Origin of the sequence: Bradyrhizobium sp. LB11.1, from assembly GCF_040549385.1 — a bacterium.
GTDB lineage: Bacteria > Pseudomonadota > Alphaproteobacteria > Rhizobiales > Xanthobacteraceae > Bradyrhizobium.
Genome location: NZ_JBEPTH010000006.1, coordinates 226,230 through 452,261, shown reverse-complemented (window position 1 = coordinate 452,261; position 226,032 = coordinate 226,230). Strand labels below are relative to the sequence as shown.

The window sequence follows — 226,032 nt, the reverse complement described above, 5'->3', positions numbered from 1 at the left end:
GTTACCAGCACGATGTCGCAGGCATCCCAGCCAAGCGCCTCCATCTCGGCGCGACTCATCGGGAGGAACGGCGCCGGCTTGCGCGGGCGCGCCTGGGCCATCAGGGGCTTTTCGGCGGTGATGATTTGGGTGTCCATGGGGTCAAGGGATATGACTCCGGGCCCAGGAATACAACCGACGGACGCGTGAAAGATCAAGATTCCGTGGCCGGCAATTCAGGCCGGAGGGCGCGTTGCTTCATGGGCAAGGGAACATCTGAAGGCGGTTACGAAGCGGCCGCCGCCACAGCACGATTTGCTGCAGGCCGGCCCAGCGCGTGGTCACGCGCCGGAACCTTCCACCGCCGCGAACATTCTGATGAAGGGCATGCAGCGGGCCCGGCCTGTGCGCGATCGTGTGCACGAACTGGATTGCCTCGATAGTCGCCTCGGGCGATGGGGGAGCTGTGAATACAGTCATAGAGAATTTGCTGTTGCGGAAGCAGAAGCTTGTGGAACAGCTCGAGAAGGCGGCGTCGGTCGAGGACCGCGACAAAATCGAGCACCAGCTCGAACAGATCAACACCGCGCTGGATTTTCTGGACAGGCCGGGGTCGAAGGACGGGCGGTAGAACCGCTCAGTCCACCTTCAGCGCCTCTACCTTCAAGGCTTTGGCGTAGACCATGCCCGAATTGGTGATGTGGGTGGTCATCAGCGCATCGAAGGAGGCGTGCGCGCCGCGTGCGAACAAATCGAGCAGCTTGCGATGTTCATCGAATGACGAGCGGGTGCGCACGTCGATCGGCGAGGTCAGGTTGGTCCGCAGCGCGGCGACGCGGCCGGAGACGAGCTGATAGGATTCAGCGAGGTAGCGATTGCCGCAATGCGCGAACAGGCCCTCGTGAAAGGCGGCGTCGGCGCGGCCATATGCGATGTTGTCTTTTGCCGTGACGGCCGGCTCCATCGCCGCGATCGCCTCGCTCATGGTCGCGATTGCGCCGTCGCGGTCATGGCGGAAGGCGAACTCCGCGGCCTTGGGCTCGAGCGCGATGCGGAAGGCGCAGAGCGCGTTGATGTCCTCGGCGCTCGGCGTGAATACGAAACTGCCGACCTGCGGCCGGATCACCACGAGCCCCTGCGCCTGCAATTGGCCCATCGCCTCGCGCACCGGCGTGCGGCTGACGCCGAAGGAATTCGCCACCATCTCTTCGGAGATCGCGGCGCCAAGCGCGAACTCGCCGTCGATGATCGCCTGCCGCAGCCGCAGCATCACCCGCTGCGACAGCGATCTCGGCGTATCGAGTTTCAGCGAGCGCATGGATGCTCTCAGATCACCTTGCCGGGATTGAGCAGATGCTCCGGATCGAGCGCGGCCTTCAAGGTCCGCATCAAGGCGATCTCCGCCTCGCTGCGGGCGTGTCCAAGCCACTTTTTCTTCAGTGTGCCGATGCCGTGCTCGGCGGAAACGCTGCCGCCCATGTCGCGCACGAGACCATAGACGATCGCGTCCATCTCTTCCTTTGGCTGCTGTTCGACGGGAAGGCCTGTGACCCAGGAGACGAGGTGCAGATTGCCGTCGCCGATATGGCCGTAATAGACGCTCTCGCAGCCCTTGATGCCATCAGCGAGCGCGGCCTTGCAGCGCGTCGCGAACCCGTCCATCCGCGCCACCGCAAGCCCGATGTCGTAGGAGATGTGCGGACCCAGCACCTGGCCGAACTCGGCGCAGATGTCGCGCACGCGCCAGAACGCTTGCGTCTGCGCCAGCGATTGCGCCACGGCGGCATCCGCGAGCAGCCCCCGCTCCATCAACTCTTCGAGCCAGGCCTGAAAGCGCGGCGAATCGACGCTCTCGTCGGTGCCCTGCGCCTCGACCAGCACATAGAGACCCTGGCCGGCGGCGACCGGCGGCTTGACGCCGGCGCGCGTCGTGATCACGTCCCAATAGTCCGGCCACATCACCTCGAACGCCGACAGCAGCGGACCGAGCCCGCTGCGCGCCGCATCGAGCAGCGCGATCACCGCGGCATAATCCTTCAATGCGCACAGCGCAGCCATGGTCGAGCGCGGTTTCGGAAACAGCCGCAGCACCACGCGGGTGATGATGCCGAGCGTGCCTTCGGAGCCGATAAAGAGATGCTTCAGGTCATAGCCGGCATTGTTCTTCATCAGCTTGTTGAGGCTGGTGATGATGGTGCCGTCGGGCAGCACCACTTCGAGGCCGAGCACCAACTCGCGCGTCATGCCGTAGCGGATCACGCGGTTGCCGCCGGCATTGGTCGAAAGATTGCCGCCGACCGCGCAAGAGCCGCGCGAGCCGAGATCGAGCGGAAAGAAAAAGCCGGCCTCATCCGCGGCTTTCTGAATGGTCTCGAGCGGCGTGCCGGCTTTCACCGTCATCGTCATCGAGGCGCGATCGATCTCCTCGATGCCGGTCATGCGTTCCAGCGAGATCGCGACCCAGCCCGGTTCGGGCGCGGCGCCGCGGCACAGTCCGGTCAATCCGCCCTGTGGCACGAACGGCAGGCGCGCCTGCCGGCAAGTGAGAACCGCATCGGCAACACCCTGCGCGTCGAGCGGGCGGATCACCGCGAGCGGCGTTTGCGGCAGGCTCGCGCTCCAGTCGTTGCAATTACGCGCGGGAACGTCGCCACCGGTCAGCACGGCGGCCGCGCCGAGCTTGTCGCGGAGTGCGCCAAGCAACTGGTCGGGACGCCCAATGGGGGTCACCATGTTCATGCGAGACCTCCTGTAGATTCGGTTGCGCCGTAACGGCGGAAAGGATTTGCGTCCGCCTTGTATGTAAGGTACAAGATAAAAAGTAAAGTAAAAACGAGGCTCGGTAGGCCCCTTGCGCTCATTGGAGATCAGGGCTGATCCGGGAGCCGCAACGATGGGTGATGCTATGACGGAAGCGATTCGCGGGTTCTGGGTGGCGTCGGCGACGCCGCTGGCGACGGACGGCAGCGTTGACTCCGCCAAGCTTGCCGCTCACGCCAAGCAGTTGTTCGGCAAGGGGGTCGACGGCGTCGTGCTGTTCGGCACGACCGGCGAAGGCACTTCGTTCAATGTCAGCGAACGCATCGCGACCATCGAAGCCGTGCTCAAGGCGGGTGTGCCAGCGGCGCGCATCGGCATTGGCGGCGGCTTTCCCGCCACCAGTGACGGCATTGCGCTGACGCGCGCTGTTCTCGGCCTTGGCCTGCGCCACGTGCTGTATCTGCCACCATATTTCGATCGCAGCGTCACGCCTGAAGGCATCGAGGATGCCTTCGCCGCGATCATCGACGGTGTCGCCGACGATCGTCTGCGCGCCTACCTCTATCACATCCCGCAGGTCTCCGGCGTTGCGATCCCGACGACGGCCGCGGCGAACCTGCGCAGGCGTTACGGCAAGGTTGTCGCGGGTCTGAAAGACTCGAGCGGCGACTTCAAGCAGTTCCAGGCATTCCGTGCCGCTGCCCCTGAACTGGCCATCACCGTCGGCAACGAAACCGACATTGCGCGTGCGATCGCCCGCGGCGGCGCCGGCACCATCTGCGGCATGGCCAACATCGCGCCCGAACTTGTCAAGGCGATGATCGACGGCAAGGATGTCGAAGCGCGCATGCAGGCGGCGGTCGACATCGTGGTGAAGTCGCCATCCTTCCTGACGACGCTGAAGGCTATTCTCGCCGCGCAGACTGGTGACGCCGGGTGGTTGCGCGTGCGGCCGCCGCTGCGTGCGCTGTCTGACGGCGCCGCGCTCAAGGCGAAGCTGGACGAACTGACCAGCCCCGCCATCGCATAAGAGCGCGTTTTAGTCGCGGCAATCGTCCGCGGTGCGCGTTGACATGGCGCGGGCCGCGACGAGCGCGGCCGCAAAGCCTGCCGCCGCGCCCACGCCGAGTGCCCAGCGCGGACCCAGATTGTCTGCGACCCATCCGACGATGGGTGCGCCGATCGGCGTGCCGCCAAGCGCGACGCCGAGGCGCAACGCCATCACACGTCCTCTCATTCGCGGTTCGGTGGAGAGCTGCATCATGGCGTTCGAGGTGTTGGTGACCGTCAGGGCGGCGACGCCGATCAGGACAAGGCTGCCTGCGAACAGCCAGTAGCTGGGGGCCAGCGCGGCCAGCGTGCATCCCACCCCGAAAGCCGCGGCCCCCAGCAACAGCGAGACGAACCGCGGCTGGGCACGCCCTGCGGCCAATAGCGCACCCGAGATCGTGCCGACTGCCATCGTCGACGACAGCAGGCCAAAGCCGCGCGCGTCGGTATGGAAGACGCTGACCGCCATGGTCGAGATGAAGATCGGAAAATTGAGTCCAAACGTGCCGATCAGGAACAGCATGATCATGATCGCCCTGAGATCGCTGCGTGACCACACGTAGCGAAAGCCCTCCGTCATGCCGCCCTTGGTCCGGTGCGCCCGTGCGTTGGGACGAAGCTCCGAGGTGCGCAGCAAGGCGAGCGATCCGAGCACCGCCATGAAGGACGTAGCGTTGAGCAGGAAGGCCCATCCGGTGCCGATCGAGGCGATGACGATCCCTGCGACCGCGGGCCCGATCATCCGTGCGGCGTTGAAGGACGTCGAGTTCAGCGCGATCGCATTGGAGAGCTCGCCGTCGCCGACGAGCTCGGCCACGAATGTCTGGCGTACCGGGGCGTCGAAAGCCGCGGCGCAGCCGAACAGGAAGGCGAACACGTAGACGTGCCAGAGCTGCACCAGGCCGGTGACCGTGAGAAGGCCAAGGACCAGCGCCAGCAAGCCCATCGTCGCCTGGGTTGCGACCAGCAGCCGTCGCTGGTTGAAATGGTCGGCCGCATAGCCCGTCCACGGCATCAGCAGGAGCTGCGGTCCGAACTGCAGCGCCATCACGACGCCGACGGCCGACGCATTGTGCCGTGTGAGCTCGGTGAGAACGAGCCAGTCCTGTGCGGCGCGCTGCATCCATGTGCCCGTGTTGGACACCAGCGCGCCCGCAGCCCAGATGCGGTAATTGTAGTTCCGCAGTGAGCGAAACGTGCCCGCGCCCGGCACGCTCACGACCCCGTTGGCGTGTTGCCGCCGTGGAACTGGCCGAACTGCCGCGCGCAAAACAGGCTGAGCGCGAGGGCGCCGAACCCAAGCGCGGCGACATCGCCCTTATCCAGCAGTGAAAACTCTCCGACACGACAGACGAGGAGATATACGACGACGAGGTTGAAGAAGCCCCAGAGCACGTTGACCGTTGACGAGGACAGCCCTTCTCCCGGCGGTTTTGCGAAAGGCGTCTGGAACGGTTCGCCGCGCAGGCCGCTGACGAGATGCGGAATGGTGTTCGCCAGACACGCGCCCCCGAAGAAATAGGAAACGAGATGAAGCCAGTTCATGCCTGCATGCCCCCTGTTGCCAGTAGATCGATGATCGCCTGCGTCGAGCCGCTCTCGCCGAGCCGCGGAAAGACGTTTGCGATGCAGTAGTCGTGCGCCTCCAGGTGCGGATCGGTCATAGCGTCGGTGGCGAGGGTGACATTGAAGCCCGCCTCGTAAGCCTGCCGCGCGGTGGACTCGACGCCGCTGCCGGTGGCGACGCCGGCAATGACGACCTGCGTGACGCCGCGCCGCCGCAACTGGCTATCGAGATCGGTGCTGGCAAATGCGCCCCATGTCCGCTTGGTCACGGCGATATCATCGGGCCGTCGATCGAGCTCGGGAATGAGATCGGTCCATCCGTCGGGGAATGGGTGCCCAGGGCGCGGCCGCTCGGTACGGCCCGGCGCTCCGCCGGCGACATTGACCAGCACGACCGGCAGACGATGTTGCCGAAACGCGGCAGCCAGCGTGCTGGCGCGCGCTACGACGTCTCCGATGGAATGGACGGAAGCGAGATCAACGATACCGCGTTGCAGGTCGACGACAATGAGGGCGGTGATCGGGTCGAGCATTGTGAGAGCCATGATCGTGTCCTTTCGGCCGCCGCGTGTTCCGCGTGCGGTCGCGGCGGGGCCGCTTCAATCGTCGACAAGGCGCTTGAGCAGGGCGACTGCGGCGGCCAGTTCGTCCTGTTCTCGCGGTGAAAGCCGTGCCGAAATCGTGCGCGAGAGCCAATCCTGCCGAGCGGCGCGACCGGCCCGGATCCAGTCGCGGCAAGCCTTGGTCAGCGATAGGATGGTTTGGCGGCCGTCCTCCGGGTCGGAGGCGCCACTGATCAGGTCTGCGGCCAGAAGAGCGGCGACCGCGGTGCTCATCGATTGCGGGCGCATCTTTTCCGATCGCGCGAGGCTCGACACCGTGGCGGGGCCATCTTTTTCCAGGCGAAGCAGAATGGACACCTGAGACGGCGTCAAATCCTCCGGACCTGTCTGTTCGCGCAGCCGGCGCTTCAGCTTTCCGACCAGCGAACGAAGGTCTTCTGCAAGCGCGCCTGCGCGCGCGGACGGGCGTTGGTCCGACGAATTGATCATGGCGGAGTGAATTGCATATATGAAGGTAGACTGTAAAGATCTTCTGTTCAGTTAATCTGAACAAAAAGACGTGAGCCGGCGACGCCGACCTGCGGCGGGGAGCTCGCGCGATCGTTCCAGCTCTTAGAACAATTCAACACTAGAGCGATTCAAGCGGCGGCCATGTTCTCTTTAATCGGTGCGGCTGATAGATGCGCCAACTTCAATGCAATGACTTGGAAGTGAATCGAAAGTGCGTGCTCCTGTGGATGGCCCTCGCGTCAGTGGTCATCGAAATCGCGTCGGCAAGAGCCGCGCTAGCCTTCTCATCGGAGCGGCCGTGCTGCTCGCCGAATATCCGTTCGACGCCGTGCGGGCGCAAACGGCGCTGCCGCCGGTGAATGTGGATGCGCCGACGCAGCGGCCGAATTCGGCACGCGCTTCGGGAGCATCGGAAAGGCGAACGCAGGCTGTTCCGCGTCAGCGCAATCGAACTGCCACCGCGCCCGCCACACCGACGTTGTCGGAGCGCGCCGCCACTGAAGCGGCCGCGCAACAAGCGGCAAAGCTCGGCTATCGCGCGATGCCGAACTCCACCACGTTGCGTAGCGGCGCCTCGCCGCTCAATACGTCGCAGGCCGTCAACGTCGTTCCCGAGCAGGTATTGAAAGATCAGCTCCCCCGCAATATCGACGATGCGCTCATCAACGTCTCCGGCGTTACTCAGACCAACACGCTCGCGGGCAGCCAGGACGCGGTGATCCGCCGCGGCTTTGGCGACAACCGCGACGGTTCGATCATGCGCAACGGCATGCCGCTGGTGCAGGGCCGCAGCTTCAATTCCGCGGTCGAGAGCGTCGAGGTGCTGAAGGGGCCGGCTTCGCTGCTCTACGGCATCATGGATCCCGGCGGCATCGTCAACACCATCAGCAAGCGGCCCGAGCTCTATCAACACGGTTCGGTCACGCTGCTTGGCTCCGCATTCAGCGCCTCGAAGACCGGCGCCGACGGTCTGCTCGACGTCACCGGTCCGATCGGCGACCAGGGGCTGGCCTATCGCTTCGTCGGCTACGGCGTCAGCGAAGACTACTGGCGCAATTTCGGCCGCCATCGCGAAATGCTGGTTGCGCCGTCACTGGCCTGGTACGGTCAGGACACCACGATCCAACTGAACTACGAACATCGTGAGTTCATCTATCCGTTCGATCGCGGCACGGCGTTCAACTCGGTGACCAAGGCGCCGCTGGCGGTCCCTACCACGCGCCGGCTCGACGAGCCCTTCAACAACACATGGGGGACGTCCGACCTAATGCAAGCCTCGGTCGAGCACCGTTTCAATCAGGATTGGAAACTCTACGCCGGTTACAGCTACAACACCGAAACCTTCAGCGCCAACCAGCTCCGTATCTCCACCCTCAACTTCACGACCGGCGTCGAGACGCGCAGCAATGACGGCACTCGGGGCTCGCTCAGCAACGTCAGCTACGGAACGTCCTACGTCTCGGGCGGCTTCTGGCTCGGGAACATGCGCAACGACGTGGTGTTCGGCGGCGACGGCCAGTATCGCACCATCTACCGCGACAATCTGATCCGGCAGGCGACGCCGGCCATCAACGTATACAGTCCGGTGTATGGGCTGATCGGACCGGGTATGACAGTGTCGAACTCCGACAGTGCCCAAACCGACAAGCTCGGCCAGTGGTCGATGTTCGTCCAGGACACGCTGCATTTGACCGAGCGGTTAGCGCTGGTCGGCGGCGTGCGTTACATGGACTACGATCAGATGGCCGGCCGCGGAAAGCCGTTCGTCACCAATACCAACGTGTCACAAGACAAGGTGCTCCCGCTCGGCGGCGTCATCTTCAAGCTGACCGACGAGATATCGCTCTATGGGAGTTACACCCAGTCGCTGAAGCCGAACTCGACCATCGCACCGATCGGCATCATGGTCGGCTCAAACGTTGCGCCCGAAGAAGGCGTGTCGTACGAGACCGGTGTGAAATTCGATTTGAGCAAGCGCATCTCCGGTACGCTGGCGCTCTACGATCTCGACAAGAAGAACGTGCAGACGACGCAGACGAACAGTGCGGGAATCGTGGAGATTCACACTGTCGGCCGTGCCCACTCGCGGGGCGTCGAACTGGACGTCACCGGCAGGCTTACCGATAGCTGGGCCTTGATCGGTAGCTATGGCTATACCGACGCGCGAGTGACGGCGTCCGAGGATCTGACGTTGCTCGGCAGGAAGCTGCAAAACGTCGCCTTGAACACGGCCTCGCTCTATCTGGTCTACGACTTCGGCACGGCATTGCCGGGCCAGCTCCGCCTCGGCGGCGGTGCGCGCTATGTCGGCGATCGTCCCGGCGATTCGACGAATAGTTTCCTCCTGCCGTCCTATGTCGTCGCCGATATTTTCGCGACATATGAGACGAAGTACCAGAGCACGCCAGTGATCTATCAGTTCAACGTCAAGAACCTGTTCGACACTGTCTACTATCCTTCCGCCGTCAACAATCTGAACGTCGCGATCGGTGATGCGCGCCGCGTCTCACTATCGGCAACGGTGAAGTTTTAGCGATGGGGATGCGGCGCAAAGCCATCGCGATCGTGTTCGCGTTGGCGTCTGCTTGCCTTTCCACCACAGGTGCGAGTTGGTCCGAGGAGATCACGCTGTATTCGACCAGGGAGGCTGCCCTGGTTGCGCCTGTTGTCGCGGCCTTCACGGAAGCGAGCGGCACGGAGGTGAACATCGTCTTCGTCGAGGACAGTCTCGTCAAGCGCCTGGCGTCGGAAGGCGAAGCATCGCCCGCCGACGTCTTGCTGACGATCGGGCTGGACAAGACCACCCAGCTTGCTACTGGCGGCCGGACACAGGCTATCACGTCGCCACGTCTCGAACAGGCCGTTCCGGCCAATCTTCGCGATGGCAGTTCGCAGTGGATCGCGCTTGCCATCCGCCCGCGCGTGGTCATGTCTCGCAAATACAGTGTGATCACGGCGATCGACTATGAAGACCTCGCGGGGTCGCAATGGCGCGGAAAGCTCTGCATGCGTTCGCTGCTGCATCAGAACAATGTCGCGCTTGTCGCCGCCTATCTTGCTCATCATGGCGAAGCGGAGACCGAGGCCTGGCTCGCTGGTCTGAAGGCCAATCTTGCCCACAAGCCTGATGGCAAGGACAATGATGTGATCCGCGAGGTCGCGCAAGGGACGTGCGAGATCGGTATCGGCAACACCGTGGCGTTGGCGCAATTGCGCGACGGACGGGAAGGGGCCGATTGGCGCGCCTGGTCGACGGCGGTCAAGGCAGTTCCGACCACCTTCAAGGGCGGCGGCACGCATGTGAACCTCACCGCTGCGGCGATCGCGAAACACGCGCCGCACATCGCCGGCGCGCAAAAATTCCTGGAGTTCCTGGTCACGCCGGCGGCGCAACGAATTTTTGCGGCCGCCGAGCTCGAATATCCCGTGCTGGCCTCGGCAGAGCGCGCGCCGATCGTTGCCAAAATGGGCTCGTTCACCGCCGATGCGCTGCCGATCGACGAGATCGGTCGGACCCAGCGAGCCGCCATCGCGCTCATCAGGAAGGCGGGCTTCGATGAGTAGGCTCGGGCACACAATCAAGGCGGCGCTGCTCCAGGTCCATTCCATTGCCGGCCTCGTGATCGCGCTGCTGTTGTCCCTGATCGCGCTGACCGGCGTGATCATGAGCTTTGAGGACGAGATCGTCGACCATCTGAATGCCGGCATCATGCAGGTCGCGCCACAGATGACGCCGGCGCTGCTGCCGGATGAGCTGGTGGCGCGGCTGAAGGCGGTGCCGGATGCCGGCAAGGTTGCGGCCATCATGCTGTCGAGCGATCCGTCGGCGGCGGTGCATGTCCGCTTCGCACGCGACGAGCAGGGCGCACGGCCGTCCTCGCTCTATGTCGATCCCTATGATGGCCACGTGCTTGGTGTCCCGCGCGGCGAGGAGTTCTTCGCAACAGTGCGCAGGCTGCATCGCTGGCTGCTCATTCCCGGCGATGCCAAGGGCTGGGGGCGCCAGATTACGGGCTTCGCCGCACTGGGTCTGATCGTGATGCTGATCTCGGGTCTCGTGCTGCGCTGGCCGCGCCGGGCAAGCAGTGTGAAGGTGTGGCTGAAGCCGAATCTCGGGCTCAGTGGCCGCGGCCTGTATCGCTCGCTGCACGCCATCATCGGCACCTGGGTGCTGCCGGTCTATCTCGTTATGACCTTGACCGGGCTCTGGTACTCGTTCGACTGGTACAAGGGCGGTGTGGCATGGCTGCTGTCGCGTCCGCAGGTGGCGGCGGCGAAGATGCAATCGAAGCAACCGCGTCCAGCCGGACGCGCCGAACCGGCTCAGCCGGTCGGATTCGATCGCGCATGGTCGACCCTCCAGCATGAGGAGAGCGGCGGTTTCGCCAGGGCGCAGCTGACCCTCCCGGCTGGGCCAGGCACGGTGATGCGAATCCGGTCGTGGCCAAAGGACTCCACGCTCGAGTCCATGCGCGACGAATTTCGCGTCGATGCGGTCTCCGGCCAGGTGATCTCCGCGGAGCGTTATGCCGACAAGACGCTGGGTGATAAGGCCATCGCGGGCGTGCTCGACATCCATCGCGGCGCGGTGATGGGCTGGCCGGGCAAGCTTGCGTTCATGATCGCCGCGGCGCTGATGCCGTTGTTCGCGATCACTGGCGTGCTCTTGTACCTGTCGCGCCGCAAGCTGCACCGTCCGGCGCAGCAGCCGCTCGGGCGGCTGGTTCCGGGCGAGTGAGCTGTAGCGCGAAAGGCTAGCCAAGCCCGTCGCGATCGTTCAAAAGCCCTTGGCCTGTTCTCGCTCAAGGTTCGCCCCATGAAGCTTTCGACCGTCACACCCGCCGATATCCGCCGCGCGCTGCTGCTCCGCGAGGAGATCGCGCTGCTCGATCTCAGGCACGAGGCTGCGTTCGCCACAGGCCACCCGCTGTTCGCGGCCAACATGGCCGTCGATCGGATCGCGATCGAGGCCGCGGTGAGGCTGCCGCGCAAGGATGTTCCGGTCGTGCTCTTCGATGACGGCGAGGGGCTGGTTGCGACAGGCGCCGAACGCCTTGCGGCGCTCGGCTACACCGATGTTCGCGCACTCGATGGTGGGCTGAAGGCGTGGCGCGCGGCGGGCTATGAGGTGTTCGAAGACGTCAATTCCTACTCCAAAGCGTTTGGCGAACTGGTTGAGGCGCGTCGTCACACGCCGTCGTTCAGCGCCGACGAAGTGGCTAAACTGATCGCAGACAAGGCTAACATCGCCATTCTCGACGTCCGCCGCTTCGACGAATATGTGACCATGAATATTCCAGGCTCGGTCAGCGTGCCAGGCGCCGAGCTGGTGCTGCGTGCCGGACAGGCCGCGCCCGATCCCGACACGACCATCATCGTCAATTGCGCGGGCCGCACCCGCTCGATCATCGGCACTCAATCGCTGATCAACGCCGGCGTACCCAACAAGGTGCGGGCGCTGCGCAACGGCACGATCGGCTGGACGCTGGCGCGGCACACGCTCGCTCATGGGGCTGCCCGGCGAGGCGCAATCGGGTCGTTCGAGGGCGGCCCGGCCAATGCCCGCGACGTCGCCTATCGCGCCGGCGCCCGCCATATCGGCGCGAACGAGATATCGACGCTGGACGCTGAGACCGATCGCACGCTCTATCGCTTCGACGTGCGCGACGCCGAGGAATATGCGGCCGGTCATCTCCCGGGCTTCCGCCACTATCCGGGCGGTCAACTGGTGCAGGAGACCGACATGGCAGCACCGGTACGCGGCGCGCGCATTCTCCTGACCGACGACAAGGGCGTGCGGGCCGACATGACGGCGTCCTGGCTCGCGCAGATGGGCTGGGAGGTCTATGTGCTCGAAGGCGGCTATGCCGGCCCGCTCGAGGTCGGCCCGCCGCTGGTCTTGCCGAAGCCCGATCCGGCGCATCGCTATCGTCGCCCCTATGAGGGAACCGACACCGCAGAGCGCGCGATGCAGGCCTATCTCGACTGGGAATACGGCCTCGTCGACCAGCTCCGCCGCGACGGCACGCACGGGTTCTACGTGATCTGAGTGCGGTCGCGTCGTTCCACCGGAGTTGTACGGGGCGGCCGCGCCAGCCCTTGCCACGCCGCGCGAATGATGGTCGATTTTAACCCGAATCAGTTTTGCGTTCTGCCCAGACATCCCGGCTCCCCGGGATCCCGCCGCGACGGACGCAAATGGCTCACGACGCCGATACGATCGAACGACCAGCCTCGACGCAGCGCGACGTGGCCGACGCCGCATTCCTCCGCAACCTACCGGCGCCGGAACCGTCGATGGGCTCTGCCGCCTACGTCGCTCAGCGCGAGCGCGCATTGGCCTTCGATCCGCGCCGGCGCGCCAATTACGAAAATTATCTGCGCGCGCGGACCGATCGCAAAATCGTCGACTATCTGCCGATCAAGCTCGACATCGAGAATGTCAGCCGCTGCAATTTCCGCTGCACGATGTGCCAGGTCAGCGACTGGCACAAAGGCCAGCGCGCCGGCGACATGCCGCTCGAGAGCTTCAAGGCGCTGCTCGACCAGCAATACGGCCTGATCGAGATCAAGCTCCAGGGCATGGGCGAGCCGCTAATGCAGGGCGACGCCTATCTCGCCATGCTGCGCCATGCGCGCGAGCGCGAGATCTGGGTGCGTACCACCACCAATGCCTCGCTGCTGCATCTGCGCGAGAACTATCGCCGGCTGATCGACGCCGATCCGAATGAGGTTCAGATTTCGATCGATGGTGCCGACGAAGCGACGTTCGAGAGCATCCGCCGCGGCTCAGTGTTTTCACGCGTCATCGCTAATTGCAAGCTGATCAACGCCTATTCTCGCGAGATCGGTGTCGACCGCACCAAGATGTGGGTGGTGGTGCAGCAGTCCAATCGGCATCAGCTGCCGGCCTTCGTCGAGCTCGCGGCCGAGGCGGGCTTCACCAGCCTGGCTTTCTCGCTCGATCTCACCAATTGGGGCCAGGATAAATGGGGAGAGGCGCTGCGCGACATCGTCGCGGAGAACGCCTTCACCGAGGAGCTCTGCGACCGGCTGATGGCACGCGGCCGAGAGCTCGGCGTACGCGTGGCGTTCTGGAACGTCACCGACAAATATAGCTGGCGCAAGACCGACAAGCTCTGCCCGTGGCCGTTCGAACGGCTCTACGTGTCCTCCGACATGCGTGTCGTTCCCTGCTGTACCATTGCCAATCCTGAGGTGGTCGATCTCGGCAATGCCGAGGATTTGGTCGCGATCTGGCATGGCGAGGCCTACGAGACGTTTCGCAGGGATCACCGCGAGGGCCGTATCCCCGAAGTCTGCAAGGGCTGCTATCGCGAGAACGATCGCGCCTAGCCGCCGCCGATCTCGCGGCCGTAGCGATCGATCAGCGCACCGATCTCCGTTGGCTGGTAGCCGTAGCGCGCGATCGCGTGCGCGATCGAGAGCGTGAACGACGTGTTGGTCGGAGCGGTTTCCTCGATTTTGGCCGGCACCTCCAGCGCCCGCGCAAGGCGTTCGATGGTCTCGCGCACCGTCAGCGATCCCGCGGCACCGAGCACCGCGGCGTCGAAGCCGCCCCAGGCTTCGCGCGCCAGCACCGTGAGTACCAGCGCGGCGATATCGTCGATATGGGCCGCGTTGTTGAAGGGGCGGTCGAGATGGAAGGCGCGGATTGGCTCGCCGGCGCACAGCTGCGACGCCACGCTTGCAAGCCAATGCCGATGCGCGCCCGGGCCGACGATGCCGGGCAGGCGTAGCGCCAGCGAGGAAAGGTTGCCGGCAAGCTCGTCGAGCCGCTGCTCGACGATGAGTTTCGTTGCGCCATAAGCGTCGGGATCGCGCACCGACGTGGCCTCGTCGACGACGTCCTGCTCGATCCGGCCGTAGTAAGAGAGCGACGAGAAGAAGATGAAGCGGCTGGCACCCCAGCGCCGGGCCGCTTCGATCAACGCAAAACTTGCATCGATATTGTCGTGAACCAGCGCCGCAACATCGACTCCCCGGCCCGGCGATGTCGCGGCGGTGTGCGCGATGGCGTCGAACGGGCCGGAGAGCTTTCCCGCGTCGGTCAGGTCTGTCCGGATCAGCTCAAGCCGAACGACGTCGCGCAAGCCCGCAAGAAAATCCGTCTCTCGGCGATAGGTCCCGACGACATCGTGGCCGCCGTTTGCGAGCCGGCGCGCCACCGTGCTGCCCGAGAAGCCGGAGACGCCGGTCACGAGCACGCGCATCGTCCGCCCTCAACCGATCATGGCCAGGATCCGTTCGGGCGACAGGCCGTGCGCCGCGAGCAGATCGTTGGTCGAGCCGTAATTGTGGATGAACGCGTCCTGCAGCGTGAAGGTATCGAGCCGGCAGGTGGCGCGGACGTCCCACGCGATCTGCTTCACCTGCGAGGCGAGCCCGCCCTGCGGCGCATGCTCCTCGATCACCACGACGTGGCGGTGCTGCTGCAGGGCGGCAGTGATGCCGTCGCGGTCGAGCGGTTTTAGCGTGTGCGCCGAGACCAGCGAGACCGAACGTTCCTCGGCCGCAAGCTTCTCGGCGATCTCAGCCGCCATCGCCGTGATCACGCCGTAGGTGAGGATGCAGATATCGCTGCCCCGTCGTAGGTAGCGCAATTTGCCAAACTGCCAGGGCTCGGCCTGCGCCGTCAGCACGGGCTCGCCGGCCTTGCCGATGCGCAAGTAGACTGGTCCGGTCTTCTGCCGCGCGCACCAGCGGGTGGCCTCGATGCATTCGAGGGGATCGCAGGGCGCCAGCACCTGCATGTTGGGCAGTGCGGAGGCAATCGCGATGTCCTCCTGGGTATGGTGCGTGCCGCCCAATGTCGAATAGATCACGCCCGCGCCCATGCCGACCACGGTGACGGGAAGATTCTGGTAGCAGAGATCGTCGCGGATCATCTCGAACGGACGATAGAGGCTGAAGGTTGCGATCGTGTAGGCGAAGGGCTGGCAGCCCTTCAGGGCGAGGCCTGCAGCGATGCCGATCATGCTTTGCTCGGCGACGCCGACATTGATGAAGCGTTCGGGGTATTCGCTGGAGAATTTTGCCATGCTGCCGGCCGGCGAAATGTCGGCGACGACGATATAGACGTCCGGGTTGGCGGTCGCCTCCGCGTACAGCGTCTCGGAAAATGTATTTCTCACGCTTGTGTCTCCAACTCGCGAAGCGCCTGAGCATACTCGTCCTTGTTCGGCGAGCGGTAGTGCCAGATCGGGGCGTTCTCCATGTAGCTGACGCCCTTGCCCTTGGTGGTGCGCGCCACCACCATCAGCGGCCGGTCGCCTCTGCGCGTCGACACCGCGCGATAAATCGATGCGGGATCGTGACCGTCGATCTCAGTGGTCTCCCAGCCGAACGCCTCGAACTTCGCACCCAATGGATAAAGCGAGGGATGAGTCTCGGAGGTGCGCCCGAGGCTCTGAAAGTCGTTGTTGTCGATGAAGGCGACGATGTTGGTCAGCTTCAGCGAGGATGCCATCAACACGGCCTCCCAGGTCGATCCCTCCTGGGTCTCGCCGTCGCTCAGCACGGTATAGATCATCCCGTCGCGGCGCTTGCCGCGCTCGGCGAGCGCCATCCCTACCACCATCGACAGGCCATGGCCGAGCGAGCCGGTCGAGGCCTCGATGCCGGGGTTGCCGTAATCCGGATGCACTCCGAGGCGGCCGTGGGGCGTGCAATAGGCGTCGAGGTCGGCCCGCGTCAGCACGCCGAGCTCCTCCAGCACGACATACTGGATCATGCAGCCGTGGCCCTTCGACATCAGGAAGGTGTCAGGCGAGGACAGGCCGGGCTGGTGCATCAGCTCATTGTAGATGCCATCGACGATCTCGGTGCAGGAGAAGGCGCCGCCGATGTGCAGGGCCGAGACTCGCTGTGAGATGTCGAGGATGCGCCGGCGGTAGCGCTGGCAGCGCGTCCGCGCCGCCTTTGCATCGAAGCTGGCTTGCGTCATGAAAGCGTCCTCGTCCTACTCGATGATCGTCCAGAAATAATCGCCGGTATAGCCGGCTTCGTTAAACAGCGCGATCCAACCCTGGGGATAGTCGTGGAAGCGGGCGGTCAACACCCATTCCTCGAAAACCGCCTTCTGCTCCGGCGTGCGATAGGAATCGACCTGCACGAAGGCCCGTCCACCCGACACGCGCTGGATTTCCTTCAGTGCCTGGAGACAGCCGGCGCGGTCGAGATTGTGAATGGTGTTGAGCGAGATCGCGCACCTGAAGCTGTTGTCCGGGAACGGCAGCTCCAGCGCGTTGCCGAGGTGCAGGCGGCCGGTCGTCTCCACCTCGCAATGCATCAGCGCGTAGCGGGAAATGTCGAGGCCGAACGCTTCGAGCTCGGGGCAGGCGATCATGAAGTCCTTGACCAGAAAACCCTTGGCGCAGCCGACATCGAGCACGCGGTCGCCGGGTTTGAGGGAGAAGTGCGTGATGAAATCCTGCGCCACAGGCACCCAGCGTCCGTCGTAGCGATAGCCGCCATAGCCATATTCGCGCGGGCCGTCGAAATAGGTCTCGCCATATTCGCGGGAGATACGGATGTGCTCCTCGGTCTTGGCGGTGGCGCGCGCCGAGAGATTGCGCTTGCCGCGCGGCAGCTTGGTGAGGAGGTTCACTTCGGCCATAGGCATCATCCAGTGTGTGTCGTGGCGCTCGCGCCGAGCGTGCGATAATCGAGCCCGGCTGCGTGTGCGGCGGCGGCATCGAGCACGCGGTAGGGATCGAGAACCAGCCGCCCGCGCATGATGCGCGCAAGGTCTGCGGGCGCGAGTTCGCGGAACTCCGGCCAGGGCGTCATGATGGCGAGCGCATCGACATCGCGCGCTGCGTCGAGCGCGTTCGATGCGGCTGTCAGGTTCGGATGCGACCCAGCGGAGGACGGCACAGCCGGATCGAACGCACGCACCGGCCATGCCGCGAGCTGCGCGATCAGTGCCAGCGCCGCCGAATTCTTCACCGAATGCGTGTTTTCCTTGTAGGCGAGGCCAAGCACACCGATCCGGGCCTGCGGCGTCATCGCCAGCAACGCCTTGTGCAGTTCGCGCCGCGCCCAATCCTTGCGATGAGCGCTGTTGGCGACGATGGCGCGGATCATGCGGTCATCGGTGCCGTGTTGCTCCGAGAGCCGCATCACGGTGGCGAGATCACGCTCGATATTGCCACCAGCGAGCCCAAGCCCCGGCGCGAGATAGGCATACGGCCCGATGCGCGCGTCGAGCTTCAACGCGGGCGCGATCTCAGACCAGTCAGCGCCGACGCGCTCGCAAAGTTCTGCGAGTGTGTTGGCCGTGGTAACGGACGCTGCCAGCGCGCAGTTGATGGAGATCTTTGCAAGCTCGGCGCTCTCCAGCCGCATCGGCAGCAATGGGCAGCCGAAGGCTTCGAGAAACCTCTGCCAGGCGGCCGGCAATGCTGCGTTCGGATCGAGGCAGCCGAGGATGAAACGCTCAGGTCTCGTCGCGCGTTCGACCGCGCGGCCGAACACCAGCGTTTCAACCTGGTAGACGATAGTGCGGCCATGATGCTGCCGTGCCCGGGTAAATCCCGGCGGCACCTGGCTGAGGATGACGATAACGGCATCGTCGCCTGTGTTGGCGAGCACGAAATCGAGCAGGGCATCGATGCCGCTGAGGTCGCTGACGCCGGTGCCGTCGGTCGGCACGTCGGGCGCGACATAGACGAGGTCGCGGTCGCGTAGCGCCGCAGCGTCCGCAGAGAAATCGATGCGTCCGCGATGCGCGCGCAGGAGGTCGTCGAGCCCGGGCTCGCGCACCGGCAGATCGCCCGCCGCGATGCGGCTGGTCAAAGACGCATCGGTATCGAAGCCGAGCGTGGCAAAACCCTGGGCCGCCGCGGCGATCGCCGAGCAGAGGCCGAGATGGGTCATACCGGCATAGGCGATACGGGGTTGGGTCATGCGCCGCGCCCCGCCTGCGATTCGTGGCCGAGCCGCGTCAGCGTACGATGCAGCCAGATGTCATTGGAAAGGTCAGTCTCAGCGCATCCGCAGAGCTGCCTGAAGTGGGCGTATTCGAGTGCCCAGGTCGGGTCATCCTGCACCAGGATCTCGCTGACCTCCGGCGGACGGCCGCTCGGCAGCACGCGGGTGCGGTGGATGAAGCTGCTCGGGCCCCATTTGCACAGCGATTCGATATGTGCGGAGCCGTGCTCGGCGAAGACGTCGCAGGTGAAATGGTTGCGCCAGGACAATAGCGTCATCTCGAGCTCGATCTGCGGGCGGCCTTCCGCGGCGATCACGACATGATCCGGCGCGCGATTCTCGAACCGCTCCGCCGACACGATGCGGAAGTTGTCGGCGACGTCGCCGAACCAGAAGCGGACGGTGTCAAGCAGATGCGAGCCGAGATCGCCGAGCACGCCATCGCCGGTGTCACGCCAGGCGGAGTTGCGCACCAGCCGCGCGGTGCCGTTGCCGTAGAAAATGCGGCAGCGATAGACGGAGCCGAGTTGCCCCGATTGCAGTAGGTCACGCATCCGCACGAAATGCGGCTCGAAGCGGTGATTGTAGGCCGTGACGCATAGCGCGGAGGTCCGGCGGGCAAGCGCTTCCAGCGTGCGAAGATCATTCTCGCCGTCCGCAAACAATGGCTTTTCCACCAGCACGTGCTTGCCACGTTCGAGCAGGTAGCGCAGCAATTCGATCTTTGGGGCGTCCGGCGTGCAGACGATCGCTGCATCGAAGCGGTCGACAGGAACATCTTCAAGCCGTCGCCAGTTGGCCTCCGGTGCGACGGGATCGACGATCCCGACCGCGTCTTCGCCTGCGACCCTGAAGCGCTTGTGGCCCTGAATTCCGTACCCGACGACGATGACTTTCATCGGGGCCTCAGCGGTACTGTGCCTGTCGCTCAAGACGGTCGATCTTGTCGAGGATGTCGTTCGGCTCGGTTGGGACATTGCCCTGATGTTCGCACGCTGCCGCGGCAGAGAGCGAGCCGAGGACAGCGGCCATGACGGCGTTGTTGGTGAGAAACATCGCCGGCGCGGCATAGGCGAGCAGCGCGTCGCCGGAGCCGACGGCATCGACGACGTTGTCGGCAAAGCTGTCGACGGCGAAGAAGGAGCGGACGTCCTCGTCGCTCTTCGGCTCGCCGCGAAACGCCATCAGGCCGCGTGGTCCGAGCTTGAGCAGCAGCGTCTTGCAGTGGGCCTGGCGGTATAGCTCGGTGCCGAGCGGGCGCACCACCGAGTCCTGATCACCAAGCGCGAACCGCGCCTCGCGCTCGTTCGGCGTGATCAGATCGAATCCCTGGAATTCGAGGATGTTGCCCCAGCGGCTGGCGACCTGTGAATCGGCGACCCGGAATGCGGTCTTCGGGATCGCCTTGACCAGATGCGGAATGGTCTCGCGGTTGAAGATGCCGTGGCGGAAATCCGTGAACACGACGATGTCGGCCTCCACCGACGCGATGCGATCGACCAGCGTGCGGAGGATGCGCTCGGGGATCGGCCGGTTGTCGACGCGGTCGACCTTGAGCAGATGGTGGCCCGCGGCGACGATGACGTCCTTGTTGGTCGTCGGCCGGTTTGGATCGACGATTGCGTGGAAATCGATGTTAGTAGCGCCAAGGTCCTGCTTGACGAACTCCGCGGTCGCGTCGTCGCCGAGCACGGTGGAGAAGGTTACTTTTGTGCCGGCACTGGCGAGATGCTTTGCGACGATGCCGGCGCCGCCGACGAAATCCTGCTTCTCCTCGAAGCGCACGCTCATGGTCGGCGTCTTGGTACCGCCGCCGATCACCGCGCAACGCGTATAGGTGTCGACGATGGTGTCGCCGATCACATGGACGCGCAGATCGTGAAATCGGTCGAGCACGCCACGCAGGCTGTCGAAATCGAGATGCTCTGCGTAGAGCAGCGTCAAAAGCTTTTCAGTCGCAATCGAAGGCGGCGACGTCTCGATGATATGCGAGGACGAGAACACGATATCGCCGGGCGTGAAGATCAGCTCGCCGCCATAAGCTTCGACCGTTTCCTTCTCCTCGGCCGTGCGCGGATGCAGCCCGGCTGCCGTGTATTCGTAACCCTTGGCGAAAATGTCGGGCTCGATCAGGCGGATGTTGTCGATCGGCGTCGGCTTCGGGTCGATCATCACGTAATCGACGGCCTCGAGCGCGGCGAGGTTGAAGGCGCGGAGCTCCTGCGGCACGAAGGGCCGGAAATTCGCTTTCAGGATATGCGCGTCCGCCGTGAGGCTCGCGATCAGGATGTCGCCCTTGCTCTTGGCGTAGAGCAGGTGGCGGACATGGCCGGGGTGCACGACGTCGAACGTGCCGTGGCACATGATGACCTTGAGCGCGCGCGGACGGCGGCCGATCAGCGCGGCGATCTCGGCCGCGCTCTTCAGCTTGTGGCTCACCATCCGATGCGTCGCATCGTCCATCATGCCGGCGCTCCCTTGGTCGCCAGAGCGTTGAACCACGCCGACGTCGCCGCAGCAATGGAGTCCGGGTTCCAGAGCGGCGCGTCGCGCCAATAATCAATCTCCGCCAGGATGCGGCGGACGCCTTCCTCGAAACTCACCTTCGGTTCGAAGCCGAGCTCGCGGCGGATCTTTGCGATGTCGGCGAAGGTGCAGTCCGGCTCGCCCGGCCGCTTCGGGATGTGGATCACGGGGCCGCCGAGCAGGGCCACCAAATGGTTGACCGATTGCGGATTGCCGGCGCCGAGGTTCCAGATATTGCCGGTCAGCTCTGTCTCGCCAGCCCGCAAAAAGGCGTCCGCGACGTCGCTGGCATAGACGAAGTCGCGCGTCTGGGTGCCGTCACCGACAACCGTGAAGGGCTTGCCGGCGAGCTTCTGCCGCAGGAAAACGCCGAACACCGCGCCATAGGCGCCCGAGGTGCGCGAGCGCGTGCCAAAGGCATTGAAGATGCGGATGACGTTGACCGGAAGCTTGTACACGGCGTGCCAGTGCAGCACCGCCTGCTCGCCCTGGTATTTGCTCAGCGCGTACGGATATTGCGGCGAGATCGAGTGGTCCTCGCGGGTCGGCGTCGCGGCCAGTCCATAGCAGGAGGACGATGCCGCATAGACGAGCTTCTGCACATTGGCCTGTCGGGCGCATTCCAGCACCTGCGCCGTGCCCTGAACATTCACCGACATGTAGTCGAGCGGGGATTCGATCGATGGTACGATGTCGCCAATGCCGGCAAAGTGGAACACGCGGGTGGCGTCGCGGAAAAGTGCGCCGCCCGGCTGCACATCGCGAATGTCGCCGCGGTCGAAGACGAGATCGGGATTATTGGCATGCGCGGCGAGGTTGGCCTCACGGCCGCCGACCAGATTATCGATGACACGCACCCGGTAGCCTCGCGCCAGCAGCAGCTCGACCATGTGGCTGCCGATGAAGCCGGCGCCACCTGTCACCAGTGCGGTGGGATGCGCACTCATCTGGCCCCGAGCTTCTTCATGGTGCGGACGTTGTAATACCAGTCGTCGTCAAAGCTGTTCGGTAGCAGATGGTTGACGAAGGCGCGGGTGAGGTCGCGCATGGCGTCCTCGATCGTTCGCGCCGGCGCGTAGCCGAGCACGCGGCGGATCTTGTCGGAATTGACGTGGTAGGAGCGATTGTCGTCCGACGGCGTGGTGACGATGCCGATCGCGCGGCGGCCGTTGGCCTCGACCACGGATTTCACCATGGTGGCGAGGTCGGCGATCGAATGGTTCTCGAAGCCGATATTGAAGGTCTCGCCGTGGATCTTGTCGTGCGGCGCGGTCAGCATCAGCCGGTAGGCGTCGACCATGTCCTCGATATGGAGGTTGGGCCGCATCTGCTTGCCGCCGAACACGGTGATGACACTCTTGTTCACGGCGTGGTTGGTAAGGATGTTGACGGAAAGGTCCAGCCGCGTGCGCGGGCTGTAGCCGCAGACCGTAGCGGGCCGCATCGTCACGCAGGTGAAGTCGTCCGCCTTGTGCTTCCACAGCAGCGGCTCGCACATGCCCTTGAACTTATTGTAAAGCGTCAGCGGCACCAGCGGATGCTCTTCGGTCACGTTGGGCGCGTCGCTGACACCGTAGACCGAGCTTGTCGAGCAATAGACGAAGCGCTTCACGCCGGCCTTGCGCGCCGCGATCACCATCGGCTCGAAGCAGTCGTAGTTGATGGTCTTGGAGAGATTCTCGTCGAGCTCGAAGCTCGCATCGTTGGAGATGCAGGCGAGATGCAGCACCGCATCCTGGCCGTGGAGATACGTGGCAAGCTTCGCCGTGTCGCGGATGTCGCCTTTTACGACGCGCAGGTTCGGATGGTTCGGCAGCCTGCAACCGAAGAACAGCAGATCGTAGACGGTGACATTGTAGCCGTCGGCGAGCAGGCGGGGGACCAGGACATGACCGACATAACCGGCGCCGCCGGTGACGAGAACGTTCTTGAGCATTGCAAACCGGTGTTGTTAACGATCGATACGGCCGACCACGAGTTTCCGGGCCGGCTTGCGCGGTGACAGCTCGTAGCCAGCCGCAAGTGCGTCATTGCGGAACATGGCGACCGTCTCGCGCGAGTAGACGTCGAGGTCCTTGCCGACCAGGTCGAATTTCTTCAGCAGGTCGGCGGAGAGCGTGATGATGTGGCAGCCGATGGCGTCGGCCTGGAACAGATTGAGCAGCTCGCGCGGGCTGGCCCAGAGCAGTTGCGCGGCCGGGCGATCCGACAGGATATCGAGGGCCTCTGACATCATCGCGACGGGATCGCGCCCGGTGTCGGCGATGCGCCCGGCGAACACCGAGACGATGGCCGGCGTATCGGCGTCGAGCACGTCACGGACGCGTTCCACCTGGCTCAGCGTAAGAATGGCAGTGACGTTGACCTTTACGCCCTCGCGCGCCAGCTCCGCGATGGCGGGGCCGCAGAACTCACCACGGGTGGTCGTCACCGGGAGCTTTACATAAACATTCTGCCCCCACGAGGCGATCTCGCGGGCTTCATGGATGATCGTGGCGAGGTCGTCGCCCAGCACCTCGAAGCAGATCGGCCGGTCGCGCACCATGCTCAGCGCCGCGCAGCCGAACTCGCGGTAGTCGCCGACACCTGCCGCGCGCATCAGCGACGGGTTGGTGGTGAAGCCCTTGATCCGCGGATCGAGCGACGTGCGCTGGATCGTTGCGAGATCCGCGCCGTCACCGAAAATCTTGATACTGAGCGCGTCGATGCTCGGTGCGTTCATGTTGCGTAAGCCCCTTCAGCTCGTTGCCCGCCGGATCGCCCCAAGCATCCGGCCTGCCAGGTCAAACTCATCTACTCTTGTGCTGGACGGGTTCCGCCCAGCGCAAACAAGACGACTCACGCACGACGCAAAAATACTCTTCCCGGAGTCCGCAAGCCAGCGCTTCACCATTTGGTGGCGCTGCGCTGCAACTTCGGATGCGAGACCAGGCAATGCCAGACCACGGCCTGGAACGCTTCGGCATGCGGCGTGACACGCAGCGCTGCTGCAGTGGGAATGACGACGACGACGTCGCCGGCCTGTTTCGCATAGCCGCCATCGCGTCCGACGATACCGAGCACGCGCGCGTCTTTCGCTTTCGCTTCCTGCACCGCCGCGACGATATTGGGGCTGACATTGCGTTCGAGATTGCCGCCACCGACCGAGAGAACGAGAATGGCATCGCGCGGTCCGATGCGGCTGACCCTCAGCCATTCCACGAATACGCTCGGCCAGCCCTCGTCATTGGTGCGGGCGGAGAGCTCCGAGACGTTGTCGGTCGGCGCGTAGGCCTCGATGCCGCAGAGCTTGCGGAAGTCGTTGACGGCGTGGCTCGCGTTTGCCGCACTGCCGCCGACACCGAGGATGAAGAGCCGGCCGCCGCGCTCGCGCAAGGCCACGAGCTCGTCGCAGAGCGCTTCGATCTCGCCCGCCGGCAAGGCCTGTGCGATCTCGCAGACCTCCCGCAAATATTGGGCGGCGTGTTCCACCTTCGCAACCGGCCTCGTTTGTGTCTCGTCGAGCCCGGTGTTCGGGCCAGCCGGCGAATCATCGCTGACCTGATTATCCCGCCGCGAATCCCGAGGCACAGCCGCAACCTGCGCCACCGTAGTCTTACGTGTGTCCGCGCATTGCTGACCCATGTTCGTGTTCTGAGTCGATTCGGGGTCGCCGACGATAGGCCGGGGCCAGTTATCAACAGGTCCTGCGCCGAAACGCCTCCCGCCCGGCGCTAATCGGCTGCCGCGAACGGCAGCTGGCCTTGATCGGCGGCTCGCTTAAGCTATCACGCGCTGATTCCATCTCCGCGCGCCGGATGCCTTGCGCGGGGTGGGCCACGAAATACCTCCAGCCGGTGAGGCGCCATGAGCAGCGATCGTGCCGACGACGTTCCCGCAGATCCCGCGACCGGGATAAGGCCGATCGCCCGCGAGCCCTGGGTCGAGATCGCCGATGGTGCCGCGCTTGCGAACTGGTCGGCGGAAGACGAGATCCGCTATAATCAGCAGAACCGGCAGAGCGAGAAGCTGAAGTTCTTCCGCCATGTCTTCGATTTCCTGAAGGAGAACGAGATCGCCGGCGACTATCACGAATTTGGCTGTCACCGCGCGCGCACCTTCCGCATGGCGCTGACGGAGGCGCGGCGCAAGAACCTCGGCGACATGGCATTCTGGGCGTTCGACAGCTTTGCCGGCCTGCCAGCGCCCGAAACCGAGACCAGCGTCGGCAAATGGACGCAAGGCGCGCTCGCGACCTCGGAGCAGGAGTTTTTGCGGCTGATCGGCGAGCACGGCATCTACACCTCGCAGGTGCGTACGGTGAAGGGCCTCTATGGGGATTCGCTCACGCCCGCGCTGAAGCAGCAATTCACAGAGAGCGGCCGCAGAATCGCGCTCGCGAACATCGACTGCGATCTCTATGAGTCCGCCATTCCTGTGTTCGATTTCATCGAGCCGCTGCTTCAGGCCGGGTCGGTGCTCTATATCGACGATCTCTTCGTCGGCAACCGCGGCAATCCCGGCCGCGGTCTGGCGCGGGCCTTTGTCGAATACCGTCAGCGCTCACGCTGGCGCTTCGTACGCCATCTCGACATCGGCTGGTGGGGGCGGTCCTACATCGTCTCTGAGACCGAGACGGATCTGATCTGAGGCGCTCTACGGATCGAACAGGCTTGCGATGAGGCAAGGTGCGTCCGGGCCTGGTGCGCGCAGCGTATAGACGCGCCCGCGGAATCCCGTCGCTGTGATTTTGCGCGCGATCTCGGCATCGTGCAGATAGGCCGCGATGACGATCGCCGCCGAGCCGGCGAGGCGTTCGCCGCGCGGCGGCTCGATCGCGATCTCGCCCGCGGGGCCGTAGACACAGCGTCCCGCATAGGAGGCGGTGTCGTCGAACATTGCGGCGAAAGGCGTGCTCTCCGGGGTGAGGCCGAGCAGTGCCTGCGCATAGGCGTTGGCGCCGTAAAGTGCGATCGGACCGTCGATTGCGGCGAGGCGTTGCGCCGCCCGCGATCGCCGTTCGGCCAACGCCGCGGCAAATTCCGGGGGTGAGATATCGGACGACGCGCGGGCTTCGCGCGCCTGTGGCTCGGCGGCGCGCAACAGGAAGCCCATGTCGTGCCCCTGCTTCATGTCGAAGACCTCCGCGACCGCAAAGCCGGCGCGGGCGAGCAGTATCTCCATCTCGGCGCGGCGATAGTAGTGCACGTGCGGATAGTGGAAATCGACGATCGAATGGCGACGCAGGATGTCGTCGGCGCTCGGCAGCTCGAGATAGGCGATGCCGTCGTCGGCAAGGCTCGCGCGAAGCGCAGCCAGGAACGGCGCGGGTTCGGGCACATGCTCGATGACCTGGCGGCACACCACCGCGTCGAAGCGGCGACCAGCCAGCGCCGGGACCGGGAACATCGCGCGGTGCAGCGTTACGCCGGTGCCGGCGAAGCGCTCGGGCTGAAGCGCGCGGCTGGGTTCGACGAGATCGACGCGCGCCGACCGGCTGGCCAGCGCCAGCGACAGCGCCCCGCCACCCCCGCCGACTTCGAGCACGGCGGGCTCTTGCTTCAACTGCCGCATGATGAGCGCCGCGGTCTCGTCCACGGCTGCAATCATGCCCGGGCTCACGGGCTCGTTAGTCAGGACCAGCGCGCCATAGAGCTCATCGGCCGCGTCAGTGTCGAAGGCACGGTTGGAGAGATGTCCGCAATTGCGGCAGGCGGCGATGTCGAGTTGACCGAAGCCGCTCGCGATATCCGCCATGCCGGTCGGACGCACGGCGTGCATCGGCGTGCGCGCCACCGACCATATCGTCTCCGCATCGCCCGATCCGCAGACGACGCAGCAATGCGGCGTGGCGGGCTCGGTCATCTAGCGCCATGCCTCGATCGGCACCGGATGATCGCGGCCGCCTTCGGCGATCTGACGCGCCATCACCATCGCCTGCTCGAGGCAGTCGTCGATGTCGAGGCCGTAGCGATAGCTGCCGGCGCGGCCGATCGAATAGACGTGGTCGGGCATCAGCGCGTAATATTTGCGCGCGAGCTCCTGCTCGGACTTGAACGGCAGCGGATAGTGCTTGCCGTTGTGCGAGGGGATTTCCATGCCAACGAGGCTCGTCGGCGATTTGTGGTGGGTGAACTTCTTGTACTCGACCAGCCGCGTGAACGCCTCGTCATTGGCGTAATAAAGGAAGTAGACGTGCTCCGGAAAGGCGTGTTCGGTCGGCAGCACGATCTTGTGGAAGTCGCGGCCGATGAAGGCGAGCTCGCCATGGCAGCGACCGAACGGCTCGTCCGGCGAGATGGTCGAGATGATGACGTCGTATGTGTGCTTCTCGCCGCCGAACCAGACCGCACGCGCCGGCAAATCGTAACGCTCGATGCGGGTCGACAGCAGCACGCGCGCGCCCTCGGTGGCCACATCGAAATAGCGGTTGTAGCCGTCCTCCGCGTGCGGATAGGCCGACCATGCCGTGTCCCACGCGGCGCGCGAGCCGCTCTTGATGGTGACGCCCTTCGGCGACCAGTTGAAGGTGTCGATGCGCTTGTTGTCTTCGACCAGCCACATCTTCTTGTTGTACTTGTCGATCAGCTTGTCATAGAGCGTCTGGCCGACCGAGCCGACCCAGTATTCCTCGAGGTTTTTCGCCTCTGCGACGCCGCGTGACGACTGACGTTCAGCCGCGATCTTGTCGCGGTCGGGCATCTGCGCGATGTCGTCCTCGTGGATCGGATAATTGTAAAAGGCGTTGTCGGGCTCGACATAGGTAATGAACTGGTGGTCGGCACAGGAGCGCAACGGAACGATCGCGTCCATGTAATCGTATACGGCGCGGTTCTGGGTCAGGAAGTGGCGCGGGCCGAAAGTGTAGGGATGGCCGCCATACCAGAAGGTGCGCACCCCGGCGCCGAGGAACGGTGCGGCCTCCACGATCGTGACGTCCCATCCGCCCAGCTTCATGAGCTGATGCGTCGCCGCGCAGCCGGCGATGCCGCCGCCGATCACCAGAGCTGTCTTCATCCGTCCGGTCCAGTTCCCACGCGAATCGAGATCATGCCGGTATCGGCGAACGGCCGGACCGCGTCAATCGGGCTGGGCGGCTCGTCCGCGTTTCGCCGGATGGGCCAAACAGAACAAGACCGCCTCGCCAACGTCGGCAAACAGCCGGTCGGGCGCAGGCGGCGCGCGATCCGGATAACGCTCGACATCGCGGCAGGCGAAGCCGGTCCGCACGCCATAGCTCGTCAGTCCCATCGCGCGCCCGGCGCCGATATCGCGCAGGCTGTCGCCGATCAGCGCGGAGCGGCCGACATCGATACCGAAATCAGCAATCGCCCGGCGAAACAGCAATGTTCCAGGCTTGCGGCATTCGCAGGCGATTTGGAAGTCCGGCGTGCCGCCCGGTGTTCCCCGCTCCGGATGATGCGGGCAGAAATAGATGGCATCGACGATGCCGCCATCCTCGGCCAGCATCGCGCGAAGCCGGGCGAAAATCGTCTCCAGGCCGGCGAGGGTGACAAAGCCCTTTGCCACCTGGGCGCGATTGGTGACTATGATTGCGAGGTAACCAGCCTGCCGCGCCGCCCGCACGGCCGCGCCGGCGCCCGGGATCAGCCGGATGTCATCCGGCCCCAGCACGCCATGGCCGCCGGGCTCCTCATTCAGCACGCCGTCACAGTCGAAGAAGATGGCTGGGTGCATGGCGCGGATGTTCCGGTCGGTTCGGTATGCTTGTAGTGTGCCGCCCGGATGGGGTGAAGCGAAATCCGGGTTTCAGCCTATTGTGCTGTGCGTTGTCCGCGGTCTATGTGCTCAGGTAAAGCCGCCATTCATGGAGACACTATGCCAGCCCCAGGCCAAAGCCCTGAGCGGAGCGCGAAGGCGCTACTGCTCGAAGGCGTCAACGACAGTGCTGTCGACATCTTCAAAAGCGCGGGCTTCACCAATGTCGAGCGCCTGACCAAGGCACTGGATGGCGAGGCGCTGCGCCAGGCGCTCAAGGGCGTGTCGCTGCTCGGCATCCGCTCGCGCACCCAGATCACCGACGAGGTGCTGGAAGCTGCCGACGGGCTGCTCGCGGTCGGCTGCTTCAGCGTCGGCACCAACCAGGTCGATCTGCTGGCAGCGCGCAAGCGCGGCATACCCGTGTTCAACGCGCCGTTCTCCAACACCCGCAGCGTTGCCGAACTCGTGATCGGCGAGATCGTGATGCTGCTGCGGCAGATTTTCCCCCGCTCGGTCTCGGCTCATGACGGCGGGTGGAACAAGTCGGCGACCGGCAGCCGCGAGGTGCGCGGCCGTACGCTCGGCATCATCGGTTACGGCAATATCGGTTCGCAGCTCTCGACGCTGGCCGAAGCCATGGGCATGCGGGTGATCTATTACGACCGCACCGACAAGCTCCGCCATGGTAACACCGAGCCGGTCGAGAAGCTGGATGAGTTGCTGGCGCAGAGCGACATCGTCAGCCTTCACGTGCCGGAGACACCGGAGACCGCCGGCATGATCGGCGAGAGGGAGCTGCGGGCGATGAAGCCGGGCTCGTTCCTGATCAACAACAGCCGCGGCACGGTGGTCGATCTCGACGCGCTCGCAGGCGCGCTGCGCGACGGTCACATCGCTGGTGCTGCGATCGACGTGTTTCCGGTCGAGCCCTCCTCGAACTCGGAACGCTTCAAAAGCCCCGTGCAGGGCCTCGGCAACGTCATCCTCACGCCGCATGTCGGCGGCTCGACCGAAGAGGCGCAGGAGCGGATCGGCGGCGAGGTGGCGCGCAAGCTGGTCGACTATTTCATCACGGGATCGACCATGGGCGCGGTGAATTTCCCGGAGGTGCAGCTGCATTTGCGTCCCTCCGGCGTGCGCTTCAGCCACGTCCATCGCAACGTGCCGGGCATGCTGCGCCGGCTGAACGAGGTCTTCCTCCAGCGCGACATCAACATCGCCGCGCAATATCTGGAGACGGCAGGCGACCTCGGTTACGTCGTGCTCGATGCCGATCTCGGCGGCCATGATTCAGGCGCGCTGCTGGCGCAGATTCGCGCGCTCGAAGGTACGATCGGGGCGCGGCTGGTGTTCGAGCACTAGGCCGCCGTCACGTTACGGTTGCATACTGCTGCCAAGACTCTCTAAACTGTCGTCATCTCGGCGTGCGACAAATTGCGTCGAATTTGAGCTTCAGTCGCGTGAGGGCCGCCATGGAACGGGACGCCGTACTGATTGACCTCGCGCTTCAAGGCGGCGGTTCGCACGGCGCCTTCACGTGGGGCGTGCTTGACCGCCTCCTCGAGGAGAAGTGGCTGACCATTGCCGCGATCTCAGGAACGTCCGCAGGTGCGATGAACGCGGCCGTGCTGGCGGATGGATGGGCCGCCGGCGGCGCCGAAGGTGCGCGAGGCGCGCTCGAACAATACTGGCGACGCGTTTCGAAGGCCGCGGCCTTTAGCCCGCTGCAGCGCTCGCCGCTTGATCGCCTGATGGGGCGCTGGACCCTCGACACGTCGCCCGCCTACATCCTGACAGATCTGATGTCGCGCGTGCTCTCGCCTTACGATCTCAATCCGACCGGCTACAATCCGCTGAGCAAGGTTCTGGCCGAGAGCATCGATTTCGAACGGCTCGCGCGGTCGCCGATCAAGCTGTTCATCACCGCGACGCGGGTGCGGACCGGCCGGGGGCGCATCTTCCGCAACGCGGAGATCACGGCCGACGTGCTGCTGGCATCGGCCTGCCTGCCGACGATGTTCCGTGCGGTCGAGATCGACGGCGAGGCCTATTGGGACGGCGGCTTCGCGGGTAATCCCACGATCACGCCGCTCATCCGCGAAAGCGACGCGCACGACACCATCCTGGTGCAGATCAATCCGACTGAAACGCTCGAACAACCGCGAACGGCCGCTGAGATCCTCAATCGGCTCAACGAGATCTCCTTCAATTCGCCGCTGATGAAGGAGTTGCGCATGATCGCGCTGCTGCGTCAGGCCGCCGATCCCGGCAGCGGCGAGGGTGCGCGCTGGGCGAAGATGCGGACGCACCGGGTCAAGAGCGACATGCTGGCGAAGTTCGGCGCCTCATCCAAGCTCAACGCCGAATGGGAGTTCGTCTCGATGCTGCGCGCTGAAGGACGCCAGGCGGCTGCGACGTTCCTCGACGAGCACGGCGCGGACATCGGCCGGCAATCGACGGCCGATCTCGATGTTCTCCTGGCGGAGTGCTGAGGCATGGGGCTTCTCGGCCTCTTCGTCGGGCTCGGCTTGCTCGTCCTGTTCGCCTTTCGCGGCTGGAGCGTGCTGCTGCTTGCGCCGCTCGCCGCGCTCGTTGCTGCGCTGTTCGGCGGCGAGCCGCTGCTGGCGAATCTGACTCAGGTTTTCATGGTGAATGCCGCGGGATTTCTGGCGCAGTTCTTCCTGATCTTCCTGCTCGGCGCCGTCTTCGGCAAACTGATGGACGATAGCGGCGCGGTCACGTCGGTTGCCGGTTTCATGGCGAAACGTCTCGGCGAGCGGCGCGTGATCCTGGCCGTGGTGCTGGCGGGGGCGCTGGTTACCTATGGCGGCGTCAGCCTGTTCGTCGCGTTCTTCGTTATCGTGCCGATGGCCCGCTCGCTGTTTCGTGCCGCCGCAATTCCGCGCCGGTTGATTCCGGCAACGATCGTGCTGGGCACGTCGACCTTCACCATGTCGGCCCTGCCGGGCACGCCCTCGATCCAGAATGCGATCCCGATGCCGTTCTTCGGTACGACGCCGTTTGCTGCACCTGGCCTCGGCATCATTGCTTCCCTCATCATGCTCGGCACGGGATTGTGGTGGCTGCATCGCGCCGAGGCCAAGGCCCGGCGCGCCGGCGAGGGTTATGGTGATGACGTCGAGGATGCAACTGAGCGCGCTGCGTCCGACGAACTCGTGCGCGAACGCGCGACGACGGCACGCGAGTTCGATCCGGCGGAGTTGAAGCACGGCCGTCGCAGCAGCGTGCCCTCGCCGGTCGTGAGCGCCATCTTGCCGCTGGTCGTCGTTGTCGTCGTCAATCTCGCGATGTCGCTCGTCGTGTTGCCGCGCCTCGACGTCTCCTATCTCGCTGAACAGCGCTTTGGCGGTACGTCGCTTGCCGCGGTTGCGGGCGTGTGGTCGGTCGCGGTCGCCCTGACCGCTGCCATCGTCACGACCATCGTGCTGAACTGGTCGCGCCTGCCGGCGTTGCGCCAAACCATGGATGCCGGCGCCAATGCGTCGGTGCTGCCTGCATTCAGTGTCGCGAGCCTGGTCGGATTTGGCGCGGTCGTCGCCGCGCTCCCGGCGTTTGCGTTGGTGCGTGAGTGGGTGCTCGCGATCGAAGGCGGCCCGCTGGTCTCGCTCGCGGTCGCGACCAACATCCTCGCGGCGCTGACCGGCTCGGCATCGGGCGGCCTGACGATCGCGCTCGATGCGCTCGGCCAAACTTATGTCGAGCTCGCCGCGCGCACCGGCGTCGATCTTGCGTTGATGCATCGCGTCGCGGTGATTGGCTCGGGAACGCTGGACATTCTGCCGCACAACGGTGCGGTGGTCAGCCTGCTCGCGATCTGCGGCCTGAGCCATCGCGACAGCTATCTGGACATCGTGATGGTTGGCATCGTGACGTCGCTACTGGCGCTGGTGGCGGTCATCGCCTTGGGCAGCGCGGTTGGGTCATTCTGAGCTGAAGCGATTGACGCAAGGACCAAGGTTGCATTGAATGCAGCCGACTGTCGGATTGAACCAGAGCAAAACGCCGGGTGGAAACGATGACGCGAACGAGGGCAAAGCTGTGCGCATGGCTGGTGGGGACGGCGGCTGCGCTGGGCGCGACCGGCGCGTCCGCCGCGACGCTGGCCGAGGATGCGGATACCGTCTGCAAAGGGCTCGTCGGCGACCCCGATGCCGTCAAGATCGACGCCGCGACGTTGCAGACAGGGTCTCAGCTCGCCGTCGCCGAGCGCGGGCCGACGCCGTCGGGGCGCATTACGCCGGCCAATCCCGGCTTCTGCAAGGTGCTCGGCCATATCGAGCCCGTTGATCCCAAGGCGCCACCGGTCAAGTTCCAGGTCAATCTTCCCATCGAATGGAACGGGCGTTCGGTGCAATATGGCGGCGGTGGCTTCAACGGCGTGCTGATTACCGGCCTCGGTTTGCCGCCGGCCTATCCCTTCGACAAGCCATCGCCGCTCGCGCGCGGCTTCGTCACCTACGGCACCGATTCCGGTCATGAGTCCAAGCCGGGCGAGCCGCCGCAGCTGTTCGCGCTCAACGACGAAGCGTTCGAGAATTTTGCCCACCGCGCCTACAAGAAGGTGCGCGACGCCGCGGTCGTGCTGATGCAGCGCGCCTACGGCAAGAAGCCGGACAAGATGTACTTCATGGGTTCGTCCGAAGGCGGCCGCGAAGCCCTGACCATGGCGCAGCGCTATCCCGACGATTTCGACGGGATCTTTGCGCGTGTGCCCGTCATCAACTGGGTCGGCTTGCAGCATGCGGGCACCCGCTCCGGTCTCGTCACCATGGGCGAGGGCTGGATCAATCCGGCGCAGGTCAAGCTCGTGGGCGATGCGGTGCGAGCGGCCTGCGACAAGGCGGACGGATCCGACGACGCGCTGGTCCAGGACCCCGTCGCTTGCAAGGCGGCGTTCAAGGTCGAGACATTGCGTTGCGCCGACGGCAAGAGCGGCGATCATTGCCTCACCGACGCCCAGATCAAGGCCGTCGATACGCTGCATGCCACCTACAAATTCCCGTTCACGCTCGCCAACGGTCTCGACGACTATCCAGGCTGGGGCGTGTCGGGTGAGGACACGCCGGCGATCGGTCCGACCGGCGGCTGGATGGCGTGGTGGCTCGGCACCGCGCCGCCGGCGCAGCCGCCCGCGCCCAACAACGGCATTGCCTGGATCTACGGCGCCGGCGGCATCCAATATGTGTTCGCGCGCGATCCCAAGCTCGACGTCACCACCTACAAGGTCGAGGACCATAAGGCGCGGCTGCTCGAGGTCTCGAGCCTGATGGATTCGACCGATCCCGACCTCAGCCGCTTCCGCGCCCGCGGCGGCCGGCTGATCATGCTGGAGCACATGGCGGACTATGCGCAGAGCCCCTATGCCGGCGTCCGCTATTTCGAGAGTGTCGAGCGCAAGCTCGGCAAGACCGAGACCGCCGAGTTCGCGCGGCTCTACACCGCGCCAGGTGTCGATCATGTCGGCTCCGGCGCGCCCGCCAATGTCGACATGCTGAGCGCGCTGGTCGACTGGGTCGAGAAAGGCACGGCGCCCGGTGACCTCGAAGTCACCGAGCAGAAGGTCGAGGCGCCTGCATTCGCGACGCTCCGCGCGATGCCGCTGTGCCGCTGGCCGGGCTGGCCGCACTACAAGTCCGGCCCTGCGACGGACGCGGCGAGCTTCAGCTGCGCGCCGTAGGGGCAGTGCGAACAGAGCGCTATGGCGGTGGATTTACCCCGCCGCCATCGCTTGTGCGCCGCCAAGCAATTGCGCATTGAGCCGGCCGCCGGAGAACAGCATGTCGTCGAGCGCCTCGTCGATATCGGCTGAGACGACGGAGTTGCCGCCATCGCGCGCGATGCTCGCCTGCGCCAGCCGTCGCATCAACTCCTTGATGAAGGCGCAACTCGTGCCCTCGCTGCGTCGGGCGGCCTCGGTAATGACCGCCTCGTCGAGCGGCAGTCCCTTGCCGTAGAGCCGGACCAGCTTGCCGCGGCCGGTTTCGTCGGGGAGCGGCACTTCGATCGCCTGATCGATGCGGCCCGGGCGACCTGCAAGGGCGCCTTCGAGGTCCTCCGGCCGGTTGGTGGTCAGGACAAACAGGATGTCGGCATCTTCCTTCAGCCCGTCCATCTCGTTGAGCAGCTTGTTCAGCATGGATTCCTCGCACGGTCCCATGTCATCGCGGTCGCGGGCGATCAGGTCGACGTCCTCGATCACAACCATCGACGGCTGCAGCAGCCGTGCCAGGCTCATATAGGCGCCGAGCAGGCCGATTTGCTCGGCCGTGATAATCAGCGTCGTATGTTCAGGTAGATGCGTCGCGAGATAGCGGATCGTGTGGGTCTTGCCGGTGCCTGGCGGGCCATACAGGAGGATGCCCTTGCGGGTTGACTGCCCAAGCCGGCGCAATTGATCGCGGGTGCCAACGAAAGTCAGCACATTGCGATCGAGCAGCCGCAGGGTCTGCTCAGGCAGGATCACCTCGTTGCGTGCGACCTGAGGCAATCGGTGCACGGTGATGCCCCGCGAGCGCCCGCGATAATCGGAGTCGGCATCGAGCGACAGGATCTTGCTGCGATAGGTCCGTGCGGCCTGGACGGCCTCTTCCAACTCGCTGAAGCATTGCTGGACCAGGGCTGCACCAGCTGTGCCCGCAGGCACCAGGATCTCGATCCGAATTCCCGGCTCGCGACTGTATTCGCGGTGGGCGGAGAGCAAAACCGCATAGTGGAGACCATCCTGCTCACACAGCCAAAGTCCGTTATCCAGACACTTCGCCGGGCTCCTCTCGCCGACGTCGACGTCAGAGTATTGCAGAGGAGCAATCGCGACCGCATAGCGGCCGCTCTTGAGGAGCCGCGAAATCGAAAGCGTCTCGTAGCGCTGCTCCTCGTTCAGCCCGAATAGCCGGATGGCCTTGCCAAAGAGCCGGTCGACCGCCGCCTGGACATCGACCCGCATATGTCCGGGAAACTGGCGGATCGTGGTCACGAGCTTGCTGCGCGGGACGCCGGTAAAATGCCAGTCCAGCACGTCGCAGGCGTGCTCGAACTCCTTGTCCGGCTCTCTCGGCGTGCTCATGGTGTCTGCCGCACGAATGCAGTCGCTGCACAGCCAGACGGTACGGCTGCCGATGCGAACATCCGTCTGTCCTTTCGGCTTGCCGCAGAGCTCGCATGGCGTCTTGATCTCTTCGATCGTGATCTTCAGGGGACGCTGGGCGAGCCAGACATATTGTTTGGCCGACTTGAACAGCGCCTCCGCAACCGACTGCGGGTAGGGACCGCAGGCGACTTTGTCCTCGCGCTCGATCTGCGTCATCAGCGCGGCGGCTTCGCGCTCCGTCTTGCCGAAGACCTGGCGAAGCATTCCGATGACGAACTCGTCGGGCGTGTCGTCGTCATTGTAAATCACGAGCTGAGCCGGCTCACGCTCACCGCGCGCGTCATTCGTCATGAAATGAACTCCGCTACAACCAGAACTAGAATGGAACAAATAAGGAACACAAAAGAGGGCGGCCGTCAAGTGTGACGGCCGCGGGCAATTTCGAGCCTCGTTTTCGAAGCTGTTAATGCGCGCCGCTGCCGCCGGCCGCCTTCACTCGTCGCGTCAGCAGCACCGCGATTGCGGCGACCACCAGCACCACGCCGATCACGGCAAACGCGTCTGAATAGCCCATCACCAGAGCCTGGCGCTTCACTGTCTTGCCGAGCGCGATGATGGCCTGCTCCCGCGCGGCGTTGAGGTCGGGCACGCCGTGGGCCATGAAGTAATCCGTCATCTGCGCGATGCGGCTGCGGACCTCCTCGCGGCCGAGCGTGACCGACTGGCCGATGATGTTGGAGTGGAACTGCTCGCGCTTGGTGATGATGGTGGCAAGCGTCGCCGTGCCGATCGCGCCGCCGAGGTTGCGGAACATGTTGCTGATGCCGGAGGCCGCAGCCGCGTCCTGCGGCGCGATGCCGCCCGTCAGCACCGAGGTCAGCGGCGTCAGCACCATGGCCTGTCCAACCGCGCGCACGATGTTCGGTATCCAGAACTGGTCGCCGGCGTAATCCGGTGACATGCCCGTGTTCATGAAGCAGCTATAGGCAAAGATCAGAAGCCCGGTGATCGCGATGTAGCGCGTGTCGAAACGCTGCATCAGCTTCGGGATCAGCGGGATCAGCACGAGCTGCGGCAGCCCGGTCCAGGCCAGCACATTGCCGATCTGCTCGGCATTGTAGCCCTGCGCCTGGCCGAGATAGGCGGGCAGGATGTAGACCGAGCCGAACAGCGCGAAGCCGACCATGGTCATCGCGACGGTGCCGAAGCCGAAATTGCGCTGCATCAGCAGGCGCAGCCGGATCAGCGGCTTCTCGATGTTGAGCTCGATCGTGACGAACAGTGTGAGGCTGACAGCCGCGATGATCGCGAGCTTGACGATGAAGGGCGAGGAGAACCAGTCGTCCTTGTTGCCCTCCTCAAGCACGGCCTGCAGCGCCGACAGCCCGATCGCCATGGTGACGATGCCTGCCCAGTCGCCCTCTTTCAGGAGGCCGAGCTGCATCTTCTGCTTCTCCAGCGTGAGATAGAGCGCAGCCACCATCACGGCGGTCGGGATCACGTTGACGAAGAAGATGGTGCGCCAGCCATAATTCTCGGTGAGATAACCGCCGATGGTCGGACCGATTGCCGGGGCAAACGTGACGGAGAGTGCGAAGATCGCGAGACCGACCGGCTGTTGCGGTTTCGGCAGCTTGGTCAGCACCAGCGTGAACGCCATCGGGATCAGCACCCCACCGGCAAAGCCCTGCAGGCCGCGCATCGCGATCATCGACGGCAGATCGTGGGTGAAGGCACAGGCGACCGAGAACGCCGCGAACAGCGCCGCACTTGCCATCATGTAGCGTCGGAACGAGAACACGCGGCTCAAATAATCGGTTAGCGGAATCACGATGATCTCGCCGATCAGGTACGACGTCGAGATCCAGGAGCCGTTGTCGGCGCCGGTGCCGATGCCGCCCTCGATATTGGCCAGCGAGGCATTGGTGATCTGGATGTTCAGGATCGCCATGAACGAACCGATCATGGCGGCGAGCACGGCGATCCAGACCGCGGCACTCGCGCGGTTCGGATCGACGGCGACGTTGTTAGACGTCGCGGCCGATGTTGCTGATGTCGAAAGTGAGAGGCTGTTTGACATGGCACGACCCTCCGGAAACGAGCTTGGCCTTTGCTGCGGTCTTGGGCGTGTCGGCCGCATTCGCGGTCGGCGCGGTCGAACGGGTTGCGATCGTCGGGATCACGGACATGCCGGGCCGCAGGGTGATCGCAGGCACTCCCTCGGCATCCAGCGCGATCTTGACGGGGATGCGCTGCACCACTTTGGTGAAATTGCCGGTGGCGTTGTCGGGCGGCAGCAGCGCGAATTCCTGGCCGCTGGCCGGCGCGATGGAATCGACGTGACCGTGCACGACCTGACCGGGGAACGTGTCGACCTCGATCTCGACCTGCTGCCCGGCGTGGACGTGGGTGAGCTGGGTCTCCTTGAAGTTGGCGACGACATAGGCGCCCTCGGCCGGTACGATCGCCATCAACTGCGTGCCGGCCTGCACGAACTGACCGACGCGCAAGGAGCGATTGCCGACGACGCCGTCGATCGGAGCGACGATCGTGGTGTAGCCGAGATTGAGTTCGGCCTGGCGCTGCAGGGCGGCTGCGCGCGCGGCGGCGGCCTTGGCTTGCAGGATCTCCGCCTTCAGAAGCTCGACCTGCTTGAGGGCTGAGGCGAGGTTGGCGGTGTCGCGCTGGATCGCGGCGTCGGCACCGGCGTTGCGCGACTGCGCCTGCTGCGCGTTCTGCACGCTGCCATAGCCCGTCGCGGCGAGATCCGTGTAACGCTTGTTCTCCTGCTGCGCGAAGGTCTTTGCAGCAGTGTCGACGTCGATGGTCGCCTTGGCTGCGGCGATCACCGCATCCTGGACGTCGAGCTGCGCTTCCTTGCTCGTCACCGTCGCGTTCGCGGCCAACACATCGGCCTTGGCCTGATCGAGCGCGACCTTGAAGTCGCGATCGTCGATCCGTGCCAGCACCTGCCCCGTCTTCACATGCTCGTTATCGGCGACCAGGACCCCGTTGAGATAGCCGCTGACCTTGGGCGCGATGGTGGTGTTGTCCGCCTTCACATAGGCGTCATCGGTGGAGACCAGGTATTGGCCGACGGTCCAGTAATCGTAGCCGTACCAGCTTGCGCCGGCGAGGGCGAGGACCGCTGCCCCCATGAGCAACAGTTTACGAACGTTCAGCTTTTTTCGGGCAGCGTCGGTCGGCTTGCCCGGAAGGACGCCCTCCAGCGCGGAAGCCGGAAGGGCGGTTTGGGCAACAGCAGATGGGGTGGTGTGGACGGTCATGGCCGGCTCCCCTGAATTAGGAAACTTGATAATTTCCAAAATGAGACTAGCTTCGGAATTGTCAATGGAATGACAGGCATCATTTAAAGACATGGCTCAGACAAAATCGGAAAGCGCAAAATCCTCGGAGGAATGCCGTCCGCGCGGAAGGCCGCCGGTGCGCAGCGATGAGGAGACGACGCGAATCGTCCTCGAGGCGGCGCGGCACACGTTCGCGGTCGAAGGCTATGCCGCGACCAGCACCGAAGAGCTGGCGCGTCGCTCCGGCATCTCGACCAAGACGCTCTATCGTCTGTTTCCGGGCAAAGCTGCGCTGTTCGAAGCGATGTGCGCGGACAGGCTCGAGCGGCTGCTCTCCGCCGTCGATCTCCACGCCAGCGATGGCGTCGATATCGAAACCGGCCTGCGCGCCGCGCTGATGGCCTGCGCCGATCTCGCGCTCGACCCGGAGGTCGTGGCGTTGCAGCGCATGGTGCTGCAGCAATCCGCCACATTTCCCGAACTCGCTGCAAATTTCTACACGAACGGTATTGCCCGCACCGCCAAGGCACTTGCCGGCTGGCTGCGCCTTCAGGTCAAGCGCAAGCGCATCGTCATCGGCGATGTCGAGGAAGTCGCCGGCATGCTGATCGGGATGGTCGCTTCCGCCCCGCAGCGCGCCGCGATCTATGGCGGCATGCCGCTGCCGTCACACAGGCAGATTGAACGTCGCGTGCAGACCTGCGCGGCGCTGTTCCTCGACGGCTGCCGCGCCAAATCGCCCTGATGGCTCCCCTTTGACAATCCAATCCGCGGCGATTATATATTTCGCATGCGAAATAAAGCGGCCGCTGCGAGGCATCACCGGCTGATCTACCTCCTGAGCGTCGCGCAACGGCGCTTGCAGCGGTGGATGGCTGCGCAGCCCGAGAGCGAAGTGACGCCGGCGCAGGCCGGGCTGTTGTTCATCCTCGGCAAGCAGGACGGCGTCCTGATGGGCGAGGCGGGCGCGTCGCTCGATCTGGGGCCGGCCGGCATTTCCGGTCTGGTCGATCGCAGTGCTGCGGCGACGCTGGTCGAGCGGCGGGCTGACCGCGAGGATGGACGCGCCTGGCGCGTGTGGCTGACGCCGAAAGGCCGCACCGTGCTGGCAAAGGCGAAGACCGATGCGGCCGCGGTCAATGCGGCGCTGACGGAAGGATTCACCGCAGCGGAGATCGACGTCGTCGCACGCTGGCTGACGAGCATTCAGGACAAGTTTCCAAGAGACTTCACAAGAGACCCAGACGAATAAGAGGAGAGATCCATGACCGAGCATGTGCGAGTTGAGAACAACAACGGAATTCTCACAATCACGCTGGCGCGACCCGACAAGAAGAACGCCCTGACGGACGCGATGTACGGCAAGCTCGCTGACACGATTGAGTCCGCCGAGTTCGACTTGTCCACCCGCGTGCTGTTGATTCGCGGCGAGGGCGACATGTTCACCGCTGGCAATGATGTCGGCGAGTTTGCGGCAGTGACGAGCGGCAAGTCCGAAGGCAGCCGCAATGTCGGCCGTTTCATCCAGTCGCTGGCCCGTTGCACCCGTCCGTTGGTCGCAGCGGTGCAGGGCCGCGCCGTCGGCGTCGGCACCACGATGCTGCTACATTGTGATCTCGTCGTGCTGGCCGACAACACTCAATTGTCGACGCCTTTCGTCAGACTTGCGCTGGTGCCGGAGGCCGCTTCGAGCCTGCTGATGCCGGCGCGCATCGGTTATGCCCGCGCCTATGAGATGTTTGCGCTCGGCGAGACCGTGCCGGCCAAAGCCGCGCTGGAATGGGGTCTAGCCAACCGCGTGGTGCCGCTCGACAAGCTCGACACCGAGGCGCTTGCGCTCGCTCAGCGTCTTGCCCGGCAGCCGGCCGGCGCGCTCACCGCGACCAAGAAGTTGATGCGCAACGGCGAGGCGCTGGTGGCGCAGATGCTGGCGGAGGGCGAGCAGTTCGCCCAGCGCCTGCGCACGGCTGAGGCGCGCGAGGCGTTTACCGCCTTTGCCGAGCGGCGTCCGCCGGATTTCACGAAGGTTTCGTGACGTCCGGAGCCGTCCAAAGGTTTGGCAAAAGGGGACCTTCCGGCCTCATTTGATTAAAACCTTAACGGAACATTGGCATGTCGCGCTGCAAGTTGGCCTCTCTTGGAAGAGTAGGCCCCTGACCCCATGTCAATGTTTAAGAAATCGGTAAGTTCGCTTCTCCTGGTATTGATGGCCTTGCTGGCGGCCGGCGCGCTCGCCAGCACGGCGATCCAGATGGTCGGGGCCTTCGGTCGCTACAGCGACAGTCTCGAGACCGCGCGGCTTGCCACCGCCGACAAGGCGATCTTCCACGGCGTGCTGTCCTTGCGCAACAATCGCGGCGATGCTCAGAGCGCGATCCTCGGCGATGATGATCCGCGCGCAAAACTCGCCGAGGCCGAGAAGGCGGAGCAGGGCGGCTATGACGGCATCGGTGCTGCGCTTGCCACTGTCGATTTCGCTCGCCGCGACGAGCTCGCAAGCACACTGAAGCAGCGCTGGGGCGAGGCCGCACCGCAATTCCAGCTGTTCTACGACGAAGCCAAGCGTCCGCGCGCGGAGCGCAAGATCGAGCGGACCAGCTCCTGGTACGATGCCGTCACCAAGGTCATCGACACTGCGAACCTCGCCTCCACTGCGGTGTCGAACCGCGCCTGGATGAATGACCCCTTCATCGCCCGCATGATTCAGGTCCGCCGCTTCGCCTGGCAGGTGCGCGACCGTTACGGGATCCATTGCTCGATGCTGCGCTCGAACGTCAATAGCAGCAAGCCGCTCGACGAGACCCAGAAGCGGTCGGTGGCCCAGTGGGACGGCATCATCGCCTCCGGCTGGTCCGGCATGGCCGAGTTGCTGGCCGCGCCGGATGTGACGGCAGATCTGGTGATCGCGGCCAAGGAGGCGCGCGCCAAGACCGACGGCGTCCTCAAGCAGATCGGTGATCTCACCAAGAATTTTGACGGCAGCGGCAAGCCTGCGATGCCGGCAGCGGAATGGAACACGCTCTGCCAGTCGCCGTTCCCGCTCATTGTCGGTGTCGCGGCCAAGGCGCTGGATCAGTCGATCGCGCGGGCGGAGACGGTGCAGGCGAAGGCGCTGACCAACCTCGTGATCCAGTCGCTCGCGTTCCTGATCGCGCTCGCCGTGACCCTCGCCGGCGTCTACGTGGTGCGCAATCGCCTCATGCGCCCGGTGCGCGCGATTCTCGACGCCATCGCCCGGATCAGCGCCCGCGATTACGCCACGCAAGTCCCGCAATCCCGCTATCCCGACGAGTTCGGCACGATGGCCGCCGCGCTCGAAAGCCTGCGCGAGAGCGCGGCCACCGCTGAACGTCTCGGCCAGGAACGCCAATCGGAGCAAGCGCTGCAGCTCGCCCGTTCCGGTACCGTGGATGACGCCTGCCGCAGTTTCGACGACACCGTGCAGGCGGTGATCCACAGCGTCGCCGCGTCGGCCAAGGAACTCGATGCCACCGCGACCGATGTGCGCACGCTGGTCTCGGAATCGAGCAGCCAGACGGCAGCTGTTTCCTCCGCCGCCGAGCAGGCCACCAATAATCTCGAAAGCATTGCGGCTGCAACCGAGGAGCTGTCGGCCTCCGTCGGCGAAATCTCCGCGCAGGTGCAGTCCAGCGCACGCGATGCGCGCGAAGCGGTGTCGCAGGTGGCGCAGACCAATGCCACCGTCGAGATCCTTGACCAGACCGCGGGCCGCATCAGCGAAGTCGTGAAGATGATCCACGCCATCGCCGGCCAGACCAATCTGCTCGCGCTCAACGCGACCATCGAGGCGGCGCGCGCCGGCGAAGCCGGCCGTGGCTTTGCGGTCGTTGCCGGCGAGGTCAAGAGCCTCGCGGCGCAGACCGCGACCGCGACCGAAGAAATCTCCCGCCAGGTCGAGGAGATTCAGGGCGCGACCGGGCAGGCGGTCGCCGCGATCCGCTCGATCGGCGGCGCCATCAGCGGCATCGACGAGAAGATGACCGCGATCGCCGCTGCCGTCGAACAGCAGCGGGCCGCCACCACCGAGATCTCGCGCAACTTCCAGCATGCCGCCCAGGGCACCCGCGAGGTCACCGACACCATCGGCAGCGTCGCCAAGCTCAACCAGGAAACTGGCAATGCCGGCATGGTGCTGACCGGCTCCGTGCAGAAGATGTCGGCCGACGCCGACCGCCTCCGCGTCGCGGTCGAGGGCTTCCTTGGCGCGGTGAAGACCGCTTAGGCCTTCATTCCCTGTTCCAACGGCGCGCGGGAAACGGCATTGCAGCCGGTCCGCTCGCCGAGTACATCTGTTGCGCCGCGCGAGCGCGGCGACAGACGAGAATCTTGGGGATGGAGAGTTCGATGCCGGTCACACCACAAAACAAGGCCCAGCGCCCCTATCGCGGCGTGTTCCCGGTTGCGCCCACCATCTTCGACGAGCGCGGCGAGCTCGACCTGGACGGCCAGCGCCGCTGCATCGATTTCATGATCGACGCCGGCTCGCACGGCATCTGCATTCTCGCCAATTTTTCCGAGCAGTTCGTGCTGACCGATGCCGAGCGCGAGACCGTGATGCATGCCGTGCTGGAGCAGGTCGCCGGCCGCGTGCCCGTGATCGTCACCACCACCCATTTCAGCTCGGCGGTGTGCGCGGCGCGCAGCCAGCAGGCCGAGGCCGCCGGTGCCGCCATGGTGATGGTGATGCCGCCCTATCACGGCGCGACCTTTCGCGTCCCGGAGAAAGGCGTCGTCGAGTTCTTCAAGGTGCTTTCGGGAGCGATCAGCATCCCGATCATGATCCAGGATGCGCCGGTCGCGGGCACGCCGTTGTCCGTCGAGCTGCTGGCACGGCTGGCGCGCGACTTCGGCAACATCCGCTATTTCAAGATCGAGGTCGCAGGCGCGGCGTCAAAGCTCCGTAACCTGATCGAAGCGGGCGGCAACGATATCGAGGGTCCCTGGGACGGCGAGGAGGCGATCACGCTGCTCGCCGATCTCGATGCGGGCGCGACCGGCGCGATGACCGGCGGCGGCTATCCCGACGGCATTCGCCAGATCATCGATCCCTATTTCGCGGGCGATCGGGAGAAGGCGAAGGCCGCCTATGAGCGCTGGCTGCCGCTGATCAACTACGAGAACCGCCAATGCGGCCTGATCGCTTGCAAGGCAATGATGCAGGCCGGCGGCGTGATCAAGTCGGACATGGTCCGCCATCCGCTGCAGCCGCTGCACCCGGCGACACGCGCGGGGCTGCTGGAATTGGCGAAGGAGCGTGACGCGCTGGCGCTGCGGTGGGGGAAGTAGAGTCGCACACTCCGCAATCGTAGGGTGGGCAAAGCGTAGCGTGCCCACAACCTGTTGCTGTCACGAAGAGTGGTGGGCACGGCGCTTCGCGCCTTTGCCCACCCTACGAGGTCCGCGCCAGCTTCCACTCACCGATGATGCGAAATCCTGCCTTGGCATCGTCCTGCCGAAACAGCGCGATCCGATCGATCGCCAGCGTATCCAGCTTCAGCGTCGCAAACCGCCCCCGCAGCATCTCCAGAATCGGCCCGCGGCGCTCCGCATCGAGCCGCCCCGTCAGCGTCATGTGGAAGCGGAATTCTTCCATCACGTAAGGATAGCCCCAGCGGTCGAGATACTCGCGCTGCCGCCCGCTGAGCCTTTCCGGCTTGCGCCGCGCGCGATCTTCCGCCGTCAGGGCCGGGCGAAATGAATCGAAATCGCGGACGCAGTCCGCCGCCAGCTGCTGGAGCGCGTCGACAGGCTCAGCCGGAATGATTGCGATGAAGCCGCTGATGGCATCGACCACCGGCTGGATCACCGGCATCGGCCGCGCCTTCTCTGCGAATGTCGCGCAGGCGGCCTCGAGCTCGGCCTCGGTCCTGCCCGATACCAGCGCCATCGGCGCCTTTAGTGTGCCGTGAAAGCCGTATTTGCGGGGATCGGCGGTGATGTCGCGCCAGTCGGGCGCGACATGCAGGGCCTCCTGCGGAAACGAAATCTCGTCGCCCGTGTAGGCATCATAGCCGAGCAGCTCAGCGCCGAAGCGGGACAGCGCATTGTCGGCGCCGGCGGCAAAATAGATCGCGTAGCGGGGAGAATCTGTCATTGCCGGAGCATAACCAATTTATGCCGCGACGACAGTCTCGCGCGGCGTCGCCGCAGCGCTGAGCAGCCGCGTCGCATCGGTGAGATGCACGAGCTTTCCGGCGGCAATCACCGCAACCAGCCGCGGCCGTTCGGGCGCGCTGTCGTCGACCAGCAGGATGTCGGCGCGACGGCCTGCGGCGAGCGTGCCGCGATCGATCAGGCCTGTGGCCTGCGCCGGTGCCAACGAGATCAGCTTCCAGGCCTCCGTCAGCGGCAGCACGCCGTCCGCGGCAAGCCGGAACGCGGCGAGCAGTGGCGCCGGATAATAATAATCCGACGCCAGCACCGAGCAGAGTCCCTTGGCGATCATGTCGGACGCCTTGGTCCAGCCGGTATGGCTGCCACCGCGCAGGACGTTCGGCGCGCCGTAGACGATGGCGTCGCCAGCAGAAGCGGCTTCGCGCGCGGTCTCCTCGTTGATCGGAAATTCGGCGAGAGTCACGCCCATAGCACGAAAGCCTTGTCGCATCGCCGGCGTCGCATCGTCATGTGAGAGCATCCGCACGCCGGCGGCGCGAGAAGCAGCCGCGAGCCGGCCGATCGATGCCGGAACATCGGCGGCACGCGATACGATGTGAGCGACGAGGCTGTCGAAATCGTCGCTCGATAGCCCTGTGCGCTCCACCATGCGGTTGCGCTTGCGTGGCTTGGCCATGTCGCCGATGGTGCCGTCCATGTGGTCGTTGAAAGCGAACAGGTCGACGCGGCCTTCGGCGAGCCACTGGCCGATCTCGTCCTCGGCATCGAGATTGTAGGTCTCGTGCCGCAGGTGAAAGCGGGTGTCGGCGGCGAAGTGCGGACGCTGCCGCTCGATCGCCTCGAGCAGACACCTTGCATTGTCGCCGCTGCGCAGGCCCGGCTCCCACGACCAGGTCGTGGCGTGGAACACCGTGGTGATGCCGTTGCTGATGACCTGGCGGTCGGTGTCGGCAAGCGCGACGTCGATCGGGAAATCGACGCCGGCGCGCGGCATCATCTGCCGCTCGAAGGCATCGCCATGAAGGTCGACGATCCCGGGCAGCACCAGCAGGTTGCGCGCATCGATCGCCAGCCGGGCTCGGCCGCGAGACGCGTCGACCTGCGTAATGTCAGTTCCGGAAACCGCGAGTGAAGTTTCGGCGAACTCGGAGTCGATCAGGGTCCGACCACCTTCAAGGAAAATGTCTGTCACGCGACCGCGCTTCGTTTGCTGGCAGAGCAATGTGCCCCTGCTTCATATGCCGTCAGGAAATCTTCAATTGCGAGCTTGCGGAAATCGGGCAGCGCCGCACGCAATTTGTCGTGATCCCAGTCCCACCATGCCAGCTTTGCAAGCCGTCCGGCAACCTCTTCCGAGAACCGGCGCCGCACGATGCGCGCGGGATTGCCGGCGACGATGGTGTAGGCCGGCACGTCCTTGGTGACGATGGCGCCGGCCGCGATCACCGCACCGGTGCCGATGTTGCGGCCCGGCAGCACGACCGCGCCATGGCCGATCCAGACGTCATGGCCGATATGAACGTGATGCTGGCGTCGCCAGTCGAAGAATTCAGTGTCGTCACTTTCGCCCGGAAAATAGGCGCTGGAGCGATAGGTGAAGTGCGCCTGCGTCGCGCGGTGCATCGGATGATTGCCGGGATTGATGCGCGTCATCGCCGCGATCGAGCAGAATTTTCCGATGGTGGTGTAGGTGATCTGCGCGTCGTTGACGACGTAGGAGTAATCGCCCATCGCCACCTCGTGCAGGATCGTGCGCGCGCCGACTTCGGTGTAGGCGCCAAGCCGGGTCTCGTGCAGCTTCGCAGATGCATCGATGGTCGGTTGGACCGAAAGCAGCTTGGCCATGTTGCATCCGAAAGCTTGAGGGCAGGCGCTCGTCTTCGAGCGGCTTGATGACAATGTCACGACGACGCGATGACAGTGGACGATGTGTGTAGGATCGCCGCACCGCGATGGCCGTGTCACACAAGTGTCAAGCGTCGGCGATAGCGATGGGCTCCAGCTACTCTGGAGCCCTGCATGCTGGTGGTTGAAGGTCTGACGTGCCGCTTCGGCGCAAAAGCCGCGGTGGACGACGCCTCGTTTCAAATCTCCCCCGGCGGCTTCGTCGGTGTGATCGGGCGTTCCGGCGCCGGTAAATCGACGCTGTTGCGGACCCTCAATCGTCTGGTGACGCCGACGCAGGGCCGTATCCTGTTCGACGGCCTCGACGTCACCGCGCTGCGCGGCAAGCAGCTGCGGCAGTGGCGGGCGCGATCGGCGATGATCTTTCAGCAGTTCAACCTGGTCGGCCGGCTCGACGTGCTGACCAACGTGCTGATGGGACGTTTGGCCACGATGCCGGCCTGGCGCTCGCTGTCGCAGACCTGGCCCGAGCAGGACAAGGCGCTGGCGATGTCGGCGCTCGAACAGTTCGATATCGCCTCGCTCGCCGCCCAGCGTGCCGACCAGCTCTCCGGGGGGCAGCAGCAGCGCGTCGCGATCGCGCGGGCGCTGGTGCAGCAGCCCGACATCATCCTCGCCGACGAGCCAATCGCCTCGCTCGACCCGCGCAACACCAAGATCGTGATGGATGCGCTTCTGCGTATCAACAAGCACTTCGGCATCACCGTGCTCTGCAATCTGCATTCGCTCGATCTGGCGCGCAGCTATTGCGACCGCCTGATCGGCATGGCGGCGGGCCGGGTGGTGTTCGACGGCGCGCCGTCCGAGCTGACCGACCTTGTCGCGCGTGAGCTCTACGATCTTGAGGCTGCCGACGTCATGGGCGGCACACCTGTCCCGGCGCCCGAGGGCGTCCCGGCACTCGGAACGGCGGCAGCCGCCGCTTGAGGAGCGCCGCAGCCGTCATTGCCAGTTTTTTGCGTCAACCGAACCCAACCGATGAAGAGGTCATCATGATTACTCGCAGACTCATTCTGGCCGGCGCCGCCGCGCTGACCTTTGCCGGATCCGCTTCCGCCGAAGACTGGAAAGCGAAATATCCGGAGATCACCTTCGCCGTGATCCCGGCCGAGAACGGCTCGGGCGTCACCGAGCGCTATGGTCCCTTCGTCGATTATCTGTCGAAGGAGCTTGGCGTGAAGGTTACGCTGCGCGTCGCCAACGACTACGCTGCCGTCATCGAAGGCCAGCGCGCCGGCAACATCCAGATCGGCTATTACGGCCCGGCCTCGTTCGCCCGCGCGCGTCTCACCGGCGTGAAGACGGATGCCTTCGTCATCGACGTCAATTCCGACGGATCGAAGGGTTACTACTCGGTGTTCTACGTGCTGGCGAAGTCGCCGTACCAGAAAGTCGAGGAGCTCAAGGGCAAGAATCTCGGCCTGGTTGATCCGAACTCGACCTCGGGCAACAACATGCCCCGCTTCAAGCTGAACGCGATGGGCATCGATCCCGACGCCTACTTCTCCAAGGTGATCTTCACCGGTAGCCACGAGAATGCAGTGCTGGCGCTGGCCCAGGGCACCGTCGACGTCGCCGCCAACTGGTGGAACGCCGCCGACGATTCCAACCTGACCCGCATGCTCAACAAGGGCATGGTGAAGTCGGCCGACGGCACCGTGTTGAAGAAGGAAGACTTCCGCATCATCGTGAAGTCCGACCTCATCATCAACTCGCCCTACGCCTATCTCAGCGATCTGCCCGACGATATGAAGGCCGCCATCAAGAAGGCCTTCCTCGACGCGGCGCAGAAGGATCCCGAGGCGTTCAAGAAGCTCTCCGACGGCAAGAACAAGCCCTGGGAGCCGATCTCCAACGACGATTACAACAAGACCATCGAGCTGATTAAGTTCGTCGACAATCTGCGTAAGAAGGCGTCCTGAGCTCGTCGGGACGACGCTACTCGAGCCGGGTCGGCGGACCCGGCTCTTTTTCTTGATGGATCCGTGCCTTCGATGACGATTGCGGTTTCGATCCTACCCGAGCAGCAGCTCGCCGTCCTCAACGCTGCCTATCGCAAGGCAGTTGCGCGCAAGCGCTTGCGCCTGCTGGCAGGCCTCGCCGTGTTCGTCGCCGCGCTGATCGTGGCATCGATCGGCGCCGAGGTGAATTTGCGCACCTTCTTCGCCTATTTCGGCAACTTCGTCAGCTATTTCGACCGCATCCTCACCCTCGACAGCGGTCAGCGGGTCTGGGCCAATTTTGGCGAGTGGTTCTGGGGCTGGCACAAATGGCTGAAGCTGCTCGGAGAGACGCTGCTGATCAGCTATGTCGGCACGCTGGCCGGCGCTGTCCTGGCTTTCCTGCTGAATTTCTTCGCGGCTGAAAACACCTCGCCCGGACCATGGCTTCGCTTCGTGGTGCGGCGCCTGCTCGAATTTGCGCGCACGGTGCCGGGCATCGTTTTCGCGCTGATCTTCGTGATCGCCTTCGGCCTCGGGCCGATGGCGGGCGTGCTCGCGATCGCGATCCACTCCACGGGCGCGCTCGGCAAATTGTTCTCGGAAATCGTCGAGAATGCCGACATGAAGCCGGTCGAGGGCATCCGCTCGACCGGTGCGAGCTGGATTTCCTGCATGCGCTTTGCGATCCTGCCGCAGGTCTCGGCCGGCTACGCCAGCTACGCGCTTCTCCGCTTCGAGATCAACGTCCGCGAGGCGTCGGTCATGGGCTTCGTCGGCGCTGGCGGCATCGGGCAGGAGCTGATCGTCGCGATCCGCAAATTCTACTACTCCGACGTCAGCGCGATCCTCGTGACCATCATCGTCACGGTTTTCCTGATCGACATCACGACCGGCTGGGTGCGTGGCCGCTTGTTCGGCAGGGAGGCGCGGACGTGAGCAAGCTCCCGGAGATGAATGCCGCGGAGCTCCGCGCGCGCTACCCAGATGTCTTTAGCCGCCCGGCGTCGTTGCGCCTCGCAACGCCCGTGATGCTCGTCGTCGCGTTCGCGATCTTCGTGTTCGGCCTGGTCGATCTCGATTTCTCGCCGTCGCGTTTCATCTCGGGGCTGAGCCAGCTCGGCTGGATCAGCATGATGATGATCCCGCCCGATCCCGGCTCGTCGCTGCCGCTCTATCTGAAGGCGATGGGAGAGACCCTGTCGATCGCGCTGCTCGGCACCACGCTGGCCGCAGTGCTGGCGCTGCCGGTCAGCCTGTTCGCGGCGCGCAATGTGGTGCCGTCGATCTTCCTGCGCTTTCCGGTGCGGCGATTCCTCGATTCGATTCGCGGCGTCGACACGCTGATCTGGGCGCTGGTGTGGATCAACGTCGTCGGGCTCGGCCCGTTCGCCGGCGTGCTCGCGATCGCGGTGTCGGATTTCGGCGCGTTCGGCAAACTGTTCTCGGAGGCGATCGAAGGGGCCGATCAGAAGCAAGTCGAGGGCATCCGTGCCTCCGGTGGCAGCGCGCTGCACGAGATTCGCTTCGGCCTGATGCCGCAGGTGCTGCCTGTCATCGCCGGACAGGTGCTCTATTTCATCGAATCCAACACGCGCTCGGCCACCATCATCGGGATCGTCGGTGCCGGCGGCATCGGCCTCCAGCTCGCCGAGCAGATCCGCGTGTTGGAATGGCAGAAGGTGTCGTTCCTGATTCTGATGATCCTGGTCGCGGTCGCCGCGATCGATTTCATCTCCGGCAAGCTGCGGTTTGCGATTATTGGGCGAAGGGCTGTCGCCTGATCACAGCTGCCGTAGGGTGGGCAAAGCGCAAGCGTGCCCACCATTCCTCTCGAATCTTGGAAGTATCGTGGGCACGGCGCAAGAGCGCCTTTGCCCACCCTACGAGACCGTTGTCGTGGAGCGAGCGAGCGCCCCTAAGGCTCGACTAAAAACTCCACCCGCTCTGCCGCAAAGCGCGAGTGCTTCGTCACCAGCGGCTTGCCCTCGAGATCGAGGTCGGTGGCATCGACCACCAGGATCGGCCGGCCCAGCGGGAGATCAAGCCGCGCAGCGTCGGTCGCATCGACGATGCCGGCGGTGATCCGGGTGGCGCCGCGGCGGTAATCGCGGATTCCGTAATGCTCGAGCATCTTCGTCATCGAGCGCGTCGCGGCAAACACGGTGCCGGCACTCGGAAACAGTTCCGCCGACAGCCAGGTCGTGGAGACGCAGATCGGCGTGCGGTCGGCGAGGCGAATGGCCTCGATCCGGACCAGCGGTGCGCCGGACTTCAATCCCAGTTCCCGCGCGAGCTCGCGGGTCGCGATGTCTTCCGATGCCTCGATCAGCTGGCCCCGCGGTTCGCGACCACCGGCGCCGACGATCTCGGAGAAGCGCGTGCGCGAGCGCAAGGGATAGGCGAGTTTCTGCGCCTCGACATAGGTTCCGCTGCCGCGTTCGGCGCGGACGATGCCGCGCTCGGCAAGCGCCGCGAGCGCGCGCCGCACGGTGTGGCGATTGACGCGATAAGTCTCGGCGATCTCCATCTCGCCCGGCAGCTTGTCGCCTGCGGCAAAACGGCCGTCGGCGATGCCGCGCTCGATGCCGTCGGCAACGAGTCGCCACAGCGCGACGCCAGAGGAGGCGGTGTCCTGCATGCTCATGTCGGCGGCCAGCCTAGCCCAGAAATCACAGCTTTGTCACGAAACAGTCATGGCGCTTCCGTATCAAGTTGTCTAGTATAATAGACAACTTGGAATCGACAAGTTCTGCAGAAAAGATCGGTGGATTCGGTGACCCAGCACAACACCCAGCAAGCCCAGCGCCAGGCCGCCATGGCCGTGCTGGCGCACGCGGAGGCGGGCGAGATCGCCGCTCGCCTCCGCACGATCCACCTGCCCGGGCATCAGGATTTGCGGGAGCCCGAGAACGGTCTGGTGATGTTGCGCGGCCGGGTCGGCGGCGACGGCGCGCCGTTTAATCTCGGCGAGGCGACGGTGTCGCGCGCGGCCGTTCGGCTTGCGAGCGGCGAGCTCGGCTTCGGTTACACGCTCGGGCGCGATGGCGAGAAGGCGCGGCTGATCGCGCTGTGCGACGCCCTGGTGCAATCGCGTGATTTCGGCTCAGTCGTCGAGCGCGACGTTATCGCGCCGTTGCGCGAGCAGCTTATGGTCAGGCGCAAGCAGGCGGCGGAAGAGACCGCGGCGACGAAGGTTGATTTCTACACCATGGTGCGCGGTGAGGGGTGAGGCGATGACCACGATTGCGGAACTGCCGCCGGGTTTCGTCGACAAGGTGTTGTCGGCGCAATCGACCTTTCGCTCGGTGATGGACGCGATGGCGCGGCCGGGTTCGGTCCAGCGCATCGTGCCGATGGCTGGGACGCCTGCCACGATGATGCGCGGCACCGCCGCGATCGCGCTGACGCTGTTCGACCACGACACGCCACTCTGGCTCGATGCGCGGATGTCGGAGAATGCCGACGTTTTGAAGTGGCTCAAGTTTTACACCGGCGCGCCGGTGGTGCAGGATTCCTCGATCGCGGCCTTTGCGCTGATCAATGACGGCGGTGCGCTGCCCTCGCTCGAGCGTTTCGCGCTCGGCACCAACGAATATCCGGATCGCTCGACCACGGTGATCGTTCAGGTCGACAACCTGGATTCGGGACGCGGCTTCGAGCTGCGCGGCCCCGGCATCGACGATGTCGCAATGCTGCAGGCGTCGATCAAGCCCTTCGATCTGTTCGAGCGCCTGCGATTCAACGAGACGCTGTTTCCGCGTGGCATCGACGTGGTTCTGGTCGCCGATGACGCCGTGGTTGCGATCCCCCGCACCACGCGAATCGTGAGCAAGGAAAGCTAGAAGCATGTATGTCGCAGTCAAAGGCGGCGAACGCGCCATCGAGAACGCTCATCGCCTGCTCGCCAATGCGCGGCGCGGCGACCAAGGCGTTGCGGAAGTCTCCCTCGACCAGATCTCGGAGCAACTTGGGCTCGCTGTCGACCGCGTCATGAGCGAGGGCTCACTTTATGATCGCGAGCTCGCAGCGCTCGCGATCAAGCAGGCGCGCGGCGACCTGATCGAGGCGATCTTCCTGGTCCGCGCGTTCCGCGCCACTTTGCCGCGCTTCGGCGCCAGCGAGCCGGTCGATACCGGCGCGATGCGGGTGCAACGGCGGGTGTCCTCGACTTTCAAGGACATTCCCGGCGGCCAGATCCTCGGGCCGACCTTCGACTACACCCATCGCCTGCTGGACCCCTCGCTCGCCGAGGGGTTTGTGCCGGAAGCGCCGGCTGTGGCCGAAGCTTCGACGGCGCCGACGCCGCGCGTGACCGACATTCTCGGTCGCGATGGGTTGATCGAGACTTCGCCACAGGCCGAAGACGGCGCCAGCGTCGGCGATCTCACCCGCGAGCCGCTGAACTTCCCGGCGGACCGCGATCTGCGCCTGCAAAATCTCGCACGCGGCGACGAAGGCTTTCTGCTGGCGATGGGCTATTCCACCCAGCGCGGCTACGGCCGCAACCATCCCTTCGCCGGCGAGATACGCTTCGGCGAGGTCGAGGTCGAATTCGCAGCCGAAGACGTTGGCTTTGCCGTGCCACTCGGTTCGATCGAGCTCACCGAGTGTCAGATGGTCAACCAGTTCAAGGGCTCAGCGACGGAAGCGCCGTGCTTCACCCGGGGTTATGGGCTTGCCTTCGGCCAGAGCGAGCGCAAGACCATGTCGATGGCGCTGGTCGATCGGGCGCTGCGTGCTCGCGAGCTCGGTGAAGAGGTCGGAGCCCCGGCGCAAGATGAAGAATTCATAATGTCGCATTCGGACAACGTCCAGGCAACCGGCTTCGTCGAGCACCTCAAGCTGCCGCACTATGTCGACTTCCAGTCCGAGCTCGGCCTGCTGCGCAAGCTGCGCAAGGAGTTCGCCGAAGCGTCTACTGAAGCCAACGCGCCCGATGCCATGAAGGAGGCCGCGGAATGAACGCGCCCGCCTACAACTTCGCCTATCTCGACGAGCAGACCAAGCGGATGATCCGCCGCGCGATCCTGAAGGCGATCGCGATCCCCGGCTACCAGGTGCCGTTCGCCAGCCGCGAAATGCCGATGCCCTATGGCTGGGGCACCGGCGGCGTGCAGGTGACCGCTGCGATCCTGGGACCGCAGGACGTGCTGAAGGTGATCGACCAAGGCTCTGACGACACCACCAACGCGATTTCGATCCGCAAATTCTTCGCCAAGACCGCCGGCGTCGCCACGACGACCTCGACGGACGATGCGACCGTGATCCAGACGCGCCATCGCATTCCCGAGACGGCCCTGCACGCGAACCAGGTTCTGGTCTATCAGGTGCCGATCCCGGAGCCGCTGCGCTTTCTCGAGCCCCGCGAGACCGAGACGCGGCGCATGCATGCGCTCGCCGAATACGGCCTGATGCATGTGAAGCTGTATGAGGACATCGCCCGCTTCGGCCATATCGCGACCGCCTACGCCTATCCGGTCAAGGTGAACGCGCGCTACGTGATGGATCCGTCGCCGACGCCGAAATTCGACAATCCCAAGATGGACAATTGCCCGGCGTTGCAATTGTTCGGCGCCGGCCGCGAAAAGCGCATCTATGCGATCCCGCCTTATACTCAGGTGGTGTCGCTGGATTTCGAGGATCACCCGTTCGAGCCCTATCGCTTCAACGCGCCTTGCGCGCTGTGCGCCGCGGAGAACTCCTACCTCGATGAGATCGTGACCGACGACAAGGGCAGCCGCATGTTCGTCTGCTCGGACACAGACTATTGCGAGCGCCGCCAGGCCGCCGGCCATCACGGCAACCTCAGTGCTGCGCCGTACAAGGACAAGGCGCAAGGAGAAGTAAAAGGGGAAGCAAATGGCTGAGCGAGTTCTGCTCGAAACCGATCAGCCGCTGCTGGTTGCTGATACCCTCAGCAAATCCTACGGCCGCATCGCCGCCTGCCGCGACGTGTCGTTCTCGCTCTATTCCGGCGAAGTGCTGGCGATCGTCGGCGAATCCGGCTCGGGCAAGTCGACGCTGCTGCAGCTGCTGTCGGGCCAGCTCGCGGCGAACGGCGGGCAGGTGTCCTACCGTATGCGCGACGGCGTCACCCGCGATCTCGCCGCGCTCGGCGAGGCCGAGCGGCGGCTGCTGTTCCGTACTGATTGGGGTTTTGTACACCAGGATCCGGCGCAGGGTCTGCGCATGGGGGTCTCGGCCGGCGCCAATGTCGGCGAGCGGCTGATGGCCGTGGGCTGGAACCACTATGGCCGCATTCGCGAGTCCGCCTCCGACTGGCTTACGCGCGTCGAGATCGACGTCGCGCGCATCGACGATGCGCCGCGCACCTATTCGGGTGGCATGCGCCAGCGCCTCCAGATCGCGCGCAACCTCGTCACGGGGCCGCGGCTGGTGTTCATGGACGAGCCGACCGGCGGCCTTGATGTTTCAGTCCAGGCCCGCCTGCTCGATCTCCTGCGCAATCTCGTCGCCGAACTGCAACTCGCCGTCGTCATCGTCACCCACGATCTCGCGGTCGCGCGCCTGTTGTCGCATCGGGTGATGGTGATGAAGGGCGGCCGTGTCATCGAGACCGGTCTCACCGACCAGGTGCTCGACGATCCGCGCGAGCCCTACACCCAACTCCTCGTCTCCTCGATTCTGCCGGCATAAGCTTTTCAACATGAGCACTCCAATGACCGCCATGATCGACATCGCCGACGCCAACAAGACCTTCACGATGCACCTGCAAGGCGGCATCGAATTGCCTGTGGTGCGCGGCGTGACCTTCCACGTCGATCCCGGCGAGTGCGTCGTGCTGTCCGGCCCGTCCGGTGCCGGCAAATCCTCGATCCTGAAGATGATCTTCGGCAATTACCGCTGCGATTCCGGCCGGATCGGCATCCGCCATCGCGGCGAGGTGATCGACCTCGCCACCGCCGAGCCGCGGCAGGTCCTCAACGTCCGCCGCGCCACCATCGGCTATGTCAGCCAGTTCCTGCGGGCGGTGCCGCGGGTCACCACCATCGACGTCGTCGCCGAGCCTCTGATCGTCAACGGCATGACCCGTGCGGATGCGCAGGCGCGCGCCGGCGCGCTCTTGCATCGTCTCAACATCCCCGAGCGGCTCTGGCAGCTTCCGCCCGCGACCTTCTCCGGCGGCGAGCAGCAGCGCGTCAACATCGCGCGCGGCTTTATCCCGGATCTGCCGATCCTGCTGCTGGACGAGCCGACCGCATCGCTCGATGCCGCCAACCGCGCCGTCGTGGTGGCGCTGGTCGCCGAAAAGAAGCGCCAGGGCGTCGCCATGGTCGCGATTGTCCATGACGACGAAATCCGCCATCTGATCGCCGACCGCATCGTCGACGTTACCAGCTTTGCCGCCGCGGCCTGAAGGAAGAGGGACATGAACGCCAAGCCGAAGGACATCGTGATCGCCAACGCCAGGATCGTGCTGGCGGACCGGGTGATCGAGCAGGGCTGGCTCGCTGTCGCGGACGGGCGCATTGCCGAGATCGGCGAGGGCAAGGCGCCCGCGGGCGCGGAGGATGCCGGCGGCGATCTGATCATGCCGGGCCTGATCGAGCTCCACACCGATCATCTCGAAGCCCATTACGTGCCGCGTCCAAAAGTGTTCTGGAATCCGGTCGCCGCCGTCATCTCCTATGACGGTCAGCTTGCGACCTCGGGCATCACCACGGTGTTCGATTCGCTGCGTGTCTGGCGCGAGGACGGGGCCGAGGAGGTCGATGGCCGCGCCGGCGTGCTTGCCGCCGCGATCACGACCGCGCGAGATGGCAACCTGCTGCGCGCTGACCACTTCCTGCACCTGCGCTGCGAAATCCCGATGCCAAGCGTGGTTGAGGAAGCCAAGGAGTTGATCGACCGCCCCGACGTGCGGCTGATGTCGCTGATGGATCACACCCCCGGCCAGCGCCAGTTCCGTGACGAGGTCAAGCTGCGCGACTACTATCGCGGTAAGGGTGGTGGCAAGACTGACGCTGAGCTCGACGAGCTGTTCGCAAAACGCTTCGAGTATCAGAAGGCCTATGCCGCAAGCAACATGCGCCAGATCGTGACGCTGGCGCATCAGTACAGGATTCCGCTGGCAAGCCATGACGACACCACCGAGGAGAACGTCGCGGATGCCGTGCGTGACGGCGTCGCAGTGGCGGAATTCCCGACCACGTTGGAGGCCGCGCGCGGCTTGCATCAGGCCGGCATCGACATCCTGATGGGCGCGCCCAACGTCGTGCGCGGCGGCTCGCATTCCGGCAACATCGCCGCGGTCGATCTTGCCCGTGAAGGCCTGCTCGACATCCTGTCGTCGGACTACATCCCCTCCAGCCTGCTGATGGGCGCCCTGCAACTGCCCGAGCATGCGCCGTCGATCAGTCTGCCGGCGGCCGTTCGCACCGTGACCAAGGCGCCGGCCGATGCGGTCGGCCTCACCGACCGCGGCGAGGTCGCGATCGGCAAACGCGCCGATCTGATCCGCGTGCACGTTGCCGGCAGCGTTCCCGTGGTCCGCAGCGTCTGGCGCGAGGGGGACCGCGTCGCATGAGCGAGACCGTCACGACGGCCACGGCGCAGGCGGGCGCGATTGGACCGGGGCGACTGGTGCTCGTGGTCGGCCCGAGCGGCGCCGGCAAGGACACGCTGCTGCGGCTGGCGCAGGCGGCCTGTGTCGACGATCACGACATCGTCTTCCCACGCCGCGTCGTGACGCGCGCGTCATCTGTCGACGAGGACAATATTGCGGTGAGCCCCGACGAATTCGCCCGCGCGCGCGATCACGGCGATTTCGCCGTGCATTGGGACGCGCATGGCCATTCCTACGCGCTGCCGCTCGAGATCAACGACGACATCCGCGCCGGACGCGCTGTCGTCGCCAACGTCTCGCGCACGGTCATCGCCGCGCTGCGCCAGGCCTATGCCAATGTCGTCGTGGTCGCGATCACGGCGCCTCCGGATGTGCTGGCGCAGCGGCTTGCCGCGCGGGCGCGGCACAGCGATGGCAATCTCGCCAACCGCCTTGCGCGCAGCGTCGACGACATTTCGGCACATGCCGACGTCACCATCCTCAATGCGGGTAGCGCGGAGTATCACAGCCGCCACCTCTTGCGCGTGATCAGGAATGAATGCTGGCACGAGTAAAGCGTTTTCGAGCGAAGTGGATTCCGGTTCGCGTCAAGAAAATGCGTCAGAACAAGAATCTCGCCGGCAAAACAAGGAGACTGGAATGTCGGTGATCGAGACGGTCGAACAGCTGGAAGCCATCTACGGCGCCACCAATGACGCCTCGACCGTGAAAGTCGCCGACCACGTCACTCCGCTCTATCGAATCTTCATCGAGAAGGCGCCGTTCGCGGCGCTCGCCACGATCGGGCCCGAGGGCATCGACTGCTCGCCGCGCGGCGATCTCCCGGGTTTCGTTCGAATCCATGACTCGAACACGTTGATGCTGCCCGATCGCCGCGGCAACAACCGGGTCGATTCCCTGCGCAACATCGTGCGTGACCCGAGGGTGTCGCTGATGTTCCTGATCCCCGGCTGGGGCAATGCGGTCCGTGCCAACGGCCGCGCGCATCTCTCGGTCGATCCGGAACTGCTGGCCTCGTTCAAGGTCGAGGGCAAGGCGCCGCGCAGCGTCATGGTGATGAACGTGGAAGAAATCTACTTCCAGTGCGCCCGCGCCATCGTCCGCTCCGACCTCTGGAATCCCGACAAGCGCATCGATCCCAAGACGCTGCCGACGCCCGGCCAGATCCTCGCCGAGATGAGCGAGAACAAGGTCGGCGGCGCGGAGTATGATCGCATCTGGCCGGAGCGCGCTGCGGCGACGATGTGGTGAGCCCCACACTCTCGTCTCCTTCGCCCCGCAAGCGGGGCGAAGTGAAGAGGGAGCCCACCCCGCATATGACCGCAGCCGAGCATCTGCGGTCGCGCGAGATGAATCTGCCTGTCAGTGCTTGCAGCGGGAGAAGGGCGCGAGCGCGCGGCCTTCAAATATGGACAGCCATTTCATTGACCGAACGCGCCAATCGCTCGATATTCAAAGCATCGAAACTGCTCATCGAGCTTGATGCCGCGATATGAGACCCGATCACCAGCGCAATCATAACGACATGCATGCGTGCATGACGCGGCGCTGTTTCTCGGTGGCTACCGGCGCCTGTTGTTGTTGCTGACCACCTGGCAACATTCCACACCCGAAAATCTCAAGACAGGAACGCCGAGACTTCGGCGAGCGAGCAGTCATGTCCCAATCGCAGTCGACCGCCTACATCATCGAAATCCACGATCGTGCCGCCGGCATCATCACAAGAGACGAGCGCGGCTTCCGCTTCTTCTCTTCCGAGCGCCTGTTCGACAGTCTCGAAGGCCGTCAGTTCCGCTCGGCGCGCGAGGCCGAGCGGGCCGCCCGCGCCGTGTTCTCCGACGGAGCCGCCGCGCGAATTCTTCATTCTTCGCCAACTGAACCTGCACTCAAAAGGACCGCAACATGATTGCACGACGACAACTTCTGACTGCAACGCTGCTCCTGGCAGCCGCCTTGGCCACACCCGCGCACGCCGAGGACAAGCCGACGGAGATCCGCATCGGCACGCAGAAGGGTGGCTTCTTCCCAGCCGTGCGCCAGCGTCAGACGCTCGAAAACGCCTTCAGGCCGCTTGGCATAGAGATCAAATGGATCGACTTCCAGTTTGGTCCACCGCTACTCGAGGCCATCAACGTCGGCAGCGTCGATTTCGGCTTCGTCGGCGACACTCCGCCGATCTTCGCCCAGGCCGGCGGCGCCAAGATCCGCTATGTCGCGGCGGTGAAGTCGGAAGGTGACAATCAGGCGATTATTGTGCCGAAGGATTCGCCGATCAAGACGCTGGCTGACCTCAAAGGCAAGCGCGTCGCCTTCGGCAAGGGGTCTAGCGCGCACAATCTGCTGGTCGCGGCACTCGAAAAGGCCGGCCTGTCCTGGTCCGACATCACGTCGGCGCCGCTCGCGCCGGCCGACGCGACAGCCGCCTTCGTGAAGGGCTCGGTCGACGCCTGGTCGATCTGGGATCCTTATCTCGCGCTCGCCGAGCTGAAGGAGAACGCGCGCGTTCTCGTCTTCGACAAGGACGTGCACAAGCCGAACGCCTTCTACATCGCCAATACGGATTTCGTCGAAAGATATCCGTCGCTGGTCGCCAAGCTGAACACGACCTTCTCGTCCGAAGGCGTGTGGGCCGAGGCGCATCACGAGGAGGTCGCAAAGGCGCAGTCAGAGGCAACCGGCGTCGACATTGAAGCCGTCCGCCGTTTCGTCAACCGCTCCACTTATAGCGTGGTGCCGCTGGACGCCGAGGTGATCAAGAGCCAGCAGGCGGTGGCCGACCGCTTTGCAAAGCTCGGCCTGATCCCGAAGCCGGTCAACGTGTCCGACATCGTCTGGAAGTGGACGCCGGGCTCCTGAGGCGGTTCAGCCCCTCAGTGCTGCCAGCAATTCATCCGGGCGCTCGGCCATGATCATGTGGCCCGCGCCTGGCACCACCATGGTCTTTGCGTGCGGGATTGCGGCGGCGAGCGCCTTGCCGGCTTTCACCGGTGTCATCATGTCCCGCTCGCCGAGGATGAAGCTCGCAGGCACCTTTACGCTCGCGGCGGCGGTCAGCGCATTCGCGTAGGCGTTGCAGGCCGACAAATCCTTGAACAGCACGCCGGGCTCGCAATGCTTCAACACCGCCTGCGCGCCGCCATGCATCCACAGGCCCGGCGCGAGGCTGCCGCCGAGCTCGGCCGTGAAGCCGAGCCCCCAGATCGAGACCATATCGTTGGCGTCCTGCTCGTTGGCTTCGGCGGCCTTCAGCAGATCGGGGCCGACCGTCATCTTCGCGGCGGTGCCGATCAGGCTCAGTGCGGAAACCTTGCCGGGGTGACGCGCTGCCGTCTCCAGCGAGATCAGCGATCCCATGGAATGGCCGATCAGGTGCGCCTTGGAGCCACCTGCTGCATCGATGAGCGCCGCCGTCCAGTCGGCCATCTCGGCGATGCTTGTGAGTGACGGTCCGACCGAGCGGCCGTGGCCGGGCATATCAGGCGCCAGCACACCAAAGCCGTGATGGGCGAACCAGCGCGTGTGCAGCGCCCAGGTTGAATGGTCGAAGCCGGCGCCGTGGATGAAGACGACTGTGGGCAGCGCCTTGTCGAATTCGCGGCCGCCGGTTGCGACAAACACCTCGGCGCCGTTGACGAAAAGCTTCATCGTGTCAAACCTTCTGCGAGATGCGCAGCGCCTGCGCGAGATCGTCGATGATGTCGCTGGCGGTCTCGATGCCGACCGATAGCCGCACCAGCTCTTCGCCGATGCCGGCAGCCTTGAGTTGCTCGGCATCCATCTGCTGGTGCGTGGTCGAGGCGGGATGGATCACCAGCGTCTTGGCGTCGCCGACATTGGCGAGATGGCTGATCATGCGCAGGGACTCGATGAACTTGCGCCCCGCAGGCCGACCTCCTTTGATGCCGAAAGAGACGATCGAGCCCGCGCCGCGCGGCAGGAGTTGCTTTGCAAGCTGGTAGTCCGTGTGGTCTTCAAGCGAGGGATGCAGCACCCAGTCCACCGCCTTGTTGGCCTTGAGCGCTTCCAGCACGAGATGGGTGTTTTGAATGTGGCGGTCCATGCGCACGCCGAGCGTCTCCACGCCCTGGAGAAGCTGGAACGCGTTGGTCGGCGATAGGCAGGCGCCAAAATCGCGCAGGCCTTCGGTGCGCGCGCGCATGATGAAGGCCGCCGTGCCGAACTGCTCGTCGAAGACGATGCCGTGATAGCCGCCATAAGGTTCGGTCAGCACGCCGAATTTGCCGGAACCCCGCCAGTCGAAGCGGCCGCCGTCGACGAGGGCGCCGCCGATCGCGATGCCGTGGCCGCCGATCCATTTGGTCGCCGAATGCATGACGATGTCGGCACCGAGCTCGATCGGCCGGCTGAGATAGGGCGTCGCAAAAGTGTTGTCGATCAGCAGCGGAATTTCTGCGTCGTGCGCGATTCCCGCGACCTTCGGGATATCGAGCACCTCCAGCCCGGGATTGCCGATGGTTTCGCCGATCACCAGTTTCGTGTTCGGCCTGATCGCTTTCCGGAATGCATCATGATCGCGCGGCTTCACGAACGTCGTGGTGATGCCGAAGCGCGGTAGCGTGTGCGCCAGCAAATTGATGGTGCCGCCATAGAGCGAGCTCGACGCCACGATGTGGTCGCCGGCATTCAAAAGCGTGGCGATGGCGAGATGCAGCGCAGCCATGCCGCTCGCCGTGCAGATCGCGCCGACGCCGCCTTCGAGCGCTGCAAGCCGCTCTTCCAGCACGCCGGTGGTCGGATTGGAGATTCGCGTATAGATGTGGCCGGCGCGCTCCAGGTTGAACAGCGCGGCAGCGTGGTCGGAATCCTGGAACACGTAGGACGTCGTCTGGTAGATCGGCACCGCGCGGGCGCCGGTTGCGGGATCTGGATGCTGGCCCGCATGCAGGCTCAGGGTCTCGAAGGCAGGCGGTTTTGGCGCGGGCATGCGTGGCCTCTTTGGTCGGTCGGCGGAGGCCGCCCTTGTGCCACAAAAACGCACGCCACGTCAGCCCATTGACAGCGCCGAGCGACCTCACGCAGCGACACACATTCCCTATGTGAGCAATCCAGGATCGTGCCGCGGATGCATTTCTGGAATGCTTCGCTGCGCTCGCAATGACGGAGCGCGGCCACATTAATCTTTCGGTAACACCCGAGACGATCCGTGGCGCGTTCGTGGCGTAACTGGGTTTTTAACGAATTGCCTCTAGTTTGCGCATTCCCACCTCGTGATGGCCGGCTGCCTGATTCGATTGGCGCTGTGCCCAGCAACATCGAAGAGGCAGAATGCCGGCTCTCAAGAATCTGTTTTCGCTGCGCTCGATCGGCGCCAAGCTCGCCCTCATGACGGTGGTCGGTGCGATCTGCATGGCGCTGGTCGCCTCCACGATCCTGTGGCTCGCGCGCAATCAGCTCGTCACCGAGCGGGTCGAGAAAGCGCATGCCGCCGTCGACATCGTCTGGAACCTGGCAGATGGCTATTACAAGGCCTACAAGGCCGGCCAGATGACCGAGGAGGAGGCCAAAAAGCGCTTCCTCGAAGCCAATAATTACGTCTGGTACGAAGACCACAGCAACTACGCCTATATCTACGACTACGAAACAGGCCTGTGCGTCTCCAATCCCGGCATTCCGCAATTCGTCGGTAAGGACATGCGTCCGAACAAGGACGCCGACGGCAATTTCTTTGCCGTCACCCTGATGGGCATCGCCAAGAAGGGCCAGGGCACGCTGCGTTATTCGTTCCGCCGCAGCGGCTCGGATCCGACCCCGCTCGCGAAGATCGCCTTCACCCGCGGTTTCGCACCGTGGAATCTGATGATCGGCTCGGCCGAATATATGTCGGAAGTCGACAATTCCTTCTGGTCGATGGCGCAGACGGCCTCGATGGTCATCGCCGTGCTGATGCTGATCTCGATCATGATCGCCTGGGCGGTCGGCCGCAGCGTGGTCAAGCCGCTGACGGGCCTGAAGGAGCGCATGGCCTCGCTCAGCCAGGGCCAGCTCGATGCGCCGGTCGCCTATGCCGATCGTCATGACGAGATCGGTGAGATGGCGCGCACCGTGCAAGTGTTCCGGGACGCCATGTTAGAGACCAACCGCCTGCGCGAGGAGCAGTCCGTCACCGAGCAGCGCCAGGGCGAGGCGCGCAAGCTCGACATGAATCGGCTGGCCGATCAGTTCGAGCGCGAGGTCGGCGAGATCATCGAGCTGGTGTCGGTTGCCGCGGACCAGCTCGAGACGTCGTCGACGACGCTGTCCAAGACCGCCGACACCGTCACGCAGGTCTCGAACCGCGCCTCCACGGCGTCGGGCGAAGCATCGGCGAATGTGCATTCGGTGGCCGCCGCGAGCGAGGAGCTTGCGTCTTCCATCGGCGAAATCTCTCGCCAGGTCGAGACCTCGGCCAGGATCGCGGGCGAGGCCGTCAGCCAGGCGCAGAAGACCGACAGCCGTATCAGCGAGCTGTCGCAGGCCGCTGGCCGGATCGGCGATGTCGTCGACCTCATCCAGACCATCGCCGGCCAGACCAATCTGCTGGCGCTGAACGCGACCATCGAGGCCGCGCGTGCCGGCGAAGCCGGTCGTGGCTTTGCCGTGGTGGCGTCCGAGGTGAAGTCGCTGGCCGAGCAGACAGCCAAAGCAACGGACGAGATCAGCCAGCAGATCTCCGACATCCAGTCGGCGACGCGGGATTCGGTCGCGGCGATCAAGGAGATCGGGGCGACGATCGGAAAGATATCGGAGATCTCGGCCGCAATCACGACCTCGGTCGAGCAGCAGGGCACCGCCACGCAGGAGATTTCCCGCAATGTGCAGCGCGCTGCCGAAGGCACCTCGCAGGTCGGGACCAGCATCGCCGACGTCCAGCGCGGCGCATCAGAGACCGGCAGCGCCTCCGCGCAGGTGCAGTCGGCCGCGCAATCGCTCGCCACTGAAAGCACCCGGTTGAAGCGCGGCGTCGCCAGCTTCATGAACTCGATCAGGGCGGCGTAAGCGCCGTTTCCTTGCGGCCATCCTTCGAGACGCCCGCCACTGGCGGGCTCCTCAGGATGAGGTGTCTCGTGTTGCTGTTAGACCCTCATGGTGAGGAGCCCGCTGGAGGCGGGCGTCTCGAACCATAGAGGCCGAGCACTCTCAAATTGCCGTCTGCCCCGCCAACCGATCCCGCACTTCGGCTGCGATCTCGAACGAGCGCAGCCGCGCGGCGTGGTCGTAGATCAGTCCCGTGGTCATCAGCTCATCCGCGGCGGTGTCGGCGATCAGCGCCCTCAGCTTGTCCTCGACAACCGCCGGCGTGCCGACGGCGGAGCAGGCCAGCGACTGCGCGACGCCGGCTTTCTCGGCCGGCGACCACAGCGCGTCCATGTCGTCGACCGGCGGCGGCAGCTGGCCCGGCGTGCCGCGGCGCAGATTGATGAACTGCTGCTGCAGCGAGGTGAACATGCGCTGCGCCTCGACATTGCTGTCGGCCGCGAACACATTGACGCCGACCATCGCATAGGGCTTGTCGAGCTGCGCTGACGGCTCGAACCGCGCGCGGTATTCGCGCAGCGCCGGCATCATCATCTGTGGCGCGAAATGCGAGGCGAAGGCGAAGGGCAGCCCCAGCATGGCCGCGAGCTGCGCGCCGAACATGCTGGAGCCGAGGATCCACAGCGGCACTTTCGTTCCCATACCTGGCACGGCGCGGATGGCCTGGTTCGGCTGCACATCGCCGAGCAGCGCCTGCAATTCCAGCACGTCGTGCGGAAAATTCTCGGAACTCGTCGCGAGATCGCGCCGGAGCGCCCGCGCGGTGAACTGGTCGGTGCCCGGCGCGCGGCCGAGCCCGAGATCGATCCGTCCAGGGTACAGCGACTCCAGCGTGCCGAACTGCTCGGCGATGATCAGCGGCGAATGGTTCGGCAGCATGATCCCGCCGGACCCGACGCGGATCGTTTTGGTGCCGCCCGCCACGTGCCCGATCACCACCGATGTCGCCGCACTCGCGATGCCCGTCATGTTGTGGTGCTCGGCCAGCCAGAACCGCTTGAAGCCCCAGGCTTCCGCATGCTGGGCAAGATCGACCGAATTGCGAAACGCCTGCGACGCATCGGAGCCCTGTTTGATGGGAGCGAGGTCGAGCACGGAGAAGGGGATCATGTGGGGGATACCGGAGTGGAGGAGCTGCGTGTCTGAGAGAGCCACATGTAGTGTCACCGCGCAGGATGGGTAGAGCACCGATCACAACCCTGTTATGGCGACCCATGGCGCCCTCCGTCTCAACTGGGCGTTTTGCGCGTGTTGTTGTACCCTCTGCCGAGCCGCTGCACCGCCGCCAGGAGGACCTGACATGACCATCGTCGTACTCAGCCGCCGCACCCTCCTCGCTGCCGGCGGCTCCGTCGTTGCAACCGGTGTTTTGGCAGGCGCAGGTTCCGGCCTGCTACTGCCGGCCCGCGCGGATGGCCTCGCGCCGACCGAAACGATGACGGGCGGGGCGAACAATTACCGCAAGGGCGCGGCGATCGTGGATCGGATCGGCAAGGGCGGATTCTGGATGAGCGGCACCGTGCGCCGCGCCGGCGACGGGGCGCCGCTTGCCGGACAGCGCATCCAGATCTGGGCGCACACGGTCGAAGGGCAGGAGCACGAACCGCAGAGTCACGGCGCCACGCTCACCGACAAGGACGGCGCGTTCCGGCTGGAGATGCCGCAGATCATTCCCATCTTCGGCCAGCCGCATGGTCACCTCGCCTATGACAGCGGTGAGTTCAAGACCGTCTTCCTGCGGCCGATCATGCGGAGCGTTAAGGAAACCAGCCTCGAGGCGCACTTCGTGCTTCAGCCGGCCTGATCGGATTGCAAATGACGGGGTGGAGATCGGCCTTCAAACCCCTGATCTGGGCCGTCTTCGCCTTGGCCATTGGTGTGCCGATCGCGCTCGCAGCAGAGAGCGAGCAGCTCGCATGGCGCGGCCCGGTCTACATCCTGGCCGGATTCGCAGGAATCATCGCCCTCGGTCTCGTGCTGGCTCAGCCGCTGCTGATCGGCGGATATTTGCCGGGTCTGTCGCCCTATCGTGGACGGCGCGCCCATCACTGGATCGGCGGCGCGCTGGCTCTGGCGGTGGTGATCCACGTCGCCGGCCTCTGGATCACCAGTCCGCCCGACATGATCGACGCTCTCACCTTCTCATCGCCGACGCCGTTCTCCCCCTTTGGCGTGATCGCGATGTGGGCCATCTTCGCGGTCGCGCTTCTCGCGCGACTTCGCCGGCGCTTGGGACTGCGGCTGCGAACCTGGCGCATCGTCCATCTTCCGCTCGCAATCGTCATCGTCGCCTGCAGCGTGGTCCATTGCCTGCTGATCGAAGGGACGATGGAGACGAACTCGAAGGCGTTGCTTTGCGCAGCTGCGCTCGCGGCAACCGTCAAGGTCATGATAGACCTTTGGCGAAAGCGGACGCTGCGCGGCGAGAGCGCTGTGCGGCAGTGAAATGGCCGTGTCGGTTGAGGTTCGTAGCCCGGATGGAGCGAAGCGCAATCCGGGACGACTTCGTCCGTGGTTGATAACCCCGGATTACGCTTACGCTCCATCCGGGCTACGCCACTGACCTCATCCTGCGGGCTGATTGCCGCTATCAGCGACGGGAGGTATGCTCACGCGATGACTGTCAGTGCCCCCGATCTGAAAGCGTTCCTGCTTGCGACGCCGTTCTTCGGCGGTCTCACGAACCCAAGCCTCGAACTCCTGATATCGATGCTGGTCGAACGCAACTTCGACATCGGTGCAACCGTCGTGGCGGAAGGCGAGCCGGGACGCTCGATGTTCATCGTCAAATCCGGCCGGCTCGCGGTGAGCAAGCGCGCGAATTCCGGGAGCGTCGTCCCGATTTCCACTCTGGGGCCCGGCGATTTCTTCGGCGAAATGACGCTGATCGAAATGCAAAACCGCTCCGCCACCGTCATCGCGGCGAGCCCGACCGTGCTGTACGAGCTGACGGCCCAAAAGCTCTACGCCTGCTATAAGGCCGACATCCACGCCTATGTGATCGTCCTGCAGAACATCAATCGCGAACTCTGCCGGCGGCTGCGCCGTGCCGACGATCGGATTGCGGGTCATCAGATGGGTGAAGAAGATTGATCGCGCGTCGTGCGTAGGATGGGGAGAGCGCAGCGAAACCCATCATGCCTCGGCACCGAATGAGCCCCCGACGGGTTTCGCTGCGCTCTACCCATCCTACAAGCCGGCCCGACTACAGCAGCGCCAATGAGTGCAGCGAGTTTCTATGAAGGCCGAAGGCAACGACGCCGGACAGAAGCAGCGCAGTCCCAGTCACGATCAGGCAACACGCAAACACTGTTGGAGCCTCTGGTTCGTCATTAATGACCAGAACGATAATAGATAAATTTTTACCGACAATCGAAAGGAAGAATTAACCTTACCTGGGCGGCCCAACAGGTGGGAACCTCGGAATCACGCCTGCCGACGTGTCGGCGGGCTTGTGTTCGCCACGCACGCCAATTTGCCCGTCGGGCAAAACACCCACCTCCCGCCAAACCCCCGTCAACCCCTCTCCACAAAAATATTCCACTTTACCGAAATTCGGAATTGCGGCATATTCTCGCCATCCCGGCCCGAGGAGAGGGGCGATCGTACGTCGTGTCGAACGTGGGCTGGGGATGCGGTGGACGCGGCAGCGCCGGCGCGGATGTGGGGGCAGGGCGGGTAGAGGATTGAGCCGAACCCCGTGAGCTCACCACAAGCCGTGTCGTACGAACGGCGCCTTGCCCGGCGAAGCCCCTTGGCGAAGTCGGGTCGCTGCGTACGGCCAAACCGTGTGGTCCCGGCTGTCGTTGCTACAGCCAAGCTTTCGCGACGACGCATCGCCCCAACCGGGCGCGGTGCATCAACTTTCGCGGAGTGACGGTGACAACAGGAACTCGTCGCCGGGGAGAGCGCGGCATACGCCGTCAACCCATCGCGCAGGGAAGGCCGAGTGTTCGGCGTCACCTGTATGCTGCTGTGCGGTTTCCTTGCGCTACACCTTCGCGCAGCGGACCGCGGGTGCCCGTCGGCACCCGGTCTTCCCTGCGCCCTCTTCACGGAGGAGGGCGAAAGAAGGAAGCAAAACTCGGGCGTTTCGAGCCGCGAGAATGCCGCTTCATGCGCAATTTGAGAGTGGTGCTGCCAGACAGGATTGATGGAGACGCGCGCGCCTGTCGCTCAGAATCCACACGGCGTTGGAGATCTCCAGCGGACGGCTGAAACGATGGTCTGCGTCGATGCGATAGCTTTGCGATGTCCCGGCCTGACTCCATAGTGGCAGCCAATGATTCGTAACCAGGGGGCGGGATCTCAAATGACAGCGCGCAAGTGTTTTATCGTGGCGGCGGGCTTGATGGCGGCGGGTGCCGCCCAGGCCGAGGAGGTTCCATCCAACGCTGAGCTGTTTCGCATGCTGAAGGCGCAACAGCAGACCATTTCCGAGTTGCGCGCCGAGTTGAAGCAGGCAAAACAGGAGCGGCGCGCTGCCACTCCGCGAGAGGCCCGCGAGGCGACACCGGCAGCCAGGCCGGCCGGACGCGATGCCGCGAAGGAGACGGTGGTGGCGACTCCGCCCGCGCAGGCCTATGCGATGTACACCAAGGGGCCCGCAGTCTTGCCGGCTTCCAACCGCAGCGCCTATGTCGGCGTTTTCGGTGGCGGGGGTAGTCGCGGCAGCACCGGCGTCAGCCAGTTCGGCACCGCCTTTTTCACCGAGGCCGTCGGAGGCCCCATGGCCATCAATGCCACGGGGCAGACCGGCAGTGGCGGCGTCGGGTTCGGCGGCGCGCATCTCGGTTATGAGTGGTCGTATGGCGCTTATTTGCGTCCCGCACTGGAGATCGAGGGTTTCTATCTTGCAAGTAACCAGCAGCGCGCGACGCTGGTAAATCCCACGGACCGGCTTCCCGAACACACCTTCGACAATACGTTCCCGACCCGCACCACGGTGCTTCTGGCAAATATGGTTGTTGGCTTCCAGACGCCCTATCAGAACTTCACGCCCTATATCGGCGGCGGGTTCGGCGCGGCCCGAGTCTCCATCAACGGCGCTACGTCCACCCAGACCGACCCGGCGGAACCTGGCATCAATCATTTCAACTCGAACCCCGACTCCTCCGCCTGGACCTTTGCGGCACAGGCAAAGGCCGGCGCGCGCTTCGCCCTTGGTGACAGCGGCGCATACCTGTTTGGCGAGTACCGCTATTTGTATGTCGGCGACGTGGGCCAGGTGTTTGGTTCGACCGTGGATCCCACGCATGTTCCGACCAGCGCATGGACGACCGGTTTCGGTGGGACGTCCCACCATCTGGCTGCCGGCGGCGTCGGCTTCAGCTTCTGAGTTTGAGCGGCGCTTGATTTCCGCGAGAACCGGAGAGGGGCGGACGACAAGTCCTGCCCCTCTTGCGCCGCGCAATGGGCTGCAAGGAGATCGCTCTTCAGAAGCTGGCGATGCGTTGATGTGTCTGAGGAAATGGTGCTGCCAGACAGGATTGAACTGTCGACCTCTCCATTACCAATGGAGTGCTCTACCACTGAGCTACGGCAGCAATGCTGGGATAAGAATCGGCCGCCACAAAGGGGGCCTACCGAGCGGGCCGATATCTGCCACAGGCCTCCCCGCTGTGCAAGCTTGCAGGCCCCGCCAAAACGAGAAAATCGGGGCGATATCAGGGGTAACACGGCTGTTTCGGCTCGAAACGACTGACTTTCGCCAATTTTGGTTCCGCTTCCCCCGCCAACTGGCCAGTTGGCCGCCGAAGCGGATTCGCTTCATTTTGAGTTTCGCACGATCGGGACCGCGCGGGCCTCTTGAGCTGCCGCATTCTCTGGGCATGTTATCGCCAACCGCTGTATTGGACCCGTGATGGCTGACAGGAACGACGAGAACGCAAGGCAAGCGAGGGGATCGCGGGACGATCGCCTGAAATCGGCGCTGCGAGAGAATCTGAAGCGGCGCAAGGCGCAGGCGCGCGAACGCGCCGCAAGCGCCGACCCCTCGCAAGCTGACGATGGTTCCCTAGATGAGGGGACCGCCGGCAAGGCCGACGGCTAAGAAATTTTGGAGTGAATGGACGTGACAATGGGGCAGGACGAATCGCAACGAAGCAAAGGTGATGCGCAGATGTCGCGTTTCACCCGCCCCGAGCAGACGTTCCCGGCGTTGACGCCGGCCGAGATCGAGCGTGTCAGCCATTTCGGAGAGCTCCGCACCTACAAGCATGGCGAGCTGCTGTTCGAAACCGGCAAGCCGGGACCGGGCATGTTCGTCGTGCTGACGGGCCATGTCGCCATAACCCAGCGCGACGGGCTCGGAAATGTCACCCCATTGATCGACCAGGGGCCGGGTCAATTTCTGGCCGAGCTCAGTCAGCTGTCCGGCCGTCCGGCGCTGGTCGACGGCCGCGCCGAAGGCGATGTCGAGACGCTGCTGCTGGCGCCGGAGCGGCTGCGCGCGCTGCTGGTCGCCGAGGCCGAGCTTGGCGAGCGCATCATGCGCGCGCTGATCCTGCGCCGGGTCAATCTGCTGCAGGCCGGCGTCGGCGGCATCGTGCTGATCGGTCCCTCGCATTCGGCCGGCGTGGTGCGGTTGCAGGGCTTCCTCACCCGCAACGGCCAGCCGCATCATCTGCTCGATCCGGATCGCGATCGCGATGCCGCCGAGGTGATCGCACGCTATTCGCCGAAGCCCGAGGACTGGCCGCTGATCGTCACGTCCGACGGCGCGGTGCTGCGCAATCCGGGCGAGACCGAGCTTGCGCGCGCGATCGGCATGATCGGCGGCCCGCGCAATGACCGCATCTACGATGTCGCGATCGTCGGCTGCGGACCGGCGGGGCTCGCGACCGCCGTGTATGCGGCCTCCGAAGGCCTTTCGGTCGCCGTGCTCGACACCCGCGCCTTCGGCGGCCAGGCCGGCGCCAGCGCACGCATCGAAAACTATCTGGGCTTCCCGACCGGGATTTCCGGACAGGCCCTCACGGCGCGCGCGTTCAACCAGGCGCAGAAGTTTGGCGCGGATATCATGATCCCGGTGACGGTGCAGTCGCTCGACTGCACGCAAAAGGATGGCGCGTTTTCGGTCGCGCTCGACGGCAACGATCCCTTGCGCTCGCGCGCGGTGGTGGTCGCGAGCGGCGCGCGCTATCGCCGGCCTGACATCGAGAATCTCGACAAGTTCGAGGGACGCGGCGTCTGGTATTGGGCTTCTCCGGTCGAGGCGAAGCTGTGCGCCGGCGAGGAAGTGGCGCTGGTCGGCGCCGGCAATTCGGCGGGACAGGCCGCCGTGTTTTTGTCGGGCCACGCCAGACGCGTGCTCATGATCATCCGCGGCGGCGGCCTCGGGGCCAGCATGTCGCGCTATCTGATCGAGCGCATCGAGGCGACGCCGAACATCGAGCTGATGTTCAATACCGAGATCTCGGCGCTCGAGGGCGACGAGGCTTCGCTGCTGCGGCGCATTCGCTTGAAGAGCCGCTTGTCGAACGACGAAGAGTCCGCCGACATCCGCAATATGTTCCTGTTCGTCGGCGCCGATCCCGCCACCGGCTGGCTCGACGGCTGCGGCGTGACGCTCGATCGTGGCGGCTTCGTCGTGACAGGCGCGCAGTCCGAGCTGAACCAGGGCAAGCTGGTGGCGCCGCTCGAGACCTCCGTGCCCGGCGTCTACGCCGTCGGCGACGTCCGCTCCGGCTCGGTCAAGCGCGTCGGCGGCGCCATCGGCGAAGGCGCGCAGGTCGTGGCCTCGCTCCACGGCTATCTCGGCGACGCCGCAAAACCGGCGCTTTAGTCAAGGACAAGACAAGTAAATGGCAAGTCGATTGTGACTTGCCATCTTGCCGTGTCCCGCGGACTATCCCCTCGTCGCGAGGTCAATCGCGCGCGGAAGAACAAGATTCAACGGGAGGACTAAATGGCCGAACTCGTCGTGCTCTACAAGACGCCCAAAGACGCTGCCGCTTTCGACAAGCATTATGCCGAGACCCACATTCCGCTCGCCAAGAAACTTCCCGGCCTGAAGAAATACGCCGTGAGCACGGGCGCGGTCGGTTCGCCCGCCGGACCATCAGGAGTCCATCTCGTCGCCATTCTCAGCTTCGACAGCGTGGGCGACATCCAGAAGGCCTTCGGCAGCGAAGCGGGCAAGGCGGCCGCCGGCGACGTGTCGAAATTCGCCAGCGGCGGTGCGGATCTTTTGATCTTCGACACCAAGGAAGTGTGATTCAACTTTCGTCGAAGACTGCAAGCCCATAGCCCGGATGGAGCGAAGCGTAATCCGGGGCCGCTGCATTTACACGCAAGAACCCCGGATTTCGCGGAGCCTGTCATCGGGCGGCGCTTCGCGCCGACCCGGTGGCTCCATCCGGACTACAAACTACAAACTGCTGTCCTGTGTGACAGCGCTGCAAAAAATTCAGCCATGCGTTTGCCGATTCGCACGATGACGCATGGCTGCGCGCGCATGTGTGATCGTGCCGCATGTGGCAATCCGATGAGGACCGTAATATCAATCTCCTGATCTCAATGCAGAGAGTAGGAGAGAGATGCCATGGTTCTCGGGATGAGCCTGCAAGCCTTCACACTGGTCCATGTCATCATCAGCCTGATCGCAATCGTCGCCGGTCTCGTCGTGATGTTTGGCCTGCTCGGCTCGAAGCCGATGCCGGGTCTCACCGCGATCTTTCTGCTGTTCACCATTCTGACCAACGCGACCGGCTTCCTGTTTCCGTTCAAGGAGCTGCTGCCGTCGTACATCATCGCCGGCATCTCGCTGGTACTGCTCGCGATCGCCTGCATCGCGCTCTACGGCATGAAGCTCAAAGGCGCGTGGCGGCCGGTCTACATCGTGACCGCGATGATCTCGCTGTACTTCAACGTCTTCGTGCTGGTGATCCAGTCGTTCCTGAAGGTCCCGGCGCTGGCCGCGCTCGCGCCGGCTGTGCCGCCGGCACCGCCGGGCGGTCCCGTGTTCGCCGTGGTGCAGGGCATCGTGCTGCTGTTCTTCGTGGTCGTCACCATTGGCGCCTGGCGCCGCTACAAGTCGATGGCGTTCGCCTGATCGTTTCCGACTAAGGGAGTCTCCCAATGCCCACCATCACCACAAAGGACGGTGTCGATATTTTCTATAAGGATTGGGGCTCGGGCCAGCCGATCGTGTTCAGCCATGGCTGGCCGCTGTCGGCCGACGACTGGGACGCGCAGATGTTGTTCTTCGCAGCGCACGGCTACCGCGTCATCGCCCATGACCGCCGCGGCCACGGTCGCTCGTCGCAGGTCTCCGACGGCCACGACATGGATCACTACGCCGACGATCTCGCGGCGGTGACCGCGCATCTCGACCTCAAGAGCGCCATCCATGTCGGCCATTCCACCGGCGGCGGCGAGGTCGTGCACTACATCGCGCGCCACGGCGAGAGCCGGGTGGCGAAGGCAGCGATCATCTCCGCGGTGCCGCCGTTGATGGTGCAGACGGCTGCCAATCCCGGTGGCCTGCCGAAGAAGGTGTTCGACGATTTCCAGGTCGCGCTCGCCGCCGGCCGTTCGCAATTCTATCGCGATGTCGCCGCAGGCCCGTTCTACAATTACAACCGTCCGGGCGCGAAACCCTCGGAAGCCGTGATCCAGAACTGGTGGCGGCAAGGCATGATGGGCGGCGCCAAGGCGCATTACGACGGCATCGTCGCGTTCTCGCAGACAGACTTCACCGAGGACTTGAAGAAGATCACCGTGCCGGTGCTGGTGATGCACAGCGAGGACGACCAGATTGTGCCTTACGCTGACGCCGGCCCGCTGTCGGCCAAGCTGCTCAAGAACGGTACGCTGAAGACCTACAAGGGCTTTCCGCACGGCATGCCGACCACGCACGCCGAAACCATCAATGCGGACCTGCTCGCGTTCTTCAAGGGCTGAGGCGAGACCTCACCCCAGGATCGCCCTGATCGCATCGAAGGTGCGCTTGACGAAAGCTTCCGGCTTGTCGCGCGTGCCTTCGCTGAGCCAGCTTTCGCCACCGACGCGCATCGCGCCGGTGGCGATCATGGCGACGAGCCGGGCCTTCAGCCGGTCCGACTTGCGGCCGGAGCGTTGCGCAAGCCCGTCCGCCAGCGCCCGTTCGAGCTTTTCGTATTTGAGCCGGTCGCGGGCCTGAAGCGCGGGATTGTCGTGCTTGAGCCGCGACATCGCGGCCGCCTCGGTCGGATTGATCCGCTTGATGGCCGCGGCGATGGCGTTCTCCGCCGCCGTGAGCATGGATTCCTCCGCAGGCCGCGCGAGAATCTCGGTGACCAGCGCCGCCGCCGCATCCTCCTGCCAGGCGGCGACCACGTCCTCCTTGGACGCGAAATAATGGAAGAAGCTGCGCCGCGACATGTCGGCAGCAGTCGCGATGTCGTCGATGGTCGTGGCCTCGAAGCCGCGCGCCAGGAACAGCGCCATCGCCGCGCGCTTCAACCGCTCGCGAGTTTCCTGCTGCTTGCGCTGGCGCAGGCCCGGGGTGACGGGGGATTTTACCTCTGCCGGCAATGGCTTGGGACGTGTCCTGACCGAAGTCGCGGCGGGCTTCGAAGCCTTCAAATTATTTCACCTCTTGCAAACTTGCACTCAGTGCACATTTAGACCCGTCGCGGCTCTCATTCCAGCCCCGACGGAGATATGGCATGACTGACTGGACCACGGCAGACATCCCCTCGCTCAGCGGCAAGACTGTCGTCGTCACCGGGGCCACTGGCGGCCTTGGCTATGAGACGGCACTGGCGCTGGCAGGCGCTGGAGCCATCGTCATACTCACCGGGCGCAACGACGCAAAGGGCCTGCGGGCGATCGAGGGCATTTGCGGCCGGTTTCCAAACGCCCTGATCGCCTATGAGCATCTCGACGTCGCCAGCCTGTCGTCGGTCGCCGATTTCGCCAAGCGCTTTTCCGCGAGCAACGACCAGCTCGACCTCCTCGTCAACAATGCCGGCGTGATGGCGCTGCCGAAGCGGCAGGAGACCGAGGATGGTTTCGAGATGCAGCTCGGCACCAACTATCTCGGCCATTACGCCCTGACGGCGCATCTGCTGCCGCGGCTTCGCCGCGCCAAGGCGCCCCGGATCGTCAATCTCTCGAGCCTCGCGCATCGCTCCGGCGCGATCAATTTCGACGATCTGCAGAGCCAGCGGTCCTATCGCCCCTGGCGGGCTTATTGCCAGTCCAAGCTCGCGATGCTGATGTTCTCGCTCGAACTGCAGCGGCGCAGCGATGCGGCGGGCTGGGGCTTGCAGAGTGTTGCCGCGCATCCGGGCTACGCGCGCACCGATCTCATTCCGAACGGGCCGGGCACCAACACCTTGCAGTGGCGGGTCGGCCGGTTGCTGCAGCCATTGATCAGCCAGTCCGCGGCTGAAGGCGCGCTGCCGACCCTGTTTGCGGCGACGTCCGAGGACGCGGAGCCCGGCGGCTATTACGGCCCGAACTGGTACTACGAATTGAAGGGGCCGCCCGTGGCGGCGAGGATCATGCCGCAGGCGAAGGATCTCGCTTCGGTTGCCATGCTGTGGGATGTCTCGACGACGCTGACCGGTGTATCGTTCGACGAGATCGCTGCCGCCGCATGAGCCGCGACTTCGGCGGGGACGTCCCGATGCGGGTCATTATTTTCGGCGCGACCGGCATGGTCGGGCAATAGCCTCTAGCCCGTAGACCCGTTAGTTTGCGGAAATTTCGGCAGCCCGGCGCGTTGAGCCGTATCAGCCCCCGAGGAGAAGTGCCGGTGATGTCTCCCCAGCTCAAACTGATCGCGCTCGATGCCGATGATCTCGCGGTGATCTCGACCCACGTGCAGGACGCCCGTGTGCAGCCTTCCGATATCATCTGGCGACAGGGCGAGAAGCGCCTTGTCGTCGGCATGAGCAGACTCGATTGGGAGCAGACGCTGGACGGCGAGGCCGAGCCGCGTCGGCTGGTTTCAGCGCTTCGCTTCGACCGCGTGCTCGCCTGCAAGTCGCGCAACATCGATCTTGCGACACCTGAGTCGGTTCTGGACCTCGTCGGCATCGAGTTTCATCCCCGGGACGGCCGCGACGAGGAGCCCGGAGGCAGCGCACTCTTGCTGTTTGCCCAGGGCGGCGCCATCCGCCTCGACGTCGAATGCCTGGAATGCGAGCTGACCGACCTGGGGGCGGACGAATTGGGAACGGGGCTGGGGATCGAGGAGGAGGGATGAGGTTGTCTGTATACCAGCCGACCCGACTCGGGCCGGAGCATGGGGCTGGCAAGGGTTGACGCAGCTTCCCCGCCGCGCCATTGAGCAGGGGGGCTGTGAGCCAGACTGCGCCCCTTAAACCAGCAGAAGCCAAGCCAAAAAATGCCCGTTCGTCTCGACCGCAGCAGCGCCGATTTTGACCAGCGATTCCAGGCCTTCCTGGCCGCCAAGCGCGAGGTCTCGGCCGATGTCGAGGCCGCGGCGCGCGCCATTGTCGACGACGTTGCCAGGCGCGGTGACGCCGCCCTGCTCGAGGCGACGGCGAAGTTCGACCGGCTGAAGCTGGATGCATCGGGCCTTCGCGTCTCAGCCGCCGAGATCGAAGCCGCGAAAAAGGCCTGCGATCCCGCGACGCTGGATGCGCTCAAGCTCGCGCACGACCGCATCGAGACCTATCATCGCCGCCAGCTGCCGAAGGACGAACGCTTCACCGACCCGCTCGGCGTCGAGCTCGGCTGGCGTTACACTGCAATCGAATCCGCGGGCCTCTATGTGCCCGGCGGCACCGCGGCCTATCCGTCGTCGGTGCTGATGAACGCGGTGCCGGCCAAGGTTGCCGGCGTCTCGCGGCTCGTGATGGTCGTGCCTTCGCCCGACGGCAAGCTCAATCCGCTGGTGTTGGCGGCTGCGCATCTCGGCGGCGTCAGCGAGATCTATCGCGTCGGCGGCGCGCAGGCTGTCGCCGCGCTCGCGCACGGCACCGCGACGATCGCACCGGTGGCAAAGATCGTCGGCCCCGGCAATGCCTATGTCGCCGCCGCAAAACGGCTGGTGTTCGGCAAGGTCGGCATCGACATGATCGCCGGCCCCTCCGAGGTGCTGGTGATCGCCGACGACACCGGCAATGCCGACTGGATTGCAGCGGATCTCTTGGCGCAGGCCGAGCACGATGCCAGCGCACAATCGATCCTGATCACCGATTCCGTGCGCCTCGCCGCCGATGTCGGGAAGGCCGTCGAAGCGCAGCTGAAGACGCTGCCGCGCGCGGCGATCGCGGGGCGCTCTTGGGCCGATTTCGGCGCCATCATCATGGTGAAGAACCTCACTGAGGCCATTCCGCTTGCGGACGCGATCGCCGCCGAGCATCTGGAAATCATGACCACCGATCCCGACGCGCTCGCCGCAAAGATCCGCAATGCCGGCGCTGTCTTCCTCGGTGCGCATACGCCGGAGGCGATCGGCGATTATGTCGGCGGCTCCAACCACGTGCTGCCGACGGCGCGCTCGGCGCGATTCTCCTCAGGGCTCGGGGTCGCTGATTTCATGAAGCGCACTTCGATCCTGAAATGCGGCCCGGACCAGCTGCGTGCGCTGGGCCCGGCGGCGATGACGCTCGGACAAGCGGAGGGGCTGGATGCCCATTCGCGCTCGATTGGATTGCGCCTCAATCTGTCATGACCCAGCCGCCCGAACAGGACGACTCGACCAATCGCATTGTCGCGGTGACCCTCGACGAGGACTCGATCGGCCGTTCCGGGCCCGACATCGAGCATGAGCGCGCGATCGCGATCTACGATCTGATCGAGCAGAATCTGTTCGCGCCCGACGGTGCGGACGGCAAGGGGCCGTTCACGCTGCATATCGGCATCACCGGCAGCCGGCTGATGTTCGACATCCGCCGCGAGGAAGGCACGCCGGTGGTTGCGCATCTGTTGTCGCTGACGCCGTTCCGGCGAATCGTGAAGGACTATTTCATGATCTGCGACAGCTATTACCAGGCGATCCGCACTGCGACCCCGGACAAGATCGAGGCCATCGACATGGGACGCCGCGGCATTCATGACGAGGGATCGCGCACGTTGCAGGAGCGGCTGAAGGGCAAGGTGCGGGTCGATTTCGAGACCTCGCGCCGGCTGTTCACGCTCATCACTGTCCTTCATTGGAAGGGTTAAACGCGGATGGCTGCGCCCCCACGCGCACGCGATCCACAATCGGTGCTGTTCGCCTGCGCGATGAACAGCGTGCGCTCACCGATGGCCGCGAGTCTGCTGCAGCACATGTTTCCGCAAGGCCTCTACGTGAAATCGGCCGGCGCCAGGAAGGGCGAGCTCGATCCCTTCGCGGTCGCGGTGATGGACGAGCTGGGGCAAGACATCTCCAGCCACAAGCCGCAGACCTTCGAGGAACTGGAGGACTGGGAGGGGCTGAATTTCGATCTCATCATCACGCTCTCGCCGGAAGCGCACCACAAGGCGCTGGAGCTGACCCGCACGCTCGCCTCCGACGTCGAATATTGGCCGACGCAGGATCCCACCACCATCGAGGGCAGCCGCGACCAGAAGCTCGCCGCCTATCGTGAGGTCTGCGACCAGCTCTTGATGCGCATCCGCCGGCGGTTCGCCAAGGTGGGCGCGGCGAGCGGGTAGCACAGGGCGGACGTAACACCCGCGTCACAGACTGAGGGCACACGCATGTCGGACACCTCGAATCACCAAACCTGGGTTCCCGGGTTGTGAAATCAGCCCCCTTCCGATAGGTTCCGCGCGCAATTCACCCCCTGCCTGATCCCCAAATCACCTGATGCTCGGCCGCCCCAAATTCGTTCTTGCCTCCGGTTCGCCGCGGCGCCTCTCGCTGCTCAACCAGGCGGGCATCGACCCCGACGCGCTCCGGCCGGCCGACGTCGACGAGACGCCGAAGCGGGGCGAACTGCCGCGCGCCTGCGCCAATCGCCTCGCGAGGGCCAAGGCCGATGCGGCGCTGAAGTCAGTCCATCTCGACGACGAGCTGCGCGGCGCCTTCATCCTGTCCGCCGACACCGTGGTGGCGGTCGGCCGCCGCATCCTGCCCAAGGCCAATCTCGTGGACGAGGCCGCGCAGTGCCTGCGGCTGCTGTCGGGCCGCAACCACCGCGTCTATACCGCGATCTGCCTGGTGACGCCGCGCGAGGCCTTCCGCCAGCGCCTGGTCGAGACCCGCGTCCGCTTCAAGCGTCTCTCGGAGGACGACATCCAAGCCTATATCGGCTCCGGCGAATGGCGCGGCAAGGCCGGCGGCTACGCCGTGCAGGGCATCGCCGGCTCGTTCGTGGTGAAGATGGTGGGGTCCTACACCAACGTGGTCGGCCTGCCGCTCTACGAGACCACGACGCTGCTCGGCGGCGAGGGCTTTCCGATCCGCTTCGGCTGGCTCAACGCCACGGCCGTCTGAGCAGGTCTCGACAAAAATCTCGAAAACAACCCCATGCACAGTAGAATCGGCTGGCGGGGAGTATGCGCCTCCGCCGCAGGAACCCGTTCGCAGACAGGCTCTTGAACCTCATCACCTCGTGTAAGCCGCCGCCATCATGGACGACCACGTCAAAAAGCCCGCCGGACCCCTCAAAACCTGCCCGATCTGCGGCAAGCCGCAGGTGCAGGCCACCCGTCCGTTCTGCTCCTCGCGCTGCCGCGACGTCGATTTGAACCGCTGGCTGAAAGGCTCGTATGTCATCCCCGGCCGGGACGACGAGGCAGATGGCGAAGAATAGTTGATATATATCAATTATTTACTTGAGCGATCGAAGCGCCGCGCGCCAGCCGCGGCAATCCCGTCCCACCTTGTACACAGCCGCGCCGCGCCCCGCGAAGCCGAAGGCGAAGCGTGGGTGGACAGGCAGCCCCCGGCCCACTATAAACCGCCCGCTCGATGGGCCTTGACCTTCTCTTTGGGTCGTTCCCTCAGCACGCCCAGGTAGCTCAGTTGGTAGAGCATGCGACTGAAAATCGCAGTGTCGGTGGTTCGATTCCGCCCCTGGGCACCATTTTCCCGTATTTTTTCAAATACTTAATTGGACGAGCGCCCGGTTACGCTGGATGCTTTTCCGTCAGGGACGCGCTGGGGGCGTAAACTTGTTGGCCGGCCACTTCTGCAAAAGGCATCCCATGGGAGGCTGCAGCACGCTTGTGGTCTCGCTTTGTACCAGCTTCACTAGCGATCATTAGCGTTCAATAGGCCCGTTTTGCTCCGCAAGGACGTTGATCACGCTGGCTGTGTCGCCGACCGAAAGTGCTGGCTCGGCTTTTTTCTGTGTTTCGCGGGCCTTTATCCATACCGCGAAGGACCGGGTCGGGAGCCGGTACTCACCCCGCGCCCTTGGATTGGACAGGATGATTTTTCTTTCTCGCAGAGCGCTGAGGGCATTGTTGACGATGGATTCTTTCACGCCTGAATTGTTAATGATCGTCTGCCTGCCAACCCAATCGTCCATATGGTCCGCCATTGCGATCAGGACTCGCCGATAATCTTCTGAGCCGATCTGGTCGATGTAGAGGTCAGCGAAATATTTCCTGCCGAGCTGGTTTAAGGCCCCGTGCTCGTTGAACGTCCCCTGAAGCACATCCGAAACACTGATTATGTTGTCGCTGTCCGTTGCAAAAGAGCAATGAGCGAACTCTTGTAGAAAGTGGGGGTACCCCTCTGAGAGGTTGGCAATCAGACGCTTTGCGTCTTCCAGAATTTCGATCTCGGTGCCGCTGGATTTGTTTGCTTGCTCGATCCCTGTATCGATGACCCTCATCCGCTCTCCGAACTCTAGCGGCTTGAGTTCCAAAATATTGAAAATTCTCAAACTCGATTCATGAGACTCGCGAAGTTTCTGCATCAGGTCCGGCAATCCGCTTAGGCCTATACAAACCCGTTCGCACCGACGCCGAGAAAGTCTCTCCGTCAGCAGCTTGCATAGCTGTCCCAAGTGAGCGTCGCTGGGTGGACGATCCGCTTCGTCGATCAAAATCAGAACGCCTTCAATCGCTCCCATGGATTCTTCGATCAAGTTCACCAGTACGTCGGTAAGCTCGTCGAGGCGTCTACTGTTCGTAGCAACCGGCTGAGGGCGATCATACTTGATCCCAGATATTTGAAAGCGGCTCAGAAATTCCCAAGCCTTTTTGCAATTTTCTAAAAGGGAATCTCGCGTAGAAATCTGCCTCTTTAGTTCTCCCAATATCGCGTCAACAATATCGTCGTACCCCATTGCAGCGTGGAGTTCGATGTTCACAACGACAAAGCTGAGCCGATTTTTGCCATCATAAGTCGTGTCACCTTTGGCTAAGTAGTCCACCCAAAGGCACAACGACGACTTGCCGATGCCCCTTTCTCCCTCGATTATGAAATGCTGAGGATTGCCATCGCGAGCCTGTAATAAGGATTGCTCTACGACCTCGATTTCTTCGATCCGCCCGACAAACATGCCAGGTGACACGACGCTTCCTGGGCGAAACGGATTAAGCTTTGGCATGGGCTACCCTAGCACGACTATCTCTTCGCTTCCGGCCGGCGTGTTGCACCTATTTTTGATACAGCGCGGGTTTCGCTTGGATGCTCGGCCAAAGTTCCCTGACCTGTCGACACGCAGCGCGGATGGCTCGCAAGCGTGCAGTATGGTCTGGCGCTGGTCCGATTTGCTCCGCAAGGCGGAGATCGGCCACAAAGCACGAGTCCCGATCAACAGTTCCGAGGCTTTTGTCCTGGGCTTCAAGCAAGATCTGCATCAAAGCGACCAAGTATCGCGCCAACTCTCGGCGGTGTTCCCCGCGGCGCTCTTTCGTTGCCTGCATTTTGCAAGCTTCTGGATCAGGAGCTTTGGCAACCCGCAACATGCCTGCCCCCAACCGCTGCCCGCTTCCGCCGCCACCGACGAGGAAGTCTGGCCGGATCGAAACGGTCACGCCCTCAATATCGACAGCTTCGAAATTCGGAGCCGCCGCGAGAGACATTCTGCGCATCCCCAGCGCATTTTCTCGCTGCTCGAATAGTTGAACGATTTCAATGCATCGCAGTGCGTCTTCGCGGGCCTTTGGCTTGATGCCAGGCTCCGCGGCTTTTATGGTTAACTCTTCCTTAACCCGGATCAGAATCTCTGGGGAACGTCGAGGGTCTGCATTGTACTCACGTAGCGCTCTCACCGCGTCGCCATTGGCTGTCACGATCGGAGGTCGCGAAAATTTGCAATCGTGCAGCACGTTCTGCTGCCCGTCCGGCCGCATTATCAAGTATTCGGCCAAGGCTGCTGCCGACATCCGCGGCTCTGGTCGCACTCGCACGGATTGATGAAGAACAGGACTCATCGACATGGACGAAGACCTTTCTGTCGCGATCGACAATCACAGAACACTGTGGCTCACGGAAATTTCGCGAGTCACGTATGAAGATCAAGCTCTCGACCAACTTGGGGGGGATGGGGGGCTGTTTGTTGTTCTGGAGGACTGCGCAGAAGGTACCTTTGAGGTGCTCGCTAAAGCCGCTTCAACCTGGGCCGGACAATCCCTCTTGAACCTGTTTGCATCACGCCTTCGAAACCCGAATCACCTCGTGGTCGTCTCTCAATAATTACTACCAAAGGGTAAAAATCGAGTTAATCGCTTAACACTTTATTAGCATTGCCTTGGCTTGACTCCCCGCAAGTAGGCCCAAAGTCAGGTTCGATTCTTAGGCGGCGGTCTTGTCCACAACCACGATGCGCAGCGCCTCGCTCATGATTTGAGCCACTAGGGCGGATAATCTGACTCTCGCGCGTTGATAGCGCCATTAAAAAGCAGAGAACAGAGCGGCGGCGAAGGCCACTCGCCTTCGCCTTCGTGGCTTACGAGACGTCGCCCCTCTCGAACCGGCGCACGATGTTTTCGTAGACCTCCTGTGCGAACTCTTGGAAGTCGAAGAGCATGAACATGGGGGCACACACGCGCTGCACCTCTTCGACCAGAGTATCACGAAGGGCGCCGAGTACGATGACGGTCTCCGTCTCCGACATCTGCTCGTGCGAGGCCGGCGTATCGAACAAGATGCGGTTGCCTCCGACGCTCTTGAGAGTGCGTCCGCGAAGGCCCCGGTGCGTCACGCGAACGCTGAGCTTGGCTTCAGTCGTTGCGCCCAGGGCGGTATAGAACCTGCCGGCGAACATCAGCGCTTCTGTCAAACGAACGATGCGCGTGTTGAAGAACAAGGCATCCGGCGCGCCCTGTTGATCCTCGAAGTACCCTTGCATCGCGTAGAAATCGCCGTTCTTGCGCGCTGCCCAGTAGTCGTACGATTTCCGCTCCTTGATCGATATTTCGGCGCGAATACCGTCGCCGAAGGGTCTCGGCTTGCTGTCCTCCCGGTTCTCGAGCGTCACAGCAAACGGCCAGCCGAACGTCTTGATCTCCGAAGCGCGCACCGCATTGAAGAGTTCCATCTGGGTCTTGTTCAGTCCGGCATGCAGCCCCATGCGAATTTCCATCCCACCGACATCGTCGATGGGCGGCATTTGGCCGGCGTCGCTAATGAAGAGCGTTGTGATCCCGCTCGCTGCCGTGTTGTGTTGCGCCTCGAACCACGGACCGCTCAGGATCGGCTCGCCTGCCGCGGTCGCGCCGCTCGGCCCCGCAACCCGCACCGGTTCGCCGGCTTCGATCACTTCGGCCTTGAACGGGTTCTCGCCGAGCCCTGGCTTGATCAAGGCCGGCGCGGCGTGGATCTCGCGCGCCAGTTCCTCCAGCTTCGGGCCGTACTGCGCGTCGTCAGAGAAGTCGATGTACAGTCGCGGCCCTAGAAAAATCGGTACCTTGCGCTCGCCGGCGTTGTTCCGGACGATGGGAATGAACTTGATGGTGTCGATCTTGGCGACAACCTCGGCTGTGACGATCAGGCGCTCGTAGCCGACACCGCCCTTGCCGCCTTCCGCCTTGGCAACGTACGCATCCGTGCAGATCATCACCACGCGATCGGCAGTGCGGATGCCATCGGCCATGAATGCAGCGACATCCTGTCCCGGCACCAAATCCCATTGATCGAGCGTCGCGTCGACCCCGAACTCTCGCAGCGAAGCGGCCACGCGCAGCGCCCATGCCTTGTGGTCCGACGAGTCGTGCGAATACGAGATAAAGACCTTGGGCGCGGGCATCTGCTACTCCGAATCGGCAGGGGAGATTACAGCGCGTCAGCGACTGCAGCGAGTAGCCGATTACCTAGATCAGGACGAAAGCCGCTGTTCGTCTCGACTGCTTTCGCTTGCGCACGCCCCAAGGTTGCGGAACAATATACTGCAAGGGGGCCTTCCAAAATGGCTATTCGACGCCGGTCGGGTTTACTCACGATGCTGCTCTTGGTCGCAGCATTTTCAAACCGCGGCGAATCCGCGGAGGTCAAAATAGGGGTCGGCAAGTCCGGCCAAGCCACCATCTGGATCACTGGTGAAATTGTTCCCGGCGACGCCGACAAGTTCTCTCAATCGGTTCGTCAGGCAAACGATTCTGGGAAGTTCGTCGCGAACGTGAGGCTAGACTCTCCCGGCGGCAATTTGCTTGAGGGAGTGAAAATTGCCGACGCGATAAGGTACGGAAAGACATCTACGAATGTGGGCAAGACGGCAGTCTGCGCGTCGGCATGCTTTCTGATGTTTGCGGCTGGTTCGACCAAGAACGCCGGTTATGGCGCTCAGATTGGAGTGCATGGAGCTTCCGGCGAAAACGGCGAGGAGACAGCCGCGTCCGGTGCCGCCACAGTGTCTATGGCTAAGATATCAAAGGAGCTTGGCGTCCCATCCGCGATAATTGGTCGGATGGTCGTCACATCTCCCCAAGATATGGTTTGGCTAAGCCCTCAGGAACTTCAGTCGATGGGCGTCACGATGATGGGCCGTCCATCCCAATCAGGTCCGGCAGTAACCAACCTGCAGCAAACTCCCGCAAAGGAGCCCTTGCCGCTCTTGCCGTCGAATAACGGGGTCACCGCTTCTCAAACTCCCAAGCCAAGCGCTACGCCGACCTGGGCCGAGGTCGTAAATCGAGCCATGGAACGTTCTGCTAGTCAAAATAACGGCAAGCCGCTTTTCAGTCGCTCCTGCCAGCCCGAACTAAAGGTTTGCAACATCGGTGTGAGCTACGTCGATAATCAGGGCAAAGTCGCTTTTGTGAAGACTGTTGAGGATATGACGGGCAAGGTGATCGTGCGCGAAGCCTGCACGTTGAACGACTTCAATGATGTTCGCACTTGCATCAACTGGGACAACGGCACCTCTCACCGCGACATGAAAGACAGCAATGGCGCCTGGTCTAAGGTGGCCGACGAGTAGACGGCGAGCAACAGAGACCGCCAGCGTGAACCGGCGGGCCCTGCTGTAGGAGCTAGTTTTCCTTGCTGGTCACGAGAGGATCCCTGGTCTCGGTGTCGATTTCCAGGCTCTTCCGTACGGCACGAGGGCGTGTGGGGACGCCTCTTTCATTAGGGTCTCACGCGAACTGCTCGCCCAGATCCTTGGCTGGCGTACCGCCTACGAACTCAATCATCAGCTTTCGAGCCATCTCGATATCCCAGTCAGCATCCTTGTCGGTGTCCGTCCAGCCGCCTCGCATGACGCAAGCGAGCAGCACCAGTAACTTCGAACGGCGCCCCTCAGGCGTGCGGGCGGGTATCGTCCACATTCGCTTGATCAGCTCATCCCGCTCAACTGCATACGGTTCAGTGAGCTTGACGAGGCGATTGTGTTCCTTCGATTCGGGCATGGCTTTTACGGCTTCCCACCTTTCTTTGGCCGTTGAGTGGACGCCTTCAGTCCACCGCAGATCCTCGAGCCGATGAAGTTCGCCCACCCAAGCCTCTTGGAGCCGATATATTTCCTCGGCATGTTCGTTGGCGCTTTCATCGAGTTCAAAAATTTTCTCCTCCAGCGCAAGCAATTCAGTATCGATTGCCATGTTCGCCCAATCCGAATGGCGCGCGCCCCCGCAAATCATCCCAATGGGATTTCCGTCATGGACCCAGTCGAGGCTCTGGCCATGCGAGCTGAGAAATTGCTGAGCTTGGTATAATGCCGCCGTGTCCTCATCCTCATCTTTGAAGGCGGGTCCGTGGACCTGCCGGCGGAAGTAATCCAGGGTGAGCGTCGCACCCTGCTCATCCATTTTCCACCCTTCGTGGATGTAGCATGTGCGTAGGAAGCCCACGATTTGCTCGACGCGAGCCAAGATAGTTTCATTGTCGATAGCAAGCGGGGGCTCAGTGTGGGCCTTAGCGACGACGGCTGGTGCGGCAGCGGCGACTGCCGCGGACGAGACAAACATATTCATGACTGACCTCCTGCTGATCTGTGCCCCGGCCTGAAGAATGTTTGAGCGGATGGATGGTTCTGGCCGCCCTGATCCGGGCTGGCATGCGTCGGGCCGCCTTTCCAGATGAGAGAAAGATGTTGAAAATTGTCCGGCGCCTTGGGCGCCTTTAGCCACCGCGTTGCTCATGTGTTTTCTCGAGGTTGTGGGTTCAATTGGACTGAGCACCGCCCGTGCTCAGTTTGTCGTTGGGCAGGCAAGCTTACGGTTGCTTCACCTCCTTCCGGGCTTGCCAACCAAACAGTTGGGGCCAAAGGGGATCGAAGCATTCGCACAAGGCCTGAAAGGCAGCCTGAGCGGCACTCTCGATCAGCTCGATATGCAGACGCGGCCAAACGGCCGTCGCCTGAACCTGCGGCGTCCAATGACTGGAGCTGAAACCCTTCCGGACGCCGTCAATGCTTTCGTGGAAGTAGCCTTCGCACTGCCCTACCGTGCCGAACCTCAGCGCTAGTACGCCTATGGCTCGCTGTTGCTCAGGTGAGAGCCGATCCCACGCCTTGCCAGCGTCAAACGACGCAAGCTCGTGGAACGTGGGCAGGCGATCTGAAAGCGGGATTTCGGCGCACGCGTTTTCGTTTGTCGCAGTGTGGCTGTCACGGCGGACTACGATGATTGTGCCGGCGTTCCAGACCGCCACGCGGCCGAAATGGCCCTTGCTCAGAGAGACCTCGACCTTTCCGCGCGGCGTAGCAACGCCAGTGCTCACGCCGAGGACGGTTTCGCCCGAGCTGGTGATGTCGCCGCTCATGAGGGCGCGGGCCGGTACGCGGACGCGCTGGGCATTTTGGGTGATGGACAGCATGGGTTGCTCCTCAGAAGGCCGAACGGCGCACGCCATCGCGGGCGGTGCCATAGGGGGTGATGGTGGACATTGCGACGGGCAGCCCGTGGCGCTGCCGCCAAGCGCACTGCATCTCGGGAATCGTATCGGCGATCATGCGGACGGCGCTGCGAAGGGAACGAGGGCTAATCTCGCCCCAGGTCAGCATCGCCTCCCGGTGAGCGAGCCCCTTCAGGACCCACATCTTCACTTCGCCGGTTTCCTCGTCGATCAAGTTGCGGATGGTGAGGGTGGCCGCGGGCGCAGCTCCGCCGTTCACCGGGAAGGCGTTGTTTCTCATCGGGGTTGCCTTTGGGCTTCTGTCTTGATACAAAATGGATCATAGTCATGATCCAAAAAGTGTCAAGCGGGATTTGCAATGATTTCGATCGAACAAATAAGAGCGGCTCGCGGCCTGCTCGGCTGGTCTCAGACGCAGCTGGCAGAAGCCGCCGAGCGTTCGTTGCCTACGATCAAGCGCCTAGAACGTGAGGCAGAGGATGGCCCTGCTGTTTCCGATGATGTTCGTGAAGCGGTTCGAAAGGCACTCGAGAAAGCTGGGATCGAGTTCATCCCCGAGAACGGTGGAGGTGCTGGCGTGAGGATGAAGAAGCGGAAGCGCTGATTTTTTATCCGGAAGTACCCCACCCATTTTGGGGCCCCAGCCGTTAAACTTGCGAGAGACAAAAGAGGTTTTTCGGGCAAGGGCTGGCTGGAAAACGTCAGGCAACTTACCCACCCCATAAAAGGGGAATTATTTGCTGCCGAAAATGCGAGTTAGGCCGGATTCTAAAGGGCGAGAAATGGATGGGAAAATCCAAATAATTCGAATTTTCCGGCTCTTAAAGGTTGGAGATGCGATGCAGTTCGTTCCGTCGATGCCGGTTAAATCGACGGGTCCCACGCCAAGGTTATGGCTTCGACCGCACCGCTGGGGGAATCTTCGATCCGCTCAATAAACCCCGCATGCTCAGCAATCTTCATGCATCCGTAGTCCATCCGCTTGGCCACTCTACCTAGGGTCAAGAAGTTAATCGGAAGCGTCCTCGTCCCTGTCTGTTCAGCGAGGCGAACCAGATTTCTATAGAACGCCGACTGACGACCCGTTTGCTTGGCCGGAGCATCCGCGAATTGAGCTGCGGGCCGCGGGTTGCCAGGATTGCTCAGAGTCTTTGCGCCCGGCGCTTCTTCCCATTCGAAATTCAAAGTAACGGTCATGGTTTTGGTTGTCCTCTAAATCAACGCTCGCATGGCCACTAAGTTGACGGCGTAGCGCGCGACAAGGTGTCTGCGTTTGTAGGATAGTTGCGCTCCTCTGAGCACCGCATGTTGTCACGACCGAGAGCATTCCAAGCCGCTAGGGGTTACGTTAAGTTACCTCGCGCAGTCCGAGAAGTTCTTCAAGGTTGGAGATTTCGAGACGAAAGCCATCTACTGATGGATGTGTCAGCCCAGTTGGGCCGCCACGAAATCCACCGTATGTCCCGGTCGTCGAGCATTGCCTTAACTTCGGCGGGTGTGGCCTTGCCCATCGCCACGAGCTCATCAGTCTTGAACTCATCCAGGACGAACGGCTTGCCCGCCTGGCGGCAAACCATCTTGACGAAGCAAGCCACATCTCCCGGCATAGCCGCCACTGAGCTAGCCTCGCTTAAGAGGTCTCTTTCACTGTCGTAGAGCGATTGCCGAAACTCCGAACTCAACAGCAGCAGCGCGGTTTCTTGACGATCAGAGAGGACCAGCCGCAACAACAGCGCCGCGACCATGGCATCTCTGCATCTGTTCGCGCCGATCCTCATCGCAAGCCAGCCCTCACCGACACGGTTGAACGTTGCCCCTAACCCAATGGCCAGGGCGAAAATCAGATCGAACTCGGCATTGCCGAATATGCCATGCCCAAGCCATTGAACGATGCAGGCGGCAAGAGCGACCCCAATATGAAGGGCGGTGAACTGCGCCGGGCGGGATTTCCGATCGAACATGGCCCAGGCGGCCCATATCAGCAACGCCAACGCGCACCACTGCAGATGCCCAAGATTGCCCATGATGTTCGACCAGGCGTATTGGCGCGGCGCCAGCAGATTAGGGATGAAGTTTGAACCAAAGATCAGAACGCACACGGCGAGCCCGACCAAGACGGCTTCTGCACTAGCTCTAAAAGCGTGCAGCGCGAACTTGCTGCGGACCGCGTACAGCCATGCGAGCGACACCAGCGGGACCGCGATATTGTTGTGCTTCCAAAACCCGCCCACGACCATCAAGAGCACTGCCGGTATCGGAGAGGCGCCTCGTTCGTTTCGCCGCAAGAACCAAATCAAACCGGCGCCCATGATTGCGAGGCCGGCTATCTGCGGATCGTTGGCGCCGATGTAGATTGTCGAATTGCGCGCCATGATGGCGAGATACCAGAGCGAGGCCACCATGGCACCGAGACGCCCGCCCGTCAGTATCCGAACCGCGGCGAACACCTCGATAGCGAGCGCTCCCAAGCCGACCAGCGAGAGCCAGCGTCCAACGTAAAGGCTATCTACGTGGAGCACCTTGCCGAGGAGACCGACCACGTAGAATGACAGCGGCGGATAGTTATTCCCGATCAGACTCTCTGGTGATGGATAGAGAGGCGCCCACCCCGCAGCTGCGTCCTGCCAGAAGGCATTCCAAGACTCGGTGAACCATATCTCCATGAGAAATTGAGCCCGCCAAATCGGCCAAGCCAAGAAGTACGCTGCCGCAACGGAAAGCAGCGCAACGTACACTATCGAGCGCGCATCCACCCGCGAGACTGGGTGTGCGCCAGCAATTGAATAAGACAATAAGGAGCCCCCCGGCCCTTGTGATATAAAAGGGAGCATTAGCGCTCCCCTACAACTTGAGCAAGTACCAAAAAGTCGGATGTCAGCGTGCTGGGTAGGTGGGGGAGGCTATCTACATCAATCAGGGAGACGACGAGGAATACTGACAAGTCGATGACGACGGCTGAGACATCATTGCCCGCGGTCCCGGAAGTCTCTGACCACCATAGCGTCTATTTGGGGTCCTCAAACGAGGGCCTGCCAATCTTCGCCGTCAACTCGGCAATCCGCGTGTCGTCCTTCGCTTTTATCGCCTTGCGAAGCTCTTTCAGGTCGGCGTGGCTAAATCCAGTACTTCGGTTCGCCCCTCTGCGGTGAGAAGCGTCTATCGCTGCGGCAAGCCGCTCCCCTAATCTCCGCTTGGAGGTCTCCGGTGGACCGAGGTCCACATCGTCCCAGCTGGCTGCCAGCCCTTTCTTTATTCGAGGTTGCGGCTTGGGTGGTGGCGGGGGACGCTTCAATTCCTCGAGCGTCTTGATCCCTTGCTCGATCACTCTTTCGGAATGCATACCGCCAAAGGCCGGCTCTTCGCCGAGAACCTTGTGCGCTGCCAGGCGGAGCGCTCCCTTCACAATGTCATCGAAGCCATCTGCGCGGAGCCAGCGCCGACGGCGCCATTCATCGTCGTTCGAATAGTCCATTTCGGCTCTGGGTACGAGAAGCGCTTCCCGAAGCTCTGGAACCGACATCCCCCGGTCCGACTGCTTCTGGAATTTGTTGATCGCCTCCACGAGTATGGAAAGCCGGCGCACTAGATAGGCGGCTTCCGTATCGTTGCCCGCCATCGCCCGAAGCAGTGCTGCGGCAAACTGGGATAATGCGCGCTGCGCCTCGTCCTTGGCCCACTCAATCTCTCGATCGGCTCGAGCGCGCGGGTTATCGCTGACCACTCTCAGAGAAGGCGGCTTGTCCTCATCATCGTCCTGCACCGAGCGGCCTCCCCCTTCCTCACCAGACCCTCCAGAGGATCAGACCAAGAAGTACTGCTTGCAGGACTAGAACCGCAAGCAATACGCCGAACCGCGCGCCGGCCTCGGATTCTATGTCGTCAAGGTTCTCACACACGTAGCGACGGAAGTTTTCCTCGCTTTGAAGAACCTCATATTGTGCGTTGAAGGACCATCGTAGAAAATTCGATCGTGTCATGAGCCCTAGCCCCCCACGGACATCCAACCGCAACCCACAAGCGAGATCAAGGGGCACACTCGGGACTTTCGTCGAGCCTGTGGTATCAATCAGATGACGCGCGGTCGAGTTTAGTGCAGTAATCCATCGGTCGAGCAGTGCCGCGCCTGCCATTCCTCGACGGAGAGGGGGTGTCGCCGACCTCCATCGTAGAGCACAACGTGTCCTCTAAAGGCGATATGAGCCAGACCGGCCGCCAGCCACTGTTCGACGGTCTCGAGGCGCAACGGGAGATCGGTCTCCGGTATGGGGCAGATAGCGACGACGACGTTAGGGGTGCCCTGACCCCGGCCACCCTCGAGCTTTTCGATCCTCTGCCTAAGCTTCCGAGTCATAGATCAGCCCTCAGACCGGCGGCAACGGCCGCAGCACGCTGTTGGGGGCTGGCCTGGGTAATCCGCCGCTGATGCAGGTTGAGTTCCTGCAGCGCCCCGTGGTCGCCCGCCACGGCGCGATCAGTGAGGCATTTCCGGCGTTCGGACGAGAAGTCTGGCAGGCGACGATGACGCTGCTCAAGCTTGGCAACGCGACCTTCAAAATTTGCGACGCTGCGCGTCAATGGACGGGGTACCAGCCGGTCAGCGAAAGAAAGCCATCGCGCGGGCCGACTTTCCCTGTTGCGACCAGTTCGGCAATCTGCCGCTCTCTGTCGGCGCGATCCGCGGCCCTGATGAAATGCACCACTCGATCACCGACAGACTTCCGTCGCTCCAGCAGTGCAATGCGCTTATCGATGGATCCTCGCGTCATGTCGCCACTCCGAAAACTATATGCAGCAGATCGCTGTCGGCCAACTCTCGCAGCCCGCGCGCTGAAACCGGAGGGGTCTGCGCAAATCCAGGATCACGCGGACAAGCGCCTTCTACTGCGCGGCCAAGGGAACGCGAGAGATATTCGTTTTCGACGGCGCCGAGTTCTGATGACAGCCGATTGTTATACCATCGTGGCTCAGGTAGCGGGTCGTCGCCGAACCATTCGGCGCAGATAACCCGATCGCCGGATGCAAACCTCGCACCGCTGATAGCTGCCCTCACGTCGGTATCGGGTCGACGCCAAACCAGCAGCAATTCGTCGGGTCGCTGGCGGCTGGCTTCCAGCTTAACGATCCGGTTTTCAATGTTCCGCGCGATCATTGCGAGGTCATCCTCTCCAAACGCTCCAGCCGTTCGGCCAGTTCGGCGGTCTCAAACGCCTTCACATAGCTGTCGATCAGTTTGCCGATCTCGGCAGCGTCGGATGGGGTAAGCTCGCCGGACGCGACCGCAGCGAGGATAGCAGAGACGACGGCCGCGGCATCTTGGGCGCTCTTGATATCGGGCAGCGTGAATGTCACGGGCCTGTCCTTGCGAGGGGGCATGATGCGATCGAGACACAAACGGAGGGCGCCCATGTCACCGGTAAGGGCGAGGTCAATCGCCTTCTGGGTCAGGGCGGTGGCCTGGCCGTCTAGTAGGACTTCGAGCGCCAACGTTGTGGCATTGCGGGCACCCTTGGGGCGCCCACTGGGGTTCCCGGATTGCCCCTTCTGAAACGGGCGGCCCCGCTGTTTCTCAACTGTTTTATCAGCTTCGGTCATCGGGAGCCGGCGCCGCTTCAACGATCAAGCGGAAGTTCTCATCCAGCCCGTAGCGCTGAGACTGACCAACTTCATGGTTCACATCACTGTCGGCCCAGATCACCGAACCGTCAGCATTGTTTCCCGCCTTGTTTTGGAAGCGAACGACGAATTGCTCGCCGTTGCCCGACGTAATGGTCAAGGTGATCATGTCGCCTCACATTTTGATGTAGGTCGTGGCGAGGATGGTCGGCTGGACGGTTCGGTGTGCTTGGCTGCCCGTCCCGGAAACGGAGCCGGAGACGCTCAGTGTGCCGGAAGCCGTACCGCTGACGGACAGCGAACCACCGATCCCGAACGCACCACCGCCGCCAACGCCGCTGCCAGAACCCGAAACAATCGCGTTACTACCTGTTGAGCCAGAAACGGACATCACGCCGCTTGTCGAACCGGTAATGCCTAGTGACGGCAATTGAGCCGCAGTCAGCGTCACGTTTTCGCTGCCTCCGCTGGCGCCCAATGTCGTGCTCAACGCGCCGAAATAAGATGACGTGAGCCGTCCCGCTGCGCTGTTGCCCATGTCGTCAAGACCGGCAACAACGCGGCCTCGGCAATCGGGCAACGCTAAGGTTTTGTTTGCACCGAAGTCAGCGGCTGCTGAGGCGCCCCGACCTCCAGCGACCGCAAGGCTGCTGTCGGCCCCCCAAAGATAAGCAAAAAGCGCTTGGGTGTCGGGATTGGCCCGCTCAGTAGCGCCAGAACCTGCGTTTCCGATCGTTCGACCGTTGCAACGAACCCAGCCAGTCAAAATCCCAGATCCGTAGAACTGCATAAATGCGCCGGTCTGAAAGGTGGTCGTCGGGTCAATCGTGCCGCCGCCACCCCCGCCGCCTCCCGATGGACCAACCACCAGCAGGTTGTCGCCGATGAAGATCTGAGCGCCGGCCGAGTTCGTCAAACGAAGTTTGATGAGCCCATCTGATACGAACCATTGGGGCAAGCGAGCCGCGGCGTCGCAGGCCAAAGGGTTCGGAAGTACTTGGGTCAGGCCCGAATCCGAATAGGCGTTTTGCGGCGTCGCGACCGTACCTGCTGCGATGATGAAGAGCCGGCACCCAGGCGCCGCCTTGCCCGTTAGGTCGAACTGTGGGGTAAGATTGAAGCCCGGGACGGTGCCGGCTCCCATAGCGAACGACGTCGAGAGGATCAGGGACGATACGGCAATCGTTGCTAGTCCAATCCGTCGAGCCAATTTGATGCGCATCGATCTTCTCGCAGCATTTAATGTGCTGAGAGCCTAAGAGTCTGGCGCTTTGCTGGTCCACGCGAGGTCTGTGGCTTTCGCGATGACTGTTCGTCCTGCGAAGTTTGTTAAGTCTGTTGATTTTGTGCGACGTGGGCAAAGCCTGCTCTCCGTCGTCCAACCCCGGACGGACAGTTGCGAGGCAAGCAGACACCAGATAGCAGGGCGGCATCAATTGGTCGGTCGAAAATGGACCCGTTGCGGACATTGCAGAGAATTGGCATCCTCTCGCGATGATCAATAATTGGCTTGCCGATACCCGATGTCAGGCTCAATTGACCTCAGCAACTAATACCAGCTTAGCGCGCGATCCAGTCCGCAATCCGCGCAATACACTCGCCATCGGTATAATATGCGGCATGAACAAGAGACTGATCAGCCTCAATTTGCCGAAGCAGTAAATTCAAGTCATCTTGCGTGATCACGGCGCTAGAGAACGTTTCGGAGATCACACTCAAGTTGTGTCTTATCCAATCACCTCTCCTTGCTAAAGCGCGCTCCTCAACTGCTTTCGGTATGTCTTCATACAGCCATAAGTCACTTCGCAGGGGCGGCTCCCTTTCGACAGCGGGAAGCCGCAGTTGATAACCTTCGAGCCCCATCGTCATCGCCTGCAAGACTGCCCAAGCGGAACGACGGATTCCGTATGTCAACATTTGACGTGGAATGATCTTCAAGCAAGATACTCTGTACCAACACCAACGAAGAGGCGACCAAAGCGATGAATGAAAATGATGTCCAAACAAAGCTGTTGCGGCCGCCGCCACCAAGGGTATCAGGCCTATGCTTCCGCCAATGATCAAAAGAACACTTGGGTCCTTCAAGCTAAATTCAGGGAATACGACGAATCCGCAAACTACTGCCAATAGGAAACCAAAGACGGCGTGTACGCAGAAGAAAATTGGCTTTTCTGCGGCTGGGAGATCGAAAAAGGATTTGGCCCCTCCAATGCGAGCCAAATTCTCCGACAATGAAATCCGACCACCTAGCGAGGAGATTATGTATTTGAAGATACCTGTCTTGACCGCGATCGGGTCTTCTAGACTTCGAATGTGGTGAAGTATTTGCCAAGCTTCGTCCTTTGGACTCCCGAGCGCGAGCAGTATCCCCCCGGTAGTGGTGATCGAATTTAAGAAACTTCCAACTTGGCCCGATTGTGCCCAAAAGGCATCGAGGCTTCCTGAACTTGGCTTTTTGGTTTGCCTGATCCCGCGAGAAATTATCACGAGTATAAGAAGTACGAATAGTCCAACCGGCGCCGTCAAGATTGCAGCAAGTAAGCATAGTGCTCGCCAAGACGCCTGACCAATTTCTATCGAGTTGTTTGTTGCTCGTTGAACTCGTTCTCTCATAGGAGAACTCGTATCTATGAACGGCGTGCCAATGGTTACGAATTTACCAAGTGTTTGGTTTGGTCCAAGGGAAACGATTATGTTGGGTAGTGCCTGGCGCAAAACATTGCCACCATGACTGTGCGCGACAATGTGACAGCGCCAGCCGCGAGCATGGAGCTTTCCGACATATTCGGCCAATTCAGATGCCGCTTGTGTGCGCGCAATCCAACTGTTGTCGCCGGACCACTGGAATATTGTATCTGAAGGGCAGTGCGCCCAGCACTTAGCTTGTGAACCTTTCCTCTGCAGAGCGAAGTCGAGTTTGGAAATGAACCCCTCGGGCGCGGAAGCATCACCGGGATGGTACCATGGAATGTTGCCCGGCTCTGGTGCGGCAAACGTGCCGTGGACGATGATTACGGTTTCCCTTACGCTCCCGTCGGGGTTCGTATGCGTGAGCGCACGTGGTCGCGACGTGGCCTCAGGTCTTGTCTTAGAGCCGGATGCGAGAGATCTGCTTATCCACTTCATATGAAGCAGCCGCAGGGAAATCAGCACGGCTAAAGCCAAGAACATATCGGTGTAATTATCCACCTCGGTTTTCGCTTTCTTGGTCACCTAATCCGGCCGGGGCCGACATCATCGACTTTCGTCCAGAAGGCGTCAAATCATGCACTCAATATTTCGCTGATTGTCGTGTTGCCTATGGCCCATCGCGTCATTTCGCTGCTGAACGGCAATCGGTCGTTTTAGGCGCAAAGCGGAAGTCAGCTGGATTGACCGGAGGTGCGCGCCTAGGCGAGGCACTTGATACCGAGGCGCTCGAAATACATCGCAACGACGGGGTGAGCCCGATTGCCCGTGTGGTATTCGAACAGCGCCTCGGTCTCCCCATCAAGCAACAGCTGAAAAGCAACCCGGGACACGACCCAATTCCCTCCAGCTATACGCCGGCCAATGCCGTGCACCTCGCACCAATTCCGCATGGTGGAGGCGGATCGGCCGGCATGCTTGGCCGCGGCACTGAGACTCATGCCCTCGCGCTTGTCGAACGGGCGGAGAATGAAACGGGGATCATTCTCCATAGGTCAGCACCTTATTTAAGAGCGTCGCCAAGGGGCCGGCTGAGCCCCCCGACCTTGCCAAGGCGTGCTGGATTGTTTCAACCGAGCAACCATGCTGGAGGGCCAAGGACGCGACAATCGCCGCGTCCTGAGCGTTGGTCTCGGCAGCCGTGCCGACCTTGGTGCCGTTGATGAACACCTCCGCGATCTGGCCATCCTCGAACCGGCCGATGCCGCCGGTGTAGGACTGGCCGTCGCAATCGAACCGGAAGAGCCAGTGGGCTCTCCGATCCTTCAAGCGGGATCTGAGGCCCGTCATTGCGCACCTCCGACCTCTCCATGGGCGCCCAAATCATCCATAGGCGCCCTTGTTTGGGAGGGGGCGCCCATGGGGTTTTCGGGCGCCCATGGTGCGTCCGGTAACTCCAACACGTACCGGGAACCGGGCCCGAAACCGTCCCTGGTGGACTTGATGCCCAGCTCGGTCCGGGCATCGCGGAAGGCCTTGCTCTTGCTCAGCCGCTTGTCGTCCTCCAGCAGTGCAGCCGCTCGGGCCTGACGCTCGACGTCCAGAACGTCCACCGGACCGGCCGATAGGATGTCCCTCAGGAACTGCATGACGTCCTCTTTGCCGCCGCCCGACTGGCCCTTCTTGGCGCCCCGGTTTTCGGATGCAGACAGCGCTTCGTCGATCGACTCGCTGACGTAGTCGCCCTCGAACATGACATTCGATGACATGACGTCATCGCCAACCAGGCGCTGCTCGAGCCGGAAGGCCAGCCCTTTGCACTTCTTGCCGAGGTTATTTTTGGCCTGGAGCAAGAACCGTCGCTCGTCGTCCTCCGGATCCTCGATCACGGCGAACGCGGCTCGGGCCGCAGCCACGAACGCGATCGATCCTGCGAACCGGTTCAAGGCGCTCTGGTTGCCCCCACCTCCACCCTTATTGAGGTGCGTCACGGCGACCACAGCGATGCGCAGACGGTTAGCCATGTCAGCCAACGGCTCCAGGACTTCCCGGGTCTCCACGTTCCCATTGCCGTCGCTGCCGCCCATATACGCCGAGATCGGATCGACGATGATCAGCCTGACCGTGCCGATTTTCCTCGCCATCTCCTCCAAGAGATCGACGTCCGTTTTCAGGCTGAACGTCTTCCGACCGGTCCCGTCCGGCTTCGTCGCCGCCGAGACGATGTGAACGCGCTCACGGTCAGCCCCCGCCGCCATGAGGCGCGGGATGATGGTGTCCTGCACGCCATCCTCTGCCGACATGAAGATGACATCTCCCGGGAGCGTCGAGCCTTCACCGCACGGCCAGTGACCACCGTTCGAGACAGTGGCCGACATGAACGCGGTGAGCTGGCTCTTGCCGAGACCTGGCGGACCGCCGAGCAACACGAGCTTGCCCTCGGGGATGCGGCCCGGCCAGACCCACACCAACTTCTCGGGCTCGAGGTCGCTGGCGCGGTGCGCGATCAACCGGCGCTTTAGTGGTTTTGAGCCAGACGGCGCTTGTTCCGGCTTTTGCGTCGAGGTGGAAGCCCTATCAGCATACTGGCCAATCAGTTCTTCGATCTCACGTTGATCGCGACCGAAGTGTCCGTGAGCGACTGCGATTTCAGACAGGCGATCGACCATTACGTTTTTGGGCACCCACTGGCTCGCCACGGCATCGGCCAGCGTTGCTGCCGCTTCCGTGAACACGGCCAGCTTGGCATCCTGAGATGCCAATGCCACGCTGCGCTTTACCTCGCGCAAGATTTTAGCGGCCGTGGGTCCATATTGCCGCTCGTCACTGTGGGGCGTGTCGGCTGCTTCGTCTCCGGGATGGGTCTGAGAATGATCCGAGGCCTGGGCGTTAGCTGACAGAGCTTCGGCCCGGCGCTTCAGCTCGTCTGCGGTCAGGGGCGCGCGTGATTGATGGAAGTTCATTACGCAGCCTCTGCAACAACAACGACGGGGGTTTCGAGCCGATATCGGCCGTGCATGCCGGGAAATGCCCCTGCGTGCGGTTCGCTCGTGGTCGTGATGTTCAATCCAGCCTTCCTGAGCATGTAGATGTAGTGCGAACACCTCGGACCGGGGGTCTCCAAGAGGGTGATCCCCGCTGATCCTGCGTCGATCAGCCTTCGGAGCATCCAAGCTTGGCGGCCCGTGAAGGTCCGACGTGATCCATCTGACTTCTGGATGGTGATGCTGCTCATTGCTCCACCCCCGATCCGATGCCGGCAAGGTTTGCAATCAGATCGGCTACCGCCGGGTGGACGCGGTACCGCCGCGCGACGTAGCTGCCGGCCCTCGTGCTGGGATGCACCACTACGATGCGCCAATTGAACAAGGGCAAATCGGAAACCGATTGTGCTTTGAGACGTCGTTTGCTACAGGTTTTCAAGTTCAGAGACTCCTAGAGAGCCCGGTGCGCACGACCAGATCCGCCAAGATGAGGATCGTGCAGCCGGGTTTTCGTTTTGGGGGTGGTGGGTTTAAGCAGCGCGCCGTGCGTCATCGATCCGGGGCAGGTTTGCTGCCCAGGCGTTCAGATCGTCGGCATTGATGAGGGTCCGCTTGCCGAGCTTCCTTGCGACGAGGCGCTTGGCTCGGATTTCTTCGCGCAGCTTAGTCAGGCCGATACCGGCTGCCTTTGCTGCCTCGTGTACACTGTACGATATGCGGTGTTCGGGCATCTGAGTTTTCCTTCTGCTCTCGTTCTCCACCGCTGCGGCAATGGCGGGCTATGGCGAACGATGACGACGGATTTACTCAGGCAGACGCCCTCAAAATAGCTGTCACGATTAATCGGTGTTTCGATTACCGTATCGATTACCGTTGCGATTAATTCCGGGTCTTGCGGCCGGCCGACTTGCGCTTCTCGTTACCTGGCTTGGACGTTGCGTCGTCCCAAGCCCGCTGAAAGGCTCGGACCCCTAGACCGCTCCCAAATTTCTCAGTGGCGGCTTTGCGGAATGCTTCCTTGTTCCAATCCGCTGTATTGGGCTCTTTAAACTGTTGCCCGAGCCAACGGCTACATTGGGTCTGAAGATTCGCTGTTTGCTTTATGGGTGTTGATCCAAACGCAGCCGATAGCGACCGTCGATCAATGAAGATCCACCAAAAACGGTCTCCGCCGCTGGCAGGGCTGAACGGGTCTTCCGGATTGATCTGACACAGTTGAAACCGGCGAGTCAGCCCCTCTGCGTTCCAAGCCCAAGCAGGAAGATCAACAATTGCTCCACCTGCTCTCGGCCTCGCCGCTGTGATGAGCTTTCCGGATTCAGCCCAGCTAATGAATTTTTCTTGCACTTCACTTAGACGGCGTAACGCAGGCAGCTTTTCGGCGTGGTCTCTCTCAACGATTGCACGAGCCAGATGCCATTCGTTTTCCGTTGCCTTCGGCGGAGGTCCTCCGGCGAAGCCGCCAGCGCGAGCGTTGCGCGTTGGTTTGTCGGGGAATGAGAGTGGATTCAATACTCTATGGATCCGGAAATCTGAGCTTGCATCTCTGGTCTCGGGTATCGCAGGCATCAGTTCAATCGACGTTTCATCGCCGGTCCATTCGGCGGGAAACAAATGAGTGCCGAGGGCGGAGAGTGCTCGAGCGAGGAAGATGTGCGTAGAGGAATCGCGCGGCCAATGCTGAGGGTTCTTCCAGAAATCAATGCGCAGGTTCATGCCGTTTCTCCTGTTGCTAGGATATCGGCGAGTTGTTGAGACCAGGCATCAAGCGCCTTTCGCTTCTCGGCCGCTCGGTCGTACTGATCGTAGTGTCGTTTACCGACGTCGGTTGGAGTGTGATTGAAAATGGCATCCCGGTCCTCCTTCGGAACGCCAAGAGCGGCCAAGCGGGTTGAAACGGTCCGGCGTAAGTCGTGCGGAGAAGGTGGATCAGCCTTCCAAGTCTGCAGAGCCTCGCCTCTGATCTTCTCAATCATGCGTCGCATGGCGACAGTGAGGGCATGCCCGGTGATTGGCCCTCCGGTCTCGATTGGGGAGGGGAAGACGAACTCGTCGTCGTCGGAGATTAATTCGATCGCTGAAAGGAGGGTGGAGCGGGCGAGATCGGAGAGGGGCACATAGTGCGCGCGACCGTTTTTCGATCGCTCTGGCGGGAGGAGCCATCCTGAGCCATCGGCTGCTTTCAGGTCTAATAGTTCTTTCCGACTTATGCCCGCTGCTTCCCCAGGGCGGCAGCCGGTCAGCAAAGTGAGCCTCAAAGCCAACCCCACGCGGCGGGTCACGGGCGGCAACACCGCTTGTCGCCAGAACTCGCGGATCTCGTTGTTGGCGAGAACTCTGGTCTCCCGATTTTCGGCACCGCGCTTTCGGAGGCGCGAACAGGGGTTGAACTCCATTAGGCCGGCATCGATGGCGAAGCTGAAGACCATCGATATCAGCGCTTGCACTCGATTGGCCTGAACGGGAGAGCCGGCCTTGACGATGCCCTCAACGAGCTCGATTACGTCCGCCCGCTCTATGTGGTCGTATCGGCGCTTGGCCCACTTAGGGAGGACGTGCAGCCGGAGGTTCCTTTCGTCAGCATCGGCCGAGCGTTTGAACCTTCTTGCGTGTTCCTCGAGATATCGATCAGCGAGGGCCTGAAACGTCTTACTGCTTGCGTCGGCACGGTTGCGGCGCTTCTCAACGATAGGATTGACGCCGTCGGCGACTTTTCCCCTTAGCGCATCCGCGGCCTTCCTAGCGTCTCCCAAGGAAATGTCAGGGTAGTGCCCGATTGTCGAGCGTGCGTCCCGTCCAGATACTGGATCCCTAAATCGGAAGCTCCAAGAGCGGATGCCAGCGGCCGTGATACGAAAGGAAAGGCCGGCGCAACGGAGGTCGGCCACCTCAACTCGTCCGGACGCCGGAGCCTTGATGCCCTTGATCGTCGAATCAGTCAGAGCGCGAGCCAATGCCAAGTCCAATTGCGTCCCCGGAGCGGGCCGCTGTCCCCAATTTTGGGCTGGGGACGCGCTGGGGACGACGATGGGTCCGGTTCATGACGACCGCAAGCGACCGTGTGCGACCGTAGAAACCCTTATAAACATAGAGTAAACGGTGGCAAGAAGTTATCGCTGACGGTCGCTGAGAAACGCCCAAGACTTTAGTCAAACGACTGAAAATCGCAGTGTCGGTGGTTCGATTCCGCCCCTGGGCACCATTTCCATGCTGAAGCGTGAACTTTCCAGAGATATTCGAGCTTGAGAAGATTGCTTCGCGTGACACGGTCTGCCGTGTCCAGCACCTCAAGCTCGGTCCAGCAAGCTCTGTCCAGAATGGCTTAAGGAGCTTAGGCTGCACCGGTGGTGCGTACGCCACCCAGAAAATCGAGATATCTTGCGAGGGATGACGACCATGGATGTCGACAAGGCCACTGCATTGATTTCTGCGGCCGGCATGGAACTCACTGATCGGCGCCGGAACGGCACGGATGACGGTTGGACTCTGAGTTTCTCCAACGGCGCCGTCCTCGAAGTCGGGGACAAGGGAGACGTGTCCGCCTCCGGCAAGGGAGCCGACGCGGTCGCAAATCTTCTCGGTCTGCGCAGCAAAAGCTGAGGCTGCGACCCGAAGAACGGGCGACGGCGGAGGCTTCTGAGCGCTTACTTCGCCGGTTCATATCCGTCGGTGAGCGTGCCAAGAAAGGCGACGACATCGTCGATGTCGGCCGGCGTTAACGCTGGCGCATCATCAGCTTTGCGATCAAACGGCGGCTCCATGTTGACATTGGCCTTGGGCCCTTCGGGCAGGTCGTCGTATTTTTCGATGCTGCCGTCGGCTCTGCGGGGATACCAATTTTCGGGCCGGGTTTCCCTCTCGACGTAGAACCGCACGGCGTCGCGCAAGGAACGTACAGCGCCGTTGTGAAAGAAGGTCTGACGGAGCGCGACATTGCGGAGGGTCGGCGTACGAAACAGGCCGCAATAGTCCTCGCGCTTCAGGAAGTCCGTGCGCAGGGGACCGCACAAGCCGAGATCGAAATAGGCCGGGTCCTTGTTGGCGGGAATGTCGCGATTGCGCGGGACGCCGAGCGCAATCAGCCCGTAATCCGTGAACTGCGGCGGGGTGCCATCATTGCCTCGTCGGCTGATATGGCACGATGCGCAATTGCCCTTGTTCGGCGCATTGAACAATTCGAGCCCGCGCGTTTCCCGAGCGGTGAGCTCAGCCTTTCCAGCCAGTACCGCGTCATATTTGCTCGAATAGGGATAAAAGGTTCGGTGGTCCTGCTGGTAGACTTCGAGCGCCTTGAGAACCGTCTTGTAGACGGCGTCTGGATTGGCCACCGCCCTGGACCCGGCAATGGCGGCAATATCCTTGCCATGGCCCGCGGCGAGCGCCCGGCGAGCCACCTCGGTCTTGTCCCGATTGCCCATCTCGAAATCCGAGAGCAGGGGAATTGCGGCCTGGTCGGCGCCACGGTCGACCCGTCCATCCCAGGTGAGGCCTCCTGTGGGGCCATTGTCGATGCTTTCGTCGGCCTCGTCCTCTGAGTCGTGGAAATGCTCGGTAAAGAACGGCACCGCCTGCAAATATTTCAAGGAGGGGACGGCTCGCCCCCCGGGCTGCTGCATGTCGCCACCCCCCAGTTGAACTGCGCGGTCGTTGGCCGGGCCGAAGCCGTACGCGGGATCGTGGCAAGATGAACAGGCAAGTTTCCCCGATCCCGAGAGAGAAGGATCGAAAAACAAGGCCTGACCCAGAGCCCCGAGCAGCTCGGCCTGCCGACGCGCCTGGCTACGTGACATCTCCGCACTGGTCTGGGCGGGACCAACGGTCAAAGCCGTGAGGACAATCGCGGCTGCGAAAACCCAATGCTCAATTCGCATATTGCAAACCGGGTCGATGGCTGGACATCGTCATAGCGATCCGACGTGCCTTCGGTGATCGTCTGGGCTATGACACATAGAACGATAGCAACAATCAGCTGGGAGCAGGGGGCTTGAATGCGAGCGAAATCGGCAGTTGTCGTTTGTGCATCGAGTGTCTTCATCGGTGCGTTCGGTCCGGCGCTGGCAGCGGGAAACGGTCCAGGCCCCAGGAAGAATGCCGCCGACGATCTGACATTGATCGACACGGTGGTGGTGATTTACGCCGAGAACCGCAGCTTCGACAATCTCTACGGCAGTTTCCCGGGCGCGAACGGCGTGGCGAAGGCGCCAGCCTCGACGCGGATTCAGCGCGATCGCGACGGCAAGCCATTCCGTGAACTGCCGCCGATCTGGGACGGCCTGACCGCAAAGGGCGTGACGCCGCCGGTCACCCAGGCCCAGACCGAGCATCTGCCCAATCGCCCCTTCTATCTGGACGACCCGAAGGGCTTCAATCTCAGCTACGGCACGGTTACGCACGACCTCTGGCACCGTTTCTATCAGAACCAGATGCAGATCAATGGCGGACGCAACGACAGATTCGTCGCTCAGGCCGACTCCGGTGCGCTCGTGATGAGCCTCTGGGATGGATCGAAGATGGCGATGTGGAAGGTTGCCCAGAAATATGTGCTGGCCGACAATTTTTTCATGGGAGCGTTCGGCGGCTCCTTCCTCAACCACCAATGGCTGGTGTGCGCCTGCATACCCACCTATCCCAAGGCCGACACGAGCGCCGCCAAGCCGTCGATCTCCGTGGTGGAGCCCGATGGCGTGACGTTGAAGGAAGCCGCGAACTCGCCGAAGTCGGCGATGGACGGCATTCCGAAATATGTCAGCGACGGCAATCTCACGCCCGACTTCTACGCCGTGAATACCATGCAGCCGCCCTATCAGCCGAGCGGCAACGAACCGGCGAAGGATGGCGACAAGGCTTATGCGGATCCCATGAAGCCGACGACGCTGCCGCCGCAGACGGAACCGACGATCGGCGATTTACTCAGTCTCAAGCGTGTTGATTGGGCCTGGTACGGCGGCGCGTGGCAGGACGTACTCGATCATGGCAACAAGTCGCCAGTCCCGAGCTTCCAGTATCATCACCAGGCGCTGAACTATTATGCCAGCTTCGCCCCCGGCACCGCTGCGCGTGCCGAGCATCTGCGCGACGGCGGCCTCGCGGGCACCGAGTTCATCAAGGCGATCGACGACGGCAAGCTGCCGCAGGTCAGCTTCTACAAGCCGCAGGGCGATCTCAACGAGCATTCGGGCTATGCCGATATCAAGGCCGGCGATGCCCATATCGCCGATGTGGTCGCGCATCTCGAGAAGAGCCCGCAATGGCCGCATATGCTGGTCGTCGTGACCTATGACGAGAATGGCGGCCTGTGGGATCACGTACCGCCGCCGAAGGGCGACCGCTGGGGCCCGGGCTCCCGCATTCCCGCCATCATCATTTCTCCCTATGCGCGCCGCGGCTATGTCGACCACACGCCGATGGACACGACCTCGATCCTGCGCTTCATCACGCGACGCTTCGAATTGCCAACCCTGCACGGCATCACCGTGCGCGACGCTGGGATCGCCGCCCACGAGCAGAGGCCGCTTGGCGACCTGACCAGCGCGCTCGTGCTCAAGGGGAAGTGAGCCGGAGGCTGCGCGGCCTCTCTGCCTGAATGCGTCCGCTGGGAACGTAGCAGCCGGAGTGATGACGCCTGCTGTCGGCCCTTGGCCACCTGAGAACCATCCTTTCCTCAAACAGCCGGGCATGGCTCAGCTTTCTGCTGATTTTGGAGCCGGATCGGGCCTGCCCTTATTGGCACTCCGTTTGCTCAGTCAGGCCCAAAGCCAGGCCTCAGCTGGGAGGCCGTTTCAGGTTGAGGCAAATGATGCAGGAAGTGTCCCGTTCTGGTGCTGCCGGAGAACTCCGGCTCGACGCGCTGATCGCCGATTTGTGGTGGCGCGTTCGGCTGCTCAACACCGACATTCTCGAGGAAGAGGCCCGCGCCGCAGTGTTCGACGCACAGCAGCCGACCTATCCGGTGCTCGCGGCGAACCTTCGCGCGCGGCGCGACAATCTGGTCGCGACGATCGGCGTGCTTGAGCAACGTGCGAGATCGACGTCGGAAGCGGCTTGAGGGCGGGTCTCCGCTTCACACCTCAGCCTTAGCCCCCGCCTTCGTCCCGCGCCCGAGCGCAAACTGCCCGACTGCGCCCTCGATGTGGAATTCGAGCCCCGTCGTTTTCGCAAACAGATCGATGTTGCCGGTTCCGATGGAGCAGCCGCCAAGGCCCATATCGGTCGCCGCCAGATAGAATGTCTGGATCAGGCAGCCGACATCCTTCAGGACCAGCGAATACGCGATCGAACTGTATTTCCAGGAGATCCGCCCGAAGCGCGCGGCGATCGTGATCAGGATCTGCGGCGGAGCGTATGCACCCATGGCAAACTCGGCGGCCATTGAAAGCGCCTGGAGTTGGTTCGCGGAAGCATCGATCGCGACCAGCGCGTGGCCGCCGGCATCGTAGTGATAAAGCCCGCGCGCCAGCCCGTCGCAGTTCGAGACCGCCAGGTACAACTCAAGCTCATACGCGCTGCCTGCCGCCGGATACGGCCGCGAGCTATAGGTGACTTCCGGACCACCGTCGAAATCTGCCTCGCTCTTCCACTCCGACAACACGCGGGCGGTCGTGTCGAGAAACTGCGCGAGCTCGGGCAGGGTGATCGGATGCCGGTCGTCGAAATCCCGCGTCGAATGGCGCTCGCGCAACAGCTTCGCGAACGGAGATTTCGGCTCGGGCGCGGCGCGTTTGCCGAGGGCGATGGTCTTGCCGGGCCAGCGCGGGCGCACCGCGGGCAGCGGCGGAACAGCCCGCGCATGGAGGTAAGTGCCGCCAACCGGTTCGACGTGCCGGCCCTCCGTGCTCCGCGTGTGAAACACGAGATCGTGGAAATCCCAGAGAACGAGATTGCGGTCGCCTTCGGTCACCCCACCGCCGTCTGCGTCATTCGCACCGAGCTTGATCAGCATCTCGCTGTCGAGCAGCAAGCCGAGCAGGTCGAGGTTCGGGGAAGCCCCGTGCTTGCGAAGCCTGCTGATCTTTTGAGGCCGCGACAGGGCGGCCAGCGTGGCGGCGATGGCGGGATCGCAAATCCGGAACAGTGCGCCGGCGCGCGGCGATTCCAGCACCATCTCATTGCCGCGCCGGCGCAGATACGCGAAGCGCGACAACACGATCGTATCGCTGCTCGATAGCTTTGCGCGTTGCGGCCAGTATTCGGCGATCTGTGGTTCGATGACCACCAGATCTTGCGCATCGCGGGGAGAGAACAGGCGGTAGTCGAGAAGCCCGTGCCGCGCCAGTCGCTGCACCAGAGCATGGACCTGCTTCGCGAGCACGCTCTTGCCCGCAAGGGAGGCGAGCGGAAGGCCGGTGGCGAGATGTCCGGCACGGTCGATCGCCGCCGCGCTGAACTGTCCGAGGCTGACCGAATAATCGCTGGAGACAGCGGCAATGCTTCCGTCGGCTTGCATTTGCAGGGAGAAACGGCCGTTCAATCGAGCAGCGATGATCGGTGCGCTTGTCCTCGTCGGCTTTTTCCGGGGCGCGCGCAACGAGGCCAGCCTTCAGGTGTGTGGCAGGAACGGCGTCAGCTCGCTTTCGAGTCGCGGGCGGTTCAACAGTCCAAGCTTCACCGGGACGTCGTAAAGCCGGCCCGGCCCGAAGCGGCGATAGAAATGCCGCAAGCCCGGAACGAGCACTCTGACGACGGGGACCTCGACGTCGGGCCGCGTCTGGTCGAGCACGAGGAAATCGTATCCTGCCCGGACCGCAATCTCGACGCAGGCATCGACCTGGTCGCGTGTGTTGTCGTGAACCTTGAGACCCGGCGCCGGCGGGAGAAGCGGATTGTCGTCGGGGATCAGGAACGGATGATCGTCCAGCCGCAGCGGTGTGACACCGTCAAGCGACGGTTTCTCGCCGCTTCCGCCGCCCATCATGCCGATCGACATGAACTGGGTCAGCTCCGTGAGGGACCGCAGCAGGGCGATGCGGCGATCGAAATGCGAACCGGACCCGAATTCGATATTCTCGTGCCCATTCTGCACCCAGTGCATGATCGCAACGTAGGAGGGAATGCCGAGATCGCTGGTGATGTCGAGCACCCAGAGACGGCGCCCCGCATCGGCAAACTGGCTCTGGAGATCCCGCACATAGGAATCCTCGAATTGCGAGAGATCGAGTTCGGCGCGCCGAACGCGGTTGTACCACCAGATCGCGTAGGCATCGCGTTCGACCAGTTCGAGGAAGCCTTGAACGATGGCCTCCTCGCGGGTGTTGCCGGCCGCGCATCCGTTGGAATCAGTGTGGAAGCCGCCATAGAAGAAATACAAAAGGCCGGTCGGAAGATATCTGAAACGCTTGTCGCGCAACGACCAGACCGGCGACCATTCGGTCCTGGTCGAGGGATCGAACGGCTCGGGAACCGGATGTGAATCGTCCGGCAGCGGGACATGCCTGTTTTGAAACTGCATGTCGCTGAAGAACTGGACGTCGTTGGGAAGCAGCGCGTCACCGGGGGCGAAATCGGCGAAGCGGCGCTTCGCCCTGATCTCGTCGCCCTGGAAAATGCCGGAGTAGCGCTCGATCGCTTCCATCAGCGCGCTGGCTTCGCCTTGCTCGGCCGTGGAGCCTTTGCCGAAGCTGCCGCCGCTCAGGCCGGACCTGAGCTGGTCGACGTTCCAGGCCGGCGCAGAGAAATTGTGATGAGCGAAGAAATTCGTGTTCATCGGCAGATCGGCTTCTATCCGCTCGAGCCGCGACACCACGCCGGTCAGCGGACTGACGTGCTTGCGAAACCGGGCCACGGTCGCCCGCGACGTCACGGTGCGGTATCCACCGCTGGTCATGACGAGCTTTCTGCCCTCGGCTATCTCGATTGGCATTGCTGCCCGTCGAGGATTCCTCAGCTTCTTGCTGCCGCAGGCCGAACATTGCGGGCGCTTCGCGACGTAGTGCTTGGCGATGGCGGCCCCGGTCAGGTCGAAGCTTGCGACGTGATCGTTGAGATCGGTACGAAATCCCGAGGCGATCGCCTTCGCGATTTCAACGGCAGCGAAGTGAATCGCGGTCTGTCCGACGGTGTCGCTCACCAGCGGCGATATGGCGACAGCTTGCGCCGCTCCGCGGTCAAGAAATCCCTTGATCTCGCGGTTGCGGATCATGCGATCGTGCAGGCAGGTCCAGCAGGCGCTCTCGCCCGGCTTGAACACGGGTCCCACCAGCGGAAACACTCCGGACGGCTGGACCAGCAGCCAGGGCGTCCCGTTGGCGACACGCTCCCCATTCACGTCAGCGAGCCTGCGCTCGAGATAGTCATTCACAAGCGTGATGGTGAGGCGGGGCGATCGCTTGGTGATTTGAACCCCGAGCTTGCTCAACGCCGCGCTCAGTTCGGTCGCGCCCTTGACGTCGATCGATTCGACCCGCACCGGCCAATTGCGCAGATTCTCCTCGGCGATCTCCGGAGGCAGGCCGAGGCTCGCCCAATATCCGTCAACGGCGCCTGTATGCGATGCGCCGCTGACGACGTAGCGGCGCTCGAGCAGCCGCCTGATCGCTTCCTCGATTTCGGCTGTGGGAAAACTCTTCGAAAGCTGGCGAATGATGTCCAGCGCGGCCTTGCCGTTTTTCCCGATCGCACTTGCCACGGCGCAATAGAGATCGCCGTGCAGGAAGAACTTGCGGTTCTCGGAGTAGAGACAGACCACATTGGGAGGAAGCAGATAGGCGGTGAAGTTCGGCGCGAATCGCAAAATGCCCTTGCGGGTCCGCTTCGCAGCGCTGCTCGTTCGCTTGACTGTCATCGGGGCAGCACGCTGATCCTGTTCCCGTCATGTCTCGATTGCCGGCGCGCGACGGACGCTTGGCGCGGCCCGACTTGTGCGCCGAGCTCGACCGGCTTCTTCCAATGAGTTGGAACACACTCGCTCGCCATCGGCAAGCTGAGGAGCCGTTCGAAACGAACCCTGTCGCGATGACAGCAAATGGGCCGGGTCGTTAGCGAGCCCGGCCAATGAAATCGCGACCTGTCGATGTCCGGTCAAAAAGCGCCAACGCCTAGCACCAGCGGCAGCGGCCCCATGATGCGCAGCACCCTGTGCATGCCACCGGCGCAACAATGGCACAGCCAATGCCAACGCCACAGCCAACGCCACAGCCAACGCCGCAGCGGCAGGACCTGCAGCCTGCGCAGCTTCTGCAGCCACGGCAACCTCTGCAACCGCCGCAACCTCTGCAGCCACCGCATCCGCGCGCAAGCAGCACGCCGCTGAAGGTTTTTTCATCGCCGGCAAGATGGAAGGTCGCGAGGTTCACGTCGGCGAGTTCCTCCTCGCTGAGCGCGCTGAACTGGCCGGGCGTGATGTTCAATCTCTGTTGAGGCTCGTCTGCCGGCACCGCGGACGCCATCGCGCTCCCCGCCAGCGAAAAAGTCAGCCCGGCGAATCCGAGCGCCGGTACTGCAGCTCTGGTCAATCGCTTCTTGTTCGGCGCTTGCTTCGTCCGCTGCATGGCCGCATCCTCCATGGTTGGAAGCACGATCTTCTCCGATGATCGTACGCCGTGCAATCAAACTGGGCAAGATTCACGTGAACACGAAATGGTATGGCGCTCGTTCAGATTGTATTCATCTTCATGAACAACATCGCGGCAAATTCTTGTCGATGAAGCCGAATCGGGGACGCTAGCTTGGTCGATCAGCGCGGGCGCTTCGTTTGGTATGAGCTTCTGACGACGGACATGCCGTCGGCCGCTGCTTTTTACGCCGACGTCGTCGGGTGGGCCGTGAAAGATGCGTCGAGCCCCGGGCTGGCCTACACGCTGCTGACTGCAGGCAACGCTCCGGTCGTCGGTCTCATGAATCTCCCGGACGAGGGCGTGCGCATGGGAGCAATGCCGAGATGGCTCGGCTATGTTGCCGTCGATGACATGGATGCGACGATCGCACAGATCCGCCAGCTTGGGGGCGCCATCCTGGTCGCGCCGACCGACAGCAACATCGGCCGCATTGCAGTGATCGCCGATCCGCAAGGCGCGACGTTTGCGTTGGTCACCGGGCTGACATATGGCCAATCGCAACCGGGCGGAACCGACGAGCCCGGGCGCGTGGGCTGGCACGAACTGCTGGCTGAAGACCAACGCAGAATCTTTCCGTTTTATGGCGAGCTTCTTGGTTGGCAAAAGCTGCCCGCTGGAACCGATCCGGCAGGCGTCTACGACGTGTTTTCCGTGGCCGGGCAGGCGATCGGCGGCATACTCACCAAGCTTCCAAGCGTATCGCAGGCGTGCTGGCTGCATTACTTCAATGTCGGCGACGTCGGCGCGGCGGCGAGGCGGGTCAATGCCGGTAGAGGGCGGGTTCTTCAGGGACCGATCGAACTGCCCGATGATTGCTGGATCGTGCGGTGTGTCGACCCCCAAGGCGCCCTGTTTACGCTGCAGGGGGCATGGGACCGGAAGGCCGTCGAGCGATCCTCGGCATCGGAGGTCAGTTGGTCCGCCAAATGGGGCGGCATTGCTTCACAGGGCAGAATGGTGCTTCCGAAGACAAAGCGGTGAGCTGCGATGCAAGCCAGCCTCGACTCACGCAGCCGGACGAGCCCTACCGCCCGACCTTCGCGAGGTTCGCCAGGCTCGCCGCCAGCTCATCACTTCGGAATGGCTTTGTCAGCCGCGACAAATCCGGCGTGATGCCTTCGTTGTTGGCGTAGCCGGACACGACGAGGACCTGGAGCTCGGGATATTGATTGCGCAGCGCCAGCCCGAGATCCGTTCCGCTCATGCCGGGCATAAGATGATCCGTGACCAGCAGGTTCGGCCGCAGCCCGTCTTTGACGCGCTGGAGCGCGTCCTCCGCGGAGTCGGCTTCGACGACCCTGTAACCGAACTCGCTCAGCATCTCGGCGGTGCTCATGCGGACCAGCGGTTCGTCGTCCACCAGCAATGCCGTGCCTGCGGGTAGCGGCCGCAGTCTGAATTGCGGGACAGTCTCGATTGCGCCCGCGGCGGCTTTGCTGACCGGCAGCCACAATTCCGCCGTGGTGCCCGCCCCCACGGCGCTCTTGATCGTCAGCGCGCCGCCGAGCTGCGAGGCGAGACCGTGGACCATCGAGAGGCCGAGACCGGTGCCTTGCCCGATGCCCTTGGTCGAGAAGAACGGTTCGACGGCGTGAGCCAGTGTCTCTTCGTTCATGCCGATGCCGTCATCGGCGACCGAGATGCAGACATAGTCGCCCGGCGCCAGACGATAGGCGTGTGAGGCGTCAATCGTCCGGGCCTTGGCCGAGATGCGCAGCTTGCCGCCGTCGGGCATGGCATCGCGGGCATTCACGCTGAGGTTCAGGATCGCCATCTCAAGCTGGTTGGGATCCGCCAGCGCGTTGGGAAGGCGTTCCGGCGTGTCCACCGTCACCTGGATCTGCGGACCGGTCGTGCTGGAGATCAGGTCTCCCATGTCGGCCACGAGCTGGCCGATATTGACCGGGACGGCCTGAAGCGGTTGCCGGCGTGCGAACGCAAGCAGGCGCTGCACCAGTGTCTTGGCACGGTCGGCGGCCTGTGCGGCTCCGGCAACGAGGCGATGTTCTCGTTCGCCGCCGATGCCCTTGCGCTGAAACAGGTCGAGCAGGCCGACGATCGGCGTCAGCAGATTGTTGAAATCGTGCGCGACGCCGCCAGTGAGCTGGCCCATGGCCTCCATCTTCTGAGCGTGGCGCAGCGCTTCTTCGGCCTGCGCGAGCCTCGCCTGCTCCTCGAGACGATCCGTCACGTCTGTCCCGGTCAGGAAGGCGCCGATCCGCGTGCCATCAGGGGCGCGCAGCGACTCGAACTTCATCTCGTAGACGCGGCGCTCGAACTTGGGATCGCCGAACTCCTCGATGTTAGTGAAAGCTTCGCCCGCCAGTGCGCGCCCCCAGATCGCCGTGGCTGCAACCAGATGCTCGGGCCGGTCGGCCAGGAATTCGTGCAGGGAATCGCCGACCTTCGGCCGCGTGCCGTAGATGCGCTCATAAGCGTCGGCGCAAGATGTGTTGATCGCCAGCCAGCGGTAATCGAGATCGAGTGCCTGAATCTGTCCGTCGGTGGTCTCGACAATGGTTGCGAGCAAATGACGCTCGGCCGTGCGTTCAGCGACGCGCTGCTCAAGCGTCGTGGTCAGCTCCCGGTAACGCGCTTCACTCGCCCGCAGTCGCTTCTCGCCCAGAACACGTTCGGTCGTCTCGGACACGATGCAAAGGACGCCGCCGACCGATCCATCGTCATCCGACACGGCTGAATAAGAGACGTCCCAGTAGCTGGTCTCGCCATAGCCATGACGCTCGACGTAAAAGGGACGATCCTTGGCGGCGAATGTCTGTCTCGTCTGGCGCACGCCCGCGAGGAGGGGTTCGAGATCGTCCCACAACTCGCCCCAGTTCTCGATCGCGGGGCGGCCGAGGGCGCGGGGGTGATTGGCGCCGATGCCCGGCGCGTAGGCGTCGTTGTAGAGCGCGACGAAGTCAGGTCCCCAGAACAATACGATCTGGGCTTGCGCGGCCAGCATCATGCCGACTGTCGTCTTCAGGGCCTGGGACCATTGCAGGGGAGGGCCGAGCGGCGAGTCCGACCAGTCGAGTGTGCGCATCATCGCGCCGAGCTCGCCGCCGTCGGCGAGAAAGCCCACATCAGTTGACTGCCGAGCAGCCTTCTTCGACAGCACCGGACCCCCTCGCGACGCATGACATGGGCACCTTTGCCCATTCGAGCCTGGACGTCGACGGCTCGTACACAAGGCCTCATAACGCGCAGTCAATCCTCCGGTTCCATTACGCTCGATTCGTGCCTCCCCTGTGCTATTGCTGCCCCCACAACGATGCGAGGTCTCCATGCTGCCCATTCCCGCCGACATCTTTACCGAGCCCGAGGACGTCTCGCCGGATAGTCTTGCCAATCTCGGGCCGCTCCGCCGGCTCGCCGGCACCTGGCAGGCGAACAAGGGCATCGATATCAATCCGAAGGCGGAGGGGCCGGAGCGGCGGACGTTCATCGAGCATATCCGGATGGACCCGATCGATCCGCAGGCCAACGGGCCGCAACTGCTCTATGGCTTGCGCTATCACATCCACATCAACACGCCCGAGGAAGACATCACCTTCCACGACCAGGTCGGCTATTGGCTGTGGGAGCCCGCGACCGGGCTGATCATGCAGACGCTGGCGATCCCGCGGGGGCAGGTGCTGCTGGCCTCGGGACAGGCCAGGCCGGATGACAAGACAATCTCCGTCACGGCGAAGCGCGGCGACACGGCGTACGGGATCTGCTCGACCGACTTCCTGGAACAAGCCTTCCGTACCGACAGTTACCGCTGCGACATCACCTTCAATGACGACGGCGGCTGGAGCTATGAGATCCGGACCGAGTTGTTCGTGCGTGGCGCGCCGTTCGATCATCACGACAGCAACACGCTCAGGCTCGTGGCACCGCCGAAGCTCAATCCGCTCGCGGTGATCGTGAACGATCGCGCCAAAAGTGGCGGACCGGCCTGAGAAGCGGTTGGGAGAATTTGCATGAAGCCCTACGTCATTTGTCTGATGCATTCGAGCCTCGACGGCCGCACCCATCCGAGCCGCTGGCGCCCGAAGGGGGCCGGCACCGACTGGTTCGAGAAGATTCATGACGAGCTCGGCGGCGATGCCTGGGTGATCGGCCGCGTCACCGGCTCCGAGTTTGCCAAGGGCAAACCCTATCCGGAGACGTCGAGCGAAAAATTCCCGCGCGAAAACTGGTTCGCGCGGCGCGATGCGAAAACCTATGGCGTGGTGCTCGACGCGCACGGCAAGATCGGCTGGGGCCGCTCCGACATCGGCGGCGATCCGATCGTCGTGGTGCTGACCGAGAGCGTGCCGGATTCGCATCTTGGCGGCCTGCGCGGCGAGGGCGTGTCCTACATCTTTGCAGGCAAGTCCGCGATCGACCTCGCATTGGCGGTTGACATCCTCAATCGCGAGCTTGGCGTGAAGCGCCTGCTGGTGGAGGGTGGCGGCGTCGCCAATGGTGCGTTCCTGCGCGCCGGCCTGATCGACGAGTTCAACCTGATCCTCAGCCCCGCGATCGACGGCGCCAAGGGCGCGCCCTTCGTATTCGATTCGAGCGAGGCCGACAGCGACAAGCGCGCGCCGCTCACCGCAATGACGCTGGAGAGCACACGGGATCTCGGCGGCGGTGTGCTGTTGCTGCGCTATCTGATCCAGAACGATTCCGCGCGCCAATAGTCACCTGCATGCCGGACACATCAGAGCATATCGTCATCGTCGGCGCGGGCGCCGCCGGCCTGATGGCGGCCCGCGAGTTCGCGCGCGCCGGCAAGCGGGTCACGGTGCTGGAAGCGCGCGACCGCTGCGGCGGGCGCATCCATCCGCTGCCGACATCCCGGTTCGGCTATCCCGCCGATGGCGGTGCCGAGTTCGTCCATGGCGAGGCGCCGGTCACGCGCGGTCTGCTGAGCGAGGCGGGGCTGTCGCTGCAGACCATCGAAGGCACGCGATGGAGCTTTGACGGCACAAGGCTCTCGCGTGAGGGCCGGGACAATCCGCATGAGGCCGAGCTTCATGCCGCACTGGGGGACCTGAACGACGACCTCACCGTCGCCGAGTTCCTGCGCCGACATTTTGCAGGCGATGAATATGCGCCGATGCGGCACGCGATCGAACGGATGGTCGAAGGCTACGACGCCGCCGACCCCGAGCGCGCCTCGACGCTGGCGTTGCGTGAGGAGTGGATGGACGGCGGGCACCATTCACAGGGGCGCGTCGTCGGCGGCTACGGCGCGTTGATTGCGTTTCTGGCGGCCGAATGCTGCAAGCATGGCGTTGTGATCCGCCTCGATTGCGCGGTGGTGGCGATCGAAGAGAGCACCGCCGTCGTGGTCCGTTGCGCGGGCGGCGAGGCGATCGCCTGTGACAGGGTGATCCTCACCGTACCGCTACCGCTGCTGCGCGAGATCGCGTTGCCGCAAGCCGCACGCGAACTCGCAGCCGCGGCGGCCGACATCGGCTTCGGCAATGTCATCAAAATCCTGTTGCGCTTCAGCCGGCCATGGTGGCGCGGCAAGACGGGGGATCTCGCCGATCTCACTTTTCTGCTGTCGGATGAGACGATCCCGGTGTGGTGGACGCAGAATCCATCCGAGCATCCCGTGCTGACTGGCTGGTTTGGCGGGCCGCGCACCGCAGCGCTGACCGGACTCAATCGACAAGCGTTGATCGACGCCGGCATCGATTCGCTCGCCACGATCTTCGGCCTGACGCGCGATGATCTCGAACGCGACCTCGTTGCGGCCGAAGCCGCCAACTGGGCGCATGATGCTTTCGCCCGCGGCGCCTATTCCTGGGCGACGCCGCGGACGCGCGCGGCGCAGGAGCGTCTCGCGCGCGCCGATGGCACAGTGTTGTTCTCAGGCGAAGCGCTTTATCGTGGCCGCGACATGGGAACGGTTGAGGCTGCGCTCGCGAGTGGGCTGGAGACGGCTGGCCTCATCTTGCAGCGTTGAGAAAAAGGCCCGCATCTCCGCGGGCCTCTTGTCTCACCAGCGATTGCCGCCGAAGCTGAACGTCACGCCGGGTCGGCCGCCGCCATAATAGCCGTAGGGTCCGCCGCCGTAATAGCCGTGGTGCCGGGGGTAATAGCCGTAGTTGCGATAGTGCGGCCGATAGTAGCCGTGGTGGTGCGGCCGCCAGTGCTGATGGCGATGGCCATGATGGGAGTGCCTGTGCTGCGCGCTGATGTCGGTCGATTGACGCGTCTGCGCATTCGGCTTGGCCTTGCCGCCGGCCGCGTTGGCTGTCGATGCTGTGAGCGCAGCCGCACCGATGGCCATCGCGACAAAGAGATATTTCATGTCATCACTCCAGTTGAGATGTCGAGTGACAACAGATGGGCGTTGGCTGCGTTCCGGCGAGAGCGGGCGTCGAAACGACGCAGACGCCAGGTCTGACCAACAAGTCTGATCAACCCGTGTGAATGATCGGGTGTCGCGCGATCTATTGTCGCAGTGAAGCGATCACGTCGGCCGTGGTCACGATGCGGGCGAATTCGCCGTTCAGATTCGACAGCGTCATCGCGTGGATGTCCTCGGCCGAATGCGTGTCGCCATCGGGGCCGACGCGGTCGAACGTCCAGGTCGCATCGCGCACGAGGGCCGCGTCGAAACCGAGATTGCCCGCCATCCGCGTCGTCGTCTCGACGCAATGATTGGTGGTGGCGCCGCAGATGATGAGCGTGGCGATGTCGCCTGCGCGCAATCGCGTCTCGAGGTCGGTGCCGATGAAGGCGCTGTTGACGCGCTTGACGATCACGGGCTCGCCGGCCCGCTCGCGCGCCTCGTCCTTGACGGCGTAGCCGGCGCGCGAGGGCAGGAATGTCGAGTTCGGCTTGGTGCCTTCGTGGCGGATGTGAAAGATCGTCGCGCCGTGTGTCCTGAATGCTGCGAGCAGATCAGCGATGCGCGCCACCGCATCCGGATTGTTGCGCCGCTTGCCCGCCGCCTCCCATTCATCGAATGCGCGCTGGACGTCGACGACGATGAGGGCCGGGAGGGGATGGGGCATGGGAAGGAAGCTTTCGAATTGCGTGCTGAGCCAAATATGCGAGGCGATCGCGAAAGCGCGCAATGCCGATCTTCCCTCGTTTCGGGACAGTGCGGTATCTCGTAGCCCGGATGGAGCGAAGCGCAATCCGGGACAGACATGGCTTGAGGCGGGATCCCGGATTTCGCTTCGCTCCATCCGGGCTACAGAATTCATGGATGCGGCTCGGGAAAATCATGCCGCTCGGAGAGCGCGGCGAGGATGGCGTCCTTGTCGGCGATGAAAGCGCGCCCCTGATGACTGCCGGTCTGGTGGGGCGACGTTGTCCCGTCAGCGAGCACGAGCAGCGGCAGCCACTGGTTGGAAGTCTCCGAGCCTGCCGTTTCTCACCTCAACAATGAGACGAAATGCTGGCGTACCATATGTAGCAGAGCTTGCGCGGTGCGCGACAGCGGCCGGTCGCGCCGGGTGATGACGCCGAGGCTGCGATGAATGCTGGGGTTGCGCAGCGGCACGGCGGCAAGGCCTGTCACACCGGGCATGTTGCCGGCGATCTTGGGCACGATCGCGATGCCGACGTGCGACAGCACCATCCCGACCGCGGTCTGGAGATGCTGGACCTCGTAGCGCCAGTTCAGTTTCTCGCGGCGGTGTCCGAGCGCATCGTCGATCAGCACGCGATTGCCCGCCTGCGGACTGATCCGGATCAGTGGCGTAGTGCCGAGCTGCGACCAGTTGATGAAGCGGCGCTTGGCGAGCGAGTCATCCTTGGCGCACAACAGCACGAAGGGCTCCTTGGCCAAAACCTTGACCTCGACGTCGGCGACGTTCGGCGACACGATGGTCAGGCCGAACTCGGCGGTGCCGGATTGCACGAGCTGCGCGATCTCGCGTGCCGAATTGTCATAGATCTTCACCGATACGTTCGGGTAGGCGGCGCTGAAGTCGTGCAACACCCGCGGCAGCTGATAGGCTGCAATCGTCGGCAGGCATCCGATGGTGACGCGCTCGACCTTCTTGGCGCCTTGTCCGCGCACGCCTTCGAGCGTGTCGGACAATTCGTCGAGCAGAGCGCAGGCTTTCGGCAGCAATTCGAGGCCGACCGTCGTGAGCGAGACCTGCCGTGTCGTGCGCACGAACAGCGCGACGCCGAGATCCTCCTCGAACTTCTTCATCCGGTGGCTCAGCGCCGTCTGCGACAGATTGAGATGAGCCGCGGCGCGCAGAAAGCTGCCGCGTTCGGCCACGCTGACGAAGGCCTGCAAGCCCAGAAAATCGATCCGCATTCCCGCCCCCCGGCACCGTCTGTCGCCGGGCTTTACTCCGCCGGCGTTTGCGCTGGCCACACTGCACGCGGGGGGCAAAACATTCAACTCATGCGGGAGGGGCGCGAAGACCGGGCACGCTGCAACTAATGCGATACGGCTTCGCCTTGCCGCAGGATCGAGGTCCAGTCGAAGGCGGCGACGGGCGTGGGCGCGGGCGTTCTCGGCCGTGCTGCTGCCGGCTCCGCGGCGAGCTCAGGGACGGACGCGGGGAGGGCAGAGGCCGCGGGAGGCGCGCTGTCCCGGGGCGCCAGCACCAGCGTCACACGCGTGCCGTTCTTTTCCAGAACGACGCGGCGGCGCTGCACGCGCCGGAGAGCCCAGCCATCATATTGGTCGCCGGCCTTGAGACGCATCGCACGTTTGGCGATATCGTCGGTGAAGATGCCGATCCCTCCGGCTCCATCCGCTTGCGTCACCGTTCCGAGCAGTGAGAGAGCGGGCTTGTCCGGCGTCGTCTGCGTCTGCTGCGGCGTGGACGTTGCCGGAGCGTCGGTCGCCTGGGGCCGAGGCGGACGGCGTGCGGGCGTAAAGATCGGGCGTTGGCCGGTAGCGCTGAGCGCGGCGAGCGGCACCGACCAGAGAGGATTGCCGCCGCCTCGCGCCTGCACAGGGGCCAGATCCTGGCTGGGGTCAGCCCCCGGCGATGCGAGACCCAAACTGGCTTGGCCGATGACGAGCAGGGCCGTCAGCACGAGCACCGGGAAACGCATCGTCACTTCCGTGCCATGCGAGAATGCTGCAAAGACGCTGCGCGCCAACCCTGCCCGGGCATGGCGCGCAGCGCGATGGCGTCACCTCTGGGCTTCGTCGTGGTGTCCGTCGTCGCCGTGCCCGTTATCGTGGCGTTTGTCGTTGGTGCAGACGAGCGTGGTCCCCTCGGCATGACACTTCGCCTGCGGGTAATCGGGCGAGAACAGATAATTCCCGACGAACTCGCTGACCGGCGGCTCCTTCTTCGGCGTATAGGCGACGAAGTTGGCGGCGACCTTGGGATCGAGTCCGGGTGCCTTCAGCCGCGCCACGGCCGGATACGGATAGACCGGGCGCGAAGTCGCGGTCGTCGTGTTGGCGGCGACGATCGCATTCGGCGCGGAGTTGGTCTCGACCCAGGACATCAGCGGCGTGACGATGTCGAAGGTGTTCGGTCCGAGCCCGCCGCCGCAATGCGCCATGCCGGGGAAGAGATAGAACCTGGCGAACCGATTGACTTGATCGTCGCCCAGCAACTCGTTCACCGCATGCCAGTACTTGATGGTGCCGCGCGGCGGGATGTGCTGATCCGCCCAGCCGTGCCACAGCAGCAGCTTGCCGCCGAGACGCGCGAACCGCCCAAGGTCCGGATCGTTGGCGGCATAGACGGTCGAACTCGCCACCGTGTTGTTGAAGCCCGGCACGGTGAGCTTGAGGTCGTTCAGTGTCCAGCTCGCATTGTAGGTATTGAAGAAGGTCTTGTAGGCGGCCCACGAGGTCACGAAATTCTCGCTGCCGACGGAGGCACCTTGGACTGCCGGCACGAACAGGCTCCAGTCGAGCTCGCCGCCCCATTCGGAATTGGCTGTGGGCTCGAGTCGCTGGCCGTCGGCCGTCACCGCGCCGTCGTGGATGCGGCGGACGACGTCGGCCTCTGCCTGGGTCAAGCAGCCGGTCTCGTTGCCATTGTTGCTGCACACCAGCGTCCTGGTGTCGAAGTTGCAGGCTCTGGGATCGTCGATCACGCCGTCGACGACGCCGTCGATCGCATCACAGGCCGCCACCGTCTTGGCGTGGACATAAGCGAGCTTGGAAGCCAGCAGGACATAGGTGTTCCTGGCCGGAATCGGGATCGTGCCGGGCGTGGTCTGGTTGGTGAGAACGCGCCAGCCGTGGTGATAAGTGTTTTGGACGTCCATGTCGCTCGCCGGCGCGCCGGCTGCGATGCCATCGAAATCGTGCGGATAGCGCTGCGCCGCCATCAGCGCCTCGCGACCGCCGTCCGAGCAGCCGCTGAAATAGGAGTAGGCCGGCTTCTTGCCGTAGAATTTGGCGATCACCGCCTTGGCGACCTCCGAGGCGACATGCACGCCGCGATAGGCGAAGTCGATCTGCGCCTGCGGATTGTTGACGGACCAGGTCGGCCCTTGCGAGCCGGTGTGGCCCATATTGGTCGTGGCGCTCGCGATCGTGCCGTTGGTGATCGGCACACAGCCGGTCGATTGCGTGTAGCCGATGTTGTCGTTGCCGCACTCGCCGCCGCAGCCGGTCTGGAGATAGCGCTGCGTCCAGGCGTTGGTCGGCAGTCGCATCACGATGGAGTTGGTGCCCGGCCCGATATTGCCGCGCACGCCGCAATAGTCGGCCGGATTCGTCGCCGACGCCGGCACGATTGCGGCGGAGGTGATGGTGACGGTGCCGCCAACCTTCCTGCCGACGTCGCTCAGATCGACGCCGACGAGCGAGCTGCACGTCATCACCGGGGCGATCGACGGCAGATCCTTCAGGCCCGCGGCGCTGACGTGAGTAGCGGGCGCAAGCAGCATCGCGGCCGCTGCAAGAGCGAGCGCGATCCTTGCGGTGGATCTCGATGAAACACGGGCACGCTTGACTGTCATGAATGGTCCCCTCTCTTGGTTCGGTACGTCGGACAGCAGATGGCGGCGTCGCATCCGGTCATGACGCATCGATCCGGCAGTCCAGCAAGCGCGTTGCCGGATCGTCAGCGTCGGACGTCTGATCGGAGAGCGAGATCGATGAAATGGTGCGCGGGAGAGTCGGGCGCAGCATCCCCCCGGATTGTGTCGTGTTATTTCATACGAAAGTCGGTTGTGGCGGCCGACAAAGCAAATGAATTGTTTGGCGGGATTTATGAGCGCCGTGCATGTTCAGCGGCCGTGCAAAGGCTGACGACAATGCAAAGGGTGTAAGCGAACCTCTCCGATGTCGTCCTCGCGAAAGCCATTACCCCAGGGAGAGGTTTGGCGAAGACTCGTTGTCCGGTGCTGCTGTCGATCTCTACTTAGGGATCACGCGGTACGGGTCCTCGCTTTCGCCAGGACGACGCCGGAGAATTCTGGGAGAGTCTTGTCGCGCGCGTGAAACGCTACGCCGCGATCGATCGCCTACTTGAACGGATCCTGGACCGAGGGCGATGACTGCCTGATGCGGCGCACGCTCACCGGCGTGCCGTCGGAGACGAACAGCAACTCGTACTTGCGGCCTTCACTGTCGGTCGCGGAGCAGGTGACGTCGTTCACCTTCCTGGCGGCGAAATTGCCGGTCTGGCGACAGGACCCGGTGGAGGTCTGCGCAGCCGGCACTGGCAGGCCATCGACTTTCGGCCGGTTCTTGGAGTTGAGCAGCATGCGGTCGACCGGCAGGTCGTAGGAATTGTCGTCGGCCCGCTTGCCGTTCTCGCCGGAGAACGACACGACGTGGTTCTCGTCGCTGGGGTCGTCGACGGCGACCGCGAAATTGACCCGGCCCTTGTCGTCATGGGCGAAGGCCACGGTCTTGCAGGCAAAGGGGCGCCCGGCGACCTTGAGCGTTTTGCAATGGCCCGACATCAGCGCCAGCACGTCCATGAGGGAGTTCTGCTGCGCTGGCGGATTGTTCACCGGTATCGTGCCGGAAGACTCGGCAAAACAAGGACTTGTGAGGAAGACGAGGATTGCAGCCAAGACCGGTCGGCGGAGGCGCATCGTCAGGCTCATGTGCCAGAGGGCCAAGGACGGGCGAAAGTTCCGTCCAATAACCATCGAATCGCAAATTGGTTGCGATCCCGTTTGCTCCGCCAATCCGGACTGGAATACCACCGCGCCACCCATCGGCGATTCACCCCATCACCCCAACTCATCCCGGCAGGCACTTGCCGCCAGACCGGTGTTTTTTTCGTGGCAGAACTAGCCCATCGCCGCCTGCCAGCGCGTATCGCGCAAGGACGGGCGGCGGTGCAGGCGGGCGTCGAGAAGGCTGCGGGCGCGCGGCAGCTCACCGCCGCGCATCAGGGCGACGAGGAAAGTGTCCTCGATCAACTCGCGCTGGGCGTGGCTGCCACCGATGCGCACGACCTCGCTGAGGACAGGCGCGAGCTCGCGCACGCAAGCTGTGTAATTCTCGTCCGCGAAGGCCGCGAGCGCGCGGCAGATCGCGGGCACCACGGGGCCGGCCGGCAGCTTGCCCTCGCTGAGCCGCTGCTCGATCACGGCAAGGCGCGCGGCGAGTGCCTCCTGATTTTGCGTCGCGGCCGCAAGCAGCGCCATGTGGACGTCGGCGAAGGGCAGGCCCGGTTTCGGGAACAGTTTTTGCGCAATGGCGTCAGCCTCGACCCAGAGCGCCCTTGGCACGGCATGGCCATAGGCCGAAAGGCGCCAGAGTAGCGAGGCGCTGTCAGTAATGACATTGAGTGGCGGCGCCTGCGTGGCGGAGGGCTGCAGCACGTCGGCATGGATTGCGAGGGCGCGGGCCGCATCGCCGTGCTCGAGCGCGCCGAGCGCCTGGTGCCAGAGGATATGGCCGTGCAGGATGCCGGCGCGGTCATAAGTCGGAATCCACGCGTCGACGAGACGGTCGGCGTCCTCGATCGAGCCGTCCTCGAACATCGCGTGCAACACGGCATGCGCGGCGTGGGCATTGGCCCGGCGCAAATTGAAGCCGCGCTCGGTGACGGCACGGCCGCGGGTGACGTCGCCATTCTCGGTCATCGCCCAGCCGGACATGGTGAGGAACCACCAGTCCTCGCCGTAGTGATGTGCGACGCGTTCGCAGAGCTCATGCCGCGCGCGGTCGTGATCAGTCATGCCGGAGAAGGCGAACAGGCCGAACGCGCCGAGGGGCAGCGATAGCACCACGGCATCGCGCGGCCAGCTCTGGACGTGTTTCAGCATGGCCGCAATCGCGTCGGGCCCGCGTCCCTCGATCGCAAGCGCCAGCGTCTCGACATGGGAGCGCTCGCGCTCGGTGCCGCGTTTGGCGACGATCTCGCGCGCGAGCGCCGCCTTCTGCCGCGCAAGTTCGCTTTGCTGGTAGAACGCATGGACGCGGGCACGGGCGATATGGGCCAGCGCAAAATCCGGATCGGCCGCAATCGCGCGCTCCAGCGCTTCCGCCGTACCGGTCCAGCCGGCGAGCATGAGATCGACGCCTTCGCGATAGGCGGACGCGGCCTGATCGGAGATGGTGGAGAGCGGCAGGCCGTAGCGGTCTTCATGCGCCATCGTCGTCTCCGGAGTTCAAGCCGTCCGCGCGCGGCGTCCCTCGATCGGATAGGCCGGGTCATTGTAGCCTGGCGTCGAGGGATGGCCGGGCACGACCAGGCGGTCGATCAGCGCCTCGTCGTCCGCGGTGAAGCGGTAGTCGAGCGCGCGGATGTAACCGTCCCACTGCTCCTCGGTGCGCGGGCCCGCAACGATGGAGGAGACGAAGGAGGAGTTGAGCACCCAGGCGACCGCGAACTGGCCGGCGGTGATGCCGTTCTTCTCGGCGTGCGTCCTGATCTCCTGTGCAAGCTGCAGCGATTCCGGCCGCCACTCGGTCTGCATCATGCGGGTGTCGTTGCGGCCCGCGCGCGTCTCCTTGTCTGGAGCCGCATCGGGCTTGTACTTGCCGGTGAGCACGCCGCGCGCCAGTGGGCTATAGGGCACGATGCCGAGGCCGTAATAGGAGCAGGCGGGAAAGTGCTCGACCTCGGGCATGCGATTCATCGCGTTGTAATAAGGCTGGCTCGCCACCGGACGGTCGATGCCGAGCCGGTCGCAGATGTTGCAGATCTCGGCGACGCGCCAGGCGCGGTAGTTGGAGACGCCGAAATAGCGGATCTTGCCGGCGCGGATCAGATCGCCCATCGCGCGCACCGTCTCCTCGAGCGGTGTCGCATGGTCTTCCTTGTGCAGATAGTAGATGTCGATGTGGTCGGTGCCGAGCCGCTTCAGGCTCTCCTCGGCCGCCTGCAACACCCAGCGCCGCGACAGGCCGACGCGATTGGGATCGTTGCCCGTCCCAGTGTTCATGGGATTGGCGAGCTTGGTGGCGAGCACCCAGGCGTGGCGGTTGTTGCCGATCGCGCGCCCCACGACCTCCTCCGAGCCGCCTTTCGAATAGGCATCCGCGGTGTCGATGAAATTGATGCCGGCCTCATGTGCCCTGGCAATGATCCGCGTTGATGCCGCCTCATCCGTCGGGCCGCCGAACATCATGGTGCCCAAACAGATCGGCGACACTTTCAGGCCGCTGCGGCCGAGTTGGCGGTATTGCATGGGCTGTTTCCTCAAGGCTTCGGTTGGGAGCAGCATAGCCAGCTACTCCCGTCATTGCGAGCGCAGCGAAGCAATCCAGAACTGCGTCCGCGGAACGATTCTGGATTGCTTCGTCGCGAGGGCTCCTCGCAATGACGAGGAGAGGGAGGTGGCAGCCTGACGGCGTACAGCTACTCCGGTCCCTTCAGAATCTTGAACACGCCGTTCGCCATCACCACGCAGCGGTTGTCCACGCTGACCTCCGTACTCATGAAAATCAGGCTGCGCGTCGAGCGCACAACGCGGGGGCGGGAGATCAGGATGTCGCCGATCTTGCCCGCTTCCACAAAATGCGTGTCGAGCTGCACCGTGGCCATGTACTCCTTGCCGGAGACATAGCGGGCGGTCATGCCGCAGGTGCGGTCCGCGAAGGTCATCATCACGCCGCCCTGGACCATGCCGCGGCGGTTGTGGTGCTTGTCGTCGGTCGCGAGCGCGAATTCGTACTGGCCGTCGACCTTGCGCTCCCACAAGGGGCCGACCAGGTGCATGAAGCCCGTGGTTTCCAGGATGGTCCAGCCGTCTGATTTGAGCTTTGCGGCGGTCTTGCTGGTCATCGCTCCGTCCATCCTTGCAACGCTTGATCTCTCCTCGTTTCATCGAGCGCAGTCCTGGTGTAGTCAAGCATCATGAGAGCTTTCGGCGATGCCACCAGACGGAATATCGCGGAGGCCTGCGCGGCATTCGCACGGCTGCCTGATGCGGCCGAGCCGTCGGCGCTGAAGCGCGCCGCGGTGGTGCTCGCGCTGACCGCATCCAATGACGGCGACGACACTGCGTTTCTGCTGACCAAGCGTGCTTCACACCTGCGCGCGCATCGCGGCCAATGGGCGTTGCCGGGTGGACGCTGCGATGCCGGCGAGACGCCGGTGCAGGCGGCGCTGCGCGAGCTCGACGAGGAGCTCGCGCTCGGGCTTCCGTCCGACGCCGTGCTCGGCCTGCTCGACGATTATCCGACGCGCTCCGGCTATCTGATCACGCCTGTCGTGGTCTGGGCCTCGAACAATGACTCCATCGTGCCGAACCCGGACGAGGTCGCCTCCGTCCATCGCATCGCGCTCGATACGATCGAGCGCGACGACGCCTTCGACTTCACCGCGATCCCCGAAAGCAGCCGTCGCGTCATCCGCTTCCATCACCAGATGAGCCTGATTCACGCGCCGACGGCGGCCTTGATTTATCAGTTCCGCGAGGTGCTGGCGGGGCGGCAGACCCGCGTCACCGACTTGGAACAGCCGGTGTTCGCCTGGAAATAGTGATGGTAAACGGCGCGTTAACGTGACGGTTACCGGATGCCTGCTAAGAGGGCGGCATGCATCATTCGATTCGAACACATCTGGCGCTGGTTCCACTCGCGCTCGTCCTGCTCGTCCCCACCGCGCGTGGCGGCGAGTCCGACGCGCTGCCGCCCGCCGTCAGCAATGCCAACGCCCAGCTCCTGTCGCAGTTTTTCGCGCAAGGCGGGGGCGCGTCGCCGGCCGTACTCGAATATCGCCGCAAGCTGGCCGAATATCAGCAGATCCGCGGCGCCTTCGACGCCGAGGCCAGCGCCTATTGGGGCCAGGTCACGGAAAAGCGGCGCGGCCGCAACGCCAAGCGGCGCAGCGGCCAGCAGATCACGCTCGACGATTACGTGCTGGAGCAGGCGCCGCTCTATAACGGACCGAAGCGGCCGGTGAACCCCGAGCCGGAAGAAACGCCGGAGCGCCCCACGCGCAAGCCGCTTCCAGTGGCGTCTGATCTCGTGCGCGCCGCGCAGGATCTTTATCAATTCACGCCGCAGCGGCCGTCGAGCGAGGTCGAGTTCAAGCGGGTCTATGCGCGCTACGCGCTCGCTTCCGGACTGACGCGCGAGCAGGCGGTGCGGGTCTATTCGTTCGAGACCGGCGGCACCGGCAATTACGATGTGCAGGCGGGCATCGAGCACGGCGGCAAGCGCGCGATCTCGACCGCGATGGGCTACAACCAGCTGCTCACCACCAACAGCGTCGAGCTGCTGGCCGAGCAGGGCCATGAGTTCATCCGCGCACTTTCCGACAAGGTGGCGCGCACCTCAGGGCCGGCGCGCCAATCGCTCGAGCACAAGCTCAGCGTTCTGAAGAAAATGGTGGCGCGTGCGAAGTCGGTGCCGGACTCCTGGTCGGAGCATGAGAAGATCGGCGACACCGCGCAGGGCTGGGCCATGCATGCGATGGTGCTGGACATCGACATCGGACCGATGCTGCAGACCCACAAGCTGCTGACGTCGGTGCTGTTCGCCCGCGCCAAGGGCTACACCCGTCCGCTCACTGCGGCAGAGCTCGAGATGATGAATCTCACCGGCGACGGCACCGGCCTCGACATGGTGACGATGCCGCAGGCGATGCGCGAGCAGGTGCCGACCTCGAACTTCTTCCAGCGCGGCGGCTACGAGCGCAACCCGGTCGCGATCCGCCACAACACGGTAGCGAAGCTGCTCGCGGTAACGGATACGCGGATGGACAGCAACAGCAACAATGCCGGCGCAAGGGAGCTGGCGGCGGCGTTTTAGGACGGTGTTCGAGCTGCCTCTTTACCTCGCCCCGCTTGCGGGGAGAGGTCGGATTGCATCGAAGATGCAATCCGGGTGAGGGGGTACAGGTCCCTCGACAAAATCTTACACGCGGAGAGAGGCCCCTCACCCCAATCCTCTCCCCGTAAGAACGGGGCGAGGGAGCGCACCGTCAGCGCCTTACTGATCCGCCCCGAACTTGAACTTGCCGTCGCCTTCCAGATACTGACCGCTGCGCATGTAGAGCTGGCCGTTCTGGCCGATGAAAAACAGCGTGCCTTTGGGTACCTTCTTGGCACCCTTCAGCAGCTCGCCGGCATTGCTGGTGCCCATCTTGTAGGAGAAGGTCTTGCCTCCCTTGTCATAGGCATAGCCGGTGTCCGGCTTGATCTCCCACGGCGTTGCCGCGTTTTGCGCGAATGCGGGAGCAGCGAGCGCGCAAAGCGCGACCGCAATTGCAAATGTCTTGATTGTAAATGCCATCGATCCATCCTCCCCGTCGTTGGGGGTGCCCGCTTGAACAAATCACGAACGGCGCTTCCGGGTCAACCCGCGATGACGCCGCAGCGCATCACGTCTTGCCCAGCAGTTTGTGATTTTCCCTTCGTCCCCTCGCGACTATGTTCCGCTTTCAGTCTAGAACGCAACACGACAAAGATATTGGTGGGGATGATTCGAATGCGCCATGTCATTAAATTCTGCTGGGCTGCTGTGTTGTCGCTGACGGCGCTCGCGCCGGCCGCCCGGGCAGATGATTACCAGCTCAGCCACAACCAGCGGATTTCGTGCAGCCGCGGCCTTGCCCCGGGCAAGCTCAACACCGCGACCTGCAAGTCCTACACCTATCTCTTCAATAGCAAGACCTCGGAATATTTCCGCTGCCAGGTCTCGCTGGCGCTGACCCGCGACAACAAGGAAGTCATCAACGTCCAGACCGACGGCGGCTGCACCAAGAAGCCGCGCATCTTCGAGGCTGACGGCAAATACGATTTCGACGCGACCGAGACCGAGCCGCCGAACACCAACTCGTTCTTCGGGCCCGGCGGCTACTCGATCTGGGCCGCCGACATGACCGCGCAGAAGATCCGCGGCTGCATCACCATCTCCTCCGGCCTCGGCTCCGACATCTCCAAGTGCCTGGACATGACGTTCCAGTGACGGCTTGCCAGTGACGACTTGCCGGTGACGGCTTTCTACGACGGCGAGGCGCACGCCAGCAATCTGGCTGCGCCACGTCGCCGCACCCGCCGGGTTCCATCAAAAGCCAGCTAAAACAGGGGCTTCCGCAGCCCTGTTGTGCCTTTTGGATGGGTTGACCCGCACCCCTCATCCGGCCAATTTCCCCGCCGGTTTGGGGAGAATAACAACCATGAAACGGACGATTTTCGGCGTGGCCGCGGCTTTTGCTCTGGCGACGTCGGCACCTTGCGCGCATGCGGAATCCTTCATCAACGTGCTGACCGGCGGCACCTCCGGCGTCTACTATCCGCTCGGCGTCGCGATCGGGAAGATCTACGGCGACAAGATTCCGAACGTGAAGACGCAGGTGCAGGCCACCAAGGCGTCGGTCGAAAATCTCATTCTGCTGCAGCAGGGCCGCGGCGAGCTGGCGTTCACGCTGGGTGACTCGCTGAAAGCCGCCTGGGAAGGCGACGAGGAGGCCGGCTTCAAGACCAAGCTGGATAAGCTGCGCACGATCGGTGCGATCTATCCGAACTACATTCAGATCGTCGCGACTGCCGAGAGCGGCATCAAGACGCTCGCCGACCTCAAGGGCAAGAGCCTCTCGGTCGGCGCGCCGAAGTCGGGCACGGAGCTGAACTCGCGCGCGATCCTGGCTGCCGCCGGCATGACCTACAAGGACCTCGGCAAGGTGGAGTACCTCCCGTTCGCCGAATCCGTCGACCTTATGAAGAACCGCCAGCTCGGCGCCACGCTTCAGTCGGCCGGCCTCGGTGTCGCCTCGCTGAAGGACCTCTCGACCTCGGCCCCCATTACGGTGGTGGCCGTGCCGAAGGAAACCGTCGACAAGATCGGCCCGCCCTTCGTCTCGGCGGTGATCCCGGCCAACACCTATGCCGGCCAGGACAAGGACGTTCCGACCGCGGCTGTCATCAATTATCTCGTGACGAGCACGGCTGTCTCCGACGATCTCGCCTATCAGATGACCAAGTTGGTCTATGAATCGCTTCCGGAGCTCGCCAACGCCCATGCGGCGGGCAGGGAGATCAAGCTCGAGACGGCAGCCACCGGCAGCCCGATCCCGCTGCATCCCGGCGCGATCCGCTATTACAAGGAAAAAGGCCTGATCAAGTAGGGGCAGCTCTGGCTGCAGGACGTCATGGCCGGGCATCAGCGCGAAGCGCGTCTTCGCGCAGATGTCCCTGCCATCCACGTTCTCCGGCCATGCATGGAAGTTTCGCAGGTGCCCGGGACAAGCCCGGGCATGACGGCGCGGGCAGACCGTGCCAAGCTATGAGCGCTGGACGGCTGAGGACGAGTTTAGAATGCTGGAAAAGGCAGGGGGCGCCGACGCGGCGCCCATCAAGGTTGAATTCGACAATTTCGAGCATGGTTTTCCGGAAGGCTTTGGTCCGGGCTGGTGGGGCATGCTCGCCTACTGGATCGGCATCGCGTTTGCGACCTTCCAGCTCTATGTCGCTGCGTTCAACTATCTGCCGAGCCAGGTGGTGCGCGGCGTCCATGTCGGCTTCCTGGTCCTGCTCACCTTCGGCCTGATCGCCAACTTCACCGCGAAGAGCAATTTTGGCCGCGCGCTCGGCTGGGCGATCGGCGCGGCCGGCTTCTTCTGTGGCCTCTATCAATGGATATTCTACGCCGATCTGATCGCGCGCGACGGCGATCCGACCAGGCTCGACCTTGCGGTCGGCACGCTGCTCGCGGTGCTGATCTTCGAGGGCACGCGGCGTCTGATGGGTGCGGCACTGCCGCTGATGTGCGGCGCGTGTCTCGTCTACTGGTTCTTCGGACAATATCTGCCGTCGCCGCTCAACCATCGCGGCTATGATTTCGACCAGATCATCACTCACCTGTCCTACGGCACCGAGGGCTTTTACGGCGTGCCGATCTACGTCTCGGCGACCTACATCTTCCTGTTCATCCTGTTCGGCTCGTTCCTGGAGCGCGCCGGCATGATCCAGCTCTTCACCGACGTCTCGCTTGGCCTGTTCGGCCGCACCCGCGGCGGCCCGGCGAAGGTCGCCGTGTTTGCCTCGGGCATGATGGGCACGATCTCCGGCTCCGGCGTCGCCAACGTCGTCACCGTCGGCCAGTTCACAATTCCCCTGATGATCAGGTTCGGCTACCGCCGCGCGTTTGCCGCGGGCGTCGAGGCCACCGCCTCGATGGGCGGCCAGATCATGCCGCCGGTGATGGGCGCGGTCGCCTTCATCATGGCCGAGACGCTCGGCGTCCAATACTCGGAGATCGTCAAGGCGGCCGCGATCCCTGCGATGCTCTATTTCGCCTCGGCGTTCTGGATGGTGCATCTCGAAGCCGGCAAGCACGGCCTCGTCGGCATGAAGCGCTCGGAAATTCCGAGCGCCTGGAAGGCGCTGGTGACGCGCTGGTACCTCGTGCTGCCGCTTGCCGCGCTGGTCTACATGCTGTTCGAAGGCTTTACCCCGCTCTATGCCGGCAGCATGGGCCTCGCGCTCACCGTGACGCTGATCCTCGGGGCCAGCATCACAGCCGGCGCCTCCTCGATGCTGATCCGCTACATCTTCTGGATTGGCCTTGCGCTCGTCGTTGCCGCGCTGTCGCATGACGGCCTTCAGATCGTGCCGGTTGCAGGCGTCGTCGTCGCGCTGATCGTGATCACCGCTTTCATCCGTGGTGGTCTCAAAGCCTTGCGCGAGTGCCGTGACTCGCTTGCCGAGAGTGCAAAATCCGCGATCACCGTCGGCATGGCCTGTGCCATCGTGGGCGTCATCATCGGCATGATGTCGCAGACCGGCGTCGGCACCATTTTCGGCAGCTGGGTGATCGGGCTCGGCGAGAAGAGCCTGTTCCTGGCGCTGATCATGACCATGCTGTTGTCGATCCTGCTCGGCACCGGCATCCCGACCATCCCGACCTATATCATCACGGCCGCGCTCGCAGCACCGGCGCTGGCGAAACTCGGCGTGCCCCTGATCGCGAGCCACATGTTCGCGTTCTATTACGGCATCATGGCCGACCTCTCGCCGCCGGTCGCGCTCGCAGCGCTGGCGGCAGCTCCAATCGCGAAGGAAAATCCGGACAAGATCGGTTGGGAAGCGATGCGTATCGCTCTCGCCGGCTACGTCATCCCCTTCATCTTCGTCTATTCGCCGGCGCTGATGCTGCAGGCCGGCGATCCCACGGCGGCCACGCTCGGCTTCTACGGCGCGGTAGCGCTCGCGACCTTCAAGGCGTTGGTGGCGATTGCGCTGTTCGGCATGGTCGCGATCGGCTTCCTGTTTACCCGGATGACGCTGCTCGAACGTGTTGTTGCGCTCGGCGCAGCGATGTGCCTGCTCGGCGACTTCCCGTTCAGCGACACCGCGGGCTTCGTGCTCTCGGCCGCGATCGTGCTGTGGCAATGGCGGCAGCGCCCGCCGGCCGTGGTCGAGGCGGTGTGAGCCTCTGCTTCGCCACAGCCGGCGGGGTGAAGGCGCTGGCACTATCCGCGTTCACGCTGGTGTGGACGCATTCGATCGCGAAGGTCGACTGGCAGGAAGACTGGCGCGTCACGCCGGCGGGCCTCGAGCTGGTGCAGGCCCGCGTCAAGGGCACCGGCCCCGGCATGGAGCCGCCGCCCGAGGCACGGCTCGTCGATGGCTGGTTTCAATGGCAGCCGAACCGCGCGCCGATGCCCGAGGTCGTGCTCGGCAATTCCGGCGCGGCCGGTGAATGGCGGCTATGCCATGACGGGACCTGCCGGACGCTTTCGGAGATTGTCGGCCATCCCATCGGTGCTAACGTCACCAAGATGAAGGCTTGCAACGATCCGTAGCCCGGATGGAGCGCAGCGCAATCCGGGACCACTGTCCCCGGATTACGCTGCGCTCCATCCGGGCTACAAGAAGAACAACAACACGGGAGACACGCGATGGACCGGCTCAAGGGCAAGGTTGCGATGGTGGTGGGTGCCGGCTCGATCGGACCCGGCTGGGGTAACGGCAAAGCGACCGCGGTGACTTTTGCGCGCGAGGGCGCGCAGGTGTTTTGCGTCGATCGCAACGGCGCCGCCGCCGAGGAGACCGCGAAGATCATCACCGGCGAAGGCGGCAAGGCGATCGCGTTCACAGCTGATGTTTCGCGTGCAGCTGAGATCGAGGCGATGGTCGCGGCGTGCCTCAGCGCTTATGGCCGCATCGACGTGCTCGACAACAATGTCGGCATCGCCGAGATGGGCAGCGTGGTCGAGGTCACCGAGGAAAGCTGGGACCGCGTCTTCTCCGTCAACCTCAAGAGCGCCTATTTCGCCATGAAGCACGTCATTCCCGTGATGGCTCAGCAGGGCGGCGGCTCGATCATCAACATCTCCTCGATCGCCTCGATCCGTCACATGGGCATCTCGTATGTCACCTACGGCACCTCAAAGGCGGCGATGAACCAGATGACCCGCACCACCGCGATCGAGTTCGCGCGTCACCATGTGCGGGTGAACGCGATCCTGCCCGGCCTGATGAAAACGCCGATGGTGGAGCATTCGGCAGGTCTTGCCGCGAGCTACGCCAAGGGCGACGTCGAGGCGATGTGGCGTGCCCGCGACGCGCAGGTGCCGATGGGCCACATGGGTGACGCCTTCGACGTCGCCAACGCCGCGCTGTTTCTGGCGTCGGACGAATCGAAATATGTGACGGGAATCGAGCTCGTGGTGGACGGCGGGATCACGTGCAAGGCGGGGGCGTAGGCGTCGCCTCACACTCTGCTGTTTGCGGATCTATCCCCCCGCGCTCAATTCTGCGCGATCCAGCTCTTCCTCAACCCGGTGAAATGCGTCGTCGCCGATCACTTCGGTGGCGCGCAGGCCGAAGATCGATTTGCGCGCGGCTTCGATGGCGCGGCGGCGTAAGGGATCGGCGGGCAGTTCGCCGTTGGCTATGCCACCGTGCGGATCGTCGTCGGCCTGCATCAGGAGGGCGCGATATTCGAGCCTGAGGATTTCGGCCTCCTCTGACGGATCGTCCTCGATCGCATCGAGCGCGGCGCGATAGGCGATGGCGCGGGCGCGCGCGACCTCGATGCCGACAGGATCGTCGTCCTTGAGGCCGAACGCCAGGATCAGCGGCCGCAAGGTCAGGCCCTGGATCACCAGCGAGCCCAGCACGACAGCAAAGGCAATGAACACGATGAAGTCACGATAGGGGAAGTTTTCCGGCAGCGCGAAGGCGGTCGCAAGCGTGACCAGGCCGCGCATGCCGCACCAGGAGATGATGAGGCCGCCCTTGGACGAAGCAACTTGCTTCGGATCCTTCGGATGATAGATCCCGTGTGCGATCAGAACGCGCAGCGTCGTGCGGTAGAATGTGATCCAGAGCAGCCGTACGAGGACCACCGTGAGCAGGATCCAGGCCGCGGCCATGCAATATTCCCAGCGCACGTCCGCGTCCAACTTCGTCCAGATCGGCCGCATCTGCATGCCGATCAGCATGAAGGCGAGCACGTTGAGCACGAACACCATCGTCTCCCACACCGCGTAGGATGGCACCCGCAGCCGTGCCGGCATGCGTGCCCCTGCCGTGCGCGCGATAGTGATGGCGTAGACGACGATGGTGAGGATGCCGGAGAGGCCGAGATGCTCGGCCCCAATCCAGACCATGAAGGTGGTGGCGAATTGCACGATGATCGCACTCGGCACTTGCCTCACGCGTTCCAGGAACAGCGGGATGATGCGCCCCGCCAGAAAGCCGGCAAGCACGCTGCCGACGAGCCCGAGGGCGATCGTTGGCGCAACCTCGCTCCACTTGAGGTGCTCCATCACGACCGCGCCGACCGCAATGCGATAGATCAGCAGCGAGCTGGCGTCGTTGAGCAGGCTCTCGCCTTCCAGCACTTTCACCATGCGGTAGGGGAGCTTGACCTGGCTCAGGATCGCAACCGCGGCTGCGGCATCCGGCGGTGCCACGATGGCGCCGAGTGCGATGGCGGCGGCCCAGGGCATGTCCGGCATCAGCCGGTGCGCGACGAAGGCCACGCCGACCGTGGTCAGGCCGACCGCCGCCACGACCAGGGTTGAGACCGGAACCCAATTGTTGCGGAGATCGCGCAGCGAGGTGTCGAAGGCGGCGTCCATCAGCACCGGTGCGACAAAAAGCGCCAATGCCAGATCGGGTTCGAGCGTCCAGGACGGGCTGTTTGGCACGAACGCGATCAGCGCGCCGCCGATCGCGAGAAAGGTCGGGTAGGGGACCTTGATCCGCCGCGCCAGCGCCGATAATGCAACGGCGCCGAGCAGAAGCACGATGATCCATTCGAATGTCGACACGACGTTCCCCGAAACCGATTTGAGCGGCGCTACAAGCTAGCACCAATCCAGCCGTATGATGGATAGTGCGGCTCTGAGGCAAGACCCTAAGACAAGACTTTCCGGCTGCGACGAACATGCGTTTTCAGAAACTCATTCAATTGTCAGGAGCCGTGGTGCTCTCGGCGCTTTCGCTCGGTGCGGCCCAGGCCGCGACAGGGGGCGAGCCGGCCGCCGTCGCGCAGGTCGACGTCGCGGCATGCCTGGCTGCTGCCGCAGCCGATGACGTGGACAAAGCTGCCCCGGCCTGTGCCGCCGTCATCGACAACGAGAAGACCGCAAAGCCAGATCTGATCAAGGCGCTGATCGCGCGCGGTGCGCTTTATGCGCGTCATGACCAGACTGACCGCGCCATCGCCGACGATAGCCGCGCCGTGCTGCTCGATCCCACGCTTGCCGATGTCTTCAACGCCCGTGGCGAGCTTTGGCTGAAGAAGGGCGACAAGCCCAAGGCCGTGCAGGATTTCGGCGCCGCGCTCCGGATCGATCCGAACCACGAAAAGGCCAAGGCCAATCACAAGGCGATGGCCCGCGAACTCGAGCGGATCGGTGCGCAGATGGCGGTCGCCGGCAAGCCCAGCTTCAATTGCGCGAGCGCCCGCCGCCCGGTCGAGAAGGCGATCTGCGGAAATCACGAACTCTCCGACCTCGACCGCGAGGTTTATGCAGCCAATGCGCGCGTGCTGCGCGAGGCGCGGAACGAGGGGGAGGCCAGGAAACTCCAGCGCGAGCAGGATGATTTCATCGCCCGCCGGAATGCCGGGTTTGGCCGCCCGGGGTATGATTTGAAGAAGGCGATGCAGGAGCGGCTGCAACGGCTGAATGGGGTGGACGGGTATTGAGGTTCTTAACCTCACCGCGAATCCAACTGCCACTGTCGATGCGGAAGCCGCCCCCCACCCCGCCCTCTTCCCGTAAGAACGGGGCGAGGGAGCGAGGCAGTCTTCGGCCCTTACGATCGGCCCCATTTGAACCCGCTCCCCTGCCGCCGCGACAACGGAGAGAACCCGATGTCACGGAGCCTTCCCAATGTGCGGCACGCGTCCTTCCGCGCAAATGTTCCCGCTTGCAAGAATCTTCTTCCTCAGCGCCGCGATGAGCCTTGTCCTCGCCGCCCCGGCATCGGCCGCCGATTGCGTGATGGGGAGCAAGGCCGCGCCGGCTGACATCATCTCGGCGTGCAGCGCCATCATCGACCAGACTTCGAATCCGGGTTCAGATCGGGTCGCGGCGCTGCTGGTTCGGGCCGATGCGAACGCGCGGACCTCCGGCGGGCTCACCCAGGCGCTGCGGGATATCGACCGCGCCATCGCGCTCGACGGCAAGAACGCGCGCACCTGGCGCTTGCGCGGCGATCTGTTGCGAGAGGCGGGCGGTGATCTCAATCGCGCCACGGCCGATCTCAGCAAGGCGATCGAGCTCGATCCGCAGGATCCAGAGGCGTATGAGCTGCGCGGCGTCGCCTACACCAACCAGCGCCGGCTCGATCGTGCGATCGCCGACTACGACCAGGCGATCAAGCTGAAGCCGGATTATGCGCAAGCCTGGTCCGACCGCGGCGCGACCTACTATCTCAACGGCGACAACGACAAGGCGGTGAGCGATCTCAGCGAAGCGCTGCGGCTCGATCCGAACCGGCCGCGCAGCTATACCAACCGCGGCGCTGCCTACAAGAAGCTCGGCCAACTCGACAAGTCGATTACCGACGACAGCGAGGCGATCAGGCTCGATCCGAAAGTGCCGGAATATTACGACAATCGCGGGCTCTCCTATGCCGCGATGAAAGACTACGACAAGGCGATCGCTGATTACGACCAGGCGCTGCGACTGGCCCCGCGGCCGAACTTCTTCACCAACCGTGGTGATTCCTACCAGTTCAAGGGCGAGTTCGGCGCGGCGCTCAGTGACTACAATGACGCGCTGAAGCTCGATCCGAATTTCGCGAAGACCTACAACAACCGCGCCGTGCTTTATTCCAAGATGGGCGACCGCAAGAAGGCGCTGGCCGATTACGAGACGGCGCTGCGGCTCGACCCCGGCAACACCAACGCCGCGGACGGCCGCCGCACCATGATGGCGGAGATCGCGAAGTTCGGCGCCGCGCCACCGCAGCCGCTGGCTGCGAACTCCGGCAACGGCCCGTCATTCGATTGCGCGGATGCCAAGCGCGAGGTGGAGAAGGTGATCTGCGCCGATCCGCAGCTTGGCATGCTCGACCGCCAGCTCGCCGAGGTCTACGACCGCGTGCTGAAATCGATGAGCCGGCGCTCGGCCGCTGACCTGCGTAAATCCCAGCACGATTTCCTCGCTACCCGCGACGCCAGCTTCCGCCGCCCCGGCTACGATCTGAAGAAGGTCATGCAGGATCGGTTGCAGCGGTTGCATGGCATGGACGGCTGAGAGGCGCTGAAGGAACTAAAGCCGTTCGGCTGGCTCGGTCCCTCTCCCGCAAGCGGGAGAGGGAGCGCCTCCGATGCCGCGCAAAGTGCACCTCTCCTCCAAAAGGCTCATCCTTTTCAGCTTGAACCGCGGCCCATTCCCGGGAAAATACCCGTCAAACGTGGCCGGCACTTGATCCCTGTCATGGCGGGGCTGACGGCCTGCCGTCAGGTCGAGGCCCGGCCAATAAAGGGAACGGGAGCGCGGGAATGAACGTCCAGGGAAACGTCGACGGGAAGAGTATCTATCACGAGGTTCATGCGCGCTCGCTGGCCGACCCTGCGGGCTTTTGGGCAGAGGCGGCGAAGGAGATCGACTGGATCGAGCCGCCCAAAAAGATCTTCGATGCCACCCAGGGAGTCTACGGCCGCTGGTTCACCGGCGGCGTTGTCAACACCTGCTACAACGCGCTCGACCGCCATGTCGAACGCGGGCGCGGCGACCAGGTCGCGCTGATCCATGATTCGCCGCTGACCAGCTCGGTCACGAAGTTTACCTATGCCGAGTTGCTTGCCGAGGTGCAGGCGCTCGCCGCCATCATGCGGGATTTTGGCGTCGCCAAGGGCGACCGCGTCATCCTCTATATGCCGATGGTGCCGGAAGCCGTGGTCGCGATGCTCGCCTGCGCGCGCATCGGTGCGGTGCATTCCGTGGTGTTCGGCGGCTTTGCCGCAAAAGAGCTTGCGACCCGTATCGACGATGCGCAACCAAAACTCATTCTCTCCGCGAGCTGCGGCGTCGAGCCCGGCCGCATCGTGCAGTACAAGCCCTTGCTCGATGAGGCGATCAAGCTCGCGACCGCCAAGCCCAAGGCCTGTATCGTGCTGCAGCGTCCGCAGCTGATCTGCGACCTCGCGCCAAAGCGCGACTATGACTGGGCGAGCCTGCGCCGCAAGGCAATGAACGACGACAAGAAGGCCGCATGCGTGCCCGTCGCCGCGACTGATCCACTCTACATTCTCTACACGTCAGGTACGACCGGTATTCCCAAGGGCGTTGTGCGCGACAATGGCGGGCATCTGGTCGCGGTGAAATGGTCGATGTTCAACCTCTATGGCGTCAAGCCCGGCGAGGTCTGGTGGTGCGGCTCCGACATCGGCTGGGTGGTCGGCCACAGCTATATCATCTACGGCCCGTTGCTGCACGGCGCGACCTCGATCATGTACGAGGGCAAGCCGGTCGGCACGCCCGATGCCGGCGCATTCTGGCGCGTGATCAGCGAGCACAAGGCGGTCGCCTTCTTCACTGCGCCGACCGCGTTCCGCGCCATCCGGAAAGAGGATCCGGAAGGAAAATTCATCCGGCAGTATGACCTCTCCAAATTCCGCACGCTGTTCCTCGCGGGCGAGCGCGCCGATCCGCCGACGGTGGAATGGGCAGAGCAGCAGCTGAAGGTGCCGGTGATCGATCATTGGTGGCAAACCGAAACCGGCTGGTGCATCGCGGGCAATCCGGTCGGCCTGGGGATGCTGCCGGTGAAGCACGGTTCGCCGACGGTGCCGATGCCGGGCTATCAGGTCGACGTCGTCGACGAAGCGGCAAAGCCGGTCGGTCCCAACATTATGGGTTCGATCGTCATCAAGCTGCCGATGCCACCCGCTTGCCTGCCGACGCTGTGGAATCAGGATGATCGCTTTCGCGAGGCCTATCTCACCGAATTCCCCGGTTATTACAAAACCTCGGATGCCGGCTACAAGGACGAGGACGGCTATGTCTTCGTGATGGGCCGCACCGACGACATCATCAACGTCGCCGGCCATCGGCTCTCTACCGGCGGCATGGAGGAGATACTGGCTTCGCACCCCGACGTCGCCGAATGCGCCGTGCTCGGCGTCAAGGACGCGATCAAGGGCGAAGTGCCCTGCGGCTTCCTGGTGCTGAAAGCCGGCGTGAAGCGGCCGTCCGCCGAGATCGAGAAGGAGATCGTCGCGCTGGTGCGCGACCGGCTCGGTCCCGTCGCCGCGTTCAAGCTCGCGATCATCGTCGGCCGCCTGCCCAAGACCCGCTCGGGCAAGATCCTGCGCGGCACCATCAAGAAGATCGCCGACGGCGAAGCCTGGACGATGCCGGCGACCATAGAAGACCCCAAGGTGCTCGACGAGATCGGCGAGGCGCTGAGGGGGAGGGTGTGAATTCCGACCCGGCATGGGGCTTGAAGTGGCCGTATTTTTCCGCTCAACCCTCATCCTGAGGAGCGCGCTTGGCGCGCGTCGCGAAGGATGAAAGGCCCGCTATGAAGTCGAAGTCGTTCGTTGCGATTGTGTTTGCGGGCCTCGCTCTCTCCGCTTGCTCGGCGCGCTACCAGACGCCGACCGCGTTGGGTGGTGACGACGATGACGCTGTGTGCCAGAGCCGCGGCTACGCGTCGGGCTCGCCCGACTATGTGGCCTGCCGCAAGGACCGCGACGTGCAGCGCAACGCCGCCACCTCACGCTCCGATCGCCGTCAGCGCGATCTCGGCGAATACATGTTGAACCATCCGGATCGGCCGTGAGCGACGCTTTCTTCCGTCATTGCGAGCGCAGCGAAGCAACCCAGTATCCTTCCGCGGTGACAGTCTGGATTGCTTCGCTGCGCTCGCAATGACGAGATAGAGCTCCCAAAAACAGAAACGCGGCGGGTTTTTCCCGCCGCGTTTGCTTGAGATGATGAATGAAAGAGCGAGGACTACTCCTCCTCTTCCTCGTGCTTCTTGCCGCCGAGGGTCTTGAGCTTGGCGAACACGGCGTCGACGTTGAGATCGTCGCTCGACTTCTCCGACGGCTCGAATTCGTCCTTCTTGGTGGTCTCGGAGGCCGGCAGCAGGGTGGCGCCGCCATAGGCCGCGTCGATCGGCTTCTCCTTCGCCGCGCGCGCCACTTCGAAATCGAGCTCGATCTGCGAGCAGAGGCCGAGCGTGACCGGGTCGATCGGAGTCAGTTGGGACGTGTTCCAGTGGGTGCGGTCGCGGACGCTCGCAATCGTGCTCTTGGTGGTGCCGACCAGACGCATGACCTGGGCGTCCTTGAGCTCCGGATGGCTGCGCAGCAGCCAGAGGATGGCGCTGGGGCGCTCGTGGCGGCGTGACACCGGCGTGTAGCGCGGGCCCTTGCGCTTTGGCTGGGGCGGCAAAATGACCTTGCTCTCCTGGAGACGGAGCCGGAAGTCCGGGTTGTTCTCGCCCTTCTCGATTTCCTCGCGGGTCAGCTGGCCGTTGGAAATCGGGTCACTGCCCTTGATGCCCTGCGCGGCGTCACCGTCGGCGATCGCCCGCACCTCGAGGGGGTGCATCTTGGTGAAATCGGCGACCTGGTCGAAGGTCAGCGCGGTGTTGTCGAGCAGCCAGACGGCGGTCGCCTTGGGCATCAGAGGTGCGTTGCTCATGGCAAATCTCCTTTGTGCTTCGCCCACCCCTCTGGAGGCGAAACCGGTGGTCATCAGCGATGACAGGGAATTCGCGCTATATAAGCCCGGAGGGGGTAGCCACGCAATGGTTCTGCTATAGATAGTGCCTTGACAGCGCCCGAAAGGGGGCCCAATTCCCTCTCAAGCCGCTATAAAAGTCCAAACAGACCGTTTCAGGCCCTTTTCCACCCATCGACCGTCCCCCGCCAGAAGGCGTTGGGTGATTCGGTCCCGAGATCGCTCAATGTCAGCCAAACCAGACCTCAAGATCGTGCTTTGTTCTCCCCGCGGGTTCTGCGCCGGGGTGGTCCGGGCGATCGACACCGTGGAACGGGCGCTCGATAAATACGGCGCCCCCGTCTATGTTCGCCATGAGATTGTGCACAACAAATATGTCGTCGACGGGTTGAAAAAGAAGGGCGCGATCTTCGTCGAGGAGCTGGCGGAGATTCCGGCGAACACCACCGCACCTGTGGTGTTTTCGGCTCATGGCGTGCCGAAGTCGGTTCCGGCCGACGCCACGTCCCGCAATTTGTTCTCGCTCGATGCGACCTGCCCGCTGGTGACCAAGGTGCATCGCGAGGCCGCGATCCATTTCAAGCGCGGCCGCGAGATATTCCTGATCGGCCACTCGCATCATCCCGAAGTGGTCGGCACGCTCGGCCAGCTGCCGGTCGGCGCCGTGACCCTGATCGAGACCGCCGAGGACGCCAAGACCATCTCTCCGAAGGATCCCAACAACCTCGCCTTCGTGACCCAGACCACGCTGTCGATCGACGACACCGCGGAGATCGTGGCGCTGCTCAAGGAGCGCTTCCCGAACATCAACGGGCCGCACAAGGAAGACATCTGCTACGCCACCACCAACCGCCAGCTCGCGGTCAAGAAGGTGGCGCCGGTGGTCGACGCGCTCATTGTCGTTGGGGCCCCCAATTCGTCGAACTCGCAGCGCCTGCGTGAGGTCGCCGAGCGCGAGGGCTGTGGAATTGCGGTGCTGGCGCAGCGCGCCACCGACATCGACTGGACCAGGTTCGGCAACATCTCGAGCCTCGGCATCACCGCGGGCGCGTCCGCGCCGGAAGTGATCGTCGAGGAGATCATGGACGCGTTCGCCGAGCGCTACACGCTGCATGTGGAGACGGTCTCGGCCGCGGAAGAAAACGAGTTCTTCCCGCTGCCGCGTCAGGTGCGCCCCGAAGCCGCCGCTGAGTAGACTTTTATGGCGGTCTACACCGACGTTGCCGCCGACGAGCTTGCGGATTTCCTGAAGCAATACGATCTCGGCGAACTGCTCTCCTACAAGGGCATCGCCGAGGGCGTCGAGAACACCAACTTCCTGCTGCATACCACCAAGGGCTCGTTCATCCTCACGCTCTATGAGAAGCGTGTGGCGAAGAACGATTTGCCGTTCTTCCTCGCGCTGATGACGCATCTTGCCGAGCACGGCGTCAGCTGCCCGTTGCCGGTGAAGGCGAAAGACGGCGAGGCGTTGCACGGATTGCAGGGACGGCCCGCCGCGATCATCACCTTTCTCGAAGGGATCTGGCCGCGCAAGCCGAACGCGGCTCATTGCGCCGGCGTGGGCGAGGGTCTCGCCCGGATGCATCTGGCTGGCGCCAACTTTGCGGTCAAGCGTGCCAACGCGCTCTCGGTCGCGGGCTGGCGGCCGTTGTTCGATGCGGCGGCGGCCCGCGCCGATGAAGTGCAGCCGGGCCTGCGCGCGTTTCTTGCGGCCGAGCTCGACTATCTCTCGGGCGGGGTCTGGCCGAACAATTTGCCTGAGGGCGTGATCCACGCCGATCTCTTCAACGACAACGTCTTCTTCCTCGGCGACAAGCTCTCCGGGATCATCGACTTCACCTTCGCCTGCAACGATATGCTGGCCTATGACGTCGCGATCTGTCTCAACGCCTGGTGTTTCGAGCCGGATCATTCCTTCAACGTCACCAAGGCGCGCGCCTTCCTCAACGCCTACGGCCGTGTGCGAAAGCTCTCCGAGGCGGAAGAGGCTGCGCTGCCGCTGCTGGCGCGCGGTGCTGCGATCCGCTTCCTGCTGACGCGGCTGGTCGACTGGCTCAACGTGCCGCCCGGTGCGCTGGTCAAGCCGAAAGATCCGCTGGAGTATTTTCGCAAGCTGCGCTTCCACCAGAGCGTTTCCAGCGCGCGCGATTACGGGCTGATGCCGTCAGGACTGGTTGCGTGAGCGAGCTTCCCACTGTCACGATCTATACCGACGGCGCCTGCTCGGGGAATCCCGGGCCCGGCGGGTGGGGCGCGATCCTGAAGTTCGGCGACAAGGAAAAAGAGCTGAACGGCGGCGAGCGCCACACCACCAACAATCAGATGGAATTGATGGCGGCGATCTCCGCGCTCGAAGCGCTGAAGAAGCCGTGCACCGTCGATCTCTACACCGACAGCCAGTATGTCCGGCAGGGCATCACCGGCTGGATCCACGGCTGGAAGCGCAATGGCTGGCGCACCGCCGACAAGAAGCCGGTGAAGAACGTCGAGCTATGGCAGCGCCTCGACGCCGCGCTGAAGGCGCATGACGTGCGCTGGCACTGGGTCAAGGGTCACGCCGGCCATCCCGAGAACGAGCGCGCCGATCAATTGGCACGCGACGGCGTCGCGATGGCGCGGACGCAACAAAGGATGCCGGAGTAGGACGGCGACGACTCCATAATCTCCGCCGTCATCGCCCGGTTTCGTAGGGTGGGCAAAGCGAAGCGTGCCCACCACTTTTTTCAATCTGGGAAAGATGGTGGGCACGGCGCTGACGCGCCTTTGCCCACCCTACGGCACTACGACACTTCCGTCGCGGCTAAGCTTACAGCTGCCCCAGCAGCGTATCGCCGCCGGACACTTCGACCTTGCCGGGCATCGCCTCCAGGTTCAGCTTCTTGACCACGCCGTCCTCGACCAGCATCGAGTAGCGCTTGGAGCGGATGCCGAGGCCGTTGCCGGAGGCGTCGAGCTCCATGCCGATCGCCTTGGCGAAATCGGCATTGCCGTCGGCGAGGAAGATCGCCTCGTCGCGCTGGTCGGTGTCGCGCTTCCAGGCGTTCATGACGAAGGCGTCGTTGACCGAGACGATCGCGATGGTGTCGACGCCCTTGTCCTTCATGGCATAGGCGTTGAGGAAGATGCTCGGCAGATGCATCTTGTGGCAGGTGCCGGTGTAGGCGCCGGGCACCGCGAACAGCGCCACCTTCTTGCCCTTGAAGATATCGTCGGTGGTCTTCACTTGTGGGCCTTCCGCCGTCATCACGCGGAATTTCGCCTCGGGCAGCTTTTCGCCAGTCTGGATCGCCATCGTCAGTCTCCCTGAAAATCGGTAGGGCTTTTTAGACCGTGGCGCGGGACTGCACAACATTGCGGGCGAGGGAAGCTGAGGGGCCGGCGGCCCTTCACTGTTATGTCATCAGCCCGCAAAACCGCCGCCGTCGAGGAAAGCCTGCTCGTCCTCGGTGGTATCGCGGCCGAGCAGGCCGTTGCGGTGGGGGAAGCGGCCGAACCGCTGGATGATGTCGGCGTGCTCCCGGGCGTATTTCTGGTTCTCGGTATTGCCGGTGTTCTGAAACAGCGCGACGCAATGCAGCTGATCGGTCAGGTGCTCGGAATGCATGAAGGGCATGTAGAGGAATTCGAGCAGGATAGGATCGATCCTGCGATCTGCGCCTCTTTCGATGGCGCGGCGGGCGGCACCACGCGCCAGCGCGTCGCTGGCAAAAGCCTCCGGCGTGCCTCGGAAGATGTTGCGAGGAAACTGGTCGAGCACGATGACGAGCGCGAGCGCGCCGTCGTCGCTGTCTTCCCATGACGCGAGTTCGCCGTCGACCGCCTTTTGCCACAGCGGAAGAAAGCGGTGCCTGACCTCCGCGTCGAAGGCGTCGCTATGCTTGTACCAGCGCTCGCGGCCGGCCTCGCGCCAGAACGCGAGAATGCCGGCCGGCGCCATGTTGCCGATGTCGGTCATGAACCTGAGAGGCGGCCTTATGCCGCCTGAGCCTTCTTCTCGTCGCGCAGCTCGCGGCGCAGGATCTTGCCGACATTGGTCTTGGGCAGATCGGCACGGAATTCGATCTGCTTGGGCACCTTGTAACCGGTGAGCTGCTCACGGCAGAACTTGATGACGTCCTCCGCCGCGAGGTTCGGGTCCTTCTTGACCACGAAGGCCTTCACCGCTTCGCCGGACCCGCTGTCGGGAACGCCGATCACGGCGCATTCCAGCACGCCCGGATGGCTCGCGATCACTTCCTCGATCTCGTTCGGATAGACGTTGAAGCCGGATACCAGGATCATGTCCTTCTTGCGGTCCACGATCTTGCTGTAGCCCTTCTCGTCCATCACGCCGATGTCGCCGGTGCGGAAATAGCCGTCCGCCGTCATCACCTTCGCGGTCTCTTCCGGCCTGTTCCAGTAACCCGACATCACTTGCGGGCCCTTGGCGCAAATCTCGCCGGGCTGGCCGAGCGGCACTTCGTTGCCGTCGTCGTCGCGGATCGAGATCCAGGTCGAGGACACGGGCAGGCCGATCGAGCCGGAGAATTCGGTCGTGGTCGCGGGATTGCAGGTCAGCGTCGGCGAGGTCTCCGACAGGCCGTAGCCCTCCGCGATGAAGCAACCGGTCACGGCCTTCCACTGCTCGGCCACCGGGCGCTGCACCGCCATGCCGCCGCCGTTGGAGATCTTCAGCTTCGAGAAGTCGAGCTTCTTGAAGTCAGGATGATGCATCAAGCCGTTGTAGAGCGTGTTGACGGCCGGGAAGCTGTTGACCTGGTATTTTGCCAGCTCCTTGACGAAGCCGGCGATGTCGCGCGGGTTCGGGATCAAGAGGTTGCAGCCGCCGGCGCGCACCGCGAGCAGATAGCAGGCCGTCAGCGCGAAGATATGATAGAGCGGCAGCGCGCAGACGATCATGAGCTGATCGACATGGGGAGGCGCAGCCATCGCCGGCTGCAGCCATGCGTCGTTCTGCAAAACGTTGGCGACGATATTGCGATGGAGCAGCGTGGCGCCCTTGGAGACGCCGGTGGTGCCGCCGGTATATTGCAGGAAGGCGACGTCGCCGGGCGACAGCTTCGGCTTGTTGAAGGTCTGGCCACGGCCGGCCGAGAGCGCGTCGTTGAACGACACTGCGCCGGGGAGCGACCAGGCCGGCACCATCTTCTTGACGCGGCGGACGACGAGATTGACGATCACGCCCTTGAAGCCGAGCAGATCGCCCATGCTGGCGACGATGACGTGCTTGACCGGCGTCTTCGCGATCACCTGCTCGACGGTGTGGGCAAAGTTCTCCAGCACGATGACGGCTTCGGCGCCGGAATCCTTGAGCTGATGCTCGAGCTCGCGCGGGGTGTAGAGCGGGTTGACGTTGACCACGGCAAAGCCAGCGCGCAGCACCGCGGCGGTGGCGACCGGATATTGCAGCACGTTCGGCATCATGATCGCGACGCGCGCGCCGCGCTGCAGGCCGCGTCCCTGCAAATAAGCAGCGAGCGCCAGCGACATCTGGTCGAGGTCGCGGTAGCTGATCGCCTTATCCATGCAGATGAACGCCTTGCGATCGGCGAACTTCGTAAAACTCTCCTCGAGGAGGTCGACCAGCGATGCGTATTGCGTCGGCTCGATATCAGCGGGCACGCCGGGCGGATATTGCTTGAGCCAGATGCGCTCCATGGAAACTCCCCTCTCTTACACGAGAGCCCGTTGTGTCTCGGGCTTGCCTCATTGCCGGCAGTATCGAGCCTGCCGGAACTGCTGGCAAGCGGTCGAGGCTTAGGGCAAAGGCCGGAGAGTGGCTACTGGAATCGTCGCGAACGGCTGCCGCAGTTGCGAAGTGCGGGCGCAGCGTAACAGGACTCGCGTGTTAACCTAGCTGTTGTTGGGCGCCGGTTTCGGCTTGGTGGCCGCCTTGGGCTTGGCCGGCTTGGCAGCCCGATCGCCGCTCGCCATCGGCTTCTCCGCAGGCTTGGCCGCCGCATCGGGCTTGGCCGCGGCATGCTTGCTCGCCGCCGGCTTGGCCGCGCTCTTGGTATCACTCTTGGCAGCCGCGTCTGGCTTGGTGGCCGACGGTTTCGCCGCGGCAGTTTTCGTGTCGCTGCCGGCATTGGGTTTCTTGGCGATACGCGACTTCTTGCCACGCGCCTTCGGTGGGTTCTGCTGGTCGGAGTCGGCTGCGACCGCCGCGACCAGGGCAGCGCCGGTGCGGGTCGGGCCGGTATAGACCACCACGGGCTCTGCGGCTGCCGGCGCCGAGGCCATCAGCTCGGACGCCTTCATCAACGGCGGCTGGAGGCCTGCTGTGAAGAAGGTCACCTGGGCTTCGCCGCCGGTGGCCGAACCGCTCGTGCCGCCGCTGTTGGTCGCGATCAGCGCGTCGTCGTCGTCGCTGGCCGGTCGCTTGCGGTGACCGCCGCACATCTCCTCGCGCAGGTTCGGCGGCGAGGCGTCGACCGGCACGAGGTTCTCGACGGTGCCGAGCGAGGGACGCAGCCACGACAGATTATCCTGGCTGAAGCCGCGCTCGAGCAATTGCGCCGCCTTCACCGCGCGCGCGGTGCCGGAATTGGCGCCGAGCACCACCGCGATCAGGCGGCGGCCGTTGCGCGTGGCGGATGCGACGAGGTTGTAACCGGAGGCGCAGATGAAGCCGGTCTTGAAGCCGTCGGCGCCGGGATAGCGGCCGATCAGCTTGTTGAAATTGCCGGTGACGCGCTTGCCGAAGCGGATCGCCGGGATGTGCACGAAATACTCGTATTCCGGCAGGTCGCGCAGGAACGAGCGCGCGAGAATGCCGAGGTCGCGCGCCGAGGTGACGTGTCCATCCGCGGGCAGGCCGTTGGGATTGACGTAGTTCGTCTGCGTCATGCCAAGCTTCTTCGCGGTGTCGTTCATCATCACGGAGAAGCCGTCGATCGAGCCGCCGACGCCTTCGGCCAGCACCACGGCCATGTCGTTCGCCGACTTGACCATCATCATCTTCAGCGCGTTGTCGACGGTGAGCTGCGTTCCCGGACGCAGGCCCATCTTCGATGGCGCCTGCGAGGCCGCGGTCGGTGACACCGTCAGCATCGTGTCGAGCGTGATCTTGCCGTCCTTGACCGCCTTCAGCGTCACATAGGCGGTCATGATCTTGGTGACGGAGGCCGGATACCAGGGAACGGTCGCGTTGTCCGCCTGGAGCACCTTGCCGGTGTCGGCTTCGATCAGAAGCAGCGCTTCGGCATTTGCGATGCGCGGTGCGAGCAGCGCACCGACTGCGAGGGTCGCAGCGAACAGGTTGAACAGGGATTTGCGAAGCAGCGGGCGAAAGGCGTGCACTATCCGATTCCGGTCCTTGGAGATCCGCCGGTTCCGGTCGGCTCTCGTGATCTGATGTTCGGTTCTGAAATCCGGCGCCGCCGCTCGCGGCAGCGCAAACCTATACCGGCTCGTGCGTCGAGAATAGGGGCTTCCCCAGGGTATTCCGCAATGAAATAGGCTGAATTTCGACGGTCCTACGGGGACTTGGCGGCAGAGGCCGCAGCCTCGGCCGCACCCACGCTGGTTCGCGCATTCGCTTGAGCACTTTGCTGCACCATGAACTGGGCCTTGGCCAGTTCGGCAAAATGACCGCCTTTGGCCACGAGTTCATCGAAAGTTCCGCTTTCGATCACCCGTCCGTTCTCGAACACCAGGATCCGCGTGGCATTGCGGATGGTGGAGAGGCGGTGGGCGATTACGAAGGTGGTGCGGCCCTTCATCACTTCATCGAGAGCGGCATTCACCTTGGTCTCGGTGATGGCATCGAGCGCGCTGGTCGCCTCGTCCAGGATCAGGATCGGTGGGTCCTTCAGCAGCGCACGCGCGATCGACAGGCGCTGCCGCTCGCCGCCGGAGAGCATGCGGCCGCGCTCGCCGGCATTGGTCTCGAAGCCGCCGCTGCGCTCGATGAACTCGAGCGCCTGCGCGCGCTCGGCCGCCTTGCGCATGTCGGCCTCGGTCGCGTCCGGCTTGCCGACGCGCAAATTCTCGGCGATCGAGCGGTTGAACAGCAGCGCTTCCTGGAACACGACGCCGATGTTTCGCCGCAGCGATGTCAGCGTGACGCCGCGCACGTCCATGCCGTCGATCTTGATGAAGCCCGATTGCGGATCGAAAGCGCGATGCAGCAGCGCGATCGCGGTGGACTTGCCGGCGCCGGTCGGGCCGACCAGCGCGATGGTCTGGCCGGGCAGCGCGGTGAAGGAGAGGTCCTCGATCGCCGGCCGCTTGCCGTCATAGGAGAAGGTGACGTCGTTGAATTCGACGAGGCCGGAAAGCCGGCCGGCATCGATCGCGTCGAGCCGGTCGTGCACCGCGGGCACGGCATCGAGCACGTTGAAGAATTCGCGCAGACGCGGGGCTTCCATGAACACGTTGTTGATGAAGCTCACCACCTGCTCGAGCTTCTGGATCAGGAGCGTCGCGAAACTCACGAATATCACGATCTCGCCGACCGAGGTCTGCCCCTGGTCGTGCAGCGCGATGCCGAGCGCGAAGATTGCGAGCACGGTGATGGTGGTGGAGGCGCGCGTGATCACGGTGACGAGCGCCCACCACGACAGCACCGGCATCTGCGCTGCGAGCAGCTGGTCGGCGACGGAGCGCAGGCCCTTCACCTCGGACTCGACGCGGACGAAGCTCTGCACCAGCGCAACGTTGCCAAGTGCGTCGGAGGCGCGCGCGGAAAGCTCGCTGTACTGCTCCTCGACCGCCATCTGCATGCCGAACGTCTTGCGCACGACGAAGGTCGTCAGCACGGTGAAGACGATGCAGAGCACGAACAGCAGGATCGCGAGCCGCCAGTTCAGATAGAGCGACAGCGGCAGCAGCACCACGACCGAGAGGATCGCCGCGAAATGCTCGCGGAAAAAGCCGAGCCAGAGCCGCCACAGCGCGTCCGTGCCGTTGAGCATGACCTTCATCAGGCGGCCCGAATGGGTGCCGGAATGGAAGGTCAGCGGGAGTTGCAGGATGTGTTCGAAATAGCTCGTCAGCACCGCCTGGCGCTGACGGTGGGAGAGACGGTCGGCTTGCAGGGCAACGATCGCACTGCATCCGATGGTGAACAGTCCGAACGCGACCCACGCCATCAGGAACGGCCAGGCCGAGTTCGATCCCGCCACCGTCTTGCCGGAGAGCACGTCGACGATCCGGCCGAACAGCACCGGCTCGGCGAATTGCGAGGCCGCCAACAGGAGATTGGCGACCGCAAGCAGCCAGCCGAGCCGCGCCTCCTTGCCGAGCAGCTCGAGAACGCGGGTGTAGAGGCGAGGGATGGACATGCGATACGCTGAACCGTGAGGAGGTCGTCAGTCAACCAGTTGAGTGGTTGCAAGACTACACTGGTGTGGCCGGATCAAGCGACCTTCAACGAGCGGATATTGCTGACATCCACCGTTTGTTCGGCGTGCCAGGCGCGCAGCGCCTGCTGACGAGCGGGCTGGCGACGTCAACATGAATGGGAGATGAGCGGTGGTTGCGTCATGATCACGCAACCTCGTTCAGCTTGTGTTGGGGTTGGGGAACCCAACATGGGATCCGGGTGTTTGAAAGACATGAGCCTGTCTCGAGGCACCATTGAAGGTCCCAAGGAGGGTCCAAGCCATGTTTGACCGATTTTCGAAGTTTGCCGGCCGCAAGGCTGTTCTCGCCACTGCCGCGGTGCTGGCGCTGACCACCGTCGCTCCCACCGCATCGTTCGCAGGCGGCCGCCACTGGCATGGTGGCGGCGGTGCGGCCTTTGCCGGCGCAGCCATTGCGGGCGCCATCGGCACCGGGCTTGCGATCGCCGCGACCCGCGACGCGTACGCTTATGACAACGGGCCTTACTACGGTGGACCCGCTTACTACGGCGAGCAAACCTACTATGGCGGGCCGGCCTATTACAGCGGCTCGGGCTATTACGGGCGCAGTCGCGAATACCTGGGCAATAATGGCAGTGGCAGTCGCGACCCCTTTGCCACTTGCAGCCGAAGCGGCGCGGGTTGTTGGTAAGTGGTTGACCACGAAGGGCCGGCGCGCTTGTCGCGCCGGCCTTTTTGCCTTTTGTTGTCAAGCGTTAACGCGTCGACCACTTGTTTAGAGTAGTTTTGCGTACATGAGTGATTCGCTTGAGCGGCTATATCTGGCTGTGCTCGCGGCCAGAGATCTTGATCCGGCAACCTCGCGTACGGCCCGGCTGTTTCAGCGTGGGCCCTCCAAAATGGCGAAGAAGCTGGCCGAAGAGGCGATCGAGGTCGTGATCGACGCGGTCAACGGCGACACCGCGGCCGTGGTCCGGGAAAGCGCCGATCTGCTCTACAATCTCACCGTGCTCTGGGCTTCCGCCGGCGTGCGCCCGGAAGACGTCTGGCGTGAGATGTCGCGCCGTGAGGATATGCTTGGCATTGCCGAAAAGCTGCCGAAGTCGCCGATGAAGCTGCCTAAAGTCGCGTCACCGCGCGTTGCCGCCAGGCGGCCAATTGTCGCGATCGAGGGCCGTGTGGCGCGCAAGCGCCACTAGACGAGTCACAAAACGCTCAAAAACTGGCGATGGACAAATCCGTCCCATGGTGCTTCATCGCGGCGCCATGCTGAAACGTATCTACGACTGGTGCATCGACGCCGCCCACAAGCCCTACGCGCTCTGGATCTTGGGTGCCGTGGCTTTCGCAGAAAGCTCCTTCTTTCCGGTTCCGCCGGACATCATGCTGATCCCGATGTCGCTGGCGCGCCCGCAGCGCGCCTGGGTCTATGCGGCGATCTGTACTGCGACCTCGGTACTCGGCGGCCTGTTAGGATACGCCATCGGCGCGCTGCTGTTCGACTCGGTCGGCCACTGGCTGATCCAGGTCTATGGCCTCGGCGACAAGGTTGATGCTTTCCGCGCCTCCTATGCGGAGTGGGGCGCGGTGATCATCCTGCTCAAGGGCCTGACGCCGATCCCCTACAAGCTCGTTACCATCACCTCGGGCTTTGCCGGCTACAATATCGTTCTTTTCATCCTGTGCTCGATTGTCGCGCGTGGCGGACGCTTTTTCATCGTGGCGATCCTGCTCAACCGTTATGGCGACTGGATCCGGCACAAGCTCGAGGAGCATCTCGGCCTGTGGGTGGCGCTTGGCGCCGCCGTGCTGGTGCTCGGCTTCGTGGTGGCGATCAAGCTGATTTAAGCCCGCGCTTTGCCCCCGCGCCGGCTTCGGCTACGGTTGTCCCTATGATGGTTCGATCCGGAAATCCGGCAGTGCGGCTCGGGGCGCTGATCTCAGCGGTGCTGCTGCTCCTGCTCGGTGCCGGCGGGACCGGATGGCCGCAATCGGCGCCGCCGACGCTTGGCTTGCAGGAGCAGGGGCCGCAGGCCGCGCCACCGCCCTCGCCATCAGCTCCCCCGGTACCGCCCGCAGGCGAGGACAATCCCGGACTGATCCACGAAATGGGCAAGCTGTTCGACAAGCTGCCCTCGATCCTGCCGCCGATCAAAAGCCCCAGCGAGACCATGAACGATTTGTCGCGCCTGGCGCGGCCGTCCACCATGGTGTCGGGGCGCGTGGCCTGTCCGGTCTCGTCGAATGGCGCGCCCGACTGCAAACTGGCCGCCAACCAGCTCTGCCAGGGCAAGGGCTACAAGGAAGGCAAGAGCCTGAACACCGATTCCGCCGAGAAGTGCTCGACCAAAGTTCTCATTCCGGGCCGGCAACGCAAACCGGATGATTGCCGCACCGATACCGCCGTCACCAGCGCGCTGTGCCAGAACTGAGGACGTCGCGCGACCAAAGGAGCGCCCCATGAGCCGCACGGAGCAGGACTTCCTCGGACAGCGCGAGATCGCCGACGACATCTATTACGGCGTCCAGACCATCCGGGGGAAGGAGAACTTCCACATCACCGGCATTCCGATGAACCAGGAGCCTTACTTCGTGAAGGCGCTGGGTTACGTGAAGAAGGCCGCCGCGATGGCCAACCGCGATCTCGGCGCGATCGACACGAAGGTGGCGGATGCGATCATCCTCGGCTGCGACCGCGTCATCGCCGGCGACATGATGGACCAGTTCGTCACCGACTTCATCCAGGGCGGCGCCGGCACGTCGACCAACATGAACGCCAACGAGGTGATCGCCAATCTCGCGCTGGAATCGCTCGGCTTCAGCAAGGGCGATTACCAGCACGTCAGTCCGAACGACCACGTCAATTACGGCCAGTCGACCAACGACACCTATCCGACCGCGTTTCGGCTGGCGCTGATCCTGCGCCTCGAGAGCTACATGACGGCGCTGCGCCAGCTGCAAGAGGCCTTCTTCACCAAGGGCCGCGAGTTCGAGCGCGTGCTGAAGATGGGGCGCACGCATTTGCAGGACGCGGTGCCGATGTCGCTCGGCGCCGAATTCCGCGGATGGGGCACCACGATCGGCGAGGAGGTCGATCGCCTCTCGGAGGCGCGCGCGCTGCTGCGCGAGATCAATCTCGGCGCCACCGCGATCGGCACCTCCGTCACCGCGGCGCACGGCTATCCCAAACTCGCGGTCCGGCACCTGAGCGCGCTGACCGGCGTCGACTTCATTCTCGCCGGCGATCTGGTCGAGGCGACCTCGGACACCGGCGCCTATGTGCAGCTTTCCGGCGTGCTCAAGCGCACCGCGAGCAAACTCACGAAAATCTGCAACGACATCCGCCTGCTCGCCTCCGGGCCGCGCGCCGGCTTCAACGAGATCAACCTGCCGCAATTGCAACCGGGCTCTTCGATCATGCCCGGCAAGATCAATCCCGTGATTCCCGAGGTCGTCAACCAGACCAGCTTCCTCGTCATCGGCCTCGACACCACGGTGACGCTCGCGGCTTCCGCCGGCCAGCTCCAGCTCAACGTGATGGAGCCGGTGATCTCGTTCGCGTTGTTCTTCTCGATCCGCACCATGGAGCGCGCGGTCAACAGCCTGCGAGAGAACTGCGTGCTCGGTATCACCGCCAACGAGGAGCACACCCGGAACATGGTGCTGAACTCGCTGGGTATCGTGACAGTGCTGAAGCCGCTGCTCGGCTACAAGCAATGCGCCGAGATCGCGCGCGAGGGCTACAAGAGCGGCAAATCGCTGCACCAGATCGTGGTGACCGAGCGCAAGCTGCTGACGCAGGAAAAATGGGACGAGATGTTCTCGTTCGAGCGGTTGATCAATCCGGATTTGATCGGGTAGGTGGTCGTCGTCCGCAGCTCGCTCCTCGTCATTGCGAGGAGCTCTTGCGACGAAACAATCCAGACTGTCTCTGCGGCAAAAGACTGGATTGCTTCGCTGCGCTCGCAATGACGGAGAGGGGAGGTTGTGCGCAGCCGGAATTCCGCGCGTTGGAATTGCGGTAACGGCGTCCGCCACGGCGCCACAACGCAATACTTGACAGTGGAAAGATTGCCTTGTTGGTATGGCTCCCAACCTTCAATGCGTCTGCCCAACAAAGGATCGCTCCGCAATGTCCATGCCTGCTCTGTTCAAGGGACGCCTGTCGATCCCGGTGATTGGTTCGCCGCTCTTCATCATCTCGGTGCCCGACCTCGTGATCGCGCAGTGCAAGGCGGGCGTGGTCGGCTCGTTCCCGTCGCTGAACGCGCGGCCGCCGGAGCTGCTCGACGAGTGGCTGGCGCGGATCACCGAAGAGCTCGCGGCCTATGATCGTGCCCATCCCGACAAGCCGTCGGCGCCGTTCGCGGTCAACCAGATCGTGCACAAGTCGAACAACCGGCTCGACCACGACATGCAGCTCTGCGCCAAATACAAGGTGCCGATGATCATCTCCTCGCTCGGCGCGCGCGAGGAGTTGAACCAGGCCGTGCACGGCTGGGGCGGCATCGTCTTCCACGACGTGATCAACCAGAAATTCGCCCACAAGGCGATCGAGAAGGGCGCAGACGGCCTGATCCTCGTCGCGGCCGGCGCCGGCGGTCATGCCGGCACAATCTCGCCGCTCGCCTTCGTCGCCGAAACCCGCAAATGGTTCGACGGCCCGATCGCGCTGTCGGGCGCCATCGGCAACGGCAGGGCGATCCGCGCCGCGCGCGTTCTCGGCGCCGACTTCGCCTATATCGGCTCCGCCTTCATCGCGACCAAGGAAGCCAACGCGGTCGAGAACTACAAGGAGATGATCGCGGGAGCGAGCGCCGACGACATCGTCTACTCCAACCTCTTCACCGGCGTGCACGGCAATTATTTGAAGCCGTCGATCCTCGCCGCCGGCATGGATCCGGAAAACCTGCCGACCTCCGATCCCTCCAAGATGAATTTTGGCACCGACGCCTCCGGCGAACGCGCCAAGCCGAAGGCCTGGAAGGAAATCTGGGGCTCCGGCCAAGGCATCGGCAGCGTCGACGGCGTCGTGCCTGCGGCCGAGATGATCGCGCGCTTCAAGAAGGAATACGACGAGGCGATCGATCCGCCGCTGTGATCGGCGGTTATTGTAGCGCGCGTATCTTTCATCCGTCGTCCCGGACAAGCGCAGCGAAGCGGAGCGCTGATCCGGGACCCATGCCCCCAGGGAGTGGTTTGGCGAAGACTCGGAGTGGGCGTCTCGCGTCACAACGCCTCCCTGTGGTTATGGGTCCCTGCGTTCGCAGGGACGACAGCTATTGCTGAGGTCCGACCGTTTAAGCCAACAGAGATTGAGCAATGACTGCCATCTACCGCGTCGACGGCAACAGCGTCGTCACCAGCCCTGATGCAGCCGGTCCGTGGGACCGGCGCATGCAGCACGGTTCGGCGCCGTCGGCGCTGGTGACGTGGGCAGCGGAGCGGATTCCGACTCCGGTGCCGATGAACATCGCGCGCGTCACCATTGATCTGATGCGCCCGGTGCCGGTGGCGCCGCTCATGATCGAGGCGAAAGTCCTGCGTGAGGGCCGCAAGATCCAGCTCTGCGAGGTCAAGCTGCTCGCTGACGGCGTGCAGGTCGTCGGCGCCACCGTGCTCAAGATCAAGCAGCAGTCGCAGCCGCTGCCCGACGACGTCAAGGATTTGCCGGTCACGCTGCCGTCTCCTGAGGATTCCCTGGTCGAGGACGGCCATGGCGCGACCAGTCCGTTCGCGGGCATGGTCTCGATGCGCGCCGCGCGCGGTCGCTTCGGCCAGGCCGGTGCCGGCGCGATCTGGTTTCGCCTCGACCATCCACTGGTCGCGGGCGAGGCGGTCTCGCAGGCGATGCGCGCCGTGGTCGCCGCCGATTTCTCCAACGGCACCGCCTCGACGCTCGACTTCCGCGCCTGGACCTACATCAACGCCGACCTCACGGTGAGCCTCGCACGCCAGCCGGTCGGTGACTGGATCCTGCTCGACGGCGAATCCTGGATCGGCCCGGATGGCGCCGGGCTCGCGATGTCGCGGCTTGCGGACAGGCTGGGATACTTTGGCCGCGCGGTGCAGAGTTTGGTGATCGAGAAGCGGTAGGCGTAACAGCAAGCGCCGCAATTGCTGCGGGGCCGATTGAACGGCAGGCTTCCGCCGCCGCGGAAGGGATGCAAGGTCGTGCTCGACCAGGACATCCTGCCTGTTCATACTCCGTAGAAGATCTTGATCTCCCACAGCACCACGATGATAGCCGTGATCAACGTGACCGCGGCGACAGCACTTTCCAGGGAAGCGACTCTCATCTCTTACTCCGCTTCCCAGCCCCATCAGCGGTCTAGTTGATTCCCTGATTCGCCGGCAATCGGGCGGCCACCGCAAACGCGCACTCCGTCGCGCATTGTGGTTCCGGGGCCACAACGACTCCGTAGAATTCCGGGGTATTTACCCCACCATCCGGTCCCGGCCGCTCCAGAAGCCGGCGCGCAGCGCCTTCTTGTCGACCTTGCCGACGCCGGTCATTGGCAATTGCTTGACGAACTGGATCTGCTTCGGCGCATGCGCGGAACCTTTTCGTGATCGCACCAGATTGATCAGCTCGTCGGCGTCGGGCTTTGCGCCCTCGCGCGGCACGATGATGGCGGTGACGGCCTCGCCCCATTTCTCGTCGGGGACGCCGACGACCGCGACCATCGCGACGTCTGCGTGTTGCGACAGCACGTCCTCGACCTCGCGCGGAAAGATGTTGAAGCCGCCGGTGACGATCATGTCCTTCTTGCGGTCGAGGATGAACATGTAGCCGCGCTCGTCCCGGCGCGCGATGTCGCCGGTGTGGACCCAGCCGTTCCTGAGCGTCTCGGCGGTGATGTCAGGCCGCTTCCAGTATTCCGCCATCACATGCGGCGCGCGCACGCAGATTTCGCCGGCGTCACCGGTCCTCACTTCCTGGTCGTTGTCGTCGAGGATTTTCACCTCGCAGGCCGCGATCGGAAAGCCGCACGACAAGAACAGCTCGGGCGTTTTGGGATCGTGGTCCTTCTTGCGCAGCACCGAGACCGGATAGCATTCGGTCTGGCCATAGAGCTGCGAGAACACCGGGCCGATGCGCTCGATGCCCTCGACCAGCCGGCTCGGCGACATCGCGGATGCGCCATAGAGCACGAGCTCGAGCGAGGAGAGGTCTGTCTTGCTCAGCGCGGGATGATCGAGCAGCACATAGATCATGGTCGGCACGAACAGCGTGAAATTGATGCGCTCGCGCGCGATCGTCGCCAGTACCGCCTCGGGATCAAATCCCTTCAGCATGTGCACGGTGCCGCCACGCATCAGGGTCGGCAGCACCTTCGTGCCGGCAACATGGCTGATCGGCGCGACCGTGAGATAGCGCGCGGCGTCGGGGATCTCGAAGTCGGCGAGGATCGCGCCGGCCGCTCCGGCGTTTTCGCGGTGATGGCGCAGCGCGCCCTTGGACTTGCCGGTGGTGCCGCCGGTGTAATTCAGCGTGGAGAGATCGTCGAGACCGGCGAGGCACTGCGCGCTGGCATGGCCCGCGCTCTCGATCGCCGTCAGCAGATCGACGCCATAGTCGGCCGGCCCCATGGTGAAGACCGCCTTGAGCCGGGGTGCCAGCGTGGCGAGCTCACCGCCGCGATCGCGGAAGGCGGCCGCATCGACCACCAGCACCTCCGCCTCGGAATCATCGAGCTGGAAGAGTTGGTCTGCCTGGGATCCCAGCGGATGCAGCCAGATGATGCAGCAGCGCGACAATTGCGCAGCGACACCGGCGCACCATGTGTCGGCGCGGTTCGCGGTGAGGAAGGCGACGCGCGCGCCGGGCTGTAGTCCAAGCCGCATGAACACGCCCTGGACGCGTCCGATCAAATCAAGAGTGCCCTGATAGCTCAGCGATCCGCCGGGCCAGGCGAACGCTGTGCGGCCGGGATAGCGCGCCAGCGCCCGCAGCGTCTGCGCACAAGTCGGCGACGATGCATGCAGCGGATCGGACATATGTTTGTTTCCTCGTTGCTTTGTCATCGGCTTCTCACGTGCCAATGTTGCCAATGACGCTAGCACAGAGAGTGCGGGATGGAACGGCAAAGCCCGCGCGCGGAGCCAAGAGTAATCAGGAGGCATGGTTGGAATCCGATCGACTGCAACGCTTCGGCGACCGCCTCGCTCTGCCTTTGATCGCGGCGCCGATGTTTCTGGTGTCAGGCGTCGAACTGGTGGTCGCGGCCTGCCGCAACGGCGTGATCGGCAGCTTTCCCACCGTGAACTGCCGCAGCACGGAACAGCTTGACGAATGGCTCACCGAGGTCGCAATGCGGCTGCGGCAGCACGAGGATCAAACCGGCCGCAAGGCCGCGCCGCTCTGTCCGAATTTGATCGTGCATCGCTCCAACGTGCGGCTGGAGCAGGATCTCGCCGTGCTTCTGCGGCACAAGCCTGAGATCGTCATCACGTCGGTCGGTTCGCCTGCGCCGGTGTTGAAGCCGCTGCATGATGCAGGCGCGCTGGTGCTGGCGGACGTCGCCTCGATCCGCCATGCCGAGCGTGCAGCTGAAGCGGGTGCGGACGGCTTGGTGCTGCTTACCGCAGGTGCGGGCGGGCAGACCGGGTGGCTCAATCCGTTCGCGTTCGTCCGTGCGGTGCGGGCGTTCTACGACGGCATCATCGTGCTCGCCGGCGGCATCAGCGACGGCCGCGCGCTGCACGCGGCCGAAGTGCTCGGCTGCGATCTCGGCTACATGGGCACGAAATTCATCGCGACGTGCGAGAGCATGGCGGATGAGCGTCATAAGCGGATGCTGGTCGACAGCGGCGCCGACGATATTCTGCTCACCACCGCCTTCACGGGCTTGCAGACCAGCATGCTGAAGCCGTCGATCGTCGCGGCCGGGCTCGATCCCGACGATTTGCCAGCGCGCGGCACCATCGACATCGGCAAGGACATCGACGTCACCGCGCGCGAGAACCGTCCCAAACGCTGGCGCGATATCTGGAGCGGGGGGCATTCGACGTCTGGTGTCACCGACGTGACGGCGGTCGACGATCTCGTTGCCTGGACGGTCGCCGAGTACCGCGACGCGGGTGGGCGATAGCGTTCTGCGCCCCAGCACGGTTAATCCCGCATGGCTCCGCAGCCCGCCACTTAACGCCAGATTAACTATCGCCCGCCAAGAATCCCCCTCACGGCCGCCAATCAGGACGAGAGGGACAGGCGATGGATTTCGATTTTCTCAACAGCAGGACAGCTGCAACGCTGGACGAGATTCGCGTCCGCGTCGCCCATGCGCTGGCCCGCCACCCGCTGTGCCGCAACGTCCGTTTCGACATCGTCAGCGTCCCCCGCACCCGTCGGGGCGGAAACTGGACGGTGACGCTGCAATCGGTCGAGCCGCGCGGGGTCTGGGAGGCCTCCGAGATCGTCGCCGACATCCAGGATGCCTATGATCTGGCGCTAGCTGCCTGATCTTATTAGGCTCTTTTGATTGTCGCAGGAGGCGTGGTGATTGTCGCCGCAAAGGCACACTCAAGCCTTAATTCGTGCCCTTTTCCCGGGCATCGCTAACAACCTCGTGAAGCGGTTCTTCCGGAGAGACGTTTGTCCAGAGCCATCACCCTCATCGTGCTGACCTGCTTCCTCGTCCTCGGTGCCGCCACCACTGCCATTCTCGGCCGTGACAGCGTGCCCAGCGTCAGCGCCGAAATGATCACGCAGGCGCCGCCGAAGCCGCTCGCCGCCAACCGCGCCGCCAAGGCCGACCGGCTGGTTCCGACGCTGGCGCTGGCCTCGGCCGCGATCGATCCGGTGCAGGTTCCAGCCGACAGGCTCTCGCAGGCGCCGGTGCTGACCGAGCCACTGCGCCAGGCCTTTGCCGCGGCGACGTCTGATTTCCCGATGCCCAAGGCCGCCGAGTCCAAGGCGGCTGAATCCAAGGCTTCTGAATCCAAGGCTTCTGAATCCAAGGCTGGCGAGACCAAGCTTGCCTCGCTGGAGCCATCTGCTGCCGCGGAGGCGCCGACCGGCGCGCTTCACGAAGCCCCGGCCAAGCCGAAGGTCGCCGCCAAGCCGCAGAAAACCTATTCGCTGCTCTCCGACGTGCAGATCGCCGGCATCAGAGATCGCCTGAAGTTGTCATCGTCGCAGGAATATTACTGGCCGTCTGTCGAGACTGCGCTGCGCAACGTCGTCCGCAAGATTTCGGCCAGCAAGCTCTCCAATCCGAACGGCCCGAGCGTGCCGATCGATCCGAACTGCGACGAGGTCCAGCAATTGAAGTCGGCGGCGATGCCGCTACTGTTCCAGCTGCGCGAAGATCAGAAGGAAGAAGTGCGCAAGCTCGCCCGCGTCATCGGGCTCGAGAAGGTCGCGCAGCAGATCTGAGGTGACGTTCCCTCGCGGGAACCACTTGAATCAGGAACATCCGGCAATCCTCAGGCGTTGCTCGCTCCAAACAGGAGTGGACCAATGCGCGCTTCAACAGCCTATTTCGTCGGTGCCGGATCGATCGTCGCCGCCATCGTTATTGGTCTGGGCGGCGGCATCGTGGCCGGCAATATCATGCATCCGATCGCACCCAAGCAGGGGCCCGATACCAGCACGATGGCGCAACGCGCTGAAGCCTCCGCGCCGGCCACGACGAACGCGCCGTCCGAGCGCTTGCAATATCTCACAGGCTCGCAAAGCTTTGGCGCGTTGATCGCGGCGCCGGCTCAGGCGCAGAACGAAGCCAAGCCTGACGCGGGAACTACTCAGGCCAATGCTGAATCGCAGGCGTCGCCGCAGACGGCGACGGTCGAGTCGCCCAAGCCGGTGTCACCGGCTTCTCAGGCGACCGAGCCAGCCGAACAGCAAGCTTCGACGGAGCCGACACCCTCTCCCGACAATGCCTATGCCAAGGCCAGGGATTCTGACGTGAAGCGCGCTGCGTCGGAGCGGCGGCGGGCGGAGCGGCACCAGCGCTGGGCCGAGCGCCGCCGCTATGATCAACGCGATGCACGTGCCGCGCGCGATCAGACCAATTGGGATGATGTCGCGCGCAACGTTCGCGAAGATTCCGACGCGCGTGACTATACGAGCCGTCCGCGCGGTGGCGCTCCGCGGATGATGCTGTTTGGCAACGATGACAATTGACGCGTGATTTGCCGCCGCGCGCGATCGTGAGCGGCGGTTCGTTCTGCGGCAACCCTTGCCGTAAAATCTATCCGCGAGCCCGAAATCGTAGGGCGAGCAAAGGCGCAAAGCGCCGTGCCCACCAACAGAAGTGGTGGGCACGCTGTCGCTTTGCCCACACGATACTGCTCGTGTGGAAAGGTCCACCCCTACCCGCCGTGCGACTCCACCACCTTGCGGCAGCTGTCCGAAAGCTTGGCCTTGTTCTCGCGCAGGCAGGCATTCATCTCTGGCGGCTTGCCGACATGTTCGGCGCAGAATTTGCTGGCGTCGCCGCGGCAGGCCATCTGCTCCTGCGGCGTGGGACCTGATTGCGCGGTGGCGGGCAGGACAGCGGCTGTGAGCAGCAGCGCGGCAAGGATTGAAATCTTCATAAAGCACCTCTTTGCAATTGTGACGGGTCCCGCTCGGGATCGGGCGCGCCGGACCATCTCGCGGAGATCCATGGCCGGTCCATGCCATGTTCATGGCATCGGCTCGGCGGCTGGCGCGCCGCACCCCCATCTTCATGGCATGTCTTGGCGCATCGTCTTTTGTCATTGAGGCTGCACGTCGGCTGCGAGACCCGGTGATTGCATCGGGCGCCGAACGGGAAGCAGGAGAGCAAAATGTCGAAAACAACGGGAGCGCTGAGTGCCGGGCTGACGATGATGATGCTGGCGGGGGCGGCGGTGGTGACGCTGGGCACGAGCCCGGCGCAGGCGGTGGTCTATTGCAAGACGGTCGGCGTGCCCAAGGGTTGCGTGGTGAGGCCGGTCGGAGCGGTGGTGGTCGCACCAGGCGCACCGGTTGCCGCAGCAGCGGTGGTAACGCCTGGCGTCGGTGCGCCCGGCGTCGGCGTCCGCGCCGGTACGCCGATGAATCGCGGCGGCCCGGTCAATCGCGTCGGCGTGCGCTGAGCAGGACTCTTCACCTCGCCCCACATCGTGGGGCGAGGTGAAGGAGGACTTCAGCCCGCGGCCGGGTCGCTGTCTGGAAAGACCTGCGGCAATTGCAGTCGCACGCGCGTGCCCGATTCATCCGAGCTCAGATCGAGCACCGCGCCACAGCGCGTGGCGCGGACTCGCATGTTGCGCAGGCCGCGCGCCGTCTGGCTCGCGCCCGCGGCGTCACCGTCGTCACGAAGGGCAAAGCCGCGACCGTCGTCGGCGACGCTAATCACGCCGTACGGCCCCTGGCCGTCGTCGCGCGTCTCGATGGCCACAATGATGTGCCGCGCGGTCGCGTGCTTGACTGCATTCGTCACGGCCTCGTCCAGGATGCGTACGATCTGGATGACGTGCCAGGGCCTGAGTTCAGGGTGCAACGGCAGGCCCTGCGGCGTCGCCACGCTCCAGTCGAGCGCGATGTCATGCGGCCGCAATTGCATCGCCGCGCGCTCGCGCCAGGAGCCGAGCGCGAGCATGAGATCGCCGCCGATGTCGTCCATGGAATCGATGACGAGGCGCAAATCCTTCAGCGCCGCGCGCGCTGCATCGGTGATGGTCGCGCCCTCGTGCCCGCGCTCGGAGAGCGCGACGATGCTGATCAGCTGGCCGCCGAGGCCGTCATGCAGGTCGCGCATCAGCCGCGTGCGCTCGTTGGCCAGCGCTGTGGCCCGGGCGCGCGCCTCCTCGCGTGCAAAACTCGCCTTCAGCCGTTCCTCGGCCTCGCGCACGCGGGCGACGAGCTGGCCGGCAAAGCTGTCGACCTGGTTCAGCGCACGGGCGAAGCGCCAGGTCAGCCTGGCGCCGATCGCGATCAGCAGCGCCGAATAGGACAGCCGCGACACGAAGGTGCGCTCGTTGGGCATGATCTCGAACACCGACAGCATATCGTGGACCCAGCAGGTCAGCACGATGGTCGCCGCGCAGCCGAGCGCGAAGCTGGCCACGTCCCTGCGCCGGAGCACGGCGTAGGCCGCAATGCCGGCCATCAGGACGAGGCAGAACCCGACCGTGGGGATGCCGAGCAGCAGGAAGAGAATACGCGGTAGCGGCGGACCGGCGATGAGGCCGCCGGCGATCACGATGAGCCCCGGTACGAACAGCAGCACGCCGTAACGCGGCCAGCGCCAGCCGAGAAACAGCATGGTCGACACCACGATCAGCGCGCTCTCAAGCGGTGCGGAGGAGAGCAGCACCCCGGCCAAGCGGGATGAGGTGGCCGGCGGCAGCGGCGGCGTGAGGAAGGCCTGCACCACGCCGAGCACCATCGCTGTCGCCAGCACGCCATAGACTGGCTCGTGGCGCCGCATCAGCCACATGATTGCGAGAATGACGGCGAGGATCGATTGCCAGGCGGAGAACACCACGGGCAGCGTGACGAACAGCAGCGTCCGCGTCTCGTAGGCGGGACGCAGGGCGGCGTCAGGCCCGACATAGACGGTGTCGAGAAAGCCGCGCAGCGGTCCCCACACGAACAGCCGCACGGTGATGTCGTTGCTGCCGTCGCGCAGCAGCGAGACGGGGATCACCGCGATCTCCGGCGTGTTCCGGTCGGGCCGGTTGGCGGTGGGATCGCGCCGGGAGTCCAGGATGGCGACGCCGTTGACCGCAATCTCCACACCGTTGCTGAAGCGCGGCAGGAAGACTGACCAGGTCGTATCGGCGGCATCGGGCTTGAAAGCAAACTTGCCCGAGTAAATCGGCGGATCGGCCAGTGAATAGCGCGACGCGGTCACATGCGGCAGCGTCACAGGCCGCGTCGTGCCGGCTTCGCGCAGGGAAACGTCGTTCAAGGCAAAATCGTCGGGGTCGCGCGGCTCCAGCAGCCGCAGCCCGAGCATGGTGGCGATCACGACCAGCGCCTGGATCAGCAGATACGGCACCAGACGCGCCAACCGCAGCCTGCGCCGTGGGATCGCGGCCGTCGCGGCAAGATCGCTCACAGCTTGATCAGGCCCTGCTGCACGGCCTCGAACACCGCTTCGCCGCGCGTGTGCACCTCGAGCTTGCGATAGATGTTCTTGATGTGGCCGGGCACGGTCTGCCTGGACAGGCCGAGACGGCTCGCGATCTCGGCGTAGCTGAACCCCTTGGCGATGCCCCAGAGGATGTCGATCTCGCGCGGCGTGAGTTTTGCGGTGTTGAGCGCGGGCCCGGGCGGCGGCTCAGCGGAGCTTTGTGTTCGCCGCACGATGAAGCGCGCGATCGAGGCCGAGATCGGCGAATGCCCGGCGACGAGATCGCGTACAGTGGTGGCAATGTCGGACGGGAAGGCGTCCTTCAAGAGATAGCCCGTGGCGCCGACGGTGATCGCGGAGATCACGCTTTCCTCGTCGCCAAGCGCCGAGATCACCATGATCTCGGTGTCCGGAAAGCGTCGCCTTGTCTCGCGGATCAGCTCGACGCCATGGCCGTCGGGCAGCCGCAGATCTGTCAGCAGCACGCGCGGCGCGCCGGCGGCCAGCGCATTACGGGCCTCGCCGAGCGAACCGGCCGTGCGCACCTCGTAAGCGGCTTTCAGCAGTGCGTCCTGAAGACGCCAGCAGGTCGGCGCGTCGTCTTCGACGAGGAGGATGGTGATGGCCTCACCGGTCTCGCCCTGGTCCGTCATGGTCATGGTCCCGGCCACGTGTCCCCCGCAGCGCGTGAGCCAAGCTTAGCCGCGGCGTTGCGAGCGCGACACCCATAATCATGGGGGCGGGGGCGAGGGCAGCCGCTGGACCCGGATCGTCGCCGTTCCGCTGTTGTTTTTGTAGAACTGGACTCGCCGTCCCTGGACCGGCACGAGCCAGCGCGGTGCGAGCCGCGTGGGGATGAGCCGCGGGAAGAGCTGGACGGCGTCATTGACATAGAAGAACAGCTCGCCGGCCTCAGGGGCCTCGAATTCCGCGACAAACAGTTCGGACAATCCCTGCTTGCGCCAGAGCGCGCGTGCCGCCGGCAGTGCCGCGGCGGGGATCTGCTCGAAATCCCCGAACGGCTTCCACACGCGGTTCAATTCGCTCCCCGGTGTCTTGAACTCCGCGGAGTCCTCGATGTGGATAGGGTAGTTGTCCTTGCTCTCGTCCTCATAGGCCGGCACCGTCGCATTGACCCGCCGCGGCAGCTCGCTCGCCGGGACTCCGTTGATGGCTTGCAGCGGTAGATCGTATGATCCGCGCGTGCCCACCCGTACGATCGGCTGGAACCAGTTTGCGCCCTGGAGCCGCAGGATCGGGACGGCAAGGCGGTGGGTCGAATCCGGCGGGGTCGTGAATCCATTCAGGCCGGTCATGATGGTGCGGTCGAACCACGGATCGGCCATCTCAATCCAGACGCGGTATTTGCGGCCCTTCTCGACCGCGAGGCGGCTTGGCCAGCAGAAATCGCTGACGTCGAACAGTTCGCCGTCGCGCGCCGTCACCGGCGTGTCGCCGATGGCACGCACCGATGCGCTGCTCTTGCAGAAGTCGCCGACGCCCGCGCGCCAATCGAGATAGCCGCGGGACAGCAACAGCAGTGCGGAGCCGAAAATGGCGGCGAGGAAAATCGCCGGCATCAGGACGTTGGTGAAGGCCATGCGCACCGGCCAGGCATGCAGCCGCATCCAGCGGCCGATCGCGAGCAACCAGCCGGATTTGCTGACCCGGCTTCGCGATGCCATCCGGTCGGGCCGGTACCACGCCAGTCGGGCGCGTTCCTGGATGCTGTCGCGCAGCGCCGCATTCCTGTTCCACGCGATCAGGATGATGATGACGAGGACCGTGGTGACGAAAGGATAATAGAGCGCGATCGCAAGCCATGGTGCCGCGTAGGAGGGCAGCACGCTCGCGAGCAGATCGGCGAACGGCTTGACGACCGTGCTCGTGCCGTTGTCGATCGCCGTGATCCATTTGAGCAGGGTGGTATCCTCGAGCCCGTGCTCCTTGGTCGAGCCCACGACGGAACGCGCGATCCAGGGCCACGCGGCGAGGATGCCGAGCGCGATCAGCAGCGAGAAATAGGCGAAGCGGCGCCACCACACGGTGTCGAGGACCTGCCGCGCCATCTCGGGATTCGGCGGGCTCATCGCCATGAAGGCGTCGGCTTCCGCGGCCTTATGGCCATCGCCTTCTCTCTTCGCGTAGGCGGATCTCATCGCCTTGCGCGTTTCGTCCCGCGTCAGCGGCAGCACCTGTCCGTCCGGCAGCAGCACCCTGGCATTTGCCGGAAGCGTCAGCGGCGCGTAATTGTCGCATCCGTGCAGCATGCGCTCGACCACGCCGAAATGCACCACCGGCGGCCCGCCATCCTCCACCCGGTCGTGGATCGGCCGCGGGCCGTAGCGGTAAAGCACCCCCGCGCCGCTGCGCGAATCGTGCCTCGGTCCGATCGCCGACTGGTACTCGCGGAAGCGCGCGATCGTACCGTCCTGGAAACGGAGCTGGTTGCCGAGCTGCTCGGCCATCCAGACCAACGGCACAAAGGACAGCGTGGATTCCGGATAGCCGCCGCCGATGTCGGAATGGACGCCCGCGAACCACACCTCCTTGACGATCTGCCCCTCGGCAAGCTTGGCCTGATCGATGCGCAGCGGGTGGAAGGTGGTACGTTCGTCGTCGAGCGCGAGCGCATGACAGGCGTGCTTTACCTTGTCGGAGAGCCGGTAGTTTCGGAACGAGATCGGCCAGATCGCCCAATCGATCGCGACACGGAGCTCCTCGATCGGTACGCCGAACGCCTCGACCGTGTCGAACAGTCCGAGGAATTCGATCTTGACCTCCTTGCGGCCGTCCATGGCCTCGCGGACCCTCGCGTAGGAGCGATGCCCGAAAACGAGGTGATAGAGATAGATCAGAACGTCGCGGATCCAGCGCACGAACCAGATCGTCGGCAGGCTGCGATAGCCGACCGATCCCTTGCGATACTCCCGCCACGCAGCCATCGTGTTGCGCTGCATTTCGGCATGCGACACGGCGACCTTGTCGATCACCGCCGGCACCAGACCCTGGCTTGCGATCAGGGCTGCCAGCGTGCGCGCGGTAAAGGCGCCGCGGCTGAAGCCGAAGATGTAGATTTCGTCGCCCTCCCGCCAATTCCAGCACAGGAAGCGATAGAGCATGCGGACGTTGGCCGGCACGCCGATGCCGGTGGCGCCGTCGAGCGCGGCGAACGGCGCCCAGCCGGCGGTGCCGACGCCCTTGATGTAATAGGCGATCTGGTCGGGCTTGGTATGGTCGAGCGCCTCGTAGAGACGCCAGACGCTGGATTCCTGGGTGGTGAAGGCATTGCCGGTGCCGTCGGCGAACAGCACCAGCTTGCGCGGCGGCCGTGCGTCGGGTGCGGCCTCGCCGGCATCCGGATTGTTGTGCGCGTGCTCCGGTCCCGCCCCATCCCGGTGCGACATGGATTCCTCCGAAAATTCAGTTGGGATGCTTTAGGCCCGCCCGGCATCCTTCAAATTCAATCAGTGGTTCTGTCGTGAAATAAGGGATGTATTTCATCCACAATCGCGCTGAGGTAGCAAGAAGGATTGCGCCGTCTCGCTCCGGCTGTCTATGAACTCCGCCACACTCGTCAAAAGAAATGCCCGGTCAGGCCCGGGCATTTCTCCTCTTTGCGACGCGGCCGTGCAGTCGGCCTTTTACCTGCCGTTGCCGCGGCAGGCGCCGCCGGGTCCGATATGGTAGCCGCGCGGGCAGGCATGCGCGGTCGGGTTGGCGAAGTTTCGCAGGCAACCGCCATAGGGGCCGCGGTGCCAGCCGGCGCCGCAGCCGCCGGCGACCGCGATGACATCGCCATTGCCTTGTGCGCCGAACGGCGCCAGCGGCATGGCTTGGGCCGAACTGACGATTGCGCCGAGCGCGAGCGTCGCGGCAAACACGGTTCGTATCATGCTGTGTTCTCCTGGATTGTGTTGCTCAGTGGGTGGCTGCGAAGGCGATGCCGGCGCGCACTTCGGTGATCGCCTGGTCGATCAGCCTCAGCGCCCGTTCGCGATGGCCGCCCTTGTTGGGCTCGGCCTTGACGAGTTCGGCGCGGGCCGATTGCAGGATCGCCACCGCCTCGTCCATGTGCGGTTGCGCGCCGAGCGCGTAGCCGATGCAGAGGCTGGTTGCGATGACGCCGCCGAGCACGAGGCTGCGGGGTAGAGAGGTTCGCATGTCGTTGTCTCCTCCAGCGGGCGTCAGGCTGGGGCCGCCCGGTTGCCCGGACGCGATTCGCATGTGGCGGGATGTCGCATCCGTCGCCTGAATAGGATGGGGGTATGCGGGCCGTCTTGGACTGTCCGGCGCCGGCGGCGCGCCGGCTTGGACTGACCGGCGCAACTTGAATCAGGTGGCCGTACTGGTAGCCTGTGACCGCTAGCCTTCAGCGCGGGTTCGCTCCCGGCTTGCAAGGCTCAATTGTTGTCTGCGCGATTCTCTCCGAAAAAGCCTTTCCCGGAAGCCCTTGTCGATGTCCGTCATCAGGAAGTCGCTCTCGACCGAGATGCTGCCGCAGGATCTGTCCGACCGGCAGCGCTTCATCCGTTTCGCCGAGCTGTTCGAGCATTTTTCCAACACCGGCGAGCTCGACCCGGCCTCCGACGTGCCGTTTCGCGCCACGATGAACTCGATCCATATCGGCACCACCATGCTCGGCCGCTGCGACGGCAGCTTCGTCACGGTGCGGCGGGAAAAGCGCCAGGTGATCGAGACCGGAGACGACCGCTTTTGTCTCGCGCGAAACACCGGCGATCGTTCTTCGCAGGTGGTCCATCGCGGCCGCGAATTCACCATGCGGCCGGGATCGATGGTGCTGCTCAAGCTCGACGAGCCGTTCTTCGCCGCCGACGGCGCGAGCCAGAAACGTTTCATCAACGTGCATCTGCCGGTCGATTCACTGCGCGCAATGGTCGTGGACGTGGACGACCTCGTCGGTTGCGAGCTCGAGCCCGGTGGCGCGCTGTCGCTGGTGATGGACTACAGCGATCTGCTGCTTCGTCATCCCGCGGCCGCCGACGAAGCCGGCATGGCGATCGCATCCCATTTGCTCGATCTCGCCGCGATCGGCCTGGGGGCCCGCAGCGACATCGCGGTTGCGGCACGGCGCCGGGGCTTGCGCGCGGTGCGGCTCAAGGCCGTGCTGTCGATCCTCGAGGCGCGCTTTCATGAGCCGGATTTTTCCGCGCAGAAACTCGCCGTTGCGGCCGGTCTCTCCGAGCGCTACGTCAACGAGCTGGTGTTCGAGGCCGGTGCCGGCTTCACCATCCGCCTGACCGAACTGCGCCTGCGCAAGGCGGCCGAGTTGCTCGCCCATCGCGAAGGCCGCATCAGCGACATCGCCTTCGCCTGCGGCTTCAACGATCTCTCCTATTTCAACCGCTGCTTTCGCCGCAGGTTCGGCCTGACGCCCACTGCGGCACGGGGCAAGTGAGGCGAGCGCCTAAACCGCCTCCACCTTCGGCGGCGGATATCGCCGCGCCAGCATCGACAGTGGCAGGCGCCGCTCGTCGACCGGCAGCTCCAGCCAGGCCAGCACCAGCGGCCGCTTCCAGTCGCCGACGCCGAACTCCATGTCCACCCATTTCTGCGGTTCGGGTCCGTCGAGGCCGCGAACCCAGACGAAATAGCGGGGGAGATCGTCGGCGTCGATGTCTGTCGTGGGTCTCCTGGCCATTACTTGCTCGCACCATCGACACGCTTTGTGTTCAGGATATAGGTACTGACCCGGCGAAGTCGAACGCGCGTTCTCGACCGGGCATCGTTTGGTCGAGAGAATATGAACGAAACTATCATCGAAGATTGGGGCGACGCTTCCGAGGTGATGACCCGGCTGGCCGGCTCCTGGTCGTTCGAACGGGTCATCGAAGCTCAGGGACGCATGCAAGGGATTGGGATATTCTCGTCGTTGGACGTGGAGCGCCTGGCCTATCGCGAGCAGGGACGCCTGAAGCTCCAAAACGGGACCGAGCTTCAGGCAGAGCGTGAGTACGTCTTCCGCAAGCGCGACCGGGGATTCGACGTCTTCTTCAAGGAGACTCCGCTGCGGCTGTTTCACGCCATCTCACTCTCCGCATCGGATGATGGAGCCTTGAACGGAAGCGCCGATCATCTGTGCAATCTCGACCATTATCAGTCGAGCTACACCTTCCTGGCCGACGGCCGCTTCGTCATTCGTCACGTGGTGTCGGGTCCGCGCAAGGGCTACATGATGACCACGACCTACACGCGGGTCGCATGACGCGGGCAGCTTCTTCGCGACGCGGGGGTATCGCCGCCTTGAGACGCGACTCGGCCGCAGCCAGCTAACGGCTTGTTCTGATGGCTCGGCCAACGTTCTGCAGGGCCTCAAAGGCGCCTGACCGGCTTTCATTCCAGTCTGCCAAAGTCGCCTGGGGTAGATGGATTTCGCCCAGGGCCGACATCGCCTCCATCGCCTGGCTGACACTGGTGTGATCGCCCGAAGCGACCGATCCGAGCATCGCGGAGCCGAGAAGCACGGGCTCCGCGGATGCCGAAGCGGCGACCGTCAAACCCGTGGTATCGGCAAGCACCTGCCGAACGAGCCGGGCCTGTGCAGCTCCGCCGCTGACTACGATCGTATCGACTTTGATGCCCCTGTCTTGCTGGGCACGCACGATCTGCCGGGCGCCGTAGCCGAGCCCGCACAGCCCGGCAAGATAGAGGGCCACCAGGCTCTCCAATCCCGTGCCCATGTCCAGCCCGGCGACCAGCGCGCGCGCGTCGGGATCGGCGAACGGCGCGCGATTGCCGAGGAATTCGGGTACGACATGGATATCGCCGACCAACTCCGGAATCAATTCCGCGCCGCCCCGCGCTTCCGCTTGGGAGGCAAGCCAGGCGGCGAGGGTCTGATCATTTTGACGTGCCGCATGCGTCGCGTGTGCGGAATATGGATGCATCTGCACGAGATGATCAATCGCAGCGCCGGCAGCTGACTGCCCGCCTTCGTTGAGCCAGAGCCCCGGCACCATGGCGGAGAAATACGGTCCCCAAACGCCGGGAACGAAAGCCGGGTCCGACGTGGTTGACATGGTGCAGGCCGAAGTTCCGAACACATAGGCCATGCGACTGAGCATGGTGCCCGCCGTGCCGCGCGCGCCCACCGTGCCGACACCGCCCGCGTGCGCGTCAATAAGACCTGCGGCGACGGGCGTTCCCGCCTTAAGGCCCATGTCAGCCGCTGCCTTCGCGGTCAGGCCGGCAGCCAGCCGCGTGCCGGCGGGAACGATTTCGGTGCCGATCCGGCGAAACTGCTCGTCCGCAAGTGTACCGAGGCCGACCGAACGGAAGAAGCCGGCATCCCAGCGCCCTTCGTGCGCCAGATAGGTCCATTTGCAGGTGACGGTGCAGATCGAACGGGCAAGGCTCTCCGTCGAACGCCAGGTGAGAAAATCAGTCAGGTCCATGAACTGCCAGGCATCCGCGAAGGTGCGGGGCATGTTCTGCGCGAGCCACAAAAGTTTTGGCGTCTCCATCTCGGGTGAGATCGCTCCCCCGACATACTCGAGAACTTTCTCGCCCGTGCGGTTAATCCGGCGGGCCTGATCGGCGGCGCGGTGATCCATCCACACGATGATGTTGCGGGCAGGATCGCCGGACGGGCCAACCGGCAGCGGCGCACCGCCGCTGCCCAGCACGACCAATGAGCAGGTCGCGTCGAAGCCAATGCCGGCAATGGTCTCCGCGGCGACGCCGGCCTTGCCGAGCGCGCCACGCACGCTACGGCATACAGCACGCCAAATGTCCTCGCTCGACTGTTCGGCGATGTCGCCCGCTTCCCGCCACAGTCCGATATCGGCTTTGTCCGTGGCGATTAGTCCTCCACTGCAGTCGAAGATTCCGGCCCTTGCACTGCCCGTGCCGACATCGATGCCAAGAAAATGGCGGGTCATCGCGGAGTTCCTACAGATCGTTGCTCTGCGGTAGGATGACGAGGTCGCGGATGGTCACGTTTCTCGGACGGGTCAACATGAAGAGCACCGCCTGCGCCACGTCCGCCGGCTGGATCAGGCCGCCCGCCGCCATCTCTGCCTCGAGTTTTTCTTTCGGCCAGTCGCTGATGAGCGCGGTCACGACGGGGCCGGGCGCCACGGCGCCGACGCGCAAACCATATTTGGCGACCTGCCGGCGCACAGTGTGCACGAAAGCCTGCACGGCGTGTTTGGAGGCGGTGTAGATCGGCTCCCAGACCACGGGGACGAGACCGGCGATCGAACTCGTGACGATGATGTCGCCGCTCTTGCGCTCGACCATATGCGGCAGAACCGCGTGGATGGACCGAAAGAGCGCGTTGACGTTGAGGTTGAGCACGCGATCCCAGGCGTCCGGGTCGCCGCCGAGGACTTCACCGCCAACATAGGCGCCGGCATTCGCATGGAAGATGTCCAGCGCGCCTGCCTTTTCCAGCAGCTGCGGCATCATGCCTGCCATGCTCGCCGGATCGGTCAAGTCGATGCACAGCGGGATCGCGCAATCGCCCAGTTCGGAGCAGGCATTGCTCAGCGCATCCGCCGCCCGGTCGACCAGCACGACCCGCGCGCCTGCTGCGATGAGGGTTCGGGCGCATTCGAGGCCGATGCCCGACGCGGCGCCGGTAATCGCGGCGACTTTTCCTGCAAGTTCCTGGCCCACGGTCTGTCCTCTTATGAAGAGTTGATCAAGCTCGGCCATGGGACATGCGCGAGCGCCGTGCCAGCGAGTCGACGATGACCGCAATGGCAAGTACCGCGCCTGTGATCATGTACCGAAGCGACGAAGAGAGATCCAGCAACGTGAGGCCGCTGGCGATCGACTGGATCACGACGATGCCGAGCAGGGCAGAATAGGCGCTCCCACGGCCACCAAACAGGCTGGTGCCGCCGATGACCGCCGCGGCGATCGCGTTGAGGTTCACGTCTCCAGTGCCGGCCTGCTGGCTTGAAGATGCCAGCCGCGCGGCGGCAAGGATACCGCCGGCGGCTGCCAGCGTGGAGCACAGCATGAAGGCGGTCGCATAGATCCGGTGAACCTTGATGCCGGCACGGCGGGCGGCCTCGCGATTACCTCCGACCGCGCTCATCGAACGGCCCCATTTGGTGCGCGTCAACGCGTAGTTCATGACCACGCACAAGCCGACGAACAGACCGAACATCCATGGAACGCCGCGCCCGAGAGTGAGATAGTAGACGATGAATTCGAGCGCGATGGTGACCAGCACTGCCTTCAGCAGCATGCGGCCAAGCGAACTTGCCGATAACCCCGCCGCTTGCCGGCGCGCGGCCGTGCGATAGCCGGTCACGAACACGACGAGGCCGGCAAGCGCGGCCAGCAGATAGGATACGATCGGCGGCATCACGAGCATCTGCCCGAAATTGACCAGCGGCGATCCGTAAGGGAGATTGATCGAGCCGGACGAACCGAGCAGGTAGAGTTGCAGCCCCAGCCATGCCAGCAGACCGGCCAGCGTCGAGACGAAGCTCGGCATGCCTAGCCGGTTGAACAAAAATGCGTAGAGCGCGCCGATGGAGGCGCCCAGCACCAGCGCAGTAACGATCGCCACCGCGAGCGGCCAATCCTGATTGACCCAAAGCACGCCTACAAGCGCGGAGGAGAAACCGCTCACCGAACCGACCGAAAGGTCGATCTCTCCGACCATCAGGATACAAACGATGCCCAGCGAAATGACGCCCACAGTCGAGCAATCGAACAGCAGATTGACCAGATTATCCGGCGCCAGGAAGACCGGGTTGAGGCTCTGGAACGCCGTGCAGATCACGACCAGTCCGACAACCACCGGCAGCGAGCCGAGGTCGCCCGATCGGACACGGCCCACAAACGCACTGATCGTGGTGGCGATCGTGTCCGCATGCTTGAAGCGCTCGTCGCTGCGGTCCAGGAGCCGCGTGGTCGAACCCCGTCGCGCGTTGTCGGTCATGACGGCACCTCCGGCGATTGGAGAGCGCGGCGTCGAACGGCGCGGCGGGAGACCGAATTCTCGTCGGCACCCGTAATGGCAGTGACGAGGTCCTGGTTGGACGCATCGGGTCCGAATTCGCCGTTGTTGCGGCCGAGACGTAGTACCACGATCCGGTCGGCGACTGCGCGCACATCCTCCATATTGTGGCTTATCATGATGACGCCGAGGCCGCGGCCGCGCACACGCTCGATGAGGTCGAGCACCTCTGCGGTCTGGGCGACGCCGAGCGCGGCGGTCGGCTCATCGAGCAGGACGAGCCTCGGCTCGGTGAGCAGCGAGCGCGCAATTGCCACGGTCTGACGCTGTCCGCCCGACAGGGAGGCAACGGGTTCACGCACGTTCGGGATGCGCGCCGACAGTTCGTTCAGCAACGTCCAGGCGCGGACCTCCATCGAAACCTCGTCGAGCCGGGTTGGATTGAGTTCGCGTCCGAGGAAGATATTGGCGACCACATCGAGATTCTCACAGAGCGCCAGGTCCTGGAAGACGGTGGCGATGCCGAGGCCGAGCGCGGTCGACGGATCGGAGAGCACGACATGTTCGCCGCCGAAGGCAATCGTGCCGGAGGTGGGCTGGTGCACGCCGGCAAGGATCTTTACCAGCGTGGACTTTCCGGCGCCGTTGTCGCCAACGAGCGCGACCACTTCGCCGGCATGCACGTCGAGATCGACGTCGGTGAGGGCGGATACGGCACCGAAATTCTTGGAGATGCCGCGAAGGGTCAGAACCAGCTCGCGCGGGTCGTCCAGCGGGTGATCGACTTGCGGGATGGTGGCCATTTCCTCGTCCGGCTCTCTGCGTTGGTCTCGGCCGCCGGAGCGACCGAGACCTTGTTTCCTGGCTATTGTGTAATGCCGAGTTTCTTGCAGCCGGCGGCATATCTGCCCGCGCAGAGCTGATCGGCGGTCTGGATCTTCTTGTCGATGATCTCCGCCTTCAGGTTCTGCTGGGTCACGACGGCCGGCACGAACAGCTTCGATGGCGTATTGAACAGCGTGGCTTCCGCTTTTGGCGTCCCGCCCGAGAGGAATTCCACCGCCGCCTGGGCAGCAGCGCCCGCAACGATCTCGCTGGGCTTGGAGATCGTGTTGTACTGATCGCCGGCGATGATGAGCTGGAGTGCGGCAATCGTCGCGTCGTTGCCCGTGACCGGCGGCAACGGATCGACACCCGCCGCCTTGAGGGCGGCAATCGCACCGCCACCCGTGCCGTCGTTCGCTGCCACCACGCCGAGGATCTTCTTGCCGAAGCGGGTAACCTGGCCACTTGCCCACTGCTGCGCCTTGGGCGGCGCCCAGTCCGGCGTGTCGTATTCGGCGAGAATTGGATAGCCGCTTTTGTCGAGGCCCGCGTGAATGCCCTTCTTGATGAGGCCCGCAGCGGCGTCCGTGGGCGATCCGTTGATCTCGAGCACCCCTTCGCCATCCTTCGCCATGACTTTGGCGTCCTTCAGATGTTTGACCAACGATTCTGAGATCGCCTTGCCGATTCCTTCATTGTCGAACGAGACGTAGAAATCCGCCTTTGCATCAGGGATCGGGCGATCATAGGCGATGACCTTGATACCCTGGGACTGTGCCATCTTCACCAGTGAGGCGGCGGCGGTCGAGTCCACCGGATCGAGCACAATCACCTTGGCTCCTTGCGAGATCACCGAGTTGAACTGTTGCTGCTGTCGCGCGGCATCCGCGCTGGCGTTCTGATAGATGACCTTGCAGCTGTCGCAGAGCTTCTTCATCTCGGCGGCAAAGCCTGGATAGTCGTGCTGTTCGTAGCGGGTGGAGGCTTGGTCGGGCATCAGGAAGGCAACCGTTGCGTCCTTCACCTGCGCGGCCTGCGTGACCATGGCCGTCGTGCCGAGCAGCGACAGCGCCAGAGCGACTGTTCCTGTATATCTGAGCAAGAGCTTTGTCATTCGGACTTCCTTTTCCGGATATCGGTGTTAGGGTGCGGTTGTTGATTGCCTGGAGACAAACCTTCCCTGTTTCCGGCGCCGGGAGGCGGCTGCGATCAGCGCCGATATCCTCCGAGCCGCGCGAAATTGCATGGACAAGCAATCCCCATCGCGGGCCGCCATCGGCGTGCCCGCGTCCTTCGTCCCTCGATGGTCCTCCTCCCTTGCTCCTCCCGGTTAGGCGGCGCGTGCCGCATTGATGTTGCCCGCCAACAATCGTCTGAAGCGCGAGGGCGGCATGCCCTTCTCAGTCAGAAACTGGCGGTTGAAATTGGAGAGGTTGTTGAAGCCGACCTCGAAGCAGATGTCGGTAATGGATGCCTGCTCGTCACTCATCAGTATCTGGCAGGCGAGGTTGATGCGAAGCCGCTTGACGTATTGCACCAGTGACATGCCCGTGTGCCGGCGGAACGAGCGCGAAAACGCGCTTTGCGACTGGCCCGCGATCGCCGCGAGGTCGGCTTCGCCGAAGGGCTGAGTCAGGCTGTCGCGAATGAACGCAAGTGCCCTGTTCATGCCCGCCGTCATGTAACCGGACGGGTCGGGCAGATAGTTCGGGCTGGAGAGCGGACGCGCATTTCGGGCCCGGCAGAGTGTCCCCAGGATCATCATGAACAGCTCGATCCGGCGCACGCCGTTCGCCGTCACGATCTCCTCCATGAGTGGGGCGAGCTCGGTGCTGGTGCTGCGGGTGAAAAGCGCGCCGCGTCGGGAGAATTCCAGCGGCGCGGCAAGGCCGGAAAGCTCGGGCATGACCTTCATCAGGCCGCCTATGAATTCCTCGCTGAACTGCAGGATGCGTCCGCGCAGCGGGATAGTGACCTCCGCCGGCAAATCGCTCACCCAATTGTGCGGCAGGTTGGGGCCGGTGAGCACAAGATTACCCGGCTCGAACTCGCCGATGAAGTCGCCGACAAAATAGCGACCGCTCGTCGCCACAACCTGATGGAGCTCGTATTCGGGATGAAAATGCCAGCGGACCGTGTGGAACGGGTAGCCGTGTGCCCACGCCTTGAAGGACTCACCGCGCCGTATCTGGACGACTTCCAGGTCCGGTTCCATGTCCGCTTCCTCCTCGGCCGGCGCGGTTCGCGATCGACCGCCCTCGTACCCGACGGCTGAATTTTGCTCAGCTCTCACTATTGCGGAAATCGTACCGGCTCGTCCCGGCGCATGCCACCACGATTCAGGTGTGCAACTGATACTTTTTTGTCCTTCACCGGGCTAACGGCGCGACACGCGTCGTTGCCCGCGCGATCCGTCAATCGCCGGCAAAGAGGCACTGCCTGGCTCCCGACCCGGCGGCCGACTCTCACGGGTTGCCGAGAGCTTCGCGATCTGATTCTGAAAGCTGTTTGAAATGTCCGTCTTCGCCAAGAGGCTTCGCCGGACACGCTTCACCCGTTCGGGCCTCGCATGGCCGCGCCACGCGAAAGCCCGAACGGGCGAAGCGTGGTGCCCCTGGCCGGTAGTCGCCTATTGGCGTAACCATTTGAAATCCGGGCCATTTTATCCGTCAATTGCTGCCGATACCAGCAGAAGTACCAGCAAGGTGACGCGCGGTATCAGCTCGCAAAATAAAGCAGCAGGCGCCTCGGCAGAACGCGGCTCAAGCCTTCTGGCCTCGACAATCGTTCCAACCGGAATCGAAGTGGCTCAGGCTCGATGTTTGGAGGAGGCAGGCGAGGGCGTCCCCAGCAACTCTCAGTCTTCGAAGTGGGATGATTAAAAATCGTGGGTTTGACTCCCACTCTCTCCGCCATTCGCGCGATTTTCTACGCCAGGCTACGATAATCTTCCATCGTGTTCGCTGGCAGAACTCGAACACGCGGCAAATCCATTCCTGTTGCCTACCAGCTGGCGGTCCCGGATACGATCAGCATGGTAATGGACGTCCGCCGACCGGCAGTTTACCTGCGCCATTTCAGTTTTTCAGAAAGACGGTGAGTGACTTGCCCGATCGTCTCGGGATTCAGGAAACCTCGCGCGTCTACCTTTGCAACAATGTCTATGACGTCCTGCCCGGAGTGCCGGCATCATTGGGTTCTCCTCAGCGTCGGAGGAACACCCATCTCGAGGTGTTGGCGGGCTCCGGATATCCGATGTGACTCCCCACGTCCTACGTCACAGCTTCGCGAGCATCGCCAACGATCTCGGTTTTACCGAGGTGACCATCGCCGCTCTGGTATAGTGGCACGAGGGTCGATGTCGGCCTCAGACGTCGACGATATTCCGAGAACTCAAAGAAGTGGAGGGCTGATTCCTACTGATCACCTTGCAAATCGAATGAATGCAAAGCTCGCTCAATTCACGATCTGTCCGTCAATCGCAACCAGTACTCCATTTTTATAAACAGATCGCTGCGGGGATACGCTCACAACGGCTTCTGGGACGTGTTTGGCCTTTAAGGTAACGAAATCTGCTTTTGCACCAGGATGAAGCCCATAGTCCTGCAATCGCAAAGCTTTAGCACTTGCATAAGTCACAACATCGAATGCCATCGACAGTTCTTCGTCGGTATTAAAGCCCGATCGATATCCGATCATATTCGCCCTGCCGAGCATGTCGCCATCGCCGTACGGCCACCATGAGTCGCGAATATTGTCATTTCCGCTAAAGACGACAACGCCGGCATCGCGAAGCAGAGCGACCGGAGGAAACGGGCGAAAACCGGGAGCGTTGTCATGATCGCCACTCCGCTCTCGGCGAGGATCGCGGCAGTCCGCTTGACGGTATCAGTAGGCACATCGCCAACGCATAAGCATGGCTGACCGCGACGTGGCCTTCCATGCCCAATGCGCGTTCTCGCGGCAATCTGTTCGATCTCAAAAATCCCAAGCGTTCCCGGATCGTGCAGATGAATGTCCATATCCACACCGCGTTTCTCCGCGACGCCAAACACGACATCGAGATGTTTTTCAACGTCGCGATCCCAAGTGGCCGGGTCTATGCCGCCGACGAGATCTGCGCCGGCCCCGATCGCCGCATCGAGCAGTTCCGGAGTACCGGGGTCTTAAGAATCCCGTTTTGCGGAAAGGCGACGAGCTGAATATCGATCTTGTCTTTATAAGCTTCTCGCACGCCCAGAATGGTTCAAGGTGTCTTAGGCCGACAGTACCATCCACCATGACGTGACTGCGCATTTGCGTGCTGCCGCGCGAAAGGCAAAGCTCAAGCTGATTGCGCGCACGGACTTCAAGCGGTGCAGCCTCGGCAAGGTTTTGCGCCTGAAAAGCAACGCGCTCGTGAACATCGAAGCCGCTGGTGCAAGGCTTGTGCGGCCGCCACTCGTCGCCGTAAAAGCTCGTATCCAGGTGAATATGTGCTTCAACAAAACCGGGTACGACGCGCGCTCCGGCGACATCGATAATTGTGGCGCCATAAACGCGCGCGGCTCCGGCGACCGAGAGGGATATAATGCGCCCCTTCGAAACGGCGATATCGTAGAGATGACCATCGGCCAGCTTGGCTCCGGTGAATAGCGCGTCGTCTGAAGTCAAGTCCAACCCTCCCTGACCGTTTTGGCATGATCCGCAGCCGTCGCTATTCAGGACGGCTGCGGGTCCTCGTGGGTATCACGTTTTCGGCAGGGTCCCCTGGACGCCCTCAATCAGCCAGGTCATGCCTTTGACGTCACCATCGGCCATCGCGCCACCGGCAGCAACTTTTTGATTGCCGGCCTGATCCTTGATTGGACCTGTGAATGGTTTGAGCGTTCCGGCGATGATCGCTGCCTCGGCAGCTTTCATTTCCGCGACCACGGACGCCGGCAATTCCGGATTGTTCGTCGTCATCTTGACGAAGCCGCCTGGGCCCAAGCCGCGCCATTGGCCTTCCGGTCTCCATGTCCCGTCCATGACCGCCGCAACGAGCAATCTCCTACCCTCCTCGTCTGCGGCAAGGAGTTCCGCCTTGGCGAAGATCTGTTTTCGTCCCGCTCGAATCGTCGAACCTTTCGCGATAAAAGGCGGCCTACTGCCGGCCTCAGACAGTTCATCGAGAAATGCGTTGCCGTGACGCTGCCGGCCAGGCTGCCTGCAGCAAATCCACACGCAGTCTACGAGAGCCGCAATCATCCCGGCGTGAAGATGGCCGGCATATTGAGTGAGGCCGTCGTGCCATTTCATGACGATTTCGGCAACGCCATCGCTGGCCGCACGGACCTCGAACCCAGCCATTGTGTTCAACCTGGCCGACGCGTTCGCCGCAATGAGTTGTTCAAGGCTCATTCCAGATCTTGTCGGCATCATTTCGTCTCCGGTCGTTCGCATGCAACCTCGTTTAAGAAGTCAGGTCCGCGCATCGGCGAACGTCGGCGTACGATTTTCGAGAGTTGCCTTGACGGCTTCAACCTGATTAAGACTTCCGATCAGCGCGCGCTGTTCGGTAGTTTCGACGGTGAGGCCGGTCAACGCGTCGCATGTGACGGCCTGATTGAGCAGGCGTTTGGCCGCGCGGATCGCATCGGGGCTGATTGCCGCGATCTTGCGGGCCACGACCAGCGCCTCCGTGAGGGGATCCGCTACCAGTCGCGTGACGAACCCGTAGGCGAACGCTTCTTCGGCGGAGAAGATTCGCCCGGTGTAGGTCAACTCGCGGACGACGTCCTCACGCGCTAGATACCGCATGAGCTGAGTGCCGGCCATATCGGGTACCAGGCCCCACTTGCTCTCGATGATCCCGAGCCGCGTATCGGGCGCCACGTAGCGCACATCGGCTCCGAGCGCGAGCTGGAAACCACCACCGAAAGCAACGCCATGTACCGCGGCGATCACGGGTACCGGCAACTCGCGCCAGATCCAGACGATATGCTGGACGTAATTGGTGATGCCATGCGTGCGTTGTGTAAGGTCGGCAAACGGCAGGATGCTCTCGCCCCGCGTCATCGCCATCATCCGATCGACATCGAGCCCGGCGCAAAAGGCGCGACCTTCCCCTGACAGAACGACGGCGCGCACACTGGTGTCGTTCTTGAGCCGCGCGCCGGTTTCGGCGATGGCCTTGAACATCGCGGGGTCAAGCGCATTCATCTTGTCCGCGCGATTAAGCCTGACATCGGCAATGCCGTCCGTGATCGTCAAGCGAATGCGGTCTTCCATGACACGATCTCCTCTTCTCTTGGATGCAATAAGGGATCAGCGGGGCGGCAGCTCATGCGGCGCGCTGTTGCTCAACGGGCTGCCTCGCGATTTCGGAAAATCCATGGCGCCAGGATGAATGCGCGGGCGTCCAACCAAGCTCCTTTCTGGCTTTGGCATTCGAGCCCGCGCGTGCCTTCGTCATCATCACAACCAGATGCTCGCCGGCGATGATCCCTGCAATCCAGGCCGGCAGACGAAACGGCCGCCCGGCGCCGAGCAGGCTTGCAAGCGCGGGAAGCCACTCCCTGACCTGGGCAGGGTCGTCGTCCGTAATGTTGTAGATGCTGCCGGCGTTGCCGCGCTCGAGGGCCTTGACCGTCGCCGCAGCCGCGTCGTCGACATGCACGAACGACCACCATCCGCCACCGTCGCCGATCAGAGGCACCCGGCGATGGCGTAGTTGCTCCACCATGACGCGACTAAGCATTCCGGTGCCGGGTCCATAGAACGAGCCATAGCGCAGAACGATGCCTTCCGGATTCGAGGACCCGGTGACGGTTTGTTCCAGGTACTGCATCGCCTTCAGCGTTGCGCGAAATTCCGCCGGCGGATCCGAATCCAGCGCATCGGTTTCGATCTTGATGGGATCGCCGGTGCGCGCATAATTCCACCCGCAATAGCTTTGCGCGATGAAGCGTTTGACGCCGTTTTCTCTCGCGGCGGCCAGCAGGATGTCGGTTCCCCGAGTTCTCAATTGGTTGCTGCTTGCGAACGCGCGATCAAAGCGCCGGAGATCAGACGCGGCGGAGAGATCTGTCATTTCATGAATGATGGCATCGGGCTTGCTCGAACCGATCGCCGTTTGGATTGCTGCTGCATCGAGGCCATCGGCAATGACGGGCACAGCGCCCATGCGCTTGACGATCGCCGCATGCGCGGCGGTTCGGGTAAGCCCCACAACCGAATGGCCCGCCGCGATCAGGGCGGAAACGAGCGGACGACCCACGGCGCCGGTAGCGCCAGCAACGAAAATCTTCATGAGCGGGTTCCTTCAATTGCGCTACAATAACCTACCCTGCGGTAGGTTATTTTCAGGTAAGACAGGTTTGAGATGAAATCAAGGCCCAGAAGGCGGCTGACGCTGGATGAGCGGCGCATCAAGATTCTTGCCGCCGCGACGCGGATATTCTCCCGGAAAGGTTATGACGGGGCATCGATGAGCGGGATTGCGACCGCTGCTGGCGTTACAAAGCCGGTACTCTACGATCACTTCGCCTCGAAGGACGCCCTGTTCGAGACGTTGCTTCGCTCGATCCGGGACGACTTGCTGGCGAAAGGCAGTGCGATCGGAAGGTCCGCCGCCAGCGAGGAACTCAAATTTCGCGCCGCGATCGATGCGTTCTTTGCGTTTGTGGAAGACCAGCCGGAGGCGGCGATGATCCTGTTGATCGTGCCGCAAGGAAATCCGGTCACGTTGAAGCTGTCGCGGGCGATCCAGCAGGGCGCCACGGCTGCCATTTCCGGGCTCTTGCAATCCTATCTTCCGGCTGGCGGAACTTGGCAATACGAGGCCGCTGGTGAGTTCCTAAAGGAGGGACTGCACGCACTGGCCCAATGGTGGCTGAAAAATCCCGGGCCAGGCCGTGACGAAATTGTCGACCTCGTTATGAAGGCCTGTTGGTCTGGATTACAGAAGGGTAAGACTGTCCCTCTGCGGCCTCCTAGCGAAAGCAGAGGCGATTTTCAATGATCTAGAACAGAGCATCCATCACCAATCGCCGATCCTACGCTTGTAGTGGCGCCAAATGTCGGAGACGGTTCAGTCAACGATTGGATAGATCGGGTCAATCGCGGTTCGGGAGGCTGTGCTCAAATTGGCTGCAAATCATGATGGGGATCACGCGACATGGATATCCGATGTGACGCCGCACGTCCTACGTCACAGCTTCGCGAGCATCGCTAACGATCTCGGCTTTATCAAGGTGACCATCGCGGCTCTGGTCGGACACGCCAAGGGTTCGGTGACGAGCAAATACATCCATACGCTTGATACCGCGCTCATCATGGCTGCGGACACGATCTCGGGCTATATTCAAGGGCTCCTTGACGGCATTGAGTTCAAGCAAACCGCCTATGCGTTGGACCGCGACTCGCGAAAGCCGCGCTGGCTCGCTTCCTGAAAAGGGCTTTGGGCGGCGATTCAGAGGAGGGTGAAGAAGAGCGCCGCGTGGCAGCCTAGGTGCTGCGTCAAGCCCGGTCGTTCGACCTGAGCCACGAGTGCCCAAACGTTGACTGGAGAAGCGAAGACCAGTCAGCGTAGGTTGGTAGCGCTCCCCGCTAATCGTTCCTGCGATTTTCTGCGCGAGCCTACCATACCACCGCCTAAGATTTAGGTCTTCGCGCAATGAAGGATTGTGGGATGACCGCTTGTAGCGGCACGCGGACGTTCCATAACAGCCGAACAGCGAACGTCATGCCTGCACTCACGCGGTCACCTCCAATCTGCCAATCCCCGGAAACTTCAGGGCCGGCCAGCATGGGTGCAATACTGCGAATCCCAATCCCGAATATTATCCGCATTTCGAGCACGGTACGCTCGCTTGGATCATCCGGAGCAAACGGTTAGGTGGAAGGCAGAAGCCTGCCTGAATCGGCAGATCGCTCGTTATGAGGGAAAGGTGTCTAGCGGCACGTCGAGTTGAATTGTAGCGCCCTTCGGTCCGGTCGCGGACAAGGTGATACGCGCGTTCAACTGCCCGACCAGACTCTTGATCACCTTGAAGCCAAGGCTCGCGCGAGGCTGGTCGAGGTCGAAATCCTTCGGGAGTCCGATGCCTTGATCGGATACTTCGACATGAAGGTCTTGGCCGCGGTGCTCCCCGGTGACGCGGATCTCGCCCGAACCCGTAGGGTAAGCATGCTTGGCAGCGTTGGTCACAAGCTCATTGATAAGGAGTCCGAGCGGTATCGCCTTGTCGGCTGAGATCATCATATGGCCGAACTTGCAGCTTACGTTGTGGCTTGGCGAGGTCTCCTGCAGCTTGTGGCAGAGCTCGCCGGCGAAGTCGGCGATGTCAACAAAGCCGATTTGGTTGCTTCGCCACAGATGGTCATGCACCTCCGCTATCGTCGTGATGCGCGAAGCAGCGTCCTTGAGCGCGTTCTGAACATCCTTAGATTGCGTGTTGCGGCCCTGCACGCGCAACAGTCCGACGACGGACGCCAAGCTGTTCTTGACCCGATGGCTCATCTCGCGCGTCAGCATGGCCTGGTGTTCGAGGGCATCGCGAAGCTGGGCGTCCGCTTGTTGCCGCTCGATGGCAATGCCGAGCAATCCAGCGAATCCCGCAAGGAAGTCCGCATCGGCAAGGTCGAACTGGCCCGCGTCAGGACTATCGACTTCGAGTACGCCGAACGGTAGATGACCTTCGCCGCCTCGCGCGATTAGGACGTTAATAGCCCGTTTGACGCCATGGTCCGCCAATAATCTCGGGGTGCGGAACCGGGTCTCTTCCTGAAGGTGGTTCGAGATCACGATTTGCCCGGTATGGAACGCGTACCCCGCTGGCGATTCCAAATCGATCCCAAGAGAGACGTTGCCTATCATTTCCGGCGCCCACCCGACGCCTGCACGCACCAGCAGCCGCTTTTCATCCGGCATATATTCCAGGACCTTCGCAAACGGAGCATCGAGACCTTGCGCGCAAAGTTCTGTGGCTCGCTGGAGGATCTGTGAGATCTCGCGGGTCTGCAGGGCAGAACGACCGAATTCGCCGAGCAGGGACTGCTGCCGCAAACGGTACGGAAGCTCCTCTCTCGACCTCGCGGTCGATGCCGCTTGAGACGACACCGACTCCGTTCCCGGTGAGATGGGCATAATCTGCCAGTCCTTGTTGCCGATCTCGACCAAGGTCGAGGGCCTGGCACCCTAGCATGCCCCGGTTTGGCGGATACAGGAATCCGGCCGGAAGCTTTGCAAGCCGCCGCTCGGGGGGTCGTTAGGAAACAATCCGAAACAATCGTGGGAGAGCCGGAAACCCTAATCGAGAAGCATAATCGTCAAACGCCGGACACCTCCAGGAAGTTCGCGGCATGCCTTCGGGTTTGGTTCTTGCATTTCGGGCCCACGGTTATGGCCGAATAGATGAAGGCACGACAGCGACGGCTCGCTTTGCGCCGTTCGGTTAAGGTTTGCGGTCGGGTGCCACGAACGGATTGGTCTCTGCTCCCTCTCGGCTATTTTTCTCGAAACAAGCTTCGAGGCGCTCAAACGCTGCAGAACTACCATCCAGCGGGACATGCAGCGTAGCACCGTCTCCGCGGACATCAAGAACGTTAGCCGATCGAAGTTTTCCGTTAAACGGACGATCGGCAAGCGCGACCGTCACACCTCTCGTTTCAGCGAGGGCTTTGGCTTCAACGGACTGCGAACCCGCGACCAGGCGGACGGGGTAGGCTTTGCCCCGATCGAGCTTCCATTTCGGAGAATCTAGAAAAAGCAGAAGCCCGTCCTGAGTCCGCGTAAAGCTGATGCCGAGGCCGCCCGCTGAACGACCCATGACGCAGGAATCGAACTTGTCGGCCTTGTAACTCGTCGCAATTTCCCATGAGCCGACGGTCACGGTCTGGCTGTTTTGGGATTGAGCGACGGACGACGAAGTTGGACAGATGGAAACTACCAGAAGCGAAAGTGCCAATAGCGTTCGCATGGTTTACCCTCCATTTCAGGGATTCTTGATCTTCGCCGTTCGTCGAAGGGACGGTAAAAGGCCTTCTAGCAATCTCATTGTTTTGACCCGAACCGAACGCCAAGTCTTTGAAGCGTGGCCAAGAGTTCCTCGGGATCAAATGGCTTTGACAGAACCGCCAATCGATCATCCTGTGCAAACCGACTACGAACGCTCTCGTCGGCGTAGCCGGTCGCGAGGACAATGGGCAGATCGGGCCGGACCGCGCGAATATCTGCGATCAATTCATCGCCGCGCCGATCAGGCAATCCGAGGTCGATAATAGCGCCGGCAAGCCCGTCCTGCTCAGCGCGAAATTTGGCCCATCCCTCTGAGGCGCTGGTAGCTTCGATCGAAACGCATCCGGCGTCAGCGAGGGTGTCTGCGACAAACATTTGCAGTAGAAATTCATCCTCAACCACGAGAATACGAATTTCTCGCTGCTCCTTCTGACGATCCAGCAATTCCCGAATTTTCGTTGCGAGCTCAGAATAAGAGAAGGGCTTATTGAGCAACTCGATCTCGGCATCGAGCCTGCCCTCGTGGACCAAGGCGCCGGCGGCATAGGCTGTCGTCATCAATATTTGCATGGAGGCGCGGATTGCCCGAGCGCGTTCCGCCAGGACTCGTCCGTCCATACCGCCCGGAAGTCCAAGGTCGGTGAACAACAGGCAGATATCGTTCTCACGCGCCAGGATGTCCAGCGCGGACGGGCCGTCAATTGCTTCGAAAACCCGGTACCCCAGCTCCCGCAGGCTATCAACTGTATAGCGTCGGACGTCCTCCTCGTCCTCGACGACGAGGACCGTCTCGCCTTGTTTGCCATGCGGCGCTTCTGCAGCCGCTTTGGGCTCTGCGACGGGGGTCCATGTGGAAGCAGCCGCATCCAGGACCTTGGGTAGATAAAGCTTAGCCGAGGTACCGATGCCGGGTTCGCTGTAGAGCCTCACGTGGCCGCCGCTCTGCTTGACGAACCCGTAGACCTGACTCAGCCCCAACCCGGTTCCGCGCCCGCCGGTCTTTGTCGTGAAGAACGGCTCAAAGACCTGCTGAAGCACATCGGGCGTCATGCCCATTCCCGTGTCTGTGACGGTGATGAGAACATGTGATCCTCCAACGGCATCGATATCGGTCATTGCGGAGACGGCCTCAATCTCGACATTGTCCGTCTCGATCACAAGTTGCCCGCCCGATGGCATCGCATCCCGCGCGTTGACGGCAAGATTCAAAATCGCCGCTTCGAGTTCCGTAGGATCAATTTCAACGCTCCAAGGGTCTTCGACCAGCCTGGTCCGCACCACTATCTGCTCGCCCAGTGTGCGCTGAAGTAGATCGGACATTGCGGAAACGAGTACGTTGACGTTGAGCACCTGGGGTTCAAGAGGCTTCCGCCGTGCAAACGCCAGCAATTTCTCGGTGAGCTTCGCGGCTTGTCGTGCGCCGCGGGTAGCATTTTCCAGTGCACGCAACAAAGCGGGATCGGTGATTTCAAATCGGCGTTTAGCGCTCTCCAGATTGCCGAGCACGACAGTGAGGAGATTATTGAAGTCGTGCGCTATTCCCGCCGTCAGCAATCCGACGGCCTCCATTTTGGCCGAATGCCTGAGGCGCTCCTCGGCTGCCTTGCGGGCCGAGACGTCTCGAAGGCTTGCAAGGCGGGCAGGCTGCCGGTCCCAGGTCGTTTCGACAATCCGAATTTCTGCGTCAGTTTGATCGCCGTCCGGCTTGTGAATGGCTATTTCGGCGGTGTCCCCGGCGATAAACGGTATTCCGATCGGACGCCCGATTAATAGCTCAGCCTGCCGCCCGAAAATCTCCTCGGCGGCGGGGTTGGCAAATAGGACGGTCCCGCCCTCGTCAATGACAATAATTCCATCGGCATTCTTCTCGACGAGGAATCTGATCTCGGCTTGATCGATGCTGCTGCGAGACGTGGCATCTGAACTGTTCATGGTATCGACCTTGCCGCGCGTCCCCCGCTTATTGTGGGATATCATCCTCGGTGAACACGTTTGGCGCAGCTTTGAAGGAATCGCCAAAGTGCATCCCGGCGCCGTCGATTGTGAACTTCCGAATTTCCTTGGCATGCTCGCTGCCACGCATCTTCAGCACCATCAGCCCTCGGTTCATGATGTTCTGCTCCTGGATGTAGCGCAGCAAGATGATGGAATCGGTCAACGTCGAGATGTGTTGCTCGCTGACGCTCTCGCCGCCGATGAGGGATTTGCTGGTGGCGGTGCAAAGCCCGGCAATTTCCCGCTTCTTGATGAAGGAGGTAAGGCTGATCAGAAATTCGCGGAACCCGGTATCGGGGGCAATCCGCTCCAATGCGGAGAGGCTGTCCACCGCAATCCGGTTCGGCTGGAATTCGTCGACCAGGCTCTGGATGGTAAGCAGATGATCCGGCAGCCCTGCGCTTCAGGATACAGACAGACAATCTTGAGCTTTCCCGCGGCTTCCATCTGCGCAAAATCGGCGCCCCAACCGCTCGCGTTGCGGAAGAGCTGGCCTTTGCTTTCCTCATACCCAAACAGAATAGCTTTCTCTCCGGCCGCCACGCCGCCGGCGAGAAAGTTGGTGACGAGCAGGGTTTTGCCGGTGCCGGTTGCACCGCTCACGAGTGTCACGCTGTCGCGAAAAAAGCCGCCCCCGCACATTTGGTCGATTTCAGAATTTCCGCTCGTGACGCGCATCGTGCTTGATTGCTGTTCCAGCCGAAGCGAGGAAAGCGGGACCGCGACGACGCCTTGGTTCGCCAGCAGCGTAAAGGGCGCCTCACCTTCGGCGTGGTGGCTGCCGCGCATCTTGAGGACTTCGATGGTGCGGCGACGCTTTTCACGATGAAGCACGTTACGCAAGATAACAACGTTATCGGCGACGAATTCTTCCAGGCGATGTCGCGTGATCTCGCCATATTCACTGTTGCGTTCTGCCGTCATAAGCACGGTCAGACCGGTCTTTTTGAGGGCGCTGCTGATATGAAACAGCTCGCGGCGCAGGATCTTCGGGTCGCCGATAAAATGGTCGAAAAGTTGAGTAAGCGAATCGAGAACGACGCGCTTGGCGCTGACCGTCTTGACCGCGTGCTGAATGCGCGAGAGCAAGCCCACTAGATCGAAATCGCCGATAATCAGTTCATCGCTTGCTGGCGGGCTGGCGTCCACAAACCCCAAGCGGCCGTCCTTGCGCCATTTCGCCAGTTCCCAGCCAAATCCCAGCATATTGGCTTCAATATCCGCCGGCGGCTCCTCGAATGTCACCAGCACGCCATTTTCACCAAACGTGGTAATTCCGTGAGCGAGAAACTGCGTGGCGAAGACTGTTTTGCCGCTTCCGGGCGTGCCGCCAACCACGGTGGTTCGGGCGCGAGGCAACCCACCCATGACCAGTTCATCGAAGGCCTGAACGCCTGTCTGCACCCGATCCAGCACGGCGGTAACGTCGACATCCTCTGTGATCATGCTTTCTTTCCTTCAGAGTCGATACCGAGAAAATCAAGAACTCTCTCCACGTCGCTGAGATCACCGATTATCCGCCGCGGGCGGACAGGGTGTTCAAACGCGAGGGTGGGCGTAGCAATGATCGCAGCTTGCTCGGCCAACTCGGAATTCTTGATTACGTCGATAATTTCGACTTCCAGCCCGTTGTGCGCCCTCGCGACGTCTTGCAGGCGGCGCAGATTCTGCTCCGCGCGACGAGAGGTCGCTGACGGTCCGGCGATATAGAGTCGGAGCAAGAGGTTGGTCACGTCGCAATCGCCTTCTTGGCGCTGAAAACATCGGGCGTTGCCGATGAAGCCGCAGCTGACCTTGCACCCCATGTGCGAACCATGGCGGCGCATTCGAGTGCCCCACGAGTCGTGTTAGCAAACACGGCGCGCAGGTTTCAGGCAAGAGAGAGAGAAATACCAACCCTACTAGTAGAGGCCGTCGCCTCGTGACATTTGCCCCGGGTGTCTCGACGACCGTCGCGGGCTCAACGCCTCCTCACTTGTGACCGCACGCTCGCGCGCCCAGATGACAGCTGCACTACGGCGGTTAACGCCAATTTTGCGGTACAGTGACGCAATATGATTGCGAACCGTGTTCTGAGAAAGATGGAGCGTCTCGCTCATCTCGGAATCGCTTCGCCCTTCGCAAATAAACCACAGCACTTCGCGCTCCCGGCCTGTTAAAATATCAATGTCGGAGGATCGCGGGGGCGACCGCGTGCCGTGGCGGAGTGCGCTGAATTTCTCGACGATCATTCGGGTGAGCCAGGAGCTGTCGGCCATGATGGCCTCAATCGCGGCGATGAACTGCCACGACTCTTTTTGATCGGCGGTGTGTTGAATGACACACACCGGGCGCGGCACGTTATCGATCATAACGTCGGCGGTCGTAATAAAGCAATCCAGCGCCGGGCGCTCGGACCTGCGTATTGGCAACTCAAGCTTCTGGAGGCCACCGTTAAGCCGACGGCGCAAGTTGTCGTCGATCCAGAGGATTTGTCCTGAGGCATCTACGAGAATGGCGCCATCGCCGAGAGCAGAAGCGATGGGCTTCAACTCTTCATCGACTCGCGCAAAATCCTTCGTCACCTGGTCCATGACGGCCCCCTGTGTTGATCGATGACAGGCAAGAACTGGAATGTGCGGAGATAACGTTACGCGGCCAAACTGGTTCCGGCCTACTAACTCCCTAGTAGATCGGAACTATTTCGGCCTGCAGTCCAATTGCTCGCCGCTTACCGTCGTTGAGCAACCAGGCGTGAGGAGAAATGCCTTCATCGATTCGCTCGCTTCGGGCCAGAAATTGATTTGCGGACGATCGACGCGCGAATGGTGGACGGCATGTCGCCGCCACACGCCGCGCTGGCTTGATCTACCGCGGCCTCCAGCCCGCCCGTGCTCACCCGCGGGAAGAGGACCGATCGGATGGCCGATTAGATGAATGCACGACACGACAGTTCGCGCTCTGCGCCGTTCCAAACGCTGCAGAACGTGAGCTAGAACGGCCGCCCTTCGTTTCGCCTAACCTCTCCTAATTGTCAAACGATTGGGAACGGTGGAGCGTAGCATGGGACATCTTTCCAGGCGGCCCAGCCAGTCACCTGAAGCACAGGTTTTGCCGCCCGGAGTTACTCCCTGGTGATCGGGGGCCGCCGACTGAGGCGCGACCTACGCTGGCGGCGACCTACTATTGAGAAGTTGGGAAATCGCGGTGACAAGCTGTGCTGGCGCGAAAGGCTTGGTTAGAAGAATGCTGTTTGGGACACCGTTTGAAGCCCATTGGTCGGCCGCAGCGCCGGTCATGTAAACGACGGGAAATTCCGGGTCGATCTCTCGGGCGTGCTTGCCTACTTCCCAGCCGTCCATCGTTCCTTTCAGATTAATGTTCGGTCACAAGCGCGCGGTAGGGGGTCTTTTTCCCCTTTAACAGGGTAACGGCTTCTTCGCCCGATGCCGCTATGGCCGATTCAAATCCGCTCTCGGCGAGCGCTTCTTCAACGATACTCTGTATCGCCTCGTCATCTTCAATGACCAAGATTACCAGCGAATCGTCCATTACACCTCCACCGACCGCCTAACCAAAAACAGCCCGTGGGAAGCCGGCTTCGTTCGGGCAGAAACGTCCAAAAGTATACTTAAGCAAAAAGTTCCAAAGATTTATTTGGGGGTCGGTGGTTTCGCGCCATGCGATGGATGATTAAAAACATTCGCCAAATGTCGGGATCGGTGGTTGCGTCTCCCCGCAACCACTTTCATTATAACTCACTCACCGTCCCGGTCTAAGTGCCGGGACGGGGTAGCTTTTCAAAAGAACGCAGGGGTCATCGTTCGTGCTGGCCCGGATTGTCGCGTTGCAGGATGGCTCGTCGAATGCGACGGGTTCCGGCATCTTTCGAGCAGGACCGATTGATCTTGGGAGTTCTTGGTCCTCAGCAATCGGTGATCTTATCCCCGAGAGCCAAGCCCACTGACCGGCCGACATTTTGCCCCAATGCCCGGCGGAAGGCGTCAAGCGGCCTCAGATGCCACCCGCACTGAGGCCGCTGCCATGGTCGAGGCGAAGGTGCTCGCGGGGTGCGAAAATGACTTGACGAGCCGTCTAAGGAAGATCGCCAGCAGCCTATCCCATGACTAGCGGATCAGGTTGTGCTGGGAGCCGTCACCGGCTTGTCCTTGCTGATCCCAGCGAATGAAGAACCAGGCCCTTTCGTGAAGATAGTGGAGGATCATTTTCGTGATCGCCTCCGCGCCGGCGATCGAGCCTGCCACCTGATGCTACCGGCGAAGACGAAACCCAGCACGAAGGTGTCGACGCTATGGGTGACCCTCTAACTGACAGCCTCGACGATCGAGCGGGAATGGGAATCCCGCACCCGAATGAACATCAGTTCCTTTCGCCTCCCTCTCTGCGCTCGATCATGTCGGCCACCTTCGCAAAGGCCGATAGTCGAACTGCTGCAGCTGACATTCCTCGCGGGACGGGGAGTTGAAAATGTAGTCGCCCTATCCTCCTCGAGCGGCTTGGTGGGCACGACCGAAGTCTGTTTGGCGGGGTTTTTTGCAACATTCTCGTGGTGCAGACTCAAGTCAACCTACGAAATGCCGGCGGCAAAGCCTCTCGCACGAGCTCACTTAGATCTAAAGATTCGCCGCTTTCGGTGACGTCCGAGAACAGCACCTCGACATAGGGATGCTGGCGGTTGAGTGCGGCGCCGCGCTGGTATTTCGCGTTCACGATCCGCTCGATCGCCGCGAGGTTGCGCTTGCCAAGCGCATTGTACTGATCACGGAACAGACTCCGTCGTGTTCCCCGGTGCTCGATGGATTCGACCCAGACGTCCATCACCTTGCGGCCGATGAACGCTTCGACCCGTTCAGTTCCGTCCCGCGCGAGAAGCCGCAGCCCGTCCATGTTGTGCGGGCCGTCATCGATGCCGAATTTTGTCAGTGACGTGTTTTTGCGTGACATGGGGAATCCTCCTGTTGCCGACGTTGGTTCATCTCGTCAGTCCGTCGGGGACTGCGCCTCCCTCATCGTCCCATCGCGAAAGAGCGGCGGCGGGAGATGTCACGTCGCGATGCGCATCCTCCGTCGAAGCCTTTTTGCGACCGGCACCATCCTTATGCTTGTGCAGAAAACGGGCGATCTGCCCGCGAAGCGCAGCCGTCTCCAACAACTGTCCGACGGATGCGGCGGTGTCGAAGATCTCCCGTTGCATGGACTTCGGCAGCGCGTTCCATTGCATGATGATGGCCGCGCCGAGACATCGCAAAACGTGCTCCTCTTCGGCCGCTAGGGCCAGGCCGCGAGCGCGATTCTGTTCCGCAGCGTTCACGGCGCTGTCGTAGTCATCAGCCAGTCCCTGCTCGTTATCGGCGAGCGCAGAGTGGCGATCCTTTTGTTTCTGAAGTTCGGCGCTTTCGCCCTGACCGCTCGAATGCTTGATCAGTTCGCCATATGCGGCGGCCTTTTCGCGGTGCTGCTGAGATTTAAACATGCCGCGTCCTTTCGTTGGAAGTCTCCGCGCGTTCCGACCGATCCCGATGGTTGACGAGGATGAAGCGATATATGGGGATCAAAGGGTCGAATAGCGAGCTTCGGTGACAAATCACGACGGTCATTAATCTCGGGCCAGAAGCCGTTCCTGAGAGATCGTAGCAGTCCGAACTAATGCAGGTTGCGATTTGGGTTTCCGCAATGCCCGAATACGGGCTTATGTCGCCGCCGAAGTCAGCGAAGCCATCGGGACGTCGAATGTGTAGACGAACCCGGTTCGCTCATAGGTTAACTGCACGTCGCCTCGGAGTTGCCTGCCGAGCGTCTCGATCAGCCGTGTCCCGAAGCTGCGCTTTTCGGGCGGACGAACTGCGGCACCATTCCTCTCGGTCCATGTGAGGTGGAGGCGCTGCGCCTGTTGATTCAGCGTCCATTTGATGTCGACGCGCCCTTGCGGGACCGACAGGGCGCCAAACTTCGTGGTGTTGGTGCAGAGCTCGTTGAGTGTCATCGCAATGGCGATGACGGCGCCCGACATCATCCGGATATCGGGTCCCGAAATCGAGAATTTCGGCTCGGCGGGATTATCGAAGGCTTCGGTAGCGCTACGGACGATCGTGGCAAGGTCTGCGCTGCTCCATCTTGCCTGCAAAAGGAGGTCGTGCGCGCGTCCAAGTGCGAGTAGCCTGCCCTCGATGGCGTCTTGCGCGTGTTTGGCTTCGGGCAGGTCGCGCAGGCTTTGCGAGACGACGGCGCCGACGGTTGCGAGTGTATTCTTGATGCGGTGGTGCAGCTCCTCAAGGATCAGCTTCTGCAGCTTGTCGGCCGCCTCGCGCTCTCTGGCGTCGATGCCGGCCGTGGCCAGCAAACTCCGTGCATCAATCTCGGCCTGCGCGAGCAGAAGCCGCAGGCTGACGTTTTCTGCCGCCAGTTCGTCCTGGTATGGGGATGTGCTGCTTGCGGGACGCGGTTCCGTCCGGAGATCGCCTTCAGGCATCCCTGATCGTATCATAAGTTGGGTACCGCACTGATCTTCGATGGCCCAGTTTATGCACAATCACGCGATTTGAGCCGCATTCGGCGGTCGAACTGCTGACGTCTCAGGCGTGGCCGCTCATGTCGCGCATTTCGGCGATCACTTCCCCGGCATTGAGCGGCTTGCCGAAAAACCTGCTGCGGGGTGGAAGATCGAGGTGCGGCAGGTTCAATTGCCCCGATACCACGATGATCCTGATCCTCGGCCAACGCTCATGCACGGCATGCGCAAGTCCGACGCCGTCCATTTGGCCGGGCATCTGGATATCGGTGCACATCAGCGCGACGTCGGATCGGGATTCCAGGATGGCGACGGCTTCGGCGGCATCGAGCGCCTCGAGCGGCGTGTATCCGGCGTCCACCACCATGTCGACCGCGCGCATGCGGAGCATCATTTCGTCCTCGACAACGAGAACGACGGTGGGAATGCATGGATGATCAAGTATCACCATAAGGGAGCTCGCGGGGAACGGCGATCGACTTGGATAGGTGTTCATCTGCGACAAGCATCTCGCTGTCCAAATGATCCCCGCCGACTCAACAATGACGCAATAAAGTCGCCGCCAACAGAATAGGCTCGCAGCCAGCGGAATGCGCTCGTCGGATGCGAGCGGTGGATTGCTTGCTCCTGCGTGTCACTCGCTTGGCGGGTCTCACACCAGCGTTCTCATCACAGGTTCGGTGCGCCACGCTTGCGGCCGAGAAGTTGGTGAATCTCCGCGGCATTTCGAAAGACCATTGCTTTCTGAATCGCCTCGGTGCGCTCATCCCCCGGCGGCATCTCGCGAGCCTCGTCCAGGGCGGCGACCGCCCCGGCGTTCAGATCGTGAGCCAGCGTTGATGGGGTTTCTTTCTGCCGTGAAATTGCGTGACCCCGGGTCACCATTGGATAACCATCGCAGCGGCGACCAGCAGCACAAGAAAGATCGGCATCAAGATCGGGGGTACCAGCCACTCACGAAGATCGAATCTGGAATTTGGCATATAACCGCCTTTGGGTTCAGGCGGGAGCGCAAAGCTCTCAGTCACCGATAACAGCCAGGGGCGCGCGATGATATCGACCATATAGTGATCGTCTGCCGAATAGCGAGAAGAATCGTAATTTGTTTCGGCGCAGGACCGGACAAGCCTTGTAATGCGACACCAAGTAGCCACTTCGAAGACAGCGCCATCGTATTGCTTCAGCATCGCCTTTGCGGCAGCGCGAAGCTTAGCCACGCCAAATCTTGTCAACGACATTGACCAACCGCACGTCGCTTCAATGTGCGTCACCGGTCGGGACTGCCATGGGTATCGAGTATGCCTCGGTGCAAGTCGTGCGAAAGCCGGCACGCGCGTGGTTCGCCGGCGAGAACCTGATCGGCGCCAAATCCATGATTGAGTTTCCAAATCATAGCCGTTCGTATGACCAAACCCGGCGAGCTGTGCGGTTCTGGGGGCACGACAGCGCGCTGGAAGCGACATTCTTCATAGACGAGGGCGCATTGAGGCGAATTCAACCAGATGCTCGCCCCGACGAGTCCGGTTTCCTGAACGCGTTCGATGGCAACCGTGATATGATATGCGCGGCGGCTGCGAAGGTTTACGTCCGTGGAAGCCGGGGCTCTTACGATCTGGTTGCCGCAAATTTTTGAAACGAACACTTTTGATCTGATCAGCCGAGACGACGTGGCAGATCGGGCGCAGGTGATCGTTCGTCGTGATTCGGTATTGAGTGGCTTTCCTAACTTATGGGGCGCATAGCTTCAATTATCACCGTTCCGTCTTCGGCTTCGATCGGTGACTGTGGATTCGGTCGCTCGCGCCTAATCCGTCTGTGAGCATCATGCTTAAAAGTGCAAGATCCTCAATTTGTTGGGTCCACAAGCCGCACTTTGTCAAATCCTATTCGCCATGCTGATCGCTGGAATGGTTAGTGCGCGCCCATATGAAGATCTTATCGAAAATCCTATTCCTAAGCCCCGCTTCCGTTGCCGACAACGCCTGCGCATCTGGAGCAGCCTATTCACTGACTCATGCAGAGGCCGAGAGGCAAACACGTTTGTCTCGACGTGGTTGCATCGAACCGCCTGCTCGGTTGGGGTGGCGTTTCTCTATGGTTTGAAGCCCTGACGTCCGAATCGACGAGGACGTTTTCTTATACGTAACCCTAGCCAGCCGATCCCTTTTCGGAAAGGATTTCGGCTAATCGGATGTGGCATGGTTTCAACAGATCAGTTCCGGCAAGAGATTAAGTCCCGGCTCGAATTGGCGGGCGCACAAGGTCGGCAAGACCTAACTATCGAGTGTGGAGAGCTCTACAGGTCCGTCAGTAAGCTCCCTGTTTTCGATCCATGGATGATCTTCTGCCGCAACGCGATGCGCGCCGAAATGGCAAAGACGGATCGTCTGGTTTTCGATGACAGCAAGGCAAGCCTGCTGACGATCCACTATGCATTGCCACGAAATCAAAGTCCGGCGCCAATATCAAATTAAGCCGTGTTGGGAGCGACTCGAGGCATCTTCACGCGGGGCGCAGGAGCCTAGTTGAGTCAGACTTGGCGCTGAAGATATCCGATCGGCCCGGCCGGCGGTTTTTGATGACCAGTCTATCGTTGGTGCTGTTCCAGAACTGGTTACCCGATCTTTCAGTGGTGCTCATCGAGCCTCATCGAAGTCGCGGCGGGATTTGGCGCATCAAGTTCGGCTATGACGTTGGACCACCACTCTCGATGAGCGCCGAGCAGACGTCGTCATTGGCGACTGATCTATATCAATTAGGCGAAGACCAGTTGGCCGGCGAGATCTATGATGCGGTTAGAAGCGCGACGCGTTACGGCTTGATGTGAAATGATCAACTGCTCGGCTAAACAGATCGCCACCGAGGTCGGTGGATTCTGTATGTGCAGCCGCTCGTTCTCCCGCTACAAACGGGCGATCTCCGCCGAGAAGAATCGAACGACTAAGGCACAAGGGTTCTGCACTCCAATTCCACCGCGACCTGCGTACCCGTCGAGACAAAAGAGGCGGCGGATCCACTTACCCACGCGGGCGTGCCGGTGGGGTTCCCAATGAAAAAGCGCGCGAGGCGTCAGCGATTGAGTGTCAGGTTCGGGGCCATGGTTGCGGAGTTGTCGTTTTGAAAGTCGTTGAGCAGCACATAACCGCCGAATAGGATGACGGCCAACAAGCCATATGCAAGGTAGGAAGGCCGTCGGGACCTGTGACCGCTCATTTCGCTGGATCCTTGTCTTGCCGAACCGACCACTCAGCTCTTTGTGGCCGTCTTTGAGAGTTCAGCTTCTACGCCGACTGCGCACGCCCTGGCGAATGAATAGTCCATACTCGTGGAGGCAACGGTCTTCACGAATTCGCCGATTACGTTGTCCCTTGAATATGAGCCCGCCGCCTTGAACTTGGCGACGGCGCCGTCAGCCGCCGTGAACTGTGCGACGCACATCGGGACCAGGACAGACATCCGACCGCTGCTTTCTGCCATTGCGCTCATAGATATGGCAGTGCCTTCGGTGACCCAGCCGCCCCAGATAAATCCGATCGTCATCGCTGCAACAGCGCCGAAAGCGATACCTTGGAGGAAGCGAGTCCGCGCCTCACCCTGCAAAATCGCGGGTATTCTCATGATGGTCTCCTTTGTTGCGCACACAAGCGCGTTCGCAGCCGCAGACGCCGCTTGCATCCGCGCTTGGAAAACTATCCAGCCTAAGAGATTGCGCCTTCCGATGGCACTCTAGCTGCCGCTACGACGACGAGCAGCGACGTCGGACGTCGCCGCTTCATGGACAGCGTCAAGGTGAGCAACGGCCACCCCGCAGCTGAAGGGTAGACTGTTGTCCTGATGCTGTACAGCACGTTCTTGCTCTCCAGTCAGGAGGTCGCAGCGCCATCGTCTCTGGAGAGCGGTCTCAGGCCGCGATCGCAGCTATCAACGGCTTGGTCCCGACGAAGCACATGACCGCGTCGGACTATCGGCCAGGACGGAGGCTATCTCGGCGGTCCGCCCCTCAAGTTGGGAAAGAGATGCCAAAAAATCGCTGCGCGCTGCGCGTATACGGAGTCATGGTCGGGATTTGCGGACGGATTAAGCGGGAAGGTCATCACAGGGCTGGACAAGAGGTTCCGGTGGTTGCCCGACGCGTAGAACCCATCGTCTTCACAGGCTTGCGGTGCAAAGCTCAGAGTATTCGTTCCGGAGAGCAATATTCAAAACGTTCGTATGGTTTGCAATGAGTCAGGCCATTGCTGGCGCGAACTTGGTGAACGTCGCGTCATCATGGTCAGGCCCAGCCCAAAACAAACTACGATTTTCCTCGCTATTCGGCAGATAGTCACTATATCTAAGACATCATCGCGCGCCCCGGGCTGTTATCGGTGACTGAGAGCGTTGCGCTCCCGCCTCCACCAAAAGGGCGGTCACATGTCTGATACCCTCAAATTCGATCTTCGTGATTGGCTGGTGCCTCCGGTGCTGTTGCCGATCTTTTTTGCGCTGCTGATCGCTGCTGCCGTGATTATTCAGTGGTAGTCCGCTTCAACGGGAATCCGAGTGCTTAACAGAAAGCAGGAGTCGGAATGGCAAATACGGCGATCATCAGAGACGCATACGGCGTTCCGTCAATGTTTGTTGATTCGAAAACCGGCAAGGATGATGCCGCCTTTGTCTTTATCAGGGTCGGCGATGAGGAACGCCGGATGCGGTGGGCCGAATGGGATGCGCTTCCCGCCTGGACTGGCGTTCGTCCGTCCTGGGCGACCAAACGCTAATGGACCCAGCAAGGTTGCTATCTGACGCCGGAGTACCCATCTGATCAATTAGCTCAGCGGGATCGCGACAAACGCGAACATCCCGGCGCGACGCCTTAGCCACGCTAAATCATATCAGCGGTATCGACCAACGGCATATCGCCTCGATATGCGCGTTACGGGTCAGGACAATGTATGGCCATCGAGCATGCCGCGGTGCAGATTGCGCGCAAACCGTGGGGGGTAGGCGATCTCCATCCATGGAGCAGCGTCGACGTTGCCGGTGACCCGGTTGGAGAGTTGTGGTTTCAGCGCACGCACAAGCATGCACCCATCCCGGCCCTGCTGCTCAAATTGCTGTTCACCAGCGAGCCGCTGTCGATTCAGGTTCATCCGGACGATGAATTTGCCCGCTCAATCGGCTTGCCGAACGGCAAGACTGAAGCCTGGTACATTCTCGCAGCAGCCCCAGGCGCGCGGGTTGCGCTGGGACTGAAGCGGCGACTCACGCCACAGGCATTGCGCGCAGCGATCAGGGACGGCTCGATTGCCGATCTCACGCAATGGCGTCCGGTCGCGAAAGGCGACATCATCTTCGTCCCCGCCGGCACGATCCATGCCATTGGCGCCGGTATCGTGCTCGCCGAGATTCAGCAGCGCAGCGATACGACATTCCGCCTGTTTGACTATGGCAGGCAGCGCGAACTGCATGAAAAAAGCGCCGTCGCTGTTTCCGACGCCGGGCCGGTTCAGACCCAATCCGGTCCACGGCGCCTCACCGCGGCTCGAACAGTCCTGATCACAAGCCGGCATTTCGTCCTCGAGCGGATCGACCTGCCGGCGGGCTCGAATTGGGCACTCAATGCCGATCGGGAAACCTGGATCCTTGCGATCGAGGGCCGGGCGCGGGTCGGGGTGACGAACTTATCGGTCGGTGACGCTGTCTTCGTCGAGGGCGATCGAGCCGTGATCGAGGTCGGCGCGGACGGCATGCGCGGCCTAATGGCTTATCCGGGACCTGATCCCGTGCCTGCTTTGCTGCAAGACGCCGGAGAGCTGACCAAATCTGCCGGCATGTCCGCCGGCCATTCGCCGAAATCAAGCAAGACTGTCGAGGTACAAGCATGACGCCGCTCCGTCGCATCGCCGTTATCGGCAATTCGCTGCCCCGCCGCTGCGGGATCGCAACCTTCACGACCGACCTGCAGCAGGCGATCTCGACGTCACGCCCGACTCTCGAGACCTGCATCGTGGCGATGACCGATCATGGCCAAACCTATGATTATCCCAAGGCGGTCGCTTTTCAGATCCAGGATGACAAGATCGAAGAATACACCCGTGCAGCAGACTTCCTGAACGCCGGCCGGTTCGACACGGTGTGCCTGCAGCACGAATTCGGAATTTTCGGTGGCGAAGCCGGCGGCCACGTCCTCGAACTGTTGTCGCGTCTCACCATGCCTGTCGTGACGACGTTCCACACCGTGCTGGCAAATCCGAGCGCCGCGCAACGCGCGGTCATGGAGCGCATCGTCGATGCCTCGTCGAAGGTCGTTGTGATGGCCAACAAGGGCCGCGAACTGCTGCGCAGCGTCTATCAGGTGCCGGACGACAAGATCGAGGTCATAGCCCACGGCATTCCCGACGTCGCGCTTGTCGCGCCCGATGCGGCGAAGGCAAGGCTCGGATTTGACGGAAAGTCGATCATTCTGACATTCGGCCTGCTGTCCCCCAACAAGGGCATCGAAGTCATGATCGACGCCATGCCGTCGATTCTGAAGCGTCGCGCCGATGCGTTGTATGTCGTCCTTGGCGCAACGCATCCGAATCTGGTTCGAGACCAGGGCGAGGCGTATCGCAACAGACTGATGAGGCGGGTCCGCGAACTTGGCGTCGAGGACCACGTTGTGTTCCTCGACCGCTTCGTCGATCTGCCCACGCTGCTCGAATTCATCTCGATGTGCGACGTCTATGTCACGCCCTATCTCAACGAGGCGCAGATGACGTCGGGAACGTTGGCCTACAGCTTCGGACTGGGGAAGCCCGTCGTTTCGACGCCTTACTGGCATGCTCGCGAACTGTTGGCCAATGGACGCGGCGTTCTGGTGCCGTTCGGTGATGCGACGGCGATCGGCAGCAAGATCGCGGAATTGCTCACCGATGACGTTCGCCGGCAGGCGATGTGCCGGCGCGCCTATGCGGTCAGCCGAACCATGACGTGGGAACGCACCGCCGAGCACTACATGTCGGTTTTCGAGAGCGCGTCTCAGGGGCACTGGCTCAAGGTCATTGCGCCCTCCAACACGGGCGTTCCGGAGCCGCGCGGCCCTGCGGCGCCGGACATGCAAATCGGCTATTTCCTGTCGATGTGCGACGATACCGGCCTATTCCAGCACGCCGTGCATTCGGTGCCCGATCGCTCGCACGGCTATTGCGTTGATGACAACGCCCGCGCGCTGCTTTTGGCCTGCGCCCTCAATAGTCCAGGCGAACAGCCGCTGTCGGAAGTCTTGACGGCTCGCTTCGCCGCTTTCGTGCAGCATGCATGGAATCCCGACACCGGGCGGTTTCGCAACTTCATGGGCTTCAATCGAACCTGGCTCGAAGCCAGCGGGTCCGAAGACAGTCACGCGCGGACGCTTTGGGCTCTGGGCGAAACCGCGCGCAGCGACGCAACTCCGTCGCGGCGCCAGTGGGCGGCTGCCTTGTTCGCCAAGGCACTGTCGACTGTAGAGACCTTTCGCTCTCCGCGGGCGTGGGCGTTCACCCTGCTGGGTTTGGGCGCCTATTGCGCCGTGGCTCCCGATGATCTCCACGCCCAGGAGATCCGGCATTCTCTTGCCGACAGGTTGATGTCCTGTCTGGCTTCGGTCGAAACGCCGGACTGGGTGTGGTTCGAGGAAGGGTTGGCTTACGACAACGCCCGCCTGCCGCAGGCGCTGATGATGACAGGCGCGGCGACGCAAACGCCTGAATACGTGCAGGCCGGATTGAGGTCTCTGCGCTGGCTGATGACGCGACAAACGACGCCGGCAGGGCATTTCCGGCCGGTCGGCACCGCCGGCTTCGGGGAATTGCGGCAACTTCCCCGCGCATTTGATCAGCAGCCCGTGGAAGCGACGGCGACGATCGCTGCCTGCCTTACGGCATGGCGGGCGGATGGCGATGCCGAGTGGAAAGCGCTTGCGACCCGTGCCTTCACCTGGTTTCTCGGCAGCAATGACCTGTCGGTGGCGCTGGTCGATCCGCACACCGGCAGTTGCCGCGATGGACTGCACCCCGATCGTGCCAATGAAAATCGCGGCGGCGAGTCGGTTGTGTGCTACCTGCTTGGGCTAGCCGAGATTCGCCAGCTTGCGCGCGTCAACGCCGGCCTGACCAAACCCGCGGCACTGCGCGCCATGGGCGCCTGAATTCTGCCTCTGCTCAAGCGATCGAGGACACCAGTGTCACAGGCCACCTTCCTGAACCGGCAGGCGCTTTATTTGCGTCCCGATCCCGCGCGGGTGATCGTGCGCCCATTCAAGCCGGCGACCGAACCCCGCGATCTCAACCCGACTGACAAGACGCGTGCAAATCATATCGTCGACCGGGTTCTCGCCCTTGACACCGAAGCCGTTGCCTCCCAGCTCGCGGACGTCCTTGAAAATTTCCTCGGTCGGCATCGAAACCTGCTGGAGAGGTTCGAGGCCCGCGCGAACGAAATGGAGGAGGCTTTCGCAGCGCATGGAAGCTTTTCAAAAATCCAGCGCCAGTTGATCGGGGCCTATTTTCTCAATGAGTATTCGTTCGAAGCCTCTGCCTTGTTCAACCCCAGCATCGTGCCGCACCCCGACCAATCGGACGCGCCGAAGGGCGGCCTGCGCTTCATTCTCAGCCTCCGTGCGATCGGCGAAGGGCACGTGTCGTCACTGACATTTCGGGGCGGAACATTCGCAGCCGACGGCAGTCTGACCGTTGATCCGACGGCGCGGCTTGCCTCGAGCCCCCGGATTTGCAATCGCGTATCCGGACCGGACGGCGATCATGTCGAACTGGTCTTCAAGCCCGAGGAAGAGCTCAGCGAGCGTGTCATCTTTCCGGTTACCGAATCCCAATCGAACGGCATCGAGGACGTTCGCTTTGTCGAGTTCAGCGATGGTGGCCGGAAAACCTACTACGCCACCTATACGGCCTATAGCGGGCGGGCGATCCGTTCCGAACTAATCGAGACCCAGGATTTCATGTCGTTCCGGTTGGCGCCCTTGAGGGGCCCTGCGGCACGCAACAAGGGCATGGCGCTGTTCCCGCGCAAGATCGGCGGCAAATACGCCATGATCGCGCGACAAGACAATGAGAACCTGTACCTGATCTATTCAGACGACCTTTACACTTGGGGCGACGGCCAGGCCATTCTGAAACCGGAATTTCCCTGGGAATTCGTTCAGATCGGCAATTGCGGATCGCCTATCGAGCTCGATGAAGGGTGGCTGTTGCTGACGCATGGCGTCGGCCCGGTGCGCAAATACTCGATCGGGGCGGCGTTGCTCGACAAGAACGACCCCTCGAAGGTGCTGGCCCGCTCCCGTGAGCCGTTGCTGCGGCCCGAGCCGTCTGAGCGCGAGGGATACGTCCCGAACGTCGTCTATACCTGCGGGGCAATACGGCACAACGACCAGATCATTCTGCCATACGCGGTGTCGGACACCTTTTCCAATTTCGCGACCATCAGGATCTCGGCGCTGATGCAGGCGATGAAAAGTTGACCGCGCGCTTGCGCGGCGCGGTGCCTTTCGTTGAAAGGTCAAGGGAGCCTGAATGAGTGAGCGACTTGAAACGCTGAAGAAAGCGCGTGAGCGCATGATCGAGGACAGGGACGCGCATGCGAAGGTGCTGGCCGCTCCTTTTGACCGGGATAAGGCCGAGCGGGCACGCAACAAGTTCATCGAGATTCAGATGCTGGTCGACGCGCTGGATCGCGCCATCAGTGGAGAGGAAGTCTTTTCGCCAAGAGGCTGAGGCGCGGCGGCAGCGAGGCGCAGCATCGACTAATGCATGGCTATTCGCGGACAATGGGCGCACAGTTGCGCAATGCGAGTCTTCAGGTTGCGCCGAACGAACTTCCTGGTTCAAGCCCTGGATCCCACGGCAGGAGATGAATGCAGGCCTGGCGCCATGTCCTTTCGAGCGTCGGCAAAGCTTGAAGGGGCGAGGTGATGCCTACGCTGTCGAAACTCCTGCTTGAGAATGGGTTGCCCGATCTTCCGGTGTTGCTGATCGAGCCGCATCGCAACCACAGGGGAATCTGGCGCATCAAATTCAGCTATGGAACGGGAGAGCCGTTCTCCATGGCTGCGACCCAGGCATCGATCATGGCTTCCCGTCTGCATGAGATCGGGGAAGTCGAACTGGCCGAAGAGATCGATGACGCGATGAGAACTGCGACGCGCTACGCGACAATGTGAGATTCGCCGTTCAATGAAGGCGTCATCATCAACCCAAAGGAGATCGATATGGCTAAGGGCGAGCAAAGAGGAAATCGGGAAGTCAAGAAGCCCAAGAAAGAGAAGATCAAGACAATAGCTGCGGCGCCAAGCCAAAAGGCCGCGGGATGGCAACCGGGTTTCGCGTCCGGCAAGAAGAAATAGCAACACAAGCGTCGACGTAAAGCGATCCGCTGAACTGACGCGTTCGAGCGCGCACAAAAGCGCGTTCTCGCAGGGCTGCGCGATCGGGCGGCGCTGATTGGCCTATTGCTTCGTGGTGGCGGCCTGCGCTCGTGGACGCGGCCTGTTCTAATGGTGATACCACCCGCAAAGGAAATCGGATGAAAATTACGCTCGCCGTATTGATGCTCTGCGCCTGCGCGCAAGGCGCTCTCGCCGCTGGACCGGAATGCCGCACGATCGAAAGCACGAGCGGGCGACTTGCCTGCTACGATGCGGCGTCTCCTCCAAGAATACAAAAGCCAGCAGCGGTCGAGAGCGACGCGTCGCGGCCTTCCTACAAGGACCCCTTCATCGCGGAAGACGCCCGAACCACCGCCAAGCTAAAGGGTATCTGCCGCGGCTGTTGAAGATTAATTCTCTCTGGCCATGCCCGGGCGTTGCAGCAGGCCCGCTATCAAAGGACTGAACGGGTAGCGGCGGCTTCTTGGTGCCTCTGCCGGAACGAGCCCGGTAGCCCTTGCAGAACCCGATTTGGAGTCGCGCACGTCTACCGATGCGCCACGTGCCGCGCTTCCCTCCGCTAATGACCTGAATGTATGGTCCGGCCGTGCGCTGCAAAGCGGTTGAACTCGAAATGAAGATCATGAGGTATCGCCAATTGGTGGACCGGACCGCGGATGAGGAGTTTCTAACTAAGACGCATCAGGAATCAGATCGCGGAACTTGAGCAGAAGCTCCGAGAGATCGACGAGTAAGGCCGCCTCGATTGCCGCTGGCCGTTGAACCTTATTGCGCCTTCGCAGACAGATAAGTGCCGGGGGATTGCACTGTCCGGAATCAATACAGCGCCACCAAGCATTATTCGGCTTGGGGGCGCTGTTTGCATTAGTGGCTACTTTGATCCAGCGAGTGGCCTATTCGGCCGGCACCGGTCGTCGGGTGCTGTACGTATTTGACTTGCCGAAATTGTCCCAAGCTGCGGGCAGGGTCCTAATCCGCTTTGGACAAGGGTGGTTGGCAACCGAACATAAAGGGAATCTACTGGTCCCATCACCGCCCTGCCTTCGGCTTCCATCGGTGACTGAGAGTGTTGTGCTCCCGCCCGTTTCGGAGAGCCACCATGCCCCGCATCCAACCCAAAGCGCCGTTACATGACCGTCTAGTGCTGGAGGCCATGCGCCTCAAGGACGAGGCGAACGAACTCCCGCCGGGTCCGCTGCGCGACGCCAGGATCAGAAGAGCCCGCCATGCTGTAACCGCTTCCCATGTGAATGAGTGGCTTTCGTCTCCCGGCCTGCAAGCGCCGCGGTAAGGCCGCCTCAGTTGGCGGCCTCTTTCGAAGTTCTCTGGTGGCAGACGGGTGTGATCTACCAGATCTATCCGCGCTCCTTTCAAGATACGAACGCCGACGGCATCGGCGACCTCAAGGGGATCGAGTGGCGGCTCGACTATCTGGCCAGCCTTGGCGTCGACGCCATCTGGATCTCACCCATCTACCCCTCGCCGATGGCTGATTTCGGCTATGACGTCGCCGATTATTGCGACGTCGATTCGCGCTTCGGCGTGCTCGCCGATTTTGACAGTCTGCTTGCACAAGCTCATGCGCGCGGGCTCAAGATTGTGCTCGACTTCGTGCCCAACCACACATCCGACAGGCATCCCTGGTTCGTCGAGAGCCGCGCCTCGCGCGACAACCCGAAACGGGACTGGTACATCTGGCGCGATCGCGCGCCGGATGGCGGACCGCCCAACAACTGGATCAGCGATTTCGGCGGCTCGGCATGGGAGTGGGACAAAGCCACCAGCCAATATTACTACCACGCCTTCCTGAAGGAGCAGGCGGACCTCAACTGGCGTAATCCGGCCGTGCAGGCGGCGATGTACGACGTGATGCGCTTCTGGTTCGACCGGGGCGTGGACGGCCTCCGCATCGACGTGCTGTGGCACCTGGTCAAGGCGGCAGACTTCCCGGACAATCCGCCCAACCCGACCTATCAGTCGGCGATGGGCGACATGCACCGCGTGCTTCAGCTCCATTCGACCGACCAGCCCGAGGTCCACGAGATCGCCGCCGACATGCGCGCCATCGCTGATAGTTATGGCGCCAGTGGACGGGGCAAACGCGTGCTGATCGGCGAAATCTACCTGCCGGTCGATAAGCTGCTGCACTACTACGGCCGGGAACGGGCAGAGGTGCACCTGCCCTTCAACTTCCAGCTCATCGATGCGCCGTGGGAGGCGCGCTCCCTCACGACGCTGATCGCCAACTATGAGGCGGCGCTTCTGCCAGGCGCTTGGCCGAATTGGGTGCTCGGCAACCATGACCGGCCGCGCGTCGCAACAAAGCGTGGGCAGGCCCAGGCCCGCGTCGCGGCGATGCTGCTGCTGACGCTCCGCGGCACGCCCACCCTCTACTACGGAGACGAGTTGGGCTTGAGCGATGTCGCGATCCCGTCCGCCCAGGTTCAGGATCCGCGCGGGCTGCGCGAGCCCGCCCTCGCTTTGGGCCGCGATCCGGTCCGCACGCCGATGCCGTGGGACGGGAGCGAGAATGCCGGCTTCACCACGGTTAAGCCGTGGCTGCCGCTCAATGCCGACTGGCCTATTCGCAACGTTGCGCGGATGGCGCAGGAGCCTCATTCAATCCTGGCGCTTTATCGCCGATTGCTGGTCGCCAGGCGTGCACATCCGGCGTTGGCGATCGGCGACTTCACGCTGCTGGACACGGACGGCGACGTAGTCGCCTATGAACGTCGGCACGGCGCCGAGCGCTTGATCGTAGCACTCAATCTCGGGGGACATTCGCAGCGGCTGGAATTACCGGACTGGGCGCGCGATTATCGGGCGCTCTTGTCCACTGTTGCCGACGCAGCGCCGGCCGGAGACGGTGCCGTGCTGCTACGGGCGGACGAAGGCCTGATCCTGATGGCCGATTAACGAAAAGCAACGAAGGACAATCGCGTGCGTATTGCCATGCTAGCTCCGATCTCCTGGCGCACGCCGCCGCGCCATTATGGTCCATGGGAGTTGGTAACCAGCCTGTTGACCGAGGCGCTGGTGGCGCGCGGCATCGACGTCACCTTGTTCGCTACGAAGGATAGCCGGACGGCGGGCAAACTGGCCGGTGTCTGCCCGGCGGCCTATTCCGAGGACCCCACGATCGACGCCAAGGTATGGGAGATGCTCCACGTCGCCCATGTATTTGAGCGTGCGAGTGAGTTCGACCTCATTCACAACCAGGCCGATTTCGTGCCGCTCGCATTCTCGCGGTTGGTGGAGACACCGGTGGTGACGACGATCCACGGCTTCTCCTCGGAACGTATCCTACCCGCCTTCAAGGCATACGAGGATCGCGTCCATTATGTTGCGATCAGCGATGCCGATCGCCATCCGAACCTGCGCTATGCAGCAACAATCCACCACGGTATTCGGTTGGAGGACTTTCCCTTCGACCCGCACGGCAGCGAAGACCTGCTCTTCTTCGGCCGCATCCACCCGGACAAGGGGGCGGCCGAGGCGATTGCGGCGGCAGGTCGAGCGGGTCGGCGGCTGATCATGGCCGGTATCGTCCAGGATCAGGAGTATTATAACGAGCAGGTCGTGCCCGCGCTGGACGAGCGTGCCGTGGTCTATCGGGGCCCGGTGGGCGGAGCGGCCCGCACGAACGCCCTGGGCTCCGCCCGCGCGCTGCTCCATCTTATCAATTTCGACGAGCCGTTCGGACTATCGGTCGTGGAGGCACTCGCCTGCGGCACGCCGGTGATCGCCTGCAACCGCGGATCGATGCCCGAGCTGATCGACGATGGCGTGACTGGCTTCTTAGTCAACAACGTCGATGAAGCCGTAAATGCGATCAGCCGTGTCGGCGAAATTGATCGCGCCGCATGCCGGGCAGCAGTGTGCGAGCGTTTTACGGTAGACCGAATGGCTGATCGATATCTGGACTTGTACCGATCGCTCCTTGGCTGAGGACCTTTCGGCTTATTACCTAGCTTCGTCTGCTTGTGGCACCTTTGAGACATGCCCGCCTATCCAGAGAATGTCCGTTCACCGGTGTAGAACGGAAGTTGCCGTGAACCGGTCAAACCGACGCGAATGATGTGGCGGACGACGCCCGCTCCCGGCATCGAATGTGCCAAAGGGTGATCGTTGAACAACGAATCACCAGAGGGGGGCGTCCACATGCAGATTAGTACCATCGGCGTTGATCTCGCCAAGAACGTGTTCCAAGTGCACGGCGTAGATAGTGCAGGCAAAGTCGTCATCACCCGTCAGTTGAGACGCAAGCAGGTCATCGAGTTCTTTAGCAAGATACCACCTTGCGTCGGCATGGAGGCCTGCGGAACCGCTCATCACTGGGCGCGTGAAGTCTCCAAGCTCGGTCACACGGTGCGTCTGATGCCGCCGAGCTACGTGAAGGGCTATGTCAAACGGTCGAAGAACGATGCTGCCGATGCAGCCGCCATCTGTGAGGCCGTCACGCGTCCATCGATGCGGTTCGCGGCCGTCAAGTCGACCGATCAGCAAGCCTCGCTGATGTTGCATCGAACACGGGATCTTCTAATTCGTCAGCGCACGCAGCTAATCAATGCGCTCCGAGCCCACCTTGCCGAGCTCGGCCTCGTTGCGGAGACGGGACGCGAAGGTGTCGCGCAGCTCGCCGCGCTCATCACGGACGAGAGTAATCGCGAAGCTCTTCCATTTGCGATGAAACAGGCATTACAGGCCATTGTCGATCAACTCGCTGCTCTGGAACTGCAGATCGGGACCCTTGATCGCGCGATTCACGCCCATCATCGTGGCAATGACATGAGCAGCCGCCTCGAGACCGTACCGGGGATAGGCGTGATTGGGGCCACGGCCATCGCTTCCACCGTCACAGACTCGAGTAACTTCAAATCCGGTCGGGATTTTGCGGCATGGATCGGACTTGTGCCGCGGCAGCACTCGACCGGTGGCAAGGAGCGGCTCGGCGGCATCTCCAAGCAGGGAGATCGCTATCTCCGACGGTTGCTTGTAATCGGTGCAACAGCCGTTGTTCGACACGCCCGGCAACATCCGCAAAAGCATCCCTGGATCATCAGGCTACTTGCCAAGAAGCCGGCCAAGCTCGTCGCCGTTGCGGTTGCCAAAACAAGATGGCGCGCATCGCTTGGGCGATCATGGCCAAGGGAAGGATACTATCGAGCGCCGGAGCTTGCTGCAGCAGCCTGAAGAGGCTTGGCGATGGGAGCGTGAGGCGATAGCGGAACAAGACAATCGAATTGCGAAGGTGATGATGGCGTGATGCGAAACGGTCGAGCCGTCGATTGGGACAACCCGCTTCTGGGTCATGGGCGTTAAAGCCCGTGCGAATGATTGGGACCCGATCCGCGGACTACATCAGGGCCAGCGGTGATGGTGCCGCGCAAACAAGCCGGACACATGACTTGCACCCGACCGCAAGCCGCACGTCAGATTCTTCTTGCAATGCGGGCGTCGTCCACACATGACCCTGAACGGACATCGGCTCCACCGGCGCGGCCGCGGCGAAAAGCTTATCCGAAAGAGGGTGATGTTTTGTGACCAAGGGGCCCGAAGGCAGGCGGAGTAGCGCTCGCGCCCGTCATTCATCCGTTGAAGCGGATTTTCGTCGATGTGGCGTCAGCGGTTCTAGTTCGGCGACCAGCCCGCATGTGCGTTGCTTGGTCCCATCACCGGCGCTTGTGCGCTAACTGACGATATTTCAGAATCTCAAATCCGCTGCGCAGCTTTGACTTCGCGAATCGCCAGATAAAGGCTGATCGTACCGACAATGACGGGAAGTAGTCCTATGAGCATCCAGGCCAAAGGCGAGCCAGCGCCGATCGTGCCAGCAGCAATCCAAATTCCAAAGGCAATGATAACTACCGAGATCGAGAGCGAGAATGCGTCATTCATGATGACCTCCAAAGACCTATGCCTGTCGGGTGAATGCCAGCCTCTCAGTAAGTTTCGACGTCAACCCGGGCCCGCCATTCAACCTCGTCAGCCAGCTCGTAAAGGCAAGGAAGGTAGGAATGTCGTGGCTTATGACGCCTTCTCCGAGTTCGGCAGCGTCTTAAGAACTGCCTCTGGCGGGGAATTGCTTGTCAGAGGAACGATCGAGCCGCTTATCGGAGCCGTGCGCCCCGTTTAGATGGCCGACCAGCTCGCCGGAAAGTCGATAGATATTGATCCCGTTTAGATGATAAAGTTCTTGGCCGTTAAGGCTGAAGATGGTTGCGCCATCCACCACCCTGACGCGGGTGCCCTTGCTGTTGAAAATATTGCCGAGCATGACTGATCTCCAAGAGAGACCCCGGAACCAAGCTGCGATTGTTGGACCCAGATAGCGAGACAATTCGGGCACCACGCCGGATACTTTGGCTGTATCAGACGACCATCGCCAAAGCCAACGGAGGCAATTTAGCCCGGATGTCTTAATTCGCCCGTGAGAAGCTGTGTGACCTCGGGCAATTTAAAGAGGCCTGTTACATCGCAATCGACGCAGCGGAATTTGCGTCCTCCCGTTTTCACGAGGACAAATCGCATAGGCATGCTGCACTTCGGGCAGATCGGGGGCGGGGAATTCTTGGGCATGGGGATCTCCCTTTCACCGGGCGGGAGCTCAACACTCTCAGTCACCGACAACAGCCGGAAGCGCGAAACGGTGATAAATCACCCTGCGCCTTTTAACGGTCCAATAGCGAGTCAATTCCGAGCAATCGACACGGTATTCAGGCACTCCGCCATTTCCAGTTTAGATCGGCGCAATCACGGTTTCGATCCGGAGGATGAAGGATCAGAATTGCGGCTGACGGCTTCTCACTCGAACGATCAACATTCATTGGCATCGACAGTAGTGCAGCGACATCCGATTCATCTTTACCGATATCCGATGTCTGCTTTTGGCAGATTGTGTTGAAGAGTCTTTTTGCAGTGACGACCAAAATTTTTCAGGGCTGCTGATGCGTTGCGCACGCGGCGATATGAGGGACCACATCGTTCATACAAAATCAACCACGGAGCTTCGTATGAGCGCTATGGAGTATTGCCGTGGTGGAGCCGGGTCGGCGAAGTGCTGCACGTCTCCGCTTGATCCCTTGAGAGCGGTCACCACCATGCAGCTATCGTCGTCGAGATGGACGTATAGCTAATGCAGAAAGGCCCAGCATGCTGCCGGGCCTTTCTTACTGTTGTGCTCTGAACGGTTGGAATTAGAAGTCCATACCTCCCATGCCACCCATGCCGCCGCCCGGAGGCATGCCGCCACCGCCGGCGTTCTTCTTCGGCACTTCGGCCACCATGGCTTCCGTGGTGATCAGGAGAGCGGCGACGGACGCTGCGTTCTGGATTGCCACACGAACGACCTTGGTCGGGTCGATGATGCCCTTGGAGATCAGGTTGACGTATTCGCCGGTCTGCGAGTCGAAGCCGTAGGAATATTGATCCTTCTCGAGGATCTTGCCGACGATCACCGAACCGTCTTCGCCAGCATTGATGGCGATTTGGCGGGCTGGATACGACAACGCCTTGCGGACGATTTCGACGCCGGTCTTCTGGTCGTCGTTCTTGGTGCGAAGTCCCTTGAGATGCTGGGAGGCGCGCAGCAGGGCGACGCCGCCGCCCGGCACGATGCCTTCCTCAACCGCCGCACGGGTCGCATGCATCGCGTCATCCACGCGATCCTTGCGTTCCTTCACCTCAACTTCGGTCGCGCCGCCGACGCGGATCACCGCGACGCCGCCCGCGAGCTTGGCCAGGCGCTCCTGCAGCTTCTCACGGTCGTAGTCCGAGGTGGTTTCCTCGATCTGCGCCTTGATCTGCTGAACGCGCGCCTCGATGTCGGCCCTCTTGCCGGCGCCGCTGACGATGGTGGTGTTTTCCTTGTCGATCATCACCTTCTTGGCGCGACCGAGCATGGAGAGCGTGACGTTCTCGAGCTTGATGCCGAGATCTTCCGAGATCGCCTGACCACCGGTCAGAACCGCGATGTCCTGCAGCATGGCCTTGCGGCGATCGCCGAAGCCCGGAGCTTTGACGGCCGCGACCTTCAGACCACCACGCAGACGGTTGACAACGAGGGTGGCAAGCGCTTCGCCTTCAACGTCTTCCGCTATAATCACAAGCGGCTTGCCGCTCTGCACCACGGCTTCGAGCAAGGGAAGCAATTCATTCAACTGAGATAGCTTCTTTTCGTTGATGAGGACGTAGGCATCTTCCATTTCGACGCGCATCTTGTCGGCGTTGGTGACGAAGTAGGGCGAGATATAGCCGCGGTCGAACTGCATGCCCTCGACGACCTCGAGTTCGGTCTCGAGCGACTTGGCTTCTTCAACCGTGATGACGCCCTCGTTGCCGACCTTCTTCATGGCGTCGGAGAGGAACTTGCCGATCTCGGCGTCGCCGTTGGAGGAGATGGTGCCGACCTGGGCGATTTCCTCGTTCGAGGTGACCTTCTTGGAGTTCTTGACGAGGTCGGCGACCACGGCTTCCACCGCCAGGTCGATACCGCGCTTCAGATCCATCGGGTTCATGCCGGCGGCAACCGACTTGGCACCTTCCTTGACGATCGCAGCCGCGAGAACGGTCGCGGTGGTGGTGCCGTCGCCGGCAGCGTCTGCCGATTTGGACGCGACTTCGCGCACCATCTGCGCGCCCATGTTCTCGAACTTGTCGTCGAGCTCGATTTCCTTGGCGACGGTGACGCCGTCCTTGGTGATGCGGGGGGCGCCGAACGACTTGTCGAGCACGACGTTACGGCCCTTCGGGCCGAGCGTCACCTTGACCGCGTTGTTGAGGATTTCGACGCCGCGGAGCATGCGATCGCGGGCATCGACGCCGAATTTGACTTCCTTAGCTGACATTTATTGGTCTCCATTTGAAACTGGGACCTCATCCTGAGGAGCCCGCCCGTGCGGGCGTCTCGAAGGATGAGAGGGATTGAGCTTGCGGCCTCATCCTTCGAGACGCCGGCTGCGCCGGCTCCTCAGGATGAGGCAGCGGGTGCGGTTACCGACCCAGAGGCGCCGCCGCTCAGGCCCCAGCGCCACGTCCCTAATTCCATCGCAACCATGCGCCACAGGCTCAGCGTCGCCCTCGCAAGACGATTGCTCCGATGTCCCTGCTGCGCACGAAAAAATGTCGTAGAATATTTTGTGACGCAGTAAGACTAGGCCCTTGGACTTCATGGGGTCTCATCACCCAGCCTACCGAGCGGCGCTGGTCCTGGTGGGGCAGGTAATCTCCGACGTTGCCGATGTTGACACTTTACGACCGTGCACTCGCAGCGGGATACCAGCCAGCCACCGTGCCCCAGGATGCCGAATGGGGTGAGCGCTTCTTCCACCTAATTGACCCCGATGGCCACGAACTCAGTTTCGCTCGGCCTTTGCTCCCGGTTTCCGTCCAATAGCAGCTCGAAGCGGCCTGCCATTCCAAGAGGCGCTCGGAGAGCGTATCGTGCTCAGATTATCCGCACCTTCATGCCCGCGGGAACGATCACATGGCGCGATCTCTCCGCTCTCAACGCGCGCCCGCACGACATCGGGATCGTTGCCGGCGGTAGCAAAGACACGCCGCCCGTTGGGTAGATCAACGGTCACCATTCCCTCAGGAGGTTGCACAAGATCACGCAGAACGCCGGCCGCCGCCATGTCATCGGTGAGAGCGACGGGCGCAAGCTTCGCGCGTTTCTTTTGCGCCACGCCGAACTGTACGCGCCAGTGGAACAGGCAGCCCCGTGAGGATCCTGCGAGCAACGCCGGAAGCCGTCGCTCCCAGTGCCCGCTTTCCATTGCGATCGCGAGCTTCTGTTCGTCGCTGAAGAAGCGCCGGGCAGGCGTGCTTGGCGCATGCGGCGTGTCATTTGAAGGCGCTGTCAAGCTGCTTTCAGCGGCCGATTGGCTGGCACTGGTGTCTACGACCGGGCGGGCGGAGGGATGAAGATGCGCGCACCAGTCCCGATTTCAACCTCGCGCTCGTCGCGCCATTTGCGCAACGCATAGGGCGACCGACGCAGAGCTGCAGCGTATTCGCGAACGCCCATTCCGCTCCAGTTCATCGCCTCGACATGCATCGCCCAGAACACTTGCGTGCCGCGATTGCGCACGTCTGTCCTCACGCTGAAGCGCCGCCGTTGGCGTCTCTTCAGTCCTTTCTCCCGCGCCTCACGGCGCTTCTCGCGGCGCAATTCCGTCTGATGTTCCAGCGCGTGAATGTATTCTCGTCAAATCGATGCTGACGGCAGTATTCTGCTTGCAAAACGCTACTGCGCTGTCAGGCCTCGATGTGATCGACCACCGCTCGCGTCTGGCCTTGTTCTGGAAATGTTTCGGACCCACCGGAGATTCTCCACTGCAGCAGAGAACCCGAAATGGAACGAGAACACACTTTCGAAAAGTCATGCAAGAACCGGACGCTTACGACGGCGAGGATGACGGTATGACGGCTTCGAGAAACCGGTGCATGGGGCTAACACGACCGTCGCCGAATCCGGAGCCCGGTGCAACGACTTAGGCGGTCGTTGGCACAAAGGAGAGCTCCGATGAAACTTTACGTTGGATTGGACAGGAAGCTGCTCAAGCGCAAGCTGATCGACATCGAGAATCACATTCGCGGCACGCTGCGGGCGTATGGCTTGCTGATGGGAGCCGTTGGTCGCGGGAGCTACGAGGCACGCGTCCGGGAGCTCCTCGAGCACAGCGATCCAGTATTTTCTGTCATGATTGAGGCCCTGCTGGATGTGCGACGGGCGATCTTCGAAGGCTACGAAAGATTGCATCGCGTGCTTCTTCGGGTGGTTCAGCATGACGCGGTTTGCCGCCGTTTGATGACGGTGCCTGGCGTCGGTCCCGTTGCCGCCCTTTCGTTCAAAGTCGGGGTCGATGATACGCCGCGCGGGCGGCAACCCCGATCGGCCGGGTAGGGCCGGTAAGGGAGGCGGCCGGTTCAATGCGCGTGGGCGGGGTGCTGCAACGGCGCTGACGCTCAAGGATCGGAGCGCATGGAGCCGGGACGCGAGCGGCGCGCGCACACGGTCGCGGCGGGTGGCGGTGAAGGCCCGGGTGGTGAAGCTCAACCCGCAGCGCGGAGCCGCTCGCGGGCGGCAGTTCGTCAGCGCCAAGGCGGTGGACGCGCATCTGCGGTATCTCGAACGAGACGGCGTGACGAAGGATGGTGAGAAGGGCCAGGTCTATTCGGCCGAGCGCGACGTCGAGGATGGAGGCGCTTTCCTCGATCGGGGTCGCGAGGACCGGCACCAATTCCGTTTCATCGTATCCGCCGAGGACGGCGCGGAGCTGTCCGACCCGCGCGAGACCACCCGCGATCTGATGCAGCAGATGGAAGTCGACCTTGGGACGAAACTCGACTGGATCGCGGTCGACCACCACAACACCGGCCATCCCCACACCCACATCATCGTGCGCGGCGTCACCGAGGACGGCAAGACCCTCAACGTCGCTGGCGACTATATCGCCTACGGGATTCGCGAACGGGCAAGCGAGATCGTTACCCGGGAGTTGGGCCGGCAGACCGAGCTTGAAGTGGCGAAGCAGCTCGAGCGGGAAGTAGACGCCGACCGCTTCACCCGGCTCGACCGGATGCTGATCGCCGAGCAACAGGGGAAGGAATTTGCGGACCTGCGCCCCGACCAGGACATGCGCGACACGTTCCGCCAGAACCGGGTCCTGCTGATCGAGCGGGCGCGCAAGCTTGAGCGCATGGGGTTGGCGACCGAGGTCGAGACTGGGCAATGGATCGTGTCGCGCAAAGCCGAGCCGGCGCTGCGCGAGCTTGGCGCGCGCGGCGACATCATCAAGACCATGGACCGGGTGCTGGAGCGGGAGGACCTGGCGGGGGATCGGCACCCCGCGCGCTACGTCCTACACCGCGAGAACGCGACCGAACGCATCGTCGGCCGGGTGCTGGACAAGGGGCTCGGCGGCGACGAGATGGCCGAGCGGGTCCGGCTGGTGATCGACGGGGTGGACGGGCGTGTGCATCATATCGAGATGGATGCCGCCCGCGCCGAGGAGGACGGCCGAGGCATGATTGTCGCGGCGGGCTCGGCCCCTCCCGGGCCCCGCGCCGCAGACCGCAACATCATGGATATTGCAGATCAAGGAGGCGTCTACCGACCGTCCGAGCATCTGGAGCGGGCGAGAACTGCCATCGACCGCATCGGCGGCGACCCCGAGGCCTTCGTTCGCTCCCACGTCCGCCGCCTGGAGGCGCTGCGCCGGGTCGGGCATACCGAGCGGATCGATGCGGATCACTGGCGCGTCCCTGCCGATCTTCCAGAGCGCGGCCAAGCCTACGATCTGGCGCGGGACCGCGCGAACATCCGAATAAGCGTCCTGTCTTCCACCGGCCTCGACCAGCAGATCGACCAAGACGGAGCGACCTGGCTCGATCGCGAGCTGGTGTCCCGCCAGCGCGTCGCACTCGCCAGCGAGGGGTTCGGCCAGGAGGTGAGGGCGGCGCTGGAGAAGCGCAAACAGGCGCTCGCAAACATGGGTCACGTCACCGATCTCGGTAACGGCCATGTCCGTGCACCCAAGGATCTGATCCAGCGGCTTGAGGCCGCCGACATCGAACGGACCGGCAAGGCGCTCGCCGCCGAACGCGGACTGCCATGGCGACCCGCTGCTCCCGGCAACTCCATAAATGGCCAACTCGTCGGCTCTACTCAGTTATCCAGCGGCCGGTTCGCCATGCTCGAAACCCTAAGCGGCGACGGTGGCCTCGGCTTCAGTCTCGTGCCGTGGCAGCCGGTGCTCGACAAGCGCATAGGGCAGCACATTTCCGGCCTCATGCGCAACGGCGGCGACATTGAATGGAGCTTCGGCAGAAAGCGCGGGTTGGGGTTGTGAGCGGAAGAGCAACCTCCTGACGGCTTGAGCCCAAGCAGGCCGGACCAGCGCCACCCCGTCAAGGCTGGCGCGTTCCGCGCCCCCGCTTCGCGGCTTGCGGCCTTGACCGGCTGTCGCCGGCCCGGCAGGGGCTTGCCAAGCAGGTAAGGCTTGATGGGAAGCCGTGTCGTTCGATATGACCGCAGGTTAGACACCGATTGAGTGAACCTAGCTCGGTCGCGTCACCAAGGCGCACACTCTTCGCCGCGCGGGAAGTGCCCCCACCAAACCAGCGAGGCTAGATCGCTGCGGACGCATCAATCATCCATGGTATCGAGTTTGCGCGCATGCCGCCGCCGGTCTTCGGTCGAGGGCGCCGCGATGCGAACTTGTGCGCCGTCGTTCGCTGGGTCCCGCCTTTGCTTTCGTTGATGCGTGGGCGTAAGTCTTTGCGCGATCGGTGACGCCCTGTCCTTGTGCGGCGGCGATGGCAGCACGTGCGGCACGGCGCACGTTCCATCCTTGCCACCTTAAGCTTAACGATTCTTTGCGCTATGCTGATCGGTAACGTGTTCGCTGCCGGCATGGACTTCGTACTTTGGTAGACGAGAAAGAAGCTGAACAAGAAATCGCTCGTATTCGGCAACGCCTGACAGCCCTGGATGCTGAGCGGGTTGATCTTGAAATCGCGCTCGCTACACTTGAGCAAAAGCTGACGGCTGTCAGGCTTTCCGATAAGCCATCGCTCTTTGTGGACGCGCCAATCACCAATAGTTCGCCGTCGGCGGACAAGGTTGCGCTGTTTCGCAGCCTGTTCGCCGGGCGCCCGGATGTTTTCCCTGTTCGATGGGAAAACCGGAAAGTGGGTCGCTCAGGATATGCTCCTGCTTGCGCCAACGAATGGGCCAAGGGAATATGCGGCAAGCCGAAGATTAAATGCGGCGTGTGCCCTCATCAGGCGTTTATTCCGACTTCGGATGACATTATCGAAAAACACCTTCGCGGCGGCGGCAATCTGCGTGAAGGCGACTTTGTCGCGGGGGTATATCCCTTGCTGCAAGATGAAACATGCTGGTTCCTGGCGGCCGATTTCGACAAGGAAAGCTGGGCGGACGATACCAGGGCGCTGCTGGATACATGTCGAGCAAAGGGAATTCCTGCCGCTCTGGAACGATCGAGGTCAGGAAACGGGGGTCACGTCTGGGTATTCTTCTCTGAGCCTATTCCCGCTAGAACCGCTCGTCAGCTGGGCGCTGCACTGATCACCGAGACGATGGAGAACCGGCCTGAGATCGGCTTCACCTCCTATGATCGTTTCTTTCCTAACCAGGATACAATGCCGATCGGCGGCTTTGGAAATCTGATCGCTCTACCATTGCAAAGAAGGGCGCGGGAAAACGGCAACAGCGTCTTCGTCGACGGAGATTTGCGGCCCTACGACGACCAGTGGGCCTTTCTGTCATCCTTGCCGAGGCTCTCTGCTGATACGGCCTTCAGGATCGCCGACGAGGCGGAACTGTCGGGTCGGATTCTCGGTGTCCGGATGCCGGTGGAAGACGAGCACGCTGACGAGCCCTGGCGAATGACGCCGTCCCGTCGCAGCGAACCTCGCCGGATGGAGGCTGTGATACCGGAGAGCATCAAGGTCGTGGTCGCGGATCAGGTGTACATAGATAGGGCAGAGCTCCCGCCGGCCCTGATTGCACAGTTCATTCGCCTAGCAGCTTTCCAGAATCCCGAGTTTTATCGTGCGCAGGCCATGCGTTTGCCGACCTTCGGCAAGCCGCGGGTCATATCATGCGCCGAACTTCATACGCGACACGTGGCACTGCCTCGGGGTTGCCTTGAGGAAGCAATCGAGCTCATCAAAAGCCACCGCGCCGATGTTGTTTTGGAAGACCGTCGGGAAATCGGCAAGCCGCTGCCCACGGAACTGTCCTTCCAGGGAGAATTGCGGCGACCACAGTTGAAAGCCTTCGATGCACTTGTTCCTCATGATCACGGCGTTCTTGCTGCCACGACCGCTTTCGGGAAAACCGTTGTAGCGGCAGCGCTTCTCGCCCGACGCGCCCGAAATACGCTTGTCCTCGTCCACCGGCGCGAATTGCTCAATCAGTGGATCGAACGGTTGCGATCCTTCCTGAACATTGATCCGAAACAGATTGGAATTATCGGCGGCGGGCGGCGAAAGCCGACCGGGATCATCGATGTTGCGCTGATCCAGAGCCTTGTCCGAAACGGTGAAGTCTCGGATCTCGTAGCGGATTACGGTCATCTTATTGTTGATGAATGTCACCATCTGTCTGCCGCGAGCTTCGAATTGGTGGCGCGTCGATCAAAAGCACGGTTTGTCCTGGGTCTTTCTGCGACCGTCGCGCGCAAGGATGGGCACCAACCGATCATCTTCATGCAATGCGGCCCTGTCCGCCACCGAGTTGATGCTCGTCAGCAGGCTTCCGAACGTGGCATTCATCACTGGGTGCGTGATCGCCCGACGAAATTCGAATTGCCGCCATTACTGGCGTCGGCAGAACGGCCGTCAATGCCAGCAATTTACGCGGCCTTGGCTCGGGATGAACTGAGGAACGACCTCATCTTCGATGATGTCCTGAAATCGCTGGAGGTGAAGCGTTCGCCGGTTGTTCTAACCGAGCGGAAGGATCACCTCGAATATCTTCGGAATCGGTTCGCGCCGTTTGTAAAGAATCTCGTCGTTCTGCGTGGCGGCATGTCGGCTGCCGAGCGCAAAATCGCCGAAGCGGCTTTGCGCGTATCTGACGATCAGGAGCGCCTGATACTCGCGACAGGCCGGTATATTGGAGAAGGGTTCGATGACGGCCGGCTCGATACGCTGTTCCTGACCATGCCTATCTCCTGGAAAGGAACGTTGGCCCAGTACGTTGGCCGGCTCCACCGTCAACATGACGGGAAAACAGACGTTCTCGTTGTCGACTACGTCGATAGCGCTGTGCCGGTTCTGGCTCGCATGGCTGCAAAACGACGGACCGGATACAGAGCGCTCGGCTACGCGATCGAATAGACTGACCGAGAAGAATAAGGTCCAAGCCCCGGAATTCTTGTTCAAGAGCCTTCAACCGCCGCCTGCAAGCACTTCTACGCCATAGTATGATGGCTTCATTTTTGTCTTCCGTGCTCTCGTTTCCTCGTTCTTTTTGTCCGATGGACCTGACGAGGGAGCAGCGGAATGGCGGCGGAAGAGGAAAGGAAAGGGCCTCGTCCGGCCAATGACAATGGGTTGAGTACCGGTGAATCGCTCGACCCGCGAATTCTGCGGATTGCTGAAGCTATCGGCCGACAGCTCGCCCGCGAGCGGGCCGGGCAACCGGCCGCCGCCAATGACAACGAGCCAGGGCCACGATAGGGCCAGGTTCTTCAGCTACAGTTTCGTCTACCTGCTCGTTTGCTCAGGTGACGATCAGACTCCCGGAGCAAAGCGGGCGAGGGACGGAGTGTCGTCGGACCGCGGTGAAACATGCATCTTGACGGCGGCGGAAATTGCAGAATCGATGTGAAGGTCTGATCGGAGAGAACGCCATGCTCAGGGTTGCGCTTTACGCCCGTTATTCGACTGACAATCAGAGTGTGGCGTCGATCGAGGACCAGTTCCGCATCTGCCGTGAGCATGCGGGCAGGGAAGATTGGCAGGTCGTCGATACCTATCAGGACGCCGCCATCTCCGGCGCCAGCGTCATTCTCCGACCGGGTGTCCAATCGCTATTGCAGGACGCCCGCCGTAGCAAGTTCGACATTGTGCTCGCCGAAGCGCTGGACCGAGTCTCGCGCGATCAGGCCGACGTCGCGACGCTGTTCAAGCATCTGCGCTTTGTCGGCGTACAGATCGCCACTCTGGCCGAAGGCGAGATCTCCGAACTTCACGTTGGTCTCAAAGGCACGATGAACGCTCTGTTCCTGAAGGATCTCGCCGCCAAGACCCATCGTGGTTTGCGCGGGCGGGTCGAGAAGGGCAAAGCTGGCGGTGGACTCTGCTACGGCTACGACGTGGTGAAGCGCACCGACAGTGAGGGCGAGCCGGTTCGGGGCGAACGCAAGATTAATGAGGCCGAGGCCGTGGTTGTTCGCCGCATCTTTCGGGAATTCGCGGTGGGGAAATCGCCGCGCGCCATCGCGACCGACCTGAACCGGGATGGCATTCCTGGTCCGTTCGGCCACACCTGGGGCGACACGACGATCCGGGGGCACGCCTGCCGGGGCAATGGCGTCGTCAACAACGAGCTTTATGCCGGCGTGCTGGTCTGGAACCGGCAGCGCTTCATCAAGGACCCGAATACGGGCAAGCGGGTGTCGCGTCCGAACCCCGAGGCGAAATGGATCAGGACCGAGGTGCCGGAGCTGCGCATCGTCGATGACGAGTTGTGGCAGCGGGTGAAGCTGCGCCAGGCCGAGCTTGCAAAGCAGTTCGAGGCGACGACGAAGGGCGTCCGCGCCGCTCGCGCGGAACGGCTGAACCGCTTGCGCCGTCCTGCTTACCTTCTGTCGGGCTTGCTCACCTGCGGGTGCTGCGGCGGCAGATATGGCATCGTCGTCAACGACCGCTACGGCTGTCTTGGTCATTTCCGCAAAGGGATATGCGACAACGGCCGCACCATTCGCCGGGACGACATCGAGGGTCGAGTGCTGGCGGGCCTTACCGACAAGCTGGTATCTCCCGAGGCCGTGGCGGTCGCGGTGCGCGCCTACGCGGAGGAGACCAATCGCCAGAACCACGAGCGGCGCGCGCAAGTGGAAGCGAGCCGCCGCGCCCTTGAGAAGATTGAGAGGGGAACCAACGCGATTCTCGACGCCATCGAGGACGGTATGTATCAGCCGGCGATGAAGGCGAGGATGAACGAACTGGAGCAGCAGAAGGCTGAGATCGAGGCGCGTCTTGCCGAGGCGCCCGCCGATGTCCCGGACGTTCATCCCAATATCGCTCAGCACTATCGCGCCAAGGTGATCCGTCTTGCGGAAACGCTGGCCGCGCCAGAGTCCAACGCGGAGGCCCGCGAGGACATCCGCTCGCTGGTTGGCGGGGTAGTGATAACTCCCGGCGATAAGCGAGGCGAGAGCCACGCGATCCTGCGCGGCGAGTTGATGGCTGTTCTCGATCTCGCCGCCGGCCGCCGGAGGTCTCCTAGGCCAGAAGTTATAACAAACGAGCTTGCATGTCCCCGCAACCATCCCGATACTCTGGGAGCCATCGCTGCTCCTGATGCATGATGGGCAGGCTGGGAACAGTTACGAAACTAAAGAGTCAGCTTTTGAAGCAGCCGTCGCGGCCGCATCGCTAGCGTTGCGCCAAGGGCACGACGTTCGCGTATCAGTCTCAGGCGGATCCACGACGACAGGGGCGAAGGACAACACGGGCTAGTTTATAGCTGTTTCCAAAGCCTGCAAACAGGAACGATGCTATTTCTATCTACGTTGGCCTTCGCCGGGAGCCGTAGGCCAACAGGATTTACAATGTCAGCCCACGTCGGCCACCTTTGACCAGACGCCACTACTGTCCCCGGGGACGTCTCCAGGCCAGCTCTTTGCCGTGTTAAAGGCAACGATCTTATCGGCCGCCAATACTCGCCGGCCATCAGTTCCAGAATGACTGTCTCAAGGTCCGCGGTTTCGAGGTCGGCTTCGCACCAGGCGCTTTCCCATCCGTCCAAAATCGTCCGCGACCAGATAGACTGTTGGCTCGTCGGCCGCGACCGCGGAAGGGATCCACCGAGATTGACGCATAAGCAACTCCACGCCACAGAACCGGGATTCAATCTGACTCCATCCGATTCGTTCCAGCGCGGGAACTGCCCGAACATCTGCACTAAGGCGCGGGTTACGTCGAGACGACATTGGCCTGTCGGGTGGCAACTGTTTTTTAAATCGGAGCGGTGACAGTGCCGGGCATGTGCATCGAACATTCTCTGGAAGACGCGCTGAGAAAGGTCAGAGCCGCACATGAGGAGGAACCTCCGCCGCGGTTCGATCAGCGGTATAGACGTTTCCTCGACCTGCTACGTGGCCGCGATTGGGTCATCAGCGCGCAGCTCCCGAATGCTCCACGGATCAAAGTTCAGGCTCTCAGTTGCAAATGGATTGAGCGCCGCCACGGCGCCGGTGTTTTGCAATATCGCTGACTGATGCGGGTGCTTCGGAGCTGAAAAGAACTCGTCTTTAGGTCAGTCTAAAACAGCCGCCACCCAAGTTTTCGAGGGGTGGACTTAGTCGCCTGGATTGATCTGGCAGGGGCGGCCTTTGTCGGTGATCACCCCCCACGCGCACCACTAGGATGCGCCTGTGTATACCCGTGAAGGGTTGCTTTTCGGCACTGCCGCGCGCGGAGAGACGGCGACCTCGATGAGCTTCCGCGCAGCGGCTTCCGGATCGGCGTAGGGGGCTCGGCAGAATGCTTTATGTCTCTTCAGCGTCGGGCGCACTCATCAGTTCTGCCACAAGGAACGCTTGCCGACCTCGGCGCTTTCTCTCTCCGAAACGGGAGCGAGCAAATGAGCGAGGAAACACCCAAAGACGATCTGCGGCAACGGGCCGACCAGAAGACGCACAAGCAGACGGATCAGCCATGGAAGGGCAATCCGGAACAAGAGCAACGCAATGAAGCCGACGCAGTCGACCTCGAAAACTGGCAGAGGACCAATACGCACTAGAAAAAGCTAAAGCTGTTCTTCGATAGGAACAGACTGGGTGTCCGACCGATTATCAGCGGGCAGGAAGCCGTCCAACCCGCGGGAGGAAATGAACAAATTACTGGTAACGGCCGCGGTGCTCGCTCTATCGATTGTCAGTGCCGCAGCACAGCAGGCGGGTTCGCCGAGCGGGCGAGGGGCGGTTAATGGTGATCCCGCGGCGAGCTCAACGGCACCGAATAGAGACCCGCGCACGACCACAGGCGCATTTACGGCCTCACGCAGCGGAAGTGGTACCTCCACGTCTGGCGGCAAAGATGACAACGGAGATCAGGGGCGGACCGAATGCCGGACAGCAATATGTCCGTAAGGCGCCAAGGCCAGCAGCCCGAGACGCCGCACTAGCCAAGAGCCGGACGGCGTTAGCGAAGAGCTGCTCGACTTTCTCCCAAAGCGGCCGGGGACGGAAGAGCGCTCAGCTGCGATCGACCAAATTTGTGAGGGTAACAATGGAGATTGTCTACTTCATCGGAGCGCTAATACTCCTGATCGCGTTGATCTACGGCACCTTGAGTTGGCGCTACCGCGACAAGCGCCAGGATCGCAAGACAGACCAAATCGTGCGTGACCGGTACGAGCATGATCGAACGTGAAGCAGCTATGCCGACGAAGAGCAAATCAGAGACCATACATTGCAACTCTGGGAAAAAGCCGGGAGGCCGAGGGCAGGGATAAGTTCTGGCGTAGGGCTAAGGCCACGCTGAACAGCGACAACCCACACGCCCTTGAACTTCGCCGCGCTCTTCTTGACGCCATGCTCACTATAGGAACGGCTCGGGCGATTGCGAGGCTTTCCCAGTACTGGCACACAAGGGCTGATGTGCCTCTGACCCTGAGAGGGCTTCGCTCCGGGAGCCCTTCGCTTTCGAGGACAGCCATGAACACCGAACTCATCAATGGCCGCGAGCCGGAAAAATCCGAAGACGACATCCAGCGCGAACAGCTAGGACCCGTGGCGTGCGCGTACCCGGCAAAGAAAGTCCGGCGAAGATGACGCCTCGGCGGGAGAAGAAGACGACCAAGGACGTTGATTCCTGGCCACATGGCCTAAGCCGTTGTTGAGGGCAGAGGGACCTGAGCAATCTCCTTATTACGCGCATCGCGGGCCGAAATGAAATTGCCCTCTCGCGCCATCTCAGGCTTTCCGGTGCCAACCTTGTGGGCGATAAAATTACCGCGAATCCTGGCTTCCGTATCGTTTGCACAGTTGTGACCGAGCAGGTCGTGAGCGGGGAGGCGGCCCACTAAATGGAAGAAGTATTTAGGCATCGTCTTTCGGCTTCTGCGGTTTCACGGGTTGCTGCGGCATGTGCCCCGGTTCCGTTTTGGTTGCAGTCTGAGCCCGGTCTTTGTCCTTGGGCTGCTCCTGTCCGCGTTCGTCGCGCACGATGCCTTGGTCTTGTTTAGCCATTTAAGCCGCCATTTTCCGACAAGAATCAGCGCAAGCGTCAC

Annotated in this window: 218 protein-coding genes, 2 tRNA genes and 9 pseudogenes (2 of these 229 running past the window's edge); 109 read left to right on the top strand and 120 right to left on the bottom strand. The window is 62.9% G+C overall.

Going from position 1 to position 226,032, the window contains the following annotated elements; all coding sequences use genetic code 11:
- The 3 genes from ABIA96_RS19230 to ABIA96_RS19220 form a co-directional block, all read right to left on the bottom strand.
- Window positions 1–137, bottom strand: the start of a protein-coding gene (locus ABIA96_RS19230; protein WP_354138604.1) for a YgiQ family radical SAM protein. The gene continues 1,885 nt to the left of window position 1, outside the view; only the first 137 of its 2,022 coding nucleotides appear in the window; the start codon lies at window positions 135–137; the stop codon falls past the left edge of the window.
- A gap of 479 nt (window positions 138–616) precedes the next feature.
- Entirely contained in the window at window positions 617–1,297 is a 681-nt protein-coding gene (locus tag ABIA96_RS19225; RefSeq protein WP_354138603.1) for a GntR family transcriptional regulator, read from the bottom strand.
- 8 nt (window positions 1,298–1,305) lie between these two features.
- Window positions 1,306–2,718: an FAD-binding oxidoreductase gene (locus tag ABIA96_RS19220; RefSeq protein ID WP_354138602.1), complete on the bottom strand. Its 1,413-nt coding sequence runs from the start codon at window positions 2,716–2,718 to the stop codon at window positions 1,306–1,308.
- A gap of 166 nt (window positions 2,719–2,884) precedes the next feature.
- Between ABIA96_RS19220 and ABIA96_RS19215 the strand changes: the two genes are divergently transcribed.
- Window positions 2,885–3,769, top strand: a complete 885-nt coding sequence (locus ABIA96_RS19215; protein ID WP_354138601.1) for a dihydrodipicolinate synthase family protein — start codon at window positions 2,885–2,887, stop codon at window positions 3,767–3,769.
- 9 nt (window positions 3,770–3,778) lie between these two features.
- Here ABIA96_RS19215 and ABIA96_RS19210 read toward each other — a convergent pair whose 3' ends face one another.
- Genes ABIA96_RS19210 through ABIA96_RS19195 form a run of 4 tightly spaced genes read right to left on the bottom strand, consistent with a single transcriptional unit; the run spans window position 3,779 to window position 6,407 of the window.
- Window positions 3,779–5,008, bottom strand: coding sequence for an MFS transporter (locus tag ABIA96_RS19210; protein ID WP_354138600.1), 1,230 nt, complete (start codon window positions 5,006–5,008; stop codon window positions 3,779–3,781).
- Entirely contained in the window at window positions 5,005–5,334 is a 330-nt protein-coding gene (locus ABIA96_RS19205) for a hypothetical protein (protein WP_354138599.1), read from the bottom strand. The genes ABIA96_RS19210 and ABIA96_RS19205 overlap by 4 nt, the downstream gene beginning before the upstream one ends.
- Window positions 5,331–5,900, bottom strand: coding sequence for an isochorismatase family protein (locus tag ABIA96_RS19200; protein WP_354138598.1), 570 nt, complete (start codon window positions 5,898–5,900; stop codon window positions 5,331–5,333). The genes ABIA96_RS19205 and ABIA96_RS19200 overlap by 4 nt, the downstream gene beginning before the upstream one ends.
- Before the next feature lie 54 nt (window positions 5,901–5,954).
- Window positions 5,955–6,407 (bottom strand): MarR family winged helix-turn-helix transcriptional regulator, encoded by a 453-nt coding sequence (locus ABIA96_RS19195; RefSeq protein ID WP_354138597.1) that lies wholly within the window; start codon window positions 6,405–6,407, stop codon window positions 5,955–5,957.
- 232 nt (window positions 6,408–6,639) lie between these two features.
- Between ABIA96_RS19195 and ABIA96_RS19190 the strand changes: the two genes are divergently transcribed.
- The 5 genes from ABIA96_RS19190 to ABIA96_RS19170 all read left to right on the top strand — a co-directional run bounded on the left by ABIA96_RS19190 (window position 6,640) and on the right by ABIA96_RS19170 (window position 13,784).
- Window positions 6,640–8,961 carry a TonB-dependent siderophore receptor gene (locus ABIA96_RS19190; RefSeq protein ID WP_354138596.1) on the top strand — a complete coding sequence of 774 codons (2,322 nt, stop codon included), beginning with the start codon at window positions 6,640–6,642 and terminating at the stop codon, window positions 8,959–8,961.
- A gap of 8 nt (window positions 8,962–8,969) precedes the next feature.
- Complete coding sequence (locus ABIA96_RS19185; RefSeq protein ID WP_354138595.1) at window positions 8,970–9,992, top strand: extracellular solute-binding protein; 1,023 nt, start codon at window positions 8,970–8,972, stop codon at window positions 9,990–9,992.
- The gene (locus tag ABIA96_RS19180; protein WP_354138594.1) at window positions 9,985–11,166 is read left to right on the top strand and encodes a PepSY-associated TM helix domain-containing protein; all 1,182 of its coding nucleotides are present in this window, start codon (window positions 9,985–9,987) and stop codon (window positions 11,164–11,166) included. The genes ABIA96_RS19185 and ABIA96_RS19180 overlap by 8 nt, the downstream gene beginning before the upstream one ends.
- A 78-nt stretch (window positions 11,167–11,244) precedes the next feature.
- A complete protein-coding gene (locus tag ABIA96_RS19175; protein WP_354138593.1) occupies window positions 11,245–12,477 on the top strand; it encodes a rhodanese-like domain-containing protein in 1,233 nt (410 codons plus the stop codon).
- 149 nt (window positions 12,478–12,626) lie between these two features.
- The gene (locus tag ABIA96_RS19170; protein ID WP_354138592.1) at window positions 12,627–13,784 is read left to right on the top strand and encodes a radical SAM protein; all 1,158 of its coding nucleotides are present in this window, start codon (window positions 12,627–12,629) and stop codon (window positions 13,782–13,784) included.
- On the opposite strand, the gene ABIA96_RS19165 is transcribed toward ABIA96_RS19170, so the two are convergent.
- The 11 genes from ABIA96_RS19165 to ABIA96_RS19115 form a co-directional block, all read right to left on the bottom strand.
- The gene (locus ABIA96_RS19165; RefSeq protein ID WP_354138591.1) at window positions 13,781–14,662 is read right to left on the bottom strand and encodes an NAD-dependent epimerase/dehydratase family protein; all 882 of its coding nucleotides are present in this window, start codon (window positions 14,660–14,662) and stop codon (window positions 13,781–13,783) included. The two genes, ABIA96_RS19170 and ABIA96_RS19165, sit on opposite strands and share 4 nt — an antisense overlap.
- 9 nt (window positions 14,663–14,671) lie before the next feature.
- The gene (locus tag ABIA96_RS19160) at window positions 14,672–15,583 is read right to left on the bottom strand and encodes a transketolase family protein (protein ID WP_354138590.1); all 912 of its coding nucleotides are present in this window, start codon (window positions 15,581–15,583) and stop codon (window positions 14,672–14,674) included.
- Complete coding sequence (locus ABIA96_RS19155) at window positions 15,580–16,395, bottom strand: transketolase (RefSeq protein WP_354138589.1); 816 nt, start codon at window positions 16,393–16,395, stop codon at window positions 15,580–15,582. The genes ABIA96_RS19160 and ABIA96_RS19155 overlap by 4 nt, the downstream gene beginning before the upstream one ends.
- 15 nt (window positions 16,396–16,410) lie before the next feature.
- On the bottom strand, window positions 16,411–17,067 hold the full coding sequence (locus ABIA96_RS19150; RefSeq protein WP_354138588.1) for a class I SAM-dependent methyltransferase: 657 nt from the start codon (window positions 17,065–17,067) through the stop codon (window positions 16,411–16,413).
- Window positions 17,068–17,072: 5 nt separating this feature from the next.
- Complete coding sequence (locus tag ABIA96_RS19145; protein ID WP_354138587.1) at window positions 17,073–18,359, bottom strand: nucleotide sugar dehydrogenase; 1,287 nt, start codon at window positions 18,357–18,359, stop codon at window positions 17,073–17,075.
- Window positions 18,356–19,282 (bottom strand): Gfo/Idh/MocA family protein, encoded by a 927-nt coding sequence (locus ABIA96_RS19140; RefSeq protein ID WP_354138586.1) that lies wholly within the window; start codon window positions 19,280–19,282, stop codon window positions 18,356–18,358. Before ABIA96_RS19140 ends, ABIA96_RS19145 begins: the two co-directional genes overlap by 4 nt.
- 7 nt (window positions 19,283–19,289) lie before the next feature.
- Window positions 19,290–20,849: a PfkB family carbohydrate kinase gene (locus ABIA96_RS19135; protein ID WP_354138585.1), complete on the bottom strand. Its 1,560-nt coding sequence runs from the start codon at window positions 20,847–20,849 to the stop codon at window positions 19,290–19,292.
- Window positions 20,846–21,856, bottom strand: a complete 1,011-nt coding sequence (locus ABIA96_RS19130) for an NAD-dependent epimerase/dehydratase family protein (protein WP_354138584.1) — start codon at window positions 21,854–21,856, stop codon at window positions 20,846–20,848. Before ABIA96_RS19130 ends, ABIA96_RS19135 begins: the two co-directional genes overlap by 4 nt.
- A complete protein-coding gene (locus ABIA96_RS19125) occupies window positions 21,853–22,845 on the bottom strand; it encodes an NAD-dependent epimerase/dehydratase family protein (RefSeq protein ID WP_354138583.1) in 993 nt (330 codons plus the stop codon). Before ABIA96_RS19125 ends, ABIA96_RS19130 begins: the two co-directional genes overlap by 4 nt.
- Window positions 22,846–22,860: 15 nt before the next feature.
- On the bottom strand, window positions 22,861–23,631 hold the full coding sequence (locus tag ABIA96_RS19120; protein ID WP_354138582.1) for a transaldolase: 771 nt from the start codon (window positions 23,629–23,631) through the stop codon (window positions 22,861–22,863).
- A 164-nt stretch (window positions 23,632–23,795) separates the two neighbouring features.
- The gene (locus tag ABIA96_RS19115) at window positions 23,796–24,380 is read right to left on the bottom strand and encodes an SIS domain-containing protein (RefSeq protein ID WP_354138581.1); all 585 of its coding nucleotides are present in this window, start codon (window positions 24,378–24,380) and stop codon (window positions 23,796–23,798) included.
- Window positions 24,381–24,755: 375 nt separating this feature from the next.
- Between ABIA96_RS19115 and ABIA96_RS19110 the strand changes: the two genes are divergently transcribed.
- Complete coding sequence (locus ABIA96_RS19110; protein WP_354138580.1) at window positions 24,756–25,538, top strand: TylF/MycF/NovP-related O-methyltransferase; 783 nt, start codon at window positions 24,756–24,758, stop codon at window positions 25,536–25,538.
- Between the two features lie 6 nt (window positions 25,539–25,544).
- On the opposite strand, the gene ABIA96_RS19105 is transcribed toward ABIA96_RS19110, so the two are convergent.
- From ABIA96_RS19105 to ABIA96_RS19095, 3 genes are all read right to left on the bottom strand, one after another.
- Window positions 25,545–26,753, bottom strand: a complete 1,209-nt coding sequence (locus tag ABIA96_RS19105) for a class I SAM-dependent methyltransferase (protein WP_354138579.1) — start codon at window positions 26,751–26,753, stop codon at window positions 25,545–25,547.
- Window positions 26,754–27,905, bottom strand: a complete 1,152-nt coding sequence (locus ABIA96_RS19100) for an FAD-dependent oxidoreductase (protein ID WP_354138578.1) — start codon at window positions 27,903–27,905, stop codon at window positions 26,754–26,756. It abuts the gene before it with no gap.
- A 63-nt stretch (window positions 27,906–27,968) separates the two neighbouring features.
- A complete protein-coding gene (locus ABIA96_RS19095) occupies window positions 27,969–28,586 on the bottom strand; it encodes a D-glycero-alpha-D-manno-heptose-1,7-bisphosphate 7-phosphatase (protein ID WP_354138577.1) in 618 nt (205 codons plus the stop codon).
- 141 nt (window positions 28,587–28,727) lie between these two features.
- Between ABIA96_RS19095 and serA the strand changes: the two genes are divergently transcribed.
- The 4 genes from serA (at window position 28,728) to ABIA96_RS19075 (ending at window position 34,308) form a co-directional block, all read left to right on the top strand.
- Window positions 28,728–29,972 carry a phosphoglycerate dehydrogenase gene (gene serA / locus ABIA96_RS19090; RefSeq protein ID WP_354138576.1) on the top strand — a complete coding sequence of 415 codons (1,245 nt, stop codon included), beginning with the start codon at window positions 28,728–28,730 and terminating at the stop codon, window positions 29,970–29,972.
- A gap of 110 nt (window positions 29,973–30,082) precedes the next feature.
- A complete protein-coding gene (locus ABIA96_RS19085; RefSeq protein ID WP_354138575.1) occupies window positions 30,083–31,102 on the top strand; it encodes a patatin-like phospholipase family protein in 1,020 nt (339 codons plus the stop codon).
- A 3-nt stretch (window positions 31,103–31,105) separates the two neighbouring features.
- The gene (locus ABIA96_RS19080; RefSeq protein ID WP_354138574.1) at window positions 31,106–32,560 is read left to right on the top strand and encodes a GntP family permease; all 1,455 of its coding nucleotides are present in this window, start codon (window positions 31,106–31,108) and stop codon (window positions 32,558–32,560) included.
- An 86-nt stretch (window positions 32,561–32,646) separates the two neighbouring features.
- The gene (locus ABIA96_RS19075; protein ID WP_354138573.1) at window positions 32,647–34,308 is read left to right on the top strand and encodes a tannase/feruloyl esterase family alpha/beta hydrolase; all 1,662 of its coding nucleotides are present in this window, start codon (window positions 32,647–32,649) and stop codon (window positions 34,306–34,308) included.
- Window positions 34,309–34,341: 33 nt separating this feature from the next.
- On the opposite strand, the gene ABIA96_RS19070 is transcribed toward ABIA96_RS19075, so the two are convergent.
- The 3 genes from ABIA96_RS19070 to ABIA96_RS19060 all read right to left on the bottom strand — a co-directional run bounded on the left by ABIA96_RS19070 (window position 34,342) and on the right by ABIA96_RS19060 (window position 39,005).
- On the bottom strand, window positions 34,342–36,069 hold the full coding sequence (locus tag ABIA96_RS19070; protein ID WP_354138572.1) for an ATP-dependent Clp protease adaptor ClpS: 1,728 nt from the start codon (window positions 36,067–36,069) through the stop codon (window positions 34,342–34,344).
- Between the two features lie 112 nt (window positions 36,070–36,181).
- Entirely contained in the window at window positions 36,182–37,798 is a 1,617-nt protein-coding gene (locus tag ABIA96_RS19065) for a DHA2 family efflux MFS transporter permease subunit (protein ID WP_354138571.1), read from the bottom strand.
- A complete protein-coding gene (locus ABIA96_RS19060; protein ID WP_354138570.1) occupies window positions 37,746–39,005 on the bottom strand; it encodes an HlyD family secretion protein in 1,260 nt (419 codons plus the stop codon). Before ABIA96_RS19060 ends, ABIA96_RS19065 begins: the two co-directional genes overlap by 53 nt.
- Window positions 39,006–39,162: 157 nt before the next feature.
- Here ABIA96_RS19060 and ABIA96_RS19055 point away from each other — a divergent pair, with 157 nt between their 5' ends.
- From ABIA96_RS19055 to ABIA96_RS19035, 5 genes are all read left to right on the top strand, one after another.
- Entirely contained in the window at window positions 39,163–39,771 is a 609-nt protein-coding gene (locus ABIA96_RS19055; RefSeq protein WP_354138569.1) for a TetR/AcrR family transcriptional regulator, read from the top strand.
- Window positions 39,772–39,816: 45 nt separating this feature from the next.
- Window positions 39,817–40,278: a MarR family winged helix-turn-helix transcriptional regulator gene (locus ABIA96_RS19050; protein ID WP_354138568.1), complete on the top strand. Its 462-nt coding sequence runs from the start codon at window positions 39,817–39,819 to the stop codon at window positions 40,276–40,278.
- Between the two features lie 12 nt (window positions 40,279–40,290).
- Window positions 40,291–41,061, top strand: coding sequence for an enoyl-CoA hydratase (locus ABIA96_RS19045; RefSeq protein WP_354138567.1), 771 nt, complete (start codon window positions 40,291–40,293; stop codon window positions 41,059–41,061).
- A 126-nt stretch (window positions 41,062–41,187) separates the two neighbouring features.
- The gene (locus tag ABIA96_RS19040) at window positions 41,188–43,269 is read left to right on the top strand and encodes a methyl-accepting chemotaxis protein (RefSeq protein WP_354138566.1); all 2,082 of its coding nucleotides are present in this window, start codon (window positions 41,188–41,190) and stop codon (window positions 43,267–43,269) included.
- 122 nt (window positions 43,270–43,391) lie between these two features.
- Complete coding sequence (locus ABIA96_RS19035) at window positions 43,392–44,333, top strand: dihydrodipicolinate synthase family protein (RefSeq protein WP_354138565.1); 942 nt, start codon at window positions 43,392–43,394, stop codon at window positions 44,331–44,333.
- Between the two features lie 103 nt (window positions 44,334–44,436).
- Here ABIA96_RS19035 and ABIA96_RS19030 read toward each other — a convergent pair whose 3' ends face one another.
- Genes ABIA96_RS19030 through ABIA96_RS19020 form a run of 3 tightly spaced genes read right to left on the bottom strand, consistent with a single transcriptional unit; the run spans window position 44,437 to window position 47,006 of the window.
- Window positions 44,437–45,141, bottom strand: a complete 705-nt coding sequence (locus ABIA96_RS19030) for a DUF1045 domain-containing protein (RefSeq protein ID WP_354138564.1) — start codon at window positions 45,139–45,141, stop codon at window positions 44,437–44,439.
- Window positions 45,142–45,159: 18 nt separating this feature from the next.
- Window positions 45,160–46,353 carry an alpha-D-ribose 1-methylphosphonate 5-triphosphate diphosphatase gene (locus tag ABIA96_RS19025; protein WP_354138563.1) on the bottom strand — a complete coding sequence of 398 codons (1,194 nt, stop codon included), beginning with the start codon at window positions 46,351–46,353 and terminating at the stop codon, window positions 45,160–45,162.
- Window positions 46,350–47,006, bottom strand: a complete 657-nt coding sequence (locus ABIA96_RS19020) for an LbetaH domain-containing protein (RefSeq protein ID WP_354138562.1) — start codon at window positions 47,004–47,006, stop codon at window positions 46,350–46,352. The genes ABIA96_RS19025 and ABIA96_RS19020 overlap by 4 nt, the downstream gene beginning before the upstream one ends.
- Before the next feature lie 174 nt (window positions 47,007–47,180).
- Here ABIA96_RS19020 and phnC point away from each other — a divergent pair, with 174 nt between their 5' ends.
- From phnC to phnE (ABIA96_RS19000), 4 genes are all read left to right on the top strand, one after another.
- Entirely contained in the window at window positions 47,181–47,993 is an 813-nt protein-coding gene (gene phnC, locus ABIA96_RS19015) for a phosphonate ABC transporter ATP-binding protein (RefSeq protein ID WP_354138561.1), read from the top strand.
- A 65-nt stretch (window positions 47,994–48,058) separates the two neighbouring features.
- The gene (gene phnD, locus ABIA96_RS19010) at window positions 48,059–48,988 is read left to right on the top strand and encodes a phosphonate ABC transporter substrate-binding protein (protein ID WP_354138560.1); all 930 of its coding nucleotides are present in this window, start codon (window positions 48,059–48,061) and stop codon (window positions 48,986–48,988) included.
- 72 nt (window positions 48,989–49,060) lie between these two features.
- Entirely contained in the window at window positions 49,061–49,945 is an 885-nt protein-coding gene (gene phnE, locus ABIA96_RS19005; RefSeq protein WP_354138559.1) for a phosphonate ABC transporter, permease protein PhnE, read from the top strand.
- A 14-nt stretch (window positions 49,946–49,959) separates the two neighbouring features.
- A complete protein-coding gene (gene phnE / locus ABIA96_RS19000; protein ID WP_502918835.1) occupies window positions 49,960–50,790 on the top strand; it encodes a phosphonate ABC transporter, permease protein PhnE in 831 nt (276 codons plus the stop codon).
- 134 nt (window positions 50,791–50,924) lie between these two features.
- Here the strand turns inward: phnE (ABIA96_RS19000) and phnF are convergent, their stop codons facing one another.
- Window positions 50,925–51,653 (bottom strand): phosphonate metabolism transcriptional regulator PhnF, encoded by a 729-nt coding sequence (gene phnF, locus ABIA96_RS18995; protein WP_354138557.1) that lies wholly within the window; start codon window positions 51,651–51,653, stop codon window positions 50,925–50,927.
- 120 nt (window positions 51,654–51,773) lie between these two features.
- On the opposite strand from phnF, the gene phnG reads away from it, so the two are divergent.
- The 11 genes and pseudogenes from phnG (at window position 51,774) to ABIA96_RS18940 (ending at window position 60,452) form a co-directional block, all read left to right on the top strand.
- Window positions 51,774–52,238: a phosphonate C-P lyase system protein PhnG gene (gene phnG, locus ABIA96_RS18990; protein WP_354138556.1), complete on the top strand. Its 465-nt coding sequence runs from the start codon at window positions 51,774–51,776 to the stop codon at window positions 52,236–52,238.
- Window positions 52,239–52,242: 4 nt separating this feature from the next.
- Window positions 52,243–52,851: a phosphonate C-P lyase system protein PhnH gene (gene phnH / locus ABIA96_RS18985; RefSeq protein ID WP_354138555.1), complete on the top strand. Its 609-nt coding sequence runs from the start codon at window positions 52,243–52,245 to the stop codon at window positions 52,849–52,851.
- 4 nt (window positions 52,852–52,855) lie between these two features.
- The gene (locus ABIA96_RS18980) at window positions 52,856–53,971 is read left to right on the top strand and encodes a carbon-phosphorus lyase complex subunit (RefSeq protein ID WP_354138554.1); all 1,116 of its coding nucleotides are present in this window, start codon (window positions 52,856–52,858) and stop codon (window positions 53,969–53,971) included.
- Window positions 53,968–54,876, top strand: coding sequence for an alpha-D-ribose 1-methylphosphonate 5-phosphate C-P-lyase PhnJ (locus ABIA96_RS18975; protein WP_354138553.1), 909 nt, complete (start codon window positions 53,968–53,970; stop codon window positions 54,874–54,876). Before ABIA96_RS18980 ends, ABIA96_RS18975 begins: the two co-directional genes overlap by 4 nt.
- Entirely contained in the window at window positions 54,869–55,666 is a 798-nt protein-coding gene (gene phnK / locus ABIA96_RS18970) for a phosphonate C-P lyase system protein PhnK (RefSeq protein WP_354138552.1), read from the top strand. Before ABIA96_RS18975 ends, phnK begins: the two co-directional genes overlap by 8 nt.
- Before the next feature lie 22 nt (window positions 55,667–55,688).
- Window positions 55,689–56,387, top strand: coding sequence for a phosphonate C-P lyase system protein PhnL (gene phnL, locus ABIA96_RS18965; RefSeq protein ID WP_354138551.1), 699 nt, complete (start codon window positions 55,689–55,691; stop codon window positions 56,385–56,387).
- A 12-nt stretch (window positions 56,388–56,399) separates the two neighbouring features.
- Window positions 56,400–57,557 (top strand): alpha-D-ribose 1-methylphosphonate 5-triphosphate diphosphatase, encoded by a 1,158-nt coding sequence (locus tag ABIA96_RS18960; protein ID WP_354138550.1) that lies wholly within the window; start codon window positions 56,400–56,402, stop codon window positions 57,555–57,557.
- A complete protein-coding gene (gene phnN / locus ABIA96_RS18955; RefSeq protein ID WP_354138549.1) occupies window positions 57,554–58,150 on the top strand; it encodes a phosphonate metabolism protein/1,5-bisphosphokinase (PRPP-forming) PhnN in 597 nt (198 codons plus the stop codon). Before ABIA96_RS18960 ends, phnN begins: the two co-directional genes overlap by 4 nt.
- Before the next feature lie 85 nt (window positions 58,151–58,235).
- Window positions 58,236–58,847 (top strand): pyridoxamine 5'-phosphate oxidase family protein, encoded by a 612-nt coding sequence (locus ABIA96_RS18950; protein ID WP_354138548.1) that lies wholly within the window; start codon window positions 58,236–58,238, stop codon window positions 58,845–58,847.
- Between the two features lie 406 nt (window positions 58,848–59,253).
- Window positions 59,254–59,474 (top strand): annotated as a pseudogene (locus tag ABIA96_RS18945) (hypothetical protein).
- A 24-nt stretch (window positions 59,475–59,498) separates the two neighbouring features.
- On the top strand, window positions 59,499–60,452 hold the full coding sequence (locus ABIA96_RS18940; RefSeq protein WP_354138547.1) for a sulfonate ABC transporter substrate-binding protein: 954 nt from the start codon (window positions 59,499–59,501) through the stop codon (window positions 60,450–60,452).
- A 6-nt stretch (window positions 60,453–60,458) separates the two neighbouring features.
- Here ABIA96_RS18940 and ABIA96_RS18935 read toward each other — a convergent pair whose 3' ends face one another.
- Together ABIA96_RS18935 and ABIA96_RS18930 are read right to left on the bottom strand one after the other, a co-directional pair.
- Complete coding sequence (locus tag ABIA96_RS18935) at window positions 60,459–61,241, bottom strand: alpha/beta fold hydrolase (RefSeq protein WP_354138546.1); 783 nt, start codon at window positions 61,239–61,241, stop codon at window positions 60,459–60,461.
- Between the two features lie 4 nt (window positions 61,242–61,245).
- The gene (locus tag ABIA96_RS18930; protein WP_354138545.1) at window positions 61,246–62,541 is read right to left on the bottom strand and encodes an O-acetylhomoserine aminocarboxypropyltransferase; all 1,296 of its coding nucleotides are present in this window, start codon (window positions 62,539–62,541) and stop codon (window positions 61,246–61,248) included.
- 341 nt (window positions 62,542–62,882) lie between these two features.
- Between ABIA96_RS18930 and ABIA96_RS18925 the strand changes: the two genes are divergently transcribed.
- Window positions 62,883–64,592 carry a methyl-accepting chemotaxis protein gene (locus tag ABIA96_RS18925; protein WP_354138544.1) on the top strand — a complete coding sequence of 570 codons (1,710 nt, stop codon included), beginning with the start codon at window positions 62,883–62,885 and terminating at the stop codon, window positions 64,590–64,592.
- A gap of 141 nt (window positions 64,593–64,733) precedes the next feature.
- On the opposite strand, the gene ABIA96_RS18920 is transcribed toward ABIA96_RS18925, so the two are convergent.
- On the bottom strand, window positions 64,734–65,741 hold the full coding sequence (locus tag ABIA96_RS18920; protein ID WP_354138543.1) for an LLM class flavin-dependent oxidoreductase: 1,008 nt from the start codon (window positions 65,739–65,741) through the stop codon (window positions 64,734–64,736).
- A gap of 190 nt (window positions 65,742–65,931) precedes the next feature.
- Between ABIA96_RS18920 and ABIA96_RS18915 the strand changes: the two genes are divergently transcribed.
- The 4 genes from ABIA96_RS18915 (at window position 65,932) to ABIA96_RS18900 (ending at window position 69,969) form a co-directional block, all read left to right on the top strand.
- Window positions 65,932–66,435: a peptidase associated/transthyretin-like domain-containing protein gene (locus ABIA96_RS18915; RefSeq protein ID WP_354138542.1), complete on the top strand. Its 504-nt coding sequence runs from the start codon at window positions 65,932–65,934 to the stop codon at window positions 66,433–66,435.
- An 11-nt stretch (window positions 66,436–66,446) separates the two neighbouring features.
- Window positions 66,447–67,076, top strand: a complete 630-nt coding sequence (locus ABIA96_RS18910) for a ferric reductase-like transmembrane domain-containing protein (protein WP_354138541.1) — start codon at window positions 66,447–66,449, stop codon at window positions 67,074–67,076.
- A 171-nt stretch (window positions 67,077–67,247) separates the two neighbouring features.
- Window positions 67,248–67,724, top strand: a complete 477-nt coding sequence (locus tag ABIA96_RS18905) for a cyclic nucleotide-binding domain-containing protein (RefSeq protein ID WP_354138540.1) — start codon at window positions 67,248–67,250, stop codon at window positions 67,722–67,724.
- A 1,219-nt stretch (window positions 67,725–68,943) separates the two neighbouring features.
- On the top strand, window positions 68,944–69,969 hold the full coding sequence (locus ABIA96_RS18900; protein WP_354138539.1) for an outer membrane protein: 1,026 nt from the start codon (window positions 68,944–68,946) through the stop codon (window positions 69,967–69,969).
- A 133-nt stretch (window positions 69,970–70,102) separates the two neighbouring features.
- Here the strand turns inward: ABIA96_RS18900 and ABIA96_RS18895 are convergent.
- A tRNA-Thr gene (locus ABIA96_RS18895) sits at window positions 70,103–70,177 on the bottom strand.
- A gap of 317 nt (window positions 70,178–70,494) precedes the next feature.
- On the opposite strand from ABIA96_RS18895, the gene ABIA96_RS18890 reads away from it, so the two are divergent.
- From ABIA96_RS18890 to ABIA96_RS18870, 5 genes are all read left to right on the top strand, one after another.
- Window positions 70,495–70,683 carry a hypothetical protein gene (locus ABIA96_RS18890; protein ID WP_354138538.1) on the top strand — a complete coding sequence of 63 codons (189 nt, stop codon included), beginning with the start codon at window positions 70,495–70,497 and terminating at the stop codon, window positions 70,681–70,683.
- 27 nt (window positions 70,684–70,710) lie between these two features.
- Entirely contained in the window at window positions 70,711–72,417 is a 1,707-nt protein-coding gene (locus ABIA96_RS18885; RefSeq protein WP_354138537.1) for an FAD-dependent oxidoreductase, read from the top strand.
- A 123-nt stretch (window positions 72,418–72,540) separates the two neighbouring features.
- On the top strand, window positions 72,541–72,849 hold the full coding sequence (locus ABIA96_RS18880) for an EthD family reductase (protein ID WP_354138536.1): 309 nt from the start codon (window positions 72,541–72,543) through the stop codon (window positions 72,847–72,849).
- A gap of 327 nt (window positions 72,850–73,176) precedes the next feature.
- Window positions 73,177–73,686, top strand: a complete 510-nt coding sequence (locus ABIA96_RS18875; protein WP_354138535.1) for a hypothetical protein — start codon at window positions 73,177–73,179, stop codon at window positions 73,684–73,686.
- 26 nt (window positions 73,687–73,712) lie between these two features.
- Window positions 73,713–74,537, top strand: coding sequence for an alpha/beta fold hydrolase (locus ABIA96_RS18870; protein WP_354138534.1), 825 nt, complete (start codon window positions 73,713–73,715; stop codon window positions 74,535–74,537).
- Window positions 74,538–74,546: 9 nt separating this feature from the next.
- Here the strand turns inward: ABIA96_RS18870 and ABIA96_RS18865 are convergent, their stop codons facing one another.
- The gene (locus ABIA96_RS18865) at window positions 74,547–75,200 is read right to left on the bottom strand and encodes a TetR/AcrR family transcriptional regulator (RefSeq protein ID WP_354138533.1); all 654 of its coding nucleotides are present in this window, start codon (window positions 75,198–75,200) and stop codon (window positions 74,547–74,549) included.
- A gap of 83 nt (window positions 75,201–75,283) precedes the next feature.
- On the opposite strand from ABIA96_RS18865, the gene ABIA96_RS18860 reads away from it, so the two are divergent.
- The 8 genes from ABIA96_RS18860 to ABIA96_RS18825 all read left to right on the top strand — a co-directional run bounded on the left by ABIA96_RS18860 (window position 75,284) and on the right by ABIA96_RS18825 (window position 80,611).
- Window positions 75,284–76,222, top strand: coding sequence for an SDR family oxidoreductase (locus ABIA96_RS18860; protein ID WP_354138532.1), 939 nt, complete (start codon window positions 75,284–75,286; stop codon window positions 76,220–76,222).
- Between the two features lie 158 nt (window positions 76,223–76,380).
- Complete coding sequence (locus ABIA96_RS18855; RefSeq protein WP_354138622.1) at window positions 76,381–76,830, top strand: DUF2948 family protein; 450 nt, start codon at window positions 76,381–76,383, stop codon at window positions 76,828–76,830.
- Between the two features lie 141 nt (window positions 76,831–76,971).
- Window positions 76,972–78,267, top strand: a complete 1,296-nt coding sequence (gene hisD, locus ABIA96_RS18850) for a histidinol dehydrogenase (RefSeq protein WP_354138531.1) — start codon at window positions 76,972–76,974, stop codon at window positions 78,265–78,267.
- Window positions 78,264–78,761: a UPF0262 family protein gene (locus ABIA96_RS18845; protein ID WP_071909262.1), complete on the top strand. Its 498-nt coding sequence runs from the start codon at window positions 78,264–78,266 to the stop codon at window positions 78,759–78,761. The genes hisD and ABIA96_RS18845 overlap by 4 nt, the downstream gene beginning before the upstream one ends.
- A 6-nt stretch (window positions 78,762–78,767) precedes the next feature.
- Window positions 78,768–79,235: an arsenate-mycothiol transferase ArsC gene (locus ABIA96_RS18840; protein ID WP_354138530.1), complete on the top strand. Its 468-nt coding sequence runs from the start codon at window positions 78,768–78,770 to the stop codon at window positions 79,233–79,235.
- A gap of 154 nt (window positions 79,236–79,389) precedes the next feature.
- A complete protein-coding gene (locus tag ABIA96_RS18835) occupies window positions 79,390–80,019 on the top strand; it encodes a Maf-like protein (protein ID WP_354138529.1) in 630 nt (209 codons plus the stop codon).
- A 136-nt stretch (window positions 80,020–80,155) separates the two neighbouring features.
- Entirely contained in the window at window positions 80,156–80,338 is a 183-nt protein-coding gene (gene yacG, locus ABIA96_RS18830) for a DNA gyrase inhibitor YacG (protein ID WP_354138528.1), read from the top strand.
- A 197-nt stretch (window positions 80,339–80,535) separates the two neighbouring features.
- Window positions 80,536–80,611: transfer RNA gene (locus ABIA96_RS18825), tRNA-Phe, on the top strand.
- Window positions 80,612–80,788: 177 nt separating this feature from the next.
- Here the strand turns inward: ABIA96_RS18825 and ABIA96_RS18820 are convergent.
- Both ABIA96_RS18820 and ABIA96_RS18815 read right to left on the bottom strand, forming a co-directional pair.
- Entirely contained in the window at window positions 80,789–82,087 is a 1,299-nt protein-coding gene (locus tag ABIA96_RS18820) for an AAA family ATPase (protein WP_354138527.1), read from the bottom strand.
- 49 nt (window positions 82,088–82,136) lie between these two features.
- Window positions 82,137–82,868 carry a hypothetical protein gene (locus ABIA96_RS18815; protein WP_354138526.1) on the bottom strand — a complete coding sequence of 244 codons (732 nt, stop codon included), beginning with the start codon at window positions 82,866–82,868 and terminating at the stop codon, window positions 82,137–82,139.
- A gap of 52 nt (window positions 82,869–82,920) precedes the next feature.
- Here ABIA96_RS18815 and ABIA96_RS18810 point away from each other — a divergent pair, with 52 nt between their 5' ends.
- On the top strand, window positions 82,921–83,178 hold the full coding sequence (locus ABIA96_RS18810) for a hypothetical protein (RefSeq protein ID WP_354138525.1): 258 nt from the start codon (window positions 82,921–82,923) through the stop codon (window positions 83,176–83,178).
- A 253-nt stretch (window positions 83,179–83,431) separates the two neighbouring features.
- Here ABIA96_RS18810 and ABIA96_RS18805 read toward each other — a convergent pair whose 3' ends face one another.
- On the bottom strand, window positions 83,432–84,730 hold the full coding sequence (locus ABIA96_RS18805; RefSeq protein ID WP_354138524.1) for a toll/interleukin-1 receptor domain-containing protein: 1,299 nt from the start codon (window positions 84,728–84,730) through the stop codon (window positions 83,432–83,434).
- 192 nt (window positions 84,731–84,922) lie between these two features.
- On the opposite strand from ABIA96_RS18805, the gene ABIA96_RS18800 reads away from it, so the two are divergent.
- Window positions 84,923–85,900 carry a COG3904 family protein gene (locus ABIA96_RS18800; protein ID WP_354138523.1) on the top strand — a complete coding sequence of 326 codons (978 nt, stop codon included), beginning with the start codon at window positions 84,923–84,925 and terminating at the stop codon, window positions 85,898–85,900.
- 157 nt (window positions 85,901–86,057) lie between these two features.
- Here ABIA96_RS18800 and ABIA96_RS18795 read toward each other — a convergent pair whose 3' ends face one another.
- The 3 genes from ABIA96_RS18795 to ABIA96_RS18785 all read right to left on the bottom strand — a co-directional run bounded on the left by ABIA96_RS18795 (window position 86,058) and on the right by ABIA96_RS18785 (window position 88,057).
- Window positions 86,058–86,894, bottom strand: a complete 837-nt coding sequence (locus tag ABIA96_RS18795; RefSeq protein ID WP_354138522.1) for a hypothetical protein — start codon at window positions 86,892–86,894, stop codon at window positions 86,058–86,060.
- Between the two features lie 241 nt (window positions 86,895–87,135).
- The gene (locus ABIA96_RS18790; RefSeq protein WP_354138521.1) at window positions 87,136–87,738 is read right to left on the bottom strand and encodes a hypothetical protein; all 603 of its coding nucleotides are present in this window, start codon (window positions 87,736–87,738) and stop codon (window positions 87,136–87,138) included.
- 10 nt (window positions 87,739–87,748) lie between these two features.
- Complete coding sequence (locus tag ABIA96_RS18785) at window positions 87,749–88,057, bottom strand: hypothetical protein (protein WP_354138520.1); 309 nt, start codon at window positions 88,055–88,057, stop codon at window positions 87,749–87,751.
- 78 nt (window positions 88,058–88,135) lie between these two features.
- Between ABIA96_RS18785 and ABIA96_RS18780 the strand changes: the two genes are divergently transcribed.
- Window positions 88,136–88,381 (top strand): helix-turn-helix domain-containing protein, encoded by a 246-nt coding sequence (locus tag ABIA96_RS18780; RefSeq protein WP_354138519.1) that lies wholly within the window; start codon window positions 88,136–88,138, stop codon window positions 88,379–88,381.
- 260 nt (window positions 88,382–88,641) lie between these two features.
- Here ABIA96_RS18780 and ABIA96_RS18775 read toward each other — a convergent pair whose 3' ends face one another.
- The 16 genes from ABIA96_RS18775 to ABIA96_RS18705 form a co-directional block, all read right to left on the bottom strand.
- Window positions 88,642–88,974, bottom strand: coding sequence for a hypothetical protein (locus ABIA96_RS18775; protein WP_354138518.1), 333 nt, complete (start codon window positions 88,972–88,974; stop codon window positions 88,642–88,644).
- A 182-nt stretch (window positions 88,975–89,156) separates the two neighbouring features.
- A complete protein-coding gene (locus ABIA96_RS18770; protein WP_354138517.1) occupies window positions 89,157–90,512 on the bottom strand; it encodes a hypothetical protein in 1,356 nt (451 codons plus the stop codon).
- Between the two features lie 269 nt (window positions 90,513–90,781).
- Window positions 90,782–91,537 carry a hypothetical protein gene (locus ABIA96_RS18765; protein WP_354138516.1) on the bottom strand — a complete coding sequence of 252 codons (756 nt, stop codon included), beginning with the start codon at window positions 91,535–91,537 and terminating at the stop codon, window positions 90,782–90,784.
- Window positions 91,538–92,348: 811 nt separating this feature from the next.
- Entirely contained in the window at window positions 92,349–92,543 is a 195-nt protein-coding gene (locus ABIA96_RS18760) for a hypothetical protein (protein WP_354138515.1), read from the bottom strand.
- The gene (locus ABIA96_RS18755) at window positions 92,540–92,926 is read right to left on the bottom strand and encodes a hypothetical protein (protein ID WP_354138514.1); all 387 of its coding nucleotides are present in this window, start codon (window positions 92,924–92,926) and stop codon (window positions 92,540–92,542) included. Before ABIA96_RS18755 ends, ABIA96_RS18760 begins: the two co-directional genes overlap by 4 nt.
- On the bottom strand, window positions 92,923–93,369 hold the full coding sequence (locus tag ABIA96_RS18750; RefSeq protein WP_354138513.1) for a DUF5681 domain-containing protein: 447 nt from the start codon (window positions 93,367–93,369) through the stop codon (window positions 92,923–92,925). Before ABIA96_RS18750 ends, ABIA96_RS18755 begins: the two co-directional genes overlap by 4 nt.
- Complete coding sequence (locus ABIA96_RS18745; RefSeq protein ID WP_354138512.1) at window positions 93,356–93,559, bottom strand: hypothetical protein; 204 nt, start codon at window positions 93,557–93,559, stop codon at window positions 93,356–93,358. The genes ABIA96_RS18750 and ABIA96_RS18745 overlap by 14 nt, the downstream gene beginning before the upstream one ends.
- Window positions 93,560–93,565: 6 nt before the next feature.
- The gene (locus tag ABIA96_RS18740) at window positions 93,566–94,612 is read right to left on the bottom strand and encodes a hypothetical protein (protein WP_354138511.1); all 1,047 of its coding nucleotides are present in this window, start codon (window positions 94,610–94,612) and stop codon (window positions 93,566–93,568) included.
- 338 nt (window positions 94,613–94,950) lie between these two features.
- Window positions 94,951–96,603, bottom strand: a complete 1,653-nt coding sequence (locus ABIA96_RS18735; RefSeq protein ID WP_354138510.1) for an esterase/lipase family protein — start codon at window positions 96,601–96,603, stop codon at window positions 94,951–94,953.
- 176 nt (window positions 96,604–96,779) lie between these two features.
- A complete protein-coding gene (locus ABIA96_RS18730; protein ID WP_354138509.1) occupies window positions 96,780–96,911 on the bottom strand; it encodes a hypothetical protein in 132 nt (43 codons plus the stop codon).
- 148 nt (window positions 96,912–97,059) lie between these two features.
- A complete protein-coding gene (locus ABIA96_RS18725; protein ID WP_354138508.1) occupies window positions 97,060–97,368 on the bottom strand; it encodes a TSCPD domain-containing protein in 309 nt (102 codons plus the stop codon).
- Window positions 97,365–98,981 carry an AAA family ATPase gene (locus ABIA96_RS18720; RefSeq protein WP_354138507.1) on the bottom strand — a complete coding sequence of 539 codons (1,617 nt, stop codon included), beginning with the start codon at window positions 98,979–98,981 and terminating at the stop codon, window positions 97,365–97,367. Before ABIA96_RS18720 ends, ABIA96_RS18725 begins: the two co-directional genes overlap by 4 nt.
- Window positions 98,981–99,253, bottom strand: a complete 273-nt coding sequence (locus ABIA96_RS36640; protein ID WP_502918829.1) for a winged helix domain-containing protein — start codon at window positions 99,251–99,253, stop codon at window positions 98,981–98,983. Before ABIA96_RS36640 ends, ABIA96_RS18720 begins: the two co-directional genes overlap by 1 nt.
- A 279-nt stretch (window positions 99,254–99,532) precedes the next feature.
- A complete protein-coding gene (locus tag ABIA96_RS18715) occupies window positions 99,533–99,733 on the bottom strand; it encodes a helix-turn-helix domain-containing protein (protein WP_354138506.1) in 201 nt (66 codons plus the stop codon).
- 148 nt (window positions 99,734–99,881) lie between these two features.
- A complete protein-coding gene (locus ABIA96_RS18710) occupies window positions 99,882–100,718 on the bottom strand; it encodes a hypothetical protein (protein WP_354138505.1) in 837 nt (278 codons plus the stop codon).
- Complete coding sequence (locus ABIA96_RS18705; protein ID WP_354138504.1) at window positions 100,715–101,956, bottom strand: tyrosine-type recombinase/integrase; 1,242 nt, start codon at window positions 101,954–101,956, stop codon at window positions 100,715–100,717. The genes ABIA96_RS18710 and ABIA96_RS18705 overlap by 4 nt, the downstream gene beginning before the upstream one ends.
- A gap of 442 nt (window positions 101,957–102,398) precedes the next feature.
- Between ABIA96_RS18705 and ABIA96_RS18700 the strand changes: the two genes are divergently transcribed.
- Window positions 102,399–102,602 (top strand): hypothetical protein, encoded by a 204-nt coding sequence (locus ABIA96_RS18700; protein ID WP_354138503.1) that lies wholly within the window; start codon window positions 102,399–102,401, stop codon window positions 102,600–102,602.
- Window positions 102,603–102,646: 44 nt separating this feature from the next.
- Here the strand turns inward: ABIA96_RS18700 and ABIA96_RS18695 are convergent, their stop codons facing one another.
- Entirely contained in the window at window positions 102,647–103,873 is a 1,227-nt protein-coding gene (locus ABIA96_RS18695) for a cytochrome-c peroxidase (protein WP_354138502.1), read from the bottom strand.
- 117 nt (window positions 103,874–103,990) lie between these two features.
- Here ABIA96_RS18695 and ABIA96_RS18690 point away from each other — a divergent pair, with 117 nt between their 5' ends.
- Window positions 103,991–105,556 (top strand): acid phosphatase, encoded by a 1,566-nt coding sequence (locus tag ABIA96_RS18690; protein ID WP_354138501.1) that lies wholly within the window; start codon window positions 103,991–103,993, stop codon window positions 105,554–105,556.
- 242 nt (window positions 105,557–105,798) lie between these two features.
- Window positions 105,799–106,047: a hypothetical protein gene (locus ABIA96_RS18685; RefSeq protein ID WP_354138500.1), complete on the top strand. Its 249-nt coding sequence runs from the start codon at window positions 105,799–105,801 to the stop codon at window positions 106,045–106,047.
- A gap of 15 nt (window positions 106,048–106,062) precedes the next feature.
- Here ABIA96_RS18685 and ABIA96_RS18680 read toward each other — a convergent pair whose 3' ends face one another.
- Both ABIA96_RS18680 and ABIA96_RS18675 read right to left on the bottom strand, forming a co-directional pair.
- A complete protein-coding gene (locus tag ABIA96_RS18680; RefSeq protein WP_354138499.1) occupies window positions 106,063–107,445 on the bottom strand; it encodes a SagB/ThcOx family dehydrogenase in 1,383 nt (460 codons plus the stop codon).
- Between the two features lie 93 nt (window positions 107,446–107,538).
- Window positions 107,539–109,779 (bottom strand): TOMM precursor leader peptide-binding protein, encoded by a 2,241-nt coding sequence (locus tag ABIA96_RS18675; RefSeq protein WP_354138498.1) that lies wholly within the window; start codon window positions 109,777–109,779, stop codon window positions 107,539–107,541.
- Window positions 109,780–110,662: 883 nt separating this feature from the next.
- Here ABIA96_RS18675 and ABIA96_RS18670 point away from each other — a divergent pair.
- Window positions 110,663–111,532: a VOC family protein gene (locus ABIA96_RS18670; protein WP_354138497.1), complete on the top strand. Its 870-nt coding sequence runs from the start codon at window positions 110,663–110,665 to the stop codon at window positions 111,530–111,532.
- A 43-nt stretch (window positions 111,533–111,575) separates the two neighbouring features.
- On the opposite strand, the gene ABIA96_RS18665 is transcribed toward ABIA96_RS18670, so the two are convergent.
- On the bottom strand, window positions 111,576–113,600 hold the full coding sequence (locus tag ABIA96_RS18665; protein WP_502918834.1) for a hybrid sensor histidine kinase/response regulator: 2,025 nt from the start codon (window positions 113,598–113,600) through the stop codon (window positions 111,576–111,578).
- A 238-nt stretch (window positions 113,601–113,838) separates the two neighbouring features.
- On the opposite strand from ABIA96_RS18665, the gene ABIA96_RS18660 reads away from it, so the two are divergent.
- The 3 genes from ABIA96_RS18660 to ABIA96_RS18650 are packed head-to-tail and all read left to right on the top strand — an operon-like array spanning window position 113,839 to window position 116,501.
- The gene (locus tag ABIA96_RS18660) at window positions 113,839–114,498 is read left to right on the top strand and encodes an FABP family protein (protein ID WP_354138495.1); all 660 of its coding nucleotides are present in this window, start codon (window positions 113,839–113,841) and stop codon (window positions 114,496–114,498) included.
- A 21-nt stretch (window positions 114,499–114,519) separates the two neighbouring features.
- Complete coding sequence (locus ABIA96_RS18655) at window positions 114,520–115,224, top strand: RibD family protein (protein WP_354138494.1); 705 nt, start codon at window positions 114,520–114,522, stop codon at window positions 115,222–115,224.
- Window positions 115,225–115,232: 8 nt separating this feature from the next.
- Entirely contained in the window at window positions 115,233–116,501 is a 1,269-nt protein-coding gene (locus ABIA96_RS18650; protein WP_354138493.1) for a flavin monoamine oxidase family protein, read from the top strand.
- 33 nt (window positions 116,502–116,534) lie between these two features.
- Here ABIA96_RS18650 and ABIA96_RS18645 read toward each other — a convergent pair whose 3' ends face one another.
- The 10 genes and pseudogenes from ABIA96_RS18645 to ABIA96_RS18600 form a co-directional block, all read right to left on the bottom strand.
- A complete protein-coding gene (locus ABIA96_RS18645) occupies window positions 116,535–116,849 on the bottom strand; it encodes a hypothetical protein (RefSeq protein ID WP_354138492.1) in 315 nt (104 codons plus the stop codon).
- 142 nt (window positions 116,850–116,991) lie between these two features.
- Window positions 116,992–117,558 (bottom strand): cysteine hydrolase family protein, encoded by a 567-nt coding sequence (locus tag ABIA96_RS18640; protein WP_354138491.1) that lies wholly within the window; start codon window positions 117,556–117,558, stop codon window positions 116,992–116,994.
- A 191-nt stretch (window positions 117,559–117,749) separates the two neighbouring features.
- Window positions 117,750–117,899, bottom strand: a pseudogene (locus ABIA96_RS18635) (DUF3088 family protein); the annotation flags it as partial.
- A 24-nt stretch (window positions 117,900–117,923) separates the two neighbouring features.
- Complete coding sequence (locus ABIA96_RS18630; protein ID WP_354138490.1) at window positions 117,924–118,823, bottom strand: LysR family transcriptional regulator; 900 nt, start codon at window positions 118,821–118,823, stop codon at window positions 117,924–117,926.
- A 125-nt stretch (window positions 118,824–118,948) separates the two neighbouring features.
- Window positions 118,949–119,575 carry a hypothetical protein gene (locus ABIA96_RS18625; RefSeq protein ID WP_354138489.1) on the bottom strand — a complete coding sequence of 209 codons (627 nt, stop codon included), beginning with the start codon at window positions 119,573–119,575 and terminating at the stop codon, window positions 118,949–118,951.
- Between the two features lie 81 nt (window positions 119,576–119,656).
- Window positions 119,657–121,453 carry a tannase/feruloyl esterase family alpha/beta hydrolase gene (locus ABIA96_RS18620; protein WP_354138488.1) on the bottom strand — a complete coding sequence of 599 codons (1,797 nt, stop codon included), beginning with the start codon at window positions 121,451–121,453 and terminating at the stop codon, window positions 119,657–119,659.
- Window positions 121,454–121,960: 507 nt separating this feature from the next.
- Window positions 121,961–122,539 (bottom strand): hypothetical protein, encoded by a 579-nt coding sequence (locus ABIA96_RS18615; RefSeq protein WP_354138487.1) that lies wholly within the window; start codon window positions 122,537–122,539, stop codon window positions 121,961–121,963.
- A 201-nt stretch (window positions 122,540–122,740) separates the two neighbouring features.
- Entirely contained in the window at window positions 122,741–124,054 is a 1,314-nt protein-coding gene (locus tag ABIA96_RS18610) for a tetratricopeptide repeat protein (RefSeq protein WP_354138486.1), read from the bottom strand.
- A gap of 15 nt (window positions 124,055–124,069) precedes the next feature.
- On the bottom strand, window positions 124,070–125,092 hold the full coding sequence (locus ABIA96_RS18605) for an aldo/keto reductase (RefSeq protein WP_354138485.1): 1,023 nt from the start codon (window positions 125,090–125,092) through the stop codon (window positions 124,070–124,072).
- 170 nt (window positions 125,093–125,262) lie between these two features.
- Window positions 125,263–125,688, bottom strand: coding sequence for a PaaI family thioesterase (locus tag ABIA96_RS18600; protein WP_354138484.1), 426 nt, complete (start codon window positions 125,686–125,688; stop codon window positions 125,263–125,265).
- 69 nt (window positions 125,689–125,757) lie between these two features.
- On the opposite strand from ABIA96_RS18600, the gene ABIA96_RS18595 reads away from it, so the two are divergent.
- Both ABIA96_RS18595 and ABIA96_RS18590 read left to right on the top strand, forming a co-directional pair.
- Entirely contained in the window at window positions 125,758–126,387 is a 630-nt protein-coding gene (locus tag ABIA96_RS18595) for an NUDIX hydrolase (protein WP_502918833.1), read from the top strand.
- Window positions 126,388–126,443: 56 nt separating this feature from the next.
- A complete protein-coding gene (locus ABIA96_RS18590) occupies window positions 126,444–127,661 on the top strand; it encodes a hypothetical protein (RefSeq protein ID WP_354138482.1) in 1,218 nt (405 codons plus the stop codon).
- A gap of 180 nt (window positions 127,662–127,841) precedes the next feature.
- Here the strand turns inward: ABIA96_RS18590 and ABIA96_RS18585 are convergent, their stop codons facing one another.
- On the bottom strand, window positions 127,842–128,144 hold the full coding sequence (locus ABIA96_RS18585; protein ID WP_354138481.1) for a hypothetical protein: 303 nt from the start codon (window positions 128,142–128,144) through the stop codon (window positions 127,842–127,844).
- Window positions 128,145–128,339: 195 nt separating this feature from the next.
- On the opposite strand from ABIA96_RS18585, the gene ABIA96_RS18580 reads away from it, so the two are divergent.
- The 5 genes from ABIA96_RS18580 to ABIA96_RS18560 all read left to right on the top strand — a co-directional run bounded on the left by ABIA96_RS18580 (window position 128,340) and on the right by ABIA96_RS18560 (window position 133,560).
- Entirely contained in the window at window positions 128,340–128,819 is a 480-nt protein-coding gene (locus ABIA96_RS18580) for a hypothetical protein (protein ID WP_354138480.1), read from the top strand.
- Window positions 128,820–129,030: 211 nt separating this feature from the next.
- Window positions 129,031–129,978, top strand: coding sequence for a TAXI family TRAP transporter solute-binding subunit (locus ABIA96_RS18575; protein ID WP_354138479.1), 948 nt, complete (start codon window positions 129,031–129,033; stop codon window positions 129,976–129,978).
- A 190-nt stretch (window positions 129,979–130,168) separates the two neighbouring features.
- The gene (locus ABIA96_RS18570; protein WP_354138478.1) at window positions 130,169–132,283 is read left to right on the top strand and encodes a TRAP transporter permease; all 2,115 of its coding nucleotides are present in this window, start codon (window positions 130,169–130,171) and stop codon (window positions 132,281–132,283) included.
- A complete protein-coding gene (locus ABIA96_RS18565) occupies window positions 132,244–132,657 on the top strand; it encodes a DUF1850 domain-containing protein (protein ID WP_354138477.1) in 414 nt (137 codons plus the stop codon). Before ABIA96_RS18570 ends, ABIA96_RS18565 begins: the two co-directional genes overlap by 40 nt.
- A 96-nt stretch (window positions 132,658–132,753) precedes the next feature.
- Window positions 132,754–133,560, top strand: a complete 807-nt coding sequence (locus ABIA96_RS18560; protein WP_354138476.1) for an SDR family NAD(P)-dependent oxidoreductase — start codon at window positions 132,754–132,756, stop codon at window positions 133,558–133,560.
- A gap of 30 nt (window positions 133,561–133,590) precedes the next feature.
- Here ABIA96_RS18560 and ABIA96_RS18555 read toward each other — a convergent pair whose 3' ends face one another.
- A complete protein-coding gene (locus ABIA96_RS18555; RefSeq protein ID WP_354138475.1) occupies window positions 133,591–135,135 on the bottom strand; it encodes a cation:proton antiporter in 1,545 nt (514 codons plus the stop codon).
- A gap of 116 nt (window positions 135,136–135,251) precedes the next feature.
- On the opposite strand from ABIA96_RS18555, the gene ABIA96_RS18550 reads away from it, so the two are divergent.
- From ABIA96_RS18550 to ABIA96_RS18535, 4 genes are all read left to right on the top strand, one after another.
- Window positions 135,252–136,016 carry a tetratricopeptide repeat protein gene (locus ABIA96_RS18550; protein ID WP_354138474.1) on the top strand — a complete coding sequence of 255 codons (765 nt, stop codon included), beginning with the start codon at window positions 135,252–135,254 and terminating at the stop codon, window positions 136,014–136,016.
- Between the two features lie 187 nt (window positions 136,017–136,203).
- Window positions 136,204–137,574, top strand: coding sequence for a tetratricopeptide repeat protein (locus ABIA96_RS18545; RefSeq protein WP_354138473.1), 1,371 nt, complete (start codon window positions 136,204–136,206; stop codon window positions 137,572–137,574).
- Between the two features lie 248 nt (window positions 137,575–137,822).
- Entirely contained in the window at window positions 137,823–139,745 is a 1,923-nt protein-coding gene (locus tag ABIA96_RS18540) for a propionyl-CoA synthetase (protein WP_354138472.1), read from the top strand.
- A gap of 101 nt (window positions 139,746–139,846) precedes the next feature.
- Entirely contained in the window at window positions 139,847–140,107 is a 261-nt protein-coding gene (locus ABIA96_RS18535) for a hypothetical protein (RefSeq protein ID WP_354138471.1), read from the top strand.
- A gap of 173 nt (window positions 140,108–140,280) precedes the next feature.
- Here the strand turns inward: ABIA96_RS18535 and ABIA96_RS18530 are convergent, their stop codons facing one another.
- The gene (locus ABIA96_RS18530; protein ID WP_354138470.1) at window positions 140,281–140,976 is read right to left on the bottom strand and encodes a DUF1013 domain-containing protein; all 696 of its coding nucleotides are present in this window, start codon (window positions 140,974–140,976) and stop codon (window positions 140,281–140,283) included.
- Between the two features lie 265 nt (window positions 140,977–141,241).
- On the opposite strand from ABIA96_RS18530, the gene ispH reads away from it, so the two are divergent.
- From ispH to rnhA, 3 genes are read left to right on the top strand one after another with little or no spacing between them, the layout of a single operon-like run.
- Window positions 141,242–142,210 (top strand): 4-hydroxy-3-methylbut-2-enyl diphosphate reductase, encoded by a 969-nt coding sequence (gene ispH / locus ABIA96_RS18525; RefSeq protein ID WP_354138469.1) that lies wholly within the window; start codon window positions 141,242–141,244, stop codon window positions 142,208–142,210.
- Window positions 142,211–142,216: 6 nt separating this feature from the next.
- Window positions 142,217–143,200, top strand: coding sequence for a homoserine kinase (locus ABIA96_RS18520; protein WP_354138468.1), 984 nt, complete (start codon window positions 142,217–142,219; stop codon window positions 143,198–143,200).
- A complete protein-coding gene (gene rnhA / locus ABIA96_RS18515; protein ID WP_354138467.1) occupies window positions 143,197–143,661 on the top strand; it encodes a ribonuclease HI in 465 nt (154 codons plus the stop codon). Before ABIA96_RS18520 ends, rnhA begins: the two co-directional genes overlap by 4 nt.
- Window positions 143,662–143,824: 163 nt before the next feature.
- Here the strand turns inward: rnhA and ABIA96_RS18510 are convergent, their stop codons facing one another.
- The 5 genes from ABIA96_RS18510 to ABIA96_RS18490 all read right to left on the bottom strand — a co-directional run bounded on the left by ABIA96_RS18510 (window position 143,825) and on the right by ABIA96_RS18490 (window position 150,305).
- Window positions 143,825–144,310, bottom strand: a complete 486-nt coding sequence (locus tag ABIA96_RS18510; protein WP_247504057.1) for a peroxiredoxin — start codon at window positions 144,308–144,310, stop codon at window positions 143,825–143,827.
- Between the two features lie 108 nt (window positions 144,311–144,418).
- Window positions 144,419–144,973, bottom strand: a complete 555-nt coding sequence (locus tag ABIA96_RS18505; protein WP_354138466.1) for a DUF924 family protein — start codon at window positions 144,971–144,973, stop codon at window positions 144,419–144,421.
- Between the two features lie 17 nt (window positions 144,974–144,990).
- Entirely contained in the window at window positions 144,991–146,676 is a 1,686-nt protein-coding gene (locus tag ABIA96_RS18500) for a long-chain fatty acid--CoA ligase (protein WP_354138465.1), read from the bottom strand.
- Between the two features lie 195 nt (window positions 146,677–146,871).
- On the bottom strand, window positions 146,872–148,320 hold the full coding sequence (locus ABIA96_RS18495; RefSeq protein WP_354138464.1) for a D-alanyl-D-alanine carboxypeptidase family protein: 1,449 nt from the start codon (window positions 148,318–148,320) through the stop codon (window positions 146,872–146,874).
- A 176-nt stretch (window positions 148,321–148,496) separates the two neighbouring features.
- Entirely contained in the window at window positions 148,497–150,305 is a 1,809-nt protein-coding gene (locus tag ABIA96_RS18490) for a glucan ABC transporter ATP-binding protein/ permease (protein ID WP_354138463.1), read from the bottom strand.
- A 322-nt stretch (window positions 150,306–150,627) separates the two neighbouring features.
- On the opposite strand from ABIA96_RS18490, the gene ABIA96_RS18485 reads away from it, so the two are divergent.
- From ABIA96_RS18485 to ABIA96_RS18455, 7 genes are all read left to right on the top strand, one after another.
- Window positions 150,628–151,017: a hypothetical protein gene (locus ABIA96_RS18485; RefSeq protein ID WP_354138462.1), complete on the top strand. Its 390-nt coding sequence runs from the start codon at window positions 150,628–150,630 to the stop codon at window positions 151,015–151,017.
- Between the two features lie 103 nt (window positions 151,018–151,120).
- Entirely contained in the window at window positions 151,121–151,525 is a 405-nt protein-coding gene (hisE, locus tag ABIA96_RS18480) for a phosphoribosyl-ATP diphosphatase (protein ID WP_354138461.1), read from the top strand.
- A 46-nt stretch (window positions 151,526–151,571) separates the two neighbouring features.
- Complete coding sequence (locus ABIA96_RS18475; RefSeq protein WP_354138460.1) at window positions 151,572–152,174, top strand: YqaA family protein; 603 nt, start codon at window positions 151,572–151,574, stop codon at window positions 152,172–152,174.
- A gap of 44 nt (window positions 152,175–152,218) precedes the next feature.
- Window positions 152,219–152,758: a hypothetical protein gene (locus ABIA96_RS18470; protein WP_354138459.1), complete on the top strand. Its 540-nt coding sequence runs from the start codon at window positions 152,219–152,221 to the stop codon at window positions 152,756–152,758.
- Between the two features lie 28 nt (window positions 152,759–152,786).
- Window positions 152,787–154,187 carry an aspartate ammonia-lyase gene (locus tag ABIA96_RS18465; RefSeq protein WP_354138458.1) on the top strand — a complete coding sequence of 467 codons (1,401 nt, stop codon included), beginning with the start codon at window positions 152,787–152,789 and terminating at the stop codon, window positions 154,185–154,187.
- Between the two features lie 271 nt (window positions 154,188–154,458).
- Window positions 154,459–155,427 (top strand): NAD(P)H-dependent flavin oxidoreductase, encoded by a 969-nt coding sequence (locus tag ABIA96_RS18460; protein WP_354138457.1) that lies wholly within the window; start codon window positions 154,459–154,461, stop codon window positions 155,425–155,427.
- Window positions 155,428–155,648: 221 nt separating this feature from the next.
- Window positions 155,649–156,422, top strand: coding sequence for a thioesterase family protein (locus ABIA96_RS18455; RefSeq protein WP_354138456.1), 774 nt, complete (start codon window positions 155,649–155,651; stop codon window positions 156,420–156,422).
- Window positions 156,423–156,764: 342 nt separating this feature from the next.
- Here ABIA96_RS18455 and ABIA96_RS18450 read toward each other — a convergent pair whose 3' ends face one another.
- Entirely contained in the window at window positions 156,765–158,327 is a 1,563-nt protein-coding gene (locus ABIA96_RS18450) for an AMP-binding protein (RefSeq protein WP_354138455.1), read from the bottom strand.
- Window positions 158,328–158,455: 128 nt separating this feature from the next.
- Here ABIA96_RS18450 and ABIA96_RS18445 point away from each other — a divergent pair, with 128 nt between their 5' ends.
- The 4 genes from ABIA96_RS18445 (at window position 158,456) to ABIA96_RS18430 (ending at window position 161,457) form a co-directional block, all read left to right on the top strand.
- Window positions 158,456–159,421: an NAD(P)H-dependent flavin oxidoreductase gene (locus ABIA96_RS18445; RefSeq protein WP_354138454.1), complete on the top strand. Its 966-nt coding sequence runs from the start codon at window positions 158,456–158,458 to the stop codon at window positions 159,419–159,421.
- Between the two features lie 122 nt (window positions 159,422–159,543).
- A complete protein-coding gene (locus ABIA96_RS18440) occupies window positions 159,544–159,792 on the top strand; it encodes a hypothetical protein (RefSeq protein WP_354138453.1) in 249 nt (82 codons plus the stop codon).
- 132 nt (window positions 159,793–159,924) lie between these two features.
- On the top strand, window positions 159,925–160,707 hold the full coding sequence (locus tag ABIA96_RS18435; RefSeq protein WP_354138452.1) for a hypothetical protein: 783 nt from the start codon (window positions 159,925–159,927) through the stop codon (window positions 160,705–160,707).
- Window positions 160,708–160,791: 84 nt separating this feature from the next.
- Complete coding sequence (locus ABIA96_RS18430) at window positions 160,792–161,457, top strand: hypothetical protein (protein ID WP_354138451.1); 666 nt, start codon at window positions 160,792–160,794, stop codon at window positions 161,455–161,457.
- Between the two features lie 188 nt (window positions 161,458–161,645).
- On the opposite strand, the gene ABIA96_RS18425 is transcribed toward ABIA96_RS18430, so the two are convergent.
- Window positions 161,646–161,870, bottom strand: coding sequence for a cysteine rich repeat-containing protein (locus ABIA96_RS18425; RefSeq protein WP_354138450.1), 225 nt, complete (start codon window positions 161,868–161,870; stop codon window positions 161,646–161,648).
- Between the two features lie 234 nt (window positions 161,871–162,104).
- Here ABIA96_RS18425 and ABIA96_RS18420 point away from each other — a divergent pair, with 234 nt between their 5' ends.
- On the top strand, window positions 162,105–162,395 hold the full coding sequence (locus ABIA96_RS18420; protein WP_354138449.1) for a hypothetical protein: 291 nt from the start codon (window positions 162,105–162,107) through the stop codon (window positions 162,393–162,395).
- A gap of 50 nt (window positions 162,396–162,445) precedes the next feature.
- Here the strand turns inward: ABIA96_RS18420 and ABIA96_RS18415 are convergent, their stop codons facing one another.
- The 5 genes from ABIA96_RS18415 to ABIA96_RS18395 form a co-directional block, all read right to left on the bottom strand.
- Entirely contained in the window at window positions 162,446–164,365 is a 1,920-nt protein-coding gene (locus tag ABIA96_RS18415; RefSeq protein WP_354138448.1) for a sensor histidine kinase, read from the bottom strand.
- Window positions 164,362–165,033: a response regulator gene (locus ABIA96_RS18410; RefSeq protein WP_354138621.1), complete on the bottom strand. Its 672-nt coding sequence runs from the start codon at window positions 165,031–165,033 to the stop codon at window positions 164,362–164,364. Before ABIA96_RS18410 ends, ABIA96_RS18415 begins: the two co-directional genes overlap by 4 nt.
- 78 nt (window positions 165,034–165,111) lie before the next feature.
- Window positions 165,112–167,787 carry a T6SS phospholipase effector Tle1-like catalytic domain-containing protein gene (locus ABIA96_RS18405; protein ID WP_354138447.1) on the bottom strand — a complete coding sequence of 892 codons (2,676 nt, stop codon included), beginning with the start codon at window positions 167,785–167,787 and terminating at the stop codon, window positions 165,112–165,114.
- A 237-nt stretch (window positions 167,788–168,024) separates the two neighbouring features.
- Window positions 168,025–168,276: a GCG_CRPN prefix-to-repeats domain-containing protein gene (locus ABIA96_RS18400; RefSeq protein ID WP_354138446.1), complete on the bottom strand. Its 252-nt coding sequence runs from the start codon at window positions 168,274–168,276 to the stop codon at window positions 168,025–168,027.
- Window positions 168,277–168,301: 25 nt separating this feature from the next.
- Window positions 168,302–168,544 carry a hypothetical protein gene (locus ABIA96_RS18395; RefSeq protein WP_354138445.1) on the bottom strand — a complete coding sequence of 81 codons (243 nt, stop codon included), beginning with the start codon at window positions 168,542–168,544 and terminating at the stop codon, window positions 168,302–168,304.
- Between the two features lie 295 nt (window positions 168,545–168,839).
- Here ABIA96_RS18395 and ABIA96_RS18390 point away from each other — a divergent pair, with 295 nt between their 5' ends.
- Window positions 168,840–169,799, top strand: a complete 960-nt coding sequence (locus tag ABIA96_RS18390) for an AraC family transcriptional regulator (RefSeq protein WP_354138444.1) — start codon at window positions 168,840–168,842, stop codon at window positions 169,797–169,799.
- A 9-nt stretch (window positions 169,800–169,808) separates the two neighbouring features.
- On the opposite strand, the gene ABIA96_RS18385 is transcribed toward ABIA96_RS18390, so the two are convergent.
- Window positions 169,809–170,042 carry a hypothetical protein gene (locus ABIA96_RS18385; protein WP_354138443.1) on the bottom strand — a complete coding sequence of 78 codons (234 nt, stop codon included), beginning with the start codon at window positions 170,040–170,042 and terminating at the stop codon, window positions 169,809–169,811.
- Window positions 170,043–170,144: 102 nt separating this feature from the next.
- Between ABIA96_RS18385 and ABIA96_RS18380 the strand changes: the two genes are divergently transcribed.
- Window positions 170,145–170,606 (top strand): DUF6314 family protein, encoded by a 462-nt coding sequence (locus ABIA96_RS18380; protein WP_354138442.1) that lies wholly within the window; start codon window positions 170,145–170,147, stop codon window positions 170,604–170,606.
- A gap of 64 nt (window positions 170,607–170,670) precedes the next feature.
- Here the strand turns inward: ABIA96_RS18380 and ABIA96_RS18375 are convergent, their stop codons facing one another.
- From ABIA96_RS18375 to ABIA96_RS18325, 11 genes and pseudogenes are all read right to left on the bottom strand, one after another.
- Window positions 170,671–172,281, bottom strand: a complete 1,611-nt coding sequence (locus tag ABIA96_RS18375; protein WP_354138441.1) for an FGGY-family carbohydrate kinase — start codon at window positions 172,279–172,281, stop codon at window positions 170,671–170,673.
- Window positions 172,282–172,291: 10 nt separating this feature from the next.
- Complete coding sequence (locus ABIA96_RS18370; protein WP_354138620.1) at window positions 172,292–173,020, bottom strand: SDR family oxidoreductase; 729 nt, start codon at window positions 173,018–173,020, stop codon at window positions 172,292–172,294.
- 25 nt (window positions 173,021–173,045) lie between these two features.
- Window positions 173,046–174,302 carry a sugar ABC transporter permease gene (locus ABIA96_RS18365; RefSeq protein WP_354138440.1) on the bottom strand — a complete coding sequence of 419 codons (1,257 nt, stop codon included), beginning with the start codon at window positions 174,300–174,302 and terminating at the stop codon, window positions 173,046–173,048.
- Complete coding sequence (locus ABIA96_RS18360; protein WP_354138439.1) at window positions 174,299–175,123, bottom strand: ATP-binding cassette domain-containing protein; 825 nt, start codon at window positions 175,121–175,123, stop codon at window positions 174,299–174,301. Before ABIA96_RS18360 ends, ABIA96_RS18365 begins: the two co-directional genes overlap by 4 nt.
- 62 nt (window positions 175,124–175,185) lie before the next feature.
- Window positions 175,186–176,259, bottom strand: a complete 1,074-nt coding sequence (locus ABIA96_RS18355; protein WP_354138438.1) for an ABC transporter substrate-binding protein — start codon at window positions 176,257–176,259, stop codon at window positions 175,186–175,188.
- A 216-nt stretch (window positions 176,260–176,475) separates the two neighbouring features.
- Window positions 176,476–177,360, bottom strand: a complete 885-nt coding sequence (locus ABIA96_RS18350; protein WP_354138437.1) for a helix-turn-helix domain-containing protein — start codon at window positions 177,358–177,360, stop codon at window positions 176,476–176,478.
- A 1,241-nt stretch (window positions 177,361–178,601) separates the two neighbouring features.
- A pseudogene (locus tag ABIA96_RS18345) lies at window positions 178,602–179,248 on the bottom strand (amidohydrolase family protein).
- Entirely contained in the window at window positions 179,217–179,798 is a 582-nt protein-coding gene (locus ABIA96_RS18340) for an amidohydrolase family protein (RefSeq protein WP_354138436.1), read from the bottom strand. Before ABIA96_RS18340 ends, ABIA96_RS18345 begins: the two are co-directional and overlap by 32 nt.
- A gap of 75 nt (window positions 179,799–179,873) precedes the next feature.
- A complete protein-coding gene (locus ABIA96_RS18335; RefSeq protein WP_354138435.1) occupies window positions 179,874–180,527 on the bottom strand; it encodes a PaaI family thioesterase in 654 nt (217 codons plus the stop codon).
- A gap of 60 nt (window positions 180,528–180,587) precedes the next feature.
- Window positions 180,588–181,397, bottom strand: a complete 810-nt coding sequence (locus ABIA96_RS18330; RefSeq protein ID WP_354138434.1) for a crotonase/enoyl-CoA hydratase family protein — start codon at window positions 181,395–181,397, stop codon at window positions 180,588–180,590.
- Between the two features lie 52 nt (window positions 181,398–181,449).
- Complete coding sequence (locus ABIA96_RS18325) at window positions 181,450–182,418, bottom strand: NAD-dependent epimerase/dehydratase family protein (protein ID WP_354138433.1); 969 nt, start codon at window positions 182,416–182,418, stop codon at window positions 181,450–181,452.
- A 72-nt stretch (window positions 182,419–182,490) separates the two neighbouring features.
- On the opposite strand from ABIA96_RS18325, the gene ABIA96_RS18320 reads away from it, so the two are divergent.
- Both ABIA96_RS18320 and ABIA96_RS18315 read left to right on the top strand, forming a co-directional pair.
- A complete protein-coding gene (locus tag ABIA96_RS18320) occupies window positions 182,491–183,129 on the top strand; it encodes a TetR/AcrR family transcriptional regulator (protein ID WP_354138432.1) in 639 nt (212 codons plus the stop codon).
- 160 nt (window positions 183,130–183,289) lie between these two features.
- Window positions 183,290–183,618 (top strand): annotated as a pseudogene (locus tag ABIA96_RS18315) (tyrosine-type recombinase/integrase); the annotation flags it as partial.
- Between the two features lie 426 nt (window positions 183,619–184,044).
- On the opposite strand, the gene ABIA96_RS18310 reads toward ABIA96_RS18315, so the two are convergent.
- From ABIA96_RS18310 to ABIA96_RS18240, 15 genes and pseudogenes are all read right to left on the bottom strand, one after another.
- Window positions 184,045–185,256: a sensor histidine kinase gene (locus ABIA96_RS18310; protein WP_354138619.1), complete on the bottom strand. Its 1,212-nt coding sequence runs from the start codon at window positions 185,254–185,256 to the stop codon at window positions 184,045–184,047.
- A 307-nt stretch (window positions 185,257–185,563) separates the two neighbouring features.
- A complete protein-coding gene (locus ABIA96_RS18305) occupies window positions 185,564–186,088 on the bottom strand; it encodes a hypothetical protein (RefSeq protein ID WP_354138431.1) in 525 nt (174 codons plus the stop codon).
- Between the two features lie 74 nt (window positions 186,089–186,162).
- Window positions 186,163–188,058 carry a hybrid sensor histidine kinase/response regulator gene (locus tag ABIA96_RS18300; RefSeq protein ID WP_354138430.1) on the bottom strand — a complete coding sequence of 632 codons (1,896 nt, stop codon included), beginning with the start codon at window positions 188,056–188,058 and terminating at the stop codon, window positions 186,163–186,165.
- A gap of 28 nt (window positions 188,059–188,086) precedes the next feature.
- Complete coding sequence (locus ABIA96_RS18295) at window positions 188,087–188,452, bottom strand: ATPase domain-containing protein (RefSeq protein WP_354138429.1); 366 nt, start codon at window positions 188,450–188,452, stop codon at window positions 188,087–188,089.
- Complete coding sequence (gene kaiC / locus ABIA96_RS18290; protein ID WP_354138428.1) at window positions 188,392–189,567, bottom strand: circadian clock protein KaiC; 1,176 nt, start codon at window positions 189,565–189,567, stop codon at window positions 188,392–188,394. The genes ABIA96_RS18295 and kaiC overlap by 61 nt, the downstream gene beginning before the upstream one ends.
- Window positions 189,564–189,947 carry a circadian clock KaiB family protein gene (locus tag ABIA96_RS18285; protein ID WP_354138427.1) on the bottom strand — a complete coding sequence of 128 codons (384 nt, stop codon included), beginning with the start codon at window positions 189,945–189,947 and terminating at the stop codon, window positions 189,564–189,566. The genes kaiC and ABIA96_RS18285 overlap by 4 nt, the downstream gene beginning before the upstream one ends.
- A gap of 75 nt (window positions 189,948–190,022) precedes the next feature.
- Window positions 190,023–190,694, bottom strand: coding sequence for a helix-turn-helix transcriptional regulator (locus ABIA96_RS18280; protein WP_354138426.1), 672 nt, complete (start codon window positions 190,692–190,694; stop codon window positions 190,023–190,025).
- A gap of 570 nt (window positions 190,695–191,264) precedes the next feature.
- A pseudogene (locus tag ABIA96_RS18275) lies at window positions 191,265–191,652 on the bottom strand (response regulator).
- A gap of 575 nt (window positions 191,653–192,227) precedes the next feature.
- Window positions 192,228–192,365: a DUF2061 domain-containing protein gene (locus ABIA96_RS18270; protein WP_354138425.1), complete on the bottom strand. Its 138-nt coding sequence runs from the start codon at window positions 192,363–192,365 to the stop codon at window positions 192,228–192,230.
- Window positions 192,366–192,678: 313 nt separating this feature from the next.
- Entirely contained in the window at window positions 192,679–193,065 is a 387-nt protein-coding gene (locus tag ABIA96_RS18265; protein WP_354138424.1) for a signal transduction histidine kinase, read from the bottom strand.
- A 28-nt stretch (window positions 193,066–193,093) separates the two neighbouring features.
- Complete coding sequence (locus ABIA96_RS18260) at window positions 193,094–193,594, bottom strand: hypothetical protein (protein ID WP_354138423.1); 501 nt, start codon at window positions 193,592–193,594, stop codon at window positions 193,094–193,096.
- 216 nt (window positions 193,595–193,810) lie between these two features.
- Window positions 193,811–194,590: a sensor histidine kinase gene (locus ABIA96_RS18255; RefSeq protein ID WP_354138422.1), complete on the bottom strand. Its 780-nt coding sequence runs from the start codon at window positions 194,588–194,590 to the stop codon at window positions 193,811–193,813.
- A 103-nt stretch (window positions 194,591–194,693) separates the two neighbouring features.
- The gene (locus tag ABIA96_RS18250) at window positions 194,694–195,011 is read right to left on the bottom strand and encodes a response regulator (protein ID WP_502918828.1); all 318 of its coding nucleotides are present in this window, start codon (window positions 195,009–195,011) and stop codon (window positions 194,694–194,696) included.
- A gap of 287 nt (window positions 195,012–195,298) precedes the next feature.
- A complete protein-coding gene (locus ABIA96_RS18245) occupies window positions 195,299–195,514 on the bottom strand; it encodes a hypothetical protein (RefSeq protein WP_354138420.1) in 216 nt (71 codons plus the stop codon).
- Window positions 195,508–195,846, bottom strand: a complete 339-nt coding sequence (locus ABIA96_RS18240) for a hypothetical protein (RefSeq protein WP_354138419.1) — start codon at window positions 195,844–195,846, stop codon at window positions 195,508–195,510. Before ABIA96_RS18240 ends, ABIA96_RS18245 begins: the two co-directional genes overlap by 7 nt.
- Before the next feature lie 68 nt (window positions 195,847–195,914).
- Here ABIA96_RS18240 and ABIA96_RS18235 point away from each other — a divergent pair, with 68 nt between their 5' ends.
- The 3 genes from ABIA96_RS18235 (at window position 195,915) to ABIA96_RS18225 (ending at window position 197,456) form a co-directional block, all read left to right on the top strand.
- The gene (locus ABIA96_RS18235; protein WP_354138418.1) at window positions 195,915–196,262 is read left to right on the top strand and encodes a DUF1488 family protein; all 348 of its coding nucleotides are present in this window, start codon (window positions 195,915–195,917) and stop codon (window positions 196,260–196,262) included.
- Window positions 196,263–196,827: 565 nt separating this feature from the next.
- Entirely contained in the window at window positions 196,828–197,103 is a 276-nt protein-coding gene (locus ABIA96_RS18230) for a hypothetical protein (protein WP_354138417.1), read from the top strand.
- Window positions 197,104–197,165: 62 nt separating this feature from the next.
- Window positions 197,166–197,456: a hypothetical protein gene (locus tag ABIA96_RS18225; protein ID WP_354138416.1), complete on the top strand. Its 291-nt coding sequence runs from the start codon at window positions 197,166–197,168 to the stop codon at window positions 197,454–197,456.
- Between the two features lie 419 nt (window positions 197,457–197,875).
- On the opposite strand, the gene ABIA96_RS18220 is transcribed toward ABIA96_RS18225, so the two are convergent.
- Window positions 197,876–198,247, bottom strand: coding sequence for a hypothetical protein (locus tag ABIA96_RS18220; protein WP_354138415.1), 372 nt, complete (start codon window positions 198,245–198,247; stop codon window positions 197,876–197,878).
- 950 nt (window positions 198,248–199,197) lie between these two features.
- Here ABIA96_RS18220 and ABIA96_RS18215 point away from each other — a divergent pair.
- The 10 genes and pseudogenes from ABIA96_RS18215 to ABIA96_RS18170 all read left to right on the top strand — a co-directional run bounded on the left by ABIA96_RS18215 (window position 199,198) and on the right by ABIA96_RS18170 (window position 210,227).
- Complete coding sequence (locus ABIA96_RS18215) at window positions 199,198–199,389, top strand: hypothetical protein (protein ID WP_354138414.1); 192 nt, start codon at window positions 199,198–199,200, stop codon at window positions 199,387–199,389.
- Window positions 199,390–199,563: 174 nt separating this feature from the next.
- Window positions 199,564–200,496, top strand: a complete 933-nt coding sequence (locus tag ABIA96_RS18210) for a cupin domain-containing protein (protein ID WP_354138413.1) — start codon at window positions 199,564–199,566, stop codon at window positions 200,494–200,496.
- Window positions 200,493–202,778: a glycosyltransferase family 4 protein gene (locus tag ABIA96_RS18205; protein ID WP_354138412.1), complete on the top strand. Its 2,286-nt coding sequence runs from the start codon at window positions 200,493–200,495 to the stop codon at window positions 202,776–202,778. The genes ABIA96_RS18210 and ABIA96_RS18205 overlap by 4 nt, the downstream gene beginning before the upstream one ends.
- A 33-nt stretch (window positions 202,779–202,811) precedes the next feature.
- Complete coding sequence (locus ABIA96_RS18200; protein ID WP_354138411.1) at window positions 202,812–204,110, top strand: glycoside hydrolase family 130 protein; 1,299 nt, start codon at window positions 202,812–202,814, stop codon at window positions 204,108–204,110.
- Window positions 204,111–204,162: 52 nt separating this feature from the next.
- A complete protein-coding gene (locus ABIA96_RS18195) occupies window positions 204,163–204,363 on the top strand; it encodes a hypothetical protein (protein WP_354138410.1) in 201 nt (66 codons plus the stop codon).
- Between the two features lie 197 nt (window positions 204,364–204,560).
- Window positions 204,561–204,809, top strand: coding sequence for a hypothetical protein (locus ABIA96_RS18190; RefSeq protein ID WP_354138409.1), 249 nt, complete (start codon window positions 204,561–204,563; stop codon window positions 204,807–204,809).
- Between the two features lie 48 nt (window positions 204,810–204,857).
- Window positions 204,858–204,992, top strand: a complete 135-nt coding sequence (locus ABIA96_RS18185) for a hypothetical protein (protein ID WP_283807206.1) — start codon at window positions 204,858–204,860, stop codon at window positions 204,990–204,992.
- A gap of 1,383 nt (window positions 204,993–206,375) precedes the next feature.
- Window positions 206,376–207,950 carry an alpha-amylase family glycosyl hydrolase gene (locus tag ABIA96_RS18180; protein WP_354138408.1) on the top strand — a complete coding sequence of 525 codons (1,575 nt, stop codon included), beginning with the start codon at window positions 206,376–206,378 and terminating at the stop codon, window positions 207,948–207,950.
- A gap of 24 nt (window positions 207,951–207,974) precedes the next feature.
- Entirely contained in the window at window positions 207,975–208,982 is a 1,008-nt protein-coding gene (locus tag ABIA96_RS18175) for a glycosyltransferase family 4 protein (protein ID WP_354138407.1), read from the top strand.
- Window positions 208,983–209,195: 213 nt separating this feature from the next.
- Window positions 209,196–210,227, top strand: a pseudogene (locus tag ABIA96_RS18170) (IS110 family RNA-guided transposase).
- Between the two features lie 519 nt (window positions 210,228–210,746).
- Here ABIA96_RS18170 and ABIA96_RS18165 read toward each other — a convergent pair.
- From ABIA96_RS18165 to groL, 4 genes and pseudogenes are all read right to left on the bottom strand, one after another.
- Window positions 210,747–210,932, bottom strand: coding sequence for a hypothetical protein (locus tag ABIA96_RS18165; RefSeq protein ID WP_354138406.1), 186 nt, complete (start codon window positions 210,930–210,932; stop codon window positions 210,747–210,749).
- 160 nt (window positions 210,933–211,092) lie between these two features.
- On the bottom strand, window positions 211,093–211,311 hold the full coding sequence (locus ABIA96_RS18160; protein ID WP_354138405.1) for a hypothetical protein: 219 nt from the start codon (window positions 211,309–211,311) through the stop codon (window positions 211,093–211,095).
- A gap of 708 nt (window positions 211,312–212,019) precedes the next feature.
- Window positions 212,020–212,151: pseudogene (locus ABIA96_RS18155) on the bottom strand (hypothetical protein); the annotation flags it as partial.
- Window positions 212,152–212,230: 79 nt separating this feature from the next.
- Window positions 212,231–213,880 carry a chaperonin GroEL gene (groL, locus tag ABIA96_RS18150; RefSeq protein ID WP_354138404.1) on the bottom strand — a complete coding sequence of 550 codons (1,650 nt, stop codon included), beginning with the start codon at window positions 213,878–213,880 and terminating at the stop codon, window positions 212,231–212,233.
- A 329-nt stretch (window positions 213,881–214,209) separates the two neighbouring features.
- Here groL and ABIA96_RS18145 point away from each other — a divergent pair.
- Window positions 214,210–214,428 (top strand): annotated as a pseudogene (locus ABIA96_RS18145) (VOC family protein); the annotation flags it as partial.
- Here the strand turns inward: ABIA96_RS18145 and ABIA96_RS18140 are convergent.
- Together ABIA96_RS18140 and ABIA96_RS18135 are read right to left on the bottom strand one after the other, a co-directional pair.
- Window positions 214,388–214,897 (bottom strand): hypothetical protein, encoded by a 510-nt coding sequence (locus tag ABIA96_RS18140; protein ID WP_354138626.1) that lies wholly within the window; start codon window positions 214,895–214,897, stop codon window positions 214,388–214,390. The pseudogene ABIA96_RS18145 and the gene ABIA96_RS18140 sit on opposite strands and share 41 nt — an antisense overlap.
- Before the next feature lie 35 nt (window positions 214,898–214,932).
- Window positions 214,933–215,136, bottom strand: coding sequence for a hypothetical protein (locus ABIA96_RS18135; RefSeq protein WP_354138403.1), 204 nt, complete (start codon window positions 215,134–215,136; stop codon window positions 214,933–214,935).
- Window positions 215,137–215,559: 423 nt separating this feature from the next.
- On the opposite strand from ABIA96_RS18135, the gene ABIA96_RS18130 reads away from it, so the two are divergent.
- The 6 genes from ABIA96_RS18130 to ABIA96_RS18105 all read left to right on the top strand — a co-directional run bounded on the left by ABIA96_RS18130 (window position 215,560) and on the right by ABIA96_RS18105 (window position 225,173).
- Window positions 215,560–215,940, top strand: a complete 381-nt coding sequence (locus tag ABIA96_RS18130) for a hypothetical protein (RefSeq protein ID WP_354138402.1) — start codon at window positions 215,560–215,562, stop codon at window positions 215,938–215,940.
- A gap of 121 nt (window positions 215,941–216,061) precedes the next feature.
- Window positions 216,062–217,888, top strand: coding sequence for a DUF3363 domain-containing protein (locus tag ABIA96_RS18125; protein ID WP_354138401.1), 1,827 nt, complete (start codon window positions 216,062–216,064; stop codon window positions 217,886–217,888).
- 577 nt (window positions 217,889–218,465) lie between these two features.
- Window positions 218,466–220,907, top strand: coding sequence for a TOTE conflict system archaeo-eukaryotic primase domain-containing protein (locus ABIA96_RS18120; RefSeq protein WP_354138400.1), 2,442 nt, complete (start codon window positions 218,466–218,468; stop codon window positions 220,905–220,907).
- A 515-nt stretch (window positions 220,908–221,422) separates the two neighbouring features.
- Complete coding sequence (locus ABIA96_RS18115) at window positions 221,423–223,105, top strand: recombinase family protein (protein WP_354138399.1); 1,683 nt, start codon at window positions 221,423–221,425, stop codon at window positions 223,103–223,105.
- A 1,277-nt stretch (window positions 223,106–224,382) separates the two neighbouring features.
- A complete protein-coding gene (locus tag ABIA96_RS18110; RefSeq protein ID WP_354138398.1) occupies window positions 224,383–224,541 on the top strand; it encodes a hypothetical protein in 159 nt (52 codons plus the stop codon).
- A gap of 488 nt (window positions 224,542–225,029) precedes the next feature.
- Window positions 225,030–225,173 (top strand): hypothetical protein, encoded by a 144-nt coding sequence (locus ABIA96_RS18105; protein WP_354138397.1) that lies wholly within the window; start codon window positions 225,030–225,032, stop codon window positions 225,171–225,173.
- Between the two features lie 668 nt (window positions 225,174–225,841).
- On the opposite strand, the gene ABIA96_RS18100 is transcribed toward ABIA96_RS18105, so the two are convergent.
- A complete protein-coding gene (locus tag ABIA96_RS18100; protein WP_354138396.1) occupies window positions 225,842–225,991 on the bottom strand; it encodes a hypothetical protein in 150 nt (49 codons plus the stop codon).
- Window positions 225,992–226,032 (bottom strand): annotated as a pseudogene (locus ABIA96_RS18095) (four-helix bundle copper-binding protein) (its annotated part continues 169 nt past the right edge of the window); the annotation flags it as partial.

Coding starts and splice junctions, on each gene's coding strand:
- ABIA96_RS19225 (WP_354138603.1), bottom strand. CDS start 1,297: ATGCGCTCGCTGAAACTCGATACGCCGAGATCGCTGTCGCAGCGGGTG.
- ABIA96_RS19220 (WP_354138602.1), bottom strand. CDS start 2,718: ATGAACATGGTGACCCCCATTGGGCGTCCCGACCAGTTGCTTGGCGCA.
- ABIA96_RS19215 (WP_354138601.1), top strand. CDS start 2,885: ATGACGGAAGCGATTCGCGGGTTCTGGGTGGCGTCGGCGACGCCGCTG.
- ABIA96_RS19205 (WP_354138599.1), bottom strand. CDS start 5,334: ATGAACTGGCTTCATCTCGTTTCCTATTTCTTCGGGGGCGCGTGTCTG.
- ABIA96_RS19200 (WP_354138598.1), bottom strand. CDS start 5,900: ATGGCTCTCACAATGCTCGACCCGATCACCGCCCTCATTGTCGTCGAC.
- ABIA96_RS19195 (WP_354138597.1), bottom strand. CDS start 6,407: ATGATCAATTCGTCGGACCAACGCCCGTCCGCGCGCGCAGGCGCGCTT.
- ABIA96_RS19185 (WP_354138595.1), top strand. CDS start 8,970: ATGCGGCGCAAAGCCATCGCGATCGTGTTCGCGTTGGCGTCTGCTTGC.
- ABIA96_RS19180 (WP_354138594.1), top strand. CDS start 9,985: ATGAGTAGGCTCGGGCACACAATCAAGGCGGCGCTGCTCCAGGTCCAT.
- ABIA96_RS19175 (WP_354138593.1), top strand. CDS start 11,245: ATGAAGCTTTCGACCGTCACACCCGCCGATATCCGCCGCGCGCTGCTG.
- ABIA96_RS19170 (WP_354138592.1), top strand. CDS start 12,627: ATGGCTCACGACGCCGATACGATCGAACGACCAGCCTCGACGCAGCGC.
- ABIA96_RS19165 (WP_354138591.1), bottom strand. CDS start 14,662: ATGCGCGTGCTCGTGACCGGCGTCTCCGGCTTCTCGGGCAGCACGGTG.
- ABIA96_RS19155 (WP_354138589.1), bottom strand. CDS start 16,395: ATGACGCAAGCCAGCTTCGATGCAAAGGCGGCGCGGACGCGCTGCCAG.
- ABIA96_RS19150 (WP_354138588.1), bottom strand. CDS start 17,067: ATGGCCGAAGTGAACCTCCTCACCAAGCTGCCGCGCGGCAAGCGCAAT.
- ABIA96_RS19145 (WP_354138587.1), bottom strand. CDS start 18,359: ATGACCCAACCCCGTATCGCCTATGCCGGTATGACCCATCTCGGCCTC.
- ABIA96_RS19140 (WP_354138586.1), bottom strand. CDS start 19,282: ATGAAAGTCATCGTCGTCGGGTACGGAATTCAGGGCCACAAGCGCTTC.
- ABIA96_RS19135 (WP_354138585.1), bottom strand. CDS start 20,849: ATGATGGACGATGCGACGCATCGGATGGTGAGCCACAAGCTGAAGAGC.
- ABIA96_RS19130 (WP_354138584.1), bottom strand. CDS start 21,856: ATGAGTGCGCATCCCACCGCACTGGTGACAGGTGGCGCCGGCTTCATC.
- ABIA96_RS19125 (WP_354138583.1), bottom strand. CDS start 22,845: ATGCTCAAGAACGTTCTCGTCACCGGCGGCGCCGGTTATGTCGGTCAT.
- ABIA96_RS19120 (WP_354138582.1), bottom strand. CDS start 23,631: ATGAACGCACCGAGCATCGACGCGCTCAGTATCAAGATTTTCGGTGAC.
- ABIA96_RS19110 (WP_354138580.1), top strand. CDS start 24,756: ATGAGCAGCGATCGTGCCGACGACGTTCCCGCAGATCCCGCGACCGGG.
- ABIA96_RS19105 (WP_354138579.1), bottom strand. CDS start 26,753: ATGACCGAGCCCGCCACGCCGCATTGCTGCGTCGTCTGCGGATCGGGC.
- ABIA96_RS19100 (WP_354138578.1), bottom strand. CDS start 27,905: ATGAAGACAGCTCTGGTGATCGGCGGCGGCATCGCCGGCTGCGCGGCG.
- ABIA96_RS19095 (WP_354138577.1), bottom strand. CDS start 28,586: ATGCACCCAGCCATCTTCTTCGACTGTGACGGCGTGCTGAATGAGGAG.
- serA (WP_354138576.1), top strand. CDS start 28,728: ATGCCAGCCCCAGGCCAAAGCCCTGAGCGGAGCGCGAAGGCGCTACTG.
- ABIA96_RS19085 (WP_354138575.1), top strand. CDS start 30,083: ATGGAACGGGACGCCGTACTGATTGACCTCGCGCTTCAAGGCGGCGGT.
- ABIA96_RS19080 (WP_354138574.1), top strand. CDS start 31,106: ATGGGGCTTCTCGGCCTCTTCGTCGGGCTCGGCTTGCTCGTCCTGTTC.
- ABIA96_RS19075 (WP_354138573.1), top strand. CDS start 32,647: ATGACGCGAACGAGGGCAAAGCTGTGCGCATGGCTGGTGGGGACGGCG.
- ABIA96_RS19070 (WP_354138572.1), bottom strand. CDS start 36,069: ATGACGAATGACGCGCGCGGTGAGCGTGAGCCGGCTCAGCTCGTGATT.
- ABIA96_RS19065 (WP_354138571.1), bottom strand. CDS start 37,798: ATGTCAAACAGCCTCTCACTTTCGACATCAGCAACATCGGCCGCGACG.
- ABIA96_RS19060 (WP_354138570.1), bottom strand. CDS start 39,005: ATGACCGTCCACACCACCCCATCTGCTGTTGCCCAAACCGCCCTTCCG.
- ABIA96_RS19050 (WP_354138568.1), top strand. CDS start 39,817: ATGCGAAATAAAGCGGCCGCTGCGAGGCATCACCGGCTGATCTACCTC.
- ABIA96_RS19045 (WP_354138567.1), top strand. CDS start 40,291: ATGACCGAGCATGTGCGAGTTGAGAACAACAACGGAATTCTCACAATC.
- ABIA96_RS19040 (WP_354138566.1), top strand. CDS start 41,188: ATGTCAATGTTTAAGAAATCGGTAAGTTCGCTTCTCCTGGTATTGATG.
- ABIA96_RS19035 (WP_354138565.1), top strand. CDS start 43,392: ATGCCGGTCACACCACAAAACAAGGCCCAGCGCCCCTATCGCGGCGTG.
- ABIA96_RS19030 (WP_354138564.1), bottom strand. CDS start 45,141: ATGACAGATTCTCCCCGCTACGCGATCTATTTTGCCGCCGGCGCCGAC.
- ABIA96_RS19020 (WP_354138562.1), bottom strand. CDS start 47,006: ATGGCCAAGCTGCTTTCGGTCCAACCGACCATCGATGCATCTGCGAAG.
- phnC (WP_354138561.1), top strand. CDS start 47,181: ATGCTGGTGGTTGAAGGTCTGACGTGCCGCTTCGGCGCAAAAGCCGCG.
- phnD (WP_354138560.1), top strand. CDS start 48,059: ATGATTACTCGCAGACTCATTCTGGCCGGCGCCGCCGCGCTGACCTTT.
- phnE (WP_354138559.1), top strand. CDS start 49,061: ATGACGATTGCGGTTTCGATCCTACCCGAGCAGCAGCTCGCCGTCCTC.
- phnE (WP_502918835.1), top strand. CDS start 49,960: ATGAATGCCGCGGAGCTCCGCGCGCGCTACCCAGATGTCTTTAGCCGC.
- phnF (WP_354138557.1), bottom strand. CDS start 51,653: ATGAGCATGCAGGACACCGCCTCCTCTGGCGTCGCGCTGTGGCGACTC.
- phnH (WP_354138555.1), top strand. CDS start 52,243: ATGACCACGATTGCGGAACTGCCGCCGGGTTTCGTCGACAAGGTGTTG.
- ABIA96_RS18980 (WP_354138554.1), top strand. CDS start 52,856: ATGTATGTCGCAGTCAAAGGCGGCGAACGCGCCATCGAGAACGCTCAT.
- ABIA96_RS18975 (WP_354138553.1), top strand. CDS start 53,968: ATGAACGCGCCCGCCTACAACTTCGCCTATCTCGACGAGCAGACCAAG.
- phnK (WP_354138552.1), top strand. CDS start 54,869: ATGGCTGAGCGAGTTCTGCTCGAAACCGATCAGCCGCTGCTGGTTGCT.
- phnL (WP_354138551.1), top strand. CDS start 55,689: ATGACCGCCATGATCGACATCGCCGACGCCAACAAGACCTTCACGATG.
- ABIA96_RS18960 (WP_354138550.1), top strand. CDS start 56,400: ATGAACGCCAAGCCGAAGGACATCGTGATCGCCAACGCCAGGATCGTG.
- phnN (WP_354138549.1), top strand. CDS start 57,554: ATGAGCGAGACCGTCACGACGGCCACGGCGCAGGCGGGCGCGATTGGA.
- ABIA96_RS18950 (WP_354138548.1), top strand. CDS start 58,236: ATGTCGGTGATCGAGACGGTCGAACAGCTGGAAGCCATCTACGGCGCC.
- ABIA96_RS18940 (WP_354138547.1), top strand. CDS start 59,499: ATGATTGCACGACGACAACTTCTGACTGCAACGCTGCTCCTGGCAGCC.
- ABIA96_RS18935 (WP_354138546.1), bottom strand. CDS start 61,241: ATGAAGCTTTTCGTCAACGGCGCCGAGGTGTTTGTCGCAACCGGCGGC.
- ABIA96_RS18930 (WP_354138545.1), bottom strand. CDS start 62,541: ATGCCCGCGCCAAAACCGCCTGCCTTCGAGACCCTGAGCCTGCATGCG.
- ABIA96_RS18925 (WP_354138544.1), top strand. CDS start 62,883: ATGCCGGCTCTCAAGAATCTGTTTTCGCTGCGCTCGATCGGCGCCAAG.
- ABIA96_RS18920 (WP_354138543.1), bottom strand. CDS start 65,741: ATGATCCCCTTCTCCGTGCTCGACCTCGCTCCCATCAAACAGGGCTCC.
- ABIA96_RS18915 (WP_354138542.1), top strand. CDS start 65,932: ATGACCATCGTCGTACTCAGCCGCCGCACCCTCCTCGCTGCCGGCGGC.
- ABIA96_RS18910 (WP_354138541.1), top strand. CDS start 66,447: ATGACGGGGTGGAGATCGGCCTTCAAACCCCTGATCTGGGCCGTCTTC.
- ABIA96_RS18905 (WP_354138540.1), top strand. CDS start 67,248: ATGACTGTCAGTGCCCCCGATCTGAAAGCGTTCCTGCTTGCGACGCCG.
- ABIA96_RS18900 (WP_354138539.1), top strand. CDS start 68,944: ATGACAGCGCGCAAGTGTTTTATCGTGGCGGCGGGCTTGATGGCGGCG.
- ABIA96_RS18890 (WP_354138538.1), top strand. CDS start 70,495: ATGGCTGACAGGAACGACGAGAACGCAAGGCAAGCGAGGGGATCGCGG.
- ABIA96_RS18885 (WP_354138537.1), top strand. CDS start 70,711: ATGGGGCAGGACGAATCGCAACGAAGCAAAGGTGATGCGCAGATGTCG.
- ABIA96_RS18880 (WP_354138536.1), top strand. CDS start 72,541: ATGGCCGAACTCGTCGTGCTCTACAAGACGCCCAAAGACGCTGCCGCT.
- ABIA96_RS18875 (WP_354138535.1), top strand. CDS start 73,177: ATGGTTCTCGGGATGAGCCTGCAAGCCTTCACACTGGTCCATGTCATC.
- ABIA96_RS18870 (WP_354138534.1), top strand. CDS start 73,713: ATGCCCACCATCACCACAAAGGACGGTGTCGATATTTTCTATAAGGAT.
- ABIA96_RS18860 (WP_354138532.1), top strand. CDS start 75,284: ATGACTGACTGGACCACGGCAGACATCCCCTCGCTCAGCGGCAAGACT.
- ABIA96_RS18855 (WP_354138622.1), top strand. CDS start 76,381: ATGTCTCCCCAGCTCAAACTGATCGCGCTCGATGCCGATGATCTCGCG.
- hisD (WP_354138531.1), top strand. CDS start 76,972: ATGCCCGTTCGTCTCGACCGCAGCAGCGCCGATTTTGACCAGCGATTC.
- ABIA96_RS18845 (WP_071909262.1), top strand. CDS start 78,264: ATGACCCAGCCGCCCGAACAGGACGACTCGACCAATCGCATTGTCGCG.
- ABIA96_RS18840 (WP_354138530.1), top strand. CDS start 78,768: ATGGCTGCGCCCCCACGCGCACGCGATCCACAATCGGTGCTGTTCGCC.
- ABIA96_RS18835 (WP_354138529.1), top strand. CDS start 79,390: ATGCTCGGCCGCCCCAAATTCGTTCTTGCCTCCGGTTCGCCGCGGCGC.
- yacG (WP_354138528.1), top strand. CDS start 80,156: ATGGACGACCACGTCAAAAAGCCCGCCGGACCCCTCAAAACCTGCCCG.
- ABIA96_RS18820 (WP_354138527.1), bottom strand. CDS start 82,087: ATGCCAAAGCTTAATCCGTTTCGCCCAGGAAGCGTCGTGTCACCTGGC.
- ABIA96_RS18815 (WP_354138526.1), bottom strand. CDS start 82,868: ATGTCGGCAGCAGCCTTGGCCGAATACTTGATAATGCGGCCGGACGGG.
- ABIA96_RS18810 (WP_354138525.1), top strand. CDS start 82,921: ATGGACGAAGACCTTTCTGTCGCGATCGACAATCACAGAACACTGTGG.
- ABIA96_RS18805 (WP_354138524.1), bottom strand. CDS start 84,730: ATGCCCGCGCCCAAGGTCTTTATCTCGTATTCGCACGACTCGTCGGAC.
- ABIA96_RS18800 (WP_354138523.1), top strand. CDS start 84,923: ATGCTGCTCTTGGTCGCAGCATTTTCAAACCGCGGCGAATCCGCGGAG.
- ABIA96_RS18795 (WP_354138522.1), bottom strand. CDS start 86,894: ATGAATATGTTTGTCTCGTCCGCGGCAGTCGCCGCTGCCGCACCAGCC.
- ABIA96_RS18790 (WP_354138521.1), bottom strand. CDS start 87,738: ATGCTGTCCATCACCCAAAATGCCCAGCGCGTCCGCGTACCGGCCCGC.
- ABIA96_RS18785 (WP_354138520.1), bottom strand. CDS start 88,057: ATGAGAAACAACGCCTTCCCGGTGAACGGCGGAGCTGCGCCCGCGGCC.
- ABIA96_RS18780 (WP_354138519.1), top strand. CDS start 88,136: ATGATTTCGATCGAACAAATAAGAGCGGCTCGCGGCCTGCTCGGCTGG.
- ABIA96_RS18775 (WP_354138518.1), bottom strand. CDS start 88,974: ATGACCGTTACTTTGAATTTCGAATGGGAAGAAGCGCCGGGCGCAAAG.
- ABIA96_RS18760 (WP_354138515.1), bottom strand. CDS start 92,543: ATGACGCGAGGATCCATCGATAAGCGCATTGCACTGCTGGAGCGACGG.
- ABIA96_RS18755 (WP_354138514.1), bottom strand. CDS start 92,926: ATGATCGCGCGGAACATTGAAAACCGGATCGTTAAGCTGGAAGCCAGC.
- ABIA96_RS18750 (WP_354138513.1), bottom strand. CDS start 93,369: ATGACCGAAGCTGATAAAACAGTTGAGAAACAGCGGGGCCGCCCGTTT.
- ABIA96_RS18745 (WP_354138512.1), bottom strand. CDS start 93,559: ATGATCACCTTGACCATTACGTCGGGCAACGGCGAGCAATTCGTCGTT.
- ABIA96_RS18740 (WP_354138511.1), bottom strand. CDS start 94,612: ATGCGCATCAAATTGGCTCGACGGATTGGACTAGCAACGATTGCCGTA.
- ABIA96_RS18725 (WP_354138508.1), bottom strand. CDS start 97,368: ATGACGGGCCTCAGATCCCGCTTGAAGGATCGGAGAGCCCACTGGCTC.
- ABIA96_RS18720 (WP_354138507.1), bottom strand. CDS start 98,981: ATGAACTTCCATCAATCACGCGCGCCCCTGACCGCAGACGAGCTGAAG.
- ABIA96_RS36640 (WP_502918829.1), bottom strand. CDS start 99,253: ATGAGCAGCATCACCATCCAGAAGTCAGATGGATCACGTCGGACCTTC.
- ABIA96_RS18715 (WP_354138506.1), bottom strand. CDS start 99,733: ATGCCCGAACACCGCATATCGTACAGTGTACACGAGGCAGCAAAGGCA.
- ABIA96_RS18710 (WP_354138505.1), bottom strand. CDS start 100,718: ATGAACCTGCGCATTGATTTCTGGAAGAACCCTCAGCATTGGCCGCGC.
- ABIA96_RS18700 (WP_354138503.1), top strand. CDS start 102,399: ATGGATGTCGACAAGGCCACTGCATTGATTTCTGCGGCCGGCATGGAA.
- ABIA96_RS18695 (WP_354138502.1), bottom strand. CDS start 103,873: ATGCGAATTGAGCATTGGGTTTTCGCAGCCGCGATTGTCCTCACGGCT.
- ABIA96_RS18690 (WP_354138501.1), top strand. CDS start 103,991: ATGCGAGCGAAATCGGCAGTTGTCGTTTGTGCATCGAGTGTCTTCATC.
- ABIA96_RS18685 (WP_354138500.1), top strand. CDS start 105,799: ATGCAGGAAGTGTCCCGTTCTGGTGCTGCCGGAGAACTCCGGCTCGAC.
- ABIA96_RS18680 (WP_354138499.1), bottom strand. CDS start 107,445: ATGCAAGCCGACGGAAGCATTGCCGCTGTCTCCAGCGATTATTCGGTC.
- ABIA96_RS18675 (WP_354138498.1), bottom strand. CDS start 109,779: ATGACAGTCAAGCGAACGAGCAGCGCTGCGAAGCGGACCCGCAAGGGC.
- ABIA96_RS18665 (WP_502918834.1), bottom strand. CDS start 113,600: ATGATGCGCACACTCGACTGGTCGGACTCGCCGCTCGGCCCTCCCCTG.
- ABIA96_RS18660 (WP_354138495.1), top strand. CDS start 113,839: ATGCTGCCCATTCCCGCCGACATCTTTACCGAGCCCGAGGACGTCTCG.
- ABIA96_RS18655 (WP_354138494.1), top strand. CDS start 114,520: ATGAAGCCCTACGTCATTTGTCTGATGCATTCGAGCCTCGACGGCCGC.
- ABIA96_RS18650 (WP_354138493.1), top strand. CDS start 115,233: ATGCCGGACACATCAGAGCATATCGTCATCGTCGGCGCGGGCGCCGCC.
- ABIA96_RS18645 (WP_354138492.1), bottom strand. CDS start 116,849: ATGAAATATCTCTTTGTCGCGATGGCCATCGGTGCGGCTGCGCTCACA.
- ABIA96_RS18640 (WP_354138491.1), bottom strand. CDS start 117,558: ATGCCCCATCCCCTCCCGGCCCTCATCGTCGTCGACGTCCAGCGCGCA.
- ABIA96_RS18630 (WP_354138490.1), bottom strand. CDS start 118,823: ATGCGGATCGATTTTCTGGGCTTGCAGGCCTTCGTCAGCGTGGCCGAA.
- ABIA96_RS18625 (WP_354138489.1), bottom strand. CDS start 119,575: ATGCGTTTCCCGGTGCTCGTGCTGACGGCCCTGCTCGTCATCGGCCAA.
- ABIA96_RS18620 (WP_354138488.1), bottom strand. CDS start 121,453: ATGACAGTCAAGCGTGCCCGTGTTTCATCGAGATCCACCGCAAGGATC.
- ABIA96_RS18615 (WP_354138487.1), bottom strand. CDS start 122,539: ATGCGCCTCCGCCGACCGGTCTTGGCTGCAATCCTCGTCTTCCTCACA.
- ABIA96_RS18610 (WP_354138486.1), bottom strand. CDS start 124,054: ATGGCGCATGAAGACCGCTACGGCCTGCCGCTCTCCACCATCTCCGAT.
- ABIA96_RS18605 (WP_354138485.1), bottom strand. CDS start 125,092: ATGCAATACCGCCAACTCGGCCGCAGCGGCCTGAAAGTGTCGCCGATC.
- ABIA96_RS18600 (WP_354138484.1), bottom strand. CDS start 125,688: ATGACCAGCAAGACCGCCGCAAAGCTCAAATCAGACGGCTGGACCATC.
- ABIA96_RS18590 (WP_354138482.1), top strand. CDS start 126,444: ATGCATCATTCGATTCGAACACATCTGGCGCTGGTTCCACTCGCGCTC.
- ABIA96_RS18585 (WP_354138481.1), bottom strand. CDS start 128,144: ATGGCATTTACAATCAAGACATTTGCAATTGCGGTCGCGCTTTGCGCG.
- ABIA96_RS18580 (WP_354138480.1), top strand. CDS start 128,340: ATGCGCCATGTCATTAAATTCTGCTGGGCTGCTGTGTTGTCGCTGACG.
- ABIA96_RS18575 (WP_354138479.1), top strand. CDS start 129,031: ATGAAACGGACGATTTTCGGCGTGGCCGCGGCTTTTGCTCTGGCGACG.
- ABIA96_RS18570 (WP_354138478.1), top strand. CDS start 130,169: ATGCTGGAAAAGGCAGGGGGCGCCGACGCGGCGCCCATCAAGGTTGAA.
- ABIA96_RS18565 (WP_354138477.1), top strand. CDS start 132,244: ATGGCGGCAGCGCCCGCCGGCCGTGGTCGAGGCGGTGTGAGCCTCTGC.
- ABIA96_RS18560 (WP_354138476.1), top strand. CDS start 132,754: ATGGACCGGCTCAAGGGCAAGGTTGCGATGGTGGTGGGTGCCGGCTCG.
- ABIA96_RS18550 (WP_354138474.1), top strand. CDS start 135,252: ATGCGTTTTCAGAAACTCATTCAATTGTCAGGAGCCGTGGTGCTCTCG.
- ABIA96_RS18545 (WP_354138473.1), top strand. CDS start 136,204: ATGTGCGGCACGCGTCCTTCCGCGCAAATGTTCCCGCTTGCAAGAATC.
- ABIA96_RS18540 (WP_354138472.1), top strand. CDS start 137,823: ATGAACGTCCAGGGAAACGTCGACGGGAAGAGTATCTATCACGAGGTT.
- ABIA96_RS18535 (WP_354138471.1), top strand. CDS start 139,847: ATGAAGTCGAAGTCGTTCGTTGCGATTGTGTTTGCGGGCCTCGCTCTC.
- ABIA96_RS18530 (WP_354138470.1), bottom strand. CDS start 140,976: ATGAGCAACGCACCTCTGATGCCCAAGGCGACCGCCGTCTGGCTGCTC.
- ispH (WP_354138469.1), top strand. CDS start 141,242: ATGTCAGCCAAACCAGACCTCAAGATCGTGCTTTGTTCTCCCCGCGGG.
- ABIA96_RS18520 (WP_354138468.1), top strand. CDS start 142,217: ATGGCGGTCTACACCGACGTTGCCGCCGACGAGCTTGCGGATTTCCTG.
- ABIA96_RS18510 (WP_247504057.1), bottom strand. CDS start 144,310: ATGGCGATCCAGACTGGCGAAAAGCTGCCCGAGGCGAAATTCCGCGTG.
- ABIA96_RS18505 (WP_354138466.1), bottom strand. CDS start 144,973: ATGACCGACATCGGCAACATGGCGCCGGCCGGCATTCTCGCGTTCTGG.
- ABIA96_RS18500 (WP_354138465.1), bottom strand. CDS start 146,676: ATGGAGCGCATCTGGCTCAAGCAATATCCGCCCGGCGTGCCCGCTGAT.
- ABIA96_RS18490 (WP_354138463.1), bottom strand. CDS start 150,305: ATGTCCATCCCTCGCCTCTACACCCGCGTTCTCGAGCTGCTCGGCAAG.
- ABIA96_RS18485 (WP_354138462.1), top strand. CDS start 150,628: ATGTTTGACCGATTTTCGAAGTTTGCCGGCCGCAAGGCTGTTCTCGCC.
- hisE (WP_354138461.1), top strand. CDS start 151,121: ATGAGTGATTCGCTTGAGCGGCTATATCTGGCTGTGCTCGCGGCCAGA.
- ABIA96_RS18475 (WP_354138460.1), top strand. CDS start 151,572: ATGGTGCTTCATCGCGGCGCCATGCTGAAACGTATCTACGACTGGTGC.
- ABIA96_RS18470 (WP_354138459.1), top strand. CDS start 152,219: ATGATGGTTCGATCCGGAAATCCGGCAGTGCGGCTCGGGGCGCTGATC.
- ABIA96_RS18465 (WP_354138458.1), top strand. CDS start 152,787: ATGAGCCGCACGGAGCAGGACTTCCTCGGACAGCGCGAGATCGCCGAC.
- ABIA96_RS18460 (WP_354138457.1), top strand. CDS start 154,459: ATGTCCATGCCTGCTCTGTTCAAGGGACGCCTGTCGATCCCGGTGATT.
- ABIA96_RS18455 (WP_354138456.1), top strand. CDS start 155,649: ATGACTGCCATCTACCGCGTCGACGGCAACAGCGTCGTCACCAGCCCT.
- ABIA96_RS18450 (WP_354138455.1), bottom strand. CDS start 158,327: ATGTCCGATCCGCTGCATGCATCGTCGCCGACTTGTGCGCAGACGCTG.
- ABIA96_RS18440 (WP_354138453.1), top strand. CDS start 159,544: ATGGATTTCGATTTTCTCAACAGCAGGACAGCTGCAACGCTGGACGAG.
- ABIA96_RS18430 (WP_354138451.1), top strand. CDS start 160,792: ATGCGCGCTTCAACAGCCTATTTCGTCGGTGCCGGATCGATCGTCGCC.
- ABIA96_RS18425 (WP_354138450.1), bottom strand. CDS start 161,870: ATGAAGATTTCAATCCTTGCCGCGCTGCTGCTCACAGCCGCTGTCCTG.
- ABIA96_RS18420 (WP_354138449.1), top strand. CDS start 162,105: ATGTCGAAAACAACGGGAGCGCTGAGTGCCGGGCTGACGATGATGATG.
- ABIA96_RS18410 (WP_354138621.1), bottom strand. CDS start 165,033: ATGACGGACCAGGGCGAGACCGGTGAGGCCATCACCATCCTCCTCGTC.
- ABIA96_RS18405 (WP_354138447.1), bottom strand. CDS start 167,787: ATGTCGCACCGGGATGGGGCGGGACCGGAGCACGCGCACAACAATCCG.
- ABIA96_RS18400 (WP_354138446.1), bottom strand. CDS start 168,276: ATGATACGAACCGTGTTTGCCGCGACGCTCGCGCTCGGCGCAATCGTC.
- ABIA96_RS18395 (WP_354138445.1), bottom strand. CDS start 168,544: ATGCGAACCTCTCTACCCCGCAGCCTCGTGCTCGGCGGCGTCATCGCA.
- ABIA96_RS18390 (WP_354138444.1), top strand. CDS start 168,840: ATGTCCGTCATCAGGAAGTCGCTCTCGACCGAGATGCTGCCGCAGGAT.
- ABIA96_RS18385 (WP_354138443.1), bottom strand. CDS start 170,042: ATGGCCAGGAGACCCACGACAGACATCGACGCCGACGATCTCCCCCGC.
- ABIA96_RS18380 (WP_354138442.1), top strand. CDS start 170,145: ATGAACGAAACTATCATCGAAGATTGGGGCGACGCTTCCGAGGTGATG.
- ABIA96_RS18375 (WP_354138441.1), bottom strand. CDS start 172,281: ATGACCCGCCATTTTCTTGGCATCGATGTCGGCACGGGCAGTGCAAGG.
- ABIA96_RS18365 (WP_354138440.1), bottom strand. CDS start 174,302: ATGACCGACAACGCGCGACGGGGTTCGACCACGCGGCTCCTGGACCGC.
- ABIA96_RS18360 (WP_354138439.1), bottom strand. CDS start 175,123: ATGGCCACCATCCCGCAAGTCGATCACCCGCTGGACGACCCGCGCGAG.
- ABIA96_RS18355 (WP_354138438.1), bottom strand. CDS start 176,259: ATGACAAAGCTCTTGCTCAGATATACAGGAACAGTCGCTCTGGCGCTG.
- ABIA96_RS18350 (WP_354138437.1), bottom strand. CDS start 177,360: ATGGAACCGGACCTGGAAGTCGTCCAGATACGGCGCGGTGAGTCCTTC.
- ABIA96_RS18335 (WP_354138435.1), bottom strand. CDS start 180,527: ATGAGCCTTGAACAACTCATTGCGGCGAACGCGTCGGCCAGGTTGAAC.
- ABIA96_RS18330 (WP_354138434.1), bottom strand. CDS start 181,397: ATGGAAGACCGCATTCGCTTGACGATCACGGACGGCATTGCCGATGTC.
- ABIA96_RS18325 (WP_354138433.1), bottom strand. CDS start 182,418: ATGAAGATTTTCGTTGCTGGCGCTACCGGCGCCGTGGGTCGTCCGCTC.
- ABIA96_RS18320 (WP_354138432.1), top strand. CDS start 182,491: ATGAAATCAAGGCCCAGAAGGCGGCTGACGCTGGATGAGCGGCGCATC.
- ABIA96_RS18310 (WP_354138619.1), bottom strand. CDS start 185,256: ATGCCCATCTCACCGGGAACGGAGTCGGTGTCGTCTCAAGCGGCATCG.
- ABIA96_RS18305 (WP_354138431.1), bottom strand. CDS start 186,088: ATGCGAACGCTATTGGCACTTTCGCTTCTGGTAGTTTCCATCTGTCCA.
- ABIA96_RS18300 (WP_354138430.1), bottom strand. CDS start 188,058: ATGAACAGTTCAGATGCCACGTCTCGCAGCAGCATCGATCAAGCCGAG.
- kaiC (WP_354138428.1), bottom strand. CDS start 189,567: ATGATCACAGAGGATGTCGACGTTACCGCCGTGCTGGATCGGGTGCAG.
- ABIA96_RS18285 (WP_354138427.1), bottom strand. CDS start 189,947: ATGCGCCGCCATGGTTCGCACATGGGGTGCAAGGTCAGCTGCGGCTTC.
- ABIA96_RS18280 (WP_354138426.1), bottom strand. CDS start 190,694: ATGGACCAGGTGACGAAGGATTTTGCGCGAGTCGATGAAGAGTTGAAG.
- ABIA96_RS18265 (WP_354138424.1), bottom strand. CDS start 193,065: ATGTCACGCAAAAACACGTCACTGACAAAATTCGGCATCGATGACGGC.
- ABIA96_RS18260 (WP_354138423.1), bottom strand. CDS start 193,594: ATGTTTAAATCTCAGCAGCACCGCGAAAAGGCCGCCGCATATGGCGAA.
- ABIA96_RS18255 (WP_354138422.1), bottom strand. CDS start 194,590: ATGCCTGAAGGCGATCTCCGGACGGAACCGCGTCCCGCAAGCAGCACA.
- ABIA96_RS18250 (WP_502918828.1), bottom strand. CDS start 195,011: ATGCGCGCGGTCGACATGGTGGTGGACGCCGGATACACGCCGCTCGAG.
- ABIA96_RS18245 (WP_354138420.1), bottom strand. CDS start 195,514: ATGGTGACCCGGGGTCACGCAATTTCACGGCAGAAAGAAACCCCATCA.
- ABIA96_RS18235 (WP_354138418.1), top strand. CDS start 195,915: ATGGGTATCGAGTATGCCTCGGTGCAAGTCGTGCGAAAGCCGGCACGC.
- ABIA96_RS18230 (WP_354138417.1), top strand. CDS start 196,828: ATGGTTTCAACAGATCAGTTCCGGCAAGAGATTAAGTCCCGGCTCGAA.
- ABIA96_RS18220 (WP_354138415.1), bottom strand. CDS start 198,247: ATGAGAATACCCGCGATTTTGCAGGGTGAGGCGCGGACTCGCTTCCTC.
- ABIA96_RS18215 (WP_354138414.1), top strand. CDS start 199,198: ATGGCAAATACGGCGATCATCAGAGACGCATACGGCGTTCCGTCAATG.
- ABIA96_RS18210 (WP_354138413.1), top strand. CDS start 199,564: ATGGCCATCGAGCATGCCGCGGTGCAGATTGCGCGCAAACCGTGGGGG.
- ABIA96_RS18205 (WP_354138412.1), top strand. CDS start 200,493: ATGACGCCGCTCCGTCGCATCGCCGTTATCGGCAATTCGCTGCCCCGC.
- ABIA96_RS18195 (WP_354138410.1), top strand. CDS start 204,163: ATGAGTGAGCGACTTGAAACGCTGAAGAAAGCGCGTGAGCGCATGATC.
- ABIA96_RS18190 (WP_354138409.1), top strand. CDS start 204,561: ATGCCTACGCTGTCGAAACTCCTGCTTGAGAATGGGTTGCCCGATCTT.
- ABIA96_RS18185 (WP_283807206.1), top strand. CDS start 204,858: ATGGCTAAGGGCGAGCAAAGAGGAAATCGGGAAGTCAAGAAGCCCAAG.
- ABIA96_RS18165 (WP_354138406.1), bottom strand. CDS start 210,932: ATGAATGACGCATTCTCGCTCTCGATCTCGGTAGTTATCATTGCCTTT.
- ABIA96_RS18160 (WP_354138405.1), bottom strand. CDS start 211,311: ATGCTCGGCAATATTTTCAACAGCAAGGGCACCCGCGTCAGGGTGGTG.
- groL (WP_354138404.1), bottom strand. CDS start 213,880: ATGTCAGCTAAGGAAGTCAAATTCGGCGTCGATGCCCGCGATCGCATG.
- ABIA96_RS18130 (WP_354138402.1), top strand. CDS start 215,560: ATGAAACTTTACGTTGGATTGGACAGGAAGCTGCTCAAGCGCAAGCTG.
- ABIA96_RS18115 (WP_354138399.1), top strand. CDS start 221,423: ATGCTCAGGGTTGCGCTTTACGCCCGTTATTCGACTGACAATCAGAGT.
- ABIA96_RS18110 (WP_354138398.1), top strand. CDS start 224,383: ATGAGCGAGGAAACACCCAAAGACGATCTGCGGCAACGGGCCGACCAG.
- ABIA96_RS18105 (WP_354138397.1), top strand. CDS start 225,030: ATGGAGATTGTCTACTTCATCGGAGCGCTAATACTCCTGATCGCGTTG.
- ABIA96_RS18100 (WP_354138396.1), bottom strand. CDS start 225,991: ATGGCTAAACAAGACCAAGGCATCGTGCGCGACGAACGCGGACAGGAG.